General features: G+C 70.0%; 132 protein-coding genes and 2 pseudogenes (1 of these 134 only partly in view). 54 read left to right on the top strand and 80 right to left on the bottom strand.

The genetic code is table 11. The annotated features are described in order from the left end of the window. Both K8556_RS11795 and K8556_RS11790 read left to right on the top strand, forming a co-directional pair. On the top strand, positions 1–1,121 hold a 1,121-nt coding region (locus K8556_RS11795), incomplete at its 5' end, for an AHH domain-containing protein (protein WP_223740132.1). After that, positions 1,118–1,768 (top strand): hypothetical protein, encoded by a 651-nt coding sequence (locus K8556_RS11790; RefSeq protein ID WP_223740131.1) that lies wholly within the window; start codon positions 1,118–1,120, stop codon positions 1,766–1,768. The genes K8556_RS11795 and K8556_RS11790, both read left to right, overlap by 4 nt. Before the next feature lie 100 nt (positions 1,769–1,868). Here K8556_RS11790 and K8556_RS11785 read toward each other — a convergent pair whose 3' ends face one another. Then, positions 1,869–2,492 (bottom strand): glutathione S-transferase family protein, encoded by a 624-nt coding sequence (locus K8556_RS11785; protein WP_223740130.1) that lies wholly within the window; start codon positions 2,490–2,492, stop codon positions 1,869–1,871. Positions 2,493–2,615: 123 nt separating this feature from the next. Here K8556_RS11785 and K8556_RS11780 point away from each other — a divergent pair, with 123 nt between their 5' ends. Together K8556_RS11780 and K8556_RS11775 are read left to right on the top strand one after the other, a co-directional pair. Continuing rightward, positions 2,616–3,452 carry a class I SAM-dependent methyltransferase gene (locus tag K8556_RS11780; RefSeq protein WP_223740129.1) on the top strand — a complete coding sequence of 279 codons (837 nt, stop codon included), beginning with the start codon at positions 2,616–2,618 and terminating at the stop codon, positions 3,450–3,452. 444 nt (positions 3,453–3,896) lie between these two features. Further along, positions 3,897–5,084 (top strand): cytochrome P450, encoded by a 1,188-nt coding sequence (locus K8556_RS11775; RefSeq protein ID WP_223740128.1) that lies wholly within the window; start codon positions 3,897–3,899, stop codon positions 5,082–5,084. Between the two features lie 8 nt (positions 5,085–5,092). On the opposite strand, the gene K8556_RS11770 is transcribed toward K8556_RS11775, so the two are convergent. The 5 genes from K8556_RS11770 to K8556_RS11750 all read right to left on the bottom strand — a co-directional run bounded on the left by K8556_RS11770 (position 5,093) and on the right by K8556_RS11750 (position 9,344). Then, positions 5,093–5,941 (bottom strand): aldose epimerase, encoded by an 849-nt coding sequence (locus tag K8556_RS11770; protein ID WP_223740127.1) that lies wholly within the window; start codon positions 5,939–5,941, stop codon positions 5,093–5,095. Between the two features lie 4 nt (positions 5,942–5,945). Next, positions 5,946–7,601: an L-glutamate gamma-semialdehyde dehydrogenase gene (gene pruA, locus K8556_RS11765; RefSeq protein WP_223740145.1), complete on the bottom strand. Its 1,656-nt coding sequence runs from the start codon at positions 7,599–7,601 to the stop codon at positions 5,946–5,948. Between the two features lie 123 nt (positions 7,602–7,724). Continuing rightward, entirely contained in the window at positions 7,725–8,123 is a 399-nt protein-coding gene (locus K8556_RS11760) for a response regulator (RefSeq protein ID WP_223740126.1), read from the bottom strand. 150 nt (positions 8,124–8,273) lie between these two features. Next, entirely contained in the window at positions 8,274–8,558 is a 285-nt protein-coding gene (locus K8556_RS11755; RefSeq protein WP_223740125.1) for a hypothetical protein, read from the bottom strand. A gap of 120 nt (positions 8,559–8,678) precedes the next feature. Next, entirely contained in the window at positions 8,679–9,344 is a 666-nt protein-coding gene (locus K8556_RS11750) for a serine protease (RefSeq protein ID WP_223740124.1), read from the bottom strand. A gap of 352 nt (positions 9,345–9,696) precedes the next feature. Between K8556_RS11750 and K8556_RS11745 the strand changes: the two genes are divergently transcribed. The 7 genes from K8556_RS11745 to K8556_RS11715 all read left to right on the top strand — a co-directional run bounded on the left by K8556_RS11745 (position 9,697) and on the right by K8556_RS11715 (position 17,492). Then, complete coding sequence (locus tag K8556_RS11745) at positions 9,697–13,350, top strand: serine/threonine-protein kinase (RefSeq protein WP_223740123.1); 3,654 nt, start codon at positions 9,697–9,699, stop codon at positions 13,348–13,350. A 27-nt stretch (positions 13,351–13,377) separates the two neighbouring features. Beyond that, positions 13,378–14,055, top strand: a complete 678-nt coding sequence (locus K8556_RS11740; RefSeq protein WP_223740122.1) for a 2-hydroxychromene-2-carboxylate isomerase — start codon at positions 13,378–13,380, stop codon at positions 14,053–14,055. Further along, the gene (locus K8556_RS11735; RefSeq protein WP_223740121.1) at positions 14,052–14,702 is read left to right on the top strand and encodes a hypothetical protein; all 651 of its coding nucleotides are present in this window, start codon (positions 14,052–14,054) and stop codon (positions 14,700–14,702) included. Before K8556_RS11740 ends, K8556_RS11735 begins: the two co-directional genes overlap by 4 nt. A gap of 74 nt (positions 14,703–14,776) precedes the next feature. Continuing rightward, a complete protein-coding gene (locus tag K8556_RS11730; RefSeq protein ID WP_223740120.1) occupies positions 14,777–15,973 on the top strand; it encodes an acetyl-CoA C-acetyltransferase in 1,197 nt (398 codons plus the stop codon). A gap of 57 nt (positions 15,974–16,030) precedes the next feature. Further along, positions 16,031–16,246 carry a hypothetical protein gene (locus K8556_RS11725; protein WP_014399195.1) on the top strand — a complete coding sequence of 72 codons (216 nt, stop codon included), beginning with the start codon at positions 16,031–16,033 and terminating at the stop codon, positions 16,244–16,246. Positions 16,247–16,429: 183 nt separating this feature from the next. Then, positions 16,430–16,627, top strand: a complete 198-nt coding sequence (locus tag K8556_RS11720) for a hypothetical protein (protein WP_207047995.1) — start codon at positions 16,430–16,432, stop codon at positions 16,625–16,627. A 133-nt stretch (positions 16,628–16,760) separates the two neighbouring features. Then, positions 16,761–17,492, top strand: coding sequence for a rhomboid family intramembrane serine protease (locus tag K8556_RS11715; protein WP_223740119.1), 732 nt, complete (start codon positions 16,761–16,763; stop codon positions 17,490–17,492). Here the strand turns inward: K8556_RS11715 and K8556_RS11710 are convergent. Further along, positions 17,489–19,129, bottom strand: coding sequence for a sigma-54-dependent Fis family transcriptional regulator (locus tag K8556_RS11710; RefSeq protein WP_223740118.1), 1,641 nt, complete (start codon positions 19,127–19,129; stop codon positions 17,489–17,491). The two genes, K8556_RS11715 and K8556_RS11710, sit on opposite strands and share 4 nt — an antisense overlap. A gap of 145 nt (positions 19,130–19,274) precedes the next feature. Between K8556_RS11710 and K8556_RS11705 the strand changes: the two genes are divergently transcribed. Next, positions 19,275–20,150: a dioxygenase gene (locus tag K8556_RS11705; RefSeq protein WP_223740117.1), complete on the top strand. Its 876-nt coding sequence runs from the start codon at positions 19,275–19,277 to the stop codon at positions 20,148–20,150. Positions 20,151–20,184: 34 nt separating this feature from the next. Beyond that, the gene (locus K8556_RS11700) at positions 20,185–20,811 is read left to right on the top strand and encodes a YceI family protein (protein WP_223740116.1); all 627 of its coding nucleotides are present in this window, start codon (positions 20,185–20,187) and stop codon (positions 20,809–20,811) included. 104 nt (positions 20,812–20,915) lie between these two features. Here the strand turns inward: K8556_RS11700 and K8556_RS11695 are convergent, their stop codons facing one another. From K8556_RS11695 to K8556_RS11680, 4 genes are all read right to left on the bottom strand, one after another. Further along, positions 20,916–26,870: a hypothetical protein gene (locus tag K8556_RS11695; protein WP_223740115.1), complete on the bottom strand. Its 5,955-nt coding sequence runs from the start codon at positions 26,868–26,870 to the stop codon at positions 20,916–20,918. 119 nt (positions 26,871–26,989) lie between these two features. Then, on the bottom strand, positions 26,990–28,360 hold the full coding sequence (locus K8556_RS11690) for a tetratricopeptide repeat protein (protein ID WP_223740114.1): 1,371 nt from the start codon (positions 28,358–28,360) through the stop codon (positions 26,990–26,992). Between the two features lie 52 nt (positions 28,361–28,412). Continuing rightward, positions 28,413–29,630: a threonine ammonia-lyase gene (locus tag K8556_RS11685; RefSeq protein ID WP_223740144.1), complete on the bottom strand. Its 1,218-nt coding sequence runs from the start codon at positions 29,628–29,630 to the stop codon at positions 28,413–28,415. 87 nt (positions 29,631–29,717) lie between these two features. Further along, positions 29,718–30,947, bottom strand: coding sequence for a Glu/Leu/Phe/Val dehydrogenase (locus K8556_RS11680; protein ID WP_223740113.1), 1,230 nt, complete (start codon positions 30,945–30,947; stop codon positions 29,718–29,720). A 67-nt stretch (positions 30,948–31,014) separates the two neighbouring features. Here K8556_RS11680 and K8556_RS11675 point away from each other — a divergent pair, with 67 nt between their 5' ends. After that, a complete protein-coding gene (locus tag K8556_RS11675) occupies positions 31,015–31,509 on the top strand; it encodes a helix-turn-helix domain-containing protein (RefSeq protein ID WP_223740112.1) in 495 nt (164 codons plus the stop codon). A 32-nt stretch (positions 31,510–31,541) separates the two neighbouring features. On the opposite strand, the gene K8556_RS11670 is transcribed toward K8556_RS11675, so the two are convergent. Next, on the bottom strand, positions 31,542–33,959 hold the full coding sequence (locus K8556_RS11670) for a DEAD/DEAH box helicase (protein ID WP_223740111.1): 2,418 nt from the start codon (positions 33,957–33,959) through the stop codon (positions 31,542–31,544). Between the two features lie 68 nt (positions 33,960–34,027). Here K8556_RS11670 and K8556_RS11665 point away from each other — a divergent pair, with 68 nt between their 5' ends. Together K8556_RS11665 and K8556_RS11660 are read left to right on the top strand one after the other, a co-directional pair. Continuing rightward, the gene (locus tag K8556_RS11665; protein ID WP_223740110.1) at positions 34,028–35,164 is read left to right on the top strand and encodes an RNA polymerase sigma factor RpoD/SigA; all 1,137 of its coding nucleotides are present in this window, start codon (positions 34,028–34,030) and stop codon (positions 35,162–35,164) included. Positions 35,165–35,258: 94 nt separating this feature from the next. Beyond that, a complete protein-coding gene (locus K8556_RS11660) occupies positions 35,259–35,822 on the top strand; it encodes a hypothetical protein (RefSeq protein ID WP_223740109.1) in 564 nt (187 codons plus the stop codon). Positions 35,823–35,852: 30 nt separating this feature from the next. Here K8556_RS11660 and K8556_RS11655 read toward each other — a convergent pair whose 3' ends face one another. The 4 genes from K8556_RS11655 to K8556_RS11640 form a co-directional block, all read right to left on the bottom strand. Continuing rightward, complete coding sequence (locus tag K8556_RS11655) at positions 35,853–37,418, bottom strand: beta-ketoacyl synthase N-terminal-like domain-containing protein (protein WP_223740108.1); 1,566 nt, start codon at positions 37,416–37,418, stop codon at positions 35,853–35,855. Between the two features lie 29 nt (positions 37,419–37,447). Next, the gene (locus tag K8556_RS11650) at positions 37,448–38,920 is read right to left on the bottom strand and encodes a hypothetical protein (RefSeq protein WP_223740107.1); all 1,473 of its coding nucleotides are present in this window, start codon (positions 38,918–38,920) and stop codon (positions 37,448–37,450) included. Between the two features lie 82 nt (positions 38,921–39,002). After that, positions 39,003–39,713, bottom strand: a complete 711-nt coding sequence (locus K8556_RS11645; RefSeq protein ID WP_223740106.1) for a hypothetical protein — start codon at positions 39,711–39,713, stop codon at positions 39,003–39,005. A gap of 27 nt (positions 39,714–39,740) precedes the next feature. Continuing rightward, positions 39,741–40,037: a molecular chaperone DnaJ gene (locus K8556_RS11640; protein ID WP_223740105.1), complete on the bottom strand. Its 297-nt coding sequence runs from the start codon at positions 40,035–40,037 to the stop codon at positions 39,741–39,743. Between the two features lie 56 nt (positions 40,038–40,093). On the opposite strand from K8556_RS11640, the gene K8556_RS11635 reads away from it, so the two are divergent. Together K8556_RS11635 and K8556_RS11630 are read left to right on the top strand one after the other, a co-directional pair. Further along, positions 40,094–40,852 carry a DUF4159 domain-containing protein gene (locus K8556_RS11635; RefSeq protein ID WP_223740104.1) on the top strand — a complete coding sequence of 253 codons (759 nt, stop codon included), beginning with the start codon at positions 40,094–40,096 and terminating at the stop codon, positions 40,850–40,852. 28 nt (positions 40,853–40,880) lie between these two features. Continuing rightward, the gene (locus K8556_RS11630; protein ID WP_223740103.1) at positions 40,881–43,160 is read left to right on the top strand and encodes a glutamine amidotransferase; all 2,280 of its coding nucleotides are present in this window, start codon (positions 40,881–40,883) and stop codon (positions 43,158–43,160) included. Positions 43,161–43,221: 61 nt separating this feature from the next. On the opposite strand, the gene K8556_RS11625 is transcribed toward K8556_RS11630, so the two are convergent. From K8556_RS11625 to K8556_RS11615, 3 genes are all read right to left on the bottom strand, one after another. Continuing rightward, complete coding sequence (locus K8556_RS11625; protein ID WP_223740102.1) at positions 43,222–43,779, bottom strand: superoxide dismutase family protein; 558 nt, start codon at positions 43,777–43,779, stop codon at positions 43,222–43,224. Between the two features lie 111 nt (positions 43,780–43,890). Beyond that, positions 43,891–45,468: an N-6 DNA methylase gene (locus K8556_RS11620; RefSeq protein ID WP_223740101.1), complete on the bottom strand. Its 1,578-nt coding sequence runs from the start codon at positions 45,466–45,468 to the stop codon at positions 43,891–43,893. A gap of 21 nt (positions 45,469–45,489) precedes the next feature. Continuing rightward, the gene (locus K8556_RS11615) at positions 45,490–46,344 is read right to left on the bottom strand and encodes an ion transporter (protein WP_223740100.1); all 855 of its coding nucleotides are present in this window, start codon (positions 46,342–46,344) and stop codon (positions 45,490–45,492) included. A gap of 142 nt (positions 46,345–46,486) precedes the next feature. Here K8556_RS11615 and K8556_RS11610 point away from each other — a divergent pair, with 142 nt between their 5' ends. Further along, positions 46,487–47,251 (top strand): hypothetical protein, encoded by a 765-nt coding sequence (locus K8556_RS11610; protein ID WP_223740099.1) that lies wholly within the window; start codon positions 46,487–46,489, stop codon positions 47,249–47,251. 122 nt (positions 47,252–47,373) lie between these two features. Further along, complete coding sequence (locus K8556_RS11605) at positions 47,374–48,168, top strand: alpha/beta fold hydrolase (protein ID WP_223740098.1); 795 nt, start codon at positions 47,374–47,376, stop codon at positions 48,166–48,168. Between the two features lie 105 nt (positions 48,169–48,273). Here K8556_RS11605 and K8556_RS11600 read toward each other — a convergent pair whose 3' ends face one another. From K8556_RS11600 to K8556_RS11570, 7 genes are all read right to left on the bottom strand, one after another. Beyond that, positions 48,274–49,881 carry a sodium/solute symporter gene (locus K8556_RS11600; protein ID WP_223740097.1) on the bottom strand — a complete coding sequence of 536 codons (1,608 nt, stop codon included), beginning with the start codon at positions 49,879–49,881 and terminating at the stop codon, positions 48,274–48,276. Between the two features lie 9 nt (positions 49,882–49,890). Beyond that, entirely contained in the window at positions 49,891–50,169 is a 279-nt protein-coding gene (locus K8556_RS11595) for a DUF485 domain-containing protein (protein WP_223740096.1), read from the bottom strand. Positions 50,170–50,207: 38 nt separating this feature from the next. Next, positions 50,208–52,172 (bottom strand): acetate--CoA ligase, encoded by a 1,965-nt coding sequence (gene acs / locus K8556_RS11590; protein WP_223740095.1) that lies wholly within the window; start codon positions 52,170–52,172, stop codon positions 50,208–50,210. A gap of 10 nt (positions 52,173–52,182) precedes the next feature. Further along, positions 52,183–53,286 carry a porin gene (locus K8556_RS11585; protein WP_223740094.1) on the bottom strand — a complete coding sequence of 368 codons (1,104 nt, stop codon included), beginning with the start codon at positions 53,284–53,286 and terminating at the stop codon, positions 52,183–52,185. A 157-nt stretch (positions 53,287–53,443) separates the two neighbouring features. Then, positions 53,444–54,829 (bottom strand): sigma-54 dependent transcriptional regulator, encoded by a 1,386-nt coding sequence (locus K8556_RS11580; protein WP_223740093.1) that lies wholly within the window; start codon positions 54,827–54,829, stop codon positions 53,444–53,446. Then, entirely contained in the window at positions 54,826–57,780 is a 2,955-nt protein-coding gene (locus K8556_RS11575; protein ID WP_223740092.1) for an ATP-binding protein, read from the bottom strand. The genes K8556_RS11580 and K8556_RS11575 overlap by 4 nt, the downstream gene beginning before the upstream one ends. Then, positions 57,777–57,938 carry a hypothetical protein gene (locus K8556_RS11570; RefSeq protein WP_223740091.1) on the bottom strand — a complete coding sequence of 54 codons (162 nt, stop codon included), beginning with the start codon at positions 57,936–57,938 and terminating at the stop codon, positions 57,777–57,779. The genes K8556_RS11575 and K8556_RS11570 overlap by 4 nt, the downstream gene beginning before the upstream one ends. 89 nt (positions 57,939–58,027) lie before the next feature. Between K8556_RS11570 and K8556_RS11565 the strand changes: the two genes are divergently transcribed. Continuing rightward, positions 58,028–59,578, top strand: coding sequence for a GspE/PulE family protein (locus K8556_RS11565; protein ID WP_223740090.1), 1,551 nt, complete (start codon positions 58,028–58,030; stop codon positions 59,576–59,578). Here K8556_RS11565 and K8556_RS11560 read toward each other — a convergent pair. Further along, entirely contained in the window at positions 59,532–61,115 is a 1,584-nt protein-coding gene (locus tag K8556_RS11560; RefSeq protein WP_223740089.1) for a PAS domain-containing sensor histidine kinase, read from the bottom strand. The two genes, K8556_RS11565 and K8556_RS11560, sit on opposite strands and share 47 nt — an antisense overlap. Before the next feature lie 209 nt (positions 61,116–61,324). Further along, positions 61,325–61,897, bottom strand: coding sequence for a dihydrofolate reductase family protein (locus tag K8556_RS11555; protein ID WP_223740088.1), 573 nt, complete (start codon positions 61,895–61,897; stop codon positions 61,325–61,327). Positions 61,898–62,003: 106 nt separating this feature from the next. Here K8556_RS11555 and K8556_RS11550 point away from each other — a divergent pair, with 106 nt between their 5' ends. The 7 genes from K8556_RS11550 (at position 62,004) to K8556_RS11520 (ending at position 67,991) form a co-directional block, all read left to right on the top strand. After that, positions 62,004–62,372: a hypothetical protein gene (locus tag K8556_RS11550; RefSeq protein WP_223740087.1), complete on the top strand. Its 369-nt coding sequence runs from the start codon at positions 62,004–62,006 to the stop codon at positions 62,370–62,372. Positions 62,373–62,386: 14 nt separating this feature from the next. After that, entirely contained in the window at positions 62,387–63,010 is a 624-nt protein-coding gene (locus K8556_RS11545; protein ID WP_223740086.1) for a hypothetical protein, read from the top strand. Continuing rightward, a complete protein-coding gene (locus K8556_RS11540; RefSeq protein ID WP_223740085.1) occupies positions 63,003–63,587 on the top strand; it encodes an imm11 family protein in 585 nt (194 codons plus the stop codon). The genes K8556_RS11545 and K8556_RS11540 overlap by 8 nt, the downstream gene beginning before the upstream one ends. Positions 63,588–63,598: 11 nt before the next feature. Further along, positions 63,599–64,804, top strand: a complete 1,206-nt coding sequence (locus K8556_RS11535) for a P1 family peptidase (RefSeq protein ID WP_223740084.1) — start codon at positions 63,599–63,601, stop codon at positions 64,802–64,804. Between the two features lie 80 nt (positions 64,805–64,884). After that, positions 64,885–66,072, top strand: a complete 1,188-nt coding sequence (eis, locus tag K8556_RS11530; protein WP_223740083.1) for an enhanced intracellular survival protein Eis — start codon at positions 64,885–64,887, stop codon at positions 66,070–66,072. A 75-nt stretch (positions 66,073–66,147) separates the two neighbouring features. Then, positions 66,148–67,122 carry an NAD-dependent epimerase/dehydratase family protein gene (locus tag K8556_RS11525; protein WP_223740082.1) on the top strand — a complete coding sequence of 325 codons (975 nt, stop codon included), beginning with the start codon at positions 66,148–66,150 and terminating at the stop codon, positions 67,120–67,122. Between the two features lie 11 nt (positions 67,123–67,133). Continuing rightward, positions 67,134–67,991: a WGR domain-containing protein gene (locus K8556_RS11520; RefSeq protein WP_223740081.1), complete on the top strand. Its 858-nt coding sequence runs from the start codon at positions 67,134–67,136 to the stop codon at positions 67,989–67,991. Between the two features lie 29 nt (positions 67,992–68,020). On the opposite strand, the gene K8556_RS11515 is transcribed toward K8556_RS11520, so the two are convergent. Next, positions 68,021–68,854, bottom strand: coding sequence for a hypothetical protein (locus tag K8556_RS11515; protein WP_223740080.1), 834 nt, complete (start codon positions 68,852–68,854; stop codon positions 68,021–68,023). Between the two features lie 151 nt (positions 68,855–69,005). Here K8556_RS11515 and K8556_RS11510 point away from each other — a divergent pair, with 151 nt between their 5' ends. After that, positions 69,006–70,196, top strand: coding sequence for a substrate-binding domain-containing protein (locus K8556_RS11510; RefSeq protein WP_223740079.1), 1,191 nt, complete (start codon positions 69,006–69,008; stop codon positions 70,194–70,196). A 10-nt stretch (positions 70,197–70,206) separates the two neighbouring features. Here K8556_RS11510 and K8556_RS11505 read toward each other — a convergent pair whose 3' ends face one another. The 8 genes from K8556_RS11505 to K8556_RS11470 form a co-directional block, all read right to left on the bottom strand. After that, entirely contained in the window at positions 70,207–70,449 is a 243-nt protein-coding gene (locus K8556_RS11505; protein WP_223740078.1) for a FruA-associating protein, FapA, read from the bottom strand. A gap of 168 nt (positions 70,450–70,617) precedes the next feature. After that, entirely contained in the window at positions 70,618–71,499 is an 882-nt protein-coding gene (locus K8556_RS11500) for an aldo/keto reductase (RefSeq protein WP_223740077.1), read from the bottom strand. Beyond that, on the bottom strand, positions 71,496–72,305 hold the full coding sequence (locus K8556_RS11495; RefSeq protein WP_223740076.1) for a hypothetical protein: 810 nt from the start codon (positions 72,303–72,305) through the stop codon (positions 71,496–71,498). The genes K8556_RS11500 and K8556_RS11495 overlap by 4 nt, the downstream gene beginning before the upstream one ends. A 102-nt stretch (positions 72,306–72,407) precedes the next feature. Further along, entirely contained in the window at positions 72,408–72,854 is a 447-nt protein-coding gene (locus K8556_RS11490; RefSeq protein WP_223740075.1) for a Spy/CpxP family protein refolding chaperone, read from the bottom strand. A gap of 120 nt (positions 72,855–72,974) precedes the next feature. After that, the gene (locus K8556_RS11485) at positions 72,975–73,157 is read right to left on the bottom strand and encodes a hypothetical protein (protein ID WP_223740074.1); all 183 of its coding nucleotides are present in this window, start codon (positions 73,155–73,157) and stop codon (positions 72,975–72,977) included. 55 nt (positions 73,158–73,212) lie between these two features. Next, entirely contained in the window at positions 73,213–75,150 is a 1,938-nt protein-coding gene (locus K8556_RS11480; protein ID WP_223740073.1) for a glycoside hydrolase family 15 protein, read from the bottom strand. A gap of 133 nt (positions 75,151–75,283) precedes the next feature. Further along, positions 75,284–76,564 carry a S8 family peptidase gene (locus K8556_RS11475; RefSeq protein ID WP_223740072.1) on the bottom strand — a complete coding sequence of 427 codons (1,281 nt, stop codon included), beginning with the start codon at positions 76,562–76,564 and terminating at the stop codon, positions 75,284–75,286. Positions 76,565–76,659: 95 nt separating this feature from the next. Continuing rightward, entirely contained in the window at positions 76,660–77,355 is a 696-nt protein-coding gene (locus tag K8556_RS11470) for an MBL fold metallo-hydrolase (protein ID WP_223740071.1), read from the bottom strand. A gap of 257 nt (positions 77,356–77,612) precedes the next feature. Between K8556_RS11470 and K8556_RS11465 the strand changes: the two genes are divergently transcribed. The 7 genes from K8556_RS11465 (at position 77,613) to K8556_RS11435 (ending at position 88,141) form a co-directional block, all read left to right on the top strand. After that, the gene (locus K8556_RS11465; protein WP_223740070.1) at positions 77,613–77,933 is read left to right on the top strand and encodes a hypothetical protein; all 321 of its coding nucleotides are present in this window, start codon (positions 77,613–77,615) and stop codon (positions 77,931–77,933) included. Beyond that, positions 77,930–81,310 (top strand): type I restriction-modification system endonuclease, encoded by a 3,381-nt coding sequence (hsdR, locus tag K8556_RS11460; RefSeq protein WP_223740069.1) that lies wholly within the window; start codon positions 77,930–77,932, stop codon positions 81,308–81,310. The genes K8556_RS11465 and hsdR overlap by 4 nt, the downstream gene beginning before the upstream one ends. A gap of 15 nt (positions 81,311–81,325) precedes the next feature. After that, positions 81,326–82,795 carry an N-6 DNA methylase gene (locus K8556_RS11455; RefSeq protein ID WP_223740068.1) on the top strand — a complete coding sequence of 490 codons (1,470 nt, stop codon included), beginning with the start codon at positions 81,326–81,328 and terminating at the stop codon, positions 82,793–82,795. Next, on the top strand, positions 82,792–84,357 hold the full coding sequence (locus K8556_RS11450) for a restriction endonuclease subunit S (protein ID WP_370639912.1): 1,566 nt from the start codon (positions 82,792–82,794) through the stop codon (positions 84,355–84,357). The genes K8556_RS11455 and K8556_RS11450 overlap by 4 nt, the downstream gene beginning before the upstream one ends. Continuing rightward, entirely contained in the window at positions 84,354–85,997 is a 1,644-nt protein-coding gene (locus K8556_RS11445) for a restriction system-associated AAA family ATPase (RefSeq protein ID WP_223740067.1), read from the top strand. The genes K8556_RS11450 and K8556_RS11445 overlap by 4 nt, the downstream gene beginning before the upstream one ends. A gap of 2 nt (positions 85,998–85,999) precedes the next feature. Then, complete coding sequence (locus K8556_RS11440) at positions 86,000–87,076, top strand: hypothetical protein (RefSeq protein WP_223740066.1); 1,077 nt, start codon at positions 86,000–86,002, stop codon at positions 87,074–87,076. A gap of 300 nt (positions 87,077–87,376) precedes the next feature. After that, the gene (locus K8556_RS11435) at positions 87,377–88,141 is read left to right on the top strand and encodes a CPBP family intramembrane glutamic endopeptidase (protein WP_223740065.1); all 765 of its coding nucleotides are present in this window, start codon (positions 87,377–87,379) and stop codon (positions 88,139–88,141) included. A 7-nt stretch (positions 88,142–88,148) separates the two neighbouring features. On the opposite strand, the gene K8556_RS11430 is transcribed toward K8556_RS11435, so the two are convergent. Continuing rightward, on the bottom strand, positions 88,149–90,251 hold the full coding sequence (locus K8556_RS11430) for a sulfatase (RefSeq protein WP_223740064.1): 2,103 nt from the start codon (positions 90,249–90,251) through the stop codon (positions 88,149–88,151). A 234-nt stretch (positions 90,252–90,485) separates the two neighbouring features. On the opposite strand from K8556_RS11430, the gene dnaE reads away from it, so the two are divergent. From dnaE to K8556_RS11405, 5 genes are all read left to right on the top strand, one after another. Beyond that, entirely contained in the window at positions 90,486–94,031 is a 3,546-nt protein-coding gene (gene dnaE / locus K8556_RS11425) for a DNA polymerase III subunit alpha (protein ID WP_223740063.1), read from the top strand. A gap of 20 nt (positions 94,032–94,051) precedes the next feature. Then, complete coding sequence (locus K8556_RS11420; RefSeq protein ID WP_014399131.1) at positions 94,052–94,855, top strand: SDR family oxidoreductase; 804 nt, start codon at positions 94,052–94,054, stop codon at positions 94,853–94,855. Between the two features lie 126 nt (positions 94,856–94,981). Continuing rightward, a complete protein-coding gene (locus tag K8556_RS11415; RefSeq protein ID WP_223740062.1) occupies positions 94,982–99,931 on the top strand; it encodes a lamin tail domain-containing protein in 4,950 nt (1,649 codons plus the stop codon). Positions 99,932–100,072: 141 nt separating this feature from the next. Next, a complete protein-coding gene (locus K8556_RS11410; protein ID WP_223740061.1) occupies positions 100,073–105,013 on the top strand; it encodes a lamin tail domain-containing protein in 4,941 nt (1,646 codons plus the stop codon). A 236-nt stretch (positions 105,014–105,249) separates the two neighbouring features. Continuing rightward, on the top strand, positions 105,250–107,202 hold the full coding sequence (locus K8556_RS11405; RefSeq protein WP_223740060.1) for a M3 family metallopeptidase: 1,953 nt from the start codon (positions 105,250–105,252) through the stop codon (positions 107,200–107,202). Between the two features lie 56 nt (positions 107,203–107,258). On the opposite strand, the gene K8556_RS11400 is transcribed toward K8556_RS11405, so the two are convergent. Beyond that, positions 107,259–109,766 (bottom strand): glycogen/starch/alpha-glucan phosphorylase, encoded by a 2,508-nt coding sequence (locus K8556_RS11400; RefSeq protein ID WP_223740059.1) that lies wholly within the window; start codon positions 109,764–109,766, stop codon positions 107,259–107,261. Between the two features lie 276 nt (positions 109,767–110,042). On the opposite strand from K8556_RS11400, the gene K8556_RS11395 reads away from it, so the two are divergent. Further along, complete coding sequence (locus K8556_RS11395) at positions 110,043–110,630, top strand: DUF2378 family protein (protein ID WP_223740058.1); 588 nt, start codon at positions 110,043–110,045, stop codon at positions 110,628–110,630. Between the two features lie 71 nt (positions 110,631–110,701). Here K8556_RS11395 and K8556_RS11390 read toward each other — a convergent pair whose 3' ends face one another. From K8556_RS11390 to K8556_RS11375, 4 genes are all read right to left on the bottom strand, one after another. Further along, complete coding sequence (locus K8556_RS11390) at positions 110,702–111,892, bottom strand: peptidoglycan DD-metalloendopeptidase family protein (RefSeq protein WP_223740057.1); 1,191 nt, start codon at positions 111,890–111,892, stop codon at positions 110,702–110,704. Between the two features lie 94 nt (positions 111,893–111,986). Continuing rightward, complete coding sequence (locus K8556_RS11385; RefSeq protein WP_223740056.1) at positions 111,987–113,480, bottom strand: SpoVR family protein; 1,494 nt, start codon at positions 113,478–113,480, stop codon at positions 111,987–111,989. 42 nt (positions 113,481–113,522) lie between these two features. Then, entirely contained in the window at positions 113,523–114,632 is a 1,110-nt protein-coding gene (locus K8556_RS11380; RefSeq protein ID WP_120549429.1) for a DUF444 family protein, read from the bottom strand. Positions 114,633–114,667: 35 nt separating this feature from the next. Beyond that, a complete protein-coding gene (locus tag K8556_RS11375; RefSeq protein ID WP_014399123.1) occupies positions 114,668–116,731 on the bottom strand; it encodes a PrkA family serine protein kinase in 2,064 nt (687 codons plus the stop codon). A 572-nt stretch (positions 116,732–117,303) separates the two neighbouring features. Between K8556_RS11375 and K8556_RS11370 the strand changes: the two genes are divergently transcribed. Beyond that, positions 117,304–118,893 carry a glycosyltransferase family 39 protein gene (locus K8556_RS11370; RefSeq protein ID WP_223740055.1) on the top strand — a complete coding sequence of 530 codons (1,590 nt, stop codon included), beginning with the start codon at positions 117,304–117,306 and terminating at the stop codon, positions 118,891–118,893. A 30-nt stretch (positions 118,894–118,923) separates the two neighbouring features. Here K8556_RS11370 and ruvX read toward each other — a convergent pair whose 3' ends face one another. Next, on the bottom strand, positions 118,924–119,382 hold the full coding sequence (ruvX, locus tag K8556_RS11365) for a Holliday junction resolvase RuvX (RefSeq protein ID WP_223740054.1): 459 nt from the start codon (positions 119,380–119,382) through the stop codon (positions 118,924–118,926). Between the two features lie 211 nt (positions 119,383–119,593). Here ruvX and K8556_RS11360 point away from each other — a divergent pair, with 211 nt between their 5' ends. Both K8556_RS11360 and K8556_RS11355 read left to right on the top strand, forming a co-directional pair. Further along, positions 119,594–121,120, top strand: coding sequence for a hypothetical protein (locus K8556_RS11360; protein WP_223740053.1), 1,527 nt, complete (start codon positions 119,594–119,596; stop codon positions 121,118–121,120). Positions 121,121–121,128: 8 nt separating this feature from the next. Further along, a complete protein-coding gene (locus K8556_RS11355; RefSeq protein ID WP_206789669.1) occupies positions 121,129–121,653 on the top strand; it encodes a tetratricopeptide repeat protein in 525 nt (174 codons plus the stop codon). A gap of 145 nt (positions 121,654–121,798) precedes the next feature. Here the strand turns inward: K8556_RS11355 and K8556_RS11350 are convergent, their stop codons facing one another. The 4 genes from K8556_RS11350 to K8556_RS11335 form a co-directional block, all read right to left on the bottom strand. Further along, a complete protein-coding gene (locus tag K8556_RS11350; RefSeq protein WP_223740052.1) occupies positions 121,799–122,995 on the bottom strand; it encodes a M48 family metalloprotease in 1,197 nt (398 codons plus the stop codon). Between the two features lie 15 nt (positions 122,996–123,010). Next, positions 123,011–124,180 (bottom strand): tetratricopeptide repeat protein, encoded by a 1,170-nt coding sequence (locus tag K8556_RS11345; protein ID WP_223740051.1) that lies wholly within the window; start codon positions 124,178–124,180, stop codon positions 123,011–123,013. A gap of 248 nt (positions 124,181–124,428) precedes the next feature. Continuing rightward, positions 124,429–125,541, bottom strand: coding sequence for an ArsA family ATPase (locus K8556_RS11340; protein ID WP_223740050.1), 1,113 nt, complete (start codon positions 125,539–125,541; stop codon positions 124,429–124,431). Next, complete coding sequence (locus K8556_RS11335; protein ID WP_223740049.1) at positions 125,538–126,458, bottom strand: ArsA family ATPase; 921 nt, start codon at positions 126,456–126,458, stop codon at positions 125,538–125,540. The genes K8556_RS11340 and K8556_RS11335 overlap by 4 nt, the downstream gene beginning before the upstream one ends. A 197-nt stretch (positions 126,459–126,655) precedes the next feature. On the opposite strand from K8556_RS11335, the gene K8556_RS11330 reads away from it, so the two are divergent. Both K8556_RS11330 and K8556_RS11325 read left to right on the top strand, forming a co-directional pair. Next, the gene (locus tag K8556_RS11330; protein WP_223740048.1) at positions 126,656–126,967 is read left to right on the top strand and encodes a hypothetical protein; all 312 of its coding nucleotides are present in this window, start codon (positions 126,656–126,658) and stop codon (positions 126,965–126,967) included. 23 nt (positions 126,968–126,990) lie between these two features. Continuing rightward, entirely contained in the window at positions 126,991–127,797 is an 807-nt protein-coding gene (locus tag K8556_RS11325; RefSeq protein ID WP_223740047.1) for a ParA family protein, read from the top strand. A 54-nt stretch (positions 127,798–127,851) separates the two neighbouring features. Here K8556_RS11325 and K8556_RS11320 read toward each other — a convergent pair whose 3' ends face one another. Next, positions 127,852–128,529, bottom strand: coding sequence for a polyhydroxyalkanoate synthesis regulator DNA-binding domain-containing protein (locus tag K8556_RS11320; protein ID WP_223740046.1), 678 nt, complete (start codon positions 128,527–128,529; stop codon positions 127,852–127,854). Between the two features lie 168 nt (positions 128,530–128,697). On the opposite strand from K8556_RS11320, the gene K8556_RS39455 reads away from it, so the two are divergent. Further along, entirely contained in the window at positions 128,698–130,788 is a 2,091-nt protein-coding gene (locus K8556_RS39455) for a zinc-ribbon domain-containing protein (RefSeq protein WP_304503955.1), read from the top strand. 8 nt (positions 130,789–130,796) lie between these two features. Then, on the top strand, positions 130,797–131,588 hold the full coding sequence (locus tag K8556_RS11310; RefSeq protein WP_223740045.1) for a hypothetical protein: 792 nt from the start codon (positions 130,797–130,799) through the stop codon (positions 131,586–131,588). Here the strand turns inward: K8556_RS11310 and K8556_RS11305 are convergent. After that, complete coding sequence (locus tag K8556_RS11305; protein ID WP_223740044.1) at positions 131,585–131,809, bottom strand: twin-arginine translocase TatA/TatE family subunit; 225 nt, start codon at positions 131,807–131,809, stop codon at positions 131,585–131,587. The genes K8556_RS11310 and K8556_RS11305 overlap by 4 nt on opposite strands. Positions 131,810–131,928: 119 nt before the next feature. Here K8556_RS11305 and K8556_RS11300 point away from each other — a divergent pair, with 119 nt between their 5' ends. Further along, positions 131,929–132,645 (top strand): glycerophosphodiester phosphodiesterase family protein, encoded by a 717-nt coding sequence (locus K8556_RS11300; RefSeq protein ID WP_223740043.1) that lies wholly within the window; start codon positions 131,929–131,931, stop codon positions 132,643–132,645. On the opposite strand, the gene K8556_RS11295 is transcribed toward K8556_RS11300, so the two are convergent. From K8556_RS11295 to K8556_RS11285, 3 genes are all read right to left on the bottom strand, one after another. After that, positions 132,646–133,554 (bottom strand): hypothetical protein, encoded by a 909-nt coding sequence (locus K8556_RS11295; RefSeq protein WP_223740042.1) that lies wholly within the window; start codon positions 133,552–133,554, stop codon positions 132,646–132,648. A 195-nt stretch (positions 133,555–133,749) separates the two neighbouring features. Then, positions 133,750–136,992: an MXAN_5808 family serine peptidase gene (locus K8556_RS11290; protein WP_223740041.1), complete on the bottom strand. Its 3,243-nt coding sequence runs from the start codon at positions 136,990–136,992 to the stop codon at positions 133,750–133,752. Positions 136,993–137,221: 229 nt separating this feature from the next. Then, positions 137,222–138,022, bottom strand: a complete 801-nt coding sequence (locus tag K8556_RS11285; RefSeq protein WP_223740040.1) for an EI24 domain-containing protein — start codon at positions 138,020–138,022, stop codon at positions 137,222–137,224. A gap of 59 nt (positions 138,023–138,081) precedes the next feature. On the opposite strand from K8556_RS11285, the gene K8556_RS11280 reads away from it, so the two are divergent. Continuing rightward, complete coding sequence (locus K8556_RS11280; RefSeq protein WP_223740039.1) at positions 138,082–139,419, top strand: glutamate--cysteine ligase; 1,338 nt, start codon at positions 138,082–138,084, stop codon at positions 139,417–139,419. Between the two features lie 48 nt (positions 139,420–139,467). Here K8556_RS11280 and K8556_RS11275 read toward each other — a convergent pair whose 3' ends face one another. The 8 genes and pseudogenes from K8556_RS11275 to K8556_RS11240 all read right to left on the bottom strand — a co-directional run bounded on the left by K8556_RS11275 (position 139,468) and on the right by K8556_RS11240 (position 151,780). Continuing rightward, a complete protein-coding gene (locus K8556_RS11275; RefSeq protein WP_223740038.1) occupies positions 139,468–140,091 on the bottom strand; it encodes a hypothetical protein in 624 nt (207 codons plus the stop codon). A gap of 104 nt (positions 140,092–140,195) precedes the next feature. Beyond that, complete coding sequence (locus K8556_RS39740; RefSeq protein WP_223740142.1) at positions 140,196–141,794, bottom strand: Hsp70 family protein; 1,599 nt, start codon at positions 141,792–141,794, stop codon at positions 140,196–140,198. A gap of 3,591 nt (positions 141,795–145,385) precedes the next feature. Next, positions 145,386–145,673 (bottom strand): annotated as a pseudogene (locus K8556_RS39735) (TIGR02266 family protein); the annotation flags it as partial. Then, positions 145,670–146,335, bottom strand: a complete 666-nt coding sequence (locus K8556_RS11260; RefSeq protein WP_223740037.1) for a hypothetical protein — start codon at positions 146,333–146,335, stop codon at positions 145,670–145,672. The gene K8556_RS11260 and the pseudogene K8556_RS39735, both read right to left, overlap by 4 nt. Further along, positions 146,332–149,025 (bottom strand): alanine--tRNA ligase, encoded by a 2,694-nt coding sequence (alaS, locus tag K8556_RS11255; RefSeq protein WP_223740036.1) that lies wholly within the window; start codon positions 149,023–149,025, stop codon positions 146,332–146,334. Before alaS ends, K8556_RS11260 begins: the two co-directional genes overlap by 4 nt. A 198-nt stretch (positions 149,026–149,223) precedes the next feature. After that, positions 149,224–149,904: an RNA ligase family protein gene (locus K8556_RS11250; protein WP_223740035.1), complete on the bottom strand. Its 681-nt coding sequence runs from the start codon at positions 149,902–149,904 to the stop codon at positions 149,224–149,226. Then, entirely contained in the window at positions 149,904–150,431 is a 528-nt protein-coding gene (locus tag K8556_RS11245) for a hypothetical protein (protein ID WP_223740034.1), read from the bottom strand. The genes K8556_RS11250 and K8556_RS11245 overlap by 1 nt, the downstream gene beginning before the upstream one ends. Beyond that, positions 150,428–151,780, bottom strand: coding sequence for a DUF3696 domain-containing protein (locus K8556_RS11240; RefSeq protein WP_223740033.1), 1,353 nt, complete (start codon positions 151,778–151,780; stop codon positions 150,428–150,430). Before K8556_RS11240 ends, K8556_RS11245 begins: the two co-directional genes overlap by 4 nt. Before the next feature lie 341 nt (positions 151,781–152,121). Between K8556_RS11240 and K8556_RS11235 the strand changes: the two genes are divergently transcribed. After that, complete coding sequence (locus tag K8556_RS11235) at positions 152,122–153,180, top strand: triacylglycerol lipase (RefSeq protein WP_223740032.1); 1,059 nt, start codon at positions 152,122–152,124, stop codon at positions 153,178–153,180. Positions 153,181–153,184: 4 nt separating this feature from the next. On the opposite strand, the gene K8556_RS11230 is transcribed toward K8556_RS11235, so the two are convergent. The 9 genes from K8556_RS11230 to K8556_RS11190 all read right to left on the bottom strand — a co-directional run bounded on the left by K8556_RS11230 (position 153,185) and on the right by K8556_RS11190 (position 174,908). Continuing rightward, positions 153,185–153,622 carry a serine O-acetyltransferase gene (locus K8556_RS11230; protein ID WP_223740031.1) on the bottom strand — a complete coding sequence of 146 codons (438 nt, stop codon included), beginning with the start codon at positions 153,620–153,622 and terminating at the stop codon, positions 153,185–153,187. Then, entirely contained in the window at positions 153,604–154,797 is a 1,194-nt protein-coding gene (locus tag K8556_RS11225) for a GNAT family N-acetyltransferase (RefSeq protein WP_223740030.1), read from the bottom strand. Before K8556_RS11225 ends, K8556_RS11230 begins: the two co-directional genes overlap by 19 nt. A 35-nt stretch (positions 154,798–154,832) precedes the next feature. Continuing rightward, entirely contained in the window at positions 154,833–159,434 is a 4,602-nt protein-coding gene (locus K8556_RS11220) for a hypothetical protein (RefSeq protein ID WP_223740029.1), read from the bottom strand. A gap of 62 nt (positions 159,435–159,496) precedes the next feature. Next, the gene (locus K8556_RS11215; RefSeq protein ID WP_223740028.1) at positions 159,497–164,671 is read right to left on the bottom strand and encodes a hypothetical protein; all 5,175 of its coding nucleotides are present in this window, start codon (positions 164,669–164,671) and stop codon (positions 159,497–159,499) included. Between the two features lie 6 nt (positions 164,672–164,677). Then, positions 164,678–165,694: a hypothetical protein gene (locus K8556_RS11210; protein ID WP_223740027.1), complete on the bottom strand. Its 1,017-nt coding sequence runs from the start codon at positions 165,692–165,694 to the stop codon at positions 164,678–164,680. Between the two features lie 35 nt (positions 165,695–165,729). Next, the gene (locus K8556_RS11205) at positions 165,730–168,357 is read right to left on the bottom strand and encodes a hypothetical protein (protein WP_223740026.1); all 2,628 of its coding nucleotides are present in this window, start codon (positions 168,355–168,357) and stop codon (positions 165,730–165,732) included. Beyond that, a complete protein-coding gene (locus tag K8556_RS11200) occupies positions 168,354–171,539 on the bottom strand; it encodes a poly-gamma-glutamate biosynthesis protein PgsC/CapC (protein WP_223740025.1) in 3,186 nt (1,061 codons plus the stop codon). The genes K8556_RS11205 and K8556_RS11200 overlap by 4 nt, the downstream gene beginning before the upstream one ends. Before the next feature lie 220 nt (positions 171,540–171,759). Further along, a complete protein-coding gene (locus K8556_RS11195; protein ID WP_223740024.1) occupies positions 171,760–173,034 on the bottom strand; it encodes a hypothetical protein in 1,275 nt (424 codons plus the stop codon). 107 nt (positions 173,035–173,141) lie between these two features. Further along, the gene (locus K8556_RS11190) at positions 173,142–174,908 is read right to left on the bottom strand and encodes a protease pro-enzyme activation domain-containing protein (protein ID WP_223740023.1); all 1,767 of its coding nucleotides are present in this window, start codon (positions 174,906–174,908) and stop codon (positions 173,142–173,144) included. Positions 174,909–175,078: 170 nt separating this feature from the next. Between K8556_RS11190 and K8556_RS11185 the strand changes: the two genes are divergently transcribed. Both K8556_RS11185 and K8556_RS11180 read left to right on the top strand, forming a co-directional pair. Continuing rightward, a complete protein-coding gene (locus K8556_RS11185; protein WP_223740022.1) occupies positions 175,079–175,828 on the top strand; it encodes a HEAT repeat domain-containing protein in 750 nt (249 codons plus the stop codon). Further along, positions 175,825–176,562 carry a signal protein gene (locus tag K8556_RS11180; RefSeq protein WP_223740021.1) on the top strand — a complete coding sequence of 246 codons (738 nt, stop codon included), beginning with the start codon at positions 175,825–175,827 and terminating at the stop codon, positions 176,560–176,562. The genes K8556_RS11185 and K8556_RS11180 overlap by 4 nt, the downstream gene beginning before the upstream one ends. Positions 176,563–176,897: 335 nt before the next feature. On the opposite strand, the pseudogene K8556_RS11175 reads toward K8556_RS11180, so the two are convergent. The 10 genes and pseudogenes from K8556_RS11175 to K8556_RS11130 all read right to left on the bottom strand — a co-directional run. Continuing rightward, a pseudogene (locus tag K8556_RS11175) lies at positions 176,898–177,339 on the bottom strand (helicase C-terminal domain-containing protein); the annotation flags it as partial. Positions 177,340–177,813: 474 nt separating this feature from the next. Continuing rightward, the gene (locus K8556_RS11170; protein ID WP_223740020.1) at positions 177,814–178,623 is read right to left on the bottom strand and encodes a hypothetical protein; all 810 of its coding nucleotides are present in this window, start codon (positions 178,621–178,623) and stop codon (positions 177,814–177,816) included. Between the two features lie 253 nt (positions 178,624–178,876). Continuing rightward, complete coding sequence (locus tag K8556_RS11165) at positions 178,877–182,572, bottom strand: tetratricopeptide repeat protein (protein ID WP_223740019.1); 3,696 nt, start codon at positions 182,570–182,572, stop codon at positions 178,877–178,879. Positions 182,573–182,731: 159 nt separating this feature from the next. Next, positions 182,732–185,662 (bottom strand): helicase C-terminal domain-containing protein, encoded by a 2,931-nt coding sequence (locus K8556_RS11160; protein WP_223740018.1) that lies wholly within the window; start codon positions 185,660–185,662, stop codon positions 182,732–182,734. 56 nt (positions 185,663–185,718) lie between these two features. After that, complete coding sequence (locus tag K8556_RS11155; protein WP_223740017.1) at positions 185,719–186,159, bottom strand: copper transporter; 441 nt, start codon at positions 186,157–186,159, stop codon at positions 185,719–185,721. Between the two features lie 30 nt (positions 186,160–186,189). Beyond that, positions 186,190–186,612 (bottom strand): cupredoxin domain-containing protein, encoded by a 423-nt coding sequence (locus K8556_RS11150; protein WP_223740016.1) that lies wholly within the window; start codon positions 186,610–186,612, stop codon positions 186,190–186,192. Positions 186,613–186,699: 87 nt separating this feature from the next. Beyond that, positions 186,700–187,983 (bottom strand): hypothetical protein, encoded by a 1,284-nt coding sequence (locus K8556_RS11145; RefSeq protein WP_304503954.1) that lies wholly within the window; start codon positions 187,981–187,983, stop codon positions 186,700–186,702. A 67-nt stretch (positions 187,984–188,050) separates the two neighbouring features. Beyond that, a complete protein-coding gene (locus tag K8556_RS11140) occupies positions 188,051–188,464 on the bottom strand; it encodes a hypothetical protein (protein ID WP_223740014.1) in 414 nt (137 codons plus the stop codon). Positions 188,465–188,514: 50 nt separating this feature from the next. Beyond that, positions 188,515–189,558, bottom strand: a complete 1,044-nt coding sequence (locus K8556_RS11135; RefSeq protein ID WP_223740013.1) for a diguanylate cyclase — start codon at positions 189,556–189,558, stop codon at positions 188,515–188,517. A 176-nt stretch (positions 189,559–189,734) separates the two neighbouring features. Then, positions 189,735–190,140: the 3' portion of a tRNA (guanosine(46)-N(7))-methyltransferase TrmB gene (locus tag K8556_RS11130; protein ID WP_223740012.1), read on the bottom strand. It continues 215 nt past the right edge of the window; the window shows 406 of its 621 coding nt (coding positions 216–621); its start codon lies off the right edge, out of view; its stop codon occupies positions 189,735–189,737.

The following is a 190,140-nucleotide window of genomic DNA, read 5'->3' as shown; positions in this document are numbered from 1 at the left end:
TCCGGATGCTGGTGAGCATCGCGATGGCCGCGCTGGCATTGATGGGCGCGAAGACCAACGCGGGACGTGGGCTCAAGCTGATGACGTCCGTGCGAATCACTCCGCCTCGCCTCTACATGATGGCGGCGGCGGGTCCTGGCGGTGCCTACGCGGGCGTCCCCGTGTTCCAGCCGGGCTCCATTACCGCCGCTCCGTCTGTCTCGCTGCCCTTCAATCCCTGGGGCTCCGGCACGCCGTTGCTGTCACAAGCTGTCAAGGAAGGCGGGACGTCCAGGCCTGACCCCGAGCCCTCCCTGACCGAGCGCACGCTCAGTGACGCCGAGTTGGAGAAGCTGCTGGAGAAGCTCCCCAACTGGGACAAGCTCAAGGACTTCGTCGGACGCCGCATCCCGCAGGAGGGGACGCTGGAATTCGACGCGTTCAAGCGGGAACTCCAAGCCGCCGGATACCGTCTGGAGAAGTTGAGTTCGGACTCCCAGCCCTATCGACTGCGCCGTCCGGACGGCAAGGCATTGGGCGAAGAGTATGGGGCGCTCACGGTGACCCAGGATGGACTGGTGGTGCTCAAGGTCGGCAAGGGCACGCCCCGCCTGAGCGTCTTCACCCGCTACCGGAAGAACTACCTGGACTGGGTGGAGAAGACCCAGGGCCCGGCGGCGCGGGCGGCAGCGGAGGTCCGGCTCTCCGCCGGTCATCCCATGCACCACCTCATCCCAGACGAGATCGCCCAGACCCACCCGCTGACTCGCACGGCCATGGAGCGGCTCAAGGGCTACACGATTGACAGGGGGTCGAACATCCTCGACATGCCCTCCGGGCTCAACGTGGAAGGCCAGTTCATCCACTCGGGCAGCCATCCCATCTACAGCAGATTCGTGCGTGCTCAGCTTGAGGCCGCCTGGAAGGATCTGTCCAAAAAGGGCTCCTCCAGTTGGACGCCCAAGGTCATCGAGGAGGCCCTCCTCAAGGTCGAGAACGAATTGCGCCGGGCCATCGAATCCGGAAGCCTGAAGGAGCCGGTCATCAAGGTGATCCAGGAGCAGCGCGGCGGTAGGGTGCTCACGGGGAAGAAGCTGGCCTTGCTGGAGCTGTCCTCCCACGGGGAGTCACACACCACATGATGTATGCATTGGCGACGGATGCCTCCCACATTACGGAGGGGGTGGATCTCTACGACGCTCATCTCATCGAGTTCGACGGCTTCGAGTCCGTGACGTTCTTCGAACCTGGCATCGACTATCAGCGCCAGCAGGGAGCGCCTGGGGTCATGGAGTACTACGGCGACCTGGAGCGGATTGCCGGGCTCGATCACCTGTTCACCTCACCCATGGGGTGGTTGCTGCTCTCCCGGCGCATGGTGCGCGTACTCGAGTCAGTGGGCCCGTTTCGCCACCGCCTCATCCCCACGGTCATCTACTCGGAACGCATCAGGCATCTCGTGTACAGCGGATACCCCCAGAGGCGGACCTGGCATTCGGTGACGGACCCCGCGCTGAAGAACGAGGACTTCGTCATCCTCCAGTTGCTGGATCAGACAGACTGCCTCGACCGGGAGCGCACCCTCGTGAAGGGCGTGCCCTTCCATCGCTGCGGAGAAGAATTCCTAGGCGAGGATGCCGCCGAGCCGCTCGTGCTCCGTCCTCCCCTCGGAGGCTTCCCGCCCGTGTTCTTCGTCCCAGAGCTGCTCTACTACTGCTACACCGAGGAGGCGCGGCAGGCGTGTGAGCAGGCGGGGTTGAAGGGCCTGTGGTGGCGCCCCCAACCGTGAGACCGAGACGAAGCGGCTGAAGGAAGCAACGGCGGATGCGCCCGCGGTGATGCTCACGGACGCGGAGGTCCGTCAGGCCGTGGCCTCCGAGCACGAGTAGTCAGCGCACGTGCGCGTTCGCGGAGTAGGGCGGCACCGGGCCCAGGAAGCCGGGCCAGGCCTTCACGCGCTCCAGCCACGCACGCACGGACGGGGAGGGCGTCAGGTCCACGCCCGCCTCCGGCGCCAGGTGCACGTACGCGAAGAGGCAGAGGTCCGCGACGGTGTAGCGCTCCTCCACCAGGAACGCGTGCTGGGCCAGGTGCCGCTCCATCGCGGCCAGCGCGCGCTCACCGCCCTGCACGCGGCTCCGGAGCACGTCGGACTCCGGCGGCTGCCGGCCGGTGAGCAGCCAGAAGCGCGCGGTGCCGAGGTTCGGCTCCACCGCGTTCTGTTCGAAGAACATCCACTGATGCACCTGCGCGCGAGCGAAGCGGTCCTCGGGCAGCAAGCGCGTGCCCTCCGCCAGGAACAACAGGATGGCGTTGGACTCCGCGAGGAACCGCCCCGGCTCCGGCTCCAGCACGGGGATGCGGCCGTCCGGGTTCTTCGCGTGGAAGTCCGCCGTGTGGCTCTCCCCCGCGAAGATGTCCACCGGCACCAGCTCGTACGCGAGCCCGAGCTGCGCGAGCAGCGTGCGGACCTTGTAGCCGTTCGCTGAAGGCAGATGGTCGTAGAGGCGCATGCGGCTGCTCCATGTGGCGAAGGAGGAGCGTGCACCGTAGACCGCTCCGTCATCCGTCCGCGCTCCGGTCCTTGCTCCCGAATCCATCGGGATCCATGGTGAATGCCAAGAAGGAGGCCTGCCATGGCCGAGCGCGACGTTCCGAACCTCACGGGCATCCCGGAGACGATGCTCTTGACGCTGCACAACCGCGCGGCGGAGGCGAAGCGGCCCGACGGCATCCTTCGCGACGCCGACTGCGTGCGCATCTACGACGCCATCCCGTACGACTTCGAGCGCTCGTTCGGGAAGGCGCAGGCGGCTCACGCCATCCGCGCGGTGGAGACGGACCGCGTCCTGCGCCAGTGGCTGGCCACGCACCCGGACGGCTTCATCGTGTCGCTGGGGGATGGGTTGGAGACCCAGGCCCTGCGCCTCGACAATGGCCGGCTGCGTTGGTTGAGCGTGGACCTGCCGGAGGCCATGGCCATCCGCGAGCGCTTCCTTCCCCCCACGGAGCGGCTCCGCCACCTTCCCGCGAGCGCGCTGGACCGCGCGTGGATGGACGCGGTGGACGCCTCCCAGGGCGTGTTCATCGTCGCGCAGGGGCTGTTCATGTACTTCGAGGAGGAGCAGGTCCGCCGCTTGGTCATCGACATCGCCGAGCGCTTCCCGGGCGCGGAGCTGCTCTTCGACACGATTCCCCGGTGGACCTCCCAGATGTCGCTCGCGGGGCAGCACCGCACGCGCGCCTACCGTGTCCCGCCCATGCCGTGGGGCATCAACCTGGATGAGGTGGTGCCCACGCTGAAGGGCTGGCACCCACGCGTGGCGCACGTCTCGAAGGTGCCGTACCGGTTCCCCCGGGGCGCCCAGCGCGCCGTGTTGAACACGTTCAACCGGCTGCCCTGGTTCCGGCACCGGACACCAGGAATCATCCACGTGCGGCTGGCGGAGGCCCCGGTGCCCGTGACGGCCTGACGCCTACTGCGCGGTGGCCTCGTTCCACACCCCGTGACGCGGCCCACCTGGTCGAACGCGCAGTGCTGCGCGCCCGCGATGACCTTGTCGTTCACCGGGAACTGGAGCCCGGTGAGGTACTGCTCCGCCGCCTGGATGTCCTGGAGGAGGGAGTCCTGGTACAGCGAGCGCGGGTTGCTGCCGTTGTACGTGGAGGCGCCGTCGCCGTGCAGGTAGATGGCCAGCCGCATGGGCGCGGGCGCGATGCCCGCCTTCGGCTCGATGTACTTCACCTCCGTCTCGCCCACCTGCGCCACGCAGTACGTCAGCGTGCCCGCGTCCGTAACGGCGGCGAGGGCGAAGCGGGACATGGTGACGGGGACTCGAGGGAGGGGGGAGGCGGCGCCTCTGTTCAGCAGCCAGTATAACGGGTATAGATTTCCAGCCGGGAAAGGAAATTCTTTCATGACTGGACGCGTGAACCTGATGGCGCCGGAAGTCCGGGCCAATCCCTACCCCGTCTACGCGGAGCTGCGCCGCAGCGCGCCGGTGTGTCAGGTGGAACCCGGTGGGCTGTGGGCCATCACCCGCTTCGAGGACGTGGCCGCGGCCTTCAAGAACCCGCAGGTGTTCTCCTCGGCCGGGGTGCGCACGACGACCGCGCCACCGTGGCTGGGGCACAACCCCTTCTCCGAGTCGATGATCGTCATGGACCCGCCGTACCACATGCGGCTGCGCACGCTGGTGAGCCGCGCGTGGACGCCCGCGGCGGTGAACCGGCTGGAGCCGCGCATCCGGAGCTTCGCGCGGATACTCGCGGAGCGGCTGTCCCCGGAGCGCGAGGTGGACTTCGTGGACGCCTTCGCCATGCCGCTGCCCGCCAGCGTGATTGGCGAGCTCTTCGCCTTGGACCCCACCATGACGGCCCGCTACAAGCGCTGGTCGGTGGACCTGTCCAGCGTGTCCGGCACGACGGAGAAGGACACCCACCGGCACGAGTCCATCAAGGCCACCGTGCGCGAGATGGAGGACTACCTGTCCCACGTCGTCGCCGAGCGCCGCCGCCACCCGCAGGACGACATGGTGTCGGACCTGGTGAAGACGCGCGTGGAGGGCGAGGAACTCACCGACGCGGAGCTGATGAGCTTCCTGTTCCTCCTGGTGGTGGCGGGGCTGGAGACCACCGTGCAGCTCGTCAGCCACTGCGTGCGCATGCTGATGGAGCAGCCGCACCTGGTGGCCCGGCTGCGTGAGAACCCGTCACAGGTGGGGCGCTTCGTGGAGGAGGTGCTGCGCTACGAGCCCTCCGTGCACGGCCTGGTGCGCGTCACCACGAAGGAGACGCAGGTCGCGGGCGTGGTGATTCCGGAGGGCGCGCGCGTGGCGCTGATGATCGGCTCCGCGTGCCGCGACGGCGAGCGCTTCAAGGACCCGGACACCTTCGACATGGACCGCGAGGGCGTGAACAACATGCCCTTCGGCCACGGCATCCACTTCTGCCTGGGCGCCCCGCTGGCCCGGCTGGAGGCGCGCGTGGGCCTGGAGGTGCTGCTCTCCCGCTTCACGCGCTTCACGCCCACGGGCCCGGTGAAGTGGAACACCTCCCTCACCGTGCGCGGCCCGCTGAGCCTGCCCCTCGTCCCGCACGCCTGAGGCGCGCGCTACGCCTCGATGTCGAACGCGAGCGACACGCGCTCGCCCGGGGCCACGTGCAGCAGGCCCTCGCCGGTGGCCAGCGCCCCGGCGGCGGCCGTCCACGGCTCCACGCAGACGAAGTCCTTGCCCTGCAGCGTCCACACGACGAGCAGGCGGAACTCCTGGCTCCAGGACAGCTTCACGGGGGACAGGCCCGGCCCGCGCTCCAGCACCGTGCCCGGCGCGGAGTGGTCGCGCAGGTGCATGTCCACCTCCTGCGCCGTGAGGTCCAGGCCGGTGAAGGGCACCTCGTGCTTCGCGCGGTTGTCCCACGCGTGCGTGGCGTCCGTCTCCACGCGGGCCTTCGCCTTGTTGCCCTGAGGCACGCGGAAGTACGGGTGGTAGCCCAGGTGCAGCGGCAGGGGCCGCGTGTCCCGGTTCTCCACGTCGAAGTCCACCGTGAGCCTGCGGCCCGCCAGCGAGAACGCCAACTGCGCGTCGAAGGCCCACGGGTACTGGCGCAGCGTCTCCTCCGACGACGTCAGCCCCAGCACCAGCAGCGACCCCTCCGCCTGGCGCACCGTCCACGGCAGCTTCCGGGCGAAGCCGTGCTGCGGCAGCGTGTACGCCTTGCGGTCCGCCGGATACGTGTCCCCGGGCAGGGGGCCGGCGATGGGGAAGAGCACGGGGATGCCCCCGCGCACGTTCTTCGTGAGGTCGGCGACGGTGCTCTCGTCCAGATAGAGCACGTCCTCGCCGTCCACCACCATGCGCGTGACGAGCGCGCCGCGCGTGGGAATCACCTCCACGCGGCAGCCGCCGTCCTCCAGCGCATAGGTCTCCAGCCCCGCGATGCCCGGGAACGGTCCGCTCATGGGACTAGATGGCCCCTTCCTTCGGGTCGCTGTCCATGAACGGGTAGGGGACCTTCACCGGCGGCGCGAAGTTCTCCTTGATGGTGCGCGGGCTGGACCAGCGGAACAGGTTGATCATCGACCCGGACTTGTCGTTGGTGCCCGACGCCCGGCTGCCGCCGAACGGCTGCTGGCCCACCACCGCGCCCGTGGGCTTGTCGTTGATGTAGAAGTTGCCCGCCGCGTTGCGCAGGCCGCTCATCATCTGCTCGATGGCCTTGCGGTCGCGCGCGAAGATGGCGCCCGTCAGCGCGTACGCCGCGGACTGGTCGCACTCCTTCAGCGTCTCCTCGAACTTCGCGTCCGGGTAGACGTACACGCCCACCAGCGGCGCGAAGATCTCCTCCGTCATGATGCGGTGGCGCGGGTTCGTGCACTGCACCAGCGTGGGCTGCACGAAGTACCCCTCGCTCTTGTCCGTGCCGCCGCCCGCGACGATGGTCGCGTCGCCGCCGGACTTCGCCAGCTCGATGTACGAGGACACCTTCTTGAACGAGCGCTCGTCGATGACGGCGCCCATGAAGTTGCGGAAGTCCGCCACGTCGCCCATCTTGATTTCACCGATGAGCGCCTGGAGGCGCGGCTTCAGCTTGGGCCACAGGGACTCCGGCACGTAGACGCGGCTGGCCGCGCTGCACTTCTGGCCCTGGTACTCGTAGCCGCCGCGCACGATGGCGACCGCGAGCGCCTCCAGGTCGTCCGCCGCGGACGGGTGCGCGAAGATGAAGTCCTTGCCGCCCGTCTCACCCACCAGCCGCGGGTACTGCTTGTAGCGGCCGATGTTCTCTCCCACCGTCTTCCACAGGTGATTGAACGTGGGCGTGGAGCCGGTGAAGTGGATGCCGCCCAGGTGGGGGCTCGCCAGCACCGGGTTGCCCACCGTGGGGCCGTCGCCGGGCAGCATGTTGATGACGCCGTCGGGCAGGCCCGCCTCGCGCAAGAGCTCCAGGCCGTACCACGCGCTCAGGGCCTGCGTGGAGGAGGGCTTCCACAGAACCACGTTGCCCATCAGCGCGGGCGACACGCAGAGGTTCAGCGCGATGGAGGTGAAGTTGAACGGCGCGATGGCGAAGACGAACCCGTCCAGCGGCCGGTAGTCCGTCATGTTCCACGTCTGCGGCGAGTTCTCCGGCTGGAGGGAGAGGATCTGCTGCGCGAAGTGGACGTTGTAGCGCAGGAAGTCGATGAGCTCGCACGCCGCGTCGATCTCCGCCTGGTGCGCCGTCTTCGACTGGCCCAGCATGGAGGACGCGTTGAGCAGCGGGCGGTAGCGCGTGGTGAGCAGCTCCGCGGCGCGCAGGAAGATGGCCGCGCGCGCGTGGAACGGCATCCGCGCCCAGTCCTCCTTCACGCTCATGGCGTTCTGGATGGCCTGCTCCACGTGGCCCGCGTCGGCCTCGTGCAGGGTGGCCAGCACGTGCTGGTGGCGGTGCGGCATGCGCACGGTGTCCGTCTTGCCGGACTTCACGTGCTTGCCCCCGATGACGACGGGGATGTCGATGCGCTCCCCGCTCATCCGCTTGAGGGTGGACTGGAGCTCCGCGCGCTCCGGGGTGCCGGGGGCGTAGGAGAGGACGGGCTCGTTCTTGGGAGCCGGGACGCGGGGGAAGGCGTTGAGCACGCGAGGACCTCGGGACGAGAGGAGGGAAAGTTCGGGCAAGGTATAGCCCTCCCCGTGTCCCAGGTCAGTGACAGAAGCGCGGGGCGTCCTCGCCGAGACACCAGGCCCCGGCATCCGTCCGGTTCAGCCCTCGCCCGCGGCCTTGGCGGTGGCGCCCCTCGCGCGCTGCAGCACGGCGTGCAACTGCGCGATGAGGTACGGCGGCTTCACCGGCTTGACCAGGTACGCGTCCGGCTGGGGCTGCCCGGGCTCCAGGTCCGTGCGCGGCGGGTAGCCGCTGACGAACATCACCGGCAGGTTCGCCAGGGAGGGCTCCGCGCGCACGCGGCGGCACAGCTCATAGCCGTCGATGCCCTCCATGTTCACGTCCGACAGGAGCACGTCCGGCGGCTGCGCCAGCGCGTGCGCGAGCCCCGTCTCTCCATCCGAGGCCACCGTGCAGTCGAACTCACCCGACAGGAGCAGCCTCAGCGTCTCGCGCATGGTCCAGGAGTTCTCCACGATGAGGACCTTGGGCTTCACGGTGCATCGACTCCCGGGGAGGCAACGACGGACGGCAAGGGGGAAACCGCGCGCACAGCATCCCCCCGCCGTGCGCACCGGGCAAGAGGTCCCCCCTCACCCGTGAGAATTCGTGAAAGCCTCCACCTCACGGGTTTGCCGCCAACGCCCTCAACCCTCGGGTGGCGGATTCACGAGCCCGCGCCGGGAAACCTCGGAGTCCGGCTCCTCGTCGCCCCGCGCCTCGCGCTCGGGGACCTCTTCGTCCTGCCACTCCGCGCCGCGCTCCACCTCCGCCTCCCAGCGCGTCTCCCGCAGCGGGCCCGGGTTCTCGTCCTCGCGGGCCGCGGCCCGGGAGCGCTCGCGGGCCAGCTCGGCGGCGCCGCGGTCCAGCGCGTCCTCCATCCGCCCCCGGTTGCGCGGCTGGAAGTTCTTGGAGTCCTTGTCCGAAGCCATGGTGTCACCTCCGACGGGAAGGTGGGATGCGCCGGGACGGCCGGGCAATGACGGCGCGTGCGCCCGCCGCCCGCCTGGCCACCCAGGTGCGGGAAGGGCGATGTGCGCCGTCCCACCGCGTCAGCGCGGCGCGGAGGCCGGGCGCCGGGCCAGCGGCTGCGCGTCCTGCCGCGACAGGCGTTGGAGCTCCGGCGCCACGTCCCCGGTGGGCGCGGCGATGCTGCACCGCGCGCCGCCGTGCACCAGCCCCACCACGCGCAGGTGCTCGTCCACCAGCGGCGCGCCGGAGTCCCCCGGCACGCCGTGCATCGTGGTGAAGAGCGCGTTGGGCACGTCCGGCAGCGACGGGCAGCGGCCCCAGCGCTCCACCCTCACCCGCTGCGGTTCGCCGGGCCGGTCATGGCGGCCGGTGAAGACGAGCATCGCGCCGGGGATGGGCAGCCCTTCGGCCACCTCCAGCGGCGCCACCGGCGCCTTCGCCTCCAGCTCCAGCACCGCCATGTCCCGGCCGCGATCCACGAACACGTAGCGGCCCCTCAGGCGCCGGCCGTCCTCGAAGTTCGTCCGCTCCTCGCCCGCCTCCGGCGCGACGCAGTGGGCCGCGGTGAGCACGTGCCGGCCCTGGCCCACCACCACGCCCGCGCAGTGACCGTCGCCCAGCGTCACCGTGGCGGCCTGGGCCTTCCCCAACCCTTGCGCTTCGCCCGGACCGGACTGGCCGCAGGCCATCCAGGCGGTCACGGCCGCGAGTGCCACCGTGGCGCCGCCCCACTTCCATGCACGCATGCCGCTTCCCCCTCCTCCCCCGGGCGACGGGCCTGGGGGTGCGTGGCAACGGTGTGCACGCACGCGGGTGCGTCGTGGGAGCGGGGGTGGAAGCGGCTCCCCAGCAGGCGTCCGGGCGCGTCCGCGGGGCTGCTTCCAGCAAGGCGGTGAAACAGGCAATGGGGGCAGAGCGTGCACCTGCTCGGATGTCCCGGAGGCGGTGTCACTGAAACGTGCTATTCCTCGCTACGTCTGGATTCTGGAATCCAGATCCTGGCCCCGGAAACGGCCAGCCCCTGGGCTCGTGAGCGACGACGAGAAGACAACGGTCTTGGATGAACGCACCCGCCCTCCGAGCACCTGGGGGGAGCGGATGCGTACGCCCATCACGTTGCCGGGCTCGGGCATCGGGGAGCGGCGCTCGCTGATTCCGGGCGTCGTCGTCACCGGGCGCTACCGCGTGGAGTCGCTGCTGGGCGAAGGCGGCATGGGCCGCATCTGGCTGGCGGACGACCTGCAGGAGCGCCGCCGCGTGGCGCTCAAGGAGATGCACGTCCCCGCGGAGCTGTCCGCGGCGAAGGTGGAGGAGCTGGTGCTGCTGTTCCGGCACGAGTTCTTCGCCATGAAGAAGCTCCAGCACCCGTCCACGCTCAAGGTCTTCGACTGGGGCATGACGGAGGCGGGCAACCGCTTCATCACCATGGAGGTGGTGGGCGGCAAGGACCTGAGCACGCTGGTGCGGGACGCGCCCCTGGACACGCGCACGCTGTATCGCGTGTTGATCCAGATGGCGCAGGTGCTGGCGTTCATCCACTCGCGCCTGTACGTGCACTGCGACATCAAGGCCAGCAACGTGCGCATCACCGAGTCCGGCGCGGTGAAGCTGATGGACTTCGGCGTGATGCACCAGTTGGGCACGCCCAGCCCCGGCAAGCTCAAGGGCACGCTGGAGTACCTGGCGCCGGAGTGGCAGCGCGGCGCGAGCATCGACGGGAGGGCGGACCTGTACTCGCTGGGCGTGATGGCCTGGTACCTGGCCACCCGCAAGCTGCCCTTCAAGCGCAACAGCCCCGCGGTGCTGCTGGCGGATCACCTGACGCGCCCGCCGCCGCGCCCCTCCACGCTGTGCCCGGTGGATCCGCAGTTGGAGGAGATCATCCTCCTGCTGATGGCGAAGGACCCGCGCGAGCGCTTCCAGGACGCGGGCGAGCTGCTGGAGGCGCTCTGCCACGCCAGCGGCGAGCCCGTCCCCGAGGAGCCGCTGTCCGCGCGCGCCAGCTACCTGCACGTGCCGGAGGTGGTGGGGCGCGAGGCGGAGCTGGAAGGGCTGATGAACGGCCTGGCGGAGGCGGACTGGGGCCAGTCGCGCGCGATGCTGGTGGGCGGCCCCGCGGGCGTGGGCAAGACGCGGCTGCTCCAGGAGTTCGAGCTCCAGGCGAAGCTGGCGGAGCTGCCCTTCGGCCGGGGCCAGTGCCGCGCGGAGGGGCTGTCCCCGCTGGCGCCGGTGGCGCAGGCCCTGCGCTGCCTGGTGCCGCACACGCCCGCGGACCTGATGGAGCGCGTGAAGGCCCCGCTCGCGCGCCTGCTGTCGCCGGAGGTGCTGGAGGGCGACCCTGACGAGCAACTGCCGCGCGACGGCTCCGAGGAGAAGGCCGCCTTCTTCGAGGCGCTGACGGAGTGGACGCGCACGCTCGGCGGGCGGCAGTCCTTCGTGCTGTGCTTCGAGGACCTGCAGTGGGCGGACAGCGCGTCGCTGGAGGCGCTCAACGGCGTCATCCGCGCGCTGCACGGCACGCGCGGCATGGTGGTGGGCACGTTCCGCTCGCAGGAGCTGTCGCGCCTGAGCCTCGCGTTCCAGACGGTGGACGAGAAGCTCACGTCCCGCATGGACCTGGAGCCGCTGTCCGCCGAGCACGTGGCCAAGCTGGTGGAGCTGGTGCTGCCGGGGCTGGACGTGCCGGGGGGCTTCGTCCAGCGGCTGCACGAGACGACGGGCGGCAACGCCTTCTTCGCCACGGAGTGCCTGCGCATGCTGGTGGAGGCGGGCGCGCTCAAGCGCGTGGGCGGACGGTGGGAGGCGGAGGACGGGCTGGGCACGCGCCCGCTCCCCGCGAGCATCCAGGAGGCGGTGCTGATGCGCCTGGCCAACGCGCCGCCGGAGCAGGTGGCGCTCCTGCGCAAGCTGGCGCCCGCGGGCCGGATGCTGGACCTGCCGCTGTTGCGCGCGCTGTCCGGCCTGCCGGAGGCGGAGCTGTTCGCCGTGCTGGACGGCATCGTGGAGCGGCAGTTCCTCCAGGACGTCGAGGGCCGCTACGTCTTCACGCACGACACCGTGCACCAGGCCGTCTACGACAGCACGCCGGAAGAGGAGCGCCGGGCGCACCACGGCCAGGTGGCGCGGGCGCTCCAGGCGCTGCCCTCGGAGCGCCAGGGCGTGGTGCGCGCGGTGGGCTGGCACTTCGCGCGCTCGGACGCGCCCGCGGAGGCCATCCAGCCGCTCCTGCAGGCGGGCCAGGCCGCCATCGAGGCGGAGGCGCTGCTGGAGGCCACGCTGCTCTTGAAGGAAGCGGCGGGGCTGCTGGAGTCCGCGCCGGACTTCCCGGGCCGCTCGGAGCAGCTCCTGCGCACGTGGGTGTCGCTGGTGGAGGTGGGCTACTCCAGCGACCCGCCGACGTCGGTGGCGTACGCGGAGCGGCTCTTCGCGCACTGGGCGGCCACGGTGGACGTGGAGGCCGGACGGCGCGAGGCGCTCTCCCGGCTCCAGTCCGCGCGCGCGGCCACGCCCGCGGAGCGCGAGGAGCTGCTCATCCCGCTCTTCCGCGAGGTGTCGGCGGACGGGCGGATGGCGCCGGTGGACGTCTTCTGGAAGCGCTCGGAGCTGCAGATCCTCCAGGGCATGGCGCTGGCCATCCTGGGGCGCACGGAGGAGCTGGAGGCGCTCATCGCGCGCGTGGCCGCCGAGCACCCGGAGGACTCGCCGTACCGGGCGGGGCTGTCCGTGGCGCGCTCGACGCTGTGCGCGTACACCGGCCACTGGGCGGGCGGGGTGACCGAGCAGCGCAAGCAGGTGCAGCGGCTGCGCGAGTTCCGCGACGCGGTGGGGCGTCCGCCCCGGCGGCTGGCGTGGGCGCTGGGCATGGGCGGCTACCTGCTCAACGTGAACCTGGCCCTGCGCGGCGAGCCGCTGGACGAGGAGCTGCTGAGGGACGGGCTGCACCTGGCGGAGGGCCAGGGCTTCACCGACGTGCGCGCCTACCACCTCTTCGCGCAGGTGGCGCGCGCGGCCTTCACCGGCGACGGCGCCGCGTTCGCGTCCGCGCTCGCGCAGAAGACGGAGCTGGTGCGGCGGCTGGGCAGCCCCCGGCTGATGGAGCGCAACCTGGCCCTCTTCACGCCGCCGTACTACCTGGAGCGCGGCGAGCACGAGCTCGTCGCCGCGGTGGTGTCGCGCGGCGAGGCGCTCTCGCGCGTGCTGCCCGAGGACCGCTGGCTGCGCGCGCACGTGCTGGTGTACCAGGCGTGCCGCGACGTGCTCTTCGAGGACGCGGCCGCCGCGCGCGAGTCGCTGCCCCGCGCCCTGGAGGCCGCGCGGATGGGCGGCCTGCGCATGGAGACGCTCGTGCACGTGTACCAGTCGCGCTTCGAGCGGGACCAGGGCCGGCTGGCCGCCGCGCTCGTCGCCGCCGAGGCCGCGCTGGCGCGCGCGCTGGACCCCCGCTTCGCCAACCCCTGGGACGAGATCCTGGCCCGCCGCGCCCTGGCGCCGCTGGTGTCGCGGGCGGAGGGGGACGCGCACCTGCGCCACGCGCGCCTGCTGGCGGAGGCCACGGGCAACGTGCTCCAGATGGGCCTCGTGTACATGCAGCACGCGGAGCGGCACGGCACGCCGGGGGAGGCGATGCGGGAGCTGGAGATCGCCGAGCGGGCCTTCGCCACCGCCCGGGCCACGCACCTGCAGCAGTTGGCCCAGTCGCTGCGCGGCCCGCTGTCGCGCCAGCTCGAGGGGGACGTGAAGCAGAGCGCCTGACGGCCGGGTCGTGCTTAGGATGGGCCCATGGCCTCGTCCCCCCTGCGCTTCTGCCTGGACTACCTGTCCCCGTACGCCTACCTCGCCTGGCTCCGCATGCCCGCCATCGCGGAGCGCCACGGCCGGGTGCTGGAGCCCGTGCCGGTGCTGCTCGCGGGGCTGCTCAACGCCGTGGGCTCCATTGGCCCGGCGGAGATCCCCGCCAAGCGCGTCTACGTCTTCAAGCAGACGTTCCGCATCGCGCACGAGCAGGGCGCGCCCTTCACCCTGCCGCCCTCGCACCCATTCAACCCGCTCTTGTCCCTGCGCGTGACGGCGGCGGTGGACGACGTGGCGGAGCGGGTGCGGCTCACCACCGCGCTCTACTCGGCCGCGTGGGGCCAGGGCCGGGGCATCGAGACGCCGGAGCAGGTGGGCGCGGTGCTGACGGACGCGGGCTTCGACGCGCGGGCGCTGCTCGAGCGGGCCCAACTGCCGGAGGTGAAGGACCGCGTGCGCAAGAACACGGAAGGCGCGCTCGCCCAGGGCGCCTTCGGCGTGCCGTCCGTGCTGGTGGACGACGAGATGTTCTGGGGCGTGGACTCGCTGGGCCACCTGGAGCGCTTCCTGGAGGGCCGCGACCCGCTCACCCCCGCGGACCTGGCGCGCTGGAGGGACCTGCCCGCCACGGCCGCCCGGCGCCAGGACGGAAAGCCCCGCCCGTGAACGTGCTCGGGCAACTGGGGGTCGCCGTCGCCGGGCTGGTGCTGGCCGGCGTGCTCCTGTTCCTCAACTTCTGGCGCGCGCTGCTCTACCTCTTCCCCCACACCGTCCGGGTGGAGCCGGAGGCCCCCGCGGACCAGATGGACCTGCCGGACTCCCTGGCCTCCCTGGCGCTCCAGCTCCAGGCGCTGGGCTTCACGCCCGTGGGCAGCCACGAGGAGAAGCCGCTCCTCCAGAAGGCCACCCGCTCCTACGACTGGGCCCACCCGGGCGAGCGCGTCTTCGCCACCCTCCACGAGGGGGGCGACGGGCTGCCCCGGCTCTACCTGCTCACCCCCCTGGCCTCCGGGGGCTTCGTGGTGACGGCCAGCTACCGGCGCCCCGCGCTGGACGTGCCCGGCTACCGCTCCGGGTCGCTGGAGGACGCCGCACCGGAGCGCCTGTTGCGCGCGCATGTGCGACGACTCGAGGGGTTGGACCCGGCGGGGCCGGAGGGCTTCACCTGGGAGGGGCGGGTCCAGGCGGCCAGGGCCTGGTACCAGGGGCTGGGGCGCAAGGAAATCCGCCGCCAGAACCTCCAGGGGCTGTTGTGGACGGCCATCGCGCTTGCCATCGTCGCCAGCGCCTTCCTGGGACGGCGCGCGGGCTGACGGCCCCCCGGACGCTTTTCGGCGTCACGTCGTGCGTGCACCGCGCGCCCCGGAAGAGTAGGGAGACGAGCACCATGAAGAGCGTGTCCAAGAACGAGGAAATCTACTTCCTGTCCGGCAAGCGCACCCCGTTTGGTACCTACGGAGGCAGCCTCAAGGACCTGAGCGCCACCGACCTGGCCGTGGAGTCCGCGAAGGCGGCCCTGGCCCAGGCGGGCGTCTCCCCGGAGCTCATCGAGCACGTGGTCTACGGCAACGTCGTCCAGACGAGCTCGGACGCCATCTACCTGCCGCGCCACGTGGGCCTGCGCACGGGCGTGCCGGTGCCGGTGCCCGCGCTGGGCGTCAACCGGCTGTGCGGCTCCGGCTTTCAGGCCTTCGTCACGGCCGCGGAGATGATGCTGACGGGCGGCGCGGAGGCGGTGCTGGCGGGCGGCACGGAGTCCATGAGCCAGGCGCCCCACGTCATCCGCGGCGCGCGCTGGGGCCTGCCGCTGGGCAAGGGCGGGCTGGAGGACATGCTCTGGACGGCCCTCACGGACAGCTACACGGGCAACGCCATGGCGCTCACCGCCGAGCAGCTCGCGGTGGACTACAACATCAGCCAGGACGACGTGGACCAGTACGCCGTCCTCACCCAGAAGCGCTTCGCCGCGGCGCAGGAGGCGGGCCGGCTGGCGGAGGAAATCGCGCCGGTGACGCTCAAGGGCAAGAAGGGCGACACGGTGGTCTCCAAGGACGAGCACAACCGCCCGGAGACCACGGTGGAGGGGCTGCGCAAGCTGCCCAAGGTGTTCAAGAAGGACGGCGTGGTGCACGCGGGCGCGGCCAGCGGCATCTGCGACGGCGCGGGCTCCATGGTCATGGCCACGCGCTCCTTCGTGGAGAAGCACGGCCTCAAGCCCGTGGCGCGGCTCGTCAACTGGGGCATCGCCGGGTGCGACCCGCGCATCATGGGCATTGGCCCCGCGCCGGCCATCCGCAACCTGCTGAAGCGCGCGGACGCGAAGCTGACGGACGTGGACCTCTTCGAGGTCAACGAGGCCTTCGCGCCCCAGTACCTGGCCGTGGAGAAGGACCTGGGCCTGCCACGCGACGCCACCAACGTCAACGGCGGCGCCATCGCCGTGGGCCACCCGCTGGGGGCCTCCGGGGCCCGCATCACCATGACGCTGGCGTACGAGCTGAAGCGCCGGGGCGCCCGCTATGGTATCGGGTCCGCCTGCATCGGTGGCGGCCAGGGCATCGCCGTGCTGGTCGAGGCGCTCTAGGCGCGCAGGGTGGCGACGGGGTACGGGGCAGACGACTTCCGGACGGGACGTGGTGAGATGAGCAACGAGGTGGACGCGAAGACGGCCCGCGAGCGGGCCAAGGCCATCGCCGAGCAGCGCCGTGCCGAGCGCCGCAACCGCAAGCGCCGCTGTGTGGTGTGCGGCGTGGAGGAGAGCGACAAGACGCCCCTGACGGCCCACCCGGAGGGCATCGGTCCCGCCTGCAAGGACGAAGTGACCTGTCAGGCCCGGCGCGCCGCCGCCGGACGCTGAAGGGCCGGGCGCCCACGCCCCCCGCCGCACTGTCGGCGGGTGGACGGTGGGCGGGCCCCCGCTCGCTGGCGGACGCCCCGAGGGGTGGGAGGCGGCTCCCGGGCCGGATTGTCGGGCCCGTTTCTTGATGGCGCCCCCGACTCGGGGTAAACATTTGTAATCTCTGGTGACACGAGGGTTGGAATGGGCGTTATCAGCTTCACGGGCGTCAAGGTGTTCTCCACCACGCTCGCGCGCGATCGCGAGAACATGGGCGAGAACATCACCAAGTGGCTGAAGGAGAACTCCTCCGTGGAGGTCGTGGACAAGATCGTCACGCAGTCCTCGGACAAGGAGTTTCACTGTCTGACCATCACGCTCTTCTACCGCCACAAGGCCTGAAGCCTCCGGCAGGGCGACAGAAGGCGTGGGATGCGAGGGCGCTTCTCCCTGGTGACACCAGGGCGGGGCGCCCTTCATCGTTTCTGGATTTGGGGTTGCGGACCGGGCGCTGTTCCACCACCTTTGGGCCTCTATGCGACCCATGCGGGGCTACAATCGAGGCGGCGGCGGTTTCGGCGACATGTTCCCGAGCCTGGAGTCGATGGCCGCCAAGCTTGCCATCGCGTTCGTGGGCATCTCCGCCCTGTTCCTGGCGACCTCACGAGGGCAGGGGGCGCTGCTGCTGCTCAACCCGGCGGACGTGATTCTGCGCTTCCGCCTGTGGGAGCTGGTCACCTACGCGTTCGTGGCCACCGGCCCGCTGGGCATCCTCTTCGGCGGCCTCATCATCTGGTCCATTGGCGGCTTCCTGGAGTCCACCTGGGGCGGCAAGCGGCTCTTGCTGGTGGCGGTGGGCATCCCGGTGGTGGCGGGCCTCATCACCACGGCGCTGGCCCTGGTGATGCCCATGAGCGTCTACGCGGGCGGCTCCGTGATGACGGCGGTGATGTGGGTGGCCTACGGCCTGGTCATCGGCAAGGGGCAGACGAACTTCTGGGGCATCCCGCTGACGGGCAACTGGTTCGCGGCCATTGGCGCGGGCTTCACCGTGCTGAACATGCTGACCGCGGGCTCCTGGCGCGCGGTGGCGCCGGAGATTTTTGGCCTGGTGCTGGTGTTCGTCTACGTGCGCGGCGCGAGCCCCAAGCGGCTGATGCTCCAGTTGCAGCACTGGCGCCTGCAGCGGCAGTTGCGCGACCGCTCCAAGCACCTGCGCGTGGTGGACCGCAACCGCCCGCCGGACCGCGACCAATACCTCAACTAGTGCGCGGCCTCCGGGTGGCCGTACTGCTTGAGCTTCCGGTAGAGCGTGGCCACGCCGATGTCCAACTGCTCCGCGGTGCGTGAGCGGTTGCCGCCGTTCTGCGCCAGCACCGCGAGGATGTACTCCTTCTCCATGTCCTCCAGCCGGCGCGGGTTGCCGGTGGGGACCAGGCTGGGCGGCGCGGCGCGCACCTCCTCCGGCAAATCATCGCGCTCCACGCGCGGCCCCTCGCACAGCACCACCGCGCGCTCGACGGCGTTGCCCAGCTCGCGCACGTTGCCCGGCCAGGGGTAGCGCAGCAGTTGATCCGCCGCGTCCGGGGACAGGCCGCTCACGCGGCGGCCCAGCCGCTCTCCGGCCTCCGCCAGCAGCAGCCGCGCCAGGGGGAGGATGTCCTCGCGGCGCTCGCGCAGGGGCGGGATGCGCAGCTCGATGACGCGCAGCCGGTAGAAGAGGTCCTGGCGGAAGCGGCCCAGGCGGACCTCCTCGGACAGCTCGCGGTTGGTGGCGGCCACCACGCGCACGTCCACCTTGCGGCTGGTGTTCTCCCCCACGCGGCGCACCTCGCGCTCCTGGAGGGCGCGCAAGAGCTTGGCCTGCATGGCGGGGGGCACCTCGCCCACCTCGTCCAGGAAGAGGGTGCCGCCGTGCGCCGCCTCGAAGAGGCCGGGCCGGTCGTGCGTGGCGCCGGTGAAGGCGCCCTTGGCGTGGCCGAACAGCTCGCTCTCCAACAGGCTCTCCGTCACGGCGGCGCAGTTCACGGCGATGAAGGCCTTGTGCGCGCGGCCGGACTCGTCGTGGATGAGCCGGGCGATCCGCTCCTTGCCCACGCCGCTCTCGCCGGTGACGAGCACCGTGGTGTCCACCTTGGCGGACCGGCGCGCCAGGTTGAGCACGCGCTGCATGGACTCGGAGCGGGCCACCATGCCCGTGGGGTCCTCCGTCACGCCGGACACGCGCGCCAGCGACTGGCGCTTCGCGCGCAGCTTGCGCTCCGCCTGCCGCAGCGCCTCCGTCACCTGGCCGAGCACGCCCTCCATGCACTGCGTTTCATAGAAGCGCAGGAACTCCGTGCACTCGGTGCTCCACTCCGCCTGCGGGCGGCCCACGATGTGGCAGAAGGCGTCGCCCTTGCCCACGCACTTGAGCTCCGCGCAGTAGATGGGCTTGCCGTTGCAGTAGCTCAGGTATCCGGACGCGAAGCCGGTGAGGCTCCAGCACACGGGCTCCTCCGCCTGGCCCAGGTGGAGCAGGTGCTGCTCGGCCTCATAGGAGTCGCTCCACTGCGCCTCCGCGAAGGGCTCCGGGCCATCCTTGTCCGTGCGCTCGATGCGCTCCACGCGCACCTGGCCCATCAGCGTGTGCAGCCGGCCGCCCGAGCGGCGCCACTCCGCTTCATCCGTCCACGGCACCGCGGTCTTCATCGCCTCCGCGGTGCGCCAGCCGTGCGCGTAGCCCAGCCGCGTGAAGATGCCGCGCGCGGCCGTCATCCCCAGCATCCCGATGAGCTCCTTGCGCAAAAGCCCCAGCGCCACCGGGTCCATCAACAGCGCCCGCTGCCCGGCGAAGCGGATGACGCCGCCCTTCGGCTCGAGCGCCAGGAGTTCCTTCAAGTCCAAACCTTCCAGACCCGCCACGGCGTCCCTCCCAGGTGTTTCAGTCTGAGGTGCTTCTCTATCAATCTGAGAGTTATTTCACAGTGCTGGAATGGGATACCGAGCAATTCCATGTGGTTACCGTGTCGGGTGCGTTGGTCCTGGGGTTGCATTACAAGCCGCTACGATGCCGACCGGGGTGGACAGACGCGAGGTGCTGCAGGGCGTGGCGGCCGCCGGGGTGGCGGGGGTGATGGGGCCCGGGCGTTCGGTCGCCCAGCAGGTGGCTCCGGCGCTGTTCGTTTCGCACGGCTCGCCCATGACGGCGCTGGACGCGGACGCGTATCCCCAGGCGCTCCAGCGCTTCGGTGAGGGCGCGGGCGCGCTGAAGGCGCTGGTGGTGGTGTCGGCGCACTGGGAGACGGACGCGCGCGTGCACGTCACGGCGATGGCGGCGCCGCCGCTCGTCTACGACTTCTACGGCTTCCCTGAAGAGATGTACCGGCTGCGGTACGCGCCGCCGGGCGCTCCTGCGCTGGCGCAGGACGTGGTGGCGCGGCTGTCCTCGGCGGGCGTGCCCGCGGTGGGGGACGGCGAGCGTGGCCTGGACCACGGCGTCTGGGTGCCCTTGCGGCACGCGTTCCCGGAGGCGCGCGTGCCCGTGTTGCAGGTGGCGCTGCCGGCGGACGCGACGCCCGCGCAGGTGGCGCGCATGGGCGAGGCGCTGCGTCCTCTGCGCTCGGAGGGCGTGCTGCTCATGGGCAGCGGCGGGGTGGTGCACAACCTTCGCCGGGTGAATTTCCGGAACAAGCTTGCGTCCCCCGAGCCATGGGCCGCCGAGTTCGACGCGTGGGTCGCCGGAAAACTTGCCGCACGAGACTTCCTCGGGCTTCAGTCGTGGATGGACGCACCGAATGCGCGGGTCGCGCATCCATCCGCCGAGCATTGGTTGCCGATTTATTTCGTCCTCGGAGCCGCCCTCCCCGAGGACCGCATCACCCCCGTGTTCGAGGGCTTCCATCACGGGACCTTGTCCATGCGCAGCTTCGCGCTGCGCGCCTGAACCTCGCAGTCCGCAAACTCAAGGAGTCCACACCATGAAGATGTCTCTCAAGTCCGCCATCACGCTGCTCGCCGTCGCCGCCCCGTCGTTTGCCTTCGCGTCCGCGTGGGAGATCGACTCGTCGCACTCCAGCGCGCAGTTCGCCGTGAAGCACATGATGGTGTCCAACGTGCGCGGCACGTTCAGCAACGTGAAGGGCAACGTCAACCTGGATGACAAGGACATCACCAAGTCCACCATCGAGGCGACGCTCGACGCGACGACCATCAACACCAACGAGCCCAAGCGCGACGAGCACCTGAAGAGCCCGGACTTCTTCGACGTGGCGAAGTTCCCGACCATCACCTTCAAGTCCACGAAGGTGGCGAAGGCCGGCAAGGACAAGCTGAACGTCACGGGCGACCTGACGATGCACGGCGTGACCAAGCCGGTGACGCTGGCCGTGGAAGGCCCGACGCCGGAGACGAAGGACGCGTGGGGCAACGTGCGCCGCGGCGCCGTGGCGACCACGAAGATCAAGCGCAGCGACTTCGGCCTGACCTGGAACAAGGCGCTGGAGGCCGGCGGCGTGGCGGTGGGTGACGAGGTGACCATCACCCTGGACCTGGAGACCACGAAGAAGCCGGACGCGGCGGCTCCGCAGGCCACGGACAAGAAGTAGTCCTCGTCTCAGCCTTGAAATGAAGAGAGGGGCCTCGGGTGACCGGGGCCCCTCTTTTTCGTGCGGGGTGGGGGCGGGCGGTGCCGCCCCCGGAGCGTGACGCTTCAGCCCTCGGCGACGGCCTGCACGCTGGCGCGGTAGATGAAGATGCGCGCGGTGTTGGTGCGGGTGTCGGCGGGGATGACGAAGAAGCCCGGGGTGGGGCCCTTGAAGTCCTGGGAGAAGCCGGCCACCTGGCGGCCGTCGTTGAAGGTGACGCGGATCTTCGAGCCCTCCGCCTGCGGCTGACGCGCGCCCGCGGCGAGCATGAAGAAGATGGCCTTCACGCGCTTGCCGGGGATGCGCTCCGGGGCGAAGCCGCTCTGCTGCTCCAGGGAGATGGTGTCCTCCAGGAGGTCCGCGTCGCGGATGGTGCCGCGCTTCACCTGTCCTTCGACGGTGTGGATGATGACGCGGTGTTCGCCTTCCACGAAGGAGCTGGCGGCGGACGCGAAGGCGGCCCCCGGCACTTCGAAGAGCGCGTCGTCCGTGGGGCGCAGGTGGTTGGCGGCCACGGGCGCCGGGCTCCGGAGGGTCGGGCTGGAGGCGGCGGGGGGCGTCAGCCGGGCCACGGGCAGGGAGGGCGCAGCGGAGAGCGACAGGGCCGGGGCGGGCGGCGGAGGAGGGATGGCCGCGACGGGCAGGGCGGGGACCTCCTCGACGAGCTCGATGTCGGCCACGGGCTCGGACTCGACCTCCTCGACGTCGAGGGTGGCCTCGGGTTCCGCGTCCACGTCGACGGCGGGCTCTTCCCAGCCGGCGGACGGGGTGGGGGCGGTGATGTCGGTGAGGGAGACCTCTTCCTCGGCGACGGGCTCGCTCCACTCGGCGGCGGGGGCCGGAGGGGCCTGCCAGGTGGACGGGGTGGGGGCGGCGTCGGCCATCCAGTCGGGCTGGGCCTCCTGGGGCGTGGCCCAGGCGGAGCGCGCGGCGGGAGCGGCGCTCCACTCAGGGGCGGCCTCTTCGACCGGGGCGTCCCAGGGCTGCTGGGCGTCGGGGGACGGCTGGGCCCAGGCGGAGCTCGCGGAGGAGTCCTCGGTGGCGGCCCACGCCGACTGCGCGGTGGCGTCCGTGGTGGCCCACGGCTGATCCGCGCCCGGGGTCACGGCCTCCGGCGTGGCCCATTCGGGCTGTGCTTCGGGGGCCTCTTCAGAGGCAGCCCAGGCGGGGTGCACGGCGACGGGCGCGGAGGCTTCCGTCGAGGCCCATTCGGGCTGCGCGACGGGCGTGGCGGCTTCAGTCGCAGCCCACTCGGGCTGCGCTTCGATGGGCGCGGCTTCTTCCGTGACCCACTCAGGCTGCGCGACGGGCGCGGCTTCCTCAGTGGCCCACTCCGGCTGCGCCTCGATGGGGGCCTCTTCAGCGGCCCATTCCGGCTGCTCGGCGACGGGCGCGGAGGCTTCCGTCGTGGCCCATTCGGGCTGCGCTTCGATGGGGGCTTCTTCCGCGGCGGCCCACTCCGGCTGTACGGCGACGGGCGCGGCTTCTTCCGTGGCCCACTCGGGCTGCGCTTCGATTGGGGCTTCTTCAGCGGCGGCCCACTCCGGTTGCGCGGCGACGGGCGCGGCTTCTTCCGTGGCCCACTCGGGCTGCGCCTCAATGGGAGCTTCTTCAGCGGCCCATTCCGGCTGTGTAGCGACGGGCGCGGAGGCTTCGGTCGTGGCCCACTCCGGCTGCGCCGAAACAGATGCGGACCCTTCGGCCGTGCCCCACTCGGGCTGCGCGGCAACAGGCGCGGCTTCCTCCGTGGTCGCCCACTCGGGCTGCGCCTCAATGGGCGCGGCTTCCTCGGTGGACCACTCCTGCTGTGCGGAGGCAGGGGCGGCGGCTTCCGTGGTCGCCCACTCGGGCTGCGCGGCGACGGGAGCGGCTTCCTCGGTGGCCCACTCGGGCTGCGCCTCGATGGGCGCCTCTTCCGCGGATGCCCACTCCTGCTGAGCAGCGACGGGCGCGGAGACTTCTTCCGAGGCCCATTCAGACTGCGCGGCGACGGGCGCGGAGACTTCTTCCGCAGCCCATTCAGACTCCGTCGCGACGGGCGCGGAGGCTTCTTCCTTGGCCCATTCAGACTGCGCAGCGACAGGTGCGGAGGCCTCCGTCGAGGCCCACTCCGGCTGCGCAGCGACAGGCGCGGCTTCTTCCGTGGCCCATTCCGGCTGTGCTTCGATGGGAGCGGCTTCTTCCGTGGCCCATTCCGGCTGCGCTTCGATGGGCGAGGCTTCCTCGGTGGCCCACTCCGGCTGCGCAGCGACAGGCTCGGCTTCTTCCGTGGCCCATTCCGGCTGTGCTTCGATGGGAGCGGCTTCTTCGGTCGCGGCCGACTCCGCCTGCGGTGCCGTGGGCGCAGCAGCTTCCGTGGTCGCCCACTCGGACTGAGCCGCTACGGGCGCAGCGGCTTCTTCCGTGGCCCACTCCGGCTGTGCCTCGATCGGCGCGGTCTCCGTGGCGGCTTCAGTCGTCGTCCACTCCGGCTGCGCGGCGGCAGGCGTCGCGTCCGTGGTGGACCACTCCGCCTGCTCGGCAACAGGCGAGGTCTCTTCCGTGGCCCACTCCGGCTGCGCCTCGATGGGGGCTTCTTCAGCGGCGGCCCACTCGGATTGCGCGGCGGCGGGCGCGGAGGACTCCGTCGCGGCCCACTCCGGCTGCGCCGAAACAGGCGCGGACCCTTCGGCCGTCGCCCACTCGGACTGCGCGGCGACGGGCGTGGCCTCTTCAGTCGTCGCCCACTCCGGCTGCGCTTCGATGGGGGCTTCTTCAGCCGCGGCCCACTCGGGCTGGGCCTCGACGGGCGCGGCCTCCGCGGTTGCCCACTGCGGCTGCGTGGGAACAGTGGAGGTCCCTTCAGCAGGGGTCCATTCCGGCTGGGCTTCGAGCGGCGCGGCTTCTTCCGTCGCCCACTCGGGCTGCGCTTCGATGGGAGCCTCTTCCGCCGCGGCCCACTCCGACTGCGCGGCGACGGGCGCGGCTTCCGCGGTGGCCCACTCGGGCTGGGCCTCGATGGGGGCGGCTTCTTCAGCGTTCCAGTCGGACGCCTGGGCCGGCTGCGCGGCGTTGGCCTCCGGCGTGGCCCATTCGGACCGGGCCTCGATCAGCGGAGCCTCTTCGGACGGGGGCGTCCAACGGCCCTGGGCATCCGCGACGGGCGTCGTCGTGGATGCGGCCCATGCGGATTCGGTGGCAGGGGCATCCCACGCGGGTGCTGCGTTCGCGGTGGGCTGCTCGGACGACGCGGTGCCGGACTCCACCTGCGTCGAACCGGTTCCCTCCGCCGTGTCAGCGGAGGCAGCCCACTCAGGCTGGAGTTCGATGGCGGCGGGCTCCACGGCATCGGCGGCCCACTCGGGCTGGAGCTCGATGGCGGCGGACGCGTCCTGCAGTCCCACGGTGTCGGTGGCGTCCGAGGGCTCACCCTCGGCCGACCAGGCCTGCGCATCCTGACCCGGGGTGTTCCACGTCGACGGCTCGGTGGACTGCGCTTCGGCGAGGGACTCTGCGGCGGTGGCCAGCGGCACGGCGTCGTCGGCACTGCCGCTCAGCTCGCCCCACTGTTCCGCTGCAGGGGCCACTTCGGCCGTGGGCTCGACATCGTCCGAGCCGAGCTCCACCGTGTCGGCTTCGATGTCCGGGCCGACCGGGATGCTGCGGATCCGCAGCGACGGAATGCCCGTCTCATTCGCGAACGGGGAGGGCGGCGGAGTGAGCTGCTCCTCTTCGGCTCCCAGGTCGGCCACGTCGAAGGTCTGGGCCTCCACTCCGGCCGCGACCTCCGAGGCAGCGCCACCGTCGGACCCAAGCGCGGCGCCTTCATGGGCGACGTCGTTCGCGTCGAGCGCGATCTCCTCGGCCTGGGCTTCCGCCACGGGAGCGTCGCCGGACTGCCAGTCCGACGAGACATCGCTCGCGTCGAGCGCGATCTCCTCGGCGGGCGTCTCCGTGCCTGACTGCCACGCCTCGGCGGTGGGGGCGGACGCATTGCCATCGGCGGCGACACCCGCCGGCTCCTGGGCCTGCCACTCCGTCGCGACGTCATCCGTGCCGAGCGTGATCTCCTCGGCGGAGGTCCGCGCCGGCGCCGTGTCGTCGGCCTGCCACTCCGACGAGACATCGCTCGCGCCGAGCGCAATCTCCTCGCTGGAGGATTGCGCCGACGTGTCGCTGCCCGACTGCCAATCCGTGGCGACCTCGCTCGACTCGAGCGCGATCTCCTCGGAGGGCGTGCCGGTGGCGACGGCGCTATCGGCCGTCCACTCCGTCACCGCGTTGCCAGAAGCCAGTGCGCTCTCGCCGGTGGATGCGGCCGTGCCGGCCTGCCACTCCGTGGCGACATCCTCGGCACCGAGGGCGATCTCCCCCGCGCCTTCCGGTGAAGCGTTCGGATCCGCCTGCCAGTCCGTGGCGACGTCGTCCGTGCTCAGCGCGACAGCGTCAGCCGCCGGAGCCTCACCCTCCGCCTGCCAGTCCGTGGCGACGTCATTCGTGCCGAGCGCGATCTCTTCCGCCGCGGACTCGCCGCCGGTCTGCCAGTCCGTGGCGACCGCGACATCCTCCGCCGGAGCCGCACCCTCCGCCTGCCAGTCCGTCGCGACATTGCTCGTGCCGAGCGGGATCTCCGCCGCCTCGGGAGTCGCCTGCCACGCGGCCTCGACCTCGGACGTGCCGGTCGCCGTGGCGGCTCCACCGGACTGCCAGGTCTCCGCGCCGGCCGTCTCCGGCTGCCACTCCGTCGCGACGTCGCCCGCGTCCAGGGCGATCTCCTCCGCGGGCACTTCCGTGGCCGCCGCGCCGTCGGTCCACGCCTCCGCCATGTCATCCGCGCCGAGCGCGAGCTCTCCAGCCTGCTCCGGTGCTCCCGCGACAGGGGCCGTCTCCGCCCCCCACGCTCCCGCCGTCTCCGTGGCGACCGCCTGCGCCTCCTGCACGGCCTCCACCGGCGCGGCGGGCTCCGCCGTCGCGACGTCGCTCCAGTCCCACTCCGAGGCCGTGCCTTCCGCCGGCGCTGTCGGCTCCACCGCGAGCGGCGCGGTATCGAGCGCGCTGTCCCGAGCCTCCTCGGACTCCACCGCCAGCGGCGCCGCGTCCCACGCCGCGTCCACGGGCGACAGGTCCTCGGCCATCACCGCCTCGGCGACGGGCTCGGCCTCCAGCAGCTCCGCCTCCCCGACCGCGTGCTCCGCGGAGGCCAGCGCCTCCGCCATCGGATCCAGACCGGACGCCGCCGGGGCCTGGGCCTCCGTCTCGACCTCCATCGACAGGTCCGCGAACGAATCCTCCAGCGAGGGCTCCGGCTCGGCGGCGGCCACCGGGGGCGGCGCCTCCGCCGACAGCCCGGAGAAGTCCTCCTCGGCGCTCGTGCCCCACGGCTCCGCCGCGGCAGCCGGCGAGGTCGCCACGGGCGCCTGCGGCATCCACGGCGCGGGTTCACTCAGCGAGGGGATGTCGATGTCGTCCGTGCTGAGGTTCAGGCTGTCCGACTCGGTGGGCGCCTGCGGGGCATAGGCCTGCGGATCCACCGGGGCCGCGTAGCCCTCCGCCGCGTTCGGGTCATACGCCGCGTTCGGGTCGTAACCCTGCTGCGCCCACGCCGCCGCCGCGTTCGGATCATAGGCCGCCGCGTTCGGATCATAGGCCGCCGCGTTCGGATCATAGGCCGCCGCGTTCGGGTCGTAGCCGGCGGGGTAGGCGTACCACTGGCCATCCTCGCCGTAGTACCCCTGGGCGTTCGGGTCGTAGCCAGCGGGGTAGGCGTACCACTGGCCATCCTCGCCGTAGTAGCCCTGGGCGTTCGGGTCGTAGCCGGCGGGGTAGGCGTACCACTGGCCATCCTCGCCGTAGTACCCCTGGGGCTGCTGCTCGGGCTGGGCCCACGCCTGGGCCGCCGCCGCGGTGTCCGCCGCGTCCTGGATGCCCAAGAGGCCGCGCAACTCGACCCAGCGAGCCTCCTCGACAGCGGACAGGCTTCCCAGCTTCCGCTTCTCATCCAGGAAGCGGAACTCTCTCATCGCGGCGCGCGTATCGGACATCCGTCACCTTGCTGCGCCAGCGTCCAACAGGGGGACCGCCGCAGCGAAAATCTTGGAGGCCCGCGAGTGTAGGGGACTCCCGCCAGGGGGTAAACCAATCCGCCACGCCCGACCGGCCGCTACCTCCCCGAGAGGGCGGCACGCACCGCCTGGTCCAGGCCGGCGAAGTCCTTCTCGTAGGTGGCCTTCAGGGCCTCCTGGAAGGAGTCGGCCTGACCTGCCTTCTGGATGAAGTCCAGGAGCTTCTCCTGCCCCCCCAGCCGCACCAGCTCCCGCACCGCCATGGCGGACGTCCCATAGGCGACTTCCGGCTGGGACATGGAGATGGGCGCCTGCGAGTCCATGTCCGACAGCTTCGGCAGCCGCCCCTGCTTCGCCTGGCCCTTCATCACCTCGCGCAGGTAGCGCGGGGGGCCGTCCAGCCCCAGGTAGCGCCACTCGATGTACTCGGCCAGGCCCTCGTTGAACCAGCGGGGCAGGGCGCCGCCGCCGCGCGGGGAGATTTCGTCCACCGCCGCGTGCACGTACTCGTGGACCAGCGTGGCCTTCGTCGCCTGCGTCAGCTCCGCCGCGTCGTTCATGCGGATGGCGTCCTCGGAGTACAGGCCGGCCACCGCGGCCGCGTACCGGGCGCCCATGTGCGTGGCGAACTCGTCGCGCGTGTAGAGCACGACGTTCAACTGCCGCTCGCGGGCCCGCCCCAGCGTGCGCTGGGTGAACTCATAGGCCTCGTCCAGCGCGGACACGACCTTGCCCTCGTACTCCGCGCGCTGGCCGAAGTCCCGGTCGCTGTTGAAGTAGCGGATGGCGAAGCGGCTGTTCTGGCGCACGCGCATGCCGTCCTTGCCCACGCCGGACTCGTAGCTCAGGCTCGCGGTCTGGACGTTCCCGCCCCCCGAGCCCTTCGCCTGGCGCGTGTCCCCCGGGCCCGGCTCGCCGTTCATCCGCAGCTCCAGGCGCTCCGCCTCGCGCCGCGCGGCCCCTTCCTCCGACACCTGGGCGCGCGCCTGCTGCATCAGCTTCTTCGCCTCCGCGGCCTCCTTCGACTTCGCGGGCACCTGCTGCAGCGTGGTCAGCGCCCCCGCCGAGTCCTTGTCCTGCAACTGCAACTTCCCCAGCTCCAGCGCGAACGCGCCGTCCTTGGGGAAGGTGGCCAGGCCCTTCTTCAGCGCCTCCTCCGCGGCGGCCCGCTGATCCGTCTTCAGCGCGGACCTCGCCAGGCAGCGCAGGCCACCCGCCGTCTCCTGGAAGGCCACTGCGCGCTCGCCCAGCGAGTACGCCATCACCGCGTCCTCCGCGAGCAGCGCCTCGCAGCCCTTGAGCAGCGGGGCCGCAACGGACGGCCGCTGCGCCTCCGGATAGGAGGCCGGATCCGCGGCGGCGAACGCGAGGTACAGCTCCTCCCACTCCTTGTGGGCGGCCAGCTCCTTCGCCTTCTGCGCGGGAGGAGCGGCGGCGAGGAGCAGCAGGGCGATGAGGGGCGTGTTCATGGGTTTCCGGAGTATCGCCGAAGCCCCGAGCGCCCGCGCAAGCCTCCCCGCCCTACGTCCGGGCGACCTGCCAGCCCTGGGCCTCCAGCGCCGCCATCAGCTCCTGGATGTGCGCGTGCCCGGTGGTCTCCAGCATCACCTCCACCGTGGCCTCGCCCAGGCCCGCCTTGGAGAAGGCGCGGTCGTGGTGCAGGTCCACCACGTTGGCGCGCATCTCGGCGATCTGCGTGGTGAGCCGCGCGAGCACGCCGGGCCGGTCCGGCAGCCGCACCTCCAACTGCACCAGGCGGCCCGCCTTCACGAGGCCCCGCTCGATGATGCGGCTGATGACGTTCATGTCGATGTTGCCGCCGCCCACGATGATGGCGACGCGCTTGCCCTTCGCCTGGGGAATCCGGCCGTTGACGAGCGCCGCCAGCCCCGCCGCGCCCGCGCCCTCCGCCACCGACTTCTCCTGCTCCAGCATCATCAGGATGGCGGCGGCGATCTCCTCCTCGTCCACCGTCACCACCGCGTCCACGTACTTCTTCACGTGCTCGAAGGTGAGCTCCCCCGGCACCTTCACCGCGATGCCGTCCGCGATGGTGGTGCCCGCGTTCGTCAGCTCCGTGCGCTTCCCCGCATCCAGCGACGCCTTCATGCTGGCGATGGTGGAGGCCTGCACGCCCACCACCTGGATGCGCGGGTTCGTTGCCTTCAGCGCCACGGCGATGCCGGAGATGAGCCCGCCGCCGCCCACCGGCACCACCACCAGCTCCAGGTCCGGGCACTGCTCCAGCAGCTCCAGCGCGATGGTGCCCTGGCCCGCGATGACGTGCGGGTCGTCGAAGGGGTGCACGAAGACCAGGTCCTCGGCGGCCTGGATGCGCCGGGCCTCCGCGTAGGCCTCGTCGTAGTTGGCGCCCTTGAGCACCACGCGCGCGCCGTAGTCATCCCGCGTGCGCGTGACCTTGATGAGCGGCGTGCGCTCCGGCATCACGATGGTGGCGCGGATGCCCAGCCGGCGCGCGTGGTACGCCACGCCCTGCGCGTGGTTGCCGGCGGAGGCAGCGATGACGCCGCGGCGCTTCTCCTCCTCCGACAGCGTCAGCAGCTTGTTGAGCGCGCCGCGCTCCTTGAAGGCGCCGGTGCGCTGGAGGTTCTCCAGCTTGAAGTACACCACCGCGCAGTCGGTCTTCTCCGTGAAGTAGTCCGACGCGGGGCACGGCGTGGGGCGCAGCGCGGGGCGGATCCGCTCGCGCGCCGCCTGGATGTCCTGCAGGGTGACCATCATGGCCGGGCGTCTAGCGGAAGCGCGGCCCGCACGGAAGCGGCCCGGAGCTCCACGCCTGCCTGCCCGCGTGCGCGGCGGGGTGCGTCAGATGCCGCGCAGCACCGTGGCCTTGCCCACCCGGCCAATGGCCAGGATGTAGGCGGCCGTCCGCATGGAAACCTTACGAGACCGTGCAATCTGCGCCACCCGGTCGTAGGCCTCCTTCATCGTCTTCTCCAGCTCCGCGTTGACGCGGTCCTCCTCCCAGGAGACGTGCTGGAGGTTCTGCACCCACTCCAGGTAGCTCACCGTCACTCCGCCCGCGCTGGCCAGGATGTCCGGCACCACGAAGATGCCGCGCTTCTCCAGGATGTCGTCCGCCTCCGGCTGGGTGGGGCCGTTGGCGCCCTCCACCACCAGGCGCGCGCGCACGCTGTTGGCGTTGTCGCGGGTGAGCACGTGGCCCAGGGCGGCGGGGATGAGGACTTCACAGTCCGCCGCGAGCACGTCCTCGTTGGTGCACGGCGTGCCGCCGGAGAAGCCCGTGACGGTGCCGGTGCGCTTCACGTGCTCGAAGAGGGACGGCACGTCCAGGCCCATGGGGTTGTACATGCCGCCCAGCACGTCGGACGCGGCCACCACCACGCCTCCGTCACCCCAGATGAGCTGCGCGATGTGGCTGCCCACGTTGCCGAAGCCCTGGATGGCGAAGCGCGTGCCCTTCACCGGCATGCCCAGGTCGCGCAGGATTTCCCGGCACACGTAGAGCAGGCCGCGCCCGGTGGCGGCCTCGCGGCCCTTGGAGCCGTACAGCTCCAGGGGCTTGCCCGTCACCACCGCCGGGGAGTGCCCGTGGTAGCGCGAGTACTGGTCCATCACCCAGGCCATCACCTGGGGGTTGGTGTTGACGTCCGGCGCGGGGATGTCCCGCGTGGGCCCGATGACGTCCTGAATCTGATCCACGAACTTGCGCGTGAGCCGCTCCACTTCCTTGAGGCTCATCTGCGACGGGTCGCACGCCACGCCGCCCTTGGCGCCGCCGTAGGGTACGTTCACCACGGCCGTCTTCCACGTCATCAGCGACGCGAGCGACACGCACTCGTCCTGGTCCAGGGCGGGGTGGTAGCGCAGGCCGCCCTTCATGGGGCCGCGGCTGTTGTCGTGCTGGATGCGGTAGCCCAGGAACGTGCGGATTTCACCGGAGTCCATCTCGATGGACACCTGCACCTTCACCTCGCGCAGGGGCGTGGCCAGGAGCGTTTCGATGGGCGTGCCCACGTCCATCACCCGCGCGGCCTTGCGGAAGTAGTAGTTGGTGCCGTCGACGGCGTTCATGGTGGGCTTCACTCCTGGGGACAGACGGAAAACCTTAACAGAAGCGGTGCGCTACGATGGAGCGTCCATGCGCCCCCACTCCCCGGACGACAGCGACGCCGGTTCGTCCCTGCAGGGACTGGCGCGGCGGATCCGCACGTTGCGCGAGCGCCGGGGCCTCACCCAGGAGGACTTCGCCGCCCGGTGTGACATCTCCGTGAGCTTCGTGTCCCTGCTGGAGCGCGGCGAGCGCAACCCCAGCTACGACACGCTCCTCCAGGTCGCGGCCGCGCTGGAGCTGCCGCTGTGGGAGCTGTTCCGGCTGGAGGACGCGGAGGACGCGGGGGCTCATCGGCTGGTGGAGTGGGTGCGGCTGCGGAAGCTGGGGCGGGACGACGTGGACCGCCTGCTGGCCGTGGCGGAGGCGATGTTCAGCGGCGGGCCGGGCGCTCCGGTGCCTCCGGCGAAGGAGGCCCGCGCGGCCTGCGCTTCACCGGAGTGCGGCCGGCCCGTGCTGGCCCGGGGGCTGTGCGTGGCGCACTACCACCGGGCCCGCAGGAAGAAGGCGGCTCCAGGGCCTTGAGGGAGCCCTGAGCCCCCCAAGGCGCGGAAGCACTACTTGCGCTTGGCGCGCTCCACCTTGAGCGTCTTGCCCTCGCCGTGGGGCTTGCCGTGGGTGGCCTCGAAGCCCGCCACGTCCTCCTCCGCGACGAAGACGTACGCGTACGTGGGGCGCAGGTCGGTGCGCAGCACCTTGCCCGCCGGAGCGCCCGCGGCCTCCAGCGCGGCGGTGACGCCCGCCTCGTCCAGGCCCTCCTGGCGGCCCAGGCCCACCCACAGCCGCGCCTGGCCGGGCAGGTCCGGCAGCGCCTCGTGACGGGGGCGGCGCTCCTCACGCTGGCCGCGCGGACGGTGCCGCTCCAGCTTCAGCGGCTTGTCGTTGTGCGCCTTGCCGTTGAGCGACTCGAAGCCCGCGGCGTCACCTTCCGGCACGTAGACGTAGCCGTAGGTGGGGCGGGTGAGGGCCTTGATGACCTTGCCCGCGGGGGCGCCCAGGGCCTCCAGCGCGGCGGGCAGCTTCGCCTCGTCCATGCCGTCGTCCGCGCCCAGGTTCACCCAGAGCTTCACCTCGCCGGGGCCCGCGTCCGGGGACGGGGGCGGGCGGGTGCTGGGGGTGTCGCGCTCGCTGCGCGGCTTGCTCTTCTCCACGCGCAGCGTCTTGCCGCCGTGCTGCTTGCCGTTGAGCGCCTCGAAGCCCGCGGAGTCGTCCTCCGCCACGAAGACGTACGCGAACGTGGGGCGCAGCTCCGCGCGCACCAGCTTGCCCACCGGCGCGCCCGCCTCCTCCATGGCCGTGGCGATGCTGCCCGGCCCCAGGCCGTCCGCGGTGCCCAGGTTCACCCAGAGCTTCGTCTCGCCCGGGCCCGCCTCCAGCGCGGCGGAGCCGGCACCCCGGCGCTCGCCCCGCTCCTCACGGCGCTCGTCGCGGCGCGGACGGCGCTCGCGATCCGGGTGCTCGTCGCGGCGCGGACGCTCGGCGCGCTCGCCCCGCTCCTCGCGGCGGGGACGCTCCCGGTCGCGCTCGCGGTCCTTGCCCCGGCGCTCCACGGGCTTGCGCTCCGGCACCGGCTCGCGCTTCTCCGTCTCACCGGCGGCCTGGGCCTTCTCCATGCGCAGGCGGCTGAAGTAGTACTTGATGAGGAAGGCGATGAGGTCGTCCGCGTCCGGGCGCTGCTTGAGCTGCGAGGCCAGGGGCAGGAAGCCCTCGAAGATGCTGGACCCCATGCCCTCGCGCAGCTCGCGCACGTGGCGCTCGGTCCACAGGTGCATCGCCTCCTCGGGGGCGGGCATCTCGCGCATCTCGAACTTGATGCCGAACTTCTTCTCCAGCACGGTGAACGTCGCCAGCTCGCGCCCGGAGAAGAGGTTGATGGCCGTGCCCTTGTTGCCGATGCGGCCCGTGCGGCCCACGCGGTGCAGGTAGACGGCGGGGTCCTCCGGCAGGGAGTAGTTGATGACGTACTCCAGCCCGGAGATGTCGATGCCGCGCGCCGCGATGTCCGTGGCGACCATGAAGGCCACCTCGCCGCGCTTCACCTTGCCCATCACCCGCTCGCGCTCCTTCTGCGGCAGGTCTCCGTTGAGCAGCTCCGCGTCGAAGCCGTTGCGGTTGAGCACCGCGGTCACCAGCGCCGTGTCATCCCGCGTGTTGCAGAAGATGATGGCGTTGGAGGGCTCCTCCTTCTCCAGCACGTAGATGAGGTTGCGCGGCTTGGGGAACTGATCCGACACGTCGTAGCGGATGTGGTGGATGTGCTCCACCGTGAAGACGTCGCCGGACAAGAGCAGCGTCTCCGCGTTCGTCGTGTAGCGCGCGATGAGGTTCTGGATGTCCGTGGGGACGGTGGCGCTGAAGAGCAGCACCTGGCGCGTCTTCGGGAGGCGGTCGAGGATGCGCGTGACCTCCTCGTAGAAGCCCTGGTTCAACATCTCGTCGGCTTCGTCCAGCACCGCGTGGTCGCAGCCGTCCAGCTTGAGGTTGCCGCGGTTGATGTGGTCGAAGACGCGGCCCGGGGTGCCCACGATGATGGGCGTGCCCTCTTCCAGCGCGTCCTCCTGCTGCTTCATGGAGGCGCCGCCGTAGATGGCCGCCACCTTCACGCCCTTGTACTTGGCCAGGGTGGTGAGCTCCTCCGCCACCTGGAGCGCCAGTTCGCGCGTGGGGCAGAGGATGAGGGCGCGCACGCGCTTCTCGTCCGCGGGGATCTTCTCCAGCAGGGGCAGGCCGAAGGCGGCCGTCTTGCCCGTGCCCGTCTTGCTGCGGACGATGAGGTCCTTGCCCGCCATCGCGGGACCGAAGGCCTTGGCCTGGACGGGGGTGGGACTGGTGTAGCCGCGCTCCGCCAGTGCACGGCGGAGGGGCTCGGAGAGGTTCATTTCGTCGAAGCTGACGTCCGCGATGTATTCGGCGGGACGCGTCGAGGCTTCGTCAGGCGCCGGGGCTCCCGGCGTGGGCTCTTGGATGTCGCTCATCGGGCATGGGCATAGCCCCTGCATTACCCTCTGGCAACAATCGCGGCACTTTGGGGTATGGAGCGCGCATGGCGAATGGGAGGAAGAGAACCAATGGTCCGGCCGCCCCCCGGCCCCGCGCGAAGCGCCCCGCGGCCTCCGCCCGGCCGGGGAAGGCCCGGGAATCCGCGCCTGAGGCCCCGGAAGCCCCGGAGGAGGAGGTGGAGGAGGCCGCCCAGGACCCGGACGCCCTGGAGCCGGACCTGGCGGAGCTGAACGAGGCCGAGGCGGAAATCGAGGAGGTCCCCACCCCCGCCGCCCGGCCCGCGGCCCTGGTGCGCGCGGAGAGCACCAGCGCCCTCACCAACCGGGACCCCCTCCAGGCCTACATGGCCGAGGTGACGAAGCACCCCCTGCTCACCCGGGAGGAGGAGCACCGGCTGGCCAAGGAGTACCAGTCCACGGGGGACGTGCGGGCGGCCTACCGCCTGGTGGCCTCCAACCTGAGACTCGTGGTGAAACTGGCCCACGAGTACCACCGCAACCCCCTGTCCCTGCTGGACCTGGTGCAGGAGGGCAACATCGGGCTGATGCAGGCGGTGAAGAAGTACGACCCGGACCGGGGCGTGAAGCTGAGCTCCTACGCCGCCTGGTGGATCCGCGCGTACATCCTTCGCTACATCATGGACAACTGGAAGATGGTGAAGCTGGGGACCACGGAGGCCCAGCGGAAGCTCTTCTTCAAGCTGCGCCAGGAGCAGGAGAAGCTGGTCGCCCAGGGCTTCGAGGCCAGCCCGCGCCTGCTGGCGGAGCGGCTCAACGTCTCCGAGCAGGACGTGGTGGAGATGGACCAGCGGCTGGGGCACGACGAGGTGTCCATCGACGCGCCGCTGGGCAGCGACGAGGACTCGCGCGCCACCCGGGCGGACCGCTACCTGCCGTCCGGCGCGGTGCCCGCCGACGAGCGCCTGGGCGCCGAGGAGCTCAAGGCCCTCTTCCGGGAGAACCTGGCCGCCTTCGCCCAGACGCTGGAGGGCAAGGAGCGCTACATCTTCGAGCACCGCCTCACCGCGGACGAGCCGCTCACGCTCCAGGACATCGGCGACAAGTACGGCGTCAGCCGTGAGCGCGCCCGGCAGATTGAAGCGGCCCTCATCAACCGGATGCGCGAGTTCATGCGCGAACGCATCCCGGACTTCGACATGGTGGCGGTGCCCAAGGGCTGACGCTGGGGCGGGTGTGGGAGGGCGGGGCAGGGGAGGGGCGCGCTAGGATGGCGGCCTCCACACCCCGCTGCTCCCCGTCCGGGAGGTCCTCCCCATGCGTCACCTGCTTCGCGCGGCCCCGTTGTGGGCCCTGGCCGTGTCCGCCGTCCTCGTCACCGGCTGCGCCGGCCACCAGCGCGACAACTACATCCGAGACCGCGCGGCCACCGCCGCCTACGAGCAGCCGCTGGCGCAGTTGTGGCCGGAGGTGAAGGCCATCATGGATGAGCGCGGCTATTCGTGGCGCGAGCTGCCCAACCAGTTCGTGCTGGAGACGGAGTGGCTGGACTCCGGCGGCGGCACGCTGGGGCCCACGTCCTCCACGCGCTACCTCATCGAAGGCGTCGTCCTGGCGGATGGCCGGGCCGTGCTGCGCGCGCTGCGCACCGACCGCGTGCAGCAGGCCGTGGGCGTCAGCTACGCCACCGACAAGGGCACCGGCAGCGCGTCCACCGGCGGCCTGGCGGACGCCAACGGCGTGGGCCGCAGCGCCAGCGGCCTGGCCCCGGAGCAGAAGGCCAGCTACCGCGACCTGGACCTGGAGCTGGAGTTCTTCCGCAAGCTCAACCCGAAGGGCGCCACGGCCCTGGAGGCCGAGGCGTCCGCGAAGTACCCGTAGGGCCCTTCACGGACGCGGCGCGCCTCCTGGCTACTTCCAGGGCCGGGAGATGACGCAGGCGTTGATGCCGCCCACGCCCATGGACAGCTTGCCCGAGCAGCCCTGGGGCGCGGCCTCTTCCTTGTTGAAGACGAAGCGGCCGTGCACCTTGGCGATCTGCTTGTTGAGCTCCGGGGCGGAGAGCGGCGTGGGGTACACCTTGCCGGCCTCCGCGCCCAGGTACTGCGCGGTGAGCTCCCAGCCGCCGCCCGCGGACATGCCGTGGCCGAAGGTGCCCTTGCGCGCCGTAATCAAGACGGACTCCGGCAGCACGTCGCGCAGGTTCTGCACCTCCAGGAAGTCGCCCGGGGTGGCGGTGGCGTGCAGGTCCCAGGTGCCTACGTCCTGGGGCTGACAGCCGGCGGCGCCCAGCGCGTCGCGGATGGCCAGCGTGGGGCCTTCCTTGGACGGGGTGATGATGTGGTCCGCGTCCGCGGTGACGCCCACGGCCACGGGCTCCAGGCCCAGCGCCTTGAAGCCCTTCTGGGTGAAGTGCTCGTAGTCGCCCACCACCCACACCACCGCGCCTCCGGCGATGTGCGTGCCGCGCAGCGCGGTGAGGGGCTTGGACACGGCGGCGTCCGCGGAGATGACGCGCGCGTTGTAGAAGCCGCCCACCACCAGCGGGTTGGGCGCCGCGTCCGTCATGCCCAGCACCACGGCCTTCGCCTCGCCCAGGCGGATGGCGTTCATGGCCAGCTTCAGGCCGTAGCCGAAGGACGAGCACGCGGCCACCGGCGCGAACGTCATGCCCGTGATCTGGCCCAGCATGGACACCTGGGACGCGGGCGTGTTGTGGATGTTCCACAGCACGTTGGAGGACACGGCGTTCCACGGCGGCTCGGGCGCGTTCCACTTCTTCTGCAGGCGCCCGTTGCGCGTGCGCTTCTCCTTGATGACGGAGAGCTTGGCGGACTCCACGTCGCCCTCGTCGGGCACGCCAATGGCTTCAATCTCGCGCAGCTCCTCCAGGTACTCGCGCAGCTCCGGCGAGCGGCCGGCCCAGAAGTGCCACCAGTCGTCCTCCGCCTTGTCGCGCTCCAACTCTTCGATGGTGGAGGGCTCCGGGGGCAGGCCGGGCAGGGGCTCGCGCGTCTCACGCCACTGGCGCAGGGCGCCGTTGCGCTCCGGGGACGCCCAGAAGCGGTCCCACCGGCGCTGGGCGCGGTAGAGGTCCAGGGAGATGTGCTGGATGGTGGGCAGGTCGCCCAGGCCGGTGCCCACGTAGACGTGGGCCTTCGTGCCCAGCTCCTGGAGCTCCTTCTCGATGCCCGGGTTCTGCGCCAGCGACTGGATGAACGCGCCGATGGCGTACTGCGTGGGCTGCCCCATCTTCCGCTCCAACTGGGAGAAGCGGTTGGCGGGGAAGCGCGCGTCGATCCACGGCTTGTAGACCGCCAGGTCGAACTCGGGCGTGCCGACGAGGAAGTTGTCCGGACCGAAGCCGTTGAAGGGGGTCAGCCAGGTCTCGGATGACGCGAGGTTCCTGGCGAAGGCCTCGATGTTGGGGGAACGCGGGGCGACCACGCCCCAGCCGAAGATTCCGACTCTGCGCACGGGTGTTTCCTCCGCCGCCCGGGGGAAGGCTACAGCGGCTGGATCTTGAGGTTGTCGAAGTGGACGCGCGTCTGCCAGCCGGAGAACCCGAAGTACTGGTTCCGGGGGCCGTAGAGCGGGGACGCGTCCTGGAGGGTGAGGAAGGGCTTGCCGTCCACTTCCCACGACAGGAGTCCGTCCCGCCGGGTGATTCGGAAGTGGTAGCGCTGGCCGGGCACCACCGCGGCGCCGTCGCGCACGGCGCGGTCGTGGGTGTGCTCGTGCTGGCGCGCGATGATGGACTGGGTGTTCTTCCAGCCGCCGAAGATGAAGACGTAGCCGGTGGCGGTGTACTGCAGGCGCGGGTCACCCGCGTAGAAGGAGCGGCCGTCTCCCCACGCCTCCACCTTCATGTCGCCGTCCGGGCTGTCACCCCAGGCGTCGAACTCGATGACGGCGTTCTCCGGGATGGGCTTCTTCAGCCACACCGGGCGGTTGCCCACGTTCTGGACCACCAGGGCCCCGTCCTCCAGCTTCACGGCGGCGGGGTTCGTCACGTTCCACGCGTCACCCAGGGTGTCGCGGTTGAAGTCGTCCTCGGAGGGGCCCGGGGGCAGGGTGGGCTCCTGCTTCGCCACCAGGGTGGCGGGCAGGGAGTCCGGCGTGCCGATGCGCAGGTTGTCGAAGAACAACTGCGACTCCCAGCCGGACAGCCCCAGCCGGTCCTGCCCCCTGCTCTTCAGGGGGAAGGGGTCGTCCAGCTCCGCGACCGGTTGTCCGTCGATGGCCCACTTGAGCACGTTGCCGCGCCGCTCGATGCGCCAGTGGTACGTGCGGCCGGACTGGATGGGGGCGCCCACGCGGGACTCCACGCGCACCCGGGTGTCCTTCTTGAAGACGCCGGTGGCGACGAGGTCCGCGCCCTGGCCGCCGCCCTTCTCCGCGACGCGCGCGGCCCTGCGCTGGAGCGCCTCCAGGGCGGGGGCGTTGATGTCCTTCCGGGCGATGACGGACAGGCTGTTGTTCCACCCGCCCTGCACCAGCACGTAGCCGGAGGCCGGGTCGCGGCCGTTGCCGAACAGCTCCACGCGGATGTCGCCCTCGGGGTACTCGGGGCGCACGTCGAACTCCACCGCCACGTCGTCCGGCAGCGCGGCCTGGAGCCACAGCGGGTTGTTCTTGGGCGCGGGGCCCAGCAGCTCCCCGTTCGTCACGCGCCAGTAGGCGCCGGTGGAGAAGAAGTCGCGCGAGACGACGGCCGGGTCGTTGAAGGGCTGCTCGTAGGGCACCTTGGCGGTGACGTCCGCCTGCCCCCGGAAGAGCGCGTAGTGGATGAGGGGGAGCTGGATGAAGGCGATGGCGCCCGCGAGGACGGCCCACCCCTTGCGGCTCAGGCCGGCGGGCTTGCGCCACCCTTCATGGGGCACGGCGGGCTGGGCGTCCGGGGACGGCGGGACGGAGGCCGCCGGGGGCGACCCTTCCTGCTTCTGCGTGTCCTTGTCCTTGCGGCTGGCCTGGCCCATCGATGCTCGAGGAAGGGGAGGGGGAAAGCCGGCGGAATCTACGCCCCGGCCCCCCCGGCGTAAAGGATTGCCGGGACAGGGGTCACTTGACCCCCCAGCGCTTCTCGAGCGCCTGCTGCTCCGCCAGCCGCTGCTTCTGCCGCTGCTTCTCCGCCTTCTGTTGATCCGACTCCTCCGGCGTGGGGCGCACGGCCAACTGGTAGACGCTGCCCGCCAGGGCGAAGAGGAGCGCGGCGATGATGACGCCCCAGGGGCGGCTGGCCACCGCCTCCACCACGCCGCCGAACTGGTGCAGCGCCGCGAGCGCGCCAATCACCCAGAGCCACGCGCCCACCACCGACGCGACGATGCCGCTCACCTGCCGGTGGAGGAAGGCGCCCACCAGGCCACCCACGATGAAGCCCGGCCCGAAGCCGAGCAGGAAGTCGCTGGGGCCGGCGATCTGCCCCGCGAGCAGCCCCAGCGGCACGCCCACGCCCACGAAGGTGATGGCGGGCGGGAAGAGGAAGCCCAGCGCCATCAGCGCCGCGGCCACCAGCGTGGGCAGGCGCGGATCCAGGTCCGCCCCCAGGTTGAGCCGCTGGGTGACGGCGCCCGTCCACACCAGGCCCAGCACCGCGCCCACCGGGCCCGCCACGGCGCGGAACAGCTTGCCGCCGCCCGCGAGCAGGAGCACCAGCCCCACGAGCGCGACCACGACGCCCACCCACATGGGCAGCAGCCGGTAGATGCCCACCCAGCCGGAGGGGTTGAAGGTCTGGTACGACTTGAGCGCCTGGAGGAAGCCTTCCATGGCGCGCCATCCTAGCGGCTGTGGCCGTCAGGAATAGCGGGTCACGGCGAGCCCCAGCAGCAGCGCCAGGATGACGGCACCCAGGAGCGCGTACCCGTAGAGGGCGCGGGGCGTCCGCGTGGCGCGCAGCAGGTCTTCCGCGCGTTCGCGGTCCTCCGGGGAGGGGCTGCCCGCGAGGATGCGCTGGGCGTCCCGCCGGGCGCCCGCCACGTCACCGGCGTCCTTGCGGGCCCAGGCGGCGCGCACGTCTTCGGAGCCTGGAGGGGAACCCGGGTCCGGGCCGGGTCCGCCGGACTCCGGGGGCGTCTGTCCGCCTTTCGCCATGGGGCGCGTCTATACCAGGGAATGCAGGCACCCGCCGACGGTATAAGCAGGTCCCCATGCCTGTGCGGTCCCTCTCCCGTCGAAACCTCCTGCTCGCCACGTCCGCGCTCGTCCCGCTGCTGTCCCGGCGTGCCGCCGCGTTCGGGGAGAAGAGCCGCTTCATCCCCGCCGTGGCCCGGCACGGGGGCCGCTGGGACGGCCGGCTGTCAGGGCTGCGCCGGCTGGCGTGGGAGCTGCAGCGGCGCACGTCCGTGGAGGTGATTCCGGACGCGCGCCCGTTCGCGCTGAACAGCCCGGACCTCTTCGAGTACCCGTTCCTCTACTTCGGCGGGGACGGGGCCTTCCCGCCGCTGAGTGACGCGGAGGTGTCCAACCTGCGCCGCTACCTGACGTACGGCGGCTTCGTGTTCGGTGACGCCAACGACGGCAGCGACGGGGACGGCTTCGACGCCAGCTTCCGCCGGGAGATGGCGCGCGTGCTGCCGCAGAGCCCGCTGAAGGAGGCGCCGGGGACGCACGTCGTCTTCAAGTCCTTCTTCCTGCTGGACGCGGCGCCGGGGCGCCTGTTGCACAAGCCGCTGCCGCTGGTGGCGAGCGTGGGCAAGCGCGCGGCGGTCATCTACTCGCAGAACGACGTGGCGGGCGCGTGGAGCCGCAGCGAGTCCGGCGACTACGAGTTCGACGTGTCCCCGGGCGGCGAGCCGCAGCGGGAGCTGGCCATCCGCCTGGGCATCAACCTGTGCATGTACGCGCTCTGCCTGGACTACAAGGACGACGCGGTGCACCTGCCCCTCATCCTCAACAAGCGGCGCTGAGAGGGCGTTTCCTCGCGCGAACGAACGCATGAACTCCCCGTCCTTCAACGCGTGGAAGCTCGTCAGCCTGTCGCCGCTGCCCGTCTGGGCGCTGGTGCTGCTGGGCGTGGGGCTGGCGCTGGGCATCGCGCTGGCGGCGTGGGGCGTGCGCCGCGAGCCGTCCCGGGGCCGCAAGCTGCTCCTGTGGGGCCTGCGCCTGGGCGCGGGCGTGGCGGCGCTCTTCTTCCTGCTGGAGCCGGGCATCCGGCACCTCCAGGTGGCGCGGATGAAGAACCGGGTGGCGGTGCTGGTGGACCGCTCGGCGTCCATGAACTTCCCGTCGGAGCCGGGCGGGCCCACGCGCAGCGCGCAGGTGGCGGCGTTCCTGGAGAAGGCGGCGCCCACGTTCGCGTCCTGGCAGGACCGCTTCACGGTGGAGGTGTATGGGGTGGATCCGGAGCTGACGCCGGTGACGGCCGCGCAGCTTGCCCAGGAGCCGGCGCGGGCGGGCACGACGGACCTGCTCGCGGCGCTGAGGTCCTCGGCGTCCGGCGGGCAGGGGGCGCGCAAGCTGTCCGGCGTGCTCTTGTTCAGCGACGGCGCGGACAACGCGGAGCTGAAGGCCGGGGTGGTGGGCCGGGCGAGAGCCGCGCTCACGGACCTGGGCGTGCCGGTGTCCACGTTCCTGGTGGGCCAGGAGGCGCTGAAGGACCTGTCCGTGGAGGGGCTGAAGGTGGACGACTTCGCCTTCGTGCGCAACTCGCTGACGGTGGAGGTGGAGATCCACGGCCGCGGCTTCGCCGGGCAGGACATCCCCGTCGTCCTGAGCCAGGAGGGCAAGACGGTGGCGAGCAAGCTGGTGAAGATGACCACGGGCGACGACGTGAAGCCGGTGTCCTTCACCTTCACGCCGGACCAGACGGGGCGGTTCGTCTACACGGTGACGGTGCCCACGTTCCCGGACGAGGCGGTGAGCGACAACAACAGCCGCTCGTTCACGCTGAAGGTGATTCGCGACCGCGTGCGCGTGCTGCTGGTGGTGGGCCGGCCGTCGTGGGACGAGCGCTTCCTGCGCGGGCTGCTCAAGCAGGACGCGAACGTGGACCTGGTGTCGTTCTACATCCTGCGCACGCTGTCGGACGACCCGGGCGTGTCGAACGAGCGGGAGCTGTCGCTCATCCCGTTCCCCATGGAGGAGATCTTCGACACGAAGCTGCACACGTTCGACGTCGTCATCTTCCAGAACTTCGGCTACTCGGACCCGTCGCTGTCCATCGCGGAGTACGAGCGCAACCTGGAGCGCTACATCCACGAGGGCGGCGCGTTCGTGATGATTGGCGGCGACAGCGTGCTGGGCGAAGGGCGCGCGTCCATGCCCACGCTGATGGAGGCGCTGCCGGTGGAGGCCGCGGGCCCCGCGAACGCGGAGCCGTTCAAGCCGCGCCTGACGCCGGAGGGCCTGCGGCATCCGGTGACGTCCATTGGCACGGGCGCGGCGAGCACGGAGGGCGCGTGGGGCGAGCTGCTGCCCATCCCGGGCGCGAACCTGACGCGGGCGCGGCCGGGGGCGACGGTGCTGATGGACCACCCGTTCATGACGGTGGACGGGAAGAACGCGCCGCTCGTGTCGGTGTGGGACTACGGGCGGGGCCGGGCGATGGTGGTGGCGACGGACGCCACGTGGTCGTGGGCCTTCACTGCGCATCGGGACGGCTCCCCGAGCCGGGCGTATGACCGCTTCTGGGGCAACGCGCTGCGGTGGCTGGTGAGGGACCCGGACCTGACGACGCTGAAGGTGACGGCGGATCCTCCGTCGGTGGAGCCGGGGCGGCCGGTGGGCGTGGTGGTGCAGGCGCGGATGGCGGACTACCAGCCGGCGGAGGGCGCGCAGGTGCGGGTGGAGCTGTTCTCCGTGGCGACGCAGAAGCCGGTGGCGGTGCAGACGGGCGCGGCGGGGGCGGACGGCGTGGTGCGGCTGGAGTTCGCGCCGCCGGCGCCGGGGCCGTACAAGCTGCTCGCGTCCGCGAAGAAGGGCGAGACGGACCTGGGCAAGGGCGAGGACGCGGTGGCGGTGCGCGCGGTGGGCCCGGAGCTGTCGGATGCGTCGGTGCGGCCGGCGCTGATGGAGCAGATCGCCAGCGTCACGGAGGGCAAGGCGTACAAGCTGCCGCAGGACGGGATGCCGGACGTGCCGCTGTTGGATCCGCCGGTGGTGGAGGTGGGGCGCGCGAAGGACCAGCCGCTGTGGGACCGCTGGTACTACCTGGTGGCGCTCATCGCGCTCTTGGGCGCGGAGTGGTTCGCGCGGCGGCGGTTCGGGTACGTGTAGCGCCCGGTCCTGGTGAAGCGGGCCGATGCCTGCCGCGCAGGCATCGGCCGTGAGGCGGTGACTACTCCGCCTTCTCCACCACGCCGCAGGCGATGCGGCCACCGGCGTCGCCGGTCGGGTCGGTGCGGTAGTCGTCCAGCTTGGCGTGGACCATGACGGCGGAGCCGTCCTTGTCGAGCAGCGACTTCAGCTTCAGGTCGGCGATGAAGACGTCGAACTGCACCTTGCCGTCCTGGGGGACGTAGAGGTTCGGCAGGTCACCGGCGTGCTGGCCCTTGGGCGACAGCGCGCCGTGCTGCTTCTTCGTCGGGTTGAAGTGGCCGCCCGCCGTCTTGAAGTCCGGCGCCTCGCACTTGCCCGTCTCGTGGATGTGGAAGGCGTGCTCGCCCGCGGGCAGGTTCATCAGCGTGCCCTTCACCAGCACGCCCTTGGGCGCCTGCTCCATCGTCACCTCGCCCACGTCCTTGCCCTGGGCGTCCTTCAGCATCGCCTTCACCCTCTCGCCCTTCTTGACGGCGGGCTTCGCGCCCGCGTCCGCGGGGGCCGGCGTCCCGGCGTCCTGGGCCAGGGCGGGCGTGGAGAGGAGGGCGGTGGCAACCAGCAGGGAACGGATCGTCATGTCTCGAAGACTCCAGGGATGGGGTGACCCAGCGGCGCGGGACACTACCCACCCGCCGCGTCCTTCGCTCGGGAATGTCCACTCCCGCATGCCTCCGGTGATGGGGAGTCATCACTCCGGCAGCGGGCCCTCCAGCGGCACCGGCACCACGCGGGACGCCCCGAACGCGGGCGCCCAGACGCGCTGCACCTGCGGCCCGTTCAGGAAGCGCATCACCGCGCGGAACGCCGCCTCCGGCCCGCCCAGGCCTTCCGCCCAGGCGCTGCCCCGGGGCGACAGGTTCGGCACCAGCGGGCCCAGGGACTCGCGGGTCCTGGCGCCCCGGGTGATGCCCAGGCCTTCGTCCCGCACGCGCTGGGGCACGTACAGCGGCGCGAACCGCGCGTGGCGGTGGTCGTGCACGCAGCCGGGCTCCTCCAGCAGCGCCGCGGACAGGGGCAGCTCGCGCACGTTGAAAAGGAGCTTCACCGCCTCCTCGTGCGGATCATACGGGCCGCGCAGCCGGTGGTCCCCGCGCGGAATCAGCCGCCGGTCCAGGTAGCAGAACGCCTTCGCCTCCGGAGGCACCGCGCCCCGGTGCCTCGCGCCGCCGTAGCGGAAGAACGGGCGCACGTGGCTTGCGTCCACCTCCAGCGCGGGCCCCAGCTTCAGCGCGCGCAGCTTGGGCAGCAGCGCGGGCTCCAGGCCGTGCTCCCGCGCGAAGTCCTCCAGCGAGTCCCCGGTCGCGGCGCGGAACGCCTCCAGGCGCGCGAGCAGCCGCTCCCGGTCCGCGTCCACCAGCAGCTCGTCGAAGCGCGTCTTCACCCCGGGCAGGCTCACCGGGATGAGCGTGGTGAGCAGCTCCCCCCGAGCCCGCCAGTCCGCGTCCAGCGCGGCGGCCTCCCGGGCGATGGGGGAGAGCCGCCACTCGGGCGCCTCGGGCGTGAAGCACTGGCCCACGCCCTTGCGCTCGTAGCGGGGAGCGGCGGCGGCCGCGCCGGACCGGGACGTCCACACCGTGATGCACGTGCGCACCTGCGTGCCCGTGAAGATGCCCGGGCCCAGGTCCACCACCTGGCGCAGGTGGAGCGCTTGCAGCAGCGCGTGGCGCAGCGGCGCGTAGATGAACGACTCCAGCAGGCTCGCGGGCGTGATGAAGGCCAGCACCCCCGGCCGGGCCGTCAGCCGCTTCATGGCCACGAGCAGGAAGAACGCGAAGTCGTCCCGGAGGCTGGTGCCCGGCGGCATCTCCAGCGGCACCAGGGCGCGCAGCCGCGCGTAGCAGGCCGCGTCCTTCAGCACGGCGGACGTGCCGTTGTAGGGCGGGTTGCCCACCCACAGCTCCGCGTGCCCCTCCGGCGTCTGCGCGAGCAGCGGCTCCAGCCCGCCCCTCAGCGCGTCCCCCACGCGCACGTCCGCGCCCGGCACGCGGGCCTGGCACAAGCGCGCGACGCCTTCATCCAGCTCCAGGCCGCACAGCCTCGCGTCCGGACGGTGCCTCGCGGCGGCGGCGAGGAAGGCCCCCGCGCCACAGGCCGGGTCCACCACCGTGAGCGGCCCGTCAGCCAGGTGCGCCAGCGCGAGCGCCAGCGTGCGCTCCACGATGGGCGCGGGCGTGTAGAACGCGCCCACCGCCTTGCGGTCGATGCCGGGGAACCGGTGGACCAGCAGCTCCTCGTCCAGCTCGGGCGTGTCGATGGCGCGGGCCATGCCGGGCCATCCTAGACGGATTCACCCGGTGGGCCGCGAGGGGGCCCAGTCCAATGCCGTGCCGCAGCGTTTGCAATACGCCGCATCCAGGTCATGACCCTGTGCGCCACAGCCCGGACACGCCTGGGTATTCACGGGCTGACGCGTGGCGGCGGCGAGCTCCACCGACACGATGCCCGTGGGCACCGCGATGATGCCGTAGCCCATCACCATCAGGATGGACGCGAGGAACTGCCCCGTCACCGTCTTGGGCGTGATGTCCCCGAAGCCCACCGTCGTCATCGTCACGATGGCCCAGTACATGGAGCGGGGGATGCTGTCGAAGCCGTGCTCCTCGCCCTCCACCATGTACATGACCGCGCCCATGATGACGTCGATGCTCAGGACCGTGCCCAGGAAGACGATGATCTTCGGGCGGCTCGCGCGCAGCGCCGTGAGCAGCACCTCCGCCTGACCCAGCAGGTGCCCCAGCTTGAGGATGCGGAAGACGCGCAAGAGGCGCAGCACGCGGATGACCAGCAGCGTCTGCGCGCCGGGGAGCAGCACGCTCAGGAACGAGGGCAACAGCGCCATCAGGTCCACGATGCCGAAGAAGCTGCGCGCGTAGTGCAGCGGCTGGCGCACCGCGATGAGCCGCAGCACGTACTCCAGCGCGAAGAGCACCGTGAAGACCCACTCCGCGATGTGCAGCGCGCGGGCATGCACCGCGCGCACCTCCGCGACGCTCTCCAGCATCACCGCCGCCACGCTGAACACGATGGCCCACAGCAGGGCGATGTCGAACGCCCTCCCCGCCGGGGTGTCCGCTTCGAAGATGACCGTGTGCAGGCGGGCGCGGAGGCCGCTCGGGGGGCTCTGTTCGGAAGGGCGGTCCACAGGCCGCGCAGCTTAGGCGCAATCCCTCGCGGAACGTTCAACAGCGTCCCTGTCCCCTGGACCGGCGGCGGGCTTGGCGGGGACGGTCGCCGGCCCGACGTTTCCGGCGGCCCCTGTCCCTGGCGCGGAGCGGCTCCGGTGCATGATGCGAATCCTCGACGCCGTCCCCGTGCGGCTGCTCGTCCTGGTGGTGATGGGCCTGCTCTTCCTGTGCCTGGAGGTGGGCTACCGGCTCAGCCACCGGAAGCCGGGGCTCGACGAAGCGTCGGCGCTCCAGGCGTCGGTGCTCGGGCTGGTGGCGCTCCTGCTGGGCTTCTCCTTCTCCATGGCCGCGGAGCGGTACTCGCTGCGCCGCTCGCTCGTGGTGAAGGAGTCGAACGCCATCGGCACGCTCTACCTTCGCCTCGGTTACCTTCCGGAGCCCTCGCGCGGCGAGATGCGCGCCTGGATGCGCCGCTACACCGACCTCCGCCTGGAGGGGCACGAGGCCGCGAATGAACCGGACGTCTTCGCGAAGAAGCTCCAGGAGTCGGAGTCGCTCAAGGCACAGCTCTGGGCGCGGCTGGAGGCGCTGGCGCCACGGATGGAGGCCCCCGTGCTCATCCTCGTCACCCAGGCGATGAACGACGTGTTCGACGTGGGCGACGAGCGCCTGGCGGCGGCCCACAACCTCATCCCGACCTCCATCTTCGGCCTGCTGCTGGTCGGGATGCTCGGCTCCGGCGTGCTCCTGGGCTACCAGCCGGCGGCGCACCTGCGCGGGTTCCTCTCCTGGGTCCTGTTCGTGGTCATCCTCACCGCCGTGACGTTCACCCTGCTGGACCTGGACTTCCCCACCCGAGGACGCATCCGTGTGGACCAGGAGCCGCTGCGCTCGCTCCAGAAGCAGTTGCACACCCACCCCTGACGCACGTCCAGGCAATCGGAGGGAGGGGTCGTCCGTTCAGGGGGCATGCGGACCCTGAAAGACACCGTCCCGCGCTCCCCACCGCGTACTTCTACCAGGGCGAGTGGGAGGAGTACTTCACCGTGGCGCATTGGGACCAGCGCGGCGCGGGAAGGACCTACGCCCTCAACCCGCCGGACACGGTGAGGCCCACGATGACGGTGGACCGCATGGTGGCGGACGCGGAGGAGGTGGCCGCGTACCTGCGCAAGACGTACGGCAGGAAGCGCATCGTGCTCGTGGGGCACAGTTGGGGCACGGTGCTGGGCGTGAAGCTCGCGCGGCTGCACCCGGACTGGTTCGACGCGTACGTGGGCATCGGGCAGGGGGTGGACATGCCCAGGAACGAGGCCCTGGGCTACGCGGCCACGCTCGCGGCGGCGAAGGCGGACGGCAACAAGAAGGCCCTCGCGGACCTGGAGTCCATCGCCCCGTTCCCGGACCCGAAGGACCCCGCGCGCACGCTGGCCAACCTGCACAAGGAGCGCCGCTGGCTCATGCACTATGAGACCCACGGCTGGCGCGCGCCGGACTGGCACGGCGCGCAGGTGTGGCGCTACAGCCCGGACGTCACCGACAAGGACATGGACGCGCGCGACGAGGGCCTGGACCTGAGCCTCGCCGCCTTCTGGGCGCCCATCACCCAGCTCAACCTCACGAAGGAGAACCGCTTCGCCGTGCCCGTCGTCTTCTTCCATGGCCGGCACGACCGCACCACGTCCGCGCAGTTGTTGGACGCGTGGTTCGCCACCGTCCAGGCGCCGTCCAAGAAGCTCGTCTGGTTCGAGGACTCCGCGCACATGGTGCACGAGGAGGAGCCCGGCAAGGTGCTCGTGCACCTGGTGAACGACGTGCTCCCGCTCACGCGCGGGAAGTAGTCACGGGGAAAAAGAAAGGCGGAACCCGAGCCCCTTTGGAAACTCCCGGGTTCCGCCCTGTCCTTCACGCCGAGGAAGATGCCGTGAAGGACCGCCGAGCAGCTTTCAAACTTTTTGGGGCAGCGTGCCCGCCACGCCCGTGGGGACCGTCACGGGGGGCGGCGTCACCGCGGCGCCCACGTGCATGCGGTGCTCCACCTCCGCGAACCGCGCCGCGGCCTCCGTCTCCGGCGCCAGCAGCGACACCACCCAGCCCACGACGAAGGACAGCGGGAGGGTGACGATGCCCGGGTTCTTCAGCGGGAAGAGGGCGGTCGCGTTGCCCAGGAGCTCCACCTGCACCGTGGGGGACAGGAAGATGAGCAGCACCGCGCTCATGGAACCGGTGAGCATGCTGGCCACCGCGCCCCGGGTGGTGAAGCCCCTCCACAGCATGGACAGGAGCAGCGCGGGGAAGTTCGCGCTCGCCGCGATGGCGAAGGCCAGCCCCACCATGAAGGCCACGTTCTGGTTCTTGAAGAGGACGCCCAGGAGGATGGCGAGGATGCCCAGCGCCAGGCTGGCGATGCGCGCCACCTTGAGCTGCTCCGCCTCCGGCGCGTGTCCCTTGCGCACCACGCTGGACCACAGGTCGTGGGACAGCGCCGCCGCGCCCGACAGCGTCAGGCCCGCCACCACCGCGAGGATGGTGGCGAAGGACACCGCGGAGATGAAGCCCAGGAAGCCCGTGCCGCCCACCACCTCCGCCAGCATGGGCGCCGCCATGTTGCCGCCCTTGTCCACGCTCACGATGGCCTGACGCCCCACCAGCACGGACGCGCCGAAGCCCAGGATGAACGTCACCAGGTAGAAGAAGCCGATGAGGCCCGTGGCGTAGAACACGCTGGTGCGCGCCGCCTTCGCGTTGGGCACCGTGTAGAAGCGCATCAGGATGTGCGGCAGGCCCGCCGTGCCGAACATCAGCGCCAGCCCCAGCGAGAGGGTCTCCAGCGGGTTGGACACCAGCTTGCCCGGCGCCAGCGCCTCCGGCCCGTAGCGGTTCACCGCCTCGCTGAAGAGCGCCGCCGGGCTGAAGCCGAACCGCCACAGCACCGACACCGCCAGCGCCGTCGCGCCGCCCAGCAGCAGCACCGCCTTCACGATTTGCACCCACGTGGTGGCGATCATCCCGCCGAACAGCACGTAGAGGATCATCACCGCGCCCACGATGACGACGGCCGTCTCATAGGAGAGGCCGAACAGCAGGCGGATGAGGTTGCCCGCGCCCACCATCTGGGCAATCAGGTAGAAGACGACCACGGTGAGCGTGCCCACCGCGGCGGACAGCCGCACCGGGGTCTGCTTCAGGCGGTAGGCCACCACGTCCGCGAAGGTGTACTTGCCCAGGTTGCGCAGGGGCTCCGCGATGAGGAAGGTCACCACGGGCCAGCCCACCAGCCAGCCCACGGAGTAGATGAGCCCGTCGAAGCCGGACGTGGCCACGAGCCCCGCGATGCCCAGGAAGCTGGCGGCGCTCATGAAGTCGCCCGCCAGCGCGAAGCCGTTCTGTCCCGCGCTGATGCCGCCTCCGGCGGCGAAGAACTCCGACGTCGTCTTCGTCTTGCGCGCCGCCCAGTACGTGATGGCCAGCGTGATGCTGACGAAGAGGAGGAAGAAGACGATGGCCGTGGTGTTGGGCTGGCCAAGCTGCGTGCCCGGGGTCGTGGGGTTCATGGGGGCCTTTCAGCGGCGCAGCTCGTCGAGGGCGCTGTCGTAGTGGCGGTTGGCCCAGGTCATGTAGATGCCGGTCAGCACCCACGCGAGGAGGATGGTGAGCGCCCCCAGCACGATGCCGACGGACAGCCCCGGCATGAACGGGTGCCCCATCAGCGGCCGGTTGAAGGCCACCAGCAGGATGAAGCCCAGGTAGGCCACCAGCATCGTCACCGTGAGCGCGCCCGCCACGCGCCAGCGCCGCGCGGCGAGCGCCTTCAACGCCTCGTCCTTGGAATTGCCGTACATCGGTGTTCCTCCTTGCGAAGCGTGAAAGGGACCCGTTCTCAGCGGCGGGGGGCGGGCGGCAGGCCCTTGGTGAGCAGCTCATCCAGCACGGCGGGGTCCGCGAGCGTGCTCGCGTCACCCAGGTTCTCCGTCTCACCGCCGGCGATCTTCCGGAGCATGCGGCGCAGAATCTTCCCGGAGCGCGTCTTGGGCAGGCCCGACACCAGCACCACCCGGTCCGGCGTGGCGATGGGGCCAATCACGTGCCGCACCTGCTCGCGCAGGCTGCCCATCATCTTCTCGTCCGGGGTGCGCACGAAGTCCGGCTTCACCGTGACGAAGGCGCACACGCCCGTGCCCTTCAGCTCGTGCGGGAAGCCCACCACGGCGGCCTCGGCGACGGCCTCGTGCGCGACGAGCGCGCTCTCCACCTCCGCGGTGCCCAGGCGGTGGCCGGACACGTTGAGCACGTCGTCCACGCGGCCGGTAATCCAGTAGTAGCCGTCCTCGTCGCGGCGGCAGCCGTCGCCGGTGAAGTACAGCGGCAGGAAGCGCGCGTAGTACGTCTCCACGAAGCGCGAGTGGTGCCCGTACAGCGTGCGCGCCTGGCCCGGCCACGAGCGCGCGAGGCACAGGTTGCCGCTGACGCCGTTGCCCGTGAGCTTCCGGCCCTCTTCGTCCACCAGCACCGGCTCCACGCCGAAGAAGGGCAGGGTGGCGCTGCCGGGCTTGCAGGGCGTGGCGCCCGGCAGCGGGGCGATGAGGATGCCGCCCGTCTCCGTCTGCCACCAGGTGTCCACCACGGGGCAGCGGCCCTCGCCCACCACGTCGTGGAACCAGCGCCAGACCTCCGGGTTGATGGGCTCGCCCACGCTGCCCAACAGGCGCAGTGACTCGCGGGACGACTTCGTGACGAACCCGTCGCCCTCCTTGATGAGCGAGCGCAGCGCGGTGGGCGCGGTGTAGAGCGTGGTGGCCTTCAGGTCGTCCACCACCTGCCACAGGCGGCCCGCGTCCGGCCACGTGGGGGTGGACTCGAAGAGGACCGTGGTGGTGCCGGTGCTGAGCGGGCCGTAGACGAGATACGAGTGGCCCGTCACCCAGCCCACGTCCGCGGTGCAGAAGTGCACGTCGTCCGGCTGCGTGTCGAAGATGTAGCGGAACGTGGTGTTCGCGTAGACCAGGTAGCCGCCCGTCGTATGCAGCACGCCCTTGGGCTTCCCGGTGGAGCCGGAGGTGTAGAGGATGAAGAGCGGGTCCTCCGCGTCCATCCACTCCGCGGGGCAGACGCCGCGCTGCTTCCGCGCCTCCACGTCCAGCCAGTGGTCGCGCCCCTGGCGCATGGGCACCTCCCGGGGCGTGCGGCGCGCGACGAGCACGGACGTCACCTGGGACAGGCCCTCCAGGGCCTCGTCGGTGATGGCCTTGGTGGCCACGCTCTTGGGGCCGCGCGGGCCCTCGTTGGCGGTGATGACCACCTTCGCGCCGGAGTCCAGCACGCGCTCGCGCAGCGAGTCCGCGGAGAAGCCCGCGAACACCACCGAGTGCACCGCGCCGATGCGCGCGCACGCCAGCAGCGAGTACACCAGCTCCGGGATCATGGGCAGGTAGACGATGACGCGGTCACCCTTCCGCACGCCGTGCGCCTTGAGCACGTTGGCCAGGCGGTTCACGTGGTGGGCCAAGTCGCGGAAGGTGATGGTCTCGTACTCGCCGGGCGTGTTCTTCGCCCAGAGGAGGGCGGCCTTGTCCGGGCGGGCCTTCGCGTGGCGGTCCACGCAGTTGACCGTCACGTTGAGCTTGCCGCCCACGAACCAGGCGAAGTCGGCGGCCTGCTCGTTCACCTCGCGGATGGACTCCGGCGGGTGGAACCACGTGAGCTGCCGGGCCTGCTCGCCCCAGAAGGCGTCCGGGGCCTCCAGGCTCTGGCGGTAGAGGCGCTGGTACTCCTCCAGGCTCTTCACGTGCGCGGTACGGCGGAAGGCTTCCTTGGGCTGGACGAGCGAATCCGTGTCGGTGGCCATGGGGGCGTCCTCAGTAGAAGAGCTGGAGCTGGGCGGTGCCGGTGATGCCCGTGCTCGCGTGGGCGAGGTCTCCCATGCGCGACACGGCCACCTCCGTCTTCAGGTTGAAGGTGTGCTTCTGGAACCAGAGGTTGAGGCCGGGCTTGAACGTGAGCAGGTCCGTCGCCGCCACGCGCCCGTTGAAGTACTCGCTGCTGAAGACGGGCTCGACGATGCCGATGCGGTAGCCCAGCTCCACGAAGAAGCCGGTGCCGCTGCGCACGTTGTCGAAGCCCTGCTGCCAGGAGAAGACGTTGCTCTGGAAGACGAACTCCTGGTCATCCCCCATGGGGATGTCCAGGAACACGTCCGCCGCCAGGGCCACCGCGGAGTGGATGCCGGAGGCGGTGGCGATGGCGCCGTACTGGTAGTCACCGCCCACGCCGAAGGACAGCAGGGGCTGGTCCGTGAAGTAGATGCCGCGCAGGAACAGGTCGTACTCGTGGCCCCAGACGTTGTAGCGGGCGTGGCCCACGACGCGCGGCAGGTCGTCCGCGTTGACCGTCTGGCCGTTCTCCAGCTTCGCGCCCTCCACGCCGTTGAGGATGGCGGCGCGGTACGTCCAGGGGCCCGCGAAGCCGCGCACCTGCACGCCCATGTCGCGCCACACCTTGCCCACGCCTGGCGGGTAGCGGATGAGGTCGGAGTGGTAGTCCACCGTCTGGAGCGCGATGGCGCCCTGCAGCGCGTGGTGTGACAGCGGCGCGAGGATGAAGCCCGCCTCCACCCACGTCTTGTCGGCGAACTCGTACGCGACCGTGGCGTCCTGGATGAAGAAGGCGACGCTGTAGTCGCCGTTCTTGCCGAAGTTCGGCTGGTCCGTGTCGATGAAGAACGACAGCTTCTTCGTGATGTTGCCGAAGAGGAGCAGCCGCACGCGGCGCAGGAAGAAGTCCGTCCCCACGCCGCCCGTGGGCGCGCCGTCCTTCACGAACTGCATCTGCGGATGCAGCAGCACGTCCACGTTGAGGACCGCGTCCTCGCCCAGTTGGATCTTCCCCGCCGCCGCCGGCAGCGCGCTCAGCAGGGCCGTGAGCACCAACAACCGCGACAGGGCATGGGGGACGGGGCGCATGGGTCCCCATCCCCTGAGCAACGCCCGTTCCACCCGCGTGCGCTCCGGGTTTCAGGACCTTGGAGGTTGGCTCGCCGCGTCAGGATGTGGCGGAAGGTGACAGGGCGTTACCCCCCGTAACGATTCGTGCAGCGCGTCGTAACACCTGGGTGACGCGTCAGGCGCGGGTGCGGGGGATGCCCAGGCGCTGGCGCTTCTCCCAGAGCGTCTTGCGGCTGATGCCCAGCCGGCGCGCCAGCTCCGTCTCGCCCATGCGCTCCTGGTGCTCCAGCACGAAGCGGCGGAAGTACTCCTCCATGGAGTCCGGCGACCGGGGGTCCTCGCTGGCCGGGACGGGCGGGAAGTCCAGCTCCTCCAACGCGGGGGGATTTCCTTCCGCGCCCGGTCCTCCCGGCGACTCCAGCGCCAGCAGGTCGGCGGTGATGAGCGGCCCGTCCGCGAGGATGACCGCGCGCTCGATGGCGTTCTCCAGCTCGCGCACGTTGCCCGGCCACGGGTGCTGCGCGATGGCCGCCAGCGCGTCCGGGGACAGGGACGCGGGCGGGCGCCCGATGCGGCGGCTGGCCCGCTCCAGCAGGTGCTTCGCCAGCGCGGGGACGTCCTCCCCGCGCTCGCGCAGGGGCGGCAGGCGGATCTCGATGACGCGCAGGCGGAAGTAGAGGTCCTGGCGGAACAGCCCCTCCTGCACGCGGCGGGGCAGGTCGCGGTGGGTGGCCGCGAGGATGCGCACGTCCACCTTGCGCGAGCGCGTGGCGCCCACCCGCCGCACCTCGCCGTCCTGGAGCATGCGCAACAGGCGCGCCTGCGCGGGCGCGGGCAGCTCTCCAATCTCATCCAGGAAGAGCGTGCCGCCGTGCGCGGCCTCCACCAGCCCCGCGTGCGCGGCCTGCGCGCCGGTGAAGGCGCCCTTCTCATGGCCGAACAGCTCGCTCTCCAGGAGGCCCTCGGGAATGGCGGCGCAGTTGACCGCGATGAGGGGCCCTTCCGCGCGCGGGCTCTGCGCGTGGACGGCGCGGGCCACCAGCTCCTTGCCGGTGCCGGACTCGCCCAGCACCAGCACGGTGGCGGCGGAGGGGGCCACCTTGCGCACGCGCTCGAACACGTCGCGCATGGCGGGGGAGCTGCCCACCATGCCGCCGGGGGACCAGGTCTGCTCCACCTCGCGCTTGAGGGCGGCGTTCTGGCGGGTGAGGCGGCCCTCGCGCAGCACGCGCTCCACCTGGAGCAGCAGCTCGTCGTGGTCGAAGGGCTTCGCGATGTAGTCCACCGCGCCCAGCTTCATCGCGTCCACGGCGGACTTCACCGTGGCGAAGCTGGTCATGATGAGCACGGGCACGCCCGGACACAGCGCGATGATGTCCGTGCCCGGCGGCCCGGGCAGGCGCAGGTCGGAGATGACCAGGTCGAAGGCGTCCAGCGCGTGCTCGGCCGCGGCCTCCGGCACGGCGCCCGCTTCCGCCACGTCATGGCCCGCGCGGGTGAGCAGCCTTCGCAGCTCCGTGCGGATGATGGGCTCGTCCTCGATGACCAGGATGCGGCTCAAGCGGAGGCCTCCTGCTTCAGCGCGTCCGCGCGGGGCAGGCTGAGCGTCACGCGGGTGCCGCCGCCCTGGCGGGCCTCGATGCGCAGCGCGCCGCCGTGCTCGCGCACGATGCCCTCCACCAGCGGAAGCCCCAGGCCGGTGCCTTCGCCGGGCTGCTTGGTGGTGAAGAACGGCTCGAAGATGCGTTGCGACAGCTCCGGGGCGATGCCGTGCCCCCGGTCCTCCACCTGGATGCGCACCTGGTCTCCGGAAGCTTCCGCCATCAGGTCCACGCGCGAGCCCGCGGGCGACGCGTCGATGGCGTTGGTCAAGAGGTTCACCAGCACCTGCTCCAGCCGCTGCGCGTCGCCGCGCACCTCCAGCCCGTCCGGGCTCTGGTGCGTGCACGCCACGTCGCGCGCCTTGCGCGACAGCCGGGCCAACTGCGCGGCCTCCGCGAGCAGCGGGCCCACCGCCACGCGCGTGAAGGGCCGGGACTCGCCGCCGACCGTGCCCGCGTGGCCGAAGCCCACGAGCGCCCGGACGATGGCGTCGATGCGGCGGCACTGCTGGAGGATGAGCCCCACGCGCTCGCGCACGGCCTCCGGGTCCTCCAGCTCGTACTTGAGGTTCTGGCTGATGCTGGCGATGGCGGTGAGCGGGTTGCCAATCTCATGCGCCACGCCCGCGGCCACCCGGCCCAGCGACGCCAGCCGGTCCTGGTGCGCGAGCCGCGCGTCCACCGCCTTGCGCTCCGTCCAGTCCTCCACCAGGAACGTGATGCCCGTCTCCTGGCCGCTGGCGTCGTCCGGGGGCGCCAGCCGCGAGCGGTGCAGGCGCAGCGAGCGCTGCTTGCCGTTCACCGTCACGCGCGCCTCGTCGTCACCGCCCGGGGCCCGCGCGAGCTCCGCGAACAGCGGCCCCCAGGGCTCCGGCAGGCGCGCGAGCGGCAGGCCCCGCGCGGAGTCCATGGGCACGCCCGACAGCGCCTCCAGCGCGGCGTTCCAGAGGACGACCTCGCCGTCCGGGCCCATGGCGCAGACCCCCAGCGGCAGGTCCTCCAGGATGCGGTAGAGGTAGCGGCGCACGACCTCCAGCTCGCGCAGGGGGCCGCGCATGTCGCGCGCGTCGCGCAGCCGCTCCTCCACGAAGCGCAGTTGATCCGCCAGGGCCGTGCGCGCGCCGGGGTCCAGCCGCAGCGCCTCGCCCACCGCGAGCCGCGCCAGCACCGGGCCGATGAGGCCGGAGAGGTTGCGCTCCACGCCGTCGCGCAGGCGGCGCAGCTCCGCGGGCCGGCGCTCGTCGGGGGGCAGGCCCAGCGCCTCGCGCGCGCGGTCCACCTCCGCGGCGGCCACCTGCGCGCCCAGCACGGGCTCCAACTGCCGGCGGAACTCGTCCGGGGAACCAGCCGCCACGCTGCCCTCCGCGAGCCCCGGCGCCTCGCGCGTGCACACCCGCGCGGCCGCCTGCTCCTCCGCGGACTGGCGCGTGAGGAGCGACACCGCCACGAAGCACAGCGCGTTGAGGGCCAGCGAGGTGAAGGTGGCGAAGCCCCAGGGCTCCTCCGCGCCGAAGCCCAGCTTCACGGAGAGCTGGTTGGTCCACGCCACCAGCGAGGGCGGCTCCCACAGCGGGGCCAGCAGCGTGAGGGCCCAGGTCGTGCCGCCCGCCAGGAGCCCCGCGAGCAGCCCCGCGCGCGTGGCCTTGGGCCACGTCAGGAGCCCCAGCACGCCCGGCGCGAACTGCGCGGTGGCCACGAAGGACACGAGCCCCAGGTCCGCGAGCCCCGTCGTCCGCGTGTCCAGCAGCCGGTAGAAGCCGTAGCCCGCCAGGATGATGGCGGCGATGAGCACGCGCCGGGCCCAGAGCAGCCACCCGTAGAGGTCCTCCCGGCCGCGCGCGGTGCCCAGCGGCAGCACCAGGTGCGTCAGGCACATGGGCGCGAGCGCGAGCGTGGTGACGATGACCATGGCGCTCGCCGCGGACACGCCGCCCAGGAAGGCGATGAGCGCCAGCAGCGGGGCGCCCTTCGTGATGGGCACGGAGAGGACGTGGAAGTCCGCGGGCCAGGGCAGGCCCAGCGCCTCTCCGGACCACAGCAGCACGGGCACCGCCGCGTTGATGAGCAGCATGAGCAGCGGGAAGGCCCACGCGACGGTGGCCAGCCCGTCGCGCTCGGGCGCCTCCGTGAAGGCTACGTGGTACTGCCGGGGCGTGAGGAACGCGGCGATGGTGGAGAGCACCAGCAGCGGCGCCCAGGGCGCGTCGCGCGCGGGGCGCTGGAGGGCCTCCACCGCTTCGGGGTGGAGCGTGAGCCAGTCATCGAGCCCGCCCAGTCCTCCGAAGACGGACACCACGCACCAGCCCGCGACGATGAGCAGCGCCAGCAGCTTCACGCCGGACTCGAAGGCGATGGCCAGCATCAGCCCCTCGTGCCGCTCGCGCGGGGCGGGGTGGCGGGCGCCGAAGAGGAGCGAGAAGACGATGAGCACGCCGCAGAAGCCGGGCCCCACCAGCGCCGGGGCCGCCGCGGGGCTCACGAGGCGCGCGGACTCCACGACGGCGCGAATCTGGAGCGCCAGGTAGGGCAGGCTGCCGGCCAGCGCGAACAGCGTCACCGCCGTGCCCGTCACCTGGCCGGGGTAGCGGAAGGCGAGCAGGTCCGCGAGCGAGGTGAGCTGCTGCTCGCGCGTCAGCCGCAGCAGCGGACGCCACAGCACGGGGGCGAGCAGGCACGCCAGCGTGAGGCCCAGGTAGATGCCCAGGTAGCGGAAGCCATGGCGGGCCGCGTAGCCCACGCTGCCGAAGTAGGACCAGGACGTGGCGTACACGCCCAGGGCCAGCGCGTACGTCAGCGGGTGCTGGGTGATGCGCGGGGAGATGCGGCCCTGCTCCGCCGCGTAGGCCACCAGGAACAGCACGCCCAGGTAGGCCACGGAGGCGATGACGAGCGGGCCGGGCCCCAGCGTCATGGGCGCGGGCTCCGGTGCGCCACCCACCCGCCCAGGGCGATGACGCCCAGCCACACGACGAAGGGAAGCGAAGCGGGAGCCCCTTCCGCGAGCCACAGCCGGCGCAGCGGCGAGCCGAACAGCAGCACCGCCACGGCGAACACCAGCAGTGACGGCATGGCGGGAGGGTCCGCGGGGGGCCGCGACATGGCGCGGAGGATAGCAGCCCCGGCCGGGCGCGAGGGGCGCCGTGATAAGCCGGCGGGCCATGGCTCCCCCGGACGTGCCCCCGTTCTCCGAACTGCCCCAGTTCACGCTCGACCGCGAATCGCTGCGCCTGCTCCCGGAGTCCTTCTGCCGCCGCCTGGGCGTCGCGGTGATGGGCAAGGTGGACCCGGGCAACGACACGGAGGCCGTGACGGTGGCGATGCTGGACCCGGCGGACGAGTCCGTGCGCTACCGCATCGCGGACTTCCTGCGCCGCCCGGTGCGGCCCGTGCGGCTCAACCGCTACGAGATCGACTCCGCGCTGGAGGTGGGCTTCGGCGCGGGGGCGCACGCGTCCGTGGACGTGGTGCTGAAGGCCGGCACGGCGCTGTCCCCGCGGCCCACGGCGGTGGAGCTGGTGAACCACGTGCTCGCGGTGGCGGTGGCGCAGGGCGCGTCCGACATCCACCTGGAGAGCTACACGGACGACGTGGACCTGCGCTACCGCGTCGACGGCATCCTCCACCAGACGTACACGGACATCTCCCCGGACTCGCTGCCGGAGGTGGTGAGCCGCATCAAGGTGATGGCGGGGCTGGACATCGCGGAGAAGCGGCGGCCCCAGGACGGCCGCCTGCGGGCGCTCTACGAAGGGGAGGCGGGGCGCAGGTTCGTGGACTTCCGCGTGAGCGTGGTGCCCTCGCCCGCGGGCGAGGACGTGGTCATCCGCCTGCTCGACGCCTCCGTGGGCCTGGTGCCGGTGGAGACGTTGGGGATGACGCCGGAGCTGCAGGCCACGGTGCTGCGGCTTCTGGGCAACCCGGAGGGGCTGGTGCTGGTGACGGGCCCCACCGGCAGCGGCAAGACGACGACGCTGTACGCGGCGCTGGCGCGGCTCAACGACGGGCGCAAGAAGATCATCACCGCGGAGGACCCGATTGAGTACGTGGTCCCCAAGGTGAACCAGAAGCAGGTGTCGCCGCAGATGCCGCACCTGACGCTGCTGCGCGCGCTCTTGCGGCAGGACCCCAACGTGATGCTGGTGGGGGAGATCCGCGACCTGGAGACGGGCAGCACCGCGCTGATGGCGGCGTCCACGGGGCACGTGGTGCTGGGCACGCTGCACACGGCGGACGCCATTGGCGCGGTGAGCCGCCTGCGCGGGTTGAAGCTGGAGGACGGCGACATCGCGGAGGCGCTGCTCGCGGTGCTGGCGCAGCGGCTGGTGCGGCGCGTCTGTCCGGAGTGCTCCGTGCCCACCACGCCCACGGCGGATCAACTGGCGCTGCTGGGGCCGCTGCTGGACGGCGTGCAGCCCCGGGCGGGGCAGGGCTGCGAGGCGTGCCGCCACACCGGCTTCAAGGGGCGCGTGGGCCTCTTCGAGCTGCTGGTGGTGGACCCGGAGCTCCAGTGGCTCATCGCCACCGGGGCGCCGGGCGTCCAGTTGCGCAGGCACGCCCGGGCACGGGGCTTCCGCACGCTGGTGGAGGACGCGCTGGCGAAGGTGGCGGCCGGGGTCACCACGCTGCACGAGCTGACGCGCGTGGTGCCCTACCGCTACATCCTCACGGCTCGGGAGGAGCGTCAGGCCCCGGGGGCAGCATCACGGTGAAGGTCGAGCCCTCGCCGAGGGTGCTGCGCACCTGCACGATGCCGCCGTGGGCCTCGATGATCTGCTGGGTGATGAAGAGGCCCAGCCCCAGCCCGCCGTAGTTGCGCTCGGAGACGGCGCGCACGAAGCGCTCGAAGACGCGCGCCTGATCCTCGAGCGGGATGCCGATGCCCTCGTCCTTCACGCTCAGCACGGCCAGCCCGGCGTCCATGCGCACGCGCAGGTGGATGGGCTTTCCCGCGCCGTACTTGAGCGCGTTGGTGAGCAGGTTGGTGACGACCTGATCCAACCGGGCCCGGTCCCAGTGGCCCGGGATGGGCGTGGCGGCCTCCAGCGTGACGGCGCAGCCGACCTGGGCGGACTGGGGCGCGTAGCGGGTCACCACCTCCCGCGCGAGCGAGGCCAGGTCCATGGGCGCCCGGTCCAACCGCAACTGGCCCATGCTGATGCGCGACACGTCGAGCAGGTCCTCGATGAGGTCGGACAGCTTGCGCACCTGGCGGCGGGCCACCTCCAGGTCGCGGGCGATGCGCTCCACGGGCAGGGTGGCGGAAGGGTGGTTCTCCACGGTGCGCAGGAGCGCCGTGAGCTTGAGCTGGAGCGGGGTGAGCGGCGTCTTCAGCTCGTGCGAGGCGACGGAGAGGAACTCGTCGCGGGCGCGCACGGCGTCGCGGAGCAGCTCCAGCTCGCGCCGCTCCTGGGTCTGCTTGCGCTGGGTGATGTCGCGCGTCACCTTGGCGAAGCCCCGGAGCTTGCCTGACGGGTCGTGCAGCGCGGTGATGACGACGCTGGCCCAGAAGAGGCTGCCGTCCTTGCGGACGCGCCACGCCTCCTCCTCGAAGTGGCCCTCCCGGGTGGCCACCTGGAGGGCGTACCAGGGCTTGCCCCGGGCCACGTCCTCCGGGGGGAAGAAGCGGCTGAAGTGCTGGCCGATGATCTCCTCGGCCTTGTACTGCTTGAAGCGCTCGGCGCCGGCGTTCCAGGTGGACACGCGGCCCTCCGCGTCGAGCATGTAGATGGCGTAGTCCTGGATGTGCTCGACGAGCAGGCGGAAGCGCTCCTCGCTCTGCAGGAGCTGCTCCTGGGCGAGCTTGCGCTCGGTGAAGTCGCGCGTCACCTGGCCGTAGCCCACGAGCTGGCCCTGCGCGTCGCGCATCGCGGTGAGGACGCTGTTGGCCCAGAAGAGGGTGCCGTCCTTGCGGACGCGCCAGCCCTCCTCCTCGAAGCGGCCCTCGCGGTTGACGATCTCCAGGTCCAACTGGGGCTTGCCGCGGGCGATGTCCTCGGGCGGGTAGAAGCGGCTGAAGTGCTGGCCGAGGATCTCCGTGGCCTCGTAGCCCTTGATGCGTTCGGCGCCGGTGTTCCAGCTCATGATGGCGCCGGCCGGGTCCAGCGTCAGGATGGCGTAGTCCTTCACGCTGTCGATGAACAGGCGCAGTTGCGCGCCCATGTCACGAGCGGCGTGGGGGGTCGCGTAGGCGATGTCGCCACCGCTGGCGGACGAGGGAGGCTGGCTGTCGTCCAGGGGACTTCTCATAGACCCTTCAGCGTAATGCACTGGGAGGGGGCTTCGGTGAGGAACGACAGCGGGCATCCATCCACCAGCCAACCCTGCAGGGAGACCGTGCTTGCTGGCAGGGCGGAAGCTCACACCCTGCGTGGAGAACGCGTCGGTTTCTGGGGTGCCGCATGGATCCCAGGTCCCATGCGCGGGCCGGGTGCCGGCGCGGCGTGCGGCCGGCCCGGCTAGGGCTTGCGGTGCTCGTAGCTCAGGAAGACGACGCCGCAGTCGAGCGTGCGCGTGCCTGTGTGGCGCAGCCGGTGGGGCGCGAAGCCTGCTTCGACGAGCCGGATGCCCTGGCCCACGATGACGGGGTTGACCTTGATGATGAACGCGTCGATTTCGGGGAGCAGCTCGGCCGCGAGCGCGCCGCCGCCGCACAGCCAGATGCCCAGGCCGTCGCGGGCCTTGAGTTCGCGCACGGTGGCGAGCGGCGTGCGGGAGAGCTTGACGCCGGGGTCGAGGCTCTTCGTGAGGGTGCGGGAGAAGACGTAGTGTTCGAGGTGCGGGTACGCGTTGGTGACGCCCGCGTCCAGGCCGACCTGATAGGTGTTGCGGCCCTCCAGCACGGTGTCGAAGTGCCTGCCCGGGCCGGTGATGCCCTTGAAGGCGCGGTAGCCGGCGGGGAGCGTCTCCGGGTACTCGGCGGCGATGGCGTCGAAGTAGTCCTGCTCCGTGCTGAAGTAGTCGTACGCGCCGGTGGGCGAGGCGATGAAGCCGTCGAGCGAGGTGGCGACGTAATAGGTCAGTTTCCGCATGGGCGTGCTTCCTCCTGTCGCCAGGGCTTAGCACCGGGTGGGCGGACGCACCTGTTAGAAAGGCGGCGCGGGTTGTCTGTATGGCAATCCCGCGGGAGGCGGTGCCATGCGGATCCCCTGGTTGCTGGGAGGAATGGTGGTGGGTTCGGTCCTGACGCTGATCGCCGGGGCCGTGCTGTGGCTGCGCGACACGGGGCCCACGCGAGCGGGGATTGAAGTGCGCGTGGAGAACCGCACCGGCCAGGCCGTGCGCGAGGTGCGCATCGAGCACGACCACGGCCAGGTCATCTACCGCGCGATGGGCAAGGGGGACACGGTGGCCCTGACCTATCCCGTCCGGGGTGAGTCGTCCTACCGCCTCATCGCCGTGCTGGAGGACGGGAGGGAGCTGCGAGGCGGCGCGGGCTACATCGAGCGCGGGGCGCGGACGCGGGAGGTGCTGGAGCCGGAGCGGGTGGTCTCGTCGGATCCGTGAGCCGTGGAGGGCGCATGAAGCTCTGGGCAATGGCCGTGCTGCTGTGGCTGACGGCGGGCTGCGCGACGACGCGCGTGGTGAACCTGGACACAGGGCGAGGCAGGCCCATCGCCTATACGCCGGTGGAGACGAAGCCGGTCCGGATTGACGAGGAGGCGTTCAGGGACGCGGTCACGCGGCTCGTGCTGGAGCTGAAGCTGGACGTCGCGGTCCGGGAGGAAGGCCGGCGCTCCCTGCTCGCGTCGGTGGGCGGCATCGTCGCGGGCGCTCAAGGTCGGCAGGGGCTCCGCTTGAGCGGCGACTTTCCCCTGGACCCGATGGCGCGGCGGAGCATGGCGCTCTCCTTCGCGCTCGATACGGTCTGGGCAGGGGTGGCGGACGCGGTGGAGGAGTTGATGAACCCCGCCGCATTGCGGACCCTGGTCACGGCGATGATTGGCACCGCGATGGTGATGCTGGTCGCACCCGAGCCCGTGTCCAAGCTGGTCTTCGGCCGACTCACACTGTCGATGGCGAAATGCAGAGGAGTCGCGCAGTGCCGGACTGCGTTGGTGGACGTCCTGACAGCCATCGCGGAAGAACTGACGACCGCGGGCACCCGCATGCGAAAGCTCATCACCAGGGATCCCAATGCCTGACATGACGGAACGGCGGTTTTTCGACCTACAGATCGACGTGTACGTGCCGGGGCGCTGGTACTTCAAGACACCGACCCATGTTGACGGTCAGCCCTTGGATGACCCTTGGATGTTCACGGATGGGGTGTTCATTCCGGACCCTGGCCCGCTGCGGGTTCCGCTCTCCCGCCTTGGCAAGCCCCTGGACTTCACCTCTGCTGGCATAGGGGTCACGCCCGTTCTCAGTGCTCGGACCGCGGAGGTTTTTCGGACGCTGGCCCCCAACGACGTGCAGCTCTTTCCAGTGCAGGTCGAAGGGCAGGTCGAGCCTTATTTCCTCCTGGTCGCGGCGCGCACGGTCCGATGCGTCGATGAGGCCGCGAGTGAGGAGTTCAAGCTCTGGACTCCTGAAGACGGGCAGCCCGAGAAGGTCGGGGGATACAAGTACGTTGCCGGGCTGCGTATCGACAAGGCAAGGGTCGCTGACGAGCGCGTGTTCCGCCCGTGGGGACTTCGGACCGCGCTCATTGTCGATGGAGACCTCAAGGCCGCCCTGGAACAGACCGGCATCGTGGGAGGACAGTTCGTCGAGGTGTAGAACCCGGGCCCATGGAACTTCGTCCCACGGTCCTCCTGGGCCTGCTGTGCCTCCTGCCCATCACAAGCACCGCGCGTCCCCGGTCCAGTGACCTGGGCATCCCCTTCGGCGGACAGCCCGGTGCGCTCAATGCCATCACCGACGTGAAAGGCGTTGAAGTGGGCCACGTCACGCTGAACACCGGCGCGCAGGTGCGGACCGGCGTCACCGCCGTGCTGCCCCGGGGCCGCGAGGCCGTGGCTCGGCCTGTCTTCGCGGCCACCCATGCTCTCAACGGCAGTGGTGAGATGACCGGCACCCATTGGGTGAAGGAGTCCGGTCTGCTCTCCGGCCCCGTGATGATCAGCGACACCCACGCCGTGGGCGCCGTGCACGAGGGCGTCATCGCCTGGGCCCAGAAGCGCGACCTCACCTGGGAGCTGGGCCTGCCCGTCGTCGCGGAGACCTGGGACGGCTTCCTGCACGACATCGATGGCTTCCACGTCAGTCCCCAGCACGCGATGCAGGCGCTCGACGCCGCACGCCCGGGCCCCGTCGCCGAGGGCTCCGTGGGCGGCGGCACGGGCATGATCTGCCATGGCTTCAAGGGCGGCATCGGCACGGCCTCCCGCAAGCTCCCGGCGGAGCAGGGCGGCTACACCCTCGGCGTGCTCGTGCAGTGCAACTACGGCAGCCGCCGCCTCTTCTCCGTCGCGGGCGCTCCGGTGGGCGAGGAGATCCCCGACCTGCGCTCCTGCTACTTCGGAGACGCCCCTCCCAAGGGGCCCTACCGCGCCAACCTGCCACCTTGTTCGAAGCGCGCCAGCGCCGGTCCGCCGCCTCCGGAAGGCATGGGCTCCATCATCATCGTCGTCGCCACCGACGCGCCGCTCCTGCCGCACCAGCTCGACCGCGTGGCCCGGCGCGTGCCGCTCGCGGTGGGGAAGATGGGCGGCCTGGGGGAGAACGCCTCCGGCGACATCTTCCTCGCGTTCTCCACGCAGCCCGTGAGCGGCACGGAGGTCGCTTCCGTCTCCATGCTCGACAACGAGCGGATGACCCCGCTCTTCGAAGCCACCGTGCAGGCCACCCAGGAGGCCATCCTCAACTCCATGCTCGCCTCCGACACGATGACCGGCTTCCAGAGCGTCCGCGTCCATGGCCTGCCGCCCGACCGCCTGGTGAAGGCCCTGCGGAAGTACGGCCGCCTGCCGCCCGCCCCGAAGCCCACGAAGTGACAGCGGCTCCGCCCGGCCTTCCCCGCGCTCCATCCGCTGCGCCATGCTGCGCCGCCAGACGCAAAACAAGGGGACGCGGAATGGAGACGGACGCCTACGGACCGCCGAAGGACGAGCACGAACTGGCCGCCATCGCGGACATCACCACGCAGGCGTTCGCCATGCCGCTCGCGGACTCCGAGTCCGTGGTGCGCAAGAACTTCTCCGAGTCCACGCTGCGCATCCTGCGAGTGAACGGTGAAGTGGCCGCTTCGCTCACCCTCATCCGCATGGGCCAGTTCCTGGGCGGCCGCTCCGTGCCCCTCATCGGCGTGGGCGGCGTCGGCGTCGCTCCCGCGCACCGGGGCGCCGGCGCCGCCACGCGCCTCTTCCACCACTTCCTGCGCGAGATGCGCGACGAAGGCGCCCCCCTCTCCGTCCTCTACCCCGCGACCCAGCCGCTCTACCGGCGCGTGGGCTACGAGGTCTCCGGCGCGCGCTACGAAGTCCACGTCGACGCGGCCTCGCTGGAGCTGGGCGAACGCTCGCTGTCCCTGCGCCCCATCCGCCCGTCCGATGACGCGGCGGTGGAGGCGTGCTACCGGCGCTTCGCCTCCCAGCACCACGGCTGGCTGGACCGCGGGGACTACATCTGGCGGCGCGTGCGCACGCCCCGCAACGACACCGCCTACGGCTACGTCGTGGAGGGCACGTCCGGCGTGGAGGGCTACGTGTACCTCGTGCGGAGCCTCTCGCCCCAGGGCGCCGTGCCCACGCAGGTCCTCAAGCTCACGGACCTCGTCGCCACCACGCCCGCCGCCGCGCGACGGCTCCTGCGCTTCCTGGGCGACCACCGCTCGCTGGCGCGGGACGTGATGTGGTTCGGCGGCGCGGACGAGCCGCTCCTCGCGCTGCTGCGCGAACAGACCTACCAGGTGAAGCTGTCCATGCACTGGATGACGCGCATCCTGGATGTCACCAGGGCCCTGGAGGCACGCGGCTTCGCGCCCGGCCTGTCCGGCGCGCTCCACCTGGACGTGGAGGATGACCTCCTCCCGGAGAACACCGGGCGCTTCGTGCTGGAGGTGGAGGGCGGCACCGCCCGCGTCCGGCCCGGCGGCGAGGGCCGCCTCAAGCTGCACGTGCGCGCCCTGGCCCCGCTCTACACCGGCTTCCTCACGCCCCAGGCGCTCCAGCTCGCCGGCATGCTGACCGGGGACGACGCGTCGCTCGGCACCGCCGGCGCCCTGTTCTCGGGCCCCGCCCCCTCGCTGCGCGACATGTTCTGACGCGACAGGCGCGGGCTACCCGGCCCCCGCCGGGAGTGGTAGGAGCGGCGTCCTCGGACGGAGGAGGCTTCACACGTGCGCGCGTTCGTCACCGGTGGCTCGGGGTTCGTCGGGAAGCACCTGCTCGCGGCGCTCGCGAAGCGCGGGGAACCGGCGCGCGCGCTGGCCCGCTCGCCAGAGGCCGCGCAGGCCATCCAGGCCGCGGGCGGCGAGCCGTGGGAGGGCGACCTCACCGACCCGGAGCGCCTGCGCCTGGGCATGGAGGGCTGTGACACCGTCTTCCACGCCGCCGCGCACGTGAAGATGTCCGGCCCCCGCGCGGCCTTCTATGAAACCAACGTGCGCGGCACGGAGGCCGTGCTGGAGGCGGCGCGCGCGGCCGGCGTGAAGCGCTTCGTGCACGTGAGCACGGAGGCCGTGCTCGTGGACGGCGGCCCCATGGTGAACCTCCACGAAACGCACCCGCTGCCCGAGCGCCCCGTGGGCCCGTACCCGTCCACCAAGGGGCAGGCGGAGCGGCTCGTGCTCCAGGTCAACTCGCCGGAGTTCACCACCGTCGTGGTGCGCCCCCGCCTGGTCTGGGGGCCGGGGGACACCACCGTGCTGCCCACGCTGGTCGCCGCGGTGAAGTCCAAGCGCTTCCGCTGGATTGGGGGCGGGCACTACCTGACGTCCACCTGCCACGTGGCCAACGTCGTGGAGGGCCTGCTGCTGGCCGCGGAGAAGGGGCAGGGCGGTCAGGCGTACTTCCTCACCGACGGCCCGCCCGTGGAGTTCCGCGCCTTCGTCACCGCGCTCCTCAAGACGCAGGGCGTGGAGCCCGGTGACAAGACCCTGCCCACCGCGCTGGCCGCGACGGTGGCCGTGGTCAGCGACTTCGTCTGGGACCTGCTGGGCCTCAAGAGCGCGCCGCCCCTGTCCCGCACGGAGCTGCTGCTCGCGGGGCAGGAGGTGACGGTGAGCGACGAGAAGGCCCGGCTGGAGCTGGGCTACACGGGCAGCGTGTCGCGCGACGAGGGGCTGCGCGCACTGGCCGCGAAGGTGGAGTAACCTCCGCGTCCATGCGCAGGTTCGAGTTCGTCGACGGCAACAGCTCCAAGTTCTGGATGCCCGAGGTGCAGGGCGCCACCTTCATCGTCACCTACGGCCGCATCGGCACCGCGGGACAGCGCAAGGAGAAGGCCTTCCCGGACGAGGAGGCCGCCCTGCGCGAGTACAACAAGAAGGTCGCGGAGAAGGTCCGCGAGGGCTACGCCGAGGTGAGCGGCGGCGAGGCCCCGCCCGCGCCGCCCCCGAAGGCCGCCGCCCCGCCGCCTCCCGCGCTCGTGCTGCCGCGCCGCGTGGCCCCCGCCACGCCCGGTCCGGAGGCCGTGAGCGCCGCCGCGTCCGCGCTCGCGCTGCTCCAGTCGAAGCTCAAGGGGCCCAGTTGGAAGGTGACGCGGCTGGCGCGCAAGGCCCGCCACGCGCTGCGCGCCCTGGGCGGCGTGGACCCCGCGGCGCACCCCGCCCTGGCCGCCCCCTTCGCGGCGCTGATGGCGCACGTGGTGGGGCCCAAGGCGGAAGGGCGCCTGCCGCCGCGCCACGCGCTGGGGCTGCTGTCCCAGGTGGACGTGGCGGCCTTCCAGCGCGCGGCGGAGATGTGGAAGGCCGCGCCCGCGGGCTCGGTGCCGCCGGGCGTGGCCGCCGCGCGGACGCTCCACGACCCGGAGCTGGCGCTGCGCGTGACGGCGCTCCTCGCCGAGCGCCCCGACCTGCGCGACGGCTCCGAGGACGCCTGGACGAAGCGCTGGGCCACGCTCAAGCCGCACGTGGAGGCCCACCTGTCCGGCGCGGGCCAGTCGCTCGCCGCCTTCGTGGGCGGCGTGGACGCGGGCGGCGACGCGCACCTGTCCAAGCGGCTCGCCCGGCTGGGAGCGTGACGGCGAAGGCCCGCGCGTCACGCCCCTGTCTACGGGGCGCTGCCCGCCGCGCTGCCGCCCCCGGACGCTGCGGCCTTCTGGAGCGTGGCGGCCGTGGGCTCGCGGTCCATCTCCTCTTCCGGGTAGGCCTGCGCCGCGTCCAGGTACTTCTTCGCCTGCACCCGGCGGCGCTCCCACTTGGACAGCCCCTCCGGGGACAGCAGCGTGGGCTCCCCGCCGCCGGACTTCTCCACGACGTGGCCGTCGCAGAAGAACCACTCCGTGCGCCCGTCCGGCGACACGCGCGCGAAGAAGAGGTCCGGCTGGCCCACCTTGGAGGGCTTCGGGCACCACGTGTCGCGCGCCTTCGCCTCCCGCTCCGCGCCCTGCTCACGCCACTGCTTCTGCGCCTCGCGCAGCGCCGCGGCCGCTTGAATCCGGGGCCCCAGCTCCATCCGCTCCCGCGTCTCCGTCAAGAGCTCCCCGCCGCGCCGGGCCAGGTCCGGGAACGCGCCGGTGCTCCGGAAGTCGCAGGCCTTCAGGGCCCGGAGGTTGTTCTCGTGCACCTTCAGCACCGGGGGCAGCGTGCGCAGGCCCTCCTCCAAGAGCGCCAGGTGCTTCGCGTGCTCCAGCGCCTTCGGGTCCAGGGCCTGGTCCGTCTCCTTGACGAAGCGGGCCAGCAGGCCGTTCACCGCGGTCAGCTCGTCCTGGAACCAGCGCGGCTCCGCGTCGCAGGGGCTCGCCTTCGACCCCGTGTAGTCCCGGTACTCCGCCCGGGACATGCCCAGCGCGTAGCGCTGGATGGGCGGGGCCTGCTTCGCCGCGCAGCCCCCGAACACCGCTCCCAGTCCCAGGAGCGCGATGCTTCGTGCCAGTGTCGTCATCCGGTCCATTCTGCCAGTCCTATGAGGACAAACAAACCGGCGGAGCGGTCCCTGGACGGGGAGCGGGCGGGGGAGGGGCCGTGAGTGACAGGGTTGTGACAAAAGCACCGCCGGGCTTTCGGGGACCGCGACCCGGGGTACGAGGGGGGACATGAAGCCCCGGGTCCTCCTCCTCATTGGCGTGCTGGCCGCCCTGCTGGGGGTGTTCTACCTGCTGGCGGCCCCGGTGGCGCCCCGCCAGGGGACGCCGGAGCCGGAGCCCACCGTGCTGCCGTCGCGGCGGCGGGTGACGGACATCACGTTCCTCTACAGCACGGAGAAGCGCGCGTGGGTGGAGGCGGCGCTCGCGGAGTTCGAGCGGACGCATCCGCGGGTGCGGGTGACGCTGGTGGGGCGGGGCTCGCTGGAGGCGGCGCAGGCCATCCTGGAAGGACGGGAGAAGCCCACGGTGTGGAGCCCGGCGGACAGCGCGGAGCTGCGCATGCTCGCGGCGGACTGGGCGACGGACGCCTCGCACGGGCCGCTGTTCGCCACGCAGGGAGACGCGGCTCCGCATCCGCTGGTGCTGACGCCGCTGGTGTTCGTGGGCTGGCAGGACCGGATGGAGGTGTTGCGCAAGGCGGGCGGCGGCGCGGCCCTGTCATGGAAGACGCTCCAGCGCGCGGTGGCGAGCGACCGGGGCTGGCCCGCGGTGGGCGGCCCGCCGGAGTGGGGCTTCGTGAAGCTGGGCCACACGGACCCCCGCAAGTCCAACTCCGGCCTGCAGGCGCTCCTGTCCGCGACGCTGGAGTACCTGGGCCGGCGCGAGGGCGTGAGGGAAGGGGACCTGTTGGATCCGGGCTATCAGGCGTGGCTCCAGGGGCTGGAGCGGGGCGTGACGCGCTTCGAGCCGTCCTCGGGCACGTTCATGACGGACCTGGTGCGCTACGGGCCGTCTCGCTACGACCTGGCGCTGGTGTACGAGAGCCTGGCCATCGCGCAGTTGGAACACGCCCAGGGCCGGTGGGGGCCGCTGCGGGTGGACTATCCGCCGGTGACGCTGTGGAGCGACCACCCGGCGGCGGTGCTCCAGGCGGACTGGGTGACGCCCGAGCAGCGCGAGGCGGCGCTGGAGTGGGTGGCCTTCCTGCGCAGCCCGGCGGTGCAGGCCCGGGCGCTGGCGTTCGGCTTCCGGCCGGCGGACCCCTCCGTGCCGCTGAGGACGCCGGACGCGAGCAACCCCTTCACGCGGCTGGCGGCGCACGGCATCCGGGTGGACGTGCCGCCCGCGGCGGACGTGCCGGACGCCTCCGTGCTGCGCACGCTGTTGGATTTGTGGACGCGCATGGGCGTGGGGCGCTGAAGGCCGCCGCCTACCGCGCCCGCGCCACGAACTCGGCGACGCGCAGGGCCCAGGCCTCCGCGGAGTCCAGCTCCGAGCGCGCGTCGGCGTAGCGGTCGAACGACGCCTCCGAGCCGTCCCGCGCGAAGAGGGCCGCGTTGAAGTCCCGCTGCGCCGTGGTGAGCCACTGGCTGGCGCGCATGCGCAGCCAGTTCACCACCTGCGGGGTGGGCTCCACCTGGTTCAGGTCCAACGAGGTGGGGTGCAGCTCCACCCTTTCTCCATCCTTCTCAGACTCTGGCATCACGTTCATGGACCGGATGGTTGCCATGGCCCCCGGGCCTAGCACCCGGCCCGGATGGACGAGACAAACGTCGGTCCTGCACAGTTGCCGACGCTGAAATCTTCGCTGGAGGACGGAACGTCAGACTGGCGGGCTGCGTCAGATGACGCCATCCCACCCGGTGTCATGGCGACGGAAGGCGTCCCGGATGGCCTGGACGGTGGGTTCGGGGAGGGGACCCTGCTCCAGGGTGCGCGCGTTGGCGCGCAGGTTGTCCAGCCGCGTGGTGCCCACGATGCAGGTGGCCACGCCCGGGGCGAACGCGGTGAAGCGCAGCGCCAGCTCCGGCCACTCCAGGCCGTCCGTCTGGAGGGCCATGCGCTGCATCCGTTCCCAGTACTCGCCCACGTCGTGCGCGTAGGGGCGCCCCGGGAAGCGCCACGGCGCGTTGGCCAGGGGCCGCTTGGCGATGACGCCCACGCCGCGCGCCTGGGCCTTCGCCACGCCCTGGTCCAGCGAGCGCTGGTCGAAGAGGTTCACGGACGTCTGCACCACGGCGAACGCGCCCGTCTCCAGCGCGGCGTCCAGGCCGGCGTTGTCACCCGAGTACGCGGCGGCGCGCACCTTGCCCGCCTCCACCGCGCGGGTGAGCGCCTCGATGAGCCCCGGGCGGTGGAGCACGTCCGGCGGACACGAGTGGAAGTGCAGCACGTCCAGCACGTCCGTGCGCAGGCGCTGGAGGGCCAGGTCCACGCCGCGCGTGATGCACTCGGGCGTCCAGTCCTCCACGCCGGGCACGCCGTAGCCGCACTTGGTGGACAGCACGAACTCGCGGCGGCGCGCGCCGAGGAACCTGCCGATGCGCTCCTCGGACACGCCGTAGCTGGGCGCGGTGTCGATGAGCGTGATGCCCGCGTCCAGCACGCCGTGCAGCAGCGCCTCCGCGTCCGCGTCGCTCAGCGCTTCATTGCCCACGGGCCCCGCGCCGAAGCCGAGCGCGGACACGGTGAGCCCGCTCTTCCCCAGGGGACGTTGAATCATCGGGTCGGGCCTTCTCCACGCGCCGCCAGGTCGATGAAGCCGCGGATCCAGATGAGGTTCACGGCGTCGCAGGCATCCTGCGGCGTGGGCGTGGTGGTCTCCAGCGCGGCGGTGTACGGCACGCCCTGGCGCATGTACCAGTCGGTGACGCTGCCGTCGTGGAAGACGATGAGGCCGTGCTCGTCGGCGTGGGCGTTGTCATCCACCTTGCGGCTCTTCACCACGGTGGCGTGCGCGGCGGCGGCCTCCTGCAGCGGGCGGTAGGCGGCCTTGTCCCCGAAGACGTATGCGTACGTGGCGACGCCGCCCAGGTAGTTGTCCTGGTGGAGGTCGAGCGCCGCGTCCGGGGCGGGGAAGCGCGCCAGGTCCGTGCGCACCGCGCGCGTCTCCTTGGGGCCGCCGTCATAGAGGGCCCAGCGGAGGATGGGCGGGTCGCCCACCAGCTCGCCGCGCCACTCGCCGGGGGCGACCTCGTAGCGCATGAAGTCGTTGTTGGGCTTCTCGCCGCTGCGGTTGTAGCGGGTGCCGTCCTCGAAGCCGGAGGGGTTGATGCACGGGTAGACGCGCAGGCCCACGCCCTGGGACTTCGCGTACGCGACGATGTCCGGCAGGTGCCTGGCGAGCGTCAGCGGGCCGGCGGGCTCCTCCCCATGGAAGCCGGACGTGATGACGAGCCAGCGGTCGCCCGGGACGATGAGGCGGAAGAGGGGATAGTCGCGCCCCCCTTCGTGCACCTGCCCATATTCGGAGAGCTCCCCCAGGGCCGCGTGGGAGCGGATGCGTCGTGCGTATTCGGTGTAATCCACCGACCGACAATAACCGTGCGCGTCATCCCTGCCCACGAAGGTTCGGGGTGAAACACGGAATGTGTCGTGCCGAGCGCACCCTGCGCGGGCCGCGGGGTGGGTCTACTTCGCTCCGGTGTGCTCGCGGAAGTCGCTGGCGAGCGTCTGGCGCTGGGCGGGGGTGAGCGTGCGGTGGACCTCGAGCACGGCATCCACGGCCTTGTGGGCGAAGGCGCGAGCGGCGTCGATGCGCGCGTCCACCAGCGAGTGGAGCTTCGCGGCGTCGGGCGTGTCGGACGTCAGTTGGGTGACGGCCTCGGCGCGGGCGGCCTGCTGGCCCTCCATGAGGGACTGGCCCTCGTTGAGGAGGCGGTCCTTCACGGCGTGGATGGAGGAGCGCTGGGCCTCGGTGGCGTTGAGGTCATCCAGCTTGTCGTCCAGCTTCCAGGTGACCATCTGGTTGATGCGTGCCGGGTCGGGCGTGCCGCGGTGATGGCGGCCCCAGCCGAAACCGGTGAGCAGGGTGACGGCGACGACGGCGGTACCGGCGATGGCGAGCGTCTTCTTCATGGCGTGTGGCTCCAGGGGTGGGGTGCTGTTTCCCGCTGCTTGACTGGAACCAATATGGAAGCCGCCGGTTGCGGTGGTTTGAGCCGGCGGTGAAGAAGTGTGAAGGCCGGGGACGGAGGCTCAGCGGCCGTCCCAGAGCGTCATGTCGCCGTACTCCCAATCCCAGGGCACACCGGCCTCGCCCAGCACGAAGCGAACGAGGTGGGGATAGGCGGGCTCCGCACGGACGTCGTTGCTCAGGACGCGCACGCAGCGGCGTCCACGCGGCAGGCACACGAGGATGTTGCCGGTGCTGTCATTCAACGGGCTCCCATCCGCGAAACAGGAAGCGTACTTCACGGCTTGAGACCGCCCAAGGTCACTCAATGGAGGGCGGCTCGGGCTCCAGGAGGTGCGGCGGCTCCGACTGCCCTTCGTCTCGGAGCCTGAGCGCGCGGTCGATGCGCGCGGCGGCGCTGATGAGGCCGAGGTGGCTGAAGGCCTGTGGGAAGTTTCCCAATTGCTCGCGCGTCAGCGGGTGGATCTCCTCCGCCAGCAGCCCCAGGTGGTTGGACGCCTCCGCGTGCGCGACGAAGACGTCCTCGGCTTCCTGGATGCGATTGGCCAACGCCAGCGCCTCCGCCAGCCAGAAGCCGCAGAGGATGAATCCTCCCTCCGGCCCCGCGACTCCGTCATCCATCCGGTACCGGCGCAAGAACGGGCCCGCGCCCAGCTCCGCGCGCAGCCAGTCGATCGTCCTCAGGATGTACGGATCCGTCCCCCGGAAGCAGCCCACGATGGGCAGTTGCAGCAGCGCGGCGTCTGGCTCGTTCCCTCCGTAGACCCCGACGAAGTGCTTGCGCGCCGGATCCACGCCGTTGCGCAGGATGTCCGCCCTGATGACGTCCGCCAGGTCGGCACTGGACTGCTCCAGCGCCGTCTCCCCGAAGAGCCGTGCCAGGTGCTGCCCCCGGCGCAGGGCCAGCCACCCCATGAGCTTCGAGTGGACGTTGTGCCGCATCTCCCGGCGCGGCTCCCAGATGCCGTGGTCGGGCTCGCTCCAGCGGCGGGCGGTGGTCTGGATGACGGAGCGGAGCAGCCTCCAGGTGCGCAGCGGCAGCCGCCCGCCGGAGCGCTCGTAGAGGTAAGCCGCGTCGAGCAGCGCGCCCGCGGTGTCGAACTGGAACTGGTCCCTCGCGTCGTTCCCCAGCCGCACCGGCCTTGAGCCCTGGAAGCCGGCCAGTTGCTCCAGCTCCCGCTCCGGCGGCACGGAGGCACCGTCCAGCGCGTACATCACCTGAAGCGAGTCACCGCGTTGCAACGTGTCGCGCACGAAGTAGAAGAACTCGCGCGACTCATGCTGGAAGCCGAGGAGGTTGGTGGCGCGCACCGCCATCGCGGAGTCGCGGACCCAACTGAAGCGGTAGTCCCAGTTGCGAGGCCCTCCAATCCACTCGGGGAGCGAGGTGGTGGGCGCGGCCACCATCGCGCCCGTGGGGCCGTACATCAGCAGCTTCAGCGCCAGCGCGGAGCGCAGCACGTGGTGCCGCCACGGCCCTTCGTAGTGGAGCTGTTGCGCCCACTCGCGCCAGGCCTGGCGCGTATCCCGCAGGTGGTCGAAGGGCCGGTACGCGGCCAGCGGCTCCGGCCGGTCGGAATCCCAGGACAGAATCATCCAGCGCCGCTCGCCCGGCCCCATCCGGATGCGGGTCTGGAGGCCCGTGTCTCCCCGGCAGGGGTGGCCGCGCAGCGCCTCGCAGGGCCGCCACTCCGCCTCCCCGCTGAGCACGGCGACCAGCCGCTCGCCTCCCGACCCGCGGGCGACAAGGCCGTGCTCCTCCCGCTCCACCCGCGTCCGCGACGCCCCGTAACCGAAGCGCGGGTCGAAGACGATGTTCAGCTCCACCGGGCCTTCCAGGCACTCGATGCGCCGGTGCACCTCGTGGACGGTGGAGCGCGGGTCGTTGGTCCACGGCATGTAGTCGATGATGCGGATGGCCCCCTTGCGCTCGAAGCGGAACAGCGTCTCCAGGACGTTGGTGTCCGGGTCGTAGCGCTGAAGACTCTCGAAGGGCCACACGACGGGGGTGATGCCGGTGATGCCACCCTTCGCGTCATCGAGGATGCCCGCGAAGACGCTCGGGCTGTCGAAGCGGGGGAAGCAGAGCCAGTCGATGACGCCGTCCGGCCGGACGAGCGCGCAGGAGCTTCCATCGCCAATCACCCCGCGGGCGGCCAGGGAGATCTCCCGGTAGGACCCCGGGTTGGTGAACCGGAAGGGGCGGGCCATCCGCCTGGCGGCGCTGTAGAGGTCCATGAGCAGGCGTGTCGCGGGGCTGGAGCGCGACCTCCCGCCCTCAAGGTAGCGACCCCTGCGAGGCGGCCACACCCGGCGGCCCAGCCGCGCAGGGGTGCCTCGCTCCGCCGTGAGCGCGGACTCGGGGCCGTGCCTACTCCCCGCCGTTCCGGACGGTGGGGGCCCGCGAAGGTGCGATGAAGCCCGAGTAGGCCATCCGGTTCGGTGAGCAGCGCCCGGGGTTGGTCACCTTGTCCGGTGTGGCGTTGCCCGTCATGGCGGCGCTGACCTCCTGCGGCGCGGAGGAGGGATGGGCCTCCAGGAAGAGCGCGACGATGCCGGTGACATGGGGGGCGGCCATGGACGTGCCGCTCAGCGTTCGGGTCGCCGTGTCATCGCTGGCCCAGGCCGAGAAGATCTCCTCGCCGGGCGCGAAGACGTCCACGCAGTCGCCATGGTTGGAGAAGGACGCCCGCCGGTCCACGGTGGTGGTGGCCCCCACGGTAATGGCCTCGGCGGTGCGCGCGGGAGAGCGCTTGCACGCGTCCTGGTTCTCGTTGCCCGCCGCCAGCACATACGTCACGCCCAACGTGATGGAGCGGCGCACGGCATCGTCGAGCGCCGCGTCCTCCCCTCCGCCCAGGCTCATGTTGGCCACCGCCGGGGACTGGTGGTGTTCGGTCACCCAGTCCACGCCCGCCACCACGCCCGCCGTCGTCCCGGAGCCCTCGCAGTCCAGCACGCGCACGGCGTGCAGCGACGCGCTCTTGGCGATGCCATACAGGTTGCCGCCCACCGTGGCGGACACGTGGGTGCCATGGCCGTTGCAGTCCACGCCGTTGCGACCGTCGCCGACGGCATCGAAGGCGATGTCCGCCCGCCCGGCGAACTCCTGGTGCGTGGGGCGCAGGCCCGTGTCGAGGACGTACACGTGCACGCCCCGGCCCTGCGTCTGGTACTGGTAGCGCTGATCGAGCGGCAGGTCGCGCTGGTCGATGCGGTCAATCCCCCACGTCGCATCGGGTTGACTCTCGTCGAGCGTCACCGTGCCATTCTGCTGCACGTACGCCACCTCGGGCGCGGCGGACATGGCGCGGGCCTGCTTCTCGCTCATGCGCGCGGCGAAGCCCCGCAGCGCGTGCGTGTACACGTGGAAGGTCTTGCCGCCGAAGCGCTGGGTCAGGCGCCGCGCGACCACCGCCGGCTGCTGCGCGGCGTCCCCTTCCTGGGGTTCATTGAGCACGACGACGTATTCACCGGAGACCGGCTTCGCGACCGTGAGGAACTTCTCGCGCACCGGTGTCTGCACGGACGCGGCGCCACGGCAGGGTGTGTCACCGGGTGGCGGTATGGGATTGCCCGTGCTCTGGCACGCGGACAGCAGGAACAGCACGCAGGCGGACGAGACCGTCCGCGACAGGAGCTTCAGCGACATGGGTCCCCCCGGGGGTGACACTTCCCAGGGGAATAACGCATGCCGAATCAAAGCAGTTGCTGCCCCGCGGTGCCGCGAAACGTCCGAACCATGGCTCAGAGCAGCCCGTCCGGGATGAGCCCACGGCGCTGGGAGTCATGCATCTGCGCGCCGTCGTGGGCCACCACCAGGTGCAGCTCGGGCGCGGTGCGCAGCAGGTCGTGCAGCCACCGCAGTTGGTGTGCCATCGCCTGTGCATCCTCGCCGCCCAGCCAGTTTGTGAGCCGGGGGTGCATCCTCGGGAGCCGGATGTTGTCCTGGTGCCAGGCCACGTCACCGACGAGCAGGAACTCGCGCCCGTCGACGAGCCGCACGTACACCAACTGGGTGCCGGGCGTGTGGCCCGGGGCCTTGATGAGGACCACGCCGGGACGCAACAGGTGCATTCGCTCGTACTGGAGCGGAGTGAGTTTCGCGCGCAGCTCCGGGGTGAAGCCGGCCTCCTGCGCGAGCGGGCTTCGCAGTTGTTCGTCCGTGAGGTGGACCTTGCTCGCCACCTCGTCCAGGTATGGCGAATGCGCGATGCCCGCGCAGTGGTCGAAGTGCTCGTGGGTGACGACCGTCGCGTCCGCGCGGCGCAGCGCCTCCTGGACCCGGCTGTAGGCCGCGGCGTCGAACTCCGAGCCGGGGAACTGCTCCTGCTGCGTCTTCTCGTCGCTCACGACGTCCACCAGCACCGTGCGGCCGTCGGCATAGACGACCTGGTACGCGTTGAAGTCGAAGGCGAGTTCTCCGAAGCCGCTGCCGGCCACTACGCCACCGTGCGGGGGATCGAGCCCTCGGACGGGTTTCTCAACAGCCTGATAGGTGTGAGTTCCTCCAATGGCTTCGAAATAGGGAGCTGATGGGCGCTTCTACTGACTGCCGTCGGACAGTTCATGTAACGTTCGCAGTCTGTGAAAGTGGGAGGACCGGTGAGACCTGCGCTGGTCGGGTTGGCAAGTGCCCGGTGGGTACGGATCCCGCTCACTCGCAAAGTAAATCCGCCGCAGGCGAAAGGGACGCCGGCATGAAGCTCGCCCGCAGCAGCGGCACCGACAGCGTCATTGGTGCCATCCGGTCAGTGCGCAAGACGGCCAGCCAACTGGACCTCGTGACGCCCGCTTTCTCCCTTTTTGCCCAAGTGGGGCTACTGGCAGCATCCTGTGCCCCGGCACGGCTCGTCGTGTACTTCCTTAAAAAAGGAAGCCTCAAGCCCGCGAAGAGAGCCGGTTACGCGATGGCAAGTGAGAGCGAGTTGCCGACGTTTAAGGTCCGCGGCCAGGCGCGGATCCGGCAAGTGGAGTTCGAGCGCTGGATGGACGACCAACCGAGAGGGAGGCCGGAATGACGGCGCGTGAAAGCGGCGCCACTCTTACCAACTTCGCCCACCTTGAGACGCACGGTGCGCAACTTGTGCGCCTAGGAATGCTCGCGGAGCGCTACTTTCCCGACGACCCGAACACAGCACTCCTAAAGCTGCGGCAATTCGCGGAGCTGCTTGCCCAGATTGTGGCCACCAAGGTAGGGCTCTACGCCTCGCGTGACGAAGCGCAGTACGACCTCCTTCGTCGATTGCAGGAGCACGGGATCCTCCCGCGAGAGATCGCGCAGCTTTTCGGTGAAGTCCGACGCGCGGGAAATGCCGCGAATCACGCAATCGCTGGCGACCATCGCACCGCGCTCTCCATCCTCAAGCTCACCTGGCAGCTTGGCCTTTGGTTTCACCGCACCTTTGCAAAGCCGGACTTCAACTCCGGGCCTTTCGTACCCCCGACGCCACCGAAGGACGAGAGCGAAGAACTGCGCGCCGAGCTGACAACGCTGAGGAAGGCTCTAGCGGAGTACCAGGCCGCCCATCACGATGCGACCGAACGACTCGCTTCAACGGAAGCGAAGCTGCTCGCGGCCAAGGACGAGCAGACGTTCTGGGAGCAGATGGCCATCGAGGCCGAAGAGGCCAAGGCTACCCTCGCGCACAGGCTCGCGGCCGACCAAGCTCAGGGACTCGGGCAGCCAAAGGCCACCGTGGCGGCGTTCGTCACCGCGGCCTCGACGGCGGCGAGCGCGGTCGAACTCGACGAGGCCGACACACGCAAGCTCATCGACGAGCAGCTTCGCAACGTCGGGTGGACGGTCGACTCCGGAGCCCTCACGTACGCCAAGGGCGCGCGCCCGGAGAAGGGGAAGAACCTCGCGATTGCAGAGTGGCCGACAGCCAGCGGCCCTGCGGATTACATCCTTTTCGTTGGGCTCATGCCGGTGGCTGCCGTCGAGGCCAAGCGCAAGAACATCGACGTCTCAGGGGCGCTCCAGCAGGCAAAGCGCTACAGCCGGACCTTCAAGTCCGACGAGGGGCTCGTGTCGCCGGGCGGTCCCTGGCGCGAGTTCCACATCCCGTTCGTCTTCTCCTCCAACGGTCGCCCATACCTGCGCCAGCTCGCCACCCGTAGCGGCACTTGGTTCTGCGATCTACGCAACCCCGAGAACCTCGGGCACGCGCTTGATGGGTGGTACACGCCGGAGGGACTCATCGTCCTCCTGAAGCGCGATGAAGGCCGAGCGCACGAACAACTGAAGAATGAGCCCTTCAATTACGGCTTCCCCCTGCGCCACTACCAGCAGGCTGCCATCCAAGCCGTCGAGGCCGCCATCGGCCAAGGCCAGCGCGAGATGCTGCTCGCGATGGCGACGGGGACCGGCAAGACCAAGACCTGCATTGCCCTCATCTACCGCATGTTAAAGGTGCAGCGCTTTCGGCGTGTGCTCTTCCTTGTCGATCGCTCTGCCCTCGGCGAGCAGGCAGCCAACTCGTTTAAAGACACACGGATGGAGAGCCTGCAGACCTTTACCAATGTGTTCGGCATCAAGGAACTCGACGACCAGCGGCCCGACAGCGACACGGCAGTTCACGTCGCTACCGTGCAGGGTCTCGTGCAGCGGGTGCTCTACCCTCCCGAAGGCGTCGCGCCCCCTCCAGTCGATCAGTACGACTGCATCTTGGTCGACGAGTGCCACCGCGGCTACCTGCTCGATCGCGAACTCTCCGACACCGAGTTCGGCTTCCGCAGCTTCGACGACTACATCTCGAAGTACCGCCGCGTGCTCGACTACTTCGACGCCGTGAAGATCGGCCTCACCGCCACGCCCGCGCTTCACACCACGCAGATCTTCGGTATCCCCATCTTCAATTACGGCTACCGCGAGGCGGTGGTCGACGGCTACCTCGTCGACCATGAGCCGCCGGTCCAGATTAATACGCAGCTCTCGGTGAACGGCATTGTGTGGCGCGCCGGCGAGCAGGTGGCAGTCTACGATGCCCGCCAGAACCAAGTCGATCTCTTCACCACTCCCGACGAGATGCGCATCGATGTCGAGGACTTCAACCGCAAGGTCATCACGGAGTCGTTCAACCGCGTCGTGTGCGATTACCTCGCGGGCGAACTCGACCCGTCGTCGCGACAGAAGACGCTCATCTTCTGCGTGAACGACGCCCACGCAGACCTCGTCGTCGACCAGCTCAAGAAGGCCTTTGCCAAGCAGTACGGCAGCGTCGACGACGACGCGGTGCTCAAGATCACGGGCGCGGCCGACAAGCCGCTGCAGCTCATTCGCCGCTACAAGAACGAACGCAGTCCCAACGTCGCCGTCACCGTGGACCTGCTGACCACTGGCATCGACGTGCCCGAGATCTGCAACCTCGTGTTCCTGCGGCGAGTGAACAGTCGTATCCTCTTCGACCAAATGCTAGGGCGAGCCACTCGCCTCTGCGAGGAGATCGGCAAAGAAGCCTTCCGAGTCTTCGATGCCGTGAAGATCTACGAAGCCTTACAGAACGTGACGGCGATGCAGCCGGTTGTGGTCAATCCGTCCATTAGCTTCGCTCAGCTCAGCCGGGAACTCGGCGAGGTGAAGTCCAATGATGAGCGCAGCCTCGTGCGCGATCAGTTCATCGCCAAGCTCCAAGGCAAGAAGCGCCACCTGAGCGACGCCCAGACGCAGGACTTTGAAACCCGCGCCGGCATGTCTCCCGAGGCGTTCATCCGCCAGCTACGCATGATGGCGCTGCCCGAGATAGCCGCGTGGTTCACGCAAAACCCAGACCTCGGAGAGATACTCGATCGCAAGGACTACGCGGTACACCCACCGACGTACCTCTCGGTTCATGAGGACTCGCTGATCGGCACCGAGCGCGGATATGGCAAGGCCAAGAAGCCAGAGGACTATCTCAAGGATTTCTCCGAGTTCATCAAGAGTCGAAGCAATACGATTCCCGCGCTGGTCACCGTGCTTACCCGCCCGCGTGAACTCACCCGAAAGCAGCTCCGGGAGCTGGCGCTCGAGCTCGATCGCGCCGGTTTCTCCGAAGCGAGCCTCTCGACAGCTTGGCGCGAGATGACCAATGAGGACATTGCGGCGCGTATCGTCGGCTACATCCGACAGGCGGCCATCGGCGACGCGCTCGAGCCTTACGAACAGCGCGTCGACCGGGCACTCCAGAGCATCCTCGCCTCTAAGCGCTGGACGACTCCGCAGCGACAGTGGCTGCAGAAGATCGCGGCGCAGACGAAGGCGAACCTCATCGTCGACCGTGCCGCCCTCGATGATTCGGACCTCATCTTCAAGCGTGACGGCGGCGGATTCGCGCGCCTCGATCGCGTCTTCGGGGGCGAGCTTCAGCAGGTACTTGAGACCTTCAACGAATCCCTTTGGTCGCCGGCTGCCTGACAGCTACAAGCACTCATGAGCACCGTCACGCATGACATCGTTCAGAAACTCTGGAACCTCTGCAACGTCCTCAAGGACGATGGGGTCACGTACCATCAGTACGTCACCGAGCTTACCTACCTGCTCTTCCTCAAAATGGCTAAGGAGACGGGGACCGAAGATCAGATCCCCAAGGGCTACCGCTGGGACGACCTTGAGAAGAAGGCCGCACCTGACCGCCTTGAGCACCACAAACTCACGTTGATTCACCTCGGCACGCACGGCTCGACGCTGGTCAAAGAGATATTCGGCAACGCCAGCTCTTTCATCAAAAAGCCGGCGACACTGTCGACCCTGGTCGCCGAGCTCGACAAGCTCGACTGGTACAGCGCGAAGACCGAGGGCTTGGGCGACCTGTACGAGGGGCTACTCGAGAAGAACGCGAACGAGAAGAAGTCGGGGGCTGGGCAGTACTTCACGCCGCGGCGGCTCATCGACTCGATGGTAGCGCTAATGAAGCCGACCCTCGACGACGTGATCCAGGATCCAGCCGCGGGCACGGGCGGCTTCCTTATCGCCGCGAATCACTACATCCGCGAGCACTGCGACCCGGACAGTTGGACCGAGGCGCAGCAGCGCAAGTACCGGCGCGGCACCTTCTACGGTGTGGAGCACGTGCAGGACACGCACCGCCTCGCGCTCATGAACCTAATGCTGCACGGGCTCGACTCGGAACCAAACGGGGCCGGCATTCGCTACGGCGACACCCTCTCCCCTGAGGGGGAGGCGCTACCGAAGGCGAGTCTTATCCTGACGAACCCTCCCTTCGGCACCAAGAAGGGCGGAGGGCTGCCGACGCGCACCGACTTCACATTCCCGACCAGCAACAAGCAGTTCTGCTTTGTGCAGCACATCTATCGTGGCCTGAAGCCGGGAGGCCGCGCTGCGGTCGTGCTGCCCGACAACGTGCTCTTCGAGGGGAACGTTGGAAAGCAGATCCGCGCCGACCTGATGGACAAGTGCAACTTGCACACTATCCTCAGGTTGCCGACCGGAATCTTCTACGCGCAGGGCGTGAAGACCAACGTTCTGTTCTTCACGCGTGGCGAGAAGGACAAGGGCAACACCAAAGAGGTCTGGGTCTACGACCTGCGGGCGAACATGCCACAGTTCGGCAAGCGCACGCTGCTCACGCGCGAGCATTTCGCTGAGTTTGAGGCCGCGTTCGGCAAAGACCCCCTGAGCAGCCCGAAGAGCCTGGCGAAGCGCAAGGACACTGGCGAGGAAGGACGCTTCCGCAAGTTCACGCGCGAATGGATCGCCGAGCGCGGTGAGAGCCTCGACATTGCTTGGCTTAAGGATGACAGCGACGGTGGCGGCGACGAGCTGCCCGAGCCGGCGGTGCTGGCACGCGAGGCGATGACGGAGCTTGAGGGCGCGTTCGAGGAGCTACGCGGGATCCTCGCGGAACTGGGCGAGGACGTGGAGGAAGAGGTGGCGCAGTGAGCGAAGACGAGCTGTGGCCACTCCCGGGCGGGTGGCAATGGACCTCCTTCCAGAGTGTCGCGGAGGTGAGTTCCGATTTACGAGACCCAACCGCTACACCGGAAGCCATACACATCGCGCCGAATCACATTGAGTCTGGTTCAGGCCGACTACTTGGTCGCGGAACGGTGAACGGCGATGGGGTGACCAGCCCGAAGCATGCGTTTCACCCGGGTCAGGTACTCTACTCCAAGATTCGTCCGTACCTTGCGAAGGCCGTCCTAGTTGACTTCGAGGGACTCTGTAGCGCGGACATGTACCCGATCTCGGTCAGAGCGGGGTTGATGGAGCCTCGATATCTGCATCGTTGGCTTGTCTCACCTGCGTTCACTGCGAAGGCGAGCGAAAGCCAGGGCCGCACCGTGCTACCAAAGATCAACCAGGAGGCTCTCTACAGGAAGCCCGTCCCACTCGCGCCGCTTCCCGAGCAGAAGCGCATCGCCGACAAGCTCGACGCCCTGCTCGCGCGGGTGGAGGCGTGCCGCGAGCGCCTCGAACGTATCCCCGGCATTCTCAAGCGCTTCCGCCAGTCAGTGCTTGCTGCGGCGACCAGTGGCGAGTTGACGCGTGAGTGGCGAGAGGCGCGGGGGGGCGACGGCGAGTGGCCGGTCGTGGACCTCGAGAGCGTGGCAAGCGACTTCTCGTATGGATCCGCAGCGAAGTCGTCGAAGGTCGGCAAGGTCCCCGTGCTGCGCATGGGGAACATCCAGGATGGTTTGCTCGATTGGGGAGACCTTGTCTTCACCTCTGACGCTGCGGAGATTTCCAAGTACAAACTCGTCAGCGGCGACGTCCTGTTCAATCGGACGAACAGTCCGGAGCTTGTCGGCAAGACTGCCGTCTTTCGTGGAGAGACGGACGCGATTTACGCCGGGTATCTGATCCGCGTTCGATGTAGCGAGCGGCTTCTCCCTGATTATCTGAACTACTGTCTTGGTAGCCCTGCGGGGCGCGAATACTGTCGGCAGGTGAAGTCGGATGGCGTCAGTCAGTCCAACATCAATGCGCGCAAGCTCGCCGCGTTCACGTTCGGCCTGCCGAGTGTCGAAGAGCAACAAGAGATCATCCGGCGTGTTGAGGAATTGCTCGCGCTGAACGTGACGCTCGGCACCAAGAGTCGGTGTGCGAGGGTACTCGTAGATCGCCTAACGCCGTCGACTCTGGCCAAGGCGTTTCGCGGCAAGCTCGTTCCGCAGGACACGAACGATGAGCCTACGGCTGAGCTCTTAGCGAAGTTGAAGGCTGCGCAATCAAACGCCGCAGCGGAGCCGCCATATAGGCGCCCAAAGACAGCGGGGAATCGACCGACCATGAGCAATACCGACAAGGACACCATCAAGTCAGCGATCCTGAAACTAAAGGCCGAACGCTTCTCGTTCGACGAGCTGAGGGCACAGGTCTCCGGCGACTACGAATCCCTGAAGGCTGCACTCTTCGAACTGCTGGAAGAACCGAGCCCCGTTGTCCGGCAGGTCTTCGATAAGAGGGGAAAGGCGATGCATATCGTGCGAGTGAGGCCGTGAAACTCACCCGCGTGCACATCATCAAGGCGGCGACCTGCGGCGGGCTCCTCGATGGACTGGATGTCGGCCTGAGAGGAACGCTGAGCGGCCCCGATCAGTTCGCTCCGCTCTGTCTTGTTGGCCCCAATGGCGCCGGCAAGTCACAGTTTCTTCAGGTGGTCGCTGAGGCGTTTCAGACGGTCTTTCACGCCTGCGTGGATGAGGAGGAGCGTGCGAAGGGCAACGAAGATCTTCAGTTCGAGATTGAGTATGTTATCCGCTCTGGACGCGCTCGGGAGCCGGTCCTCGTTCGCCTGTCGCGGCGCAGCGAGGGCAAGAGGCGTCCGGCACTCAAAATCGAGCGTAAAGAAGGTATCGAGTGGGTTGAATGCCCGCTTGAGAAGCCTGCAACCCGCGATCTTCTGCCGTCGCGGGTCGTCGGCTACACGTCCGGCGACAACGAGACCCTAAGCCTGCCGTTCCTCGTCAGCCGGAGCGGTTACGCGGAAGCTGTCGGCAAGCAGGCTTTGGACCGTGAACTCAGCACGAAGGCGAAGGCGAAGGCGATTCCCGACACCCGTTTGATGTTCGTGGACTACGGCACCCATCTCGAGGTGCTGGTCGCTAACCTCATCCTTGGGTCCGCCGAGGAACGAATTGCGTTGCTTAACGACGCGAAGCTCAAGGAACTGCACTCGTTTCGATGCGTCATTCAGCTCGCTCACCGAGCTGTGCCGAAGCTCTCCGCGCGCGAGACGGCAAGCCGCAAGCGGAAGGGCGTGCAGCTAACTAACGAGCTTGAGAGCTATATCGAACAGCTTAAGCGCTGTTCGACATGTCACTCCTACGATGAAAAGACCGAGACCTACGTCTTCGACTTCCTGGTGACGGGCGAGACGCGCGCGGCTTTTCGCGCGTTCTGGGCGACGACGATCGAGCTGTATTCGGCACTTCACAAGCTGGCGATGCTGAACGACCTCGCGATCCCGAAGGTTACCCGCGAGCGCTTGCTGCGTGACATCAAGACGAGACGCTTCGCGTCGCGACTGCCGGAGCCACAAGATGAGGACCGAGTCTTCCGATTCGAGCAGGTTCGCTTCCTCCCTAAAGTCGGAGACGGCGTCGTCGACTACGTCTCGCTGTCAGATGGCGAGCATCAGCTTGCGCAGATTCTTGGAACCATGTGCATGGCATCCTTCGCCAACGTGCTGTTCCTACTCGACGAGCCGGAGTCGCACTTCAATCCGCAGTGGCGGGTCAATTTCATCTCTCGGCTGATGGAACTGCCTACGGCAAGCGGCAAGCGCGGCGAGGCGGGCGGAACTGTTGCCCAGCAGGACTGCCTGCTGACGACGCACTCGCCATTCGTCCCCTCGGATATGTCGCGAGAGAACGTGCTCATCTTCAAGAAGAGCGAGTCGGCTGTGGAGGTGCGGCGGCCCAATATTGAGACTTTTGGCACAACCTTCGACACCATCCTTGAGGAGTGCTTCGGCGTGAGCCCGCCGATGTCGGCGGTTCCGCGACGCGAGATTGCGGATCTCATGCAGAGCGACGATCCCGCGGCGATCAAGGCGGGGATCGCACGGCTGGGTGACTCCGTCGAGAAGGTGTTCTTAATGGACCGCCTTCGGCAGTTCTCGAAGCAGGAGGGGCGATAGCCGTGCTCTTTGGCTATCCTATAGCGGCGACGCTGAACAACTGGCTTCACGACTGTATGGTTGAGGCAATCAAGAATGTTCATGCTGCCGTAGACAGTGCGAAACGCTGTCCCGCATGGCCCAAAGTGTTTCCGCGCGCTTACCAAGCGACGCTGAAACCGCGAACCGGCTTGCGTGACCGCGTGAAGGCGTACAACCGGGCGATTCGCGGGCTCACGAAAGCAGACCGAGACCTTGTTCTCGCGGCCGTCGCAGACCAGAATCGCATCGCGGACCTTCTGTCTGGGGCATGTAACTGCACGCCCATCGACGGGTTGCACCAAGACGTGCGCGAGCCCGTGAAAAACCTCTTCGGTTTTGCGTTCGATCTGCTCACCGAACTCAAGGTACGCGACCAGCACTACGACGCTATCTACGCTGCCGCGACCGAACACATGTGCCCGTTCTGCGGGACGGAGTACTTCGAAGCTCCGGGGACACCTCGGGAGGCGCTGGATCACTACTTGGCGAAAAGTCGGTATCCGTTTGCCGCCGCGAATTTGCGGAACCTCGTTCCGATGGGACACAAGTGCAACTCGAACTACAAGCTCGCGAGTGACTTGCTCTATGGCGTGGGTGGTTCGCGCCGAGTCGCCTTCGACCCATACAACCACACGACCATCAATGTCGTGCTAGACGACAGCGACCCGTTTGGTGGCGTGACGGCGAACACGCCCAAATGGACGGTCAAGTTCGCTCCTGACACTCCGGCCGTGCAGACGTGGGACGAGGTGTTTTCGATTCGCGAGCGCTACCGTCAGAGCCACCTAGACCCAGACTTCGCTCGCTGGCTCGCGGGCTTCCAGAGTTGGGCGCGAAGCGTGAGCTTACAGGCCGACACTGATGACAAGCTTATAGATGCGCTGCGGCAGTACGAGGAGTACTGGGTCGCGAGTGGTATCCAAGATCGAGCCTTCCTCAAGGCTGCCGTGTTCCGAATGCTTCGTCGCCATTGCGAACTAGGACATCAGCGCCTGAAGGACCAACTTCGAGATCTGGTTGCTCCGCTCGTGAAGACAGGTGGTGAGGTCGTGGCATGACGACGTCGCTCGCTATCCTCCAGTCGCTCGTAGCCCAAGACGAGTCCGAGACGCCCACCTCGCGCTGCCCACTGCTGCCGAAGAGGCGTCCGCGGGGCCGTTTGGTGCGGGAGAGCCAGCGAAGCGCAAGTGCGCAGAGCCTGAACTGGGCGGGCCTGCTACGCCGCGTCTTCAAGGCGGGCGCCTTAACCTGTGGAGAGTGAGGAGCGGCAGCGGGTGCTGCCCTACCTGACGCAAGGGACCGTGGTGTGAGGCATCCTGTCTGTCAGCATGGCGATGGCGATGGCGATGGCGATGGCGATGCTCCGTTCGGGAGTGAAGCCCCAGGACACGGAGGCCATCCAGGCCCTGACTGAGAAACTCAAGTCGATGCCCTGGCTGATGGTCGCGGCCGTGATGACGTCCAGCATCTCCGGGTTGGTCGCTGCGCTCATGGGCGGGTTCTTGTCTCCCACGCCGTTGATGCAGCGGCTGCGCCTGGGCGCGGGAACACCGCTGCCTGCGTGGGCCTGGGGCGCCGCGCTGGTGGGCTGCTTCACGATGGGACAGGCGATGGAGAGCCTGTCGGTGCTCGCGGGTGTATGGAATTACGGGGCGTCGCTGAAGGGGTTGCAGTCCGCGAGCCAGGGTTCGGTCGTGACCTTCGCGGCGCTGCTGTTCTTCGGTGCTCTGGTAGCGGGCGCCGCGGAGGAACTCTTCTTCCGAGGCTATGTGCAGACGCGGCTCGTGGCGCGCTGGGGGCGCACAGCAGGCATCGCGGGAGCAGCCACGCTCTTTGGCATCCTGCACTTCGACCCCATCCACAGCCCCATGGCCCTGATGATGGGCCTGTTCCTGGGCTGGCTCGCGGAGTGCACAGGAAGCCTGCGGTTGTCCATCTTCGTCCACGTCTTCAACAACCTGACCTCGTTCCTGCTGTCCCGCTATGCGCCGTCCACCACGGAGCTCCCTTCCTCCGTCCACGTGACGTTGCTGGCGGTGTGCTCGCTGGCGTTCGTGGGAGTGGTAATGGCGCTGCGTCGAATGGATGCCCGGTCACCAGAGCCCGTGCTCGCAAGGCCTTGAACGAAGCTCAAGGCCCCACGGCACCGCGAGCCTCGCCCGTCCTGTCCGGCAGCTCCGCCGCGAGCTTCGCCCTCAGCGTGGCCACGATGTCCAGATGGTCTCCCGACACATCCCGCAGCTCCGACGGATCCGACACCGTGTCGAACAACTGCACACGCACCCCATCCGGAGTAGGCAGCTCCAACAGCTTCCACCTGCCCAGGTACAGCCCCCGGTGCCGCGCCCGGCGCACCGGTCCCTCCCACTCCGGCTTGAGCGCGATCTCCCCCGTATCGCCCTCCACCATCGCGATCTCATACAGCCACGGATACGGCATGCGCACCGTCTGGTACGCCTGCCCATCCCGGTCGCTGAACCACACGTCCGTCTCAATCAACGCGGGCACATCCGGCAGCGCCCTGGGCTCCGGCCCCGGCCGCGCGAGCGGCGCCAACGAGCGCCCCCGGAACGACTCCGGCGCGGGCACGCCCAGCAAGTCCAACACCGTCGGCGCCACGTCCAGCGACCGCGCCCGCTGCGTCACCTGCCGCCCTGACGCCACCTGCCCGGGCAGCCGCACCACGAATGGAATCCGCAGCCCCGCGCTGCCCCACAGGTGGTCGCCGTGGCCCTGGCCCAGCCCTTCATCCTCCAGGTGCTCGCCATGGTCCGACAGCAACACCACCAGCGTGTCCTCCCACCGGCCCCGCCGCTCCAGGTCCTCGCGCACGTTCCCCACCAGCCCATCGAACGTGCGCACCCCCGCGTCGTAGTTCGCGCCCAGCGCCGAGACGTCCTCTGGCGTAGCCCCGGGCGCATCCGGATCCACCTCCATCCGAGGCGTCGCTCCGAACCGCCACGGCCCGCGATACCCGCGCTCCACGTACTTGCCCTCCAGCGGCCACGGCGCGGCGTACGGGAAGTGCGTGGACGACGCGAACACCACCAGCGCGAACGGCGCGTCCTCCGGCATCCCGTCCAGCACATGCCGCACGCGCGTGCGCAGCGGGGCAGGGTCTGTCAGCTCCGGGAACTCGCCCCGTTCCTTGAACAGCCCCGGCGCCAGCGCCGTCCACGGCAGCAGCGCCACGTGGGTGATGAGCATCCGCTGCCGCACCAGGTCCGGGAAGCGGAAGTCCGGCGCGGACACCCGCTGGAAGCCGTACGGGAACCGCGAGAAGTGGTCCCCCGCGTAGTCCGCCACCACCGACGTGCGGTACCCCTGCGCCTCCAGCGCTGTCGCCAGCGTGGTGAGCTTCGTCTCGCGCGCCTCGCGCCCCACCAGCGTGTGCACCACCGGGTGCTCGCCCGCGTACTGCGACGTCAGCAACGTCGTCCATGACGGCGCCGTGCGCGGCACCTGCACCACCGTGTCATGGAAGCGCGTCCCTTCCTCCATCAGCCGGTCGATGTTCGGCGACGTGGACCGCGAATAGCCGTTGCCCGACAGGTGGTCCGGCCGCAGCCCGTCCGACGCCAGGATGAGCAGGTTCGGCCGCGCACGCCCGGCGGACTCCGGCCCCGGCTCCGCCCGCGTCAGCCCCAGCCCCGTGAAGCCCGCCACCGCCGCCGCGGCCGTCACGCCCCCCAGCACGCCGCGCCAGCGGGGTGACTCCGCCAACCCCCGTCCCACCACCGCCAGCACGCTCAACACTGGCAGCACCAGCGCCGCCATGGCCCAACCCGACGGCTGCGTGCCGCTCAGCCCCCGCAGCACCGCCGCCGTCACCTCCGAGCGCTCGTACAGCGTCGCCGCGTACAGGTGCGGATGCCGCGCCATGTCCGCCGCCACCAGGAAGCCCTCCACCACCAGGCACCCCAGGCCGCTCAGCCAGAACACCGCGCGCCGGCTACGCTCCGCCGCCCACAGCCCGGCCCCCAGCAGCGCTCCCAGCACCAACCCTACCACGCAGTACGCGCCAATCAGCCGCGCCACCTGCCACAGCACCACGCTCCGCCATTCGTTCCAGACGTACTCCGTGACGACGCGGCTCTCGTTCCCCTGGTAACCCAGTTGCATGTTCAGCAGGGCACAGAGCGTGTAGAGCGCCAGGAAGACGAGCAGGCCCGCCCGGCAGCCCAGCAGGAGGGCGCGAGCGAGCGTCGGCGGTGTACGGGCGGAGGTGGGCATCCTGGGGCAGCGTGGTCACGAATCCCACGGCGGCCACCCCACGCCCGCGGGGAGTGCCCACGCCCGGACGGACGGGGGGCGGAATTCCGCTCCCGGTGTCTCCCAGGCCGGTTTTCCGGGCCCCGCACGCGCCCATCCCGCTTCTTTCCTCCGGCCCCGTCACTGGACTGGCGAGCAGGGGTTGCGGGCTCTAGTGTTCAGGCGCCTCTTTCTTCACCGGGAGCCGGAACGCCCATGTCCTTTACCCACCTTCACCTCCACACCCTCTATTCGCTGCTGGATGGGGCCATCCGGATGAAGGACCTCATCAAGACGGTGAAGGAGAAGGGCATGTCCAGCGTGGCCGTGACGGACCACGGCAACATGTTCGGCACCATCGACTTCTACAAGAAGGCCAAGGACGCCGGCATCAAGCCCATCCTCGGCCTGGAGGCCTACGTCGCGGGCCCCAAGGGGCGCGAGGACCGCTCGGAGAAGGTGGCCCACCACCTCATCCTCCTGGCCAAGAACGCGGAGGGCTACGCGAACCTGCGCTACCTGTCCTCCACCGCGTACATGAACGGGTTCTACTACCACCCGCGCATCGACAAGCAGGTGCTCGCGGAGCACAGCAAGGGCCTGGTGGGCCTCACCGCGTGCCTGGGCGGTGAAGTCACCAGCGCGTGCTTCCGCGGCGACATGGACCACGCCCGCCGCGTGGCCGCCGAATACAAGGGCATCTTCGAGCCGGACAGCTTCTACCTGGAGGTCCAGTCCAACGGCATGGTCGAGCAGGACAAGGCCAACGAGAACCTCAAGCAGTTGTCCCGGGACCTGGACATCCCGCTCGTCGCCACCGCGGACGCGCACTACATCAAGCGCGAGGACGCCAAGGCGCACGAGCTGCTCATGTGCATCGCCAGCGGCAAGACGCTGGCGGACAACAAGCGCCTGCGCCACTCCACCGACAAGCTCTACGTCACGAGCCCGGAGGAGATGCTCGGCTTCTTCGCCGACTCGCCGGAGGCCGTGCACAACTCCATGCGCATCGCGGAGATGTGCAACGTGGAGCTGAAGCTGGGCAAGCCCATGCTCCCCACGTTCAAGGTGCCGGACGGCCACACCCCGGACACCTTCATGTCGGAGCTGGCCTACGAGGGCCTGCGCCAGCGCTTCAAGGAGCTGGAGGGCCAGTACCCCATCGACCGCGAGCAGTACCAGGCGCGCCTCACGCTGGAGCTGGGCGTCATCCAGCGCATGGGCTTCTCCGGCTACTTCCTCATCGTCCAGGACTTCATCAACTGGGCCAAGGACCACAACATCCCGGTGGGCCCGGGCCGTGGCTCCGGCGCCGGTTCGCTCGTGGCCTACGCGCTGCGCATCACCGACCTGGACCCCATCCCGTACAACCTCCTCTTCGAGCGCTTCCTCAACCCGGAGCGCGTGTCGATGCCGGACTTCGATATCGACTTCTGCCAGGACCGGCGCGACGAGGTCATCAAGTACGTGGGCCGCAAGTACGGCGAGATGAACGTGGGGCAGATCATCACGTTCGGCTCGCTCAAGGCCAAGAGCGTGCTGCGCGACGTGTGCCGCGTCTTCGGCCTGCCCTTCAGCGAAGGCGACCGCATCGCCAAGCTGGTGCCGGAAGTCCTCAACATCACCTTGAAGGAGGCCATCGAGATGGAGCCTCGCCTCAAGGAGATGATCGAAAAGCCCCAGAACATCGGTGAGGTGGAGGGCAACCCCGTCACCACCAAGGACGTGCTGGAGATCGCGCTCGCGCTGGAGGGCCTGCACCGCCAGCCCGGCATGCACGCCGCGGGCGTGGTCATCGCGGACAAGCCGCTCTGGGAGTTCGTGCCCGTCTACCAGCCGCCCGGCGAGAAGATCCTCATCACCCAGTTCGCCAAGGACGAGGTGGAGGCCGCGGGCCTGGTGAAGTTCGACTTCCTCGGCCTGAAGACGCTCACGGTCATCCAGCACGCGCTGGACCTGGTGAACCGCAACCACGGCAAGGACATCAAGCGGCACGAGATCCCGCTGCACGACGAGAAGATGTGGCAGTTGATGGCGGAGGGCGACACCGCCGGCGTCTTCCAGATGGAGTCCAGCGGCTTCACCGAAATGGTGATGAAGCTCAAGCCGACCTGCTTCGAAGACGTCATCGCCGCGGGCGCGCTCTACCGCCCGGGTCCGCTGGACTCCGGCATGGTGGACGTCTTCATCAACCGCAAGCACGGCCGGGAGAAGGTGGCCTACCCGCACCCGAAGCTGGAGCCGGTGCTCAAGGACACCTACGGCGTCATCGTCTACCAGGAACAGGTGATGCAGATCTCCCAGGTGCTGGGAGGCTACACCCTGGGCCGCGCCGACCTTCTTCGCCGCGCCATGGGCAAGAAGAAGGCGGAGGTCATGCAGGCCGAGCGCGCCGGCTTCCTGGAGGGCTGCAAGAACAACAACGTGGACCTGAAGGTCGCGGGCGAAATCTTCGACCTGATGGAGAAGTTCGCCGAGTACGGCTTCAACAAGAGCCACTCCGCGGCGTACGGCCTGGTCACCATCCACACGGCGTGGCTCAAGGCCCACTACCCGTGCGAATTCATGGCCGCCCTTCTCACCAGCGAGAAGGACAACACCGACAAGGTGGTGAAGCACATCGGCGAGGCCCGCGAGTCGGGCACGCAGGTGCTGCCGCCGGACGTGAACCAGTCCGACATGGCCTTCGGCGCGGTGGAGGGGAAGATCCGCTTCGGCCTGGGCGCCATCAAGGGCGTGGGCGAGGGCGCCATCGAGTCCATCCTGGAGGCGCGCAAGGAGGGCCCCTTCAAGAGCCTCTTCGACTTCTGCGAGCGCGTGGACGGCCGCCGCGTCAACCGCAAGGTGCTGGAAGCGCTGGTGAAGGCCGGCGCCTTCGACTTCGAGAAGCGCCCCCGCGCGCAGCTCTTCGAGACCATCGAGCGCGCGATGAACCGCGGCTCCTCCAGCCAGAAGGACCGCGCGGCGGGGCAGAGCTCGCTCTTCGGCATGCTCGCGGGGCCCGAGTCCTCCGGCGGCGGCCTCAAGGACGACTACGCGCAGGTGGAGGAGTGGCCGGAGAAGGAGCGCCTGGCCTTCGAGAAGGAGGCCATCGGCTTCTACGTGTCCGGCCACCCGCTGTACCAGTACGAGAAGGAGCTCAAGCGCTACGCGCGGCCCATCACCGCCGTGCAGCGGGCGCGCCGCGACGAGAAGCTCACCGTGGCGGGCATCATCACCGTGCTGCGCGAGCGCCCCACCAAGACGGGCAAGCGCATGGCGTGGGTCACCATCGAAGACCTGTCCGGCTCCACGGAGCTGGTGTGCTTCCCGGGCAAGGACGGCACGCGCAACGTGATGGGCAAGGACGGCAAGTGGTCCAAGCAGGGCCCCAAGCCGGGGTACGAGCACTGGGAGCACCTGCTCAAGTCGGACGACCCCATCCTCGTCACCGGCACCGTGCAGATTTCGCAGCGCGACGAGAACACGCCCACCGCGGAGCTCATCGTCGAGGACATCCAGAGCCTCAAGGCCGTGCGGGAGAAGCGCACCAAGCGCCTGGAGCTGCGGCTGCCCGCGGACATCGTCACGGAGGAGCGGCTGGCGAAGCTCAACGAGCTGGCGAAGAAGTACGCGGGCGCCACCCCGGTGGCGGTGAGCGTGCTGTTCCCCGGGGAGGCGGAGGCGCATATTTCCGGCACCACCCTCAAGGTGCAGGTGAACGACGATTTGCTCCTCGCGGTGGACCGCCTCTTCGGGCAGAAGGTCGTCGAGTTCGGCTGATTTCGAAAGGAAGCGACTCCATGGCGGACAGCGTGTTCAAGGATGGGCTGCTCAAGGGCAAGACGGCGTTCGTCTCCGGCGGCAGCAGCGGCATCAACCTCGGCATCGCCACCGCGTTCGTGAAGGCGGGCGCGAAGGTGGCCATCAACGGCCGCAACGTGGAGAAGCTGGAGGGCGCGGTGAAGGGCCTCCAGGCCCACGGCACCGCCATGGGCGTGGCCGCGGACGTGCGCGACTACGCGTCGGTGGAGAAGGCGCTCCAGCAGGTGAAGGACGCCTACGGTGAGATCGACGTGCTGGTGTGCGGCGCGGCCGGCAACTTCCCCGCGCCCGTGCTGGGCATGTCCTCCAACGGCTTCAAGGCGGTGATGGACATCGACGTGCTGGGCACCTTCAACGTGTCTCGCGCCGCCTTCGAACACCTGCGCAAGCCGGGCGCCGCCGTCATCAACATCTCCGCGCCCCAGGCCTACCTGCCCATGGCCATGCAGGCCCACGTGTGCGCCGCCAAGGCCGGCGTGGACATGCTCACCCGCGTGCTCGCCATCGAGTGGGGCGGCACGGGCGTGCGCGTCAACGCCATCACCCCGGGCCCCATCGAGGGCACGGAGGGCATGAGCCGCCTGGCCCCGTCGGAGGGCGCCCGCCAGAAGCTCGCGGAGGCCCTGCCGCTCCAGCGCTTCGGAAAGCCAGACGACATCGCCCGGCTGGCCCTGTTCCTCGCCTCCGACGCGGCGTCCTACATCACCGGCGCCATCATGGTCTGCGATGGCGGCCAGTCTTTGTTGGGCGGTGCCGCGGTGCTCCAGGCCATCAACGGCTGATTCCAGCCGAGGTGCGTGTCCCGGCCCTGCTTCGCGGGCGCCGGGGGATGTCTGCTAGAAGGCTTTGCAACCCCGCGTGGTGCGCACGCCGCGCGCGCGGGGGCTGCTCGCTGGACGGAGACATCCATGTCCCCAAGGATTGCTGTGCTCGCCCGGTGTCTGGGGTTGAGCGTGCTGTGTCTGGGATTGTCACTGGGCTGCACGGAGCCGGGGCTCTCCCCGCAGCCTCCGCCCAGGGGCGTGGTGGACACGGCGGCCTCCACGGTGGTGGTGGACCGGCCCACGGGCGTGCTGGCGGATGGCCAGGACACCGCGGTCGTCACGGTGACGGTGCTGCGCAAGGCGGACGGCTCGCGGCTGTCCGGGCTCTCGGTGTCGGTGACGGTGGAGGGGGAGGGCGCCTCCGTCCTGGAGTCGGAGGCCCTCACCGGCCCCGATGGCGAGGCCCTGGCGCGGGTGACGTCCACGGCGCCGGGCGTGAAGACGGTGAAGGCGTCGGTGACGGATGTGACCGGCGGAAGGATGCCGCTCACCCAGACGGCCACGGTGGAGTTCGCGAGCGTCAGCACCGTGAAGACGCTGGCGTTCCGCTCGGCGCTGCCGGACGGCGTGGCGGGCGTTCCGCTCGCGGGCCTGGTGGTGGAGGTCCAGGACGCCAGCGGCGCGGTGGTGGCGGACAGCACGGCGGAGGTGACGCTGTCGCTGGGCTCCGGCGGCAGCGTGTCCCCCGAGGGCCTGCTGACGGTGGCGGCGGTGAACGGCGTCGCGTCCTTTTCGGACGTGGTGCTGAAGCGTGCGGGCGCGGGCTACTCCTTCGTCGCGAACGCCCCGGGCTTCGAGGCCGTCGCCAGCCCCCCCTTCACGGTGGCGCCCGGTGCGCCCTCGGCCCTGGAGTGGAGCACCTGGCTGGAGGCTGTCACCGCGGGCGTGACGCAGGACCTGGAGGTCACGATCCAGGACGCGTACCTCAACACGGTGACGGGCTACACGGGCACGGTGACGCTGACGTCCACGGACGCGGCGGCGACGCTGCCCGCCGCGCACACCTTCACCCCCGTGGACGCGGGCAGGTTCAGGTTCCAGGGCATCACCTTCCGCACGGCCGGTCCCCAGCGCCTGATGATGGGTGACGGGACGGCCGCCATCGCGGCCACGCTGGATGCGAACGTGTCCGCCGCGGCGCCCGCGCGTCTGGTCTTCACGCAGCAGCCGGCCACGCCTGTGTCGACGCGTGCCGCCCTGGGGACCGTGAAGGTGGCGGTCCAGGATGCCTTCGGCAACACGGCGCCGGTGACCTCTCCCTCGGTGACGCTGTCGCTACCTCCAGGCACCTTCACGTTGATGGGAACGGTGGACGCGGCGCCGGTGGAGGGCATCGCGACCTTCACGGACTTGAGCATCGCGGGGCATGGCATCACGCACCTGGTGGCGTCCGCGCAGGGCGTGCAGGACGTGAGCAGCGCGGACGTGGAGGTGAAGGACGACGTGGCGCCCGCGAAGCCGGTGCTGACGCAGACGGGGGCCACGGAGACGGGCCTCACCGTGCAGTGGACAGGCGTGGGGGATGACGGTGTGCAGGGGCAACTGGCGTCGCAGGAGCTGCGCTACGCGACGTCCGCCATCAGCACGGACGCGGCCTTCGACGCGGCGACGCCGGTGACGGTCGGCGCCCCGGTGCCTCCGGGGACGGAGCAGTCCGCGACCCTCTCCGGGCTCGGGGCGGGCAAGACGTACCACGTGGCGCTGAAGGTGACGGACGCGCACGGCAACTCCGCGCGCTCGGACAGCCTCGCGGTGTCCACGGAGGATCCGCAGGTGACGCAGTTGGCGTTCACGCCGCAGCCGTCGAATGGCAACGCGGGGTCGGCGCTCGCGGACGTGAAGGTGTCACTGCTGGACGCGCGGGGCGACGTCGTCCCCAAGGCCACCACGGTGGTGACGCTGACGCTCACCGGTCAGGCTGGCTTCACGGCGGTGCCGGTGGCGGCGGTGAATGGCGTGGCCACCTTCGCGGGCCTGCGCGTGGACACGGCGGGCACGTTCACCTTCACGGCCACGGCGGGCTCGCTGACGCAGGTGAGCCAGTCCTTCACGGTGGGCGCGGGCGCGGCGGCGAAGCTGATGCTCGTGCCCTTCCCGGGCCCGGTCGACGCGGGTGCGTCGAACGACGTGACGGTGTCCGTGACGGATGCCTTTGGCAACCGCCTCCCGGACTACACCGGCACGGTGCGCTTCACGTCCTCGGACGCGCAGGCGGTGCTGCCTCCGGATGTCGTCTTCGCCCCGGCGGACCAGGGCGAGAAGACGGTCTCCGGCTTCGTCTTCAAGACGGCGGGCACGCAGTCGCTCACGGCCACGGACACCGCGACCCCGGCGCTCACCGCGACGGTGAACGCGGAGGTGCGCTCCGTCACGGCCACGTCGCTCGAAGTCATCGCGAGCGCGGGCCCGTTCGGCGCGGGCCAGTCGCTGAGCTACGAGCTGGTGGCACGTGACGCCTACGGCAACGTGGCGAAGGGCTACGCGTCCACGGTGACCTTCACCTCCTCGGATGCGCAGGCGGTGCTGCCCGGCGCCTATACGTTCACCCTGCTGGACGAGGGCCGGCACACCTTCAGCGTGGAGCTGCGCACCGCCGGAGACCAGGACGTCACCGTGGAGGACGTGACGGACACGTCGCTCACGGCCTCGCACACGTATTCCATCCTCCCCGCGACCGTCGACAGGCTGGTGTTCGTCTCCGCGCCCACGACGGGCTCGGTGCGGCAGGCGCTGGCGGACGTGGAGGTCGTGCTGCGGGATGTGTATGGCAACACCGTCAAAGACACCCCGACGGACGTGACGCTGGCGCTCGCGGGTGGCGGCTTCGCCCAGGCCAATCCCACGCAGAAGACCGTGGACGGCGTGGCGACCTTCGCCGGCCTCGTCGTGAATGACGAAGGCACGTATCGGTTTGAAGCCGACGCGGACACCGTGGCGGTCGCTACGTCCGGGGACCTGCTCATCACCGACGAGGTGGCGCCGGCCGTCGCGCGGAGCTTCAGCGCGACGGTTGTGTCCGGCACCAGCCTCCGCCTGGATTGGGCGGCCCCGGGAGACGACGGCGACCTGGGGACGGCGAAGCGCTACGAGCTGCGCTACGCCACGTCCGCCATCACCGACGCGACGTTCGACTCGGCCACGGAGGCGACGGGCATGAGCACGCCCCGGGCTCCGGGCATGGCGGAGACCTTCACCGTCTCCGGCCTGGAGGTGGCGACGACCTACTTCTTCGCGCTGAGGACCTTCGACGGCGCGGGCAACGTCAGCGCGCTCGCCACCGCGAGCGCCAGCACCCCCAGCCCTTGCGACGGCTACGTGTGCACGCCGCCGGCCCCGACGTGCGCGGAGGACGCCAAGACACTGGAGGTGCCCACGTCGGTGTGCGTGGTGCGCGACAGCGTGCCGACCTGCGAGGACGGCGCGGTGGCGCGGCAGGTCTGCCCCAGCGTCTGCCACGCGGGCGCGTGCACTCTGGCATCGTCGTTCGTGAACGTAGGGGAACTCGTCCTGTCGGAGGTGATGCACTCGCCCTCCGCGGGCACCACGGAGTACCTGGAGCTGACCAACACCAGCACGAAGCTGATGGACCTGAACGGCATGCAGGTGCACATCACGAACAGTCAGGGATCGTTCTCCGGTTTCTCCGTGCTGTATGGCAAGCCGCTGTTGGTCGAACCCGGCGGGCGGGTGGTGTTCGCGCAGGACGCGAACCCGGCGACGAACGGTGGAGTGCCCGCGAGCTACGCGTATGGCACGAGCATGCGCATGGACAGCACGGGCGCCGTCGCCATCCGGGGGCTGTTTGGCCCACCGGGAAATCCGTCGGTGGACCGCGTCGAATACTGGGAAGGTTTCCCGAACACGCCCGGTCGCGCGATGAGCCTCGCGTCCAGCATCATCGGCGCGCCGGCCAGCGCCCGGTCCCGGTCCTGGTACTGGTGTGACTCCTCCGGCAGCCTCAAGGGCGGCGACCGGGGCACGCCGGGCCAGCCCAATGACGACTGCGGCATGAACGTCCAGCCTCCGGTGGACTTCTGCAACATCGCGTACCCGAAGACTTTTCCGGACTTCCCCAGGTACCCGGCCACCATCACCACCACCGAGACCTACGCCATCCACAGCTCGTTCTCCGACTTCGACGTCACCACCCGGAACCCGACCGGCAATGACTACTCCCCGCGCATCGAGGCGCAGTTGGGGTACGGCACGGACGCCGCCAACCCGGAGGGCTGGACGTGGCTCAAGGCCGACTTCAACGTGAACTACGCCGTGTCCGCGGGAAGCGTGAACGACCAGATGCGGACCTGGATGAACATCCCCACGCCCGGGACCTACCGCTATGGCTTCCGCTACCGGTTCAAGGACGCGGGCGCGCCGTGGGTGTATTGCGATCAGAACGGCATCACCGTTCCACCCGCCGGCACGTATGGCTCGGTGACGGTGGTGGCGAATGTGAAGCCGCCGCTGACGGACCATGTCGTCATCAGCGAGTTCAATGGAGGGCAGCCCTACCTCAGCGCGGATGAGATCATCGAGCTCTACAACCCGACGCACGCGGACGTGGACCTGACGGGCTGGGAGGTGGGCTACATGCCCGCCAAGGGGAGCAGCTACACGACCTTCGTCCTCCCGGCCGGGAGCAGGATTCGCGCCCACGGCTTCTTCCTGCTGGGCGGCGCGACCTACACGGGCACGGTCGCCGCGGACGTCAGGTACTCGGTTTTCGACGCAGCGGACTCCTCGACCGGTGGCCACATCCGCCTCCGGAGTCCGGACGGGGCGAGCTTCACCGAGGTGGACCGGCTCGGGTACGGCACCGCCAGCCAGCCCGAGGGCTCCCCCGCTCCGTACTCCGCGGGCAGAAGCCTGATCCGCAAGGCCGTGTCCACCTCGGTCCCCTCGGGGATGGTGTCCGTGCTCGGCTCGGATTACTGGCGGGGGAACGCCTACGACACGAACGACAACGCGACGAACTTCTTGGACGTCCCGGAACGGGAACCCCAGAATTCCGCGAGCCAGGTCGAGTTCTACTGACCGTTCCCAACGGGGATTCCAGTTGAGGTGCAAACCTCCGGCCCTGCTTCGCGAGGGTCGGGGGATGTCTGCTAGAAAGCACTGAAACCCCGTGAGAAGCGCACGAAGCCGCGCGGGGCTGCTCGCTGGACGGAGACATCCATGTCCCCACGGATCGCTGTGCTCGCCCGCTGTCTGGGGTTGAGCGTGCTGTGTCTGGGCCTGTCGCTCGGCTGTAAAGACTCTGGAACCCCGCCGCAGCCTCCGCCCGAAATCGAGGGCGTGGTGGACACGGCGGCCTCCACGGTGGTGGTGGACCGGCCCACGGGAGTGCTGGCGAACGGCGAGGACGTCGCGGTCGTCACCGTGACGGCGCTGCGCAAGGCGGACGGCTCGCGGCTGTCCGGGCGCTCGGTGTCGCTGACGCTGGAGGGGGAGGGCGTCTCCGTCCAGGAGTCCGCGCTCGTCACCAACATCAACGGCCAGGCGCAGGCGCACGTGACGTCCACGGTGCCGGGCGTGAAGACGGTGAAGGCGTCCGTGAAGGACGACACCGGCAAGATGACGGCGCTCGACGCGACGGCCACGGTGGACTTCGCGGACGTCAACACCGTGAAGACGCTGGCGTTCCGCTCGGCGCTGCCGGATGCCGTCGCGGGCGAGCCGCTCAAGCTCCTGGTGGTGGAGGTGCGCAACGGCGCTGGCGGGGTGGTGACGGACAGCACGGCGGAGGTGACGCTGTCGCTGGGCTCCGGCGGCATCGTGTTCCCGGAGGGGCAGTTGACGGTGGCCGCGGTGAACGGCGTCGCGACCTTCCCGGACGTGGTGCTGAAGCGCGCGGGCAAGGGCTACTCCTTCATGGCGAGCGCCCCGGGCTTCGAGCCCGTCCCCAGCACCGTCTTCAAGGTGGAGCCCGGTGCGGTGTCCGCGCTGGGGCTGGACCGCCTCCTGGAGACCACCACGGCGGGCACGGCGGAGTCCCTGGAGGTCACGCTCTCGGACATGTACGCCAACACGGTGACGACCTACACGGGCACGGTGACGCTGACGTCCACGGACGCGGCCGCGACGCTGCCCTCCCACACGTTCACCGCCGTGGACGCGGGCCGGTTCAAGTTCCAGGACATCACCTTCCGCACCGCCGGGCCGCGGTTCCTGACGATTGCGGACAGCGCAGGGGCCTTCTCCTTCGAGTCCAGGGTGCTCGTGTCCGCCGCGGCGCCCTCGAAGCTGGTGTTCACGCAGCAGCCCGCCTCGCGCGTGTCGACGCGCGCCTCCCTGGGGACCGTGAAGGTCGCGGTCCAGGACGCCTTCGGAAACCCGGCGTCGGCGACCGGGCTGACGGTGAAGCTGTCGCTGCCGGCGGGGGCCTTAACGCTTGCGGGGACCGTGAGCGCGGCGCCGGTGGACGGTGTCGCGACCTTCACGGACTTGAGCATCGCGGGGCACGGCACCACGCACCTGGTGGCGTCCGCGCAGGGCGTGCAGGACGTGAGCAGCGCGGACGTGGAGGTGGTGGACGACGTGGCGCCCGCGAAGCCGGTGCTGACGCAGACGGGGGCCACGGAGACGGGCCTCACCGTGCAATGGACGGGCGTAGGGGATGACGGTGTGCAGGGGCAACTGGCGTCGCAGGAGCTGCGCTACGCGACGTCCGCCATCACCACGGACGCGGCCTTCGACGCGGCGACGCCGGTGACGGTCGGCGCCCCGGTGCCTCCGGGCACGGAGCAGTCCGCGACCCTCTCCGGGCTCGCGGCCGGGAAGACGTACCACGTGGCGCTCAAGGTGACGGACGCGCACGGCAATTCCGCGCGCTCGGACAGCCTCGCGGTGTCCACGGCGGACCCGCAGGTGACGCAGTTGGCGTTCACGCTGCAACCGTCGAATGGCACTGCGGGCTCCACGCTCGCGGACGTGAAGGTGTCGCTGCTGGACGCGCGGGGCGACGTCGTCTCCACGGCCACCACGGTGGTGACGCTGACGCTCACCGGTCAGGCTGGCTTCACGGCGGTGCCGGTGGCTGCGGTGAATGGCGTGGCCACCTTCGCGGGCCTGCGCGTGGACACGGCGGGCACGTACACGTTCACGGCCACGGCGGGCTCGCTGACGCAGGAGAGCCAGTCCTTCACGGTGGGCGCGGGTGCCGCGGCGAAGCTGGTGCTCGCGGCCTTCGCGGATCCGGTCGACGCGGGCGACTCGAACGACGTGACCGTCTCCGTGACGGACGCCTTTGGCAACCGCATCCAGGGTTACACCGGCACGGTGCGCTTCACGTCCTCGGACGCGCAGGCGGTGCTGCCTCCGGACGCCGTCTTCGCCCCGGCGGACCAGGGCGAGAAGACGGTCTCCGGCCTCGTGTTCAAGACGGCGGGCACGCAGTCGCTCACGGCCACGGACACGGCCACCCCGGCCCTCACCGCGACGGTGAACGCGGAGGTGCGCTCCGTCACGGCCGCGTCGCTCGAAGTCATCGCGAGCGCGGGCCCGTTCGGCGCGGGCCAGTCGCTGAGCTACGAGCTGGTGGCGCGTGACGCCTACGGCAACGTGGCGAAGGACTACGCGTCCACGGTGACCTTCTCGTCGTCGGATGCGCAGGCGGTGCTGCCTGGTGCCTATACGTTCACCCTGCTGGACGAGGGCCGGCACACCTTCAATGTGGAGCTGCGCACCGCCGGGGACCAGTCCGTCACCGTGGAGGACGTGACGGACCTGTCGCTCACGGCCTCGCACACGTATTCCATCCTCCCGGCGGGCGTGGGCCAGTTGACCTTCGCCTCCGCGCCCACGACGGGCTCGGTGCGGCAGGCGCTGGCGGACATCGAGGTCGCGGTGAAGGACGCCTACGGCAACACCCTCACCGACGCGTCAGCCGATGTGCAACTGGCGCTGGTGGGCGGCGGCTTCGCCCAGGGCGTCCCCACGCGCACCACCGTGAGCGGCGTGGCCACCTTCGGCGAGCTCAGCATCAACGACGAAGGCACGTACCAGCTCCAGGCGAGCGCGGACGACTTCCAGACCCTCACGTCGGCGGACCTGATCATCTCCGACGCACAGGCGCCGTCCGCCGCCGCGAGCTTCAGCGCGACGGGGGTGTCCGGCGACAGCATCCGCCTGGACTGGCAGGCCCCGGGTGACGACGGCGTGCTGGGCACGGCCTCGCGCTACGAGCTGCGCTACGCCACGTCCGCCATCACCGACGCCACCTTCGGCGCGGCCACGCTCGTGACGGGCATGAGCGCGCCCCAGACGGCGGGCACGGCGGAGTCCTTCACCGTCACCGGCCTGACGGCGGCCACGACGTACCACTTCGCGCTCCGGACGTTCGACGGCGCGGACAACGCCAGCGCGCTCGCCACCGCGAGCACCGCCACCACCAGCCCGTGCGACGGCTACGTGTGCACGCCGCCCGCGCCCCAGTGCGCGGAGGACGGTTACTCGCGCGAGGTCTACTCGTCGGTGTGCGTGGTGCAGAACGGCGCGCCGACCTGCGTGGCCGGCGACTCGACGCTCGAGACCTGCACCGGCGCGGACGCGGTCTGCTACGCGGGCGCGTGCACCAGCGCGCCGCACCCGGGCGCGGGCGAGCTGGTCATCTCGGAGGTGATGCACTCGCCCTCCGCGGGCACCACCGAGTACCTGGAGCTGACCAACACCACGTCGCATCTGCTGGACGCGCAGGGCCTGACGGTGACCCTGGTCAACAGCGCGGGGACGGAGACGTCCTTCACGGTGAACCACAACCCCACGCTGCTGGTGCCCCCCGGCGGCCGGACGGTGCTCGCGCAGGACGCGAACTACACGCGCAACGGTGGCGTGTCGGCGAACACCGACTATGGCATCGACAAGTTCATGGACAGCACGGGCTCCATCACGCTCAAGCAGGGCGCGGTGACGGTGGACAGCCTCACGTACACGAACGCGTTCCCCCAGACGACGGGCCGGGCCATGAGCCTCGCGTCCAGCATCATCGGGACGAAGGGCAGCGCCCAGGCCTGGTACTGGTGTGACTCCACCGGCAGCCTGTCCGGCGGGGACCGGGGCACGCCGCTCCAGGCCAACGACGACTGCGGCCTGAACGTGGAGAAGCCGCTGAACTACTGCGCCATCCAGTACCCGAAGACGTTCCCGTCGCCGGACAACGCCTACCCGGCGGTCATCGCCCCCAACGCCAGCTACGACATCTACAGCCAGTTCTACAGCTACGACGTCACGCAGCGGAACACGCAGGGCAACGACTTCTACCCGCTCATCGAGGCGCAGTTGGGCTACGGCACGGACGCCGCCAACCCGGCGGGCTGGACGTGGACGGCGGCGGACTTCAACGCGGGCTTCACCACGCCGAACTCCAACAACGACGAAATGAAGGCGGTCCTCCAGATTCCCACGGCCGGCACGTACCGCTACGGCTTCCGCTACCGCTTCAAGGGCGAGCCGTGGGTGTACTGCGACCAGTCCGGCAAGGTGGATCCTCCCGCGGGCACCTGGGGCTCGGTGACGGTCGTCAAGACACCGCTGACGAACCACGTGGTCATCAGCGAGGTCAGCGGCGGCAACGGCACGGGCACGGCCGCGACGGACGAGTTCGTCGAGCTCTACAACCCGACGAACTCGGACGTGGACCTGTCCAACTGGCAGCTCAGCTACAAGTCCGCCACCGGGACCACCTGGAGCGGGACCGTCACCATTCCCGCCGGAAAGGTCATCCGCGCCCACGGCTACTTCCTTCTGGGCGGGGCGAACTACAGCGGCACGGGCACGCTGGCCAAGGACCTCGGCTACACCTTCGATGCGTCGGCCTCCACGACCGCCGGTGGCCACGTCCGCATCCAGCAGCTCGTGGGGGGGACCTACGTGGACGTGGACAAGCTGGGATGGGGCGCCGGGAATTCCCCCGAGGGCACCGCCGCCCCTTCGCACCCGGCGGTGGGCGGCAGCCTCGAGCGCAAGGCCGTGGCCTCCTCCACCTCCACCACCATGGGCACGACCGGCGCGGACGCCCTTCGTGGCAATGGGCAGGACACGGACAACAACGGCCAGGACTTCGTGACCCGCGCCGTCCGGGAGCCGCAGACCTCGCAGAGCCCGCTCGAGTTCTACTGACGCCTCCGCCTCACCCTTGAGAAGTCCCAGGAAGGCCGCCTCCGGCACTCACGCCGGGGCGGCCTTCCGCCTTCGGGCACCGCCCGCCCGTCCGCCGCCCGACGGACGGGGCGGGGGAGGGCGTCCACTGCCCGGCAACCGTCCGCGCCGGGCCACTCGGATGCTGCCAGGGAGGACGGGGCGCATTAGCTTTGAGCCCTTTCCCGCACACCCACGGCTTGAGAGGAGCCCATCCCGTGTCCGAGCCCCTGGTCCCCGACGCCGCCCGCCATGTCACCTGCCCGCCGGAGGAGTTCCGCCGCGCGAGCGAGGAGGCCCTGTCCAGGGCCCGCGACGGCATCGCGCGACTGAAGACGCTGCCCGCCTCCACGCCCCCCAGGGAGGTCCTGGAGCTGTTCGACGAGTCCTCGGCCGCGCTGGATGACGCCGCCGCGCGCGCCAGCGTCGTGCGCCACACGCACCCGGAGGCCGCCCTGCGCGAGGCCGCGGAGGCCTCCGAGCAGGCCATCGAAAACCTGGCCAACGACATCCGCATGGACCGGGGCGTCTACGACGTCCTGGCGCGCGTGGACCTGTCCCAGGAGGACGCCGCCACGCGCAAGTGGATGGAGAAGGTGCTGCGCGACTTCCGCCGCGCCGGCGTGGACCGCGACGACGCCACCCGCGCGAAGGTGAAGGCGCTCCAGGAGGAGCTGGTCCGCATTGGCCAGGAGTTCAGCCGCAACATCAGCCAGGACACCCGCAAGGTGTCCCTGCCCCCGGCCGCGCTGGACGGCCTGCCGGAGGACTACGTGCGCGCGCACGCCCCCGGCGAGGACGGCCAGGTGCGCATCTCCACGGACTACCCGGACCTGGTGCCCTTCCTCACCTACGCGCGCGACGGCAAGGCCCGCGAAGCGCTCTGGCGCGCCAACCGCCAGCGCGGCTACCCCTCCAACGTGGACGTGCTCCAGAAGCTGGTCCAGAAGCGCCATGAGCTGGCCACGCTGCTGGGCTACCCGCACTGGGCCGCCTACGCCACCGAGGACAAGATGGTGCGCACCGCGGACGCCGCGGGCACCTTCATCCGGAAGATCGCCGACGCGTCGGAGGAGCGCATGAAGCGCGACTACGCCGTGCTCCTGGAGCGCAAGCGCAAGGACGACCCGGCCGCCGACAAGGTGAACCCGTGGGACTCCGGCTACCTGGATGACCGCGTGAAGGCGGAGCAGTACGCCTTCGACTCGCAGACGGTGCGCCCCTACTTCGAATACACGCGCGTGAAGCAGGGCGTGCTGGACCTCACGGCGCGCCTCTTCGGCGTCACCTACCGCCCCGTGAAGGACGTGCCCGTGTGGCACCCGGACGTGGAGGTCTACGACGTCCACGAAGGCCAGACGCTCAAGGGCCGCTTCTTCCTGGACATGCACCCGCGCGCGGACAAGTACAAGCACGCGGCCCAGTTCACGCTGACGAGCGGCAAGTCCGGCCGGCGGCTGCCGGAAGGCGCGCTCATCTGCAACTTCCCCAAGCCCGGCGCGGAGCCCGCGCTCATGCAGCACGGCGACGTGGAGACGTTCTTCCACGAGTTCGGCCACCTCCTGCACCACATCTTCGGCGGCCACACGAAGTGGGCGGGCCTGTCCGGCGTGCGCACGGAGTGGGACTTCGTGGAGGCCCCGTCGCAGATGCTGGAGGAGTGGGGGCGCGACGTGACGTGCCTGCAGACCTTCGCGAAGCACTACCAGACGGGCGAGGCGCTGCCCGCGGAGCTGGTGGAGCGCATGCTCGCCGCGGACGAGTTCGGCAAGGGGCTCTTCGTGCGCCAGCAGATGTTCTACGCGGCGCTCAGCCTGGAGCTGTACCGGCGCGACCCGAAGGACCTGGACGCCACCGCGCTCGTGCGTGAGCTGCAGGGCCAGTACATCCCCTTCCCGTACCTGGAGGGCACGTACTTCCACCTCACCTTCGGGCACCTGGACGGGTACTCGTCCAACTACTACACGTACATGTGGTCGTTGGTCATCGCGAAGGACCTCTTCACGGTGTTCCAGACGAAGGGCCTGCTCAACCCCGAGCCCGCGCAGGCCTACCGCCGCGCGGTGCTGGAGCCGGGCGGCTCCGACGACGCCGCCCGCCTGGTGCACCACTTCCTTGGCCGCGACTACGACTTCCGCGCGTACGAGGCCTGGCTCAACAAGGCCGCCTGAGCGGCGGACGGCACGGCGGCCCCGGGAGGAGGGGGCCGCCAGTGCCGAGCGTCACGTCACTCCACGGTCGTCTGCTGCACCTTCCAGATCTCCTCCGCGTACTGCTTGATGGTGCGGTCGGAGGAGAAGATGCCCGCGCGGGCGACGTTGATGATGCACTTCTTCGTCCAGGACTCGGCGTCCTTGTAGGCGCGCGCCACGTCCTCCTGCTTCGCCGCGTAGGACGCGAAGTCCGCCAGCACCAGGTAGCGGTCCTCGTTGAGCAGGCTGTCCACCAGCGGCTGGAAGAGGTTGCGGTCCTCCGGCGAGAAGAAGCCGGAGCGGATGAGGTCCAGCGCCTCGCGCAGCTCCGTGTTGGACTCGTACACCTCGCGCGGCCGGTAGCCGGCCTTCTTGCGCGCGATGACCTCATCCGCCGTGAGCCCGAAGAGGAAGAAGTTCTCGTCGCCCACCGCGTCGCGGATCTCCACGTTGGCGCCGTCCAGCGTGCCCAGCGTCAGCGCGCCGTTGAGCATCAGCTTCATGTTGCCCGTGCCGGAGGCCTCCCAGCCCGCCGTCGAAATCTGCTCGGACACGTCCGCCGCGGGGATGATGCGCTCCGCCAGGCTCACCCGGTAGTTGGGCAGGAACACCACCTGCAACCCCGTGGCGCCCGCGTCGCTGTTGACCACCTCCGCGATGCCGTTGATGAGCCGGATGGTCAGCTTCGCCAGGTGGTAGCCCGGCGCCGCCTTCGCGCCGAAGAGGAACGCGCGCGGCGTGATGACGCTGGACGGGTCCCTGCGCGCCTTCATCCACAGCGCCACGATGTGGATGGCGTCCAGGAGCTGCCGCTTGTACTCGTGCAGGCGCTTGATCTGCACGTCGAAGATGGCGTCCGGGTTGAGCTGCACCCAGCGCAGGTCCCTCACGTGCTGGGCCAGCTCCTCCTTGTTGGCGCGCTTCACCTCGCGGAAGGCCTTGCGGAACTCCGGGTCCTCCGCGTGCGGCTCCAGCTTCTGGAGCAGGTCCAGGTCCGTGGTCCAGCCCTCGCCAATGCGGCTCGTAATCAGCTTGGACAGGCGCGGGTTGCACCACGCCAGCCACCGGCGCGGCGTCACGCCGTTGGTCTTGTTGTTGAAGCGCTCCGGGTACATCTGCGCGAAGTCCGGCAGCACGTCGCGGCGCAAGAGGTCCGTGTGCAGCGCGGCCACGCCGTTGATGCTGTGGCTGCCCACCACGGCCAGGTGGGCCATGCGGATCTTCTTCTCCGGGCCCTCCTCCACCAGGCTCATCCGCTGCTGCTTCTCCACGTCGAACGGGTAGCGGATCTGCACCTGGCGCATGAAGCGTTGGTTGATCTCGAAGATGATTTCCAGGTGGCGGGGCAGCAGCCGCTCGAACAGCGACACCGGCCAGCGCTCCATGGCCTCCGCCAGGAGCGTGTGGTTGGTGTAGCCGAACGTCTCCTGGGTGATGGACCAGGCCTCGTCCCAGAGCAGGCGCTTCTCGTCCACCAGCACGCGCATCAGCTCCGCCACGCCAATGGCCGGGTGCGTGTCATTGAGCTGGATGGCGCACTTCCTGGAGAAGTCCCGGAAGTCGTTGTGGTTCTTCAGGTAGCGCCGGACGATGTCCGCGATGGAGCACGCCACGAAGAAGTACTGCTGCTTGAGGCGCAGCTCCTTGCCGGCCTGGAACGCGTCGTTGGGGTAGAGGACCTTGGAGATGACCTCCGAGTCGTTCTTCTCCACCACGGAGCGCTCGTAGTCACCGGCGTTGAACAGCAGCAGGTCGAACTCCGCGCTCGCGCGCGCCTGCCACAGCCGCAGCGTGTTGACGGTGTTGTTGCCGTAGCCCGCGATGGGCGTGTCGTACGGCACGCCAATCACCGTCTTGCCGCCCACCCAGCGCGCCACCGGCCGGCCATCCGGACCCTGGTGGTGCTCCACGCGCCCGAAGAAGCGCACCGGCACCGCCTTCTCCGGCCGGACGATCTCCCACGGGTTGCCGAACTTCAGCCACTCGTCCGCGCGCTCCACCTGGTGTCCCTCCACCAGGTCCTGGGAGAAGATGCCGAACTCGTAGCGGATGCCGTAGCCCATGCCCGGGTAGCCCAGGGTGGCCAGCGAATCCAGGAAGCACGCCGCCAGCCGGCCCAGGCCGCCGTTGCCCAGGCCCGCGTCCGGCTCCATCTCCAGCAACTGGCCCAGGTCCACGCCGACTTCCTGCATGGCGGCGGCGGCGGCCTCGTACGTGTTGAGGTTGAGCAGGTTGTTGCCCAGCGCGCGGCCCAGCAGGTACTCCGCGGACAGGTAATAGGCGCGCTTGACGTCCTGCTCGTAGTAGGTGCGCGCCGTCTTCACCCAGCGGTCCGTGAGGCGGTCGCGCACGGCCAGCGACAGCGCCATGAAGCGGTCATGCGGGGTGGCCGTCTCCGGGTTCTTGCCGCGCGAATAGCGCACGTGTTCGAAGAAGCCGCGACGGACGCTGGCCGCGTCGAGCCCGGTGCGGCCGCTGTCTTCGGGGGTTCCCGAGGCGGAGGGCGGGGGCGAAGCGGGGCGCGCGGAGGCGGGAGGAGCCATAAGTCGGTCGTCTCGAGGGTCGCGAAGGGGTGGAGGCACTGCGCGAGCGCCCGCGCTTTTGACGCGGGACGCCCATGACGGAAGGCTACCGTGTCACGCCAGCCCAGGGCAGGGGAAACCCACGTCCCCCGCCCGGGGTCGGCCGCTTCCTCCGCCAGGGAGGGAAGGTGCCCGGGGACCCGCGTGACGCGGCGCGGCCCCAGGGTGCGCGATGGCGAGCACCTCCCCCGCGGGGGTGGGCCGGAAGCGAGCGGAAGTGGAGTACAAAGCTCGCGAATGTCCCGCCCCCTGGATGACCTGGAAGCGCGCATCGCCCTCACCCGGCCCGGGGACACCGTGCGGGGCTTGAGCTTCGCGGCGGTGCTGCGGCTCGCGCACCAGCGGTTGGGGCGTGACGCCGCGGAGCGCCTGCGCGCGCCGCTCATGCAGCGCAGCCCGGTGGACTTCTTCTCCTACCCGGCGGTGGACTTCCTGCGGCTGCTCGCCTTCGCGTCGGAGGCGCTCCAGCCGGAGTACGGCACACGTGACGCGGCCCTGCGGGCGTGCGGGGAGGCCATCGTCGGGACCTTCTTCGAGTCCACGGTGGGGCAGACGCTCCTGCGCCTCACCTCCAGCGGCGCCGACCCCAAGCGCCTCTACAGCAACGCGCCCGCGTCGTACTCCACCGCGGTGAGCTACGGGCAGCGCGAGTACCAGGCCCTGGGCGACAAGCGCGTGCGGCTCGTCTTCAAGGGGGACCTGCTGCCCGTGGAGGTCCACGAGGGCATCCTCGGCGGGCCCCTCCACGCGCTCCACCGCGAGGGCAGCGTGCGGGGCACCGAGCGGTGCCTGGGCGACTCCGAGTTCATCATCGAATGGACCTGAGACAAGCGACGGGCCCCGCTCCACCGTGAAGGGGAGGGGGCCCGGGGCTTTCGGCGCGAGGCGGCCTGGGGCTACTTCGTGGCGGTGGGCGCCGGGCCCGCCTTGCCGGCGACGGCGGCCACGGACACGGCGTCAAGCTGCTGGGCCATGTCCTGCGCCTTGGCGAGGAAGTCCGCCGTCAGCTCCTTGGGCAGCGGATCCGCGCGGGGGAACTTCTGGGTGAGCGGGTTGGCGTAGGCGCCGTTGCGCTTCAGGCCGAAGTGCAGGTGCGGGCCGGTGGAGCGGCCGGTGTTGCCGGAGTAGGCAATCACCTGCTTCTGCCGCACGCGCTGGCCGGCGCGCACGCCGTCACCGAAGCGCGACAGGTGCATGTACTGCGTCTCCATGCCGTTGGCGTGGCGCAGCACCACCATGTTGCCGGCCGCGCCCGCGTTGCCCGCGGACACGACGGTGCCGTCCGCCACGGCCCACACCGGGGTGCCAATGGGCGTGCCGTAGTCCACGCCGTTGTGGTTCTTCACGTACTGGAGCACCGGGTGGAAGCGCGACCCGAAGCTGCTGGTGACGTGCGCGTACTTCAGCGGGCTCTTGAGGAAGGTCTTCTTCGCGCTGGCGCCGTCCTCCTGGAAGAAGTTGGCCTCGCCGTTGGGCAGCACGTAGCGGAACACGCGCTTGTTGCCCACCAGCCCGCCCTCGTACGTGGCCGCCAGCACCTCGCCGTAGCGCAGCACGCGGCCCTTGGAGACGAACTTCTCCACCAGGGCCTTGGCCCGGTCGCCCTTGCGCACGTCGCGGTAGAAGTCGATGTCCCACGCGAACACGTCCGACAGCACCAGTCCGATGGACGGGTCCTCACCCGCCGCGAGCGTCGCCTCGTACAGGGACGAGCTGATCTCCAGCGACACCAGCGACACCTGCTTCTCCACCTCGATGGAGCGCTTGCTGCCGACGTACTTCTCCCCGTCGCGGCGCACCTGCCACTCGTCCACGGTGCTCTGGCGGTAGTCGAAGAAGTCCAGCTCGCCGTTCTTCATCACCAGGCGGAACTGGTCCCCCACGCGCGACTTGCGGAAGTCGAACACGCCCTCCAGCGCGGAGATGACCGCCGTCACCTGCTCGTCGGGCAGTTGCGCGTCATGCAGCGCGCCCGCCAGCGTCTGGCGCGGCTCGATGCGGCGGTTCTTGATTTCGAACTGGGTGGCGGCTTCGGACGTCGAAGCCACCCCGAGGGCGGCGAGGCAGAGGAGGGAAGCGGTCTTCATGGGGGGCGATACAGGAGTGTAGAGGACTGTTGGTCCTCCGCCCAAATCCTGACCGCACTTCCGCAGCCTGCCTGCCTGCTTGGGACTTCCGGCCTTACAGCTCCACTTTCTTTTCCGAGTGGTGCTGCCCGTCGTAGCGCAGCAGGGTGCCCTTGCCGTCGTAGCGGGTGATGATGTTCACCGGGCGCCGCCACAGGGACTGGAGGTTGCGCAGCGTCTCGCGCGCGTAGTCGCCCTTCAGGTCCTGCCCGTCGTGCTTGTGCGCGAGCAGCAGCTCCGAGCGGTTCTCGTAGTTGCCGTCCACCACCTCGATGATGGGCTGCCCGAAGTTGGTGAGCGACGTGAGCAGCTTGTTCTTCACCTTGCGGAACTCGCGGTCCAAGATTTCCCACGAGTTGCGCTTGTCGTTGAAGCCGTAGACGAAGAGCTTCTGCTGCTGGGCGAACTCGGCGGTGAGGAACGTGTCGATGAAGGTGATGTCGTTGTAGTGCTTGCGCACCTCGAAGATCTTCTCGCGCCCCGCGCCCAGCTTCTTGTCCCAGGCCTGGCGCGCGCGAAGGTCATCGCACTCGTCCCACTCCTTGCCGAACTTGCCCTTGTTCCACCGGTCTTCAATGTCCCGCCACAGCTCGATGCCCAGCTTGTACGGGTTGATGGCGCCGGGGCGCACGCCCATGGTGCCGGAGTGGTGGTCCGCGTAGTCGATGATCTCATCGTCCTTCAGCGCCCGGCGGGTCATGATGGTGGAGTGCCAGTAGCTGGCCCATCCCTCGTTCATGATCTTCGTCTGGCCCTGGGGCGCGAAGTAGTACGCCTCGTCGCGCAGGATGGAGAGGATGTCCACCTCCCACGGCTCCAGCGGCGCGTGCTCCAACAGGAAGTAGAGCACGTCGCGCTGCGGGCGCTCCGGGAAGCGCTTGCGCTGCTGCTTCTCGTCCTCCGCGCGCTTGCGCTGTGAGTCCATGAACTCGGAGGGGTTGATGAAGCCGCGCATGTACTCGCGGTTCACCTTGAAGCCCTCCACGCGCTCGTTGGACTTGGCTTCCTCCTCCGCGCGCTGCGGGTCCGGGTTGCGCCGGATGTGCGGCGCGTGCTGGTCGATGAGGTTCTCCAGCGACAGCGTCCGGTCGATGAAGTCCTCCACCTTCTCCACGCCAATCTTGTCCACCCACCGCCGGACGCGGGTGGCGTGGTTGGCCATGTCGTCAATCATCCGGCGGTTGGTGTGCCGGAAGGAGAAGTTGTTCTTGAAGAAGTCGCAGTGACCGTAGACGTGGGCCATCACCAGCTTCTGGTCCACCTCCGGGTTGCTCTCCATCAAGTAGGCGTAGCAGGGGTCGTTGTTGATGACGAGCTCGTAGATTTTCGAAAGCCCGTACTCGTACCCCTTCGCCAGTTGCTCGTACTCCATGCCCCAGCGCCAGTGGGGGTAGCGGGTGGGGAAGCCGCCGTAGGCGGCCACCATGTTCATCTCGTCGTAGGACACCATCTCGAAGACGGTGTCGAAGAAGTCCAGGCCGAACTCCTTGGCGTAGCCGTGGATTTCATCCCGCAGCGCTGCGAGTCGCGGTGTGAGGCTCTTGGGCATGGGGCGGTGGCTCCGGTGGGGGATGAGACAGAAGCGCTCGTGTCAGCGCCCCTTGCCGAGGAAGTCCTTGATGGAGGCGTAGATGGCGTCCTTGTCCGCGATCTCGCTCAGCGCGACGTTGTTGGTGTCACCCACGGCCTCGCGCAGGTCCTTGATGAACTGCCCGCTGCCGTAGGGGGACTCCACCTGCCCGTAGGCGAACTGGTTCACCTGCGGGAGGATGTCGTTGCGGAGCATTTCAATGCACTGGCGCGTGTCGTCCGCGCTCCAGTTGTCCCCGTCGCTGAAGTGGAACGGGTAGATGTTCCACGCGCTCTTCGGGTAGTCCGCCTGGATGATGTCCCGGCACAGCTTGTATGCGCTGGAGATCATCGTCCCGCCGGACTCGCGGGTGTGGAAGAACGTGTCGCGGTCCACTTCGCGGGCCACCGCGTCGTGGATGATGTAGCGCGACTCCAGCCCCTTGTACTGGTGCTTGAGCCACGTATCGAGCCAGAAGCTCTCGATGCGGACGATCTCCTTCTGCTCGTCCCCCATCGAGCCGGACACGTCCATCATGTAGATGATGACCGCGTTCGTCTCTGGCAGCTCCTGCAGCTTGTAGCTGCGGTAGCGCCGGTCCTCGCGCGTGGGGATGATGACCGGCATCTTCGGGTCGTAGGTGCCGGTGGCGATTTGACGCTTCAGGGCCTGCTTGAAGGTGCGCTTGAAGTGGCGCAGGGACTCCGGGCCCGTGGTGTTCACGCCCGTGTACTTCACCTTCTGCGTGACGATGCGCTCGTTCTGCCGCCGCTCAATCCGCGGCAGTTGGAGCTCCTCGCCAAGAATCTGCGCCAGCTCCTCCAGCGTGACGTCCACCTCCAGGGCGTGGTCGCCTTCGCCCTGGCCGGCCTGGTGCCCGTCCCCGGGCTCCACCGCCCCGGGGCCGAGCTGCTGGCCGACGTCACCGTCACCCTGTCCAACGCCGCCCTGCTCCTTGTGGCCGTACTTGAAGCGCGGGATGTCGATGAAGGGGATGGGGATGCTGATGGCATCCTTGCCCTTCTTGCCCAGCATCTCGCCCTTCTGCACGTACTTGCGCAGGTTGGCTTTGATCTTCCCGCGGACGATCTGTTTGAAGCGGGAGTGGTCCTGGTGGATCTTCAAGGTCACGGTGTCACGTCCCTCTTGGGCAAAGTCGCTAGGCGTTACTCCTTGGCGTCACCGCGGGCGAAGATGCTGGCCACGAAGTTCAGCACGTCCGTGGAGCAGATCTCGCAGTACCCGTAGTTCTTCATCATCCGGTCCTTCACCAGGTCGATCTTCTCCTGGGTCTCCTTGTCCACGACGGACGACACCAGGTTCTTGAGCTTGATGCTGTCCTTCTGGTCCTCGAACAGCTTCAGCTCCAGCGCCTTGTGCAGCCGCTCGTTGGTCCGGTAGTTGAAGGTCTTGCCCTCCACGGCGAGCGCGCCGATGTAGTTCATGATCTCCCCGCGGAAGTCGTCCTTGCGGCTCTCCGGGATGTCGATCTTCTCTTCAATCGACCGCATCAAGCGCTCGTCCGGCACCTCGTAGATGCCGGTGTACTTGTTGCGGACCTTCTCCTTCTGGGTGAAGGCCTTGATGTTGTCGATGTAGTTGCCGCACAGCTTGCCGATGGCGTCCTCGTCGGCGCTGATGGCGCGCTGGACCTCGTTCTTGACGATGTCCTCGTACTCCTGCTTCACCGTGGTGAGCAGCTCCTTCATCCGCTTGCGCGCGTCCTCGGTGTTGATGAGGGAGTGCGTCTTCAAGCCGGCTTCCAGCTCGTTGAGCACCATGAAGGGGTTGATGCAGCCCTCGCCCTTGTCGCTCACCAGGGCGTTGCTGATTTTGTCCTGGATGTAGCGGGCGCTGATGCCCTCCAGGCCCTCGCGCACGGACTCCTTGCGCAGCTCCTTGATGTTGTCCTCGGTGAAGTTGGGGAGCGTCTTGCCGTTGTAGAGCTTGAGCTTCTGCAGGAGCGACAGGTTGTGCTTCTTGGGCTCCTCCAGGCGCGTGAGGACGGCCCACATGGCGGCCATCTCCAGCGTGTGCGGGGCGATGTGCTTGCCCTTGATGGCGCGGGAGTTGAAGTCCTTCTCGTAGATCTTCACCTCCTCCGCGAGCTTGGTGATGTACGGGATGTCGATCTTCACCGTACGGTCGCGCAAGGCCTCCATGAACTCGTTGTTCTCGAGCTTCTTGTACTCGGGCTCGTTGGTGTGCCCGATGATGACCTCGTCGATGTCCGTCTGCGGGAACTTCTTCGGCTTGATCTTGTGCTCCTGCGACGCGCCGAGCAGGTCGTAGAGGAACGCGACGTCCAGCTTGAGCACTTCCACGAATTCAATGACGCCGCGGTTGGCGATGTTGAACTCGCCGTCGAAGTTGAAGGCGCGCGGGTCGGAGTCCGAGCCGTACTCGGCGATCTTCCGGTAGTTGATGTCGCCGGTGAGCTCGGTGGAGTCCTGGTTCTTCTCGTCCTTGGGCTGGAACGTGCCAATGCCGACGCGGTCCTTCTCGCTGAAGATGAGCCGGTTGACGTGCACGTGGCCCATGACCTTGGCGAAGTCACCGCCGTACTGGGTCATCAGCTCCTTGAAGACGAAGCGGCACGCGGGGCACAGCTCGCAGCCGTTGGGGATGGTGTAGCCGGACTCCGGCGGGGACAGCTCGGAGAAGACCTTGTCGCGCCACTCCCGCGGGATGAGGTTGAGCGGCTCCTCGTTCATCGGGCACTTCATCTTCTCCTTCGTCACCGTGCCGTCAGGCTGCTTCTTGTCGGTGAGCCAGGAGAAGGTGTAGGCGGCGCCCTCCGGCGTCTTGGAGTACTCCTCCATGCCCTTCTTGAGCAGGCGGGCGATGGTGGACTTGGACGAACCCACGGGCCCGTGCAGGAGGATGACGCGCTTCTCCGTGCCGTAGCCCTGGGCGGCGGACTTGAAGACGTTCACCAGCTTCATCAGCGGCACGTCCAGGCCGAAGATGGCGTCCCGGCCGCCGAAGCGCTCGTCACTGAAGAAGTGGTAGCGGGTGAGCTTCTTCTTGTTGTCGATGTACTCCGACTTCCCGTGGCTGAGGATCATGTCGTAGATCCTCTGGAAGGCGGTGCGGGTGACCTTGGGGTTCTTGCGGACGATTTCGAGGTAGTCCTCGAAAGAGCCCTCCCAGTTGAGTTCCGCGTAGGTCTTCACATCCTGGAACGCGGCGATTCTGGAGACCCACGAGCCCTTCTCAGCGTCCTTCATGTCTCTCCCTCGTAGCCTCACAGGAGGACGCGAAAACTCGCGTGCTTCCGGGGGGCCAACATGGTGAACCTGGAGGGCTGGAAGGCCATTCCACACCCACTCCGAAGAGGTCCCAGGCGACGACAATCGCGATGCTTCAGCCCCTTCGGGACCCCGCCGCGGAGTGGGACCGCGCGTTCGGCTCGTGTCGGAGGGGAGCCGCCCTCCTCCACGGGGTGAAAAGGCACTTCGATTATAAGGACCGGGACGCGCGCTGGGAGGAGCCCCCCCGGTGCGATGTGTCCGGTCCCACCTCACCCAAGCGCGTACTTCCCGACGCTTGGGCTTCCGCTGGAGGACATCCCGTCCGGGCAGGCCCTCCCTGTGGGGCGGCGTCCGTGTCCACTCCACATGTCGGCGTGGCGGCCGGCGCACCGGTTCCGTCCCGCCCAGAAGGGTGCGTAACGGCGCGAATCCCACGCTGCCCGGGGAAGTGATTCCGGAGGAGACACAGGGCAGGCGGGCGGGCACCGGGCAGGTGGAAGGGACGCTGGCTTGGATTTGAGCCCTGCCTGCGTATCCTCGCGCCCTCCATGGTTCCCGCTTCGAGTCCCGCCGCCCTCGCTTCCCCCCCCTCCGCCGTGCCCGGTCTGACCGCGGTGCCCGCACCCCGGCCCGAGCCGTCCACCCGGTGGTTGGTGGGACTGCTGCTCCTGGCGGCGCTGCTCCCCCGGTTGGGGGTGTTCTTCATCAACGAGAACCTCTTCGGGGACGCGGTGGTGCGCACGGAGCTGGCGGAGCGCTGGCTGGCCGCCCCCCACGTCATCACGTCCTACAAGGACGGCACGTACCAGTTCGGGCCCCTGCACCTGTACCTGGTGGGCGCGGTGCTGTCGGTGTTCGAGCGGGACGTGGCGGGCCGCCTGGTGAGCCTGCTGTTCGGGGTGGCGTCCGTGGTGCCGCTGTTCGCGCTGACGCGGCGGCTGTTCGGCTGGCGCGCGGGCGTGGCCGCGGGGCTGGCCTTCAGCGCGTGGGGCATGCACCTGCAGTTCTCCACCACCGCGGGCAGCGAGGCGGTGTCCCTCTTCTTCATGCTGGCGGTGTTCGCGCTGGTGGCGGAAGGGGTGGAGGAGAACCGCTTCCAGCCGCTGTTCTGGGGCGCGGTGCTGCTCAACTTCGCGTGCGCGCTCCGCTACGACGCGTGGATGTACATCCCGCTCATCACGGTGGCGCTGGTGTTCAGCAGCGAGGACCGGGTGGCGTCCCTGACGCGCGCGGTGGGCTTTGGCCTGGTGTGCCTGCCGTTCCCGCTGTTGTGGATGCAGGGCAATGAGCTGGCGCACGGCGACCCGTTCTTCCCCATCAAGGCGGTGGAGGACTTCCACAAGCAGTGGGTGGCCGACTCCGGTGGCGCGGGCGGCGCGCTGGGCTGGCGGCTGCAGCAACTGGGGTTCTGGCCCGCGGTGGCGCTCTTCACGCTGACGCCCGGCGTGGCGCTGCTGGGCGGGGTGGGCATGGTGCGCGCGTGGAAGAAGCACCCGGAGACGCGCTGGCTGGTGGTGATGGCGGTGCTGCCCGCGCTGTACTTCACCCTGCGCGCAGCGGTGCTCCTGAACTTCGTGCCCCTGGCGCGCTTCACGGTGACGCAGTTGGTGCTCCTGCCGGTGTTCATGGCGCCGGGCCTGGCGGCGCTGGTGGGCAACAAGGGCGCCTTCGCGCGCCGCGCGGTGGTGGGCGTGAGCGCGGTGCTGGCGGTGGTGATGCCGGTGGCGCTGGGCATCTACACGTTCCGCACCGAGGGCGGGCTGCATGACTCCCTGCGCCCGGTGAGCCCCACGTCCACGAACCCCGTGGCGGTGATGCAGGTGGCGCGCTACCTCAAGGAGGAGGTGGCGGCGAAGGGCGGCGCGGCGGCCATCGACGATGATCCGAGCTACATGGACCTGCAGGTGGCCTTCTTCTCCACGCTGCCGGAGATGCGCATGGCGCGCGTGCGCTGGGACACCTTCCGCCAGCGCATGGCGGACGCGCGGCCGGAGGTGCTGGTGCGCTTCGACGGCGGCAAGCTGGTGAAGGACCCCGGCGTGAAGCTGGACGGGCGCACGCTGACGCTCGACGGCGTGGCGTACCAGGAGCAGGACGGCTTCTCCGCGCCGCTGCACGTGTACCGGCGCCAGCCGTAGCCCGCCGTCAGGGACTCCCGGAGGCGCTGCTCAGCCCTCCGGGTCGTAGTCGTCGTCGTCGTAGCCGTCCTCGTCCTTGGGGCGGTGCGCGTCCAGCCAGCCCTGCAGGATGAACTGCGCGGCGAGCTGGTCGATGACCTCCCGCCGCTTCTCCCGGCGCACGTCCGCCTCCAGCAGGGTGCGCTGGGCGGCCACGGTGGACAGCCGCTCGTCCCACAGCTCCACGGGCAGTCCCAGGGCGCTCTCCAGCACCTGCGCGAACTTGCGCGAGGCCTCCGCGCGGGGCCCCTCCGTGCCGTTCATGTTGAGGGGCAGCCCCAGGACGAAGCGCGTCACCTCGTGCTCCTTCACCAGCCGGGACAGCTCCGCCAGGTCCCCCTTGAGCGACGTGCGCCGCACGGTGGTGACCGCCTGGGCGGTGAGCCCCAGTCCATCCGAGACGGCCACCCCGATGGTCTTGGTGCCGTAGTCGAGCCCGAAGGTGCGCATGGGCGCGGGACTCTAACCGCAATCCTCCGCCGCGGACCGACCCGTCCGTGGGTGGGGACGCGGCGGGAGGACCCCTCGGGCCAACCCCGCGTTTCGACTCGCCCCGCGCGCGGCCGTGCCCGGCACCGCCGCTGCAATGCCTGCCCGCGTCCGAAGAGACGGCGCGCGGCACCCGGCAGCACCCACTTCAACCCGTCGCGCGGGAGTATCGATGCTCGACATCCTGAAAGGCGTGGCGAACCTGCTGGGCGGCCCCATGGCCGCCGTGACCGACCTGGCGGGGGACGCCCTGGGGCTTCCCCCCGTCCTCACGAACTCCATCAAGACGGCCGCGGGGGTGATGAGCGGCAACGTGATGATGGCGGCCAGCGGCGCGCTGGGCGTGGCGGACGAGCTGAAGAAGAACCCGTCCGCGAAGACGGAGTACCGCGCGCCCCAGGACGCGGCGAAGGCGGGCGCGGGCTACGCGAGCGCCGCTTCGCAGGCGGGAGGCACCTCCGGGAGCCGCAGCCCGCTGGACCCCAAGCTGCTGGACTACGCGGACTCGCTGCGCACGCTGGAGGCGAACTTCGGCTACCTGGACTTGCTGGACGGCAAGAAGGACGGCTCGCTGTCGCGCGCGGACCTCCAGCGCATCTCGCAGGACACGAACGTGTCGCCGTCGCTCCGGGACGCGGCGAGGTTCCTCGTCGACAACCGGGCCTTCTTCGAACAGGTGGACACGGCGCAGAAGAGCCTCCTGATGCTGAAGGTGCCGGGCCTGAACGATGACCGCATCGAGCTGATGGGCCTCCAGCAGGAGTCCAGGCGGCTGGCCGCGGAGTTCGCGAAGTACGGGCGCCCGGAGCGGCCGGGCCGTCCGGCGCCTTCGCCCTCGGACTGCGCGCCCCCGCCCTCGGACTGCGCGCCGCCCAGGACCGGCGGGGGGGCCGGGCCGGGGCCGGGGAGCGGGGCGGGGCGCCCGGGCACCGGCGGCACGGGGCGGCCGGGCAGCGGCACGGGGAGCACGGACGGAGGCGTGCCGGGCCGTCCGGGCCATGGCGGAGGAGGCACCGGGGGCGCGGGGCGGCCGGGGGGCAGCGGGGGCTCGGGGGCGGTGGATCCGGACCTCCAGGAGTACGCCGACGCGCTCCAGGTGCTGGACGAGAACTGGGACACCTTCGACACGGCGAAGGGGACGAAGGACGGCAAGCTGACGATGGCGGACCTGGAGGCGGTGCTGGACAGCCCGGCGGCGTCCTCCACGCTCAAGCGCGCCGCGCAGTTCTTCACGGACCACCCGGAGTACTGGCACCGCCTGGAGATGGCGGCGGGCGGCGGCCGGGACGGCGTCACCAGTTGGCAGGACCTGGACGCGGAGCTGGGCTCGGTGGCGAAGCCGGCCGGCGGCGGCCGGAGCACGGGCGGCTCGCGGGCGCGCGACATCGTGGACAACCCGAACATGAGCATCGAGCAGAAGGTGCAGGCCCTGCTCATGGGCATCACCCAGGACACGGACGAGGAGCTGCTGGACGTGATGAACGAGATGGCCAGCGCCCGCGAGGAGCGCGCCGCGTTGGGCACCAGCCCGTCGGACAAGGCGCGCGGCGCGAAGCTGGACACGAGCATGCAGGAGCTGGAGCTGCGGCTTCAGACGCTGATGGAGAAGCGCAAGGCGATGTTCGACCTGATGAGCAACATGTCTTCGAAGTTCAACGAGATGGCGAAGACGGCCATCTCCAACCTGCGCAGCGCGTGAGGGCCGCCATGGGACGCATCATCAAGCACGAAGGCGGCGAGGGACGGACGATGGAGACCGGGACGGCGCGCAGGCTGAAGGCGTTCGCGCGGGGGGAGACGACCTGGGCGGAGGTGGAGGGGATGACCTTCGAGGAGGCGAAGGCCATCGCGCAGGTGGGCTGCGACCTGGCGGCGGCGGGCCGGCTGGAGGAGGCGCGCATCCTCTTCGAGGGGCTCGTGGAGGGGAACCCGAAGGACTCCGCGGCGCACGCGGCGCTGGGCACCGTGTACCAGAAGCTCGGGAGGGTGGAGGACGCGCTCACCGAGTACACGCACGCGCTGACTGGAGACCCGCGCAACCCCGTGGCGCTGACGGGCCGGGGCGAGCTGCACCTGCGCCGGGGCGAGCGGCAGGGCTTCACGGACATCGCCAACGCGGTGGAGGTCGACCCGCATGGCGAGACGTCCGCGGGACGCCGCGCGAAGGCCCTGGTGAAGGCCATCACCCTGGTGGCGGTGGAGAAGCTGAAGGAGGGCGCTCCGCCGACGTGAGGCGCTGAACGCGGAGACGTTTCAAGACGGATGTGCCACCGGACAGTTGGGGAGCGGTCCGGGGGCGGCCGGCCGGAGGGTGGGCCTGGATGGCGAGGGGGAGTGGAGTGGAGGCCCATCCACCGGCGGCTTCTTGAAGGCGGCGTCAGGGCGCGTCGAGCGCGGCGAGCCGTTCCCCGATGGGGGGATGGCTCATGCCCTTGAGCACGACCCAGCGGGGCGGCTCGGGGTCCATCTTGTTCACCCGGGCGGCCTTCACCAGCATGCGGCGGAAGGCGCCGGGGTCGCCGGTGAGGTTCAGGCCGTAGCGGTCCGCCTCGCGCTCGCGCTCGCGGGAGAGCGCGCCGGACGCGGGGGCCGCGAGCGTGATGAGCAGGAACACCACCAGCGAGACCAGCGGCAGGGTGCGGATGTCGCCCGCGCGCTGGACGCCCCACCAGCCCCGGCGGGCGGACAGGCGCAGCAGTTGGTCGATGAGGAAGAGCAGCGCCAGCACCGCGAGCGAGGAGACGATGCGGCCGGGCCAGCGGGGCTCGTTCACGTGGCCCGCCTCGTGCGCCACCGCGGCCAGGATTTCGTCCTCCGCGAGCTCACCCAGGATGACGTCGTTGAGGACGATGGTGCGCGTGGGGCCCTGGCCGGCGAAGTACGCCTGGATGCGCTTGGACTTCACGGACGTCTTCTCCACCACCACGTCGGAGAAGGTGATGTCCGCCTTGCGCATGAGCCCGGTGATGCGCGAGCGCAGCGGCCCTTCCTGCAAGGGCGTCTGGTCGTAGTAGAGGCGGGCGCGGTACGGGTCCAGGGCGGAGGACACCAGCATCAGCAGGGCCACGGGCACGCCCAGCACCAGCCACCACCGGCGCACGCGGCGGGCCAGGCCATACAGCCCGACCACGAGCGCCGTCAGGGCGATGGCGCCCACGAGGGTGCCCTTGAACCACATCCACGCGAAGGTCGCGGGCGTGTCGTTGGACAGGCCGTGCCGGTGCTCCAGCACGTAGAAGAAGTACACGTTCGCGGGGGCGTAGAGCAGTTGGGTGGCCAGGTCGATGAAGAGCGCGAAGAGCAGCGCGGCCCCCCAGCCGGGCTCGCCCCACAGCCGGTCCATGGCGCTGAAGAAGGCGCGGCTCACCGGGGCCCTGCGCAGCCTTCCGCCCCACCTGCTCTCCAGCGCCGCCGCCGCGGCCGTCGCCCCCCGGTACACGGGCCGCACGAGCACGGCCAGGATGAGCGCCGACAGGGCCAGCCGCACCAGCGGGTCTACCGCTGCCCGGATGTAATAGGGCTGGTGGTAGGCGTGGATGTCCGCGAGCTGCTCCGGGGTGAAGAGCGGTTCCATGGCCGGCGGGGGACGCTAGCGGCGCTTCGCGCCCGCGTTGGAGGCGGGCATGGGCACGGAGACCTCGTCCGAGTCCGTATCGGCGGAGTCCGCGTCCGCGAGCAGGAGCGTCTTCACCTTCTCCAGGCTCTGGCGGGTGCGGTCCACGAAGGTGTTCTGGGAACCGATGCGCTCGGCGGCCTCCAGCGTGCGTTCGTAGATGTTGATGGACTTGGTGAGCAGCACGCGGATCTTCTTGCGCAGCTCCTGGCGGTAGACCTCCGCCTCCTCGGCGTTGAGCTCCGGGGGCGTGGGCGAGTTCACCATGTGCTCGTAGAGGTTTTCGTACAGGGCGCCAATCTGCGCGCCCGCGGCGGTGGCCCAGTAGCCGTTGCCCACGCGGATGGAGCGCAGGTAGTGGCCCTGCGCGGACAACAGCAGCTCCGCCTTGTAGTTGAGGTCCTGCGCCAGCCCGTCGCTGCCCCGGCTGGCCTCCAGCTTCACCGCTTCGTAGTGCAGCCGGTAGATTTCGCCGACGAAGAAGTGCGCCTGGGCGGGGAAGTAGTCCTCCACCTCCGCCTTGTCCGGCAGGGCGTCATACGCGGCCAGCGCCTTGCGCAGCGTGCCTTCCGCGTCGTCGGTGCGGCCGGCCTCCACCTGGCAGATGCCTTGCTGCACCTGGGCCTCGATGCGGCGGCCCGCGGGCAGGTCCTCGCGCGAGGCCAGCGTCGTCAGGAGCTTCACCGCCTCCTCGTAGCGCTCCAGGTGGTAGAGCGTCTCCGCCACGCGGAAGGACGCGTCCAGCGCGTCGCCCTGGCCCTTCTGGGGCTCCGCCAGCTCGGAGAAGCGCCCGTAGGCGTCGTCCCACTCCTTGAGGCGCTGGTGCGCGAGGCCCGCGTTGTAGAGGGCCTGCCGGCGGTGCGGGCTGTTGGGGTGGAAGTCCGCGAGCCGGCCGAAGTAGCGCGCCGCCTGCTTGAAGTCGTTGGCGGCGAAGGCGGAGGTGCCGCCCGCGAAGAGCTCCTCGTCGTTGAGCTTGTCCAGCTCCAGGTCCGCCGTCACCGTGACGGGGTCGAACTCCACGACCTGCTTGTTCGCCGTGGCGTCCGGCTTCGCCGCCGCGCCCGTGGTGCGGCAGCCCGTGAGCGTCAGCCCCAGGCCCAACACGCCCGCCCACAGCCACCGCCGGGCGACTCCGGTTGCCTCCATCCGCTTCCTGCCGTGCATGCAGCTCGCTCCCATCCGGTGCGCCCACGTCACCCGGTACGGCCCCGGACATCGACACCCCGGAGACCCGCCAGGTTCCCGGAAGTGCTCCTCCGCGGTGCTCCCGGACTCCGCCAGTCTAATGCGGGCGGGCCGCCGGCGCCCTGCCACCCGGCATGAACGCCCCCGTGCGCCGGAAATGCCCGACGGCTCCACGGCGGGGGCGCGTCACGCGGGGTGGGGGAGGGCGCTCAGGCGAGGACGTCGTCGCCCAGGAGGTAGCGGCCGGTGCCCCACAGCGCGGTGAGGTCGTGCACGTCCAGCCCGAAGCGCGGCACCTGGATGAGGGGCGTGCCCGGACAGGCCTCGCGCAGTTGCGCCATGCCCTCCAGGTCCTGCTGCGCCAGCACCTGGAGCTCGCGCAGCGTCTCCTCCACCTTCGCGCGCCGGGTGGGCGTCAGCGTGGCCGCGTCCGTCCACTGCGCCTGGGTGGGCAGCGGGTGCACGCGGTTCACCACGATGGCCGTCATCTCCATGCGGTTCTGCTTGAGCAGCTTGTGGAAGTGGATGGCCTCGTCCAGCCGCTCCGGGTTGGGGCTCGTCACCAGCACGAAGCCCGTCGTCTTGTCCTCCAGCAGCTCGCGCACGCCGCGGGCGCGCTCGCGGAAGCCCTCGTTCATGGAGGAGAGCGTCAGCATGAAGGAGGACAGCTCCTGGAGCATCTCCGTGCCGGTGAAGCGCGCCAGCGCGCGCGTCACGTAGCTGCCGCCCAGGTTGAAGAGGGACAGGCCCACCTTGCCCGCCTTCAGCGCGGGCGTGAGCAGCCACTTGGCCGCTTCGTTGTCCAGGAAGTCCAGCACCCGGTTGGGCGCGTCCAGGAAGTCCAGCGCGTGCGCGGTGGGCGGCGTGTCCAGCACCACCAGCTCGTAGTCCGTGCTGCGGCGCAGGTCCCAGACCTTCTCCATGGCGATGTATTCCTGGCTGCCCGCCAGGGCCGTGGAGAGGGACTGGTAGAAGCGGTTGGCGAAGATGCGCTCGCGCTGCTCCGGCGGGGCCACGCGGGTGATGAGGTCGTCCCAGGTGGCCTTCATGTCCAGCATCATCGCGTGCAGGGCCGCCCGGGGCTTCACGCCCAGGTTCTCCAGCACGGAGGCGGGCACCTCCGCCTCCTCGTTGCCCAGGCCGGACAGGCCCAGGGAGTTGGCCAGGCGCTTCGCCGGGTCGATGGTGCACACGATGCTGGGCCGGCCATCCACCGCCGCGCGCAGCGCGAGCGTCGCCGCCACCGTCGTCTTGCCCACGCCGCCGGAGCCCACGCAGATGAGCACGCGCTTGTTCGCGAGCGCCGCTTGCAGCGCCGTCATGCTCCCGTGCCTCCCGTCACCATCGCGTTCAGGTGCCCCATCACCGTCTCCACCGCGTCCCGTCCGAAGCGCGGCACGAACAACCTGGGCACCGTGTACACCGGCGCGTGGAGGTTGCGCTCCAGCTTCGTGCCCGCGAGCACCGCCTGCGAGGCGCGGTCGTGGTGCGCCTGCGCCACGCGCATGAGCTCCGGGTGGCCCGCGAGCGCCTCCAGGTCGGCCTCCGTGAAGCGCTCGGGGAAGGCCTGGTTGAGCACCGCCGCGTGCGTGCGGATGTGCACCCGGTCCCGCAGCGCGCCGTGCAGCTCCAGCGCCTCGTTCACCGGCATCTCCTCCGGCAGCGCCACCAGCACCGCGGCGGTGACGGCGGGGTCCACCAGCAGGTCGCGCATCTTCATCGCCTCGCGCGTCATGGGGCCCGGCGGCACCGTCTGCAGCAGCACCTGCGGCACGCTCAGGAAGGAGATGGCGTGGCCGGTGGCGGGCGCGTCCAGCACCAGCGTGTCGTACTTCCAGCGGCCGTCCGGCAGCTTCTCCTGGAGGTGGAACATGATCTTGCCCAGCAGCACCAGCTCCTGGAGCGAGGGGATGAAGCGCAGGAAGTAGCGCACCAGCCGGTTCTCGAAGACCGTCTTGTAGAGGGTCTCGAAGCGCAGGACCATCAGGCCGTACTCGCGCATGGCCTCCTGGGGGCGCACGTTCACCGCCCAGAGGTTCTCTTCCAGGAGCTTCACCTCCGGGCCCGCTTCGGGCAGCTCCAGGATGCGGCTGACGCGCTCCTGGGTGTTCACTTCACACACCAGGGTGCGCCGGCCAGCGCGCACCGAGGCCAGGGCCAGGGCGGCGGCGACGGTCGTCTTCCCCACGCCCCCCTTGCCAGAGACGATCCACAGGCGTTTGTCGAGCAGTCCGGCCATAAGAGGGCGCGCGAACCGTAGGGATGGGTTCCCGGAGAGTCAACGAGAGTCCACGAGCGGAAACCCCCATTGTTGCCCTGCTTGACACGTCGCGTTGGCCCCTCCCAGAGTGCGGCGTCCTCTTCCTGACGTCCCGCCTGTCCCGAAGGCCATGTCGCCTGTCTCGCGGTGGGCCGGACCTGAACGGTTCCAAGACCATGCTCAAGAACAACCCGGTGATGAAGAAGCTCGTGGAGACGGGCGAGGAGCGCGTGGGCAAGCTCGCGCAGCAGTTGCTCTCCAACGAGAAGTTCGTGGCGGCGGTGCAGACGCTGGTGTCCCGCTCGCTGGCGGCGAAGGGGACGCTGGACACGGCGCTGCGCACGGCGCTGTCCGCCATGAACCTGCCGTCCACGGCGGACCTGGAGCAACTGCGCTCGAAGGTGGACGACCTGGAGAAGCTGCTCGCGTCCGTCGAGGGCAAGGTGGACACGCTGGTGTCGAACACGTCCTCGAAGAAGAAGGGGTAGGGCGCGGCACGCCCTCAATGGCCATGCGGCGCATCGCGTTCATCAACGAGAAGGGCGGCACCTGCAAGACGACGCTCGCGGTGAACACCGCCGCGTGGCTCGCGCTGGAGCAGCGCCGCCGCGTGCTGCTGGTGGACCTGGACACGCAGGGCCACGCGGGCAAGTCACTGGGCGTGGACGTGCGCACGCTGCCGCGCAACGTCTTCCACCTGCTCACCGACGCGCAGGTGTCCCTGTCTTCCGTGGTGCGACAGACGGGCGTGAGCGGGCTGGACGTGGTGCCCGCGTACAAGGAGATGGCGGACTTCCCGGTGGTGGTGGCGCAGGACCCGCGGCGCGCGCACCGGCTGGCGGACCGCATGCGGGAGGCGCAAGACGCGGGCTACGACGTGGTGCTCTTCGACGCGCCTCCGTCCATGGGGCTCACCACGCGCAACATCCTGGTGGCGGCCACGGAGGTGGTGGTGCCGGTGGCGCTGACGTACCTGGCGCTGGACGGGTGCGCGGAGCTGGCGGAGACGGTGCGCCAGGTGGGCGAGGCGGAGGGGCGCGCGGACCTGCGCGTCACCAAGGTGGTGCCCACGCTGTACCGCAAGACGGCGCTGGCCACGGCCATCCTGGAGCGCCTGGGGGCGTACTTCCCGGACGCGCTCGCCGCCACGCCGCTGGGCTACAGCGTCAAGGTGGACGAGGCGCAGAGCCACGGGAAGACCATCTGGGAGTACGCGCCCCAGAGCCCCGGGGCGCGGATGCTCGCGGCCATCGCGGCGGAGATCCACGGCGGGGCGCCTCCGGCGAAGCGGAAGCGGGCCCGGCCGAAGGTGGCCTGAGGCGCCTTGCGCCCGCTTCCCCGCGGGCGCCACGGCGTCCAGGCCTGGGGTGCTTCAGGACGCGCTCGCGTCCTTCTTGTCGCCCTTCTCCACGGCGTCGAGCTTCTTCTCCAGCTCCTCCAGCCGCTGCGTGAGCGCCTGCATGTCGCGGCCCAGGGCGGGGAGGTTGCCGGTGAGGTTCTCCACCACCTGCTTCACGCGCTCGTCGATGCGGCGCTGGAAGTCCTCGAAGGCGCGCTGGCTGGCCTTGAGCAGCTCCGCCGGGTTGAGGCTCGCGGCGTTGCCTTCGGCCTGGGGCGCGGCGGGCGCGGCGGCGGGGGCCTCCGGAGCGGCCTCCTGCGGGCTGCCGTCCTCGCGGCGCAGCAGCTTGTCCAGCCGCTGCTCGGCCTCCTCGCGGATGGAGGCCACGCGCGGCGAGACCTCCTTCTGGATGAACCCGGAGATGGACTCGCCGGGGTGGCGGATGATCTCCCGCAGCACCGACAGCGGCATCTGGTTCTTCTTCTTCTCCTCCTCGAAGATGATCTGCGCGAGGGTGACGGAGGTCAGGTCCTCCTTCGTGCGGTTGTCGACAATCCGCACCTCGGTGCCCTCCTTGATCATCGCGGCGATCTCATCGAGCGTGACGTACCGGCTCTCCACGGTGTCGTAGAGCTTCCGGTTCGTGTAGCGCTTGATGATCTTCGGCTCCTTGGTGGTGCTGGGAGCGTTTGCTTGCTCGGCCTCGCTCATGTCTGTCGTCTCCGACCCCGGCTGCGCCTTGGCATTTACTGGTTTACTTCTCAATTTCCAAAGGGGCGAACCTCGTATCAAAGGGGTTGGAAGCGAGCAAGTTACCCGGGTCCGACTCGCCGTGGTTGCCGGGTGGGCCTATGCTCTGAGTCCCCCCGACCCGACCCCATGATCGTCCAGTGCGAACAGTGCCAGACGCGGTTCAAGATCCCCGACGAGAAGGTGACGGAAAAAGGGGTCAAGGTCCGCTGTACCAAATGCCAGAACACCTTTCGGGTCGCGCGTGAGCCCGCGCCGGCCCTGAGCGCCCCCCCGCCCGCCGGCCCTCCGCCCGAGCAGGCGGACCCGTTCCAGGCGTTCGGAGCGGCGCCGGAGCCCACCGGGGAGGTCACCCGGCCGGGGGCCGCGTACTACGCGCCCGGCGCACCCGCGGTGAAGTCCCAGGTCCAGTCCTGGGGTGACGTGGATGTGGACATCGACGTGGACGCCCCGCAAGCGGCCTCCGTCCGGGCCCCCGCCACGCCGGGCGCCGCTGGGGCGATGATGCCGTTCGACCCGCCCACGCCGGTTCCGGGCGTCGCGTCCCGGCGTCAGGCGGCCCCGCCGCCACCCCCGAATCCGGTCGTGCCGGACCTGGATGACCCGTTCGCGGACTTCATGCTGGATGCTCCGGCGGCGGCCTCCCAGCCGCCCGTGGCTGCTCCTCCGGTAGCGGCGCCCCGCCCGATGCCTCCAGGGGCCTTCGCGCCTCCCGCCGCCCGGGCCGCGCCTCCGGGGGCGTTCGCGGTGGGGAACGCAGGGGCGGCCCGTCCGGCGGCCGTGGCTCCGGGCGGACCCCCGGGGGTGTTCGCGGCGGAGGCCGCGCCCGTGGCGCCCAGGGGACCGTTCCCTCCCGGGGCGGTGGCGCCTCCGCCTCCCGGGGGCTCCCCGTCCGCCGCTCCGGGGCGTGCGGCCATGCCTCCGGGGCCTGGTGCCTTCCCGTCCGGCGGACCGGCACCGTCGGGCGCCGCGTCCTCGCGTGCCGCCATGCCTCCGGCGGGAGCCCCCGTCGCGCGCATGCCGCTGGCCTCGGTCCCCGCCGGGGCGTCACGTCCCGGGGCCGCGCCCGCAGCCTCGCCGGGGCTTGCCGCCGCCGGTTCGACGGACTTCGCGGCGGATCCGCTCTTCGACTTCCCCATCGACGCTCCGGCGGCCCCGGACGCGGCGTCCCTGCGCCATGCCGCGAACGTCGCCGCGGCGCCCTCCCCGAGCGGCGCCACGGCGGTGGGGCCGATGACGCCCCCTCCGGGCTTCGAGAGCGAGGACCCGTTCGCGTCCATCGACGTGGCGGCTGCGGCCCCGGACCTGTCCGCCGCGCCCGAGCACACCTCAGAGGCCACCCACGTCGGCCCGGAGCCGATGGGCGACCTGTTCGACTTCTCCGGCGCGGGGGCTTCCGGTGAGGAGGGCGTGGCCGCCTCCGACACCGGCCGCGCCGCGCTGCTGGGGGACGTGCCCGCCGAGGCGGGCGCGGAGGAGCCCGGCGGCATCTCGCTCTTGAGCGACGTGCCGGCGTACGACGACGGCGACCCGTTCAAGATCACCACGCCCCGCCGCGAGGTGGTGGACCTGGCCAGCATGCGCTCCGGCCCGGCCGTCACCGTGGCCAAGCCCTCCGCCCGCATCGAGGACGTGGGCATGCCCCAGCGCCGGATGCCCGGCCGCGCGCGGAAGCTGACGGGGCTGGTGCTCAACCTCTCCATCGCGACCGTGCTGGTGGTGGCGCTGGGCGCGCTGGGCACCCTGTACCTGCGCGACGGCAAGGTGGACCCCTCCACGCTGTCCCCGGACCGCCTGCGCACGCTGGTGATGCCCGCGTCCCGCCCGTTCGTCGCGAGCGACGTGTCCAACGGCCTCTACGAGACGCGCGACGGCCGCATGCTCTTCGTCGTGCGCGGAGAGGCGGAGAACCGCACCGGCGCCGCCGCGGCCGTGCGCGTGCGCGCCGCCCTCTTCGACGGCGACCAGCGGGTGCGCTCCACGGAGGGGCTGGCGGGCGCGCTGGCCACGCCGGAGGAGCTCCACGCCGTCACCACCCGCGAGGCCGCCACCGCGCTCCGTCAGCGCATGGACGCGGCGTCCCTCCCGGTGCCGCCGGGCGGCAAGGTGCCCTTCCTGGTGCTGTTCCAGGAGTTCCCCACGGACCTCACCGGCCACCGGCTGGAGGTGACGCTGGAGCCCATCCCCTCCGAACCCACCGCGGACCGCACGGGAGGCTGAGCGTCGCCATGTCCACGCTGGAGGAGGCCCGCGCGCTCGCGCGCAACCTGCACGCCCTGGGCGGAGGCGCCACCGTGCGCCGCAAGGCCGCCGCGCGTGAGCTGGCCCGGCGTGAGCCGTTCGACACGAACGAGCTCATCGGCCACCTGCTGTCCCTGTCCCGCGCGGGGCAGGCCCCCGCCACCTGCGTGCTGTCGGACTTCCTGGCCGCGTTGGACCAGGAGGCCGAGCACATCCCCCACGTGGAGGCGCTGCGGCGCATGGCCCACGTGCAGTCGCTGGAGGCGGTGGCGGACCTCTTCGCCCAGGGCCCCGCGCGCAAGGAGCTGGACGCGGACGCCGCCGCCCGCGCGGACGCGCAGGCCGCCAACCAGTCGCTGGGCCACCTGAAGCAGCAGGCCCGCCTCACGCGCGACCCGGACGTGCTGTCGCGCCTGGCCACCGTCAGCAACCCGGCCGTGCTGCGCAACGTGCTCATCAACCCGCGCCTCACGGAGGACCTGGTGGTGCGCATCGCGGCGCGCAGGCCCGCGCGTCCGGAGCCGCTCGTCGAAATCTGGAAGTCGCCGCGCTGGTCCGTGCGCCACAAGGTGCGCCGCGCGCTGGCCTTCAACCCGTACCTGCCGCCGGAGGTGGGCGCGAAGCTGGTGCCGCTGCTGTCCACCGCGGACCTGCGCGAGCTGGTGGAGGACACGGGGCTGCTCCCCGCCCTGAGGCAGCAGGCCGCGCGCCTGCTTCTGGCGCCAGCGCCCGGCAGCCCGCCCGGCCCGCTGGTGCTGCCGACGGGGGAGGAGTTCTAGGAGCGGCGGTCCTTGGGGGCGCCGTCGGTGTAGTCCGCGTCGGTGGTGCCCCGGCGCGAGTGGGGCAGGTGCTTCACGTCCACCAGGTCGTCGCCGCGCGACGCCTTGCGGAACGAGTAGACGAACTTGCCCACCGCGTTGCCCAACTGCCCCATCCGGGCGGCCGAGAAGACCACCAGCAGGATGAAGCCGAGGACGATGAACTCTCCGAGGCCCAGCATGCGCCGGACACTGCAATAAACCCACCCCCGAGGCAAGTCGCGCGGCCGCGTCCGCCCCCTGACGCCCTCGCCACGCCGGCGCTGCGCGTGGGGGGCGTTTGAGCGCACACTGCGCGCCCATGCTCCTGCTCGCTCACCGTGGTGCCAGCGCAGACGCTCCCGAGAACACCCTGGAGGCCTTCGCGGAGGCCGTGCGCCAGGGGGCTGACGGCGTGGAGCTGGACGCCATGGTGTGCGGCTCCGGAGAGGTGGTGGTGTGCCACGACGAGCGCCTGGAGCGCCTGGCGGGGCAGCCCTGGGAGGTGCGCGCCACGCCCTGGTGGAAGCTGTCCCGCGCGGACGTGGGCACGCGCCTGGGCTTCGCCCCCGCGCGCATCCCGCTCCTGGAGGAGGTGCTGGACGCGCTGCCGGAGCACTTCCTGGTCAACATCGAGCTGAAGTGCGACCGCTTCGACGACGGCGGCCTGGCGGCGGGCGTGGCGAGGCTCTTGCGCGAGCGCGACCTGGCGGGCCGCGTGGTGGTGTCCAGCTTCAACCCGCTGTGCCTCTTCCGGCTGGCGGCGGTGGCGCCCACGCTGCGCCGGGGCTTCCTCATCGACCCGGACAGGCCCTGGGCGCTGCAGGCGTACGGGCTGAGCCCGCTGGTGTCCTCGCACTCGGTGCACCCCTTCCACGAGGCGTGCACGCCGGAGCGCGTGGCGGCGTGGAACGACGCCGGCCTGCGCGTGGCGGCGTGGACGGTGGACGACCCCCGGCGCGCCCGCGAGCTGCGGGACATGGGGGTGTCCTACCTCATCACCAACCGCCCGGGCCGCATCCGCGAGGCCCTGCGCTGACTAGAAGTCCAGACCCAGCGTGGTGTTGAAGGCGAAGACGGAGGGCAGGTCGCGGCTGCCGGCGCCCTCCTGGTCGAAGCTGCCCAGGTTGGTGAGGGAGACCTCCGCGCCCAACTGGAGCACGCCGCCAATGAAGCGCGCGCCCGCGTAGAAGCGCGGGGTGAGGTTGTCGCCCGCGTTCACCCGCGAGTACGGCGCGGAGTTGGTCAGCGCGTCGCGCGAGTCGTTGCCCGCCGTGTCCGCCGGGGTGCGGCTGGGGTCGAAGTCCAGCGTGCGCGTGGTGGCGCTGACGAAGTTCAGGTCCAGGCCGCCGTAGGGCGTGAGCGTCACCATGCCGCCCAGGGGGAACTGCTTGCCCACGCCGATGTCCAGGCCCGTGGTGGCCAGGTCCAGGTTGTGCGCGCCGAACAGCTTCGTCACGTGCAGGCGCAGGCCCACGTCCGGCAGGTACGTGAAGCCCTCGTTGACGGCCCACTTCAGCTCGCCCGTGGCCGTCACCATGCCGCTCTTCTCGATCCAGCCCACGCGCCCGCCCAGCTCCAGCGAGAAGGGCAGGCCCTTGCGCACGTGCAGGGAGGGCACCAGCACAGAGCCCGGCTGCTCGGCCTCCGTGGGCAGCGCCACGTCCTCCGGGAGCGACACGACGGACAGCTCCGCGTTGAACGCGAAGCCCGAGTGCCCCGTGGTGCGCGGGGGCATCAGGTTCGCGGACGTCATCACCGCGCCGAACGTGCGCGCGAAGGAGCGGAAGTCCGCGCTGGCTTCGGCGAACTCCGTGTTGGTGATGACGGCAGTGGCGCCCCGGCGCTCGACGCCGAAGCGGGAAATGACCAGGTCGTTGTCGTCCGCATGGGCCGCGGCCCCTGACAGCGCCGTCGCAAGCACCAGCCACCGACTGAACGTCCGCATGGGGGAATCACGCCTCCGGGACGCATGCCGGCCAAGCGGGCGCCCACCTCCGGCGGACCCTAAATCGGCCCTCGATGAAGCGTCAACAAAACGGGCGGCCCTCCTCCAGGGAAACGCTCCCCGGTGCGAGGGGAGCGTCCGCTGGAGGTGAGCCGCCCGTGGGTCAGGCGCTCCGGGGGCTTCCCCGGAGGGGGGTTACTGGCGCGGCTTCACCGGCGTGGTGGCCGCGGCGGCGGGCGTCGTCACCTTCTGCGCCACCTCCGCCGGACGGCGGCGGATGACCAGCGTGCGGCGGCTGGCGAACTCGGTGCTCTCGCGGGCCACCACCAGCACGTTGTTGTTGCCCTCCTTGAGCGCGAAGTCGGAGGTGAACTTCAGCGTGTTGGGCTCGCCGCCCTTGGGGTCCACGGCCTTGAAGTAGACCTTCTGGTCGTTGACCAGCACGTAGACGTCCAGCAGGCCGTTGGGGTCCTTCACCGCGCCGGTGAGGGTGAACTTGTCGCCGTTCACCACCACGCCGCCGTGGGACGGATCCACGTCCAGCTTGATGTCCGGCGGCTGGTGCGTCGTCGTGTACGCCACCGTCTTGGGCGCCTGGGCCTTGCCGGTCTTCACTTCCTTCGCGTCCTGCGTGCGCACGAAGGCGAAGCGGTCCTTCTCCAGCGAGACCTTGTAGTAGCCCTTGGTGGTGGCCTCCAGGGCCAGCGTGGCGCCCTGCGGCAGCTTCGCCACCGGACGCGCGTCCGCGGTGGGCGAGGCGAACAGCTCCGCCTTGTCGTTGAGCTTCACCAGGCCCTTCTTCGCCTCCAGCGGGGCCACGGGGCCGTCCTTCACGGGCAATTGGAGCTTCTCCAGGACGAACTCCTCCAGGGGCTCGTCGAGGATGGCCAGCTTCAGCGGGAAGGTGTCGCCCTTGAAGCCCTTCTTCAGGGACACCTGGAAGCGCGCCGTCTTCGTCTCGCCGGGCTTGATCTCCCCCAGCTTGAAGCGGCCCTTCTCGATGAAGATGTTCGCGTCGCCGCCGTTCTTGATCTGCGCGAACGAGTCCAGCGCCGGGCCCGCGCCCGTGTTGGTGACGTCCATCACCACCGTGACGTCCTCGCCGCGCTGCACGACGCCGTCGCCGTTGCACTCGGCGCAGTCATCCACCACCTGCCAGTTGAAGGCGAACGTGGGGCGGGGCAGCTCCACGAAGGACAGCTCCGACACCAGGGTGTCGCGCAGCGGGCCGTTGTCGTCGAACAGCTTCACCTTCACGTCGTCGCGGCGGCTGGTGAGGTCCTTGGGCAGGCGCACCTGCACCTTCCAGGACTTCTTCTCACCCGGGGCGATGGCGCCGAAGAGGAACTCGCGGCGGTCGAGGAACGCGTTGTCGCTCTCCGTCCAGCCACGCACGCGCTTGAGCGGCTCCGTGCCCTTGTTCTCCACGTTGATGACCATGTCCAACTGCTCGCCGGCGGCGATCTTCGCGTCGGCGCCGGGGGAGAAGCTGGCGTCCAACTGCACGTTCTTGGGCGTGGGGCCGGGGGTCCAGTCCAGGCCGAGCGCGGCGATGGCGTTGTTGATGCGCTGCTCCTCCTCGTTGCGCTTCTGCTCCACGAACGCCTTGCCCTTGGCGATCTGCTCGTTGCGCTTCACCGCCGGGACCTTCAGGACGAAGTCGCGGGCGAACTGGACCTCGAAGTCCTCCTTGATCTCCTCCTGGGACTCCGCGTCGAGCTGGTCGTCCAGGTCCTCGCCCTGGCCGGCCACGTCCACGTCCAGGAGCGGATCATTCTGGCCGTGCTCCTTCTTGTCCTTGGCGCCCGGCTTGGCGGCGACCTTCTCCTTGGGCTCCTCCTTCTTGGCGGCGGCCTGGGCGGCCTTCTCGTCCACCTTCAGGTACTTGAGGCTGGTGCCCGGCTTCTCGCGGTCCAGCACCTCTTCGCGCTTCTTGGCGACGGTGGAGGACTCCGGGTTGCCGAAGTGCTGATCCAGGTCCGCCTCGCCCATGGACTTGCGCGGCGCGAACACGTCCACCCGGTCCGCGGTGACGCGCGTGGGGACCAACTGGATGTCCGGCACGATGCCGACCTCCTGGATGGAGACGTCGCCCGGGGTGAGGTACTTGGCGATGGTCAGCTTGAGCGCGCTGTCGTCCGGGAAGTCGTAGAGCACCTGCACGCTGCCCTTGCCGAACGTCTGGCGCCCGATGATGACCGCGCGGTCCAGGTTCTTGAGCGCGCCCGCGACGATTTCGGACGCGGAGGCGCTGCCCGCGTTCACCAGCACCGCGATGGGGTAGTTCTCCTCGCCGTCCGTCATGCGCGCGCGCTTCTCCTCGCGCAGCTTGTCGCTGAAGCCCACCGTCGCGACGATGGTGCCCTTGGACAGGAACGTGTCCGACACCTGGATGGCCTGCTCCAAGAGGCCGCCCGGGTTGCCGCGCAGGTCCAGCACCAGGCCCTTGAAGCCGCCCTTGGCGTCCGCCTGCTTGCGGATGTCCGTCAGCGCGGCCTCCAGGTCGCGCGTGGTGTTGCCCTGGAAGTTCTTCAGGCGCACGTAGCCCACGCCGCCCGCGAGCAGCTTGTGCTGCACGGACTCAATCGAAATCATGGCGCGCGCCACCGTCATGTTGCGCGGCTTGTCCCAGCCGTCGCGCTCCACGGTGATGGTGATGCGGCTGTCCACCGGGCCGCGCAGCTTGGACACGGCCTCGTTGAGGTCCATGTTGACGGTGGACTCCTCCCCAATCTTCTTGATGCGGTCGTCCTTCTGGATGCCGGCGCGCGACGCGGGCGTCTTGGGCAGCACCTTCACCACGGTGAGGTTGCCCTCCTTCATCTGGATGACGAAGCCCAGGCCGCCGAACTCACCCTTGGTGGACAGCTTCATCTCCCGGTACAGCTCCGGGCGCAGCAGCACCGAGTGCGGATCCAGCGTGGAGAGCATGCCGTTGACGGCGGCGTACTCGATGTCCCGCGTCTCCTCGATGGGACGCATGTTCTTGGACAGGAAGTCGAACACGTCCTTCAGCGCGAAGGACATCTTCCACAGGGAGTCCACGTGGGAGATGTCGAACTCCTTCTGCTTGCCGTTGACGTTGACGTTGAGCTTGCCCGTCTCCGGGTTGCCGTCCACGAGCACGTCCGGGACGCTCTTCTCCACGTACTCCAGGGAGGCGATCATCATCTCCTTGGGCTTCACCCGCTTGGGGTCGACGTAGTTCTCCTTCACGTAGAGGATGACCTTCGTGAGGACGCGGAGGCTGTTGAGGTCGTGAGGGGCCTTCTCGCCCTTGCCGGCGGAAGGCAGCGCGCCGTCCCAGGAGTCCTGCCCCGCCTCCGCCGCTCCCACGGTGAGCGGGAGGGGCGCACGGTCACTGCCTGCGAATGCCCAGGCCCCCAACAGAACGGCGACGGCGGTGATGCGGCGGAAGATACGCGGCATGCGGTTCATCCAAGCTGGGGCGCGAGAGGCGTCCCGGGTGATGCGTGAAAAGCCCTGTGAATCCGAACGGTTCAGCGTGAGCCAAGGGACCTGGCAGCGGCCGGGCAAGCCTAATCACGGCTTCCTGGTGCTTCAAGGCGTGGCCTTGTCACTAGCGACCGAGAACGTCTGCCGCAGGCAATGCGTTCCCAAAGCGGCCTGGACGTACGGACACCCGGCATGCCCCTTTATTTCGCGCTCAGCCCCGGGCGTCCGGCGGCGGGGGCAGGTCCCCGGCCTCCCGCAGGGCCCGGTAGAGCAGGGTGCCCCCGACGATGGCCACCGGGAGGAAGAAGGTGTTGAGGATGGGGACCCACAGGAGCAGGTAGACGCCCGCGCCGAAGCCCAGGCAGAGCGCCCGGCGCTCGCGGAGCATGCGGCGCACCTCGGCGAAGGGGTACAGGTGGCGCGTCATGGGCGCGGCCAGGTGCTCCGCCGCCATCCAGAGCATGGTCCACAGGCTGGCCAGCACGGTGAACGCCACGCTGCCCAGGCCCGGGACGAGGTTCAGCGGCAGGAGCACCGCCAGCCCCAGGAAGAGCAGCGCCAGCCGGGCGAGCGTGTGCAACAGCCCCGTTGTCAGCCCCCGCAGGAAGGAGGCGGGGGAGAGCACGGCGTCCGCCCCCGCACACTCGGCCTCGGTGGCCTCCGACACCGGGTCCTGGAGCGGGGTGAGGAGCAGCGGAGGCACCACATTGGCGCCCACCACCCAGGCGACCAGCGCGCCCAGCACGAGCGCGGTGTACCAGCCGGCCTGTCCGTACCAGGACCCGGGGCGGGCCCACACGGACTCCAGGAGCCCGGGGGCGTAGCGGTAGAGCAGCACGGCCAGTCCCACCAGGGTGATGGCGGTGAGGACCGCGCACAGGCTGGAGAGGAGGAAGAGGCGGCGCGAGCGGAAGATGAGCCCGAAGGCGCGGCCGAGCACCCCCATGCCCTGGAGGAAATCCGACAGACGGGGCCGGGGAGACAGGGTGGGGACGGGGGATGCAGGACGCATGGGGTCGGGGTGCTCAAATGAGGGCAAGGGCCACGGGCCCCGTTATATAGGGCGCCCACATGTCCCTCGACCTCAAGCGCGTGGCCTCCGAGCCCCTCACTTCCGCCGCCCCCCTGGTGGAAGAGCTTCGCAAGGCGGAGAAGCCCCGGACCGAGCACCGGCTCGGGCTGGAGCACGAGAAGTTCATCTACCCCGTGGGGTCCGCCCAACCCGTGCCCTACGAGGGACCGAACGGAGTGGGGGCCCTGCTGGAGCGCCTCGCGCCGGGCGGCTACGAGCCCTTCCGCGAGACGCCCCAGTCGCCGGTCATCGCGCTGCAGCGCGGGATGGCGGCCATCTCCCTGGAGCCGGGCGGGCAGTTCGAGCTGTCCGGCAGCCCGTTCCGCACGGCGCGCGAGGCGCACCAGGAGAACCTGGCGCACCTGAAGGAGACGAAGGCGGCGGCGTCCGGCCTGGGCCTGCGGCTGGTGGCGCTGGGCTACCGCCCGGTGGGCACGACGGGGGAGATGCCCTGGATGCCCAAGACGCGCTACCAGGTGATGCGCCGCACGCTGCCGGAGCGCGGCCGGCTGGCGCTGAACATGATGCTGATGACGTCCACCGGGCAGGTGTCCCTGGACTGGGCGGATGAGGCGGACTGCGTGCGCAAGACGGTGGCGGTGGCGCGCCTGACGCCGCTGCTGGTGGCGCTGTACGCCAACAGCCCGCTCCTGGAGGGCAAGCCCTCCGGCTACATGTCCTTCCGCAGCCGCGTCTGGGAAGAGGTGGACCCCACGCGCTGCGGCTACCTGCCGTCGTGGTTCGACGGCTCGTTCTCCTATCAGGCGTATGTGGACTGGGCGCTGGACGCGCCGCTCCTGTTCCTGCGCCGCGAGGGCGAGTACCGCCACCCGAAGCTCACCTTCCGCCAGCTCATGAAGGAGGGCTACGAGGGCAAGCCGCCGGACATGGGGGACTGGACGGACCACCTGTCCACGCTCTTCCCGGAGGTGCGGCTGAAGAAGGTGCTGGAGGTGCGCGGCGCGGACTGCACCAGCGCGGCCATGACGGGGGCCCTGGGGGCCCTCTGGCGCGGCATCCTCTACGACGCCCAGGCGCTGGAGGAGGTGGAGCTGCTCCTGCCCCGGCTCACCTTCACCGAGCACCTGGCCTTCCACGACACCGCGCGCCGCGAGGGCCTGGCCGGGAAGCTGGGGCCTCGCGAGCTGCACCGGCTGGCCGGGGAGCTGGTGGCCATCGCGAAGCGGGGGTTGCAGCGGCTGGACCCCGAGGACGCGCCGCTGCTGGCGCCGCTGGAGGCGGTGGCGGCCTCGGGCCGGTCTCCGGCGCAGGCGGTGCTGGACGCGTGGAAGGAAGATCCGCGTCCGGAAGTGCTGATGACGCGCTTCGAGCTGTGAGGCCGTGAGGCTGCGTCCGCGGCGGTGTGCCGCGGACGCGACGGGCCGCTAGAAGCGGCCGCCCACGGTGAGGTTGCCGTTGAAGAGGCTGCCCTTGGCCTCGTCGGTGGTGCCGGGGACGGTGGTCAGGTCCTCGCCGCCGACCAGGCGGTAGGTGGCGCGCACGCCGGCGGCCAGGTGGCCCATGCGGTATTCGATGCCCGCGGCCAGCGGCCACTCCACCTGCCAGTCATTGCCGTAGGTGGGCCGTGAGCCCTGGGACGCGTGCAGGTAGCTCAAGCCGAAGCCCGCGCCCACGAAGGGGTGCCACTTGTTGTCGATGAAGGGCCCCAGCTTGGCCACGCCCGAGCCGTTGTTGCGCCAGATGTGATTGCCGCCGAGGACGCGGGCGTCATTGATGGGGATGTTCTGGCCTTCGTAGCCGAACTCCAGGCCGATGTACTCCCAGGGCTGGGCGTTGGCGGTGATGTTGAAGAGCCCGCCCACGCCCGTTTCATTGCCCAGCTTGCCGGTGTAGCCGCCGAAGCCCACGCCCACGTCCAGACCGGGCGCGAGGTTCTCATTGCCCGCGCTGAACTTGCGTGTCACCTCCGTCGCGTCCACCGCGAGCGCGGGGCCGGCCACGCAGACGCCCGCCACCGCCAGTCCAGCCACCATCGAAGTCCGTGTCATGTCCAGGTTCCTCCTGAGGGAAGTGTGGGACCTGGAATGGAAGCTGGGACGGCGGGGCCCGACAGGGCACCTGCCCGCGCGGTGGAGCCAGGAGGCCGAGGGCCTCAGCGCCGGCCGAAGAGCTTCTTCAAACCGGAAAGCAGGCCGCTCGGCCGGGCCTCCGGTTCGGTGTGGAAGGGCGAGCGGGCGATGAGGGCGTCGCGGGAGGCGTCATCCAGGTCCTCCGTCGCGAGCGTCACGGGCTGCCGCTTCGCGCCGGGCAGGGTGGCGCTGAAGGCGAGGGTGCCGTCGGTGGACAGCTCCAGGTGCACCTCCACCTCGCCGGGGCGCTCCACGGTGAGGGTGAGGGCGCCGAGCCATTCGTTCTCCACGGCGCTGGCGGCGGTGCCCTGGAAGAAGGCGAGCGTCAGCGGACCGGGGACGGTGACGGGGATGACGAGCGTCTTCGCGGTGGGCAGGCGGGTGTTGCGCTCCAGCACGCGGCGGAAGGTGCCGGCGTCCTCGGCGACGCCGATGGGCGCGGTGAGCACTTCGGAGACGCTGGCGGCGGGCTTGCCGGTCTCCGACAGCAGGAGCGCGTGACCGAGCAGCGCGGCGCCACGCACCACGGCGGTGCGGGCGTCCACGTCGTCGCGCACGGGCACGCCCAGGCTCTCCTCCAGGCGGCGGCGCACGAGCGGTGAGCGGGACTGGCCGCCCACGAGGAGCACGGCGTCCAGGCCCTGGGGGGACAGGGCGTTGGACTCCAGCACCTCGCGGGTGACGGAGACGACGCGCTGGGCGAGGTCGGCGGTGAGGGCCTCCACGCGCTCGCGGTCGAGCTTGGGGCCGGGGCCGGTGGGCAGGGTGACGTCCACGCTGTCCTGGGTGGAGAGGGTCTCCTTGGTGGACTCCGCGAGGGTGCGCAGGGGGCCCCAGTCGAGCAGGTGTTCGGGGCGGGGGTGGCCCTGTTCCGCGAGGTCACTGACGAGCGCCTCGGCGATGCGGCCGTCGAAGTCCATGCCGCCGAGGGTGGGGTCGCCGCCGGTGGTGACGACCTCCAGGTCGTCGCCGGTGACCTGGACGACGCAGACCTCCAGGCCGCCGCCGCCCAGGTCCACGACGAGGACGCGTTTGCGGGCGAGGCCCCGGCCGTGCGCGTACGCGAGCGCCGCGGCGGCGCTGTTGGTGAGCACGCGGGAGACGTCCAGGCCGGCCATGGTGGCGGCTTCGCGCAGGGCGGCGCGCTGGCGTTCGGTGAAGTGGGAAGGCGCGCAGAGCACGGCGCGCGTCACCTTGCGGCCCAGGTGCGCGGTGGCCGCCTGGTGCAGCTCGCGCAGCAGCATCGCGGTGAGGAGGGTGGGCGCCACGTGGCGGCCATCGAGCTCCACGCCTGCGTCCCCCAGGAGGTCGGTGGCGACGGGGAAGGTGAGCTGCGGGGAGAGCCAGCGCAGGTTCGGGGAGCGGGCGCGCATGCCGAGCAGACGCTTGAGGCCGGTCGCGGCGTGGCGGGGAGCGCGGGCGGCTTCGACGAGGGCGGCGGCACCGACCAGGAACTCGCCGGCGCTGTTCACCGCGATGACGGAGGGGAGGCCCGAGCCGTCGGTGCCGGGGATGGGGATGGGCGTGGCGACGCCGTCGATGAGCGCGGCGACGCGAGCCTGCGAAGTGCCCACGTCGATGCCGAGCACGACCTCCGCCGCCGCGGGCGGGGTGACGGGCACGGCGGGAGCGAGGTCGAAGAAGGTGCGGCGGCGGCTGCGCGCGGTGGTGGCGCCGCCCTGGGCGTCAGCGGAAGGGGGAGGCGCGGCTTCGTCGGTGCGCGGGGACTGGGGGGCTGTGGAGGTTTGGGACGCGGCCGTGCTGGCTTCGCTGGCGCGCGGAGGTTGTGTCGCGGCCGGTGCTTGAGGAGGCGGCTGTGCCGAGGCCGTGCTGGATTCGCTGGCGCGCGGAGGTTCTGTCGCGGCCGATGCTTGGGAATGCGGCTGTCCCGCCGCCGCGCTGACTTCGCTGGAGCGCGAGGCGACTGTCGCGGCGGATGCTTGGGGATGCGGCTGTGCCGCGGCCGTGCTGGATTCGCTGGAGCGCGAGGCGTCTGTCGCGGCGGATGCTTGGGGATGCGGCTGTGCGGCGGCCTCGCTGGCTTCGCTGGCGCGTGGAGGTTCGGTCGCAGCCGATGATTGAGGAGGCGTTTGTTCCGCGGCCGTGCTGACTTCGCCGGAGTGCGAGGCATCTGTCGCGGCCGATGCTTGGGGATGCGGCTGTCCCGCCGCCGCGCTGGCTTCGCTGGCGCGCAGAGGCTCTGTCGCGGCCGATGCTTGAGGAGACGGTCGTTCCGAAGCCGCCCTTGTGAGCGCGGTAGCTTCGCTAGAGCCCGGGGATGCGGCCGCGCTCGATGCTTGTCCCAACGCTGTGCTGATGAGCGCCGCGGCTTCGCTCAATCGCTGGGAATCTGTCGCGGCCGATACTTGAGGGCGCGGTCGTTCCGAGTCCGCGTTGATGGGCGTGATGGCTTCGCTGGAACGCGGAGCTTCTACCGTGGCCGACACGCGTGGCTGCGGCTGTGCCGACGCCGTGCTGATGGGCGCCGTGTCTTCGCTGGGGCGCGGAGTTTCTGCCGTGGCCGATGCGCGCGGCTGCGGCTGCTCCGACGCCGCGCTGGTGGGTGCGGTGACTTCGCTGGAACGCGGAGTTTCTGCCGTGGCTGATGCGCGTGGCTGCGGCTGCTCTGACGCCGTGCTGATGGGCGCAGTGTCTTCGCTGGAACGCGGAGTTTCTGCCGTGCCCGATGCGCGTGGCTGCGGCTGTTCCGACGCCGTGCTGATGGGGGCGGTGGCTTCGCTGGAACGCAGGGACTCCGTCGCGGCCGACGCTTGGGGGGGCGGCTGCTCCGAAGCCGCGCTGATGGGCGCAGTGGCTTCGTTGGAACGAGGCGGCGGCTCCGTGACGGATGCCTGCTGCGAAGGCGTATTGCTCTGTGCGGTGGTTTCGCTGGTGGGGGCGAGCTGTTGCTCAGCGGAGGTCCGCGCAGGCGGTTGTTCCGAAGTCGAGCTGCCCGCACCGGAAGTTTCGTTGTCCTGTGTGGGCTGCGCGGCAGCGGATTCGCCTGGCGATGGTTCCCCGGTCGTGCTGACCGGAGTGGCGGCTTCGTCGCCACTGGGCGCACTTGCTGCTGTGGGCTGTGTGGCTTCGCCCGAAGCGGCCGGTGACTGGAGGGGCGTCGAATCCTCGACGGGCGGCTGCGTGTCGGATTCGAGCGCGTTCGAGGGGCCCAACCCCGCCGGAGCTGGAGTCTCCCCGGGCGTCACCGTGGCTGGTGCCTCTCCGTGGGATTCCGCATCCAGAACCGAAGCGAGCGCCTCTCCGTGCCCTGGTGCTTGAACCGACGCCGGTTCGAATTCAGATGACGCGTCCACAGCGGGCGCAGCCACTGCGGGAGTCGTGTCTTCGGAGGAAGAGAGCGCCGATGATCCGACGAGCGCCGTCCATGCATCCTCGGTCGGCAGCTCGACCACGACGACCGTTGATGCGTCCTCCTCTTCCAGAGGGTGCGCCGAGACGGGCTCGGGCGCACGGTCCGAACTCGCAGTAGGCGCATCCGCGGAGTTCGTAAGGGCCTGCGTAGCGCGCTCGGGAACCGTCGCCGGCTCGTCGGTGCCCGTGTCCCCGACAACCTGTTCAAGCGCTGCGCTGAACGGATCCGCGTCCTCCGAGTCCGTGCTGAGCGCACGCGGAAGAGAGTCCGGGTCGATGCCCCATGCACGAAGGCGCTCGGCCTCCCGTTGGCTCGGCGTCGGTTCCTTCAGATCATCCGCCGCATGGAACTCCACGGGCTGCGATGTCGCCTGGGAAGAGTCCTCTCCTGCGTCGGAGCCCGTGACTACCGCGGACGTCTCTTCCGGAGGGAGGGGCTCCTCGGTCGAACCCACGACGGCGCTGAAGTCCGGGACGGTAGAGAAGTGATCCGCCGACGGAAGCGCTGCTTCGGTATCGGTTCCCTCGGTGCCGGAGTCATGAGCCGCCCATTCACTGCTCGCCTCTGGATGGGGCGGCTCGTGAGAGCTGACGGCGTCGGAGCCTGATTCCGTCGCATGGGAGTCCGGTGCGGATGCGAAATGGGACTCTGCCGGAGCGGAGGCCTCCTCCGACTCCATGCTGAGGTCGACGTCGAAGTCGAACGACGGGTCGGAGTCCGGCTGCGTCTCGCCGGACACGGCGGTCGCTTCCACGCGCGCCGGTTCCGCTTCGCCTGGCGTGTCCACGAGCGCGGAGGCCGTGTCACCAGTCTCCTCCGCCGCGTATTCGGAAACCCACCCGGAATGCTCGGGAGCGTGCGCGGCTCCGAGCACGGCGTTCGGATCAAACGCGTCCACTGATGCCGGAGTGAAGTGGCGCTCGGAGGCTTCGCCAACGTCAGGAGCGCCAGAGGCCACCGGTTCCGGCGAAGGCGCATCGTCCTCGCGTGCATCCGGGACGGAGGCGTGCTCACCAGGCACCGCGGATTGCGCGTCCGAGGGAGTCGGGTCCCAGGACGCTGCCGCCGCGTGGCCGTCATCGGTCTCGGCGGTGCTCGGAGTCGCATCCCAAGCAGAGGCTTCGGTGCCAGCGAACGAAGTCGCCGCGGCGTTCTCGATACCGGCGGGCGCCTCCGTGGAGGTCGCATCCCAGGCCGGAGCAGCCGGTGCGTCCGCTGGGCTCGGCGCCGAATCCCATGCAGAGGCGTCGGTGAATGAAGTCGCCGGGATGTTCGCGGTACTGGCGGGCGTCTCCCAAGCCGAAGCTTCCGCACGGCCGTCATCGGCCGAGGCTGGATCCGCCGCCCCCACGGAAGCCTCAACGTGCCGCGGATCCGTGGAAGGCTCCGGCGCCATCACGGCCGCGAAGGTGCCGGAGGCCACGGGCGGCCGTTCCTCGGCCTGGACCCTGCTGGACGGCTGGACCGTGAACATCTCCTGGGTCGCCCGTTGCGCATCCACGCCAGCCGGATGCCTCCGGGGCTTCCTCGGGAAGTCCACCGTCGGCAGTGGCGCCAGCTCCTCTTCCTCGTCAGCCGCGTGCTCCGGGAACAGCGACACCGGCTCATCCGGCTCCGCCAGGTCCGGCGGCGGTTCAGCCGCGACGGGCAGCTTCACGGCCGGCAACGTCATGGACGCCTTCGGCGGCGCGGCGCGCGTCCACGGTTCCTCGGGGGCAACCTTCGCCGGAGGCTCCACCGGTGCCGGCGCCTCGCTCCCTGACAGAGCCCGTGCCGGAGTCCGTCGCACCAGCCCCGGCGGCGCCACCTCCGTCCCGCTCCGCCGCGCGACGATGCGGTCGATGAGCGCCTTGCTCGCCGCGTCCAGCTTGGTGAAGCGCACCGTCATCCCGGTGCGCGCGCTCCCCGCATCCGCCTTCAGCACCACGCCTTCACCGCGCAACAGCCGCGTGCCGTCCGCGAGGACGAACTCGAACGCCAACCCCGTGCCTTCCGGCTTGAGCGCTCGCGTGGCCACGAACACCCCACCGCGCCCCACGTTCGAGCCATACCGCTCGATGAACTCCTCCTCCCCCGTGTACGGGAGTCGGATGCGCAGGGGGAGGAGCTTGGGGGCCGGCCCGGTCATCGCAAGGGGATCCGCACGTCCCCGCCGGAGCCCTGCACCACGAGCACCAGCCCATCGTCTTGCACGGCGTCCGGCGGCACCTCGAACAGCAGCGCCACCTCCGTGCGCTGCGCGGGCGCCCACGTGGAGGGCAGGGGCTTCGTGCCGGCCACCGCCTGCGCGTCACGCGCCAGCGGATACGTCTGCCCCTTCGCGTCCGTGAGCTTCGCGCCCTCCAGCGACAGCGGCGCGGGCATCCCGCCCACGTTCTGGGTGATGAGCTCCACGCGCAGGAACAGGTCCTCCGTCGTGAGGCCCAGCCCCGCCTTGCCGGAGCCCTTCACCGAGTGCGACGCCTCCAGCCCGGTCACCTTCATCGCCACCGTGTCCACGTGCACGGTGTCGTTGCGCTCGGGCAGCCGCAGCTTGCGCGGGCCGCTGTCGCCCATGCCCGCGGCCAGGCCCGCCAGCTTCGACTCCTCCGGCTCGCGCTGCGCCGGCCGCGGACGCGTGGCCACGGCGCCGCCCTGCTTCACCCGGTCCGCCTCCGCGCGCAGCTTCTGGAGCGTGCGCGCGTCGGCCTCCTGGCCCTCTTCGGACGTGGAGGACTCCTTCGTGCAGCCCCCCGAGAGGAGGGCCGCCGTCAGGAACGCCAGGGTGCGGGATGAAGCGCGGGGACTCACGCCGGGCTCGCGCCCTTCACCAGCTCGAAGAGCTTCTCGAGCGCCACGGGCAGCTTGTCCGCGTCCGGGCCACCGGCCTGCGCCATGTCCGGCTTGCCGCCGCCCTTGCCGCCCACTTCCTTGGCCATCTCGCGCACCAGGTTGCCCGCGCTGATGCCCTTGGCGACGACGTCCTTCGTGGCCGCCACCAGGATGACGGCGCGGCCGTCCTTCTCACCGCCGATGGCGATGACGCCCGAGCCGATGCGGTCGCGCAGTTGATCCGCCATGCCGCGGAACACCTTGTCGTCCGCGGGGTCCACGCGCGTGGCCAGCACCTTCATGCCGTTGACCTCGCGCGCCTGGTCCAGGAGGTCCTTCTGCGAGGCTGACTGGGCCTTCACCGAGACCTCCTCCACCTTGCGCTCCAGCTCCTTCACGCGCTTCTGGGTGGCCTCGACGCGGGTGGCGACCTCCTTGGGGTTCGTGCGCAAGAGCGCCGCGACCTTCTTGAGCTCGTGCTCCTGCTCGCGCACGAACTGGAGCGCGCCCACGCCCGTCACGGCCACGATGCGCCGCACGCCGGAAGCGACGCCGCTCTCGCTCGTGACCTTGAACAGGCCGATGTCGCCGCTGCGCTTCACGTGCGTGCCGCCGCAGAGCTCCGTGGACTCCGGGTGCACGGTGACGACGCGCACCGTCTCGCCGTACTTCTCACCGAACATGGCGACCGCGCCGGACTTCTTCGCGTCGTCGATGTTCATGACGCGCGTCTGGGCGTCCGCGTTGTCGCGCACCCAGGTGTTGACCAGGTCCTCCACCTGCTCCAACTGCTCCTGGGTGGCGGGGGAGAAGTGCGAGAAGTCGAAGCGCAGGAAGTCCGGCGCGACGACGGAGCCCGCCTGCTTCACGTGCTCGCCGAGCACGCGCTTGAGCGCCTTGTGGAGCAGGTGCGTGGCGGAGTGGTTCGCGCGGATGGCCTTGCGGCGCTCCACGTCCACGGACGTCTGCACCATGTCGCCGACCTTCAGCGTGCCTTCCTTCAGCTCCACGCTGTGGACGATGAGCCCCTGCACCGGGCGCTGCGCGTCCTTCACCTGCGCCACGGTCTTGCCGCCGTGCGCGACGATGCGGCCCGTGTCGCCCAACTGGCCGCCGGACTCGCCGTAGAAGGGCGTGCGGTCCAGCACCACGTCCACCGTGGCGCCCGCGGAGACCTGGGGCACCTCCACGCCGTCCTGCACGAGCGCGAGGACGCTGCCTTCACCCTCGTGGCCCTCGCCGTCGTAGCCCAGGAACTGGGTGGGGGCGGTGCGCGCGAGGACGGTCTGGAAGACCTCCGTGGTGGACTTCTTCTCGCCGTGGAAGTCCTGGCTGGCGGCCTCCTTCTCCTGGAGCTGCTTGAAGCCCTCCAGGTCCACGTCGAAGCCGCGCTCGCGCGCGATGATCTGCGTGAGGTCCCACGGGAAGCCGTAGGTGCCGTGCAGCAGGTAGACGACCTCTCCGGAGATCATCTTGCCGCCGGAGGCCTGGAGCTTGGCCAGCTCCTCGTCCATCAGCTTGAGGCCGCGGTCGAGCGTGCGGCGGAAGCCCTCTTCCTCGTGCTTGGCGACTTCGAGGATGAAGGTGCGGCCGTCACGCAGCTCGGGGAACGCGTCGCCCATGAACTCGATGACGCGGTCCACGACCTTGAAGAAGAAGGGCTCCTTGATGCCCAGTTGCTGATCACCGTGGCGGATGGCCCGGCGCATGATGCGGCGCAGGACGTAGCCGCGGGCCACGTTGGAGGGCTGGACGCCGTCGGCCACGAGGAACGCGGTGGCGCGGGCGTGGTCGGCGACCACGCGCTGGGACGCGCCGGTCTCCTGCGTGTAGGGCTTGCCGCACAGCTCGCTGACGGTGGCGAGGATGCCCTGGAAGAGGTCGGTGTCGTAGTTGGAGCGCTTGCCCTGCACGACGGACGCGATGCGCTCCAGGCCGGCGCCGGTGTCGATGGACGGCTTGGGCAGCGGGATGAGGGGCGCGTCCTTCTCCTTGCGCTCGAACTGCATGAACACGAGGTTCCAGATTTCGAGCCACCGGTCGCAATCACACGCGACGCCCTGGCACTTGCGGCCCGCGGCCTCTTCCACACAAGGGATGTCGTCGCCCTGGTGGTAGTGGATCTCCGAGCAGGGGCCGCACGGGCCGGTGTCGCCCATGGCCCAGAAGTTGTCCTTGTAGCCGAGCTTCAGGATGCGGTCGCGCGACACGCCCTGCTTCGCCCACAGCTCGAAGGCCTCCTCGTCCCAGGGGATGTTGTTCTCGCCGTTGAACACGGTGACGGCGAGCCGGTCGATGGCAAGGCCCAGGCGCTTCGTCACGAACTCCCAGGCGAACGCGATGGCGTCGGCCTTGAAGTAGTCGCCGAAGGAGAAGTTGCCGAGCATCTCGAAGAACGTGTGGTGGCGCGCGGTGTAGCCCACGTTGTCGAGGTCGTTGTGCTTGCCGCCGGCGCGCACGCACTTCTGCGAGGTCGTGGCGCGGCGGTAGTCGCGCTGCTCACGGCCGGTGAAGACGTCCTTGAACTGGACCATGCCAGCGTTGGTGAACAGCAGGGTCTGGTCGCCAACGGGCACCAGCGAGGAGGAGGCCACACGGCGGTGGGCGCGCTCCTCGAAGAACTGGAGGAACGCCTCGCGAATCTGGGAGGCGGTGAGGGCGGAAGGCATGGTGTGGGTATATGCCACAAGAGGGCCGGGCGCAGCAGTTCCTGGACGGGTCATCCCCGGGCGGACGGAGCATGTAGGCAGGGCTGACGGCCGGGGGCAGGGGAGCGGCCGGGGGCGAGGCGGGTGGCCTGCTGTGAACGCTTGGGGCTCCAGCTTCAGATCCCGGAATTCGCGTTCCAGTCCTCGCCCCCCATCGCGTCATCGCGGAGCCAGGGTGTTTCGCTCCAGAGGGCGCGAGGACCAGTGTTCCTCGATGGCCTGGACGAACTCGGGACGAACGACTTTCGCGCGCGCGAGGAGGAAGTCACCCTCATCACGCCGGAGGTAGACGCCCTCCATGGGCGCATGGGTGAGGCTTGAGGGGCCGAGCAGGTTCACCACCTCGTCCGCCGTGAGACGCCCGCGCGCGACGGTAGGGACGGCAGCGAGGCCGAGCGAGGCCACGAGGGCGTCGCGTCTGGAGGAGGACCAGAAGCGGCCCGCCTGCTTGTCGTAGACGTCGAAGGCGAGGAACCAGTCGGGTAGGGCGTCGTAGTGCACGCTGTGGACCGCGAAGCACCATTCGCCAAAGAGCATCAGGTGTTGGCCCAGCGTCTCGACGAGCTGCTGGCGCCGGGTCTCCAGCCAGGGCCACAGCGGCTGGAACTGGGGGGCTGCTCGGGGACCGAGGTAGGCGCCGCGGTTCTGGGCTCGCAGCTCGCCTTCGGGGCCTACGGAGATGCCAAGGTTCGCCCCGTCTACCTTTTCCTCGATGAGGACTTCGCCATCGAGGAACTCGCGTGCCTCAGGTGGAGAGAGCACCTTGTCATGGCGTACGGGTCTGGCGGAGAGCCAGGCGAGGTGCGGGGTGTGGGGGAACTTGAAGAAGTCGTCAGTCATCACTCCCCACCCTTGCGCTCGTGGAGTTCCTGGATGTCCTTGGGGCACAGAAAGCGGACGCGGACCCCGCAGCGCTCAAACTCTCTCCGCAGTCCCCACCATTTACTGTCCGTTGCCTGGAGGATGGGCGGTCGCTCCTCGTGGGCGCAGCTCGCCGCGACGAACTTGCGGTCCGACGGATCGAAGCCGGCGAGCGCCGGGTCACGGGGAAACTCCTCGAAGTCGCGGGGATCTTCCTGGCGTGGCGTCAGCGAGACCCGGACGCAGCGAGCCGGATTGGCGTGATGGGTCAGGACCCACTTGAGGAAGCGGTCACCCACCCCTGGCTGGCCCGTGGGAGAGAGCTTGTGTTTGTACTCGTTGATGATGCGCCAGTTGTCATCAAGGACGATGCGTCCGCTCTGGATCACCGCGTGGATCTCCTGGACACAGGCCTGAACACACGCGGGGCTGACCGTCTTCTCATTGTTGTTGGCGGTGAGCGGCACATTCGTGTCGATGACGAATAGCGCAGGGGACGCGTTCATTGGGGGGGCTGCTCCTGCTGGCGCTTCATCGCCGCCTCGGTCATCGCGACGAGGTCTCCCATGTCGTCGCCGAAGAAGTCCTTCGGCCAGTTGATGATGTTCCCGTACTCGTCAAGCTTCAGCTTCTCGATGCGCGAGCCCTCGGGGCCGGGTGCGCAGAAGTAGATGGCTGTCTCCTCCGGCCGGAGTTTCCCTTCCGCGATACGCCGCTGGATCCGGCGCAAGAGGTGCTCGGAGTGGCTCTCGATGATCAGTTGGATGTTTCGAGGCTGCCCATCCTCACTGGCGTGAATCGCGTCGATGAAAACATCCGCGAGCTCTGACTGTGCCTTGGGATGAAGATGGAGCTCGGGCTGCTCGAAGAGCAGTGTGGAGCCGGGCTCGGTATAGAAACATTGAAGCAAGACAGGCATGACCTGGGACACGCCGAACCCAACGTCTGGCAATCGAACCGCCATCGGGCTGCCAGGAGTGCGAACGAAGACTTCGTACTCTTTCCGATAGGGGGCGATGGGCCGGACCTCGAAGGAGTCCAGCAGTCCCATGCGGACCAGCCTCTCTGCGATCAATTGCGCAAGAGGCCGGCCAGGGTGGTCCTCCACCTGGATTGAGCGCTCACTCGAAGCGAGAAGCGCGGCAACCGTGAGGCGGCCGTCCTCGCCTACGTTCTCGGGGGCCTCACCCGACCAGAGATAGGTTCTTCGAGGCGGCACTCGCAGGGGGCCCAGATACTGTATGGCGTCCAGTTGGTCTTCGAGTTCGAGCGCAAGGCTGTCGAGGTCGCCGAGGAACTTGTAGCGGGCTTCGGCTTCATGCGGGAAGCCGTAGAAGTGAATGGGGGCTGATAGCGCCTCCCTGGCAGCTCCTTCGCGGTTGAACTCAACGTTCTCCAGAAGCAATTCGTACCCTGGTCCATGAGCGCGCCTGGCCATGCCGATGCCCTGCGTGGACTGGGGTGTCGGCAGCCGGTAGATGAACTGCTTCACCTCGACCCTGGTGGACTGTGCGTCTTCTTGGCCAATCAAAGCCCCGAAAGATATCGCGTCCGGCACTCCTTCCTCCGGCACCCTCATGCCCCACTCCATGTTGAAGCGGAGAAGCGCGGCAGGATCCTGGCGGAAGAGCATTTCCGGAAAGGTCCCCATATCGACGGGAGTGCTCTCGTCGCCCAGGTGCAGCACCCGCTTCCGGTCTCGCGACTGTGCTGTCTGCTGTAGCAGGAGAAGGAATTGCTGGAGGCTCGTCTTCCCCGAGCTATTGGTTCCGAAGAACATCGTGAGCGGGGCGAGCTGGATGTCGCCCGTGTCCTTCCACGCCTTGAAGTTCTGGATGTGGAGCTTCTTGAACATGCCGCCGGTTCTACCTCACCCCTGTTTCTTCGGTTTCGTGCGGAGCCTGGAAGCGTCCATCCGAGCCCATGAGACACGGCGCGGGTGCGGTGCGAACTCCGTTCGAGCGCTGCCGCACGCGGCGCCATCCACCACCGGAGTGAGCCGGAGCCTGCATGTGGATGAGGTTGGCGGCTCATCGAGAGTGAAGCGGCCTTCCTCTACGCCGCACCGCGCCACGTGCTCGGAGTCTCGGCTTCTCACGGACTTGGAACGGGGACGCAACTCCCGGCGCCATTTGCCGACAATGTAGGCAAGCCTCCCTGCTGCTCAAACTCGGCTCCCCCTTCCGAGGTCCCCTCATGGTCCAGGTCACGCGCCCCTCCAGCCTCACGCCGTCCTCGCAGACGCGGGTCGCCGCGGAAGTCCCTGCCCGGGCCAAGGGCGCGCAGGGCTTCAACGCCATCGTGAAGGGGGACAGCTTCTCTTCCGTTACTCCTGCGGGGTCGCAGCAGGTCAATGCCCTGCGCCTTCCCATCCCCTGGCCCGGCAAGGGCGAGGCGGACAAGATCGGCTGGATCCAGAAGGCGTATCCGCCCGCGAAGGACTCCACCGCGGAGTTCATGAAGCTCAACCAGGCCGTGCGCGCGGGCCAGAACGTGATGCCCCCCGAGGCCAAGGACTGCGTGTTCCTGGCCGTGGGCGGTCTGCTCTCCGAAGCCGCGCCCAAGCAGATCTACTTCGACAAGAACCTGGACGCGCTCGAGGCCCAGGGCCTCCAGGTCGGCCGCGTGCCCGTGGACACGGACATGGGCGTGGAGCACAACGCCGCCATCGTCCGTCAGGCCGTGCTCGAGGCCTCCAAGAACGGCAAGCAGGTGGTGCTCATCGGCCACAGCAAGGGCGGCCTGGACTCCGCCGCGGCGCTGTCCATGTACCCGGAGCTCCAGGAGCACGTGCGCGCCCTGGTCACCATCCAGTCGCCCTACGGCGGCTCGCCCATGGCGCAGGACCTGCTGGACAACCCGCTCGTGCGCTACGGCGTGGGCGGCGCGGTCGAGGCGCTCGGCGGCAGCATCCAGGCCGGTGAGGACCTGACGTACGACTCGCGCAAGGCGTTCCTCGCGAAGCACCCGATGCCGCCGGGCATCCCCGCCGTGTGCATGGCCTCCACCACCGCGAACCCCACGTCGCCGCTGTTCGCCATGGAGGAGTACATGCAGCAGCGCTACGGCGTGAAGTCCGACGGCCTGGTGCTCCCGCAGGACGCGTTCATCCCCGGCTCCAAGTCCGTGACCCTGTCCGGCCTGGATCACCTGGACTCCACCGGCACGACGCTCAACCCCTTCAAGCCCTACCAGCCCGAGGACCTCACCCTCTCGCTGGTCGCGATGGCGCTGAAGATGCCCAAGGGCGGCTGAGCCCTCACGTCCCCGTGGGCGGCGCCTGCCGCTTCAGCTCGCGCGCGGGAATCCCCGCCACGGTGGCCCCCGGCGCCACGTCCTCCATCACGATGGCGTTGGCGCCAATCTTCGCGCCGTCGCCAATCACCACCGGGCCCAGCACCTGCGCCCCCACGCCGATGAAGACGTCGCGGCCCACGCGCGGCACGCCGACGACGCCGGGCAGGGGCTCCAGGCTCACGTTCTGGGAGATGAAGCTCTTCTCTCCAATCTCCACGCCCGGCGCGATGATGACGCCGATGCCTCCGTAGCCCAGCTCCACCGAGGGGTGCAGCGTGGCCTTCCGGTCCACGTGGCTGTTGTGGATGCGGTCGCCCACCGTGGCCACCACGCTCGCGAGCCTCGGGAGCGCCTGGAGCCGCTTCGCGGCCCGGTAGAACGTCAGCGCCGTCGGACCCATCTGCCCACCATCCTTTTCGCCACCGGAGCCCAGCGGAACTTCGACCGGTGCAAGGTCTGTCCCATCCAGGTGTCCCGGTAGATGAACAACCAGTGGTGTTGCCGGACCTGCTTCGTCCACTCGCGCTTGTAGGGGGCGTCGTCCCCCAACAGGTCCAGCTCTCCCAGTCCCCTTCCAATGCAGTCCTGGATCAGCTCCTCCGTCAGCAGGTGCCCCGGGCTGACCTCCGCCAACGCCTCGTCGTAGCCCGGCTTCATCGCCAGATAGCGGCCGGCGTATTCCAGCCCGTACTGGAACGCGATGGGACGCGAGTCCAGCCTCAGGAAGTACAGCCCCAGCCAGCCGCGCTCCGCCGCCGTGCGCGCGAGCCCCGTGTAGAAGTCCCGGCGGTGCCGCGCCTGCGCGATGGCCGTGCCCTCCCGCGCCTTCCAGCCGCTCCGCTCCAGCGCGAAGGCCTCCTCCAGCTTCCCGTCCAGGCCCTCCACGCCGGACACGCGCTCCACCTCCACGCGGCCCTTCTCCTCCAGGCGCCTGCGCCTTCGCCGCAGCGGCTTCGCGTTGCTCCGGCCCTTCGTCCACGCCGCCACCGTGGAGGGCAACATCAGGTAGGGCGAGCGCGCGCTCGGCCACGCGCCGCAGGGCATCCCCGCGCCCCTCGCCGCCTGGAGCAGCTCCCACGCCGCGCCGCCCTCCGGCACGTCCGACAGCCGGAGCACCTCCCAGCTCGGGTCACCCAGCAGATGCGACAGGAAGGCCACCGCGGCGCGCCGGGGCTCGTCCGCCACCAGGTCGAAGCGGCACGAGTGCTTGTTCGTCAGCGACGACAACTGCCGCACCGGCACGCCGTACTGGTGGCCCTGCTCCTCCTGGAGCGCCAGCACCGCCACCAGCATGCCCAGCGCGTTCCTCGCCGTGAGGATGCGCAGGGCCGCGCCGGGCGCGAAGCTCGCCACCCAGCAGCGTACGAACTCGTGCCGGTGGAACACCTGGTCGTCCGCGCGCTTCACCAGCGCGTTCCACTCCACCTCCAATGCATCAAAGGCCGCGAGACTCCGGACCTCCTCCACGCACAGGGGCTCCACGCGCCCGCGCGGCAGGGGCTCCACCGCGCTGAGGCGGGGGAGGGAAGGGACGCGCTCCCCGAGCATCGCGTCCGTGATGGGGCTCTCCTCCATGAACATCGCTCCTCGGGTGTCTCGCTCGGGGGGACTCAGGACAGCGGCTCGCCTGCGTCATCCGCCGCTTCGGGGCCCAGCACGTCCGGTCCCTGTTTCTTCAGCGGCTCGTCACGCAGCAGCACGGGGCCGTCGAGTTTCGCCAGCGCGTTGGTGTCCAGGGGGACGTGATGCACCTGCACCGGGACCTTGGCGCCGGGGCGCTCCACCGTCGTCTTGAACACCACCTCCGCGGGGGCCGGCATGGCGGGCGTGGGCGCCTCCACCACCGGCGCCAGCTTCGGCTGCTTCTTGAGGCCGCGGAAGAGCCAGCCGCCCTTCTGGCGCTCGTACAGCTTGCGCGTCTCCACCGCCGCGCGCGCATGCGACACGCGGCCCGTCTCCAGGTCCTCCAGCAACATCTCGCTCAACCGGCGGCGCGTCACGCTGTCCAGGTAGTCGAAGACCTTCTCCAGCTTGCGCACCACCACCTGCGTGGCGCCGCCCGCCGCGGTGTGCGTCAGCGCCGAAATCTTCAGCTCGTGCCGAGCCCGCGCGCGCTCCGCCAGCTTGCGCAGCCGGTCCGCTTCGTCCGGCGACGCGGCCTTGCCGACGAGCCCCGGCAGCACCGTGCGCGCCAGGCCCGCGTCCACGAAGCCCGAGTCGTCGAACGTCTCCAGCGACTCCAGCGCCCGCCGCCGCGCCTCCACCGACGTGCCCTCCAGCGCCTTCAGCGCCGTCGTCACCCGGTCCAGCGCCATCCAGCGGTACACCCAGTCCAGGCCCGTGCCCTTGATGTTCTGCGCGCCCATGATGCTCACCTGCATCCCGGGCGCCACCGCGCGGGCGCACGCGTCCACCACCTGGTCGCCCGTCGCCTGCGAGTCGGACACCGGCACCAACTGCTCCAGCATCATGGCCCGGTACGCGTCGCGGAACTTCGCGTGGAACGCCTTCACGCGGCCCTGCGCGTCCGCCTCGCCCCGGGGCAGGAGCGCCTTCAGCCGCGCGTGCACCGCCATGCGGGCCAGCAGGTACAGCGCGTGCTCGCGCACCTCGTCCTTCGTCGCGGCCGTGAGCACCTCCGGCAGGGGCTGCGGTTGCACGCGCGTCGCCGGAGACAGCGCCTCGTCGATGAGCGGGCCCACCTCGCGCTCCAGCGCGCGGCGCACCTTCTCCACGCCCACCTCGTCGTCTCCGCCCTCCAGCGCCTTCTCCACCGCCGCCGTCAGGGCCAGCGTGGGCGTCGCATGGAGCCCGGCGCCGGCCGCGTACCGCTCCAGCCGGTCCAGGAACGTGGCCGTCGTGGGACGCGGCACCTTCAGCTTCGCCAGCTCCTTCGCGAGCCGCGCCTCCGCGCGGGCCTGGCCCTCGGGGCTCGCCACCTCCTCCGCGGCGACGACCTCCGTGCTCGACAGGTGCCGGTCCAACGCGTCGCGCACGTACTTCTGGAGGCCCTCCAGGTTCGTGCCGATGAGCACGTGCCGGTCCGCGGGCGCGTCCTCCACCATGATGCGCGCGAACACCTCCGAGCGCGACACGCGGTCCCAGCGGTTGTTGATGACCGTGATGACCGCGCGCTCCGGGTTCGCGTCCGGGTCCACGTCCCCCAGGCCCGTGCGGATCCAGTTGTTCATGAAGCCCGTGCGCTCGTTCGCCGAGTGCCCGTTGATGAACTGGAGCTGCCGCCCGCGCACCTTCGCCGGCGGGAAGACCTTCAACACGCCAATCTCGGGCTGCACGTGCTCGGCCATCAGCGCCAGCGCGTACGGCCTCGACACGCCGAGCTGCTCCGCCAGCGTCGCCACCAGCGCCATGTTGCGCGGGTGCTCGCGGTAGGGGAACAGGGCGAGGAACTCCTCCGGAATCAGCTCCGCCTCCCACCACGCGCTGTGCAGCAGCGTGGTGTCCTTCTCCTTCGCCGCCTGCTTGAAGAGGGGGAGGAAGTGGTCCTCCGTCGTCACCACCCGGCCGCCGTTGGGCATGAAGTTGGTGATGACGGACGCGACGTTGATGCCCGCGGGGCCCTGGATGTCCTCATGGTCCGGATAGGCGTTGGTCAGCGTGGCGAAGTCGTCCTTCATCCAGTCGTTCTGGAGCAGCTCGACGAAGTTGGGCTGCAGCGCCATGCACTCCCAGAGGAACACCTCCGTGCCCAGGCGCGCGCCCAGCTCCACCATGTCCTTCTGCTCCCAGATGGTGGCCTTGTCGTAGGGGCGGAAGATGAAGAACTCGGACGGCCCGGCGCCCGGGGCGCTGTGCACGAACATCGCCTCCGAGCCCGTCGTCTTCGCGAACACCTCGAAGCCCATGCCGGAGAAGAGCGCCGCCTTCAGGCGCTCCGTGCCGGACTTGCCGCGCGTGCCCCAGCCGCCGATGACGAGCGGGATCTTCTCCCGCGACTTCCGCACGTTCTGGCGCTTCACGTACGTGTCGCCCAGGAAGATGGAGAAGAGCGCCGCGGTGAAGAGGCCCAGCGCCGCGATGCCGTTGCCTCCCATGCCGAGGAAGTAGCCCTCGTTCTCCATGATGCGCTCGGTGAGGAGCGCCAGGAACCCGCTCTGCAGGCCCAGCAGCGCGGGCGTGTGCAGCGTGGACGCCGGCTTCGGCGCGGGCTCCGGCTCGTGGAAGAGCGTGGCGAGCGGAGCGGGGACCTGCTTGTGCTGACCGTACGGCGTGAAGCGCACCTGGACGCCCAGCTCGCGCTCCACCTGCTCCACGAAGCGGCGGCGCTCGCGGGGCTCCTCGCCTCCCAGCGAGTCCAGCCGCAGCGACGCGAGCCGCCGGTAGTCCTTGGACACCTTCAGCCGGTTCGTCAGCCGGCGCAGTCGCGAGGCGGGCGGCACCAGCACCGTCTCGCCGTGGCTGCTGAACAGGTGGACCTTGCCGTCCTTCGACAGCGGCAGGTCCAGCAGGTCATCCACCGTGGGCAGGTGCCGGCCCCAACTGCCCTGGCTCGCCACGTGGACGCGCTCGCCGGGGACCAGCGTCTCCGTGATTTCGTCCAGGTGGCCCGGGTGCGCGCGCAGCGTGCCGGACATCACGCGGCCGGTGGTGTGCAGGAACGCCTGGCGCTTGTTCGGCGCGGGGCGGCCCAGCTCGTGCCACACGCGCCACAGGCGGCGCTCCTGCCGGTCGCCGTGCCACAGCGTCAGCGTCTTGTCCGTGCGCTCTGCGTACAGGCCATGCCCGTCCTGCGACAGGTCCGCGAGGATGGCGCCCAGCCACGCGGGGCCCTCCGGCATCGGCGGCAGGTTCTCCGGCGCGGGCTGGAGCGGGATGCGCGTGCGGCTGCCCGGCCGGAGCTTGGAGACGCGGCCCGCGAGGAACGCCGTCCACGCCTGGCGCACGGGGTCCTTCACCCGGCGCAGCACCTGCGCCGCCGCGGCCGCGGCCTCCACCACCGGCCCGGTGGCGCCCGGCTGCGTCGTCAGCGATTCCACCGCGTCCAGCAGCGCCGCGTGCGCGGGGCCCAGGCCGGCGGCGCCCAGCGACTCCGCCAGCGCGGCGGAGCGCTCGCACGACACGCGCAGCACGAGCGGCGCGGTGTCACGGCCGAGCACGTCCACCAGCACCTGGAGGGCAGGGCCCTTCACCTTCGGGGCCGCGAGCGCCGCGTCCACCGCGGCCAGCACGGCGGCGGTGCGCACGCGCGGGCTCGGCTCGGACAGCGGCTGTCCCGCGACGGCCGGCACCTGCTCCAGGCCCGCCAGACGGCGCAGCAGCGGCTGTCCGTCCGGGCGCTGCGCGATGAGGGCGCACAGGCCCATGCGCACGTACTCGCTCGGGTCGTGGTGCGCGACCTCGGTGAGCAGCGGCATGCGGTGCTCTTCCGACAAGAGCGGCGCGCACTGCTCCAGCACCTGGCGGCGGAAGAGGAAGTCCTTCTCCGACGGGGCCTTCGCGCGCAGCCGCTGGCGCAGCAGGGCCAGGCCCGTGAGCGCGTCCACCGTGAGCAGCGCGCGCAGGGCCTCCGCCTGGAAGAACGGGCTCACGTCCTCCTGGCCCGCGAGGCTCGTCAGCGTGGGGCCCACTTCGGGCAGCGACGCGGCGACGCCCGGCACCGTCCGCGCGAGCTGCCGGAAGGCCTCCAGCGCGGCGAAGCGGTTCTGCGCCCGGGGCGCGTCCACGGCGCGGTCCAGGAGCTGCCTCGCCAGCGGCACGGCGGCGGGTTGCAGCTCCTGCGCGTGGGCCGTGCCCAGCACTCCCGTCAGCGCGCGGAGCGCCGTCTCTTCTTCAATCAGCAGCTTGTGGCGGCGCTTCTCCAGCCGCTCGCGCAGGGCGTCGAAGCCCATCCACCGGTCCAGGGCGCGCAGGTCCTCCTTGCGGTCCTTGCGGTCCTTCACCGTGGCCCGGATGTGCTCCACCAGCACCTGGCGGCGGGCGGCGTCGTCCTGCGCCTCATTGTGCTGACGGGTGAACTGGACGATCTCCGCGTGGACCGCGGCCAGCTCCGTCTCCAGGGCCTCCAGGGCCACGCCCAGCCACGGGGCCAGCCCGTCCAGTCCAGCGGGGCGAGGGCACGATTCCACCAGACGCTGGGCCAGGGCTTCGACCAGGGCCCCGCGCACGCGGCGGTGCAGCGGCGGCAGGGCTTCCAGCAGTTGGGACTCGAGAGGTTCGTTCGCCAGGTGCATGTCGCGGCCAGAGCTATTCATTGCTTGAGAAACCTGCCCGGTCCCCCCAGGCCCGCGTTCGGATCACGACAGCTCCCCCCTCCTCAAGGCTGCAAACGTCGTTCATCGAGCAGCTCTTCGAACTCCTCCTCGGTGGGCGTGACGTCCTGGAGCCCACGTCCACCCGTCCAATCCCACCGCGCTCCGAGTGAAAACATGTTCTGCATTCCGTACGGGCCGGAGAGGAAGGCGCGGTCCTCGGCGAAGAGCATCAGCCGGTTGCCGCCCTTGCCCATCCACACGTTCCAGTCCACGCGGCCCGACACGCGGTGGCGCAGGTAGGCCGTGGCGCGGTGATCATCCTGGAAGCGCTGCGACGCGCCGTAGCCCAGCTCCACGCGCGTGCCCTGGAGCTTGCCGCCCAGGAGCGCCGCCCAGCTCGCGTAGGCGCCCGCGTTGTCCACGGTGTAGACGTTCGCGTTGCTCACGGCGGACATGCCCAGCGTGGCCACGTGGTCCTGGAAGGGCTGCCAGCGCAGCGACAGCCGGGGCGACAGGCGCCGCGGGTGGTCCTTGCCGTAGAGCCAGTAGACGTTCTGGTCGTAGCGCGTGGCGTCCACCGCGCTGCCGCCCTGCATGGACTCCAGCGTCAGGCCCAGGCCGGGGATGAGGCCCACGTCCGGGGACAGGCGCACGTAGCGGTCCGCCGCCACGCGGCCTCGCGCGCTCCAGCGCATCGCGCCGTCGATGGTCTGCGAGAACACGGAGCCCTGCATGGACAGGCGCAGGTCGCCGGGCAGTTGATTCACATAGCCGGCCACGGTGCCGCCGAACACGGCGGACTGGTTCAGCGGGTAGCGCGCCTCGGGCGTGAAGCGCAGCCACGCGCGGCCCGGGGACAGCTCGCGGCGCAGGGAGAGGCGGACCTCCAGGCCCGTCTGGAGCGGGCGGTTGAGCAGCTCTCCTTCCTGCACGTCCTCGCTGCGGTAGCCCATCTCCGCGGACAGCATGCCCAGGCCGCCGGTGCGCGTTTCCGGAGGCATGCCCTCGGGCAGGAGCGACAGGCTGGGCGGCAGCGCGGGCCAGGGCAGGGGCTCCAGGCCCGTGGTGCCCTGGGCCCACGACGGGGCCGCGAGCGCGCTCGGATCCGAGGCGACACCCAGTTGCACCTGCACCAGGGCTTCACCGGCGGGCGACTCCAGGCTCACGCGGTGCGGGCCGCGCGAGGGCAGCAGCAGCCACGTCTCGCCCATGCGGCCCAGCGGCTGGGACGCGCCCTGGAGGCCGGGGTCGGCGTCCTCGGGCAGGCCCAGGTGCATGAGTGGGCCTTCCTCCGCGCTGGAGCCGCCGGTGCCGTCACCGGCGGGCAGCGGCGTGCTGCGCAGGAGCAGCTCGCGGCCCGCGGCGGGGGCGAGGGCGGTGGCGCGCACGCGCAGGGCGGTGGGGCCCAGCACGGTCATCACCACCGGCGCGCCCGGACGGCTGCGCAGGAGGGAGAGGGGCTGCGGGGCGGCCACGACGCGGGCGTTGGCGGTGGCCTCCTCGGACTCCACGAAGCGCACCAGGCCGGTCTGCTGCGTTTCGGCGCGCGCCATCACCACTTCCACCTGGTGGCGGCCGGGGACGTCCAGGCGCGTGCCCAGGATGGCGGTCTCGCCCTCGGCGACCTGGAGTTCACGCACCACGCGGCCGTCCACGCGGAGCGCGAAGGCGCAGGTGCCGGCGGCGTCCACGCCCGGACGCGGGGTGGTGCCGCAGAGAACCTCCGCGCCGAGGGGCCGGGGCTGCTTCACCACCAGGCTCATGACGCGCGAAGCACCGGCGGGCAGCAGCTTCGCCTCCGACAGCTTCCACGGGGGAGCGAGCAGCGCCTTGCGCACGGACATGGCGACGTCCTCGTCGTCCGTGCCGGCCTCTGAAGTGGCGACGAGCGAGCCCGCGGTCTCCTCCGCGTCGCGAAGTCCTTCCCAGCGGGTCCAGCGGCCCGCGGTGAAGCGCATGCGGCGGACATCCGGGTGATCCGCCCAGGCCTGGAGCTGGCTCGCGAGCGCCGCGCCCAGGGGAGCACCGCCGTCCTTCCACGCCTGCGGCGAGTCCTGAAGCCGTTCCAGCATGCCGAGCGCTTCCAGGCCCACCTGGGGCAGGCCCGTCTCGCGGTACAGCGCCGCCATGGCCAGCGCACCCGCCGCGTCCTCACCCGAGGCGGACAGCAGCCGGGCCCGGAGGTAGCGGCCCGCGAGGCTCTTGTCTCCCGACACCGCTGAGAGCGCCGCGGCCGTGTGGCCTTCGCGAACCTGCGCGCTGAGCGCGGCGAGCGACGTGTTGCCCTGCGCGGCCGTGCCGCTGTTGCTCGCTGAGGTGCTTGTGGCAGCGAGCGAACCATTGCCCTGCGCGTCCGTGCTGCCGTTACGTGCCGAGGTGCTTGTGGCAGCGAGCGAACCATTGCCCTGCGCGCCCGTGCCGCTGTTGCGCGCCGAGGCGCTGGTGGCCGTGAGCTTCGCGCTGCCCGTGTCCAACGCCGGGAAGGCAGGTGACACCAGCGTGGGCTGGGTGATGGCCTGTGCGAAGCGCACCGTGCGCGGGGCCGCCTGCGACAGGCGGTCCATCAGCGCCAGCAGGCGCCGCTGCTGCTCCGGCGTCAGCTTCGCCTGCGCGTCCAGCAGCCGGCCCACGTCCGCGCGGGCGAAGCCGTCCTCCTGAAGAGATGAGAGCAGCTCGGCGCGTGCGAGGCGCGGCTCCACTTCATCCGGCCCCGTGCGCAGCGCTCGGGAGAGCGCCTGGAGCGTCTCGTACGCCGTGCCCGCCTGCGGCTGCTGCGGCAGGGCAGGGGGCTCCTCGGACGTGGCGACCTCCGCGCGGCGCACCGACAGCGAGACGGCGAGCTGTGCCTTCGGGTCCTCGGGCTCGAACCACACCTCGCGCGCCTGCGCGGGCAGTGTCACCACGGCTGAGACCGGCGCGGATGACGTGCCCTTCGCTCCGTCCAGCGCGACGTGCCGCGGGCTGGCGGCCGTGGGCATCAGCACCAGCCTGCGCGGATGGCCCACGTCCGTGTTCATGCGCACCACGAGCGGCTTTCCCGGCGTGGCATTCAACGGACGCAGTTGCACACGCACCGGCGACGGCAGCTTCGCGTCCGGCACCCGGAAGCGCACCGCCTTCTTCTCCACCTTCACCGGCCACTGCGAGCGCACGTAGCCCACTTCGCCCGGCGTCGCCTCTGCCTTCGCGGGCGCGAGCGACAGGAACGCGCGCGTGCCCTCCACGCCCTCCAGCTTCAGGGCGTGCTCACCCGGCGGCAGGGCAATCTCCACCGGCTCCACCGCCGACAGCGGCAGCAGCGGGAAGGCGTTGCTACCCACACGCAGCACCGGATTCACCTTCGCGCCCGGCGGCGTCATCACGTAGGCGCGCAGCAGGGGGGGAGCCTCGGCGAGCCCCGTGGCCCGCACGTGCGTGGTGCCGCCCGCGGCCAGCGGCCACAGCGCGCTGCCCGTCATCGACGCGTCCGCCTCCAGGCCCTGGAGGTCCAGCCAGTGCGAAACCTTCACTTCGGTCCCGTCGTCGCGGGGCGCGGGCGTCACCTGCGACCAGCGGCTCGCGCGCCACCATGCGGTGCGGTAGCCGCGGCGGATGTCCTCCGACAGCGGATCCGCGCGCCACGCCAGCTCCAGCGCGGCCAGCTCGCGGCTGCGCAGCGGGTCGCCCAGCGGCAGGCGGGCCACCAGCTCCGACGCCTCGGCGGTGAGGAAGCCCGCTTCCGGCAGCGCGGGCGCGGTGCCCAGGAGCGCGTGCGCCACGTCCGGCTTGTTCGCGTCCAGGAGCTTCTTCGCGGTGAGCAACCGCAGGTGCCACGCGAGCGGCGACGCATCCGCGCCCTTCAGCGCCTCCACCGCCACGTCCGTGTCGCCGTCGACCAGGGCCGCCATCACGGTCAGCAGCGGTGACAGGCCCTCCGTCTTGATGCGTCCGTACGTGCCGCGCGCCAGGTCCGGCATCAGCGCCACCAGCCGCTGGCGCAGCAGCGAAGGGCGGGCGGCGGGGTCCTGCTTCACCACCTCCCACGCCTTCTCCGCCAGCTCCGTCCAGTGCGTCTGGTGCGACAGCGCCTCGGACAGCGTGGGCCGGCGCGTGGCGACGCGCGCACGCAGCAGCGGCGCGGGGCCCTTCCAGCTCACCCGGTAGTTGTGCTTGCCCGGAGGCAGCGCCACGCGCATCTCCTCCGCGATGCCCACGCGCTCACCCGACGCGAGCACCCGCGCGGTGCGCCCGTCCGGCAGCGCCGCGCCCTCGGGCGCCTCCGCCCACGCGGGCTGCGGCGTGAGCTGCGCCTGCGCGAGCACCCCGCCCACGCCGTACACCTCCACCGTCGGCGCCTCGGCGGGCGAGCCGTTGCCCAGCACGGCGCGCGCCTCCAGTGACAGCACGCCCGGGCCCTCCATCTCCATCGCCCAGACCGAGCCCCTCCCCTCCGGGCGGACCCAGGGCGCGTCCATTCCGTCCAGCACCACCTCCGTGCCGGTGGGACGCGGGCGCTCCACGCGCACCGCCCGGCCGTAGAGCGGTGACACCAGCGCCCACTCGCGCAGCGCGGAGGCCTTGCGCCAGTCGCGCACCGCGGTCCGGAAGGCCGAGGACGCAGGCTCGTCCTTCACGAGCTCCGCCTCCAACGCCGCGTCCACGTCCAGCCGCGCGCGCGTGGCCGCGTCGAACGCCAGCGCCGGGCGCGGCCCCTTGCCGTCCACCCACTGGAGGAGCGCGTCCCGCATCCGCTCCTCGGTGCTCGCCGTGGACGTGTGCGTGGGCCGCTCCACCACGATGCGGGCGTTCTTCGTCGCCGTGACCCACCAGATGCTGCCGGCGCCCATGGGCTCCGCCAGGTACCAGCGGCCCGGACGCTCCGACACGCCCTCTTCCTCCACGCGCAGCTCGGGCGCTTCGCCGCCCTCCGACAAAGGCACGCGGGTGAAGCGCAGCGCCCCGGCGGGGCCGGTGACGCGCACCACGTCCAGCGGGCCCAGCCACACGGCCGCGCCCTTCTGGGACGTCACCTCCATCGCGCCCGTCACCTGCGGCACGCCGCCAGGCACATAGGGCGCGTGGCCCCGGAGGTCCTCCAGAGCCACCGGTCCCCGGATGGCGCGCGGCTGCCAGGTCATGCCCTCCTCACTGCGAGCGATGACGGACGGCTGGGAGACGGCGGGCTGCGCGATGACGGGCAGCGCCGCGAGCGCTCCCACGAGCAGGGTGTAACGGGCGCGGCGTCGAACAGGAAACATCGGCGCTCAGTCCTCCAAGGGTGCGAACAGAATCTGGGCCAGCAGGGCCAGACGCGCCGGGGTCACCAGCGCTTTGCGCGTACGGGATGACATTTCCAGGTGCAGGAAGCGGGCTTGCGGGTAGGCCTGGAGCAGACGCGCCTGCGCGTTCTGCGTCCCGCCGAGCACCTGCACCCCGGTCGGGAACAGCTTCACTCCTGGGCCGAGCGCCTCCTCCAGCGGTGCGGCCACCTTCCGGGCCCACATTCCGGGCCTGCGCGTCCCGTCGCTGATCACCGCGGCCAGCTTCTCCGTGCGGCCCTTCTGGACCTTGGATTCGCCGAAGCCGTGCAGTTGCACCACGCGCGGCGAGACGAGCTGCCGCGCGGCCAGGTCCGTCACGCTCTGGAAGAGGTGCTCCGGGTTGTGCGCGACGTCCGCGGGGTGCTCTGGATCCTCGGGCGTCTCACCGGGCGTGCCCTTGTAGCGGTGCGCGGTGGCGGTCATGAACAGGCGCGGCGCGCGGCCCTCCGGCGGGCAGGAGAAGAGGCTGGAGCCGATGTCCTCCGTGCCGATGTCGAAGTAGGGGTGGGGCACCTGCACCACGTCGTTCGTGGCTTCGCCCGTGCGAATCACATACGCGCCCGCGCCGTGGTAGCCGTCCGGCCGCTCCCGCAAGACCCAGAAGGTGTCGCGCGGCGTGGTCCACGTCTCCAGGAAGAAGCCCACGGACGCGGCCACGTTCGTCAGCTCCGGGGGCACGTCCTTCCGCTCCGGCGCGGCGGCCAGCAACGCGGGGATGAGCTTCGCGAACGCCGTCCGCTCCTCCAGCGTGGTGGGGTGGAACGTCACGGCGTCCGCGCGGGGCCACAGCCCGGAGAAGCGCGCGTCCACGCGGCACCCTGACTGCTCGGGCACGTTCACGGATGGATCCTCCTGGGGGACGCGCTCCGGCGCGGGCCGCGTGGCGCCCTTCGCGGGGATGGCTGTCTGGGCATGGGCATTCACGCCAGCGCCCAGCACGGACACGACTCCCGCGGCCACGAGCGGGCGCCACGACCCGGTCTTCCCGAGGAAGCTCACAACATGTCCTCGTCCGGCTGCCAGCCGCCCCGGTTCCACATGCGCGGCGCGGTGTTCTCCACCGCCTGGCCGAACATGAAGAACCGCGCCCACATGGGGCCGGCGCCCAGCGCCTGGATGCGCACCGTGTGCATGCCCGGCGCGATGTCCTCGCCCAGCGTCACCGGCACCGTGCGCGCGTACCACTTCACGCCCGGGCGGCCCACCGGCATGGCCGGCTCGCGCTCGGAGGCCGGCAGCACCACCGTGCGCTCGGCGCGCGTGACGTGCGGCACCAGCACGCTGGCTCGGCGCACCGGGTTGCCGCCATCCACCGTCACGGACAACTGGGGCTCGGTCGCGCCCTCCGCCACCGGCGTGTAGACGACCACGTTGAGGGTGACAGCGCCGGGGCCCGTCTTGCGCACCGGCACGCGCAGCCCTCCCTGGCCCACCGGATACACCGTGCGCGAGCGCAGGCCGCTGCCCGCCGCGGGAGGCCGGTTGAGCAGCGCCGTCAGCCCCGGCGCCGTGGAGCGCAGCAGCACCTCGTGCTCACCCGGCGGCAGCGGGGGCAGCAGCTCCCGCGCCCGCGTGGAGCGCACGGTGAAGCGGTGCAGCGGCTCTCCGTCGAGCAGCACCTCCACCTCGTTGCCCAGCGCCGCCGCGTCCTTCAACGAGAGGCGCACCTCAGGACGGGTGGGCGTGCGCGCGTCGAAGCGCGCCCGCACCGCGCGGCCCGGCTCCAGCACCGTGGACAGCGCCTTCACCCGGTCCACCGTGTCCTCCGGCCCGGACTCCAGCACCTCCACCACCGACGGCGAGCCATACGGGCGCACCACCACCGCGTCACCCGACGGCGGAGGCGTCTCCTCCTGGGGGCCCACGGGCTCCAGGCGCACCTGGCTGAGCAGCTCCATCCGCGCGCCGCCCTGCATCAGCGCGTTCAGGTTCGCCGGGCGCATCGGGTGCCACGCGCGCTGGTCCACGGGCGCGTTGCGCCAGCGCACGCCGGTGAGCGCGTCGTTCGTGTACGGCGCGGACGCCGCGATCGGCTGACCGCTGGACAGGAAGCTGTAGAGCTGCACGATGGTCGTGCGCGGCGCCTCCACGCGCAGCTTGCGCGCCCCCATCGGCAGGAACACCCGGGCGCTCGCCGCGCCCGACACCCACGCCGGCAGGTCCGTGACCTCTCCCGAGCCCGCGTCCGGGTCCGCCGCCGCCACGGGCGTGCAGGGCAGGGCGCCGCCCGGCAGCGGCACCAGGGCCGCGCTCTCGAACGGCGCGGGCTCCGGCGTCGCGTCCAGCGAGGCCTGTCCCAGGGACTGGCCCTGCGCATCCAGCACCGTGAGGCGCAGGTTGAGCGGCTCGCGCGAGGGCGCGCGGTCCAGCGAGCGCGCGTCGATGCGCACCAGCCGCCCCACCGCGTCCATGCGCGGGTCGATGTCCAGCTCCAGCACCGGGCACGCCGGGCCGGTGGCGAACGCCTCCGTGCGGCGCGTGTCCGGCAGGAAGGCCACGCGGCCCTCCGACGCGACGCCCGCCTGGGGGCGCGACTCGGCGGGCAGCAGCCACGACTCGAAGGGGCCCTCCACCGTGTAGCGCAGGTCCTCCTGGCCGTCGTTGCGCACCATCACCGTGTGCACGCCCTCCGGCAGCTCCAGCGGATGCGACATGGGCGAACCCGCCACGGGGCCCGGCAGCTCCATCGTGTGGGCGGTGCCGTCCGCGGAGAGGGTCCGCACCGTCACGGGGCCGTGCGGCTGCGCCTTCGCGTCCGTCGCGTCGCTCCACAGCCACAGCACCGGCTTCGCGGGCCCGGTGACGTTGATGGCCACGGCGCGGCCCGCGCCCAGGCGCTCCTGCACGGACTCGGTGGCCTCCACCAGCGGCAGCCGGTAGGCGGTGCGGTAGACGGGCTCGATCTGGTAGTCCGTGCCCGCCTCGCCCTCCGCGTTGAGGCGCTCCCAGTGCTCCTCGGCGAGCCAGCGGCGCGTGTCGGAGGAGAGCTTCTCGAAGGGCTCGAAGGTGGCGCGCCCGGCGCGCACCTCCGCGCGGGCCTGGGCCAGCTTCTGCGACGCGAGCAGCGGCAGCGTCCGGTGCGCGCGGACGTAGACGCGCGCCAGCAGCGTGTCGTTCGCGCCCGCGGCTCGCAGGTACAGCACGGAGTACTCCGGGCGCTCCTTGGGCAGGCGCAGCACGAACTCGCGCTCGTCCGTCACCTGCTGGTCCGCGTGCGTGGTGAAGGCGCTCTCCTGCAGGAACGTGCCGTCCTCCTGCGGCTGGCCCTTGCTCTGGCGCGTGCGCGTGAAGATGGAGCGCTCCAGCAGGACGCCGTCCGGCCCGCGCAGGATGGCCTTGAGGCCGTACTGGTACTGCTTCTCCGGCGCGTAGGGCGTGCCGTCCGGGAGCAGTTCGTGCGTGACGATGAGCAGCTCCTCGGCCTCCGCGGGGACGCGCACGCGCATCTCCCGGCCCGGCTCCAGGCGGTAGAAGATGAGGCGCTCGGCGTTGACGAACTTCGCGTCGCGCCGCGCGGTGGGCGTGTCGGTGTTGCCCAGCACGGCGAGGCTCGCGCCCCAGATGAGGGCCAGGCCCACCATCAGTCCAAGGAGCGCCACGAGGGCGCGGCTGCGGGTCTTCATCGACGGGCCTCTTCGCGGGAGACTTCCCCGGTCAGCACCACCGGACGGCGGTGCCGCAGCGCCAGGTCCACCGTGCTCGCGAGCTCCGCGTCACCCGCGGTCAGCTCCGCGCGCTTCGCCGGCGACGGGTGCTGCTGAAGGAAATAGACGGCGCGCAGCACCTGCTTGCCCTGCCGCGCTTCCACCAGGAGGAAGGGCAGGCCGTATTCGGCGCTGAAGCCGGACTTCACCTGACGCGTCACGTTGCCCACGCGCTTCGTCTGCGCCAGCGCGCGGAGGTCATGCACGTTCTGCTGCGCGACGTAGCGCTCCGCGCTCGCGGTCAGCTCCGCGAAGTGCTCCTTCAGCGCGGCGGACACCGGCTGCGTCGGCGCCACCAGCCGGTCCCCCAGCAGCGCGCGCTCGGGAGACTCGCGAGGCTCCTCGGGCAACAGGCCCGTGAGGGCCAGCTCCTCCGCCGCCAGCCGGGGGCCCACGAAGGCGCCGCGCAGCGGCTCGGACAGCCACAGCGTGGCCAGCCGCGCCCCGCCGAAGGTGCGGGAGAAGACCTGCTGCGGGCTCGCGTCGTTGAGGCCCGTCAGTTCCGGAGAGCCGTCGTGGTAGCGCACGCGCTGCCCCAGCCAGCCCAGCGGGCCCTCCTGGGACAACAGCCGCTCCAGGTCCGCGGGCCGCTGCGCCTCGGTGAGCACCGGGCTGCCCACGTCCACCAGCACGTCCGCCTCCACGGACGGCCGGCCGGAGAAGCCGCGCAGGTGCAGCACCCAGCCCTGCTCCTTCGGCAGCGCGCGGTGCACCGCCTGGTGGAACGCCTGGAAGCTCGTGCGCAGCTCCCCGAAGGTGGCGGGGTGGGGCAGGTCGCCGGACGCGGTGGCGAACACCAGCGCGGTGGCGCGCGACTCGTGCCACAGCTCCGAGGCCACCTGCAGCGTGCCCGCCTCGCGCGCCGGTGACGGCACCTCCAGCGCGAGCGGCGAGCCGCCCGGGCGCACCATCAGCCCCGCGCCCAGCCGGCCCGGCGTACCCTCCGCGTCCGTCACCCACCAGCACCCGGTCGCGCCCGCGCACTCCGTCACCGGGTGCACCCGCAGGCCCATCAGTGCCGCCATGGCCCCGGCCCAGCGCGCGCGCAGCGCCTTGGGCACGTCCGCCGTCCCGCCGCCCAACAGCGGCGAGGCCACCTGCTGCTCCAGCACCAGCAGCTCCGCGTCCGACGGGCGCACCGCCGGCACGCGCGCGACCTCCGGCGCCACCATCAGCGTGCCCAGCGCGTCGCGCTCCGTCATCGGCGCGGCCAGCGCCTGGGCGTGCGCCAGCACCAGCGAGGCCAGGTCGAAGGCGCCCGCGCGCAGCACGCTCACCCGCGACTCGCCCCAGTTGCCGCCGGGCTCCGGCGGAGGTTGAGCGGTCACCGTCGCGCCCGGCCACAGCAGGTCGAGCCCCCGAGGCGCCTTGCCGTCCGGCGTATGCAGCACCACCTGGCCCGGCTTCAGCGACGGATCCACGCGCAACTGCACCCGCTCCCGCGAGGACAGCGCGTCGTGCGCGTGGCGCAGCGGCGTCTCCGACTGCGCCAGCGCGTCGCCCAGCACCAGGCCCGCGCGGTGGGAATCCACGCCGCTCACGATGATGGCGCGGCAGCTCACGCGCTCGCACAAGAGCGCGGCGGCTTCGGCGCTCGGCGCCTCCGTCAGGGGACGCGGCACCTCCAGCACCGGCCCCTGCGCGCCGGGGACGAGCAGCGACGTGTCCCAGCCCGCCTTGCCGGCGCCCTCCACGCGCTCCACCAGCGCGAAGCGCGCGGGCACGCCGTCCTGCTTCGGCAGCTCGCGCAGCTCCAGCCCCAGCGCCACCGCCTTCGTGCGCAGCGCGCTCAGGCTCTCCGCGCGGCCCGACTCCAGCCACGCATCCAGCCCGTTCCACAGCCCGCTGTACTCGCGCAGGTCGCCGTGCTTCAGCCGCAGCGACTGCCCGCCCACGTCGCTCTCACGCGCGGTGGCGCGGCCCATCACCATCAGGCCCAGCGGAGACTGGTCCAGCCCCAGCCCGGGCACGTGCTCGCGCGGCGCCTCCGCGGTGAGCGCGGTGGCCGGACGCGGCTCGATGAGCGACAGCCCGAAGCCCGCGAGGCTGCCGATGAGGAAGCCCGCCAGCGACGTGTGCAGCGTGGGCAGCAGCACGCGGGCAATCACCTGCTTCTGCAGCATCTTCACCGCCAGCAGCGTGGGCACCAGGTAGCCGAAGCCGAACAGGTCCGTGACCTTGAGGCCTGGAACGCGGGCGCCCATGGCCCAGCCGATGCACCACTTCACGAGGAAGCCCAGGCAGAAGACGAGCACCGTCTTGCGCGGCCCCTCCAGGTTGAGCGTGCGCAGCCCCGGCACGGACAGCACCGCCTTCGCGGCCACGACCAGCAGCAGCACCTCCGCCAGGGTGGCCACGAGCTTCAACGGCTCCAGCCACGTGAGCGCCAGCAGCGCGGGCACGAGGATGCCGTTGAAGTCCCAGCCGTACTTGAGGTTGAAGCGCGCGGCGAGGAACGCCGTCGTCAGCAGGATGATGTAGGCCTTGGGGCTGGACAGGAAGTCCTGCGCCACGTCCTCGTACATCAGCTCCAGGCTGGAGAAGGACAGGTTGGTGCCGGGCAGCAGCACGAAGCGGAGGATGACGTAGGTGAGCGCCACCGGCACCGCCACCTGCCACAGGCCGCGGCGCAGCTTCAGCTTCCAGAAGGCGTTCGCGGTGAGCGGCACCAGCACCAGGCCGATGCTGTGCAGGCTGCGGTCGACGATGAAGGACGTGCCCCACCGCTCGTCCATCCAGTGCCCCAGCACGGGCAACAGCCACGTCTCGCTGACCGCGCGCACCACCACGCTGGCGAGCACCACCGCGAAGAAGCGGTCGCGGCCGAAGAACTCGCTCCAGGCCCCCGTGCGGGACAGTCCGCTGGAGAACGCGAGCGCCAGACCGTACGTGAGCAGTGACTCGGCGACGACGGTGCAACCCGCCTCCGGGTGGATGACGAACACCGAGGCCAGGTAACCGGGGACCACGAGACCCACGAAGACCCACCCGAGCGTCTCCGTCAGGAGCGCCAGGATGAGCACGCCCACGAGCACCGCCACCAGGATGGAGGTGTCGAGGGAGTAGGCCGGAAACAGTGTCAGGGTCGAAAGGAGCGCCATGGTGGCCGCTCGAATCTAGGGAGGGCTCCGGACCCGACCAGGGTTGCCCCTCTCGGCGGATGAGAAGCGTCCGCTGCCAAACCGAAAGTTCGGGCCTCCAGTGTCACTGAATGCCCAGCCCCGGACACTGGGAGCGGACCCGCGGACGGATCAGCCCGCCTGTTTCACGCGACGCGCAGCCGTCTGGCACGCCAGGTGAGGACGTCCGCCGCCTGACACTTCACGGGCAGTCCAGCGCGGCCACGGCCTGACAGCCCAGGCCGGAGCCACCGAGCGTACAGGGCACGGTGTCCGCGAGCGCCTGCATGACGGCCCGGGACGACGCGCCGGTGCCGCGCAGCGTGGCGGACTGCTCCAGGTGGATGAAGCGGTCGGTGGCGGCGGCGGCCTCCGTGTAGCAGGCGTCCGCGGCGCCATTGTCGATGCGGCCCTGCACGTTGCTGGTGCCGCACAGCGTGCGGTGCTTGCCCGCGTCATCCGCCGCGTTGCAGGAGAATGCCTTCTTGGTGCCCGTCAGGTGGGTGTTGAGCGCGTCGCGCAGGCGGTTGGAGAGCGCGCCCGGACGCAGCGCGCCGGTGCCGTCGCTCACCACGGCGGCCTCGGGGCCGGTGCCCGCGTCCATGCCGTGGATGCTGGCGGCGATGGCGTCCGGGTACGTGTCGCGCAGCGCGCGGTGCGCGGCGGTGAAGAAGTTGTTGCCGTAGTGCGCGACGTCGGAGATGCGCAGGCCCTTCGTGCCGCACACGCTGGTGGTGCCGCTGCACGGGCTGGCGGTGGTGACGGCGCAGCGGTTGCTGCCCGTAATCAGCAGCGCGCGCGCGCCCAGCGTCACCAACTGCGTGGCCGTCTGACGCAGCGTGCCCTCATCAGAGTCCGCGTGCGGCGCCTCCAGCCACAGGTCGCGCGCGGGGAACAGGTTGATGATGAAGGTGCCGCCGCCCCGCGACAGCAGCCCCTGCTCACGCACCACCAGCCACCCTCCGCCCGTGTCGTTGCGGAAGGTGGACACGCCGTAGCCCATCCCCGCCAGGTCCTGCACCACCCGCGCCGTGGGGCCCTCGGTCAGCAACGTGCGGAACGCGCCCTCGAACGCGGCGAGCTCCGTGCCGCCCGGCTCCTTGAAGCCGCCGCTGTTGGCCCCGGCGATGGGCGCCGTCAGCAGCCACGTCGTCAGGTTGCCCGTCAGGCTGGACAGCGCGCTGAGCGGCGAGCACACGCTCGCCGTGGGGGCAGGCGCGCTGACGACCGGCGTCCCGGTCGTGGGTGCCTCGGCCGTGGGTGTCTCCACGGACGTCTGCGTGTCGGTGGGCGTCGGCGTGGCGGGCCCCTGGCCCACGTCCTCCACGGGCTCGGCCGGAGTGTGGATGACGGTCCCCGGAGCGGACGTGGAGGGGCTCTCCGCCACGGCGTCGCTCGGTCCGGCGACGGCATTGCCGCAAGCGGCTGCGAGGAGCAGGAGGCAGGACAGGGCTGCGCGCAGGGGGGGCAGGGACATGGTCCTGTCCCGAACAGCACGCCCTGCGCATGCATTCGCATCCCGTCAATCCGGGATGACAGCCGGAGCGGGGCCCGGTTGCCCGTCCGCCCTATGTCCCTGCCGGCTCAGGGCAGGGTCCGCAGCAGGCCCTCCGCGTCGGGGGCGCCCCAGCCGGTGGGGATGTCCCAGCCCGGCCCGGCTTCGTACTGCCGGTCGGTGACGCCCACGGTGATGTCGCGGAACGTCTTCTGCACTTCGGGCAGCGTGTAGAGCTGCGAGTTGAGCCAGCCCACCCGGGGCTTCTGCGCGTCCGCGCGCGCGCCGTTCACCACCGTCATGATCCCCGCGAAGATGGGCGAGGAGAACGACGTGCCGGTGTTGGGCGTGGTGACGCCCAGCCACGTGTACCAGAAGCCGGTGTCCGCGTTCAGCGCGACGTCCACCACCGCGCGCTTGGCGGGCATCGGGAAGAGGCCCTTCTGCCACTCCGGCGTCGCGAAGGTGCGGGTGATGCCGGAGCCCGAGTAATACCAGGCCGTCTCGCCCGTCACCGTCATGCCGCTCATCTTCAACTGCGTGCCGCCCACGGCGGTGACGTAGGGGCTGTTGCCCGGCACGTCCACGCCCGCGGAGTCGCCGCTGGCCGCGGCGACGGTGATACCCAGCGCGGCGGCCATGGTGCTGGCGTGGCTGTAGGCCTCGTGCACCGCCTTGGGCTCGGAGTCCTCGCGGTGGGCGAAGGACGTGGTGATGACGCTCACCTCGCCCCGGCCAATCGCTTCGTTGTACGTGTAGAGCATGGACGTGTTGCGCGCGTCCGGGCCCATGTAGACGAGCACCTCCGCCTTGGGCGCCATCGCCGCGGCCCACTCCACGTCCAGCGTGCCCTCGCGGTAGCGCGTGACGGGCGGCTCCATGGTCTGGATGACCTTGGGGTCCTCGCGCTCGATGCCCCACATCTTCCAGAAGGCGCGCACGTCCTTCCAACGGAAGCTGGCGCCAATCACCACGCCCAGCTTCATGCCCTGGCCCTGGTGGCCCTGCTCATAGAGCGAGTCCACGTTGTACGCGCGCGCCACCTGCTGGGGCGTGAGGCCCCGGCTGACGGGGTTCGGCGGCTCCGTGGACGGCTGGCCGAACTCGCCGGGCAGCGTGCCCGTCTCCGCCGGCAGGTCCAGCGCCACGACGGCGTGGATGCGCTGCTGCACGAAGGTGGGGGCCTTGACGCTCTCCACGAGGCCGTAGACGTCGTGCGGATCATTCCCGCCCTGGGGCGACTTGCGCTCCAGCACGCGCAGCGTCACGCCGAACGCCTTGTTGAACTGGGCCACCGTCCCCACGAACTGCACCAGCAGCCGGTTGGTGGCGACGTAGGGCACCTGCATGCCCTCGGACTTCAGCCAGTCCGTGACGATGGTGACGTCCTTCTCCAGCGGGGCGTGCTTCGCCATCCACTCGGCGGGCGTCATGTACTGGCGGAAGCGGGAGCCGCCCGGCTTGTAGATGTCCGCGATGCGCTCCTCGAGCGCGGCCGGGTCGCGGATGGGGAAGGACACGAGCCCGCGGATGAGGTCCGTCACCGGCGCCTCGCCCTTGTCCGTGTAGACGCCCGGCAGGGGGCCCGGGACGCCGTCCGTCGTCGGGATGGGCGTGGGGTCCAGCACCTCCGCCTCCGGGTCGGGCGGCGGCGGGTCCACCCCCTCCGGCTCCGGCGGTGGCCGGCCGGGAGGGGGCTGTGAGTTCTCGGAGTCGGGAAGGGTGGGCGTGGACTCCACCGGCGTCGGCCCGGGAGGTCGCGGCTTGCCCACCGACGTGAGGCGGTCCGAGTCCCGGCAGCCGCTCAACCACCCCGCCAGCAGAAGAACACCCGTCAGGATGACTCCGCGCTTCATCGCTCCCCCAGCCCGCGGTGACCCGCCTCGGGTCCGCCGCACCCCAGCCGTCCTCCCCCGGGAGGACGTCCGCCCTTGTGCGCAACGAAGGTGGGCGCGATTGCCCTGAGAGGCAACTGTCGTGGACAGGTAAATCGCGGCTACACTGTTGGCACTTCTTTGCCCATCCCATGCGGCTGCCGACAGCACTCCTGCTCCTCTTCTTCCTGCCGCCGAGCGCCGCACTGGCGCAGGGGGACACGCGCATCACCTTCCTGGGACGTCAGTTGGAGAAGGGAAGGGATCCGCGTGCGCGCTCACAAGCCGCGCTGGTGTTGGGCCAGACGGAGGACCCCGAAGCGGTGACGCCGCTGTGCGGCGGCCTCAAGGACCCGAGCGAGCTGGTGCGCGCGGCGGTGGCCAAGGGGCTGGGCGCGCTGCTGGAGCCGAAGGGACTCGACTGCCTCCAGGCGGTGCAGGGGGAGGCGGACGCCACGGTGCAGGCGGCGGTGGCGGAGTCCATCAAGGCCATCAAGGCGTACCAGGCGCGCCGGCCGCGCTTCTACCTGTCGCTGGACGCGCTGAAGGACAAGACGGGCACCGTGCCCGCGGACCTGGTGAAGGTGACGGAGGCGCGGCTTCGCTCCAAGCTGGTGCGCCGGGGCGCGCAGATGGCGCCGGAGAAGGAGTCGAAGGCCGCGGCGAAGGGCGCGCTCAAGAAGCTGGGCGTGCACGGCTACCGCATCACGGCGGAGATCCAGAAGACGGACAGTGGAGGCCTGCGTCTGGCACTGTTGTGCATGACGTACCCGGAGCAGTCCCTGATGGGACAGGTGGAAGTGAACGCCGCGGGGGCTCCGCCCGCGGACCTGTTGAAGGCCCTGATCCCCCGAGCCATCGAGGAAGCCGCCGCGACCTTCGACTGGAGCAGCGAGACATGACGACGACCACGGCCCAGGCCCCGACGACGAAGCGCCGCTGGCGCAACTTCCTGCTCGACGCGCCCTTCCAGTTGAAGCTCACCGCGTACATCGTCGGTGTGTCGCTGGTGATGGCGGCGCTCCTGGGCATCTTCCTGGTGCGCGCGGCGAACTCGCTGATGCACGAGACGGCGACGGCGGTGGACGCGCGCTCGGCCGCGGCGGAGGTGAGCCGCGAGCTGTCCGGGGCCACGCTCTCCAACGAGCTGATGGCCCACATGAACGACCCGGCGTTCGAGAAGCAGTTCCGCGAGCAGGCGCAGGCCATCGACGCCAAGTACGAGGCGGAGCGCGCGGCCATCGTCGCGCAGCGCGCGGAGCTGGAGCGTCACCAGCACCTGACGTGGTGGGTGCTGGGCGGCTGCCTGGTGACGTTCATCGTGGTGGTGGCGCTGGCGACCATCGTGGTGACGCACCGGATGGCGGGCCCCCTCTTCCGCATCAAGCGGATGATGCGTGAGGTGGCCGAAGGGCGCCTGCACCCGCCGCAGCACGGCCTGCGCGAAGGCGACGAGCTGCAGGACGTCTTCGAGGCCGCGAGGGACATGACCCAGCGGCTGCGCGCGCAGCAGGAGGAGGACGCGCGCGTGCTGGCGGAGGTCCTGGCGCAGGCGAGGACGGGCAGCGCGAACGGCGCCTGGGTGGATGAGCTGTCCGCCCTGGAGGCGCGCTACCGCGAGCGGCTGGCGCGGTAGGGAAGGGGCAGTTATCACAGCTTCATTGCTGGTCTTGACGCTATCGCGGCTGTGGGGGCGACTGTGGGTTGTGCGGTTTGTGGCGGAAAAGGCAACAGTCACATAGATGGTTGCAATAGGAGCAAGCGGAAGCCAGATGCTGAGGAGGATCTGACCGCTGTTGTCTATTGTTGCGCTTGTCTAAAGGCCTTTAGGAAGATGCACGGCGGCGCTCTCTGGTGTGAGACATGCAAAGAGCAAGTCTGGTGGTGCGCAAAGTGCTGCACAAATGAAGAGGCGCAGCTCAAACACCAGGAGCGTGACCACGCTCCTCCAAAAACCTGAGGGTCGAAGCTTCACACCCGCGCGGTGTCCGCGGTGAGCCCCATCTGGAGCAGCTCCGAGTGCAGCAGCCGCCGCGTCTGTGCCCATGGCAGCGCGACGACGCGGTAGCCCGCGAGCGCCTGGAGCAGCAGGGGCCGGTAGCCGCGTGCCCGGGGGCCGCCACTACAACGATGCCCTGGTCCATGGTGGAGCGGATGAGCCTCCCGACGCCCTGACGCAGGAGCAGCAGCGCTCGCGGCAGCCGGTACTGGAGGAAGCCCAGGTACTCGTTGCCCGCTTCGCCAGCGGCTCCTCACGCGCGGCCACCAGCGGCCGTGACGCCGGCTCCAGGAGCAGCTTGTCGATGAAGACACACCCCCACGCCGCGCCCGGGATGTCTACGCCCTGCCAGAAGCTCTTGGTGCCCAGCAGCACCGTGCCCGTGTGTTGGCGCACCACAACCTGCAGGCTTCGCTCCATTCGTCAGGCAGTCCGTCTCGTCCACTGTCAGGATGCCTACGTCGTCCAGCGCCGCGCGTGCGTACTCCAGCCGTCGTCGCGTACCGCATCGTCATTCCACTGCTCACACAGTAATAGGGGCTGGAAGGCATGTGCGCTCGATGCCCCCGCATTCGCCAAATGGCCACGTACGCTCTTGCCTTGCGTCAACCTCAGGGGCCTTCACGCACGCGACTGCAGTGGCATGTGCCTCGCGCCTGTGGAAGTGCAGTTGCTACCTAATGCCTACTGCCTCTAGTTCCGTCACGAGGCAGCCAACCAACAGGACTCCTGGTGCCTCCGCTTCTGGGGCCAATGGTTGTTGCCTAGCGAGTCTCGCTCCTTTCCCTTGACTCATCAAAAAGAAGGAAGACTGTGGATGCCCTGAACTACAACTGTATGAGTTGTGTCTAAGTCGGTTGTGAGGATATTTGTTCTTCGCAGAGACTTTTAAAGTTGCCGATAGAGTGAGAATACCTGCGGTCGCCACCCTACAGTGTAGAGCCAAAGTTCTATAGCGTCCGCATCCAATGCGGGTGGATGCTTCCAAATTACAGCTAGCATCCATAGTAACTCATTAAAGTGTCGCTCTGAGGGATGGAGCCCTTTTTTCTTCTGGCGACTGTATTCGTTTAGTTCCTCGTTTGTGTCGGTGAGCAATACGAGTAGGTCATCTTCCTTGCTCGGTAGTCGGATTTCTGGGGCATAGATGCGTAAGAATGCGCGCACCGTAGAGCCGTGAGGACGGAAATGGCTGGCTTGTTCAAGCAGATTGAGGAAGTCTCTGTGGATGTAGTCCTTTTGGGCAGACTCTAATTTCCGTCGTCGCTGCTGGATGAGCTTGACTTCTTCGTTTAGTTGAAGCTGGTTTATGTTGTGTGTGGCTCTGAGTTTTCCTGTACTGTCGGTTGTTGTGGGTTTGATTTCGCAGAGATTGTTCTCGTCCTCGATTTCTACGGTCAGCCAGTCGGCGACAGGGTCGACTGTTGGGTCTATGAATAGTCGTGCTTCGTTGTGGATTTGGTTGCGATTGTTGAAGTCAACATGAGAGGCTCCCTGCTCAAGCGGGAAGAGCGTTCGCTTGTGGCTTGAATTGCATGTGCTGCAGCTTAGTAGGTAGTTCTCAAACTCATAGGCGAGCCACCAGTAACCATTGTGTGTGGCTTCTTTTGCTGCGGATTTCGGGCGGAAGTGTTCCACATCGCCACGCCGATCTTCTCCAAGTCCTCGCTCGCAGAAGGCGCAAACCCAGCCGTGCATGGCTAGGAGTGCGCCGCGTACGTCTACGGCCTTCCAGTGCGGAGGGAACTCAAGTGGAGCCTTTGGATCTAGACTGCGCCTTTGTTCGTCTTCAATGCGCTGACTTGCCCCTGCTCCACGAGTTAGCGTGGGGAGTCGAGCGGGAGGGCGGATAAGGCTTCTCATGGAGTGGGACTTGTTGTCGTGATTCGGAGTTGGCTTGGTCGAAGGGCGATGAAGTGCTGTGTGGGTGTGTCAGTGTTTGTTGTTGGTTTTATGGTTCGCCATCTTGTTTTTTTCTGCGCACCTCTTCTAGGCGTTGCCTGCGCCACTCGCGGGCCTGCCTCGCGTCCTCGTCGTTCATGTCTGGCGACTGTGCGAGGATTAGTCCTAACTCGCCCTTGTTGGAGTCTTGTCTGTTTTCCCAGAGGGCATCCAATTCGGCACTGCTTGGCTCTGTTTCCATGAGCCATCGGTAGATTTCATCCGTGGAAAATCCGAGGATTTGTCGATCTAGGGGAGGGCGCGCCTGTCCTGACAGTCCTTGAAGTGGGATGATCTCGTTTCGATCGAAACTGGCCAATACCAATGGAGAGTGCGTAGTTGCAATCCACTGCACTCCGGGGAGGAGACGGCGCAGTCGAGGGACAATTGTCCGTTGGAGACGAGGATGTAGATGTAGATCTATCTCGTCGATAAGTACGATGCCTTGCAATAGCGAAATGTCGCCAAGTTCCGCTTCTTCGGGGGCTTTCTCCTGCCAACTTGCGCAGAGATCGGCAAGCCAAGTGATAAGAGCCCGAAATCCATCAGGTAGTTCGGTAGTAGTTACTGTGGCCCCCTCGACTCTGAACTGAAGCATGCCGCTGTCCGGTAGGACTTGTACGGGACTGTCGGACAGAAGTTCGTCTAGAAGAAATTGGAGGGCCCTGAACGCTGCCGGTTGCAGGCGGTCTTGATGTGTCAGCACCTCTGCGTGGGCTACTGAGGCTAGGGGCTCAAAAAGAGTAAACTGCCGTTGGACGTCGCGACTCTTGTCTTGGCCAATCCCTACTTGAACGTGTTCAGATAGGTTGCGGCCGGCGCCGTACGAAACGAGTAGATGGTTTTGCGCACGCCATTCCCAGAATTCGCGCATCGCTTTGTAATTCTCATGGGCTTCCAGCTTTTTTAAGTCGATGCCGTCGGGTCCCAGTGGGAGCAGTAGGTCAAAAGTTTCGCGGCTATTGCTGATGCGGAGTTCAATTTCCGAGGAGTTTTCGATGGGGTGTGAACGCCGACGCATGCGTTGGAGTCGTTCCCCTCCAAGTTCGGTTACTAGCCGCTCGCCAAGCAATGCGCATGCGACTGCTTGGAGAACAGTGCTTTTGCCTGCGCCGTTAATTCCTGCGATGCACCGCCATTGTCCGGGCAGACTGGATGTTGGTGTGAAGTCGATAGAGATGGACGAGATGTTTTTTATATTGCGGATGCTTAATGACTGGATTGAAAAAGTTGGTTTTCTTAGTGAGTGTTTAAGTGCTACGATGTTCTTTAGTGTTGCTTGGTGTTCTTCGGGGTTGCTTAGTTTTTTCCAGATTGGCAGTACGTCCTGGCGAAGTATGTGAAGGGCTTCGCTCGGGTTGCCGCGCAGCGTGAGTATTTCGCTAACCTTTTCTAGGGTTACTGCTTGTGAATGTATGTCGCCCAGGCGTTTGTAGACAGGAAGCTCTTCTTGTTGCCGAATGCGGAAGGCCTCGTCGAGATCGCCACGTGTTTGGAGGATGTCGGCAATTTTTCCCAGGGTTACGGCTCTTGAACGAATGTCTCCGAGACGTTCAAAGACGGGCAATGCTTCTTCGCGGTGAATGCGCAAAGCCTCATTGTAATCTTTACGTCGCTGAAGAATATCTGCAACCCTGCTCATCGACACGGCTCGTGAACGCACGTCTCCTAGGCGCTCGAAGATGGGTAACGCCTCCTCGCGATGAATACGAAGGGCTTCGTCGTAGTCTCCGCGTTGCTGAAGGATGTCGGCGACCTGTCCAAGTGCAACGGCACGTAGGCGTACATCTCCCAGTCGCTCATAGACGGGAAGCTCTTCCTCGCGGCGAATGCGAAGGGCTTCGTCGTAGTCACCGCGTTGCTGAAGGATGTCGGCGACCTGTCCAATTGCTACGGCGCGCGAATGAACATCTCCCAGTCGTTCATAGACGGGAATCTCTTCCTCGCGGCGAATGCGGAGGGCCTCGTCGTAGTCACCGCGATGCTCGAGGATGTCGGCGACCTTTCCAATTGCTACGGCGCGAGCTCGCACATCGACTAGGCGTTCGAAGACAGGCAATGCCTCCTCGCGGAGAATGCGAAGGGCTTCGTCGTAGTTGCCTCGCTGCCCAAGAATCTCTGCTACTTTGCCCAGAGCTAGCGCGCGCGAGTGAATGTCTCCTAAACGTTCGAAGACGGGCAATACTTCCTCGCGGTGAATGCGAAGGGCTTCGTCGTAGTTGCCTCGCTGTTCCAGAATGTTCGCTATCTTGCTTAGTGCTATGGCGCGTGAACGCACATCCTTGATTCGCTCATAGACGGGGATTTCCTCCTCGAGACGAATGCGGAGAGCTTCATCGTAATCGCCGCGTTGCTCAAGGATGTCAGCAATCTTGCCAAGCGCCAATGCGCGTGAACGCGCATCGCCTAGTTGTTCGAAGACAGGCAAGACCTTCTCTCGAAGGGTGCTGAGAGCTTCTTCGTAGTCTCCGCGTTGCTCAAGGATATCTGCTGCTTTGGTCAGCGCAATGGCGCGTGCGCGTATGTCGTTTAGTCGCTCGTAGATAGGAATGACTTGGTCGCGCAGGATGCGGAGGGCGCTATCAAGATCCCCACCTTTGTGGAGGCTGTCTGCGCCCTGGAGGAGAGATTTTGCTCCAGTGCGCAAGGAGTCGGCCAGTGGGTCCGTGCTTTTTGAAGACTTTGTTTCGGGGGATTGCCACTGAAGTCGCCCGTCTTTGCTGCCTTTGTATGTCTGGCTGTCGTTGGTCCACCCGGCTTGTGCTGACCAGCGCCGAACCCAAACATCGACTTCCTGTGGGATGCCGTGGTCGTCGAGCCAGATGTCTATTGTCTCGCAAGTCTGTGGGAAGGAGGTGCGAGTGTGGAGGCTTCCTGCGACGAGCGTGAGTGGCAACTTGCTTTGGAGCTTTGCTTGGTATGCATGTAGGTGGCCATGGAGAAGCAGGTCCACGCTCTTTGCAAGAAGCCGAAGACTGCCTTTGGGATCAGCAAGGTAGTTCGTCGGATGGTGCATTAATGCTAGTCGGAACCCAATGAGTGGGTCGCCGTGCGCATCGGTCCCGAGATTGCGAATTTGCGATTCAGTTAACCAGAGACTGCCTTGATCCTTGTCGTCGCCTGCTAGCCAAGCAGAGTCGAGGCCTATTGCGTGTACTTCAAATGGAAATTTTGGTAATTGCAGTGAAACCCTGTAGCCCAGGGGTGGGTGTTCTCTGTCGGCTGGTACTAGAGAAGTCCGACCGAGGTCCTTGCTTATCCAATTGCGATACGCGCTCTGTCGCTCAAGCAACTGATCTCGTGCGCTTTGCGCCAAGCCATTTAACGGCGCTCCTTCTATCCATCGTGAAATGGCTTTGGCTTGATTCTTCTTCAGTTGTTGCCGTGCTTGGCTCCAAGCTTCTCTGGCTATCGCACGGTTGATGTCATGGTTTCCGGGAGTGACGAAAAAACACTCACGTTTTAACTCGAGCTGGCGCAGAGTCGCGTCTATGAATTGGGTTGCGACTGCGTATTCCTCTACTTGTCCGGAGAATGCTACGTCCCCTGTGCAGACAACCAAGTCTACGGGGCTCTCTGTGGAGATGGTGTCTAGATTGCGCTCCCATGCCTCGCCAAGTAGTGGGACTGTCCTCCATGCATTGGAGGTTGGTGAAGCACGGAATTGAGTGTCGGATAGGTGGAGAATCCGGAGCCTGTGCGCCATGGATGGCAGGCTATCTTTTGGTGGTGATTTGACAAGTTGCCTGTGGCCGGCGACGCGTTAGTAAAGTCTCGCGACGGCGAACCAGTGGACCCCCGATTGCTGCGGCCCTATAGAGGGTCTATCGGTAAAGCAAGGGTAGAGGGGGCGATATGCAGGGCTTCACACCCGCGCGGTGTCTGCGGCGAGCCCCATCAGCAAGAGCTCCGAGTGCAGCATCAGTCGCGCCTGCGCCCACGGCAGCGCGACCACGCGGTAGCCCGCGAGCGCCTGGAGCAGCAGCGGCCGGTAGCTCGCGTGTCCGGGGTCCGCCACCACGACGATGCCCCGGTCCGTGGTGGAGCGGATGAGCCGCCCGACGCCCTGACGGAGCAGCAGCAGCGCTCGCGGCAGCCGGTACTGGAGGAAGCCCAGGTACTCGTTGCCCGCCTTCGCCAGCGGCTCCTCGCGCGCGGCCACCAGCGGCCGTGACGCCGGCTCCAGCGGCAGCTTGTCGATGAAGACACACCCCACGCCGCGCCCGGGGATGTCCACGCCCTGCCAGAAGCTCTTGGTGCCCAGCAGCACCGTGCCCGTGTCGCGCTCCTGCCGCGCCGCCAGCGAGCGGCCGTGTCCGCGCGACTGGCGCAGCACCTCGATGCCGTGCGGCTCCAGCCGCGCCTGCACCTCGCGCGACACGCGCTCCAGCCGCCGCGTGGAGGCGAACAGGCCCAGCACCCGGCCGCCCATCACCTGCGCCAGGCCGGAGATGCGCCCGGAGGCCCAGTCGATGAACGGCTCCTCGTGCGCGCGCGGCGCGTCCGTCACCAGCACCACCAGCGCCTGCTGTCCCAGGTGGAACGGCGACGGCGCGCGCAGGATGGGCGGCCTGAGCCCCAGCCGCTTCAGCACGAAGGGCACGCCGTCCCCGGTGCCCAGCGTGGCGGACGCCATCACCAGCGCCCGCTTGTTCGCGGCGAAGTCCTTCGCCACGGACTCGGACACGTCCACCGGCTGCGCGCCCACGCTCCAGCGCTGCTTGCGAGGCTCCGCCCGCGCCGCGTAGCAGCGCTTCGCGTCCGGCTCTCCGGCCAGCTCGCCCGCGAGCACGGACAGCTCACCCAGCTCCGTGGTGGCGCCAGCCAGCTCCCGCTCCAGCGAGGGCTGCTTCACCGCCAGCTCCGGCAGCGCCGCCAGGACGCGCACCGACAAGAGCGTGTGCACCCGCTGCAGCGCCGTGCGCACCGCCACCAGCCCCTCGCGCACGGGCTCCCAGGCGGGCAGGGCGCGCACCGCGTCCGTCACCCGCAGCTCCGGCGCGTAGGCCGCGTCGTCCGCGTCCTCGCCGGGCATCGCCGCCGCGGGCTCGCACAGGGCCGTCACCTGCTCGCCCAGCACGCGCGCCTCCTGGAGCAGCGTGCGCAGGGCGTCGTCCACCTCGGACATCAGCACGCGGGACTCATCCCGGCGCGTGGCCGCGAGCGCGCGGCGCAGCTCCGCGAAGAGGCCCCGGCGCCCGTCGCGTCCGTGCAGCCGCTCCGTGAGGCGCAGGAAGGCCAGGTCGGACAGCTCCACCGTGAGCGCGGTGGTGGCCACGTCCTCCAGCTCGTGCGCCTCGTCCAGCACCAGGTGGTCCAGGCGCCCGTAGCGCGCGGGCCACGCGAACGCGAGCGACTGGTTGATGACCAGCACGTCCGCCTCGCGCGCCTGCGCCACCGCCGAGTGGTAGAAGCACTTGTGGTGATGAGGGCACCGCTCGCCCAGCGTCGTCGCCGCCTCGGAGCGCACCGCCGGCACCAGCCCGTGCATGCCCGGGAAGCGCTCGCGGAACCAGTGGCTCAGCCGGTCCAGGTCCCCGTCCACGCTGCGGCGCAGGTACGCGCGCACGTACGCCCGGGGCGCGCGCGCCGTGTGGTTCATCCCCGGCTCCACGCGCGTGGCCTCCAGCGCGCGGCGGCGGCACAGGTAGTTCGTCTGGCCCTTGAGCAGCGCGTAGCCGAACGCGCCCCCCGTGGCCTGGTGCAGCCGGGGCAGGTCCTTCTCCAGCAACTGGTCCTGGAGCGTCTTCGTGTGCGGCGCCACGCCCACCTTCAGTCCGTTGCGCGCGGCGAACAGCGCCGCGGGCGTGAGGTACGCCAGCGACTTGCCCGTGCCCGTGCCGGCCTCCACCGCCACCTGCCCGCCGTCCGACAGCGTGCGCGCCACCGCCTGCGCCATCTCCAACTGCGCGGGCCGGGACAGGAACCCGCCGCCCCGCTCCAGCGCGCCGCCGGGCCCCAGCACCTGGGCCACCTCCTCCGGCCGCACCGGCAGCGGCGTCGCGTCCAGCTCGGGCTCCGGGGGCGGCCTGCCGCCATTCGCGCGCTTGCGCTCCGGCCGCGCGCGCAGGAAGCCGCCCGTCGTCTCCAGGTTCAGCGGCGCAGGCGTGGCCCGGCACGCCTCCCACAGCCGCGAGAGCAGCTCCAGCAGCGGGCGCGCCTCCGCGTCCATCGCCAGGTCGCGCGCATCCTCTTCCGACAGGGCCTCCAGGAGCGGCGTGGGCCCCAGCGCCGCGCGGGCCCGGGGGGCCATCGTGGCCAGCAGGTCCGCCACGTCCTCCGCGCGCCCGTCCCGCACGCAGCCGTCCAGCGCGTGCACCAGCACCGCGTGCACCGCCACGCAGTCATGGAGCGCCCGGTGCGGCTGCTGCGAGCCCAGCTTCGCCCACCGCATCAGCGACTCCAGCGAGTGGCTGGGCAGCTCCGGGTGCAGGTAGTGCATGAGCTCGCACGAGTCGAGCACCGGCACGCCGCCGAGCACGTCCGGCAGGAAGCCCTTCTCGAACGGGGCGTTGTGCGCCACCACCGTCCAGCCCTTGAGCCGCTCGCGCAGCAGGGCCCGCTCCGCGTCGAAGCGGGGCTGCCCGGCGAGCTGCGCGTCGGAGAGGCCGGTGAGCCGGCGGATGGTGAGGTTCAGCGGGCGCGAGGCCGAATACAACTGGGAGAAGCGATCCACCTCCCGGCCGTGCTCGAAGAAGAGGCAGCCCACCTCGATGACCTCGTCCACGCGGGGGTCGAGCCCCGTCGTTTCGAGGTCCAGGAAGACGTGCCGGGTGAAGAGCTCCGAGCTGCCCATGCAGGCGCGTGAGCCTACCCGCCCGGGCGGACATCGCCAGTTAACGGGCGGAGGCGCTACTGCACGAAGAAGCGGCCGGTGGCCTCACCCGTCGGGCACCCGTAATGGAGCATCCCGGAGCGACGGGGCGTGAAGGCAATCTCCACCAGCGTGTTCAGCGGCAGCTTCACGTCGATGCCGTAATCGGCCATCACCAGCGACGTGGCGCACGTCGCCTCCGTCCTGCGCGTCACCAGCAGCGTCACCGGCCTGTCCTTGCGGAGCAGGACGAGCGAGGAGGGCTCGAAGCCCTTCTCCGTGACGGACACCTCCAGCATCAGCGTCCCGTTCACCACGTGCCCCTCGTCCTGGATGGCCATGTAGCCGTGGCGTGCCTCGTGCTCGTCCGCTCCCGGCGCCTTCGCGGCGGGGGGCTCCTTCGAGCACGCGGGCTGCGTCACCCCCGCGAGGACCGCCGCCACGGTGAGCACGAGGACGCGGAGGGAGGACGGGCGCATGCGGGGGGCTCCGGAAGGCGGGTGGGTCCTTCAGTCCACCACGAACGTGCCCGCGATCATCTTTCCCATCGCGCAGCCGTACTTCAGCGTCCCGGACTGGTTGGGCGTGAAGGCGATCTCCACCGGCGTGTTCAGCGGCAGCTTGGTGTCGATCTTGTACTCGTCCATCACCAGCTCGGTGGCGCACGTCAGGTCCGTCTTGCGCGTCACCACCAGCTTCACCGGCTCGCCCTTCTTGAGCTGCACCGGCGAGGGCTCATAGCCCTTCTCCGTGACGGCCAGCTCCACCACGTGCACGCCGTTCTCCCGCCGTCCCACCTCCTGCGCGGCGGGCGCGCCCGGCTCCTTCGCGGAGGACTCCTTGGAGCACGCCTGCTGTGACGCCCCCGCGAGGACCGCCGCCGCGGTGAGCGCGAGCCAGGGCTTGATGATGCGGGAGAAGAAGGGGCGCATGGACGGGGTCTCCTGGGGGAGGAAGGACACGGGCGGCCCGCCACTGAAGGCAGGGCCGCCCGGACATAACGGCGCCGCGAGCCGCTTTCAGCCCTCGGCGTCGGGCTTGGAATCCGCCGCGTCGCCGGAAGCATCCTCGGCGGGGGCCGGGGGCGCCTCGAAGCGCAGGAGCGCGTGCAGCGGGATGAACAGCTCGTGCCCGGGCTCTCCCAGCAGCACGTCGAAGCGGCCCACGCGCAGCAGCGGCGCCTCCACCGTGATGCCGTTGCGCAGCACCAGCTTCACCGTCTGCCCGATGTGCGGCAGGAACGGCCGGGGGTCCGAGTAGGGGCGCTTGTCCGGCTGCCGCGCCACCTGCGCCGGCTTCTGCGTGAGCTTCGCGTCGCGCTCCAGGTTCGGCATCAGCCGCTCCCAGTCACCCCTGCGCGCGATGAGCACCACCTGGAGCTTCTCCAGCCGGCCCGTGCGCTCGAAGGTGAAGGCGATGGCCTCCTCCGCCAGCAGCGTGTCCAGGAGCGACCGCTCCGCCAGCACCACGGACAGCTCGGTCTTCTGCTCGATGAAGGCGCCCAGGAAGTCCGCGACGAGCGCGTTGTCCACCTGGCCGCGCGCCTGCTTGATGGCCGCCTTGCGCTGGCTGCGCTCCTTGCGCGCCATGAACTCCTGCACGGTGAGGCCGCTCTGCAGGATGCCGAACGCGTCTCCCAGCGACAGGCCCGGCGTCTGGCCCATCAGCTCGTAGACCTGGTCGAAGCGCTTCGCCTCCTCGGCGTGCAGCTTGCGCCAGATGCGCGCCTTCATCTTCCCTTCCAGCTCACCCTTGGCGATGCGCGCCGGCACGTGCTCGCGCGTGGCCAGCGCCAGGATCTGCTCCGGCGTGGGCGGCGGACGCGGCGTGCTGGGGCGCGGCGCGAAGCGGCCCGGAGGCCCGCCCGCGCGCGGCGGTCCACCCATCCCCGGACCCCGGGGCGGCGGACGTGAGGCGGCCCCCGGCGTGAAGCCCGGCGCCGTCGGACCCGAGGGCCGGGGCGGCGGCGCGGAGGCCGTCGTCACCGCGCCCGCCGGACCCGCCGGGCCTGCCGCCGGACGGGGCGGGGGGGCGGACGGCGCCACGGGCGTGGACGGCCGGGGCGTGGGAGAGAGGCCGCTCGGACGGGGCGCGGGCGCCACGCCCGGGGTGGGGCGGGGGGCCGGCGTCGCGCGCGGAGCGCCCTCCGCGCTGGGGGGGACCACCGGGGCGGAGGGCGCCACCGGCGTGGGCCGGGGCGTGGGCCTCGGCGTGGGGGAGGGGGTGGGGGCAGTCGAGGACGGAGTCACCGGGCCGCCGGGCGTGGAGCCCGGCCTGCGGATGACTTCGACTGCGGGGAGCACCCGCCGTGTCTTCCTGTCGTTCACGGTTGTACGTTACCTGATGCGCGGAGCCCGGGCATGCCCGGGCTCACGGCTGGGGGGATGCTGAAAAGTCCACCTTCCACCCGGACGGTTCCCTCACCATCCGGACCTCGCCCGACCTTCCCGCCGAGCGCACCGCCAAGGTCGCCACGTCGCCCTCCTGCCGGAGCAGCGAAACCTCCTGAACATCCGGCGGCACCGGGACATTCGCGAAGAACAGCGCGAGCGGCTCCGGCTTCACCATTCCCCCAGAGGCGTCGCTCACCTGCTGAGCCCGCGTCTTCAGGACCTGCTGGGTCTGTTGTGACAGCCCGGCGTACGCCTTGGGCAGCTCTCCGCGCTGCACGTGCCGGTGGAACGTCTGGTAGGCCCCCACGGGGGTGTCCGGCTGCAGCCGGCTGCAGCCGCCCAGGGAGAGGAGGGCGAACAGCAGCCAGGTCGTCATCGCGAGCGGGCGCATGGGGCCTCCGATTTAGGTCAAACCGTCGCCGTGGGGAAGCGGGAGGTGCGTCACGCCGCGTGCTGGTGGACGCGGTTGCGGCCCGTCCCCTTGGCGGAATAGAGGCTCGCGTCCGCCGCGCGCAGCAGCGCCTCCGTGCCCGGCAGGTCGTCCGCGGGCACCGTCGCCACGCCCAGCGACGCGGTCAGCTTCACCTCCTGCGACATGCCGTCCGGTCCCGTCCACGTCAGCTCCAGCCGCTCAATCGCCTCGCGCACCCGCTCGCACGCCCGGAGCGCGTCCTGGGGGGCCGCCTCCGGCAGCAGGGCGATGAACTCCTCGCCGCCGTAGCGGGCCAGCAGGTCCACCTCCCGCAGCGTCGCGCGCGCCGTGTGCGCCACCGCGCGCAGCACCTCGTCCCCGAAGGGGTGGCCGAACGTGTCGTTGATGCGCTTGAAGTGGTCGATGTCCAGCATCACCAGCGACAGGGGGGAGCGGTAGCGGCGCGAGCGCATGAACTCCTCGCTCAGCCGCTCCTCGAAGTAGCGCCGGTTGAACAGGCCCGTGAGCGCGTCCGTGCGGCTGAGCGCGAGCAGCTCCTGCCGGCGGCGGTCCAGCTCGCGGTTGGCCCACTCCAGCTCGCGGTTCTTCTCCAAAAGCGCGTCCTGCAACGCCTTGAGCCGCAGCATGGACTTCACGCGCGCGCCCAGCTCCAGCATGTCGAAGGGCTTCACCAGGTAGTCGTCCGCGCCCAGCTCCAGCCCCTCCACCTTGCCCGCCGCCTGCCGGGCCGTCATCAGGATGACGGGGATGAAGCCGAAGCCGCCCTCGCCCGCGTTCGCCTTGACGATGCGGCACACCTCCACGCCGCCCAGGCCCGGCATCTCCACGTCCATCACGATGAGGTCCGGCCGGCCCGCGCGGATGGCGGACAGCGCCTGCGCTCCGTCCAGCGCTTCCTTGAAGACGTAGCCGTGCGGGGACAGGCCCTCGCGCACGTGGCGGATCTGCGCCGGATCATCGTCCACGATGAGCACGGTGCGCCCGGCGAAGTCGTTGGCGGGGCCGTTCCTGCGCACGCCCTCCGGCATCCGTTTCCTTTCGGCTTCCGGCATGAGGCGCCCACCCCCCCAACAGGCTGCGGTCGTGGCCCAACGTCACGAGTGTCCCCCGGGGCGGGAACCCCGTGGGTGGATTCTCCTCCGGGTGGGGGGCGCTGCCAAGGGCCCTGCCGGGCACCCGCGGGCCCGGAGGACGCCGGGCGTCCAGGGCCTGACACGCGCCAGACGGGCTAGGGCGCGGGTTTCACCAGGCGTGCGCGGTACACGGGTTCCCCGGACGCCAGGTAGCGCCGCTCGCGGGTGGAGGGCACCTCCTCCGGGTCGTACGGGTGGAACACCCCGGCGCCCAGCGGGTTGTGGAAGCCCGCCGCCTCCAGGATTTCCAGCATGGCCACCGCGCGGTCCTGCACGTCGGTGCGCATGTCGAAGCGGCCGCCGGGCTTGAGCAGCCCCAGCATCACCTTCGCGAACTCGGGCTGCACGACGGCCCGCTTGGCGTGCGAGCGCTTCCACCACGGGTCGGGGAACTGCAGGTGGATGACGTCCAGGGACGCGGGGGCGAAGATGCGCGGCACCACGAAGCGCGCGTCGGATTCGATGACGCGCAGGTTCTTCATGCCCGCCTTCTCCGCGCGC

The sequence above is a fragment of the Corallococcus sp. AS-1-12 genome (assembly GCF_020036995.1).
Lineage (GTDB): Bacteria > Myxococcota > Myxococcia > Myxococcales > Myxococcaceae > Corallococcus.
This window is presented reverse-complemented; position numbering and strand designations above follow the sequence as displayed.

Bases quoted from the DNA above. Each gene is read 5' to 3' on its own strand.
- K8556_RS11215 (WP_223740028.1), bottom strand. From the start codon at position 164,671: ATGTTTCCTGTTCGACGCCGCGCCCGTTACACCCTGCTCGTGGGAGCG.
- K8556_RS11550 (WP_223740087.1), top strand. From the start codon at position 62,004: ATGCGGATCCCCTGGTTGCTGGGAGGAATGGTGGTGGGTTCGGTCCTG.
- K8556_RS11515 (WP_223740080.1), bottom strand. From the start codon at position 68,854: ATGACGACACTGGCACGAAGCATCGCGCTCCTGGGACTGGGAGCGGTG.
- K8556_RS11345 (WP_223740051.1), bottom strand. From the start codon at position 124,180: ATGGAGGCAACCGGAGTCGCCCGGCGGTGGCTGTGGGCGGGCGTGTTG.
- K8556_RS11325 (WP_223740047.1), top strand. From the start codon at position 126,991: ATGCGGCGCATCGCGTTCATCAACGAGAAGGGCGGCACCTGCAAGACG.
- K8556_RS11620 (WP_223740101.1), bottom strand. From the start codon at position 45,468: ATGGCCCGCGCCATCGACACGCCCGAGCTGGACGAGGAGCTGCTGGTC.
- K8556_RS11750 (WP_223740124.1), bottom strand. From the start codon at position 9,344: ATGCGTGCATGGAAGTGGGGCGGCGCCACGGTGGCACTCGCGGCCGTG.
- K8556_RS11585 (WP_223740094.1), bottom strand. From the start codon at position 53,286: ATGCGCCCCGTCCCCCATGCCCTGTCGCGGTTGTTGGTGCTCACGGCC.
- K8556_RS11305 (WP_223740044.1), bottom strand. From the start codon at position 131,809: ATGCTGGGCCTCGGAGAGTTCATCGTCCTCGGCTTCATCCTGCTGGTG.
- K8556_RS11610 (WP_223740099.1), top strand. From the start codon at position 46,487: ATGATGCGAATCCTCGACGCCGTCCCCGTGCGGCTGCTCGTCCTGGTG.
- K8556_RS11535 (WP_223740084.1), top strand. From the start codon at position 63,599: ATGGAACTTCGTCCCACGGTCCTCCTGGGCCTGCTGTGCCTCCTGCCC.
- K8556_RS11235 (WP_223740032.1), top strand. From the start codon at position 152,122: ATGGTCCAGGTCACGCGCCCCTCCAGCCTCACGCCGTCCTCGCAGACG.
- K8556_RS11240 (WP_223740033.1), bottom strand. From the start codon at position 151,780: ATGTTCAAGAAGCTCCACATCCAGAACTTCAAGGCGTGGAAGGACACG.
- K8556_RS11660 (WP_223740109.1), top strand. From the start codon at position 35,259: ATGCGTCACCTGCTTCGCGCGGCCCCGTTGTGGGCCCTGGCCGTGTCC.
- K8556_RS11170 (WP_223740020.1), bottom strand. From the start codon at position 178,623: ATGCACGGCTGGGTTTGCGCCTTCTGCGAGCGAGGACTTGGAGAAGAT.
- K8556_RS11455 (WP_223740068.1), top strand. From the start codon at position 81,326: ATGAGCACCGTCACGCATGACATCGTTCAGAAACTCTGGAACCTCTGC.
- K8556_RS11575 (WP_223740092.1), bottom strand. From the start codon at position 57,780: ATGACGCTGGGGCCCGGCCCGCTCGTCATCGCCTCCGTGGCCTACCTG.
- K8556_RS11395 (WP_223740058.1), top strand. From the start codon at position 110,043: ATGTCCCGCCCCCTGGATGACCTGGAAGCGCGCATCGCCCTCACCCGG.
- K8556_RS11775 (WP_223740128.1), top strand. From the start codon at position 3,897: ATGACTGGACGCGTGAACCTGATGGCGCCGGAAGTCCGGGCCAATCCC.
- K8556_RS11670 (WP_223740111.1), bottom strand. From the start codon at position 33,959: ATGAGCGACATCCAAGAGCCCACGCCGGGAGCCCCGGCGCCTGACGAA.
- K8556_RS11740 (WP_223740122.1), top strand. From the start codon at position 13,378: ATGGCCTCGTCCCCCCTGCGCTTCTGCCTGGACTACCTGTCCCCGTAC.
- K8556_RS11430 (WP_223740064.1), bottom strand. From the start codon at position 90,251: ATGCCCACCTCCGCCCGTACACCGCCGACGCTCGCTCGCGCCCTCCTG.
- K8556_RS11245 (WP_223740034.1), bottom strand. From the start codon at position 150,431: ATGAACGCGTCCCCTGCGCTATTCGTCATCGACACGAATGTGCCGCTC.
- K8556_RS11280 (WP_223740039.1), top strand. From the start codon at position 138,082: ATGTCCCTCGACCTCAAGCGCGTGGCCTCCGAGCCCCTCACTTCCGCC.
- K8556_RS11300 (WP_223740043.1), top strand. From the start codon at position 131,929: ATGCTCCTGCTCGCTCACCGTGGTGCCAGCGCAGACGCTCCCGAGAAC.
- K8556_RS11700 (WP_223740116.1), top strand. From the start codon at position 20,185: ATGAAGATGTCTCTCAAGTCCGCCATCACGCTGCTCGCCGTCGCCGCC.
- K8556_RS11555 (WP_223740088.1), bottom strand. From the start codon at position 61,897: ATGCGGAAACTGACCTATTACGTCGCCACCTCGCTCGACGGCTTCATC.
- K8556_RS11275 (WP_223740038.1), bottom strand. From the start codon at position 140,091: ATGACACGGACTTCGATGGTGGCTGGACTGGCGGTGGCGGGCGTCTGC.
- K8556_RS11705 (WP_223740117.1), top strand. From the start codon at position 19,275: ATGCCGACCGGGGTGGACAGACGCGAGGTGCTGCAGGGCGTGGCGGCC.
- K8556_RS11340 (WP_223740050.1), bottom strand. From the start codon at position 125,541: ATGACGGCGCTGCAAGCGGCGCTCGCGAACAAGCGCGTGCTCATCTGC.
- K8556_RS11140 (WP_223740014.1), bottom strand. From the start codon at position 188,464: ATGCGCCCGCTCGCGATGACGACCTGGCTGCTGTTCGCCCTCCTCTCC.
- K8556_RS11310 (WP_223740045.1), top strand. From the start codon at position 130,797: ATGTCCACGCTGGAGGAGGCCCGCGCGCTCGCGCGCAACCTGCACGCC.
- K8556_RS11520 (WP_223740081.1), top strand. From the start codon at position 67,134: ATGCGCAGGTTCGAGTTCGTCGACGGCAACAGCTCCAAGTTCTGGATG.
- K8556_RS11190 (WP_223740023.1), bottom strand. From the start codon at position 174,908: ATGAAGCGCGGAGTCATCCTGACGGGTGTTCTTCTGCTGGCGGGGTGG.
- K8556_RS11745 (WP_223740123.1), top strand. From the start codon at position 9,697: ATGCGTACGCCCATCACGTTGCCGGGCTCGGGCATCGGGGAGCGGCGC.
- K8556_RS11755 (WP_223740125.1), bottom strand. From the start codon at position 8,558: ATGGCTTCGGACAAGGACTCCAAGAACTTCCAGCCGCGCAACCGGGGG.
- K8556_RS11665 (WP_223740110.1), top strand. From the start codon at position 34,028: ATGGCGAATGGGAGGAAGAGAACCAATGGTCCGGCCGCCCCCCGGCCC.
- K8556_RS11545 (WP_223740086.1), top strand. From the start codon at position 62,387: ATGAAGCTCTGGGCAATGGCCGTGCTGCTGTGGCTGACGGCGGGCTGC.
- eis (WP_223740083.1), top strand. From the start codon at position 64,885: ATGGAGACGGACGCCTACGGACCGCCGAAGGACGAGCACGAACTGGCC.
- alaS (WP_223740036.1), bottom strand. From the start codon at position 149,025: ATGCCTTCCGCCCTCACCGCCTCCCAGATTCGCGAGGCGTTCCTCCAG.
- K8556_RS11185 (WP_223740022.1), top strand. From the start codon at position 175,079: ATGCGGCTGCCGACAGCACTCCTGCTCCTCTTCTTCCTGCCGCCGAGC.
- K8556_RS11180 (WP_223740021.1), top strand. From the start codon at position 175,825: ATGACGACGACCACGGCCCAGGCCCCGACGACGAAGCGCCGCTGGCGC.
- K8556_RS11640 (WP_223740105.1), bottom strand. From the start codon at position 40,037: ATGGCGAAAGGCGGACAGACGCCCCCGGAGTCCGGCGGACCCGGCCCG.
- K8556_RS11205 (WP_223740026.1), bottom strand. From the start codon at position 168,357: ATGAAGACCCGCAGCCGCGCCCTCGTGGCGCTCCTTGGACTGATGGTG.
- K8556_RS11360 (WP_223740053.1), top strand. From the start codon at position 119,594: ATGCTCGACATCCTGAAAGGCGTGGCGAACCTGCTGGGCGGCCCCATG.
- K8556_RS11475 (WP_223740072.1), bottom strand. From the start codon at position 76,564: ATGTCGCTGAAGCTCCTGTCGCGGACGGTCTCGTCCGCCTGCGTGCTG.
- K8556_RS11685 (WP_223740144.1), bottom strand. From the start codon at position 29,630: ATGGTCACCCTGCAGGACATCCAGGCGGCGCGCGAGCGGATCCGCCCC.
- K8556_RS11500 (WP_223740077.1), bottom strand. From the start codon at position 71,499: ATGATTCAACGTCCCCTGGGGAAGAGCGGGCTCACCGTGTCCGCGCTC.
- K8556_RS11295 (WP_223740042.1), bottom strand. From the start codon at position 133,554: ATGCGGACGTTCAGTCGGTGGCTGGTGCTTGCGACGGCGCTGTCAGGG.
- K8556_RS11375 (WP_014399123.1), bottom strand. From the start codon at position 116,731: ATGAAGGACGCTGAGAAGGGCTCGTGGGTCTCCAGAATCGCCGCGTTC.
- K8556_RS11780 (WP_223740129.1), top strand. From the start codon at position 2,616: ATGGCCGAGCGCGACGTTCCGAACCTCACGGGCATCCCGGAGACGATG.
- acs (WP_223740095.1), bottom strand. From the start codon at position 52,172: ATGGCCACCGACACGGATTCGCTCGTCCAGCCCAAGGAAGCCTTCCGC.
- K8556_RS11650 (WP_223740107.1), bottom strand. From the start codon at position 38,920: ATGGGCCAGGCCAGCCGCAAGGACAAGGACACGCAGAAGCAGGAAGGG.
- K8556_RS11645 (WP_223740106.1), bottom strand. From the start codon at position 39,713: ATGGAAGGCTTCCTCCAGGCGCTCAAGTCGTACCAGACCTTCAACCCC.
- K8556_RS11195 (WP_223740024.1), bottom strand. From the start codon at position 173,034: ATGTCCCTGCCCCCCCTGCGCGCAGCCCTGTCCTGCCTCCTGCTCCTC.
- K8556_RS11220 (WP_223740029.1), bottom strand. From the start codon at position 159,434: ATGAATAGCTCTGGCCGCGACATGCACCTGGCGAACGAACCTCTCGAG.
- ruvX (WP_223740054.1), bottom strand. From the start codon at position 119,382: ATGCGCACCTTCGGGCTCGACTACGGCACCAAGACCATCGGGGTGGCC.
- K8556_RS11370 (WP_223740055.1), top strand. From the start codon at position 117,304: ATGGTTCCCGCTTCGAGTCCCGCCGCCCTCGCTTCCCCCCCCTCCGCC.
- K8556_RS11570 (WP_223740091.1), bottom strand. From the start codon at position 57,938: ATGCCGTCACTGCTGGTGTTCGCCGTGGCGGTGCTGCTGTTCGGCTCG.
- K8556_RS11350 (WP_223740052.1), bottom strand. From the start codon at position 122,995: ATGGAACCGCTCTTCACCCCGGAGCAGCTCGCGGACATCCACGCCTAC.
- K8556_RS11420 (WP_014399131.1), top strand. From the start codon at position 94,052: ATGGCGGACAGCGTGTTCAAGGATGGGCTGCTCAAGGGCAAGACGGCG.
- K8556_RS11625 (WP_223740102.1), bottom strand. From the start codon at position 43,779: ATGACGATCCGTTCCCTGCTGGTTGCCACCGCCCTCCTCTCCACGCCC.
- K8556_RS11635 (WP_223740104.1), top strand. From the start codon at position 40,094: ATGCCTGTGCGGTCCCTCTCCCGTCGAAACCTCCTGCTCGCCACGTCC.
- K8556_RS11725 (WP_014399195.1), top strand. From the start codon at position 16,031: ATGAGCAACGAGGTGGACGCGAAGACGGCCCGCGAGCGGGCCAAGGCC.
- K8556_RS11250 (WP_223740035.1), bottom strand. From the start codon at position 149,904: ATGACTGACGACTTCTTCAAGTTCCCCCACACCCCGCACCTCGCCTGG.
- K8556_RS11165 (WP_223740019.1), bottom strand. From the start codon at position 182,572: ATGGCGCACAGGCTCCGGATTCTCCACCTATCCGACACTCAATTCCGT.
- K8556_RS11695 (WP_223740115.1), bottom strand. From the start codon at position 26,870: ATGTCCGATACGCGCGCCGCGATGAGAGAGTTCCGCTTCCTGGATGAG.
- K8556_RS11560 (WP_223740089.1), bottom strand. From the start codon at position 61,115: ATGAGAAGTCCCCTGGACGACAGCCAGCCTCCCTCGTCCGCCAGCGGT.
- K8556_RS11390 (WP_223740057.1), bottom strand. From the start codon at position 111,892: ATGAAGACCGCTTCCCTCCTCTGCCTCGCCGCCCTCGGGGTGGCTTCG.
- K8556_RS11465 (WP_223740070.1), top strand. From the start codon at position 77,613: ATGAAGCTCGCCCGCAGCAGCGGCACCGACAGCGTCATTGGTGCCATC.
- K8556_RS11510 (WP_223740079.1), top strand. From the start codon at position 69,006: ATGAAGCCCCGGGTCCTCCTCCTCATTGGCGTGCTGGCCGCCCTGCTG.
- K8556_RS11355 (WP_206789669.1), top strand. From the start codon at position 121,129: ATGGGACGCATCATCAAGCACGAAGGCGGCGAGGGACGGACGATGGAG.
- K8556_RS11630 (WP_223740103.1), top strand. From the start codon at position 40,881: ATGAACTCCCCGTCCTTCAACGCGTGGAAGCTCGTCAGCCTGTCGCCG.
- K8556_RS11160 (WP_223740018.1), bottom strand. From the start codon at position 185,662: ATGGGCAGCTCGGAGCTCTTCACCCGGCACGTCTTCCTGGACCTCGAA.
- K8556_RS11720 (WP_207047995.1), top strand. From the start codon at position 16,430: ATGGGCGTTATCAGCTTCACGGGCGTCAAGGTGTTCTCCACCACGCTC.
- K8556_RS11675 (WP_223740112.1), top strand. From the start codon at position 31,015: ATGCGCCCCCACTCCCCGGACGACAGCGACGCCGGTTCGTCCCTGCAG.
- K8556_RS11320 (WP_223740046.1), bottom strand. From the start codon at position 128,529: ATGAGCGAGGCCGAGCAAGCAAACGCTCCCAGCACCACCAAGGAGCCG.
- K8556_RS11490 (WP_223740075.1), bottom strand. From the start codon at position 72,854: ATGAAGAAGACGCTCGCCATCGCCGGTACCGCCGTCGTCGCCGTCACC.
- K8556_RS11595 (WP_223740096.1), bottom strand. From the start codon at position 50,169: ATGTACGGCAATTCCAAGGACGAGGCGTTGAAGGCGCTCGCCGCGCGG.
- K8556_RS11135 (WP_223740013.1), bottom strand. From the start codon at position 189,558: ATGCCGGAAGCCGAAAGGAAACGGATGCCGGAGGGCGTGCGCAGGAAC.
- K8556_RS11415 (WP_223740062.1), top strand. From the start codon at position 94,982: ATGTCCCCAAGGATTGCTGTGCTCGCCCGGTGTCTGGGGTTGAGCGTG.
- K8556_RS11730 (WP_223740120.1), top strand. From the start codon at position 14,777: ATGAAGAGCGTGTCCAAGAACGAGGAAATCTACTTCCTGTCCGGCAAG.
- K8556_RS11200 (WP_223740025.1), bottom strand. From the start codon at position 171,539: ATGGCGCTCCTTTCGACCCTGACACTGTTTCCGGCCTACTCCCTCGAC.
- K8556_RS11150 (WP_223740016.1), bottom strand. From the start codon at position 186,612: ATGCGCCCCTTCTTCTCCCGCATCATCAAGCCCTGGCTCGCGCTCACC.
- K8556_RS11435 (WP_223740065.1), top strand. From the start codon at position 87,377: ATGCTCCGTTCGGGAGTGAAGCCCCAGGACACGGAGGCCATCCAGGCC.
- K8556_RS11480 (WP_223740073.1), bottom strand. From the start codon at position 75,150: ATGGACCTCTACAGCGCCGCCAGGCGGATGGCCCGCCCCTTCCGGTTC.
- K8556_RS11225 (WP_223740030.1), bottom strand. From the start codon at position 154,797: ATGGAGGAGAGCCCCATCACGGACGCGATGCTCGGGGAGCGCGTCCCT.
- K8556_RS11790 (WP_223740131.1), top strand. From the start codon at position 1,118: ATGATGTATGCATTGGCGACGGATGCCTCCCACATTACGGAGGGGGTG.
- K8556_RS11785 (WP_223740130.1), bottom strand. From the start codon at position 2,492: ATGCGCCTCTACGACCATCTGCCTTCAGCGAACGGCTACAAGGTCCGC.
- K8556_RS11385 (WP_223740056.1), bottom strand. From the start codon at position 113,480: ATGCCCAAGAGCCTCACACCGCGACTCGCAGCGCTGCGGGATGAAATC.
- K8556_RS11540 (WP_223740085.1), top strand. From the start codon at position 63,003: ATGCCTGACATGACGGAACGGCGGTTTTTCGACCTACAGATCGACGTG.
- K8556_RS39455 (WP_304503955.1), top strand. From the start codon at position 128,698: ATGATCGTCCAGTGCGAACAGTGCCAGACGCGGTTCAAGATCCCCGAC.
- K8556_RS11400 (WP_223740059.1), bottom strand. From the start codon at position 109,766: ATGGCTCCTCCCGCCTCCGCGCGCCCCGCTTCGCCCCCGCCCTCCGCC.
- K8556_RS11680 (WP_223740113.1), bottom strand. From the start codon at position 30,947: ATGAACGCCGTCGACGGCACCAACTACTACTTCCGCAAGGCCGCGCGG.
- hsdR (WP_223740069.1), top strand. From the start codon at position 77,930: ATGACGGCGCGTGAAAGCGGCGCCACTCTTACCAACTTCGCCCACCTT.
- K8556_RS11690 (WP_223740114.1), bottom strand. From the start codon at position 28,360: ATGAACACGCCCCTCATCGCCCTGCTGCTCCTCGCCGCCGCTCCTCCC.
- K8556_RS11330 (WP_223740048.1), top strand. From the start codon at position 126,656: ATGCTCAAGAACAACCCGGTGATGAAGAAGCTCGTGGAGACGGGCGAG.
- K8556_RS11770 (WP_223740127.1), bottom strand. From the start codon at position 5,941: ATGAGCGGACCGTTCCCGGGCATCGCGGGGCTGGAGACCTATGCGCTG.
- K8556_RS11230 (WP_223740031.1), bottom strand. From the start codon at position 153,622: ATGGGTCCGACGGCGCTGACGTTCTACCGGGCCGCGAAGCGGCTCCAG.
- K8556_RS11600 (WP_223740097.1), bottom strand. From the start codon at position 49,881: ATGAACCCCACGACCCCGGGCACGCAGCTTGGCCAGCCCAACACCACG.
- K8556_RS11715 (WP_223740119.1), top strand. From the start codon at position 16,761: ATGCGACCCATGCGGGGCTACAATCGAGGCGGCGGCGGTTTCGGCGAC.
- K8556_RS11285 (WP_223740040.1), bottom strand. From the start codon at position 138,022: ATGCGTCCTGCATCCCCCGTCCCCACCCTGTCTCCCCGGCCCCGTCTG.
- K8556_RS11410 (WP_223740061.1), top strand. From the start codon at position 100,073: ATGTCCCCACGGATCGCTGTGCTCGCCCGCTGTCTGGGGTTGAGCGTG.
- K8556_RS11290 (WP_223740041.1), bottom strand. From the start codon at position 136,992: ATGAACCGCATGCCGCGTATCTTCCGCCGCATCACCGCCGTCGCCGTT.
- K8556_RS11335 (WP_223740049.1), bottom strand. From the start codon at position 126,458: ATGGCCGGACTGCTCGACAAACGCCTGTGGATCGTCTCTGGCAAGGGG.
- K8556_RS11565 (WP_223740090.1), top strand. From the start codon at position 58,028: ATGGCTCCCCCGGACGTGCCCCCGTTCTCCGAACTGCCCCAGTTCACG.
- dnaE (WP_223740063.1), top strand. From the start codon at position 90,486: ATGTCCTTTACCCACCTTCACCTCCACACCCTCTATTCGCTGCTGGAT.
- K8556_RS11155 (WP_223740017.1), bottom strand. From the start codon at position 186,159: ATGCGCCCGTCCTCCCTCCGCGTCCTCGTGCTCACCGTGGCGGCGGTC.